Raw genomic sequence first — 213,175 nt, forward strand, 5'->3', positions numbered from 1 at the left:
TCCTGGCGTCATTTCATTCGGAGAGCCAGCTTGGGTTCGAGCCCTCGAACGCTGACCCGCGTGGTTTCATGGCGTCATTTCATTCGGAGAAGCCAGCCTGGGTTCGAGCCCTCGAACGCTAATCCGCGCGATTTCCTGGGTCATTCCATTCGGGGACGCCAGCCTGGGTACGAGCCCTCGTACGCAAGTCAGCGTGATTTCCTGGCGTCATTTCATTCGGAGAGCCAGCTTGGGTTCGAGCCCTCGAACGCTGACCCGCGTGATTATCTGGCATCATTGTTGGGAATGATCAAGCATAAGTGGGAGGAATAGATGCCTGCGAAGAACATTATGGCTATGCATCTGGGTGAACTTCGATCGCAGTTATTGATCTCAATACAATCGTAAAGAAGCCGCCGCAGACGTGGGTGTAAGAACCTGAACTCTGTGGCATTGGAACGTTTTTATAGGATTGCTACCATTAGTCATCTCCCGATTAAGATATTCGAAAACAAGTGGGCCGCAATCAAAGGCTGTCTTATTCGAGCAAAGCACTGATGAGAATGGGGACTTATAAAACCTTGTGGAACTGAGATCGGAGCAATCCAGGTTCGGCGTTTTCTACATGCTATTGAGTGTGGCTGAGTGACGTGACCGGTTAATGTGCCGGCCCTTCTAAAAATTAAAGGATTACATCTATAGCAATGAAACATTGCCGTGTGGGTATAGAAAATTCTTGTATCATAATAATTCAAAGAACTAAGTTGTAAGGCGCAATGTTGCATGGTTTCAATCAAAAAGTGATTGTTGGGATAGGTAATGTTTTAGTTTGTATTGAAGTTTTGTAAAGAGAGACCTTGTAAATTTAAATGATGTTGTAAATTTTAATACTTTTATAGTCAAGAGGATTTTTTATACTATAAGCTTGTTGTTCCATTAACTTTAGGAAGGCGAAATTCATGAGCGAATTGTTACAGTTTTTAATTGGCGTCTCACCTATTTTGATCATTATGTTCGGGACGCTAATTGCAGCGGGGTATGTTCTTCGGCGTCGAAAAAATGAAAAAAATAAATGACGTAAGTTTTTAGGAAATATTATTATAGCCATGATTAGATAAATTTATTTATTATGAGTAATGTACCTTATATCTTCCTATTCACTGTTGTAGGTCCATTTTAGATTTGGGCTTCGATAAAGCCTACAGTCTGACTCTGACAGTTGAGTTAATGAGTATTTTGAGCTAAATATTTTTGATAATTATTTGCACGAAGTGCTTGATTGAATATGATTTTTAGAGCAGGTTAAAATGCTAAGTTTCTTATTGCACAGGATGGAGTTGCTATAACTGTGTCGCTAAGAACGGTCAAAAACAGCCCGTAACAGAAACGGAGTGTAGAAGCTCAGTGGATATTTTAGCCGCAAGTGATCTTCCTCTGATAACGTTCATTGATGTCGAAGCTTCGGGACTTGAACCTGAGAGCTATCCAATAGAGCTCGGCTGGGCCGACACGCTTGGCAACAGCGATGGATTTCTCGTTCGCCCCCTTGACGACTGGACGCACTGGGATCTCGTGGCAGAGTCTATTCATGGTATCGCTCGTGATGATTTGTTCCAGCGAGGGTTAGGTGTCGTTGATGCCGCGAGAAGGCTGAATGACATGCTCGGCTTTGAAACCGTGTTTTGTGATGCGTTGGATTCAGATCTTTTCTGGATTAGCAGGCTTTTCGATGCCGCAAACATAGAGCCTTCGTTCCAATTAGCTGATTTTCATCAGCTGCATAAATTGCTCAGTAAACAGCACATGTTGTCGCTTCAACACGTCCTTAAAGACCTACCCATACCTCACCGCGCGCAGGCTGATGCTGAGCGTTACGCTAACGCCGTCCTCGCTAGCTACCCAAAAGAAGACCCTCGCTAATATAAGAGCGGTGGATTGTGTTCAACCCCAGCCTCGTTGATGCAATTTTGAGCTAGCCGCTATGTCATTCACCACATCGTTAATGTGGGCGATTGAATAAAAGCAAATGCGAAATAAAAGCCCACTTTGCTAAGGGACTGCCATGTACTGTTAATATTTCTCTGATGACATAGCGATTTTTTGTAAGCCTGTATTCAAGCAGCAAATCCATGACGAAGTCGCTCAAGTAGCGTCACCACGCAGTTGTAACCTGGCGTGGTGGCACTAGCCTGCAAAGCATTTTGCCCACCGAACGCTTTTCGCGGCTTAAGTAGCCAAGTATCTGTTTTTTGTTTGTTACCAAAAATTGATGTCGTAAAGAGTGTCGCCAGAATAGCCCGATAAAGTTTGTCACCCTCACAGGGGGTGAGGGGTTTTCCCTGATTCAATCTATGTTTGAGAGCCCTTTTACTGATGATGCTAAGCTCTACAGCATTCACGCCATAGGCATCGACTCTGTCCATAGCAGACAGAGGGATACCCCGACGGATCAGTAAATCTAAGCTGATGTTGTCACTCGCACCGAGAAGCGCAGCTGCTTTTTTCTCAAGATCACGTCCACAGTCGGTTGCCGATACCATGGGGATTTCCTTATTAATGTGATAACAGAAAAGATAGCAGACTCAGCTTGGTATGGGCTGAGATAGAGCAGCAACAATGGCGTTTGGGTTGGCTATTGGCGAGCAAGCGGTGAATGAGTTACTGGCAGGATAACCTTTTAAGAACGCATCATAATAGCGTTGCTGAGCGATATGCGCTTGGGCAGTAAGCCTAAAACCCATTCGAAGCCTTGTAGAGTGCCGGTAGGTTGCCTTCGGCATCATTGGCACACGCGGTAACCTTTTTAGGTTCACGCCATGATGTACCTACCATCTCTGGAGTGCATGGTCGATTTCAGCAGAAACGTTCATGGCATGTTTTTCCATCGGGGGAGGTCAAAGAATGGCTCAAATAAAGTGCCAGCAATAAGTTACACCACATGGTCGAAAATTTAAGATCACAGCGGGAAGCTAAAGAAAAAAAGATATCTGCCGATCTAGAACAGGATAGGCCAGCTTTCGACCCTGAGCGGTCATTCCGGGCAAAAGCGGCATGCTGATTCATCCGTGTTATGCAGCCGACACGACAATCTATGTTATGTTGCCTATTTATACTTAGTTTCTTTTTATTTCAATGGGATAGGTCGTAAATGAAAGGTGTTATAACCTGATTGAACGCGCTGTCGGGATCATTGAGCTTATTTAGAAGGATGTATAATCACTGTTAGAGGGAGCAACTACAGAGCATTCAATAAGCTAAGTAAATAATTCAAACCTTGAACTGAAGTAATACGGAGAAAAAATAATGAGCGATTATAGGGATTTTCTTGGCGATAGCTACAACGAGGAAAGCGGCGAATTTGATCAACAAAAGGCCAAAAATAAGGCCTTAAACGAAAAAGAAAAATGCAACATCATTATTTGTGGTGCCAGCGGTGTAGGTAAAAGTACTTTAATTAACGCTATTTTTGGTGAGGACGTGGTTAAAGCCGGAGCAGGAAAGCCTGTCACTCAGCATCTTGAAAAAGTTGCCATTCCTGAAAAAGGTATTTGCCTTTGGGATACCAAGGGTATTGAGGCTGCAAACTATCAAGGCACAATGGAATCACTGAAAAAAGAATTCAGCCAAGCCATTGATAACGCCAATGACGACAGCGACATACCCCATATAGGTTGGGTTTGCATTAAAGCTAGCAGTGATCGAGTTGAAGACCGCGATCTCACGTTGATTAGCCTTCTAGCTGAACGCAATATCCCCGCTGTTGTAGTTTTTACTCGTGTTACAGGAAAGACTGAGAGAGAATTTGTTGAAGAAGCTAAGCTTATCATCGACAAAGAGTATAAAAACTTTCTACGCGGAGCTTATGTTTCCGTCAATTCAGTACCCTACGAAATTGATGAAGACATTGTAGTAAAGGTCAAAGGGCTTGAATCGCTGATCGAGGAAACTGAGTCGCGATTTTCTGAAGGCAAGAAATCGGCAAAAAATGCCTTTCGTAAAGCACAACGCTTAAAAATGAAAATGCGCTTTACCGCGATGCAAGAGGGAGCCAGAAAAGTTGTTCACGTTGCTTCCTTTGCAGCGGGAACAGCAGGAGCCTCACCTATTCCAGGTTCAGATGCACCTATCATTGCGGCTATACAAAGCACTATGATCTATAAAATTAATAGCGAGTTCGAATTAGATGCAGATAATTCAAAAATGACATCGGTTTTAACCGGCATTATGGGTGTTACTGCACTGGCACAAGTGGGTAAAGCCGTAGTGTCTAATGGCCTGAAATTCATTCCCGGTGCTGGCACCCTGATCGGTGGCGCAATTTCTGCGGTCACAGCGATTGCTATTACAGAAGCTGTTGGTCATGCCTATATTACAGTATTGGAAAAGTTCTACGACATGGAAACAGGGGACGTCGTTTTTCCAGAGAATTCAGATCGAATTTTATCAGTGTTCAAGGAAGCGTTCAGCTATAAAAAATAACACCCCATCGTTAAGAAATGTCGAGTAGTTTTAGACTCAGTTCGACCATCGCAGCGTCAGAACTGAGTTTTGGCTAATAAACAAGGATAGGTCGCGCGCAGCCGCGACTTAATCCTGTTGTTGGACAAGCCCGGATTCTGAGTTTTCTGCTTATAGAGTAGATATATCGATGGCAGCTATCGACTTAACGAAAATATCAATAAAAACCTTGTACTTAGGTGCTGGTAAAAATATTGCTTAAGTACTCTAACAAACAGCTGCAGCGGATCAATTTACGTTGCGCTCCAATTGCCCGCTGAGCTGCGCGTTATATCAGAGACTCCTAAAAGGCGGCTCCTGGCCGAAATCTGACGGAAATAGCGATCATTCACTTTTACGCCATACCCCGCATGAAGGTTATCGGGCTGATCCAGCTTCCAACGACTGCAGATAGGGCATAAGATCGGCGGCTCGACTAGAAGCCACCAGATATTCGGCAGTTTGAAAATCGAGCACGTCTATAGGCTCTTTATGAAACCAGATCCGAGACAGAGTCGCAGAGCCGTTCGGCAGTCTCCAGTATTTCCGTTGTTTGTTTTTTTGATGCTGGCATCTACCATCAGGTCATTCCTTAGGCTTTGAGGAGAAGCAGCGTCTGCTTTCAGCATTTACGATCACGAGATGCTAATGAAGGAAGCCAGCGTCAGCTGTAAGCGGCTCAGGATAGGACCGTTTCTTGGCCAATAGATGCCTTGATTATGCGGAAAATATTACCAACTACATTGATACTGAATTTTAGTGCACCACTACAATGTACTCAATCAATCAGAGAATGATACGCTCCTGTGAGCGTAAGATAGATGTCTATGCAGTGCGTTTGTTGTCAAATACTTCTGTGTAGAAATTCATAATTCATCTGGTCCAATTTTTTGAAAGCGCTCCTGCCTTTTCCAGTAACAGTTCGATAATCGCTGTCAGCTTGTCTATAAAGAACTTGTAACGTTTCAGGGAATAGCCTCATCTAAGTATCGCCAAAGGAGTAACAGCATCCTGCTGACGTGGGCCTTGTTTAACGAATACCTCCACAGCATCGCGGGTATGATCAGGACGCAAGTGAGCATAGTACTGTATGGTTGTTTGAATATCGGAATGAGCCATTAGCTTAGAAACTGTCAGCAAGTCGATACCAGCCATTACTAACTGGCTGGCGAAATTATGCCGCAAACTGTATAGCAGCAAATCGTCAGGCAGCCCGGCGAGCTTACGTATATTTGCCCACGGCTTTTGCATGGCAGTTTTGTCCATTCGCTTCCCATTGCGCTGCGAAGGAAAAACCAAGCCTGTCTTCGGTTTGCCAAATTGCTGGTGCCAGTCGGCTAGTATATTGAGGGCCGCTGAGGATAGAGGGAAAGTCATTGGCTCGGGGTGATGATGCGCTGTTTTTTCTATCACCTTTCGGATCGTGCCAAAGGTCAGATTGATGTGCTCCCAGCGAAGGCCGGTAATATCGCCGGGCCTAAAGCCGGTGTAATACATGGTCAAAACCCACGGTTTAACATGATCAACATAAACCAAGCTATCCAGGTCGGGCAGGTATGATTTCCCATGAGCGCGACTGCGGCGACGCTGCTCACGCTTCATTTCTTGATAAGCTTCCAAGCCAGTAAATAGTGCTTCAACTTCATTATTTTCAAGATAACGTCGTTGTGACGCTTGCTCAGCCATATCGTCGTCATTCATCGCTGGCTTTTGCAGCTTAATACCCATTAATGGGTTTGCTGGTATTACCTTGCGCTCGGTGGCGTGAATCAACATGGCGTGCATGGCGTCGAAAGAACGCTTGAGACTGCTAAAGGCCAGTGGTTTTTCTTTAGTTTCTTGACGAGCTTGCCAACGTTCAACCTCTGCACGGGTGAGACTACTCATGGGTTTATCTAGCCAGTCAGAAAAATCCTTTTGGATTCGGCGCAAAGTTCCTTTGCCGTCCTTCTTGCGATTCTGGTAAGCAGAGTAGGGGCCATCTAGGTATGCTCGCAGCGTTTGTTCTTGCTGGCGCTGTTCCTCAGCTTTTGCTTCCTCTAGCACCGCACGCGGGTCGCCACCTTGAGCCACGGTAGCTAGAGCTTCAGTAGCATTTTTTCGCGCCTGGGTTGCTGTTAATTTGCCATAACGGCCAATCGTAAGAATGCGTTGTTTACCTGTCTTTGTGCGATAAAACAAGCGGAAGGTTAAACCACGTTTGCCCGGCCTCACATGATAACCAGCCAATTCAGTATCGAAGACGTTATCGCTCGGCGGCTGCTTGGTTAGCTGCTCAAGCGCTGTGCCGGTTAGCTTCATTTTTCCCGTGGTTGTCATGATTGGTCTCTTACTTTCTAGGTAGCAAATAGGTAGCAAAAGCAGAATATAACGGGGTACAGTGGGAAACAACGACAAAACTATGATTCATAATTAATTTATTAATTTTCAATATGTTAATATTGTTTCTTGTTCCTTTTAGTTTCTGCTTAAATATGAGTTAAATGGAATGGGGTTGCAAAGGTCGCAGGTTCGAATCCTGTCACTCCGACCAGTTAAAATTAAAACGCCGCTTACGGGTCATGCCGAGCGGCGTTTTTGTTGTCTGTTAATAAATGCTCAACAAATAAACGATTTGAAAGTTGGTGCTATGCTGAGGTAACTGGTTTTTAGGAGAGAAGCATGGATCGGATATTTGCTTGGGATGATCATCAAAGTAGGGTGGTATATCGTATTCCTGGTCATACCCATAAAGATGGGCGTGAAGATAGCGATTTATCCCCAGTATGGCTGCCAGCTGATGAGTCTGAACTGCCTGAGGGGGTAAGTGTTGAAGACTTGCGCAAAGTGACCGTTAAGCAATAGGTTTTTAAAAAGCACTGGTGCTTGGTAAAATCATAACCAGTGCTTTTGCTAGTTACAGCAAACGAAGAAAATTATGGCTCTTCAGACGTTATTATATCCAGTATTTTGATTTCGTAATGATCATCATTAACGGAAACCACTTTGAATACAACATCCCTTGAAACCGGGTGTTGTTCATCACGAGTATCCATTAGGCCGTAATATTCTCTTTTGTCACCTACTGACAGGTCTTCTTCAATATCGGTTTTAGGAAGTGTCAGTATGTCGTCAATCATTATGGACATGGCTTTTCTCCTTGGTTTCCTTCAATTCCCATTATCAATAAGACCCCCCGGATAGTTGTTGGTTTCCTTAATGAAATGGGGTAAGCAAGACAATCACTTACTTTAATAGTTATTAATAATAGTAAAAAATAGATAATGATTAGCAGGCAATTAATGTAAAACCCCCATTAGCAAAAAACTGGCGGCTATAAATAATAATCCTGCTAAAAAATACTATTCTTTTGCTTCATGATCTGCCAAAGCAGCAGCAACGGCTTCTTCCCACTGGCCTTCAGAAATTTCCCAGTGTTCAATTTGTGAATGATCGGGTGGGCCTTCTGCAGCGGCTCGAAGATCTTCAGCCGAATGGCTTTCATAGCAGTGTTTGGCAAACGCTTTAGCCTTTCCATCACGTAGCTGGTCAATCATTGACATGGCTTTTCCCTCTCTTTGGTCGCTGAATGCATATCGGCAGATAGTTATCTGATATTGCGAGTGCCATGAGCGTACTCGCAACTCCTTTAAACACTTTTCAGTGTAGCGGGTTTGCATTTTTTTGCTTGTATCGCTTGAGTTTATAAATATCTAGGTGAGTAGTGCATCAGTAATGATCTTGAGCGATATACCGGCAAGCAGCAGCATAATCAGATTATCGAACCAGTGATGAGGCAAGCGCTTTCCTAAGCGTGAACCAAGAGGCATCGTAAGTAAAATGATCAAGAGTGCCACAATGCTGAATAACGAGCGTTGCATGGTAAGGATGCCTGTGCTCAGCAGGGCCGGAATCTGAACACAGGTAATCGCGACAAAAAAAACGGAAATGGAGGCAATGAACACAGGCCTTTCCAGACGCATTGCATTCAAAAATGTGATGGAAGCGGGAGCCGACATGCCCGCCGCACCTTGTAAAATACCCCCCAGAAAACCGACAGGAATAACAATACGCGAGGCGGTAGCGTAGGAAAGCGTAAATTGGCGATTGGTAAGTTTGATCATCAGATAAATGATGATCGCTCCCGCAACGCCTAACGACAGTAGTTCAGGTGATAAAACGACTAAGCCCCATGTGCCGACAATAATGCCGAGCGCACCTGCTAGTGAAAAAGTAATCAAAAACCGGGTGGGTAAAAGATGACGGCGATACTGCCATATTTGAACGATATTGCTAAAAAGATTAGGCGCCACCAGGACGGCGATCGCCAATTTAACGTCATAAAGCATAGTGAGTACTGGAATCACCAGTACCGGTACGCCAGAGCCAATGGCACCTTTAACAATGCCAGCGGCTAAAAGAGTAAATAGGGCGATCAGTAGCATCGTATTTCCAGCAGTGAATGTAGGGCAGCCGCTTTTGCGGCTGCCCACTATCAGCTTTTAGCTATACAAACTTACTTTAGCACGTAGCAGGGCGTGTAAGGCTGGCCATCCAGTTTCATGCGGCCCTGCGCGACAAAAGAACTAAGCAATTCATCCAGCCGCTGCATAAGAAGAGGCTCAGCAGTCAGTACAAAGGGGCCGTGGGCTTCGATTGCCCTAATGCCCTGCTCCTTAACGTTACCCGCAACGATACCCGAGAACGCGCGACGAAGGTTGGCGGCTAGTTCGTGCTTGGGTTGCTGGCGATGAAGGGCGAGCCCACGCATGGCCTCATGAGTAGGTTCGAAAGGCGCCTGAAATTCACGCGCAATCGTTAAACGCCAGTTGTAGTAGAAGGCATCCTGCTGATGGCGGCGGAATTCTCTGATTGTATTGATCCCTTCGCGCATCTTGCGGGCCACTGCCACCGGATCACCGGTAATGATGGTGTAGTATTGACGAATCTCTTCACCCAGGGTATATACCAGAAATTCATCTATTTTTTGAAAATAAGCCGCTGAATCCGCCGGGCCGGTAAAAATAAGGGGGAACGGAATCTCGCTATTGCCCGGGTGCAGAAGGATGCCTAGCAGGTAGAGAATTTCCTCGGCTGTGCCGACCCCGCCTGGAAACACAATAATGCCATGGCCCAGGCGTACAAACGCTTCCAGGCGTTTTTCAATATCGGGCATTACCACCAGTTCATTGACGATTGGATTGGGTGCTTCTGCTGCAATAATTCCGGGTTCAGAGATTCCCAAATAGCGGCCATCTTTTCGGCGCTGTTTGGCATGGGCTACATTGGCACCCTTCATAGGACCTTTCATCGCGCCGGGGCCGCAGCCGGTGCAAATATCCAGATCGCGTAGCCCAAGGTGATAGCCAACGTCCTTGGAGTACTCGTACTCTTCGCGCGAAATAGAGTGGCCGCCCCAGCACACAACAAGGCTTGGGTCCCGGCCTGGTTTTAAGGTGCCGGCTTTACGCAAGATATGGAAAACGGCGTTAGTCGTGCCTTCACCCGTGTTCAGATCAAACCGGTTATGCTGCTGGATTTCGTTATAGACGTAGACGATATCGCGAATGATCGAAGAGAGGTGCTCGCGAATGCCCCGGATCATTTGTCCATCAACAAACGCTTCTGCCGGAGCGTTAGTAAGCTTTAAACGAATGCCTCTATCCTGCTGCAAGACTTCAATATCGAAATCTTTATAGGCTTCAAGGATAGCGACACTATCATCGGTTGGTCTGCCACAATTTAAGACGGCAAGAGCGCAGCGGCGCAATAGATCGTGCAAACCATTTTGCGAGGTGCTTTGCAGGCGATTAACTTCATGCTGGGATAACACTTCCAGGCTCCCTTCGGGAGAAATTATGCTGGAAATAGTCGCGTAAGGCTGAATGGTTTGAGTCATTAGTCCGTCGTTTCCTGGTCGTTTTAGCATCTATTGGCATACTACCACGCCCGTGCAGGTGGTACAGCGCGCGCCAGTGCTTACTACATCTGTGCTACCCTATAGCCAAATTGAGCATATACGGTGGCAAGTAAAGATGGCGTTTTATCATGTTTAATGCGCTCTATTTTAGAACCTTTATTACGTTAGTAGAGACCGGTAGTTTTACGCGAACGGCACAGCGCTTGGAGATGACTCAACCAGGGGTCAGCCAACACGTACGTAAATTGGAAAACTATCTCGATAAAACGCTGCTTGAACGTAAAGGGCGGAGTTTTACCCTGACCGAATCCGGACGTCGTGCTTACGATTACGCCCTGAAGTTATTTGCCGAGCATGAACAGTTTCGCCATGGGTTAGATGATGACTCACTGGATAGCGGCGAGTGCCGGATTGCCTCGCCAGGCAGTGTAGGACTCATGTTTTATCCGTTTATTTTAGGGCAGCAACAGATGCACCCTAATTTAACTGTCAATTACAGCTTTGCATTTAATCATGAAATCGTGAATGACTTACTGGAAGGGCGCTACGATATAGGTATTGTTACTGAAGCGGTTAGTCATCCTGACCTTACCTGTACGTTATGGCATAAAGAGCCGCTTTGTCTGGTAGTGCCCGCCGATTTTGCCGGTAATACGCTTTCCGATTTAATGGGGATCGGCTTTCTCAACTATTACGATGGCATTAACCATGCCAATACCTTGTTGAGGACCAATTATCCTAGCGAGTTTCGATCCATGACACACTTTCGCTATCAGGGGTTTACCAACGAAGTCAGCATGGTGCTCGATGCAGTTGCCCGTGGATTAGGATTCACGGTGGTATCGCTGCTGGTATTGGAAACGTCACCCTGGCAGCGGCAGGTAAAGGCATTAACCCTTCCGCATGCGGTGAATGAAGAGCTGTACCTGTTACGTCGCCGCGATTCGGTGTTGCCCAAGCGTTATGAAAAGCTGCTGGATGGATTCTGTAAACAGCGTATACAGGAACGAACGCCCCTGATACCCGAATAATCGGGTATCAGGGGTTAGGCTACTCGAAAAGGGCCAGGCAATTAACGACGATATTCGTCAATGCTTGGGCACGAGCAGATCAGCTGACGATCGCCAAATACGTTATCGACCCGATTAACCGCTGGCCAGTATTTGGCAGCCGCCACGGCTTCGCTTGGGAACGCACCCAGCTGCCTGTCATAGGGTCGATCCCAGTGGCTATCCATAATATCAGCCTGGGTATGAGGGGCATTTACCAGTGGGTTATTCTCAAGCGTCCATTCGCCTTTTTCAATACGCGTGATTTCGCCACGGATGGCGATCATCGCATCGCAGAACCGGTCGATCTCATAAAGTGATTCGGATTCGGTTGGCTCAATCATCAACGTTCCCGGTACCGGGAACGACATGGTCGGCGCATGGAATCCGTAATCCATCAGGCGCTTGGCAATGTCTTCTTCACTAATCCCTGAAGTAGCCTTGAGTGGGCGAATATCAATGATGCACTCATGGGCCACCTGGCCATTGGTACCGCGGTACAAGATGGGGTAGGCATCTTCCAGGCGCTTGGCAATGTAATTAGCGTTCAAGATAGCCAGCTGAGTAGCTTCACGCAGCCCACGTGCGCCCATCATTTTAATGTAGGCCCAAGAGATGGGCAGAATGGAAGCGCTGCCAAACGCGGCTGCGGAAACGGCTCCGCTTTCAGGGTTAACGCCATTGATTGGTGTCACGACGTGGTTGGATACATAGGGCGCCAAGTGCGCTTTTACGCCGATAGGTCCCATGCCCGGACCGCCGCCGCCGTGCGGAATGCAGAAGGTCTTGTGCAGGTTAAGGTGTGATACATCACCACCAAAATCACCGGGGCGGGTTAGGCCTACCTGGGCATTCATATTGGCACCATCTACATATACCTGGGCACCGTGCTGATGAACGATTTCGCATACCTTGCGTACCTGGGACTCAAATACGCCATGGGTAGACGGATAAGTAATCATGATCGCTGAAAGCTTGTCGCTGTGCTCGGCAGCTTTCGCAATAAGATCCTCGACATCAATATTGCCGTGCTGGTCACACTCCACCACGATGACTTCCATGCCTACCATGGCAGCTGTTGCCGGGTTGGTGCCATGCGCCGAGCTTGGGATCAGACACACATTACGATGCGCTTCACCCTGGGCTGCCTGATAGCGGCGAATTGCCAGCAAGCCGGCGTATTCACCTTGTGCTCCCGAGTTTGGCTGCATGGAAATATGGTCATAGCCGGTAATTTCCACCAGAAACGCAGCGAGTTCATCGATCATCTGATGGTAGCCCGCTACCTGATCGCGAGGCGCAAACGGGTGCAGGTGAGCAAATGCAGGCCAGGAAACGGGAATCATCTCACTGGTAGCGTTGAGTTTCATGGTGCATGAGCCTAGCGGAATCATTGCATGAGCAAGCGATAGGTCCTTATTCTCCAGGCGTTTAAGATAGCGCAGCATTTCGGTTTCGCTGCGGTAGCGGTTGAACGTCGGGTGATTCAGAAAGTCGCTGTCACGCTGGCAGGCGTTAGGAATGCCGGTTGTACCGTTAGCGACGATCTGCTCATCCAGCGCTGCCACTGAAAGGCCGTGCTCGTCAGCCAAGAGCACATCAAAGAGCGTGGCGACATCGTGTGCGGTGGTAGTCTCATCAAGGCTGATACCTACATCGCCATTGGCGAAGTAGTGCAGGTTGATATCGTGCGTCATGGCACGGCCATGAATCTTACCTGCGTCGATCTCGGTGAGGCGCAGCGTATCAAACCAACTGTCATGTACCAGCTTAACGCCTGCCTGGAGCAAGCCTTCCGACAGTACAGTAGTCAACCTGTGCACGCGGCCAGCAATTTTACGCAGCCCCTCAGCGCCATGATAGGTTGCGTAGAAACCTGCAATATTCGCTAATAGCGCCTGGGCCGTGCAGATGTTGGAAGTGGCCTTTTCCCGACGAATGTGCTGTTCGCGGGTTTGCATGGCCATGCGCAGCGCCGTATTGCCCCTGCTATCTTTTGAAACGCCGATAATCCGGCCAGGGATAGAGCGCTTGAGCTTGTCAGAAGTCGCGAAGAAGGCGGCGTGGGGGCCTCCGAACCCCATGGGGACACCAAAGCGCTGAGAGTTGCCTACCACAATATCGGCACCCAAAGCACCCGGTTCTTTAAGCAGTACCAGGCTAAGTAAATCAGATGCCACACAGGTCATGATATTACGTTCGGCCGCAGCACTTAAAAGCGGCGCCAAATCGCGGACTTCACCGCTGGCGGATGGGTATTGCAAAAGGGCGCCAAATACATCGTGATCAGCCAGCGTGTCTGCCGGCCCGCTAATCAGTTCGAACCCGAAAAACTCAGCGCGGGTTTTTACCACATCCAGGGTTTGCGGGAAGATATCATCGGCAACAAAAAAAGCGTTGGATTTGCTCTTCTTATTGCCGCGCTTACATAGCGCCATGGCTTCAGCCGCAGCCGTGGCCTCATCCAGCAGGGAGGCGTTGGCAAGCTCCATGCCGGTTAAATCCATGATGACCTGCTGAAAGTTCAGCAGACCTTCTAAACGGCCTTGGGAAATTTCCGGTTGATAGGGGGTATATGCGGTGTACCAGCCTGGGTTCTCAAGCACGTTACGTTGAATGACAGCAGGCATATGCGTGCCGTAATACCCTTGGCCAATATAGCTCTTGGCTACGCGGTTCTGACGAGCCAATTGGCTCAAGTACTCAAGTGCTTCTGCTTCGCTACGGGGCTCATCCAGATTAAGTTCACGTTCCAGGCGTATATCACTAGGTACGGTTTGCTCAATCAGGTCTTCCATGCGCTTCATGTTAAGCGCTTTCAACATGGTCTCCACATCAGTGGTATCAGGACCATTGTGACGTTTGATAAAAGCATCGTGGTCGGCCAGTTCGGCCAAACGGCGTGTTTCAAAAGGCATGGGAGCATTCCGAGCTTGAAAAAGAAACTTGGCAGGAGCGTAAAATGCACAGCCTGCCGATGAAGGCAGGCTGTGTTGAAATTCTTAGTCGTCAGCGTTTATCGTGGCCTGGTAGGCATCGGCATCAAGCAGGCTATCCAGGTTGTTGTCGGTAAGACGCACTTTCATGATCCAACCGCCTTTATAAGGCGCATCGTTAACTGTTTCAGGCGAGTCTTCCAGCGCTTCATTGACTTCAATGACTTCGCCGTTAACTGGCGAGTATAGATCCGAGGCCGCTTTAACCGATTCAATTACCCCGAATTCCTTACCCTGAGTAAGGGTTTGGCCCACCTCAGGCAGCTCAACGAAAACCACATCGCCAAGGGCTTCTTGCGCGTGGTCGGTAATACCCACACTCACCGTACCATCTTGATGATCAAGTACCCATTCATGGCTTTTAGCGTAGCGAAGATTAGCAGGAAGGTTGCTCATGGTGATTCCCTATATGAAACAAGTGTCTGGACATGTGGATACTAGCGCGTGTCGCTCGCCTTGGCGACCACTAGCGTGCCAGTTAACAGGCATGTTTGGATGCATGTTAACGTGTTTCTCATCGGAAACAAATTTCTCCATGGCGAAATCATGCCACTAATAAGGAATTATGCTGAAAGCTGTATTGCCCGAACGCTATACCGGCTATGCATTTACCCTTCAGAAATGCTATTAGCATAGAAGAGCACCAACCAAATGGTGTAAAACATAAAAGTGTTTCGCCTTGGCATTTAAAAGTTGCCTTTGCAGGCCACGCAGAGAGCGGGATATAACCGTCACTGTGTGAATTTGGTAGACAAAATAAGGATGAATGTCGGCACGTTGTCCGTCAAACACCTACAAAAAGTAGACTGATAGGGTTAAGGAGAAGTTTGTGGAAACATTAAATAGCCTCTTTGGAGCAATCAACGGGATAGTGTGGGGCCCGTTGATGCTTTTATTGCTGCTAGGTGTGGGGGTCTATCTGCAAATTGGCCTGAAACTGATGCCGATCAGAAAGCTCGGCATGGGTTTCAAGCTAATGTGGCAAGGGCGTGATGCCAAACCGAGCCAGAAGCCTGTCGCTGATAAGGCAGCAGACGAAGGAGAGATATCTCCCTTTAACGCGCTGATGACGGCGCTCTCCGCTACCATTGGTACCGGTAATATTGCCGGTGTGGCGACCGCAATCGCCTTAGGTGGCCCGGGCGCCGTATTCTGGATGTGGATTACCGCGCTTGTAGGCATGGCGACCAAGTTTTCAGAAGCAGTGTTAGCCGTACGCTACCGTGAAACCGACGCCACGGGTTACCACGTAGGTGGCCCCATGTTTTACATCAAAAATGGGCTGGGTAAAAAATGGCTCTGGCTTGCCGGGCTGTTCTCGTTTTTTGGTGCCGTGGCTGCGTTTGGGATCGGTAACACCGTGCAATCGAACTCGGTTGCCGATGCCATGGATGCCACCTTTGGTGTACCTCACTGGCTAACCGGCGTAGTCATCATGGTGTTGGCGGGTGCGGTCATTCTTGGCGGCATCAAGCGTATTGCCAAAGTAGCTGGCAAACTAGTACCCATCATGGGGATCGCCTACGTCATTGCAGGCCTCTTGGTGCTGGTTGTTAACGCAGGTCAGATAGGCGAGGCCTTTGGGCTGATTTTCTACTACGCCTTCAACCCGATGGCAGCCGCCGGTGGTTTTGCGGGCGCAGCTGTCATGGCCGCTATTCGCTTTGGTGTGGCGCGCGGTATTTTCTCAAATGAAGCGGGGCTGGGCAGTGCGCCTATTGCTCATGCGGCAGCTCGAACCAAAAACCCTGTGCGCCAAGGGCTGATTGCCATGTTGGGCACTTTCATTGACACCATCATCGTTTGTACCATCACTGCGCTGGTTATTTTAACCTCGACGGTATGGCAAACGGGTGAAGAGGGTGCCTCGTTGACCGCGCTCTCTTTTGATCAGGCATTACCCGGCTTTGGTAACCCGATTGTGGCTATTGCTCTGGCGGTCTTTGCGTTCACCACTATTTTAGGATGGTCATTTTACGGCGAGAAGTGCTTCCAGTTCCTGTTTGGAACGCGATCCATCATGCTGTATCGCGTGCTGTTCGTATTGGCCATCCCTCTGGGGGCTATTGCCCAACTCGGCTTTATCTGGCTAATGGCGGATACCTTTAATGCCATGATGGCCATCCCCAACCTGATTGCATTGGCGCTGCTCTCACCTGTGGTGTTCAAGCTTACCAAGGACTATTTTTCTGGTAAGGACGTTTTGCCGGGAGAAGAGTTGAACCATGACAAGTAAGTAGCGCCTGGTGCTTGGCAGACTGACGTTTACGCATTAACTGAATCGGGAAGCCAGGCTTCCCGATTCGCGTTTCAATCAAGGAATTAGCATGAATGATTTAAAGCATACGCCGCTGCATGCATTGCACCTTAAACTGGGCGCTAAAATGGTGCCGTTTGCCGGGTACGACATGCCCGTACAGTACCTGTTAGGGGTAAAAAAGGAGCATGAGCATACGCGCCAGCAGTGTGGGCTATTTGACGTATCGCACATGGGCCAGATCCTGGTGTCAGGTCCGGATACGGCCAGCGCGCTGGAAACGCTGATACCTGCCGATTTAGTGGGTCTGCAAGAGGGTGAGCAGCGCTACGGACTGTTTACCAGCACGGAAGGCGGCATCATTGATGATTTGATGGTCGTTAACGCCGGCGATCACTTTTATCTGGTTGTGAACGCAGCCTGCAAGGACCAGGATTTAGCTCACTTGCGTACCAACTTGGGCTCGACCCACAAGATTGAGCCAGTAGAGCGTGGACTTCTGGCATTGCAAGGCCCTCAGGCGCATGTCGTCATGCAGCGGCTTTGCCCTGAAGCGTGCACGCTGGTATTCATGAAGCATAAGCGTTTTAGCATTGCCGGTTTTGACGTATGGGTTAGCCGTAGCGGCTATACCGGAGAGGATGGGTTCGAGATTTCCGTGGCGGCCGAAGATTGTGAAGCGTTTGCGCAGCGGCTGCTTGCTGAGCAGGAAGTAGAGGCTATTGGGTTAGGCGCCCGCGACTCGCTACGCCTGGAAGCCGGCCTATGCCTCTACGGTCACGATATGGATACTGCCACAACGCCGGTTGAGGCCGGTTTGATCTGGGCAATTGGTAAGCCTCGCCGCCACGGTGGTGAGAGGCCGGCTGGCTTTCCAGGCGCAGACTTGATCCTTCACCAGGTTGATGCGAAAGACCATTCGCGCAAGCGCGTTGGGTTACAGGCAGAAGGCCGGGCGCCAATTCGTGAGGGCGCTATTTTGTTGGATGAAGCCGGTAACCAAATAGGTGAGGTGACTTCTGGCACTTTTGGACCTAGCGTGGGCAAACCGGTGGCCATGGGTTATGTAAGCCGCGACTGTGAAGCTCCCGGGACTACCGTTTTTGCTGAGGTCCGTGGGAAAAACCTGCCCATGACCGTAACGGCAATGCCCTTTATCCAGCCAGGCTACTACCGCGGCTAAAGCGCCTTATTAACTCTTAAGTAAAAAAAGCCCCTGTGTAAGGGGCTTTTTTATATTGAGGGCTTAAATGAACTAGCGGAGCGCCTGCCGCGGGTCAATGGGTTTGCCACCCTGGCGTAAATCAAACAACAGATCGTAACGCTGGCTGGCGCTGCTTTGGCCTACTTCACACAGTTCATCGCCGGTTTTCACCTGTTGTCCAACCGAGACAAGCGGACGTGTGCACATGGCGTACACCGTCTGCAGGTTATCGGCATGATGCACGATCACGACTTCCCCTAGCTGACGCATTCCGCTTGCAAAGCGTACTTCGCCGGGCGCTACTGCCAAGGCACGAGCTCCCGCCTGTGTGGCAAGTAGCATGGGTTGGAGTGTTCCACGGCTATCGGCGCCAAAGCGACGCACAATGCGGTAATCCTCTAGCGGCCAAGGCCAACGGCGTGCTGACGCCGGCAAAGAGGTCGGGGTGGGCGCTGGCGCCGCCGGGCGGCTGTTACTGGCAGTGCTGCTTGAAGGTGATGAGCTACCTCCTGAAGAAGCGCTACGCGGCGCGTTGCTCGAAAGCGGAACGCTAACTACCTGGCCAACTCTTAATGCCGTGGGCGACGTGCCGGGGTTAGCGCTTTGAATACGTCCACTAGTAGTACCGAAATGGCGTGCCACACTTGAGTAGGTATCGCCCGCACGTATTTGGTACCGATACGGCCCGCCCGAAGGTGCGCGCTCCTGCTGGGTGGGGATCAACAGGCGTTGACCAACCGCTAAGCGTCTGGCATTTACGCCGGGATTGAAACGCTCCAGACGCTCCAGAGGAACATTGGCACGGTTAGCCAATTTGCCAAGCGTATCGCCACGCTGCACCTCTACCCAGTTACCATTAAGCTGGATAGCGCTATGGGTAGGAATCGCATTGGCGCGCTGGCTTGATGAGGGCGAGGAGCCCGCACATCCTGTTAATAGACTGATTAATAAGCAGGCACCAAGCCAACCGGCTAATCGTGATCGGTTTGGTTGTCCAACAGGGCATCTTTTTCCTGCCAGAGTGAATTGATCCATGCGTGGAAGCGTTCCTTATGCTGCTTTTCTTCGTGGTAGTTGGATTCGTACATCCACTGGGGAATGGCCAGCTGCTTGGCGTGAAGCGTAATAGGCGCTTCCTGACCACATAAAAATCCCCAAAAGGTCGGCGACGGATTAGCGTAGCTGATCGTTACGTCTAGAATACCATTCAATTGATCGCCTAGCAGGCTAAGAACTTGTGCAATGCCTCCCGCCTTGGGTCGCATCAGGTGCTGATAAGGACTTAGCTGCGCGTCGCGTTTGGCGGGCGTAAATCGGGTGCCTTCAACAAAGTTGAAAATAGCAATGGGCGCCTGGCGAGCCTGCCGACACATCCGTTCGGTGGACTGGCGGTCAATCGTTGCAAGCTTAGGGTTAGCGGTAATTTGGTCGCGACTAAAACGCCGCATAAAAGGGAATTCAAGCGCCCAAAAGGCAAGTCCAACAATCGGAATCCAGATCAATTGCCGTTTGAGGAAAAAGCGCGGCATGGGAACCCGGCGATGTACGGCCATCAATAGAATGAATATATCGGTCCAGCTACGATGATTGGAAATCACCAGCCACCACTGATCAGGGCTTAAGGAGTCTGGTACCGAATACTGTACCTGCGGTCTCAGCCAACGCTTCATCCACCACAAATTGACGCCTATCCAGTTCAGCGCCACGGCACATAAAGCGTTTAAAATTCGAAGCCTATAACGCTGAACGGGGGTAATGACCTTTAATAGGGTCAATACAATGAGCGGAACACCCCAAAAAAGCGTGTTAAGCGTAAGCAGCAAGACGCTGATCATGCCCTTGAAAGTAGCCATGCCTCTACCTTAAAAAAATCAATAGTAATGAATGCTAAAGGATCAATCCCATACTGCCCAGCACTGCGCTGAAAAAGCCCTTGCTTGACGACCCAAGTAGCGAGGAGGTTAGGCTAGAAGCCTTGTCTACAGCTATTTATACATACCCAGCCGGCAGGCCATTACCGTCAGACATATGCGTAATTGCTTTATGGCCATAAAAAGTCTTCTATTAAGCTACTAAAATAGATCCATAAGAAAAACCAACTTAGCAAATAAATTGTTAATAAGATCCCTTGAACCAACAACTAGACGAGGCATAACAATGGCAGGATTTGATAAGCGTGTTGCTTCCTATGCAGAAGCGATGGAAGGCATTGAAGACGGAATGACCGTACTTGCGGGTGGTTTCGGGCTGTGTGGAATTCCTGAGAACCTGATAGCGGAAATAAAACGTCGGGGGGTTAAAAACCTGACGGTCGCTTCCAATAACTGTGGTGTCGATGGATTTGGCCTGGGCGTACTGCTTGAAGATCGGCAAATAAGCAGGATATTCGCTTCGTATGTTGGCGAAAATGCGCTCTTTGAACAACAAATGCTCAATGACGAAATAGAGGTCATTCTTACCCCCCAAGGCACCCTTGCCGAAAAAATGCGTGCGGGCGGCGCCGGTATTCCCGCCTTCTACACGGCAACGGGCTACGGCACTCCCATTGGCGAAGGCAAAGAGGTACGCGAATTTAATGGCCGCCACTATATTCTGGAAGAGGCGCTGGTAGGCGATTTTGCCATTGTGAAAGGCTGGAAAGCGGACCGCTATGGTAACGTGGTGTATCGCCATACGGCACAGAACTTCAACCCCCTAGCCGCCACGGCCGGAAAAATTACCGTTGTTGAAGTTGAGGAAATCGTCGAGCCAGGCGAGCTTGAGCCCAGCCAGATCCATACGCCGGGTATTTATGTTGATCGTATCATTCAGGGCACGTTTGAGAAGCGCATCGAAAAGCGCACCGTGCATGGTTAACCCTTTTGTCGATCAGTGGCTTGCTTATTTTTAAGCTCATTTTTTTAACGCTCACTTTTAATATTCAACAATGAGGTTGTCACCATGGCTTTAACACGTGAACAGATGGCGCAGCGCGTGGCGCGTGAACTTGAAGATGGATTTTATGTGAATCTGGGGATCGGGATTCCTACATTAGTGGCCAACTACGTCCCCAAAGGCATTGACGTGATGCTCCAATCCGAGAACGGGCTATTGGGCATGGGACGCTTTCCGACGGAAGAGGAGCTGGATGCCGATATGATCAACGCTGGCAAGCAGACGGTAACAGCCCGCCCGGGAGCCGCCATTTTTTCGTCCGCTGAATCCTTTGCCATGATTCGTGGTGGGCACGTTGATTTAACCGTGCTGGGGGCTTTTGAAGTTGACCAGGAGGGGAATATTGCCTCATGGATGGTGCCCGGTAAGTTGATCAAGGGTATGGGGGGCGCCATGGACCTGGTGGCGGGCGCTGAAAACATCATATGCACCATGACACATGCTTCCAAGCACGGTGAATCCAAACTGCTTGAAAAGTGTACGCTGCCGCTGACAGGTGCTGGATGCATAAATCGCGTGCTTACCGATCTTGCCTACCTTGAGATCAAGGACGGTGCCTTTGTTCTCAAGGAGCGCGCACCCGGGGTAAGCGTGGAAGAAATTATCGAGAAAACGGCAGGCAAACTTGTGATACCAGACCACGTGCCTGAAATGACATTTGTCGAAGAGTAAGCCTGATAGTCGTAGGCGGCGCAGGCGGGCCGCCTATGCTATCTCACAGCGTGTATGCGCTGGCAGCAATATCTCTGCGATTCGCTCCTTGCCTGCTTCCATCTGCTTTTGAGTAAGTGCCAGTCCTCCTAGGCACAGACGATGCTCATCACCTTCACTGAAAACCACTCTTTGCGGCGTGGCAGGATAAAAACAGTGCTCTATAAGCGGTGACAGTGAAAAAACACCGTTCTGGGCCTCTTTTAATCCCGGCATGCCCGTCTTGTTTAACTGACTATCAAGTGTTGCCAAACAGTTGCCCAGCGCTGCACAGTCATAACCAGCATGATGTAGACGGGGTCCCATGACCGCTAACCAAGCGGCAAGCGGGTGCGCCTGCTGAAGCTGTTGGTATAGCGCCCATGACGGCATTGGCCAAGGGCGGCCCCTGCATAGCAGGTTATGTCCCTTACAGTCCTGCGGGTGAGACTGCATGACCAGCTGGGTAAGTGCTTCCCGAAGCAATTTCGAGAGCGTACCAAGCTGAAGTTCGGCCAGTACCAGCCAGCTGCCGCCATCGTTAGGCGCAAGAAGATAAATGAGCAGCCCTTTATCCGCCATGGCGTAGTGCGCGATATGGCGATACCCCATATGCGCCAGCCTGCTATTCAGGTTGAGTGCAGAAAACGCGCCGTAATTAAGCGTCACCAGCGTTAAATACTCGGCGTTTGAGGATAAAGGCCAGAGCCGTAAGGCGCCTATGTCCGGGTGGGCGTGGACGTAATCCAGCCACAGCTGCTGTACGAATTCATCACGTTGCATGATGGAAACCTCGCCGCCTATACAAGCATGTCAGAAGTGAATGATTGTTAATTGCTTAGTATAGGCAGGAGAAGTGTAGTCCGGTTCAACGACTATAAACGGCAGATTTAACGCTGAATATGACTTAGCGAGAAAGTAATTTCTTGTCACGTACAAATTGATCAAACTCGGTAAACCCGCCTACGTGAACCTGGTCAACAAATACCTGAGGAACCGTATGTATGGGTTTGCCGGCCGTTTTGGCAATATCTTCTTTGGTGACTCCCTCAGAGGGCATGTCTACATAGCGGTAGCCTTCAATCTTATCTGCTGACTCCAAATGCTTAGCAAGCTGTATTGCGCGTACACAAAAGGGGCACGTCATCCTGCCAAAAATAACTACAAACATATGCAAGCTCCCGACCTTGGAAATTTAAAATCATTTTTTAAGCAATACTGAAATAAAGACGCTGACGTTATTGTGACGTAGCTAAATCATTTTCGCCAATAGGAGCGAGTAATCGTCCCTATTGAGCATTATTGCCAGAAGTACGCAGCATGTTCGCCGTGCCCCTATACTAAGGGGGATTCTTGCTGAGCGGTTTTTACTGACTTTAAAGGAGAGCTGAATGACGTCTCAAACAGGTTCAACCCCCCGTGTTGCCCTTGTGACAGGTACCAGCAGCGGTATTGGCGCAGCCGTGGTCGAGTATTTTTGCGAGCAGGGATATCAGGTGCTGGCTGTTGATTTTAACGCAGCGGGAAAAGCGGTTGCCGATGCGGCAGGTGCTGCATTTTTTCAAGCCGACTTGACCGACCCACAGGCGTGTCGGGATGCTGTGAATGATGCCGTAAGACGTTTTGGAAGCGTAGATATTCTGGTTAACAATGCCGGTATTCAGCATGTCGCGGCTATTGAAGATTTTCCCGAGGAAAAGTGGCGCAATATTATTGATCTGATGCTGACAGCCCCTTTCCTGTTGAGTCAGGCCGTTTGGCCCTATATGCGTAAGGCCGGGTGGGGTCGCATTATCAACATTGCCTCCATTCATGCCCAGGTCGCCTCACCGGGCAAATCGGCCTACGTGAGTGCCAAGCATGGCTTGATCGGTCTTACCAAAACGGCAGCACTTGAAGGGGGCGAGCAGGGTATTACTGCAAATACCATCTGCCCGGCCTATGTAAAAACGCCGCTGGTCGATAACCAGATTGCCGACCAAGCAAAGCTTAACGGTATGGATGAGCAAGAAGTGATTGAAAAAATCATGCTCAAGAACGCGGCTATCAAGCGCTTGATTGAACCCTCTGAAGTCGCCCAGATGGTGGCTTATCTGGCTTCTGATGTGGCCGGTGGCGTTACCGGGTCAAGCTGGAATATCGATTTAGGCTGGACCGCTCACTAATCACCTGGTGACTGCAATGCATGGTGGCACTGAAGTTAACGCCGTACGGGACGTTTTTGCAGTTTGCGCTGTAGCGTACGGCGATGCATGCCGAGGGCACGGGCTGTCGCGGATATGTTGCCATCATGCTCCTGAAGCACCTTCTGTATATGCTCCCAGGTAATACGATTGATAGACGGCGGGTTGTCGGCAAGCTCAACATTGGGGTCGCCTTCCTGCTGTTCAAACGAGGCAATGATATCGTCAGCATCAGCGGGTTTGCACAGGTAGTTGGCCGCCCCAAGCTTCATGGCTTCAACGGCAGTGGCAATGCTTGAATAGCCTGTCAGAACCACAATACGGCAGGTGGGCACGGCGGCCAGCAGTTCCGGTAGTAGTTTTAAACCCGAGCTGTGTTCAAGCTTGAGATCAAGGGTCGCCATGGTGGGCTGAAACTGTGCAGCGACTGCCAGCGCCTGGTCTGCATCATGGGCCGTCATGACTTCAAAACCGCGACGGGTAAAAGCACGGCTCAGCACGTGGCAGAACATCTCATCATCATCAATTATTAGCAGGCGCTGATCGGTCGTTTGCATGATGTCCTCTATGTAATTGCATAAACGCTGTAGCGGGCGTTTTAATTGGGGGCCGAGCTACGGGGAAGCGTTACTTCTGTCAGGGTGCCGCCTTCTGGATGATTATACAGGCTGACGCCTCCACCAAAGCGGTTGATCGTGGCATGGGTCAAGAATAGCCCGATCCCCATTCCTTTACTCTTGGTCGAAATAAACGTGTCACCTAACTGATCCGCTATGGACATGGCAATGCCCGGGCCATGATCACGAATATCAATGACCACGCTATCTTCCTGCCAGTCAAGGCGAATGGAAATACGCTCAGGGTTGGCGTCGGCAGCATTGTTCAGCAGATTCATTAGCGCCTGATCAAGCGTGGTATCCACCGCCAGCCAGGGCTTGGAACGTTTTTCGGCGATATCCAATTGATGGCTGACGTCCGGGCGTAATACCAGCCAGCGTTGCACGACCCCGGTTAGCCACTCTTGGGCATCCAGTATTTCCGGCTCGGCCATGCGGCGCCGGTCTGAGCTGGTTACCAGATGTTGAAGGCGTGACTTGCAGATATCCACCTGCTGGCGTAGTAGACGAATATCCTGTTGTAGCGGGCTGTCGTCAGAGACTTCTGCCTGCATTTCCTTCAAAAGCACCGCCATGGTGGAAAGCGGGGTACCCAGCTCATGAGCGGTGCCGGCTGCCTGAGTGGCAACGGCCAGTACTTGTTCATTACGCAGCGCCGCTTCTCGGGTGCGTGAAAGCGCTTTATCGCGGCTGCGTAGCGCATAGGCCATCTTGTAGATAAAAAAGGTGACCAAACCCGCAGAGAGCCCGAAGTTAAGCCACATGCCCATGACGTGCAGATTAAGTATTTCATCGCTATTGATGTGTGCCAGCTGAGGGACAGGATGGTAATAAAACATGAGAAAGCTGTAGCCCGCCATGGCACAGACGGCACATACCCAGGCGTGGCGCCACGGCAACGTCGCCGCTGCAATCGTTACCGGCACCAAATAGTAGGTAATAAAGGGGTTGGTCGAACCTCCGGAGAAATAAAACACAAGGGTCAGGCCTGCGATATCAGCCAATAAGTGCAGCAGGTACTCAATATGCTCCACCGCTCGCGGGCGACCTAAACGCCACCATGTAGCAATATTCAATAAGCCCATTGCGATCACGACACTGACGACTGCTGTAACGGGTAAGTCAAAGGCCAGTAACTCAACACCCACCACAATCGCGATCAGAAACCCGGTCCAGGTAATGCCGCGGACGATGGTAAGGCGAACAAGGTTGCGATTAGGGGTTGAAAGCGGAAGCGGCAGGGCGGACTGCATGGTCTACCTATTTATGGGATGTTTTAATGCTGTGAATGATAGATTTGATAAGCAGGGTCATGACATAGGTCATCCAGCCTGCGGAGGCCATGAGATTGAACAGCAGCATCTTGGGTGGCAGCCAGGCACTGCCAAAGGTGGCTTCCACCATGATATGGAAGAACATGGCCAAGAGCAGGGGCAGTGCCAAAATATGAATCCACATGTCGGTGCGCCGCTTGCGAATATGATAGCGGCGCAGCAGATAGCGCATGGGCTTGTGCGCCCAGCTGAATAGCACCAGGGCGCCCACAATAAACAGCGTTGCCAGGGTAGGTTCGGTGCTACCGGTATGCACCGAAATTGAGATTGACCACGCCAGCCCTAACCATACCAAGCCCTCTATGCTGGCAATAATATCCGCATAGCGTCGCACGTTTTGCATAAACAATTGGACCCTGAACCTGTAAAAGTGCCGCCATAATACGATACTTGGCTTATGGAGTGACACCAATGCGTGGATTTCTCCGCTAGCCGTATCGCGTATACTGTGCCGGTGTTTCCTCTTTCCAACCAGCTTAGGACTTGCCGTGGACGCTATTACCCTGACCCGCCCCGATGATTGGCATCTTCATTTACGCGATGGCGAGGCGTTAAGCGCCGTGGTGGGGCATACCGCCGCCCAAATGGGCCGTGCGATTATTATGCCTAACTTAACCCCACCGGTAACGACCACAGCACAGGCACTTGAATACCGCGAGCGTATTCTGGCCGCATTGCCTGAAGGCAGTACATTTGAGCCGTTGATGACGCTCTATCTGACGGACACCACGCCACCTGAAGAGATTGAGCGCGCAGCACAAAGCGGCGTTATCAAGGCCGTCAAACTTTACCCTGCTGGCGCTACCACCAATTCGGATTCTGGCGTTACGGATCTAGCCCATTGCGATGAAACCATCGCGATGCTCGCCAAGGTGGGCATGCCACTGCTAGTGCATGGTGAAGTCACCACCGCCGATATCGATATCTTTGATCGTGAAGCGGTGTTTATTGAACAAGTAATGAAACCGCTGCTGGCGCGGCATCCGTCGCTGAAGGTTGTGTTTGAACATATCACCACTCAGCAGGCGGCAGAGTTTGTTGCCGAGGCGCCGGATACTATTGCCGCGACGATTACCGTTCATCATTTGCTGTTTAACCGCAATAAGATGCTGGTCGGTGGAATTCGTCCGCATTATTACTGCCTGCCTATTCTTAAGCGTGAGCAGCATCGTCAGGCACTCTTGAAGGCCGCTACCAGCGGTAGCCCCAAGTTCTTTTTGGGCACCGACAGTGCCCCCCATGCGCAGGGCGATAAAGAGTCCAGTTGTGGCTGCGCTGGCGCTTACACGGCCCCTGCTGCCATCGAGTTATACGCCAAGGCGTTTGATGAAATGAACGCACTGGACAAGCTTGAAGCGTTTGCTAGCCTCAATGGCCCACGTTTTTATGGCTTAGCGCCCAATGCCGATAAGATTACTCTGGAGCGTAAAGCTTGGCAGATGCCCGAAAGCTATCCCTATGTCGGAGATAAAAAGATTATTCCGCTGTTGGCAGGCGAGTCGCTTGAGTGGTCAATCAAGGTGTAATAGTTTGTGGCAAGAAAAACGGAGCCATCAGGCTCCGTTTTTTTGTGGCTTGCAAAGTGACCACGGATTAATGCTGGCCAAGCGTCAGAAGCATTTGATCCACCATGCGTGATGAGTGAGCTGCCGCTATATCCAGGAACTGCTCAAAAGAGAGGTGGTTATCTTCAGCGCCCGGAATATCGGAAAGCGCACGGATCACCACGAAAGGGCATTGATAAAGATGGCAGGTTTGGGCAATGGCGGCTGCTTCCATCTCTACGGCAAGCATGGTTGGAAACTGGGCACGGGTAGCGGCCACGCGTGCAGGGTCAGACATAAACGCGTCGCCAGTGGCTATTAGTCCTTCACGAACACTAACTTCTCCCAAGACATCAATTGCCTGGCGGGCAATGCCACGCAACTGAGTGTCAGCAACGTAAGCTGCCGGCATACCGGGCACCTGGCCTATTTCATAGCCAAATACAACGGCGTCCACATCGTGGTGACGAACCTCATCAGAAATGATCACATCGCCAATCTTGAGGTCGCTTGCAAAGCCGCCGGCTGAGCCTGTATTGATAATGGCATCCGGCTGGTGGCGCTCTAACAAGATAGCGGTACCCACCGCTGCATTGACCTTGCCAATGCCCGATTGCAGGATAACGACTTCAAGGCCGTGACGCATGCCGGTATGAAATACAAAGCCTGCGTGTTCATAGCGCTCGGCGTTGTCGAGCTGCCCAACCAGAATGCTGATTTCCTGGGCCATCGCGCCAATAATACCAATACGTTTCATAGGGTAGGCTCCTTCATTAAACCAAAAAAATTAACGACATGGAGCCTAAACTTCGGCGTCGTGGCGTTCAGCCGCTTCAAGCGTGTTTTCAAGCAGGGTGGCCACGGTCATCGGCCCAACTCCACCAGGGACTGGGGTAATAAAGCTGGCGCGTTCGGCGGCTGCGTCAAAATCAACATCACCTATGAGTGATCCATCGTCCTGACGGTTGATGCCTACGTCGATTACGATAGCGCCTTCCTTGATCCATTCCCCTTTTACTATGCCGGGCTTGCCAACAGCGACCACCACCAGATCTGCGCGGCTTACGTGCGCCTCCAAGTCGCGAGTAAAGCGATGGCAAACGGTCGTCGTGCAGCCAGCAAGCATCAATTCCAGCGCCATGGGGCGACCAACAATGTTGGAAGCCCCCACAATAGTGGCATTGAGCCCGCGCACCGCAAGGCCGCTTTGCGCCAGCATGGTCATGATGCCTTTGGGCGTGCAAGGGCGTAATGCTGGAAGCCGCTGGGCAAGGCGCCCAAGGTTGTAGGGATGAAAACCATCGACATCCTTACCGGGATGAATGCGTTCAAGAATAGGACCGGCATCCAGATGACCGGGCAGGGGTAGCTGAACAAGGATGCCATCTACGTTTTCATCTTCATTAAGCTGATCAACCAATGTTTCAAGAGCCTGCTGCGTGGTATTGGCGGGAAGCTCGTGCTTGAACGAGTGAATCCCTGCCTGTTCGCAGGCGCGGTGTTTGTTACTAACATAAACATGAGACGCCGGGTCTTCTCCGACCACAACAACGGCTAGTCCTGGTGTGCGCGCGCCAGCTTGCTGGCGTGCCGCTATCTTCTCGGCAACGCGTTGACGGACATGAGCAGCGATGGCTTTTCCATCGATAAGTTGGGCGGTCATTTAAAAGATCCCTGTGAAGGTTGAAACTTTGGCGCAAAAGCCTGCGGGCTCGAGCGCTTTCTATGGCGGGCAATTTTCGCATGCTAGGGCGGTCAGGCAAAGCACCGTCACGACCAATCACTTTAAGTGTTGACTTTAAATTTAAAAATAGTAATATATGCCTCGCTTGAGACGGGCAGCGCGGTAAGCGTCAAGAGTGATAAATCGGGATGTAGCGCAGTCTGGTAGCGCGCCTGCTTTGGGAGCAGGATGTCGGGGGTTCGAATCCCTCCATCCCGACCACACTTAGCGTGAAAGGTGGTACATTGCTTTTCCGAGCGTGGTTGTGGTCAAGTGCTCATCGGTATTCAGCTTGTTTCGAATGCTTTACGTGCGCCCATAGCTCAACCGGATAGAGCAACGGCCTTCTAAGCCGTAGGTTGCGGGTTCAAGTCCTGCTGGGCGTGCCATTAATAAAGCGTTTAAATGGTCAAAGCCGGTTAGGTGCTCCAAGATTTGTAGTGCTATCAATGGTGGATGTAGCTCAGTGGTAGAGCCCCGGATTGTGGCTCCGGTGGTCGTGGGTTCGATCCCCATCATCCACCCCATTCGATAGAAGCAAGACCCCCAGTTTTAGGTTGTGGTGGATGTAGCTCAGTGGTAGAGCCCCGGATTGTGGCTCCGGTGGTCGTGGGTTCGATCCCCATCATCCACCCCATTAACCTCCCTCGTTATTTTCCTTAGTTCTCCTGTATTTATTTTCTATCCACTTAGCTGTGGTTTTTTGTGTTTCTGTTTTTTGCCTATCATTTCCTAATTACCTACTAGGCATATGGCACGCGTTTTCGCCTGGCCATCTATTGCTACCCATTTATTGCTATATTTCTGTAGCAACTTTTCCATATTAAATGCTGCATCCCTAGTGCTGCCGCTTTTATGTAATTTCTTTGCAGGCGCTCAGCATAGGCACTTTTAACCATTCTATTTTGGCTCTTAGAGGTTGCTTACCCTTTTTATCCTGAGTATCAGCGTTCGGCAGTTAAGTCATCTTTTACAGCGTTTTCAACAGATTTAATTGCTGTATTTGATAGTTAAAAGAGATTTTTTGACTATATGAAAGGCCCTCAGTTGGTGATATTTTTCAAATACTTATTAATCTAGCCTTTGTTTATATTAAATACAGATTTTACTTCGAAGGGGCATGTAATGACGCGACAAACGTTGGTGTTGGGTGCAGGCATGGTGGGTGTCAGTATCGCGTGGCATTTGCAGCAGCGTGGGCATCAGGTCACGCTGGTGGACCGCCGTCAGCCTGGCCGAGAAACCTCGTTTGGTAACGCAGGTATTATTCAGCGTGAGGCTGTCCGCCCATACGCGTTCCCTCGTGACATGAAAACAATCTTAAGCGTGCTGCCTAACCGCCGCGTGGATATTCGCTACCGCGCGGCCGGTATGTTGAATGCTGTCTCTCCGCTATTAAGTTATTGGCATAACTCTTCATCTCGGCAATATAAAAAAATCGTTCCGGAGTGGGCTTCCTTGATTCAGCTATGTCTGAAGGCGCACGGGCCGATGATAGAAGCCGCAGGCGCTGAGTATTTAGTACGGCGGAAAGGTTGGTTGGAGATTTATCGTACTCAAGCGCGCCTAGATAAGCGTATTGAGGAAGCTGAAGAGGCACGTGCGTTCTACGGTGTTCAGTTTGATGTTCTCGATCGTGCGAGTATTGAACGTAAAGAGCCTGATCTAGGAAAAGATATTATAGGGGCTATTCACTGGTTGGATCCCTGGACCGTGTCCGACCCTGGCGCGCTAGTAGCCGCTTATGCTGACGATGTGACTAAAAAGGGCGGGCAGATTATCCAGTCGGATATTCAAAATATTGAGCAGGTAGGAAAGCGTTGGCGGGTGGTTACCCAGGCGCAAACGCTGGAGGCCGATGAAGTGGTGGTGGCCTTGGGGCCTTGGGCCGGCGATTGGATGAAAGGGCTTGGTTATCATTTCCCTACATTTGTGAAGCGTGGCTACCATATGCACTATGCCACTAGGGCGCCAGCCAAATTAAACCACTGGCTGATGGATGCGGAAGTTGGCTATTTGTTAGCGCCCATGAACGCAGGGGTTCGTCTGACCACGGGTGCTGAACTAGATCGTATGGAGTCACCTGCCGATGAGCAGCAGTTAGGTGCTGCGGAAAAAGTGGCACGGAGCATTTTTCCACTGGCTGAGCGGCGCGATACGGCAGCCTGGAAGGGCGCCAGGCCCTGCTTGCCCGATATGAAACCTATTATTGGCCCGGCGCCGCGCCACCCAGGGCTATGGTTGGCGTTTGGCCACGGTCATCAAGGTTTTACCCTTGGCCCGGCAACAGGGCAACTGCTGGCTGACATGATGGAGGGCAAGCCAACCGAAATAGATATGGCGCCATTCCGGGCAGATCGTTTTTAGGTCCTGTCTGAAAAGTGTCTGCACTCGATAATACGGCGTTAAAAATCGGCTCGAGCGCGAGTCCGATCAGAATACTCATTTACACGAGTAAACTCCGTTTCTTCGCCGGTTTTTGCCTTGTCTTATCATCGCTCGTCAATTTTTCAGACAGAACCTAGATACCTGTTTTGCTTTTGTGGGTTCGCGGTATCTTTGCTAGGCTGGGTAAACGTTTCGTTCTGAGGGTAGCTTTATGGATGTGTCTATCAACAATATGGTAAGCGCAGCGCTTTATATGAATCAGGCGCAAACCGCTGAACAGGTTCAGATGCAAGTGTTCAAAGAGGCACTCGATATTCAAGCTCAGCAGGTAACGGAAATCATGGCTTCTGCTAACCTGGGTGCCGAACCTGGTCTTGCTCAAGAAGGTAATCTTGGAACGCTGGTTAATACCTACGCTTAAGCTAATACCTGCCGCTAAAAAACGCCGACTCGCTCGGCGTTTTTTTATGGGCTTTTTTTCAAGGATGGCGTTTGCTTGATAAGCATGCGTAAACATATAGCTTAATTAATGGCTTAACCATTGCTGTTTTTAGAAGCGCTCGCCATTGAATATTAAGTCGTACCAAACTTTTACACAAAGCAATGCAACTGCTACATATATAAGTGTGGGTTTTGAATTATTACCGCCTAGTCAGGCGAAATTGACCAGAAAAGGAATCATTATGAACAAGGAAGCGTTGAAAAAAATCAGTATTCTAGGCGTGGCGTTGGGTCTAAGTGCAAGCCCTTTAGCGTTTGCTAGCAGCCAAAACGACTCGACTACCGGTGCCCATGGAGCGGAGCACCAAGAAACGATGAATAACCAGCCGCGGGGTGCAGCCGCGCCTACCGGCAACCAGGAAGAGTGGCAAGAAGGTGGTGGTGAAGGAGAAGGTCCTGTGATTGATCCCGAAAATCAGGGGCATCACCTTGAAAGCCACGCCACAGGTCAAAGCGAAACGGTAACTCAGCCCCGTGGCGCTGCCGTACCTACCGGTAATAAAGAAGAGTGGCAAGAAGGGGGCGGCGAAGATGAAGGTCCGGTAGAGGAGGTCGACATCAACACTCAGACCCAGGGAAGCCATGCAACCCACCAGGGTGAAACGATCGATAGTCATCCGCGTGGTGCCGCCGAGCCTACTGGTAACACAGAAGAGTGGCAAGAAGGTGGTGGCGAACAGGAAGGTCCGGTAGTCGAGTAAGCGCTTTATTATGCCCCGCACACGCGGGGCATAACCACATCGCTCGTTTCCTGCGCTAATACTTCCTTGTTGATGAACATAGCACCTAGCCCCTCCTAACGTTACAATCTCGCCCAATTCTGAATAACTTAGCCAGGATAGCTTGAAGTTTAAGCCCATGGTTGAGTACCAATTTCTGTAGAGGCAAGATGAAAGACACTCAGTTAGCCCAAGAAGCGGAGCTTAGACGCACCTTTGCTATTATTTCGCACCCTGATGCGGGTAAAACAACCATCACCGAGAAAATGCTGTTATTCGGTAATGCCATACAGCTAGCGGGTTCGGTGAAGAGTAAGCGTAACGATCGCCACGCAACGTCTGACTGGATGAAGATGGAGCAGGAGCGGGGTATCTCAGTAACAACCTCTGTGATGCAGTTTCCTTATAGCGGGCGAATCGTCAATCTGCTGGATACGCCAGGACACGAAGACTTCTCAGAAGATACTTACCGCACGCTAACGGCCGTTGACTCCGCCTTAATGGTGATTGATGGGGCCAAGGGCGTTGAGGATCGGACCATCAAGCTGATGGAGGTGTGTCGTTTACGTACCACGCCCATACTGACCTTCATTAATAAGATGGACCGCGATACCCGTGACCCTATTGAGGTTATGGACGAAGTCGAGACCGTCCTGAATATTCAATGCTCGCCCATGACCTGGCCGATTGGCATGGGGCGCCGTTTCAAAGGGGTGTACCACCTCTACAATGATGTGCTTCATCTGTATACCCAAGGGCAGGGCAGCCGGATACCGGACGATAAACGCATAGAAGGGCTTGATAACCCTGAAGTTGATGCCGTGCTGGGTGAAGAGCAGGCCGAAGAGCTGCGCATGGAAGTAGAGCTGGTGCGCGGTGCTTCTCATGAGTTTGATCTTGAAGCCTACCGCCGTGGTGAAATGACCCCGGTTTACTTCGGCACCGCTATGGGTAACTTTGGCGTACGCGAAATGCTCGATGGGTTTGTTGAGTATGCGCCTGCGCCTCAGCCCCGTGAAACCGATACTCGAGAAGTTACCGCCTGTGATGATCGGTTTACGGGGTTTGTCTTCAAGATTCAGGCCAATATGGATCCCAACCACCGCGATCGTATAGCGTTTTTACGTGTTTGCTCTGGCAAGTACGAAAAGAACATGAAGATGCGCCATGTGCGGATTGGCAAGGATATCAAAATCGCCGATGCGCTGACCTTTATGGCCTCGGACCGCTCTCATGTGGAAGAAGCTTGGCCCGGCGATATTATCGGCCTACACAACCACGGCACCATTCAGATCGGCGACACCTTTACCGTTAGCGAAGATATGCGCTTTACCGGCATACCGCACTTCGCCCCTGAATTGTTTAAACGTGTACGCCTGAAAGATCCCTTGAAGATGAAGGCGCTGCAGAAGGGTTTGCAGCAGCTTTCTGAAGAAGGCGCGACACAGGTGTTTATGCCCATGGATAACAATGACCTGATCCTGGGTGCTGTGGGTACGCTGCAGTTTGATGTGGTCGCCCACCGCTTGAAAGAGGAGTACAAGGTCGACTGTATTTACGAAGGCGTTAACGTACAAACTGCCCGCTGGGTGTATTGTGAGGACGCCAAGATGCTTGAAGAATTCAAGCGTAAGGCCAGCACGAACCTGGCCATTGATGGCGGCGGCTACCTGACCTATATTGCGCCTACCCGTGTTAACCTGCAGATGACCCAGGAGCGCTGGCCGGATATTCGCTTCCAGCCTACTCGCGAACACTAAACAAGCACTAGGATAATAAAGGGGCTGCAATGCCCCTCTCATAGAACACTCATAGAGCACGCTTTTAACGCCCAGGAAAATGCTCAGTCGAATGGTGGCAGCCTTGCCAAGCGATGGTTTTGTACTGGAAACGGATAGCCCTGATATGCCTCTAAGCGGCCACCAAGGCGAACGCAATGAGCCTAAGCGCATCGCCGAGGTGTGTCGTGCCGTGGCAAAGCTTCGTGGTGAAACGGAAGCAGACATTGCGGCGTATAGTACGGCCAACGCCGCACGGCTGTTTGGTCTGACGTTTGTTTAAAAGCGACCACGCGCTAAGTTCTGGTCGTTGGCATACCTGTTAAATGCTAACCTTTTAATGCCATTGCCACTTGCTCCGGATCGAGTCGCTCAATCGGGTAGGGTAGCGGTAGTAGCGTTAACAGGTTTCCCTCCCAATAGAGCGGCATATTTTCTTCGACTGCCTTGGTATTCATGACGGCAAGCAATTCCACCGTATTGTTATCTCGCCTGACGCTTGAAACGACTTCGCCCATTGGCTTGTCTTGCTCGGTTATCAAACTGTCGCCGGTGCCCGGAAGCTCGGTGGTGTTAAGCGAGGCGTGCGCCAGACGCTTTTTAACCTGCCCGCGAAAATGTGCGCGTGCCACGACTTCCTGCCCGGTGTAACACCCCTTTTTAAAACTGATGCCGCCCAGCGCTTCCCAGTTCAACATTTGGGGTAAAAACTGATCCTGCTGGGCCTCGGTCAACCATGCAAGCCCGCAACGGATATCTTCAAGCGCCCAGGCAGCTTGCTGGGCCTGATCATCGATAGGGCCATTCAACATTGTACTGGAAGTGCAAAACAGCCAGCGCGGTGTGGTGCCAGGCAGGCGCACAACGCTTGTCTGATCATTGCCACACTGCGCAAAGTCCTTTTCAGGCAGAGTCAACCCAAGGGAACTCGCTAAGGCGCTTGCGTTCTCACTTGCTCCAATAAACGTAACTGACGTGTCGTGAATCAATTCGGCCCGGTAGAACGCGGCAAACTTCTTTAAATGCGCTGCTAATGGCGGAGCTAACGAGGCACTTAATACCAGCCTGAAATGTTCGGCATTAACGCGAAGCAATTGGCCGTTGGCCAGCATTCTGCCCTTGGGAGTACAAAAACAGGTCAGCGGGGCAAATTCACCATTGGCCAAACTGACCTGTGCGCTGGTTTGACCTTGCAGGAATTTTTCAGCATCCGCCCCTTTCACATCCAGCGCCGCTAGGTGGTCAAGGCGCACGTTGTCGGTAATCGTAGTAGAGGGGATAACCTTGGACATATAAACTCCTGGATGGGGCATGACTGAAAAGGTCTGTAAGAATGAGTCAGTGATATATTGGGCTTTTAACGTGCGGGCATAAGGCACTAATTGCAAGGTGTCTTTAGCGTGCTAGACTCTTTGGTCTGTAACAGTTTTGCATAAGGTTAAGCGAGGTAGGCAGAGCAATGGCACAGCAATCATTAACTTTTAAGGGCGTAGAAAACGCCGATCAGGTCAACAAGATTACCACAGCGTTGATGATGCTGGACGGCGTTGATAGCGCCGAAGTAGGTCGTTACGGCGCTGATGTAGAGGGCCGTGTTAGGCGGGAGGCATTAATTGCCGCCGTCGAAAAGCTCAAACTGGGAGTTAAAGTATCCTGATGCATCCGCCTATTACGGTCATTAGCCAGCGTAACCACGTATTTCGCCAGCGTATTGAAGTCGAGAGCCTAGAGGCCTTGTATGCTGATGTTCCTGAGGTGGTCGGCGGAGAAGGCAGTGCGCCAGACCCTCATGACTACTTTGATATTTCGCTCGGCACATGCAAGGCCATCACCATACAAATGTATGCTCGACGCAAACAGTGGCCGCTTACGGCGATCACCGTCACGGTGCAGCGGGATGATAGTCAGGAGGCCAAAGGGACGTACAAGCTGAATGTGGTGTTGACCCTGCATGGTATTACGGACCCTGAACAGCGAGCCAGGCTTGAAGAAATCAGTCATCGTTGCCCCATTCAGCGGCTTATGACCCAGGCAACCATCGATATCACGACCCAAACGGTTTAATTTCCTAGTTAGGAGCGACGATGAGCAAAGAGTTTCGGTTACAGTCGAAATTTAAGCCTGCCGGCGACCAGCCAAACGCCATTAAAGGGTTAGTAAGTGGCCTGGAGTCAGGTCTTGCCCATCAAACGCTACTTGGGGTAACCGGGTCGGGCAAAACCTTTACCATGGCGAACGTGGTTCAGCAGCTACAGCGCCCAACGATCGTCATGGCGCCCAATAAGACCCTGGCCGCGCAGCTTTATGGGGAGTTCAAATCGTTTTTCCCCGATAATGCCGTTGAGTATTTCGTATCGTACTACGACTACTATCAGCCGGAAGCCTATGTGCCTTCGTCCGATACGTTTATCGAGAAAGACGCATCAATCAACGACCATATCGAACAGATGCGGCTGTCCGCTACCAAGGCGCTGCTAGAGCGCCGCGATGCCTTGATTGTGGTGTCGGTGTCGGCTATCTACGGCCTGGGTGACCCGGACCAGTACCTGAAAATGCGCCTGCACTTTACCCGGGGCGAATTGATTGACCAGCGAGCATTTCTGCGCCGCCTGGCCGAGCTTCAGTATACCCGCAATGACATGGATTTTCGTCGCGGTACCTACCGGGTTCGTGGGGATGTGATTGATATCTTTCCGGCTGACTCCGATGAAGATGCGGTTCGTGTTGAGCTGTTTGATAACGAAATCGACTCGATCCGAATATTCGATCCGCTAACCGGGGACATACGCCATCAGGTTCCGCGGATGACTATTTATCCCAAGTCTCACTATGTCACCCCGCGTGAAACTATCCTTGGTGCTATCGACGCTATTAAAGGTGAGCTCAAGGAACGGCTGGACTGGATGCGCAAGCATGAGCGCTTGGTTGAAGCACAGCGCCTTGAACAGCGCACCCTTTATGATATTGAGATGATGCTGGAGCTAGGTTACTGCAACGGCATAGAAAACTATTCACGCTACTTATCCGGCAGAGCGCCTGGCGAGCCGCCGCCCACGTTCTTTGATTACCTGCCTGATGACGCGTTGCTGTTTATTGACGAGTCTCACGTCAGCGTGCCCCAGGTAGGTGGTATGTATAAGGGCGACCGTTCACGCAAGGAAACCTTGGTAGAGTACGGCTTTCGCCTGCCTTCAGCGCTGGATAACAGACCCATGAAGTTTGAGGAGTGGGAGTCCATTGTCCCTCAGGCTATATTCGTTTCAGCTACGCCGGGCAAATATGAAGCGGAGCATGCCGGGCAGGTGGTAGAACAGGTTGTGCGGCCTACCGGCCTTCTAGACCCTGAAATTGAAGTTCGCCCGGCCAGTACCCAAGTGGATGATCTGTTATCCGAAATTGGTTTGCGTACCGCAGTCGGGGAGCGTGTGCTGGTCACTACGCTTACCAAGCGCATGGCCGAGGATCTGACTGAATATTTTGATGAGCACGGCGTGCGCGTGCGCTATTTGCACTCCGATATTGATACCGTCGAACGCGTGGAAATCATACGCGATCTTCGCCTGGGTAAATTCGATGTGCTCGTCGGGATTAACCTGCTCCGCGAAGGTCTGGATATTCCGGAAGTCTCATTGGTAGCGATCCTTGATGCTGACAAGGAAGGTTTCCTGCGCGCTGAACGTTCGCTGATCCAGACCATTGGGCGCGCGGCACGTAATGCTCACGGTAAAGCCATTTTGTACGGTGATCGTATTACCGATTCAATGCGCAAGGCGATAGATGAGACCGAGCGCCGTCGGGCCAAGCAGCAGGCGCATAACGAAAAGCACGGTATCACGCCGACCACCGTGACGCGTTCGGTCGCTGATATCCTGGAAGCTGCGCAGGCACCTGGTAGCAAGAAGAGTAACCGTAAACGTGGCGCTGAACGCAAAGTGGCTGAGGGTGTAGGCAGTTACGATATCACCAACATGGGTAAGCATGACCTGCTGGCGGCCATCAGCAAACTGGAAGATGCAATGTTTGAAGCGGCTCAGAATCTGGAGTTTGAAGAAGCGGCGCGCCTGCGCGATCAACTGCATCAAATGAAAGAAAAACAGCTGGCGCTAGGATAACGCATGCCGGAAGGGCCCGAAATTCGTCGTGCAGCAGACCGTATAGAAAAGCAGATAGGCGGCCGGGTGATTGATGATGCCTAGTTCGCCTTTCCCGAGCTTGCCAGTCAGGCAAGTGCTCTGGTCGGCATCCAGGTAACGGCGATAGATACACGGGGCAAGGCCATGCTGATACGTTTCGCCAACCAGCAGGTGCTTTATTCGCATAACCAGCTATACGGCGTATGGAAGTTGCATCGTACTGATCAGCCGCCCGCCACCCAACGTTCCCTGCGAGTGCGCTTGGAAACCGAGGGTAGGGTGGCCAGCCTCTACAGCGCCTCGGATATTTCACTCTGGCAGGCGGATGAGCTTGATCAACATCCTTTTCTAGCCCGTCTGGGGCCAGATTTACTAAGCGAGCATGTAACAGCAGCGGATGTGCTAACGCGGCTGGCCTTGAAGCAGTTCTATAGGCGTAGCATGGGTGCTTTGCTGCTGGACCAAGGACTGGTAGCCGGACTGGGTAACTATCTGCGCTCGGAAATTCTTTTCTTTGCTCAATTGCATCCTCGGCAACGGCCTGCTGATATCACCCATGACCAACAGGTAATGCTAGCGGGCCTGTTTGTAGGTGTTACCCGCCAGGCGTATGAGTTGGCCGGGGTAACCAATACGCAGGCGTGGATTGAGCAGGCGATTGCCTCGGGCGAGTCGCGTCGTCAATGGCGCTTTGCAGTATTTGAAAGGGCGGGGCTTAGTTGCCATCGCTGTGGCGATATTATCGAACGTATGATGGTGAGCTCCCGACGTCTCTATTGGTGTCCCACCTGCCAATCAGGCATTAAATGACTTATACCGTTATCTTGTTTTCACTCCAAAAAATTAGCATAGACTTAAGTACACAGAGATGGCATGCGGTAGAAGCTGCCGCTTGTAGGCCAATACGGTATACTCCTTGCACGCTTAAACGGCCATTTCCATATGGGTAAAATGGTTGTAGAAAAGACGAAAACCAAGGAGCCGTTACTCCATGACCGTGATTCGCCAGGACGACGTGATTCAAAGCGTTGCCGATGCTCTGCAGTATATCTCTTACTATCACCCGAAAGACTTCATCGACGCGATGAATGACGCGTATCTACGTGAGCAGAACCCCGCCGCTAAAGACGCTATCGCACAAATTCTGATCAATTCAAGAATGTGCGCTACCGGCCATCGTCCCATCTGCCAGGATACCGGTATCGTAACCGTGTTCGTTCATGTGGGTATGAACGTCACCTGGGAGGCTGACATGAGCCTTGACGATATGGTGAATGAAGGCGTCCGTCGGGCGTATCTGCTACCGGATAACGTGCTGCGTGCTTCGGTACTGGCAGACCCGGATGGCAAACGCCAGAACACCAAGGATAATACGCCAGCCATCATTCATCACAAGCTTGTGCCTGGTGATAAAGTGGATATTCACGTGGCGGCGAAGGGCGGCGGTAGCGAAGCCAAATCCAAGTTTGCGATGCTGAATCCTTCCGATAGCGTCGTTGACTGGGTAATGGAGCAGCTTCCCAAGATGGGCGCTGGCTGGTGTCCGCCGGGTATGCTGGGGATTGGCATTGGCGGCACTGCTGAAAAGGCTATGCAGATCGCCAAAGAGGCGCTGCTTGATCCGATCGACATTCAAGACCTTCAGGCACGAGGCCCCAGCAATCGCGCTGAAGAGCTGCGCCTAGAGCTTTTCGATAAGGTCAATAAAAGTGGCATTGGCGCTCAGGGCCTCGGCGGGCTTACCACTGTCCTGGATATTAAGGTCAAGGATTATCCGACCCATGCGGCTAACAAGCCCGTTGCCATCATCCCTAACTGTGCCGCCACTCGGCATGCCCACTTCACACTGGATGGCTCTGGCCCGGCAGCCCTAGCGCCGCCCAAGCTCGAAGACTGGCCAGAAATTACCCGGGAAGCCGGGGATAATGTAAAACGTGTCAATCTGGACAGCATTACGCCTGACGAGGTGAAAACCTGGCAGCCGGGCGATACGCTGTTGCTCAACGGTAAACTGTTGACCGGTCGCGATGCCGCTCATAAGCGCATGGTGGACATGATCGCCAAAGGCGAACCGTTACCGGTAGATATGAAAGGCCGGTTTATCTATTACGTGGGCCCGGTTGATCCTATTGGTGATGAGGTAGTGGGCCCAGCTGGCCCGACTACGGCCACCCGTATGGATAAATTTACCCGTACCATGCTGGAACAAACGGGCCTTCTAGGAATGGTAGGTAAAGCTGAACGCGGTTTGGAAGCCATTGAAGCCATTCGTGACAATGAAGCTGTTTATTTAATGGCGGTGGGCGGCTCGGCTTACCTTGTGGCGCAGGCGATTAAAAAATCTCGCGTGGTGGGTTTTGAAGACCTGGGCATGGAAGCCATATATGAGTTTGAAGTTGAAGATATGCCGGTGACCGTGGCAGTTGATAGTCAGGGAACGTCGGTACATCAAACTGGGCCCGCGAAGTGGAAAGAGATCATTGCCCAGACCGCTTAACGGCGCTTGTGCTGTGAGATGAACCCACAAAAGCCCCGCGAATACGGGGCTTTTGTGTATTTTAATCAGTTACAAACGTTGTTGGAATATTAATACGCTTGATGGGGAGTGAGTATGGCCTCTTGGTTGCTAGGGACTGGCATTATGCTGATACACCTTTTGGGAATTGTATCGGCCATTATGGCGCTGATGTCGAGCCGGACGTCGCAAGGCGCCATCGCATGGATTATCTCGCTTTTCACCTTTCCTTATGTAGCGTTACCTGCCTACTGGTTTTTTGGGCGGCCGCGTTTTTACGGCTATGTAATGGCCCGGGGAGAGCGCGACAATGTGCTTAGGCGCGTGTTGGCTCGCTATCAAGAAAGCGCCCGACCTTTTTTGGCGCCCCCTGTGAATTCTGATATTCAGGCAGTCGAGCAGCTGGCCATGATGCCGTTGACACGAGGCAATAACGCTACGCTGTTAATTGATGGTGAAGCCACCTTCACGAGTCTGTTCGAAGGTATTGACAGGGCAGAGCACTACTTGCTGCTGCAGTTCTTTATTGTCCGTGATGATGCGCTTGGTCGTCGGCTTCATCAGCATCTTTTGAAAGCCGCCCGTCGTGGCGTGCGTGTGTATTTTTTGTATGACGAAGTGGGTAGTCGCAAGCTCAACGAAGGCTATTTGAAAGAGCTGGCTGCTGAAGATATTGCCGTGAGCCCGTTTCGTTCCTCGCGTGGATTTAAACATCGGTTTCAACTGAATTTTCGTAATCACCGTAAAATTGCCGTGATTGATGGTAAGCAAGGATGGCTTGGCGGGTTCAATGTAGGCGTAGAATATTTGGGCCAGCACCCAAGACATGGTCCCTGGCGGGATACCCACTTGATGTTGGAAGGGCCTAGTGTGCTAGGTCTTCAGGAAGCATTCTGGGAGGACTGGCATTGGGCAACGGGTGAGGTGGCTAGCTTGAACTGGCAGACCGAAAGCCATTCCGATAGCGATTACCATGTCGTTATAGTGCCATCGGGGCCAGCCGATAAGCAGGATACCGCCAGTCTGTTAATCCAGCAACTGATTCATAGCGCAACCCATCGTCTATGGGTAACCAGCCCTTATTTTGTGCCTGATCAGGGGGTTCAAGACGCGTTACGGCTAGCCGCCATGCGTGGAGTTGATGTTCGAGTCATGATTCCTGAGCGGCCCGATCATCTGCTGGTGTTTCTCTCGGCCTTTTCATTTTTACCGGATATGTTAAAAGCAGGAGTAAAAATATACCGTTATCTACCTGGGTTCCTACATCAAAAAGTTATCTTAATAGACAGTGAAGCAGCTACCGTAGGTACGGTAAACTTAGATAATCGTTCATTCAGACTTAACTTTGAAATTACCGCCTTTATTCCCACCCCCGCATTTGCAGAACAGGTGCAGCAAATGCTGGAAGAGGATTTCGCTCAGTGTCGCCGCGTTACTATTGATGAGATCCAGCAGCGACCTTTATGGAAAAAAGTGGTATCCAGGGCAGCTTATTTAATGTCACCTATACAGTAAAATTAACAGAATAAAACATAGACAAACTAGTGGGCAGAGGAGTGTGGGGTGAATCTTGAAACAAAATGGCTTGAAGATTTTGTTGCGCTTGCAAATACACGCAGTTTTTCTGCATCCGCTCGCCAGCGTCATGTCACGCAACCGGCATTTAGCCGCCGTATCCGAGCGTTAGAACAAGCAGTGGGGGTAACACTTGTAGACCGCTCCACCACACCCGTAGGGCTTACCTCGGAAGGGCAGCTGTTTCTGGTTACCGCACGCAATCTGGTCGAGCAGCTCAATGAATCCTTGGGCCATTTACGCGGACTTTCCATTGCCAATGAGGCGCTTGATATTGTGGCTGCCCACTCGCTGGCACTAAGTTTTTTCCCCCCCTGGATATCGCGCTTACAAAAGGGGCTGGGTGAGCTGCCCACTCGACTGGTAGCCATGAACGTTGGTGAGGCTATTCATGTACTTCGCGAAGGCAATTGCGATCTCATGCTGGCCTATTACGACCCCTTTGCCACCATGCAGCTAGATGCCGAAGTGTTTCCCTCATTTTCGATAGGCAAAGTCAAGATGTTGCCGGTTTCACTCCCCAATGAAACGGGCAAGCCATGCTTTTCGCTGCAAAATGATACATCGATCCCTTATCTGGCCTATACCCAAGGTGCATTTTTAGGTCGCAGCGTACGTATGCTTCTTAAAAACGACCCATTACGGATGAAATTACGCACCGTTTATGAAACAGCCATGGCGGAAGGCTTGAAAGGCATGGTACTTCAGGGCATTGGGGCTGCATGGATCCCGGATTTTTGTATTCGAGAGGAGCTTAAAAGCGGGCGTCTGGTAAGAGCAGGAGATGAAAGCTGGGATATACCGCTTGAAATCCGCCTTTACCGCTGCTCTTTGGTCCATAAACCCGGCGTTGAGAAGCTCTGGCGGCAAATGATGAAACTGCCGCGAGATTTTTTGCAAGCATGATGGCGGGGCTAAGTACCAAAGTCGGCGGGCAAGCCCAGGAAGTTCTGAATAATAAAAAAATGATCTTCAAACAGACTGTCTGGCTCCAGATCTGCCAGTGCGACCCAACGTGCATGGTCGCCGCCTTTTGCCGGCTTCAGACGCGGCAGCTGCTGATCCGGTCGTAACGCAAAGTAAAAGGCTTCCGCGAGCGTCCGGCCCCGCCAACTGCGGTGGGGTTCGTCGAAAAGCCGCTGTCCGCGCAGTGAGCCTTTTAGCACCGGTTCAGGTACTTTTAGGCGCAACCGCTCTCTCAGTTCGCGCATGCACGCATCCAGCAAACGCTCATGAGGATTGATAAACCCGCCCGGAAGCGCGAATAGCCCTTTTCCTGGTGCCGCATTACGCTGCACCAAAAGCACGTGTCCTGACTGAACGACAACCGCATTTACGGTAACAAAAATCGGGGGATAGGGCGCCTGTGCCCAGGCATGGTGATACTGCTCAAGCAATTTCTGCTCTTCAAGCAACTGGGAATAAGCATCACCCTGGCAAAAATCACTCACACTATCAACTACGCCTGGGGACAGGTCGTGGTAGGCCCCAGTACTCAAATACTCATCAGCCGAGCTGGTTGAACGAAACAGTCGCTCGCGGATCTGGCTGGCCGATATTCCCTCTACCAACGGCACGCTGACGGACTCCCACTGGGGAAAAAGCGCCAGATAGTAGCTGGATTGGCCTCGACTTGCGCCAATCAATCCAATTCTTGGCAATCGTGAACAATTAGGTGCTGCTAGGTCGCGCACTTTACGCTGTACATCTCTTACCCATACGTCGTCGTTATACAGTGCATCAAGTAGCGGCGTTATTTCCAACCGCTGATTGTCATCATCATCAAACCCCGAGCGAATCATCGCTTGACGTTCTTCAAACCGCCAGGGGTTACGCAGTGAACGCGCCTGCCACGCCGAGCCAACCAGCACTATCACTTGCCGAGCCTGTTTAAGCGCCTCACGGATAACGGCTAAATGTCCTAGATGAGCAGGCTGAAAGCGTCCAATAAATACCAAACAGTCAAAGGTATAGGCAGGCATAGAGCAATTAGCATCAAAAGCCATGATACTTCCTTGGGCGTTTGGTTAATAAAAAACTATTATGAATAGCGAGGTTATAGCGTGCAATGTGATCCATACTGCGCACTGCGTCAGTATTCGGTATGCTGATAAGCTAGTGTATATAAAGAACCATTAAGTTACTCAAGGGAATGAATATGATTAAAAGCACCCTCATGTTTTGGTGGAAGGTGACAAAGGATGCAGTAGCGCTCTGGCTTGAGCGTAATGCATTTAGCTATGCAGGCTCGCTTGCCTTTTATACGTTGTTCTCACTGGCCCCCACGATCATTATTGCAGTGACAGTAATTGGTGTTGTACTGGGTGAAGACGCCGCACAAGGACAAATTGTTGCTCAGTTACAAGGCTCGTTAGGCGTTGACGTAGCTTCTGCTATTGAAGGCGCTGTAGCTCAGTCGCGGATTGAAGAATCAGGTTTACTACCCACTTTGTTAGGTGTCGGTGCGCTCTTAGTCGGAGCCACAACGGTCTTTGCACAAATGCAGTTTTCATTGAATACCATTTGGGGAGTGACCGCTAAACCCACCAGTAACAGTATGTTTATATTTATTAAGACCCGCCTGCTATCACTCACCGTTGTACTTTCTATTGGGTTTATTTTGCTGGTTTCTCTCGTGCTGGGCGTTGTATTGCGGGGCATGATCCAAGTGGCCAACGATATCATTCCATTGGCAAACTATTTCACGACAACTCTGGAATCGCTTATTTCACTGGGTGTTGTAACCCTACTGTTTGCAACCATCTTCAAGGTGCTGCCAGACGTAGTACTGCGCTGGCAGGACGTATTTATCGGCGCTGTCGTCACCGCCATATTGTTTACAATCGGCCGCAACGTGATTGCGGTTTATCTAGCCTATACTGCGACTGCATCGACGTACGGCGCAGCAGGGTCGGTCGTCATGGTATTGCTCTGGGTTTATTATTCATCCCTTATTTTGTTATTTGGTGCCGCATTTACGCGCTCTCTTCTATTGCGTCGAGGCAGAAAGCTTATTCCTCGAAATAGCGCCGTGCTGGTCAAACAGGAATTGCTGGAGACTGAGCCACGCGAACCCAAGCACCATAAGCACCAAGATTCCGGTGAATAGTGATGAAAAGTTGTTGCCTGCGTGCATTCGTGACTGGAAAAGTACAGGGCGTGAATTATCGCCGTACCGTCCAGAAACAGGCTTTGCAAGCCAATATAACTGGCTATGCCAAAAATCTTGCTGATGGGCGGGTTGAAGTGCTGATGTGCGGCGATTGCAAGAAGGTTAAAACACTAAGCGAATGGCTATGGCAGGGACCCGCGGATGCGCGGGTCACCCATGTTGAATGTGAAGTACTAACCCTGTGCCATACGCCTGATAACTTTTCTACACAGTAGTTGCGATCTGTTTTTTCCACCCAGCAATATTATTGGCAGTTAGCGCGACAATATTTTGGCGCGCTTCCGGCGTTATCCAGGCGTTGTGTGGCGTCACGATAAGATTAAGCGGCTCTGACAAGGCATCAAGTAACGGGTGACCATCACGAGGAGGTTCTGCGGGCAGTACATCAACTGCCAAGCCGCCGATAGTGCCTTGGCGTAGCGCCTCAAGGGCTGCTGTTTCATCGATAATGCCACCGCGAGCACAATTGACTACTAAAAGCGATGATTTAGCAGCCGCTAAACGTTGGCGATTAATAAGATGCTGAGTATCAGCATTTAACGGGCAGTGCAGACTGATAATATCGGCCTCGGGCAACAAATCATCTAATGAGGGGCGTGAATCCTTGGCCTCATTGCCGGGGCGGGCCGCAAACGTGACCTGCATACCAAATGCCTCTGCCAAGCGGGCCACTTCAGTGCCTAGCTCACCTTGGCCAACCATCACCAACCGCTTGCCGGCCAGCTGTAGCGTCGGGTGGTCCTGTAGGCAGAAGAAGTCGCTACGCTGCCAGGCGCCGTTTGCCACTTCACGCTGATACAGAGGCAGCCGGTTTGCTAATGTCAGCATCAGCATTAACGTATGCTGGGAAACGCTTGCAGTGCCATAGGCCGTTACGTTTTTAACGCTAATGTTAAGTGCCTTGGCAGCTTCAAGGTCAATATTGTTAAGACCTGTCGCCATTACGCATATCAGGCGAAGCGAGGGCAGCTGTTGCAGCGTTTCTGCGTCGAGTACGACCTTGTTAACCAGGGCAATGTCAGCGTTGGCCAGGCGTTCTATGGCTTGATGGGTAGAGCTTTGGTCGAACACATCAAACTGGGTAACTACATCGCGAATTGCGCTTAAATCGATCTGGGGGCCGAGGCTTTTGGCATCTAACATCACTGCATGAGGCATTTTGTTCTCTCCAATGACTGCCGAGGAGCAGTTAGCCTTGCTCGGCAGGGGGCACAAAAGGGTATAATATTGCCGCTTGATCAACCGCAGCCTTGGATTTTATCTCGGCAGGCCACATATTCGCAGCTGGCTGCGTTTATATACGCCAATATCCTGTCGTCGTTGAGCTTTTCAGGAGTTATCAACATGCCTATCTATGAATATGAGTGCAAGGCCTGCGGCCATCGCATGGAAAAATTGCAGAAAATCAGTGCGGACCCGCTAAAAGAGTGTCCGGCATGCAACCAGAATGATTTGGAGCGGCTAGTATCCGCAGCCGGCTTCCGCCTTGCAGGCGGTGGTTGGTATGAAACCGATTTTAAAACGGGAAGTAAGAAAAACCTGGCAGCTGATGCAAAGGGAACGTCTTCCAGCGCCAAAAGCGACACTACTTCCAAGTCAAAAGGCGCCGCAGCCTAAGTTGCGGTTGTCTGAGCCTAATGGCTCGTGACACCTTATTTGCCACGTAACAGAACAGGATTTGACATGCGCAGCCATTATTGCGGCCAGCTAAACGAGACATTGGTAGATCAAACGGTCACCGTTTGTGGATGGGTACATCGTCGTCGCGATCACGGTGGGGTAATTTTCCTTGATATGCGTGACCGCGATGGTATCGCTCAGTTTGTGGTAGACCCGGATACCGCCGATGCGTTTGCTAATGCCGACCGCGCTCGCGGTGAGTATGTTCTGCGTATTACCGGCCGTGTAAGATTGCGTCCTGAGGGCACCCAGAACTCCAACATGCCGACTGGTATGATTGAGGTACTGGCGAAAGAGGTGGAAGTGCTTAACACAGCGGCGACGCCGCCGTTCCAGCTTGATGAGCATGGCAAGGTAGGCGAAGAAGTACGCTTAAAGCACCGCTATATTGACCTGCGTCGCCCTGACATGATTGAGAAGCTGCGCCTGCGCTCACGTATTTCTCACAACGTTCGCGCGTTTTTGGAAAACCAGGGTTTCCTGGATATTGAAACACCTATTCTTACCCGGGCCACCCCGGAAGGCGCCCGTGACTACCTGGTGCCTAGCCGTACTCATACCGGCAGTTTCTTTGCACTGCCGCAGTCACCACAGCTTTTCAAGCAGCTGTTAATGGTGGCGGGTTTCGATCGTTACTATCAAATTGCCAAATGCTTCCGTGACGAAGACCTGCGCGCTGACCGTCAGCCTGAGTTTACTCAGATTGATATCGAAGCCTCTTTCGTGGAAGAAGACGACATCATGGGTATTACAGAAGCCATGATTCGTCAGCTTTTCCAGGAAGTGCTGAGCGTTGAGCTGCCCGAATTTCCGCGCATGACCTGGCAAGAAGCCATGGATCGCTTTGGTTCAGATAAGCCGGATCTGCGCATTCCACTTGAACTGACCGATGTTGATGACCTGATGCAACAGGTCGATTTTAAAGTCTTCTCTGGCCCCGCCAGCGCTGAAGATGGCCGCGTTGCTGCCCTTAAAGTACCGGGCGGCGCCAAGCTTTCGCGCAAGGAAATCGACGAATACACCAAATTCGTGGGTATCTACGGTGCGAAGGGACTGGCCTGGATCAAGGTCAACGAACGTGCCAAAGGGCTCGAAGGGCTTCAATCGCCTATCGTTAAGTTCATGGAAAACATCGTTGAAGAGCTTCTTGACCGTCTGGGTGCGGAAGATGGCGATATCATCTTCTTCGGTGCCGATAAAACACGCATTGTCAATGAAGCTATTGGCGCGCTACGCGTTAAGCTGGGCGCAGATCTGGATCTGTACACCCAAGCCTGGGCACCGCTATGGGTTGTCGACTTCCCGATGTTCGAAGCCGATGATAACGGTCGCTTGAGTCCGCTGCACCACCCGTTTACAGCACCGTCCTGCACGCCGGAAGAGCTCAAAGCCGATCCAGCGAAGGCGCTTTCACGCGCTTACGACATGGTGCTTAACGGCACTGAGCTTGGCGGCGGTTCCATCCGTATCCATAATCAGAACATGCAGAGCACCGTGTTTGAGATTCTGGGCATCGGTGAAGAAGAAGCGCAAGAAAAATTCGGCTTCCTGCTGGATGCGCTTCAGTACGGCGCACCGCCCCATGGTGGCCTGGCATTCGGTCTGGATCGTCTTGTCATGCTGATGGTTGGTGCCAAGACCATCCGTGAAGTTATCGCTTTTCCGAAAACCCAGAGCGCGGCCTGCTTGATGACCGACGCGCCGGGTGAAGTCAGCCCAGAACAGCTGAAAGATCTGAATATTCGCTTACGCCAGAAAGTGAAGCCTGAAGCGGCAACCGAGTAACACGTCGGCGACTGATCAGATAGCCTCAACGTTCATGGTTGTCTGGTCCTCAATCGCTAAAACACCGACGCCCCGGCGTCGGTGTTTTTGTTTAAAGAAGAGAGCATAAGTGTCATGGATGGAGCACAACCCGGATTACCGGTTCGAATTCTCGGGATAGACCCAGGTTCACGTATTACCGGTTACGGTGTTATTGACCTGAAAGTGGGCAAACCAAGTTATGTTGCCAGCGGCTGTATCCGTACATCAGATGGCCCACTTGAGCAGCGTTTGGCGCAAATATATGCCGGGTTAAGTGAAGTTGTTGGATTGTATTCGCCCACTGACACAGCCATTGAGCGAGTTTTCGTGTCGAAAAATGTCGACTCGGCACTCAAGCTAGGCCAGGCGCGGGGAGCAGCACTGGTATGCATGGCAAACCATGGGCTGAGCGTTGCCGAATATGCGGCGCGACGTATCAAGGAAGCGGTTACCGGCCAGGGCGGGGCTGATAAACTACAGGTACAGCATATGGTTACGACGCTGTTAAAACTTTCTGCCACGCCCCAGGCAGATGCAGCCGATGCCCTGGCCATTGCGCTTACCCATGCTTATTCACGTAACGGCTTACCTACCACTTCCAGTGGGCGCAGTCGGCGGGCTTCCACCGGACGTTGGCGACTGTAACCACTACTGGTCACATGTACAGAGTAGCATTATAGTAAACGCCTGTTTTTACTATCGAGAGCGTATTTATGATTGGACGTCTAAGTGGCTATCTGCTGGAAAAACAACCGCCCTGGATTGTCATTGATGTTCATGGTGTGGGTTACGAGCTTGAGACTTCAATGAATACGTTGGTATCGCTACCTGCCTTGGGTGAAAGCACGTCACTGTATACTCACTTGACCATTCGCGACGACGCCCATCTGCTCTACGGGTTTGCCCGTGAGCATGAGCGCGCACTGTTCCGAGCGCTTATCAAGGTCAATGGCGTTGGCCCAAAATTGGCACTTGCGATCCTTTCAGGCATGGACGAAGACGCCTTTATGCGTTGTGTCCGTGACGACGACAGCAAGGCACTTACCAAGCTGCCGGGCGTGGGTAAAAAAACCGCTGAGCGGCTTATTATTGAAATGCGCGACCGTTTCCCTGAGTGGGAAAATGGCTCTTACGCGCCTCTTCCCCTGGAAGCAGCCAATGGCCAACCTGTCCGCAATAGTCTGGCTGATGCGGAATCCGCACTGGTAAGCCTGGGCTACAAACTGACTGAAGCCAGCAAAATGTTGGCAGACCTTGATCCTCAGCAACCAACCGAAGCCTTGATCAAGGCAGCGCTGACACGCCGCATGAACGGTTGATTATGGCGTGATCTTGGTCACACAAGTACTGCTTATGCATACGTCAGGTAGACCGCCGGATATTCAAGAAGAGCCCCTATGTTAGAACATGATCGATTGATAACTGCCGAACCAGAGCAAGGAGAAGGGCGCATTGACCATGCCATTCGTCCTAAGCGACTGGATGACTATATCGGCCAGCCGCGGGTCCGCGAGCAGCTGGAGATATTTATCGGCGCGGCCCGACTCCGCGAGGAAAGCCTTGATCATACCCTTGTGTTTGGCCCCCCGGGGCTGGGTAAAACGACGCTGGCTAATATCATAGCTACCGAGATGGGCGTTGGACTCAAATCAACCTCGGGGCCGGTACTGGAGCGCGCAGGTGATCTGGCGGCCATGCTGACCAATCTTGAACCTGGCGACGTGCTGTTTATTGATGAAATACACCGGCTATCGCCGGCAGTTGAAGAAGTCCTCTATCCCGCGATGGAGGATTTTCAGCTCGACATCATGATCGGTGAAGGGCCGGCTGCCCGATCAATCAAATTGGACCTGCCTCGTTTCACCCTGGTCGGGGCGACAACGCGGGCCGGGCTTTTAACCTCTCCGCTGCGTGACCGCTTCGGCATTGTTCAGCGCCTTGAATTTTACAGCCTTGAAGAGCTAACCGAAATCGTCACCCGCTCGGCACGCCTGCTGGGTGTGGAAACCAGCCATGAGGGCGCTATTGAAGTGGCCCGTCGTTCGCGCGGTACGCCACGTATCGCCAACCGCCTGTTACGCCGCGTGCGCGACTATGCGGAAATGAAAGGTAACGGCACGGTAGACGTTGATCTGGCAGACGCGGCGCTGAACATGCTCAATGTGGACCACTACGGGTTGGACCATATGGACCGGCGCCTGCTGCTGGCGATGATTGACAAGTTCGAGGGCGGCCCGGTGGGGGTGGATTCGCTCTCCGCCGCCATTGGGGAGGAGCGTAATACGATTGAGGACGTTATTGAGCCGTACCTCATTCAGCAGGGTTTGATGATGCGTACACCTAGAGGCCGCACGGTAACGCGCCAGGCCTGGCTGCATTTCAATCGTGTTCCCAATGAGCACTCGGTCGATATGGAAGGAGAGCGTCGACCATGAGTGCTTTGTCCACGAGTACTTCGTTCTCGATGCCCATACGTGTTTATATGGAAGATACTGACGCGGGTGGTATTGTCTACTACGTTAACTACCTGAAGTTTATGGAACGGGCGCGCAGTGAATGGCTACGTGCCCAAGGTCTTGATCAGCAAACGTTGCTAGACGAAGGCACGCAGCTAGTGGTATATCGCTTAGCCTGTCACTATGCAAAACCAGCACGCCTGGATGAGGCTTTGGAAGTTACCGCAAGCATTACTGACGTAGGCCGTTGCCGTGTAACGTTTGAACAGCGTGTGCAACGTGGCAAGGAACTCCTTTGCAGCGCGACGGTCGAGATTGCCTGCCTGGATGCGAAGCGCCTTCGGCCTAAAGCCTGGCCTGCAAGCTTTAAGGCAGGACTGCATACTTAACGACGGTTTAGTAACCTTAAAACCACCACTTTGTCGGTAATGACCGACGTAAATAGATTGATGAGGGCACCTGTGAACGATAACACCATGTCCATCCCACACCTGATAATGAATGCCAGCGTCGTTGTACAGCTGGTGATGCTGTTGCTGATGGTGGGGTCAATTCTCTCTTGGGTGGTGATCTTTCAGCGCAGCATTGCGCTGCGCCGTGCCAAACAGGAATACAACCAATTCGAAGAGTCGTTTTGGTCGGGCGTAGATTTAAACGAACTTTATCGGGAAATCCCTGCTGATGATCCACGCCACGGCGCCGAGCATATGTTTCAGTCCGGCTTCCGTGAGTTCAACCGCTTGATGCCCAAAACCCGCAATGCCGATACGGTGCTGGAAGGCGTACAGCGCAGCATGCGTGTGGCCTGGTCTCGCGAGGAAGACCGCTTGACTCAGCACTTGGTGTTTTTGGCGACCGTTGCCTCAGCCAGCCCTTACATCGGACTGTTTGGCACCGTATGGGGCATCATGGGTTCTTTCCAATCACTTTCCATGACCCAGCAGGCAACCCTGGCAACCGTTGCCCCCTGGATTGCCGAAGCGCTGATTGCCACCGCGATGGGCCTTTTTGCAGCTATTCCAGCCGTTATCTTCTATAACCGTCTTTCCAACAGTGCATCTCGCTTACTCGGTAAATACGAGGATTTCGCCGAAGAGTTTCATGCGATCCTGCACCGCAATCTGCAAGGTCGTGACGGCAAGCCTAGTGCCAGTTAAGGGAGTTCGTCATGCAAGGTCCATTTAATCGCAGCGGCAAAAGTAAGCCGATGGGGGAGATTAACGTCGTCCCCTTTATCGATGTCATGTTGGTGTTGCTGGTCATTTTCATGATCACTGCCCCCATGCTGACGCAAGGTGTCCAGGTTGACTTGCCTCAAGTGTCATCTGAGCCGATCGACACTCAGGATAGTGACCCGATCATTATTTCGGTTGATCGTGAGGGCGGCTACTTCATTACGCTGGGCGAAGATTCTACATCGGTATCACTTGATCAGATGTCGGAGCGTGTTACGGCCATCTTGCAGCGCCGCCCGGGTACGCCGGTAATGGTGCGCGGTGACCGCAACGTGCAGTATGGTCAGATTGTCTTGCTGATGAGCACACTCCAGCGCTCCGGCGTTGCCAATGTCGGCCTGCTTTCAGAGCCGCCGCAAGATGGCTAAGGGCAAACCACAGATGGCAACTGATACACCCAGGGACCCGCAGGATGTTGGCTATACATTGCCTACTATCCTCGCGGTGGCCGTGCATTTGGGTATTATTGTTTTTAGTCTGATTAACTGGCCAAGCAGCTCAGCGGAACCTGATTCATCGTCCATAGTGCAAGCCACTCTGGTCAGTACAGAAACCTTTACTGATCAGGCTCAGCAGGTAACCGAGCAGCAGGCAGCTATGAACACCGCGGCTGAACCCACGGAGACGCCTGATACAAGCGAGCCCGAAGCCACCGCGCCGGAGCCGGACACTCAGGCAGCCGAACAGCAGCAAGCTGCTGAAGAAGCTGCCCGACAAGAAGCACAGGCGCAAGCTGAGGCACTTGCTGAGGCTCGGGCGGCCGCCGAAGCAGATGCTCAGCGGCGTGCTGAAGAGGCTGAACGCGTAGCGCAGGAACAGGCAGCTCAGGCTGAAGCGCGTGAGGCCGAGGCACAGCGTCAGCGCGAAGCCGAAGCGCAGCGAGCCCAAGAGCAGGCAGAAGCCGAACGCCAGCGTGAAGCAGAGGCGCAACGTGCTCGTGAAGAGGCCGAAGCTCTGCGGGAAAGAGAGGCGGAAGAGCAGCGTCAACGCGAGGCGGAAGCTGAAGCTGAAGCTGAGCGGCAGCGTGAAGCCGAAGAGGCACGAGCACGCGAAGAAGCGGAGGCAGAAGCACGGCGCGAAGCAGAAGCCGAGCGTGAGCGGGAGGCAGCCGCACAGCGGGAACGCGAAGTTGAAGCTCAACGCCAGCGTGAAGCCGAGGCCGAGCGCCAACGGCAGGCGGCAGCTGAAGCCGCAGAGGCGGCCATGCAGCGTCAGCTAGCCGGTGAAGCCGAAGCGGCGGCCAATGCACAGCAGGCACAACAGGCAGCCAACAGCTTTATCAATATTGTGCGTCGCGCTGTCGAACAGGCATGGCTGATACCGCCTGGAGCAAGCGATTCATTGAGTGCTACGCTTCAAATACGCTTAGGCCCATCGGGAGAGCTGCTCGCAGCATCAATTGCGACATCAAGTGGCGATAGTGCTTTTGATCGGTCTGCCATACAAGCTGTTGAACAGGCTGCGCCGTTTAGCGAATTGAGAGATTTGCCAGCGGATCAGCAACGAAACTTACGTCAAATTAATCTGCGATTTACCCCGGGAGATGTTCGCTAATGCAAATACTGAGCAAAGTGTGGTTATTCTGCGCGCTGCTATTCATTAGCAGTGCGGCAAGTGCCCAATTGACCATTGAAATTACGCGGGGGAGCGATCAGGCCCTGCCGATTGGGGTAGTGCCTTTTGCGGGCAACGAGGGTATGTCAGAAGATATTGCCCAAATTGTACAGGATGACCTTGAACGCAGCGGGTTGTTTGATCCGCTTGAGCGCAGCGCCATGTTTGAAAAGCCAAGCCAGGCTGACGATGTTGAGTTTGGCACTTGGCGCTCGCTTGATGTTCGCTATCTGGTAGTGGGGCGCGCTCAGCAAACGGGTAACGGTTACCAGCTGCAATTTGACTTGATGGATATCAGCGGTCAACGCCGAATGATCGGCGAAACGGTTACCGCGAATGCCAACGACTTGCGCGGTGCCGCCCACTATATCAGTGATCAGATTTTTGAAGCGATTACCGATATTCGTGGTGCTTTCTCGACCAGCATCGCTTACATCACAGCACAGGGTCTTGGCGATAATATGCAGTTCGGCCTTTATGTTGCCGATGCTGATGGGCGCAACAGCCAGCAGGTATTGACCTCAGATCAACCGATCATGTCGCCTGCCTGGTCGCCTGATGGACGCAAGCTTGCCTATGTATCTTTTGAAAGCGAGCGCCCGGCTATCTATATTCAGGATGTGGCAACGGGCCAGCGCGTTCAGGCAACCTCCTTTGATGGCATCAATGGAGCGCCGAGCTGGTCGCCGGATGGCCGCCGCATCGCCATGTCGTTATCTAAAGATGGGCAACCTGAAATCTACATCATGGATATCACCAACCGTTCCGTTGAGCGTATTACCAATAGCAACAGTATTGATACAGAACCCGCGTGGTCGCCAGATGGACGCAGCCTGCTATTCACCTCTGACCGTAGCGGTGGACCCCAGATCTACCAGCACACGTTAGGCAGCGGTGAAACAAAACGTTTAACGTTTACAGGTAATTACAACGCGCGGGCACGCTATTCACCCGATGGTGACCAGATCTTTTTAGTGCATCGTTCAAGCCGCGGTTATCAAGTAGCACGTCAGGATCTGGACGGTGGACGCTTGGTAGTACTAAGTGATTCAACAAGAGATGAATCTCCTAGTGTTGCGCCGAACGGGACCATGGTAATCTTCGCTACCCAACAGGGTAACAACGGGGTGCTGAGTGCCGTTTCTGCCGATGGGCGGTCGTCATTCCGGCTTCCTGCAGCACAAGGTGATGTGCGCGATCCCGCATGGTCACCATTTTTAAATTGATGATAAATAGTATTAATTTTCTTTCAGGCAAGGAGTCTGATTATGCAACTTAAGCCGTTGGCTCGCTCATTGGCAGTAGCGTTATCTATCGTAGTAATCGCTGGCTGTTCCAGCACCGGCGGAACCCAGGATGGAGATTCTTACGGAAGCCAGGATGGCAGCAGCACGGGCATGGGCGCAGGCACGTCAGGCGCAGGTACCGGTGGTCAGTACGGTTCTACCACGGGTTCTGGTTCAGGTGCTGGTCAGCAAGCTGATTCTCGGATTCCTGAAGTACGTACCATTTACTTCGATTACGACCGTGACACCATCAAGAGCGAATATGAGTCTGCGGTAATGGCACATGCACGCTACCTGCGTGCTAACCCGAATGCACAGGTTGTACTGCATGGTCATACCGACGAGCGCGGTACTCGTGAATACAACATGGCTCTGGGTGAGCGTCGTGCCCGTGCCGTTCAGCGTTTCCTGAACATTCAAGGCGTTTCCAATTCACAAATGAGCGTTGTGAGCTACGGCGAAGAGCGTCCGGCCGCTAGCGGTCAGACTGAAAGCGCCTACTCACAGAACCGTCGCGTTGTGTTCAACTACTGATAGCATTTAATTACTGATACCGTTGGCGTTCCTGATGGCACGCCGATGTTATCTACGGAGTTGTCATGAATCACAGTCTCAAACGCTATTTTGAGAGGCTGTGCGGTGCGGGAGCCTTAGTGCTCCCGCTGTCCGTATTGCCACTCACGGCGGTTGCCCAGCAACCGCTCGTTCAAGATCTTTCTTCGGGTAATTCCAGCGGCTTCTACCAACAGACCCAGCGTCAGGAGCCTGCCGGCGGTAATCTTGTACTGTTTAATCAGGTAGAAGAACATCAACAGGAAATTCAGCAGTTGCGTGGGCAGATTGAAGAATTGCGCCACCAGCTTGAGCAGTTGAAGCGTCAATCCCAGCAGCAGTATCTAGATATCGAAGACCGCCTGATGAACAGTGGTCCGACACAACTTGAACAGGCGACGCCTCAGGTCGAGCCGGAAGCCGCTCAGGAAGTGATTAACGCACCCTCAGCGCGTAATGTCAGTGAAGATGCCCAGGCAGACTATCAAGCTGCTTTTGCTCATGTTCAGGCGCGCCAATTTGATCAAGCCATCGAAGCGTTTGAAGAATTTGTAGCGGCGCATCCCGAGAGTAGTCTAGCTGCCAATGGTCACTACTGGCTGGGTGAACTTTACGCTGCAGAAGGCCAGCTAAGCGAGGCTGATGCCGCCTTTGGACGTGTTATTGAACAGTTTGGCAGCAGCAGTAAAGTGCCTGATGCGCTTTACAAGCTTGGCCTGGTTAAAGCGCGCCAGGGGGAAGCCGAGAAAAGCCGCGAGCTTCTAGAGCAGGTGCGTGATGATTACCCGCAAAGTAGTGCGGCAGGGCTTGCCAATGATTTTCTTCGCCAATCTGCTGGTTAATACTGCATTGCTTGTTTGTATTCAGGAACTTTCATGAGCTGTAAAATCGACTATCAAGCACCGCCTGACCTGCTTGCAAACCGAGTCATTCTGGTAACAGGAGCTGGCGATGGTATTGGCCGTACGGCAGCTTTAAGTTATGCACGTCATGGTGCGACCGTTATTTTGCTGGGTCGTACCATTAAAAAACTTGAGCGGGTCTACGACGAAATTGAAGCAGCGGGTGGGCCACAGCCGGCTATTTTTCCGCTTAATTTTGAGGGCGCTTCCCTGGCCGATTTTCATGACATGGCCCTAACGCTCGAAAAGGAGTTTGGCCGCCTGGATGGACTTCTACACAATGCAAGCCTGCTAGGCCGAATCACGCCGTTTGCACAATATGATCCAGAGCTATGGGAGCAGGTGATGCAGGTAAACATCAATGGCCCGATCTGGATGACGCAGGCATTGCTGCCTTTGCTGGAAAAATCCGAAGACGCTTCGGTTATTTTCACCTCATCAAGCGTTGGCCGAAAAGGGCGGGCTTACTGGGGCGCCTACTCGGTTTCCAAGTTTGCCACGGAAGGGTTTATGGAGGTATTGGCTGATGAACTTGAAAGTCAGCCCCATTTGCGTGTTAACACCTTAAACCCTGGCGCTACACGTACCCAGATGCGGCGAAGTGCTTATCCAGGCGAAGACCCCGCCACGCTGCGTACCCCTGAAGACATCATGCCGACTTATTTATGGCTGATGGGTCCTGAAAGTGCAGGTGTTAGCGGGCAGAAATTTGACGCTCAGCCGCCGCGTGTCAGCGCATAGCAGCCGAGCATACTCAAGCCATTAGGGACCTGAGTACTCAAACCTTATTTTGCGAAGTTAAACGCTTTGAGGGCTTCCACCAGCATCGTGCACGTTTCAAACCATAGATCGGCCGACCACTGCTGGTAATCATCCTCTTCGCTGATATACCCATAGCCAACGGCTACGGCGGTCATCCCGGCCGCCTTGGCTGCCTGCATATCCCGCACGTGATCACCTACGTACCAGCACTCGCTGGGCGCTACACCTAACCGTCGCGCCGCCTCCCATAAGGGTTCGGGGTGGGGTTTCTTGACGCTCAGGTCGTCTGCACAAAGCAGCGCTCCGGGCACTAGCGAAAGCGCTTCAAGTAACGGTTCTGTGTACACTCGAGGCTTGTTGGTCACAATTCCCCACGGTCGCTGGCTGCCATGCCAATCCATCAGCCACTGATCCAGAGGATCAAATACCCGGCTATCAACAGCCACGGCTTGCGCATAACTATCCAGCAAGAACTGTCGCGCAGTATCGTGTTCAGGCGTGCCATGCTCAAGTGCCAGCGCCAGGGTTACCAGTGCACTGCCGCCATTGGAAACCTGTCGACGAATCTGTTCGTAAGGCAGTGGCGCCAGCCCATGGTGGGTACGCAAAGCATTGGTTGCCCGGGCAAGATCGGGGGCGGTATCCACCAAGGTGCCATCAAGGTCAAACAATACCGCAAGCGGTGCAGTCTTTGACATTATTGGCTCACTTTACGGCAATACATCATGTAGTTGACCGACACATCATTGGTTACCAGACGATAGCGGCGGGTGAGCGGGTTATAGGTCAGGCCCGTTTGCTCGCGCACTTCCAACCCAACGTCACGTGACCAGGCAGCCATTTCAGAAGGCCGAATAAACTTGGCGTAGTCGTGGGTACCACGCGGTAATAGCTTGAGTACATACTCAGCACCCAGGATCGCAAAGGCGTAGGATTTTGGGGTGCGGTTAAGTGTCGAGAAAAACACATATCCACCGGGCCTTACCAGCGCGCAGCAGGCACGAATAACCGAAGCAGGGTCGGGCACGTGTTCAAGCATTTCCATACAGGTCACTACGTCAAAGTGACCTGGCTGCTCGGCCGCCAGTGCTTCAACGCTAATATGCCGATAATCAATGGATACGCCGCTCTCTTCAGCATGCAGACGGGCAACGGCCAATGGCGCCTCTCCCAGATCAACGCCAGTCACCTGGGCGCCGCGATGCGCCATTGATTCACTTAATATGCCGCCACCGCAGCCAACATCGAGTACCTTTTTGCCAGCCAGCCCCGCGCGTGCGTCAATAAAGTTAAGGCGTAGAGGATTGATATCATGCAGCGGCTTGAATTCGCCTTTCGAATCCCACCAGCGGCTAGCAAGTGCTTCAAATTTAGCAACTTCTGCTACATCGACATTGTCTTGGTAGCGGTCAGCAGTGCTATCCTGAGGTGTCGCTTGCATGTGTTGGCTCCCATGGTTAGTAAGCCGTAGATGGAAATTCTCCATCCAGTCTGGCTGTTGGCGTCAAGTGACGAGTGGCATCCACTCAATCGTTCAGTATTATGGGCATTCTAACCACTCCTGGGTCAGAACGCATAAAAAGGACCATTGTATGAATTTTATAGCGATATCTTTTCGCTTTTCCGCCGCACAAGGAGTCTGGTAGATGCGCGTATTACTCTATGGCAGCGAACTAAGTGCCGTGACGGCTGCCGCCGCTCTGGCATGGGTGGGCCATCAGGTTGAATGGTTGCTTCATGAAAGCGCACCTTGGGCAACGCTATCTCAAGCGGATTGGCTACGCCGGGAACCTGAATTGATGCCGCATATCCAGCAGGCACTGACCGATGGAACGCTGCGTCTGATCGATCAGGTCAATGAGGCTTCCACCGCGGATATTATCTGGCTTGCCCTTTCTCCCAGTCAGCGACAATCAGCCAGCGCGCTACTTCAAACGCCTCAGCTTCCCATACAGCACGGCGTGGTATTAGTTAACAACTCAACATTCCCAGTGGGTGAGACAGAGCGCCTGCATGACCTCATGAGCGAGCAGCACAGTAGCGTTGCCCTGCCGGACACCTTGGAAGAAGGCCGTGCCTGGGCATCCTTCACTCGGCCCACACGCTGGCTGCTGGGATGTGATGATGCCCATGGCGAACAGGTTGTGCGCGAACTTTTGCGCGCTTTCAATCGTCGTCAGGAAGTTTTTCAGCCCATGCCACGCCGGGCGGCCGAGCTGACCAAGTTAGCCATCAACGGCATGCTGGCCACGCGTATCAGCTATATGAATGAAATCGCTGGCCTGGCGGACACGCTTGGAGTAGATGTTGAGCATGTCCGCCAAGGGATGGGCGCCGATACGCGTATTGGTTTTGAATACCTGTATCCAGGCTGTGGGTTTGGCGGTCCTAATTTTTCGCGCGATTTAATGCGCCTGGCCGATGTGCAATCCAAAAGCGGGCGCTACTCTGCACTGCTTGAGCAGGTGATGGATATTAACGAGCATAAGAAAGAGACCCTCTTTCGGAAGTTATGGGCTCATTTCGAGGGTGAGCTTGCCGGCAAAACAGTGGCTATCTGGGGGGCAGCCTTCAAGCCGGGAACGGCACGCATTGACCACGCTCCGGTATTAACGCTTCTGGAAGCCCTATGGGCACAGGGTGCCAAGGTAAGGCTCCACGATCCAGCGGCTACCAGTGCGCTGCATCAGCTCGTGGGTGAGCGGAATGACCTGCAAACCTTCGATCAGGATCCTTACCAAGCATGTGAAGGTGCTGATGCACTCATGCTGGTAACCGAATGGAAGTCATACTGGAATCCCGATTGGCATCGTCTGGCTTCAATGTTAAACGCTAAACTCGTGTTAGATGGCAGAAATATCTACGATCCTACTTTTGTTGCCAGCTGCGGGTTAAAGTACCGTGGTATTGGTCGTCGCGCCGACCCCACGTCTTTTTGAGGAAACGTCATGCCCAATTCGACGCCATCTCGACGCATTGTCCCGGATGTGGACCAAAGCTTGGCGGCCCAGCATTTACGCCATCGAAAAGGGCCGCGTATGTGGCCTTTATGGCTCGCGGTGTTCATCCTCTTTGCATTACTGGCAGCCGTCTCTGTCGGGGCATGGTTGGAGCGTGAGCAGCTACTCTCAGAAATTCATCGGATTAGCGGCGAAGCTTCCAATGTTCATGCTCGGCTCGATTCAGGCGACCTGGACGTTCAAGATACAATCACGTTTATGCAAGCGCAGATGACAACGCTGTTTCAAGAACAGGAGCAGCTATCCATCGCGTTAACCAATACACGTGAAGAAATATACGGCGTGCTTACCGATAACGAAGATCAGGTATCAAACGACGCGCTCGTGTCGCTTAGTGAGCGTCTTAGCACCTTTGAGGAGCATGCCGAGCTTCGTGATCGCCAGCTGACTGCACTGCGCACTTCGCTTGATGCCCTGGAGCAGACAGGCGTTTCAGCCAGGCAGGGGCTGGTTGAAGAGGTCGATTATTTAAAACAAAACACCACCCAACAGCTAACGTCCCTAGAGGAGCAGTCGACTGAGTTGCGCCGCACGCTTGAAGGACAGTTGACAGCCCAAAATGATGCGGTCGTTGAGCGTTTTAATATGCTGGAAACCGAGTTAAATACGCTACAGTTAGAGTCAGCATCCTCTTTTGAAGAACAAGTTGCGAGCTTTGAGCAGCAGTGGAGCCAGCGTATAACGGCGCTTGAAAGTGATATACGCCAGCTGCGTCAGGCTCAATTAGCATTCAGCGCCCAAATTGAGATGCTTAGATAAGTAGTTACGTTATAAAAAAGCTATTTAGTCGCTGATTTAATAGGGATTTTATGTATGGGAAGACAACAGCGATGGCGTTCAGCCGCTTACACGGCTTGTTTTATGGCACTCCCCTTATATGTTATTAGCGTGCCAGCTGCTTGGGCGCTAACCGCCGCAATTGACGGCGTAGAAGGGGATATTGAGGAGAATATCAGCGCTTATCTGGAAAGCATTGATGAGGAGCAGTATACCGATGTCCGCCTGGAAGGTGAGATACGTAACCGTACTCAGGAAGCTATGCGGGTGTATGGCTACTACGAGCCTGACATCAGGGTTGAGCTTGAACCAGTCAGGCTAACCATTGAGCCTGGCCCACGCATCGAGATAGAAGTACTTTCGATTAACATCGAAGGCGATGCTAGAGATGATGCGCCGTTCAAAGAAGCCTTGGAGGACTTTCCTTTAAGTGAAGGCGAGCCATTGCTTCATGCTCCATGGGATAGCCTGCGCTCACAGTTCTCCGGGCTGGCGATAGAACGCGGCTATTTTGATTGGAGCTTTACTGATCGACGCATGGAAGTCCGCCCATACCTGCAGAGCGCTAGGCTCTATATGAACTTCGATAGCGGCCCCCGCTACCGGTTTGGCAATACCTATATTACAGGTAGTCATATCGAACCTGAGCGTTTACAGAATTTACAAACCTACGAAGATGACGAGCCGTACCTTGCCACATCGCTGGCTACTTACAATCAGCGTCTGGCTGAGACGGGCTGGTTCAGATCCGTTACCGTTCGTCCTCGATTGGAAACCGCTCAAGAGCTTACCATTACCCCCCACGGTGGCGGCGACCCATGGTTTAACGAAGCTACAGCGACCCAGCCCACGCGGCCATTAATCAGCAGTGCAGCTCTTGCTAGTGTGCTTATGCTTAACCATCGTGATAATACTCGTGTGCCTATTGATGTAAGCGTTGAGCCTGCTGACCGCCATCAGTTTGAAGTCGGTATCGGTTACGCCACCGATGTAGGCCCGCGGCTACGGTTTAGCTGGCATCAACCATGGATCAATAGTTATGGCCACAGTCTAGATCACGACCTCTATCTTTCAGCGCCTGAGCAGCGCTTCACCGGCGTCTACAATATTCCCCTTGAAGATCCACTGCGTGACAGTTACCGGCTGCAGTACGGGGTTCGTAATATTGATGACAGCGATACCCAATCCCTGGAAGCTGGGGTTGAGCTTGGTCGTCGTTGGCAGTTTGACAATGATTGGGTACAGACAATCTATTTTCGCACCACCTATGAAGACTTTACCCAGGGCGGTGAGGCGGATCAGGTATGGCTCTTCTACCCGGGTATACAGTGGTCAAGAACGCGAACTCGTCCACAGCGCTTTCCGCTCTGGGGGGATCGCCAACAGCTTTCGGTGGAGTACTCAGACACAGTTTGGGGGTCAGATGCCCAGTTTACCCGTCTAACCGGTGATACTGAGTTGATACGCACTATCGGTAACGACAATCGCTTTTCAGCGCGTTTGAGCATCGGGGCTATTGAAACGGATGATTTTTCCAAGCTGCCGCCTTCACTGCGTTTCTTCGCAGGCGGTGATCGCAGTGTTCGCGGCTACTCATACGAAAGCCTTGCACCACGCAATGCTGAAGGGCGCTTGCGGGGCGGCCAGCAGATGCTTACTTCGAGCCTTGAGTATCAGCGCCGTGTCAGAGATAACTGGTGGGGAGCCACGTTTATTGATACCGGTGATGCCTTTGATGACTGGGGGCCGAATGATTTAAAAACCGGGGCAGGGGTCGGGGTCCGCTGGGTGTCACCCGTAGGGCCAATTCGATTTGATGTAGCGCATCCCTTCGATCACGAAGATGCTTTTCGTTTGCATTTTTCCATCGGCCCGGAATTCTAGGAGCACGTTTTGTCCCAAGTTAAGTCTTCCGAGACCACGACGCGCCAACCATATTCATCGCAACAACGTACATGGCTGTTGGTGTGGAGTCTGTTACGTCTGATTATTGTATTGCCTTTATGGCTATTGGGTTTAGTTGCGCTTCTACTGGGTGTGGCTTTGTCACCATGGGGAACGGGGGTTTTATTCTCCCAAGGCGAGCAGCGCGGCTATTTTACGTTCGAGCACCAAGAAGGTGCGCTATTCGATGAGTTTACGCTTCAGGGCTTTCGTCTTGAACTTGGCAATATCTATGTAGCGATAGACGATCTGGAATTGGCCTGGGCCGATGATTGTGTTCTTTCCATGCGTCTATGTCTGGACACGTTGCACGTTGATGGGGCAGATATTCGCTTGGGCGCCAGCGATGCAGAAGAAGAGCCGCCCAAGGATGGCGACCCTTTCAGACTGCATCTGCCGTTTCCCATCGAGCTTCGTTCTGTGCTCTTGAATGACGTGGTAGTTCAACTTGCCGATGGCACACGTATCAACTGGTCGGTCTTTGAAACGTCGGCAACGGCTGAGCAGAGCCGTTTGGCATTCGCCCCTAGCCGACTTGAGCAGTTAACGGTTTATCTGCCGCCTTCGCCAGGGGTTCTGCTTACCCAGGAAGTACAGACCCCGCTGATGGCGGAAGGGATCGACGGGGCCATTCTGCTAACACAACCCCGTGACGAAGCGCTTCAGCCAATATCGCCGGAAGAGCAGCTAGCAACGCGTGAGCGTATTGAGTTACCTGAAATCGTGCTTCCTGTCGATATTGAAGTAAGCGATCTGACTGCCACCGATATTAATCTGACTGGGGCGTTTGAATACCACGTTGAACGCTTGCAGGTAGGGCTAAATACCCAGGAAAGTCAGGTAGAGATTACTTCACTTGAGGTAACCACCGACGATGTACAGGCGAACCTTGTAGCAAATGCGGATCTAACTGGCAGTTACCCCCTTGAAGCCCGCTTGGAAGCCGTGCTGTTTCTGCCTGAACTGTTCCCAGAATTAAATGGTGAAGAACTTGTACTTGAGCTTTCCGGATCGCTGGAGGATCTGCAGGCCGAGTTGACTGCCTCTGGCATAGTGGCAGCCTCCCTTAATGCTCGGGTAGATGTCTTGGCACCCGACGTGCCTTTCCAGGCACGCCTGCAAAGCGAGCGTTTGCAGTGGCCGCTGGTGGAAGAGCAACCGGCAGAGGGGGCAAGCGGCACTCAACCCTATGTGGTTGAAGCGGTAGACTTAACGGTAGAAGGAAGTCTGGAGGCCTACCATGCCGCCGTTAGCCTTCAAGCACAAGGTCCAGAGTTACCACTCACTCAATTAACGCTCACTGGGGATGGTGATTTTAGTCATTTTCGATGGGACCCTTTAGTCCTTCAAGTAGGTGAAAATACGCTGCGAAGCGAAGGGCATATCGATTGGTCAACCCCAGACTTACCCTTCCAGGCACGTTTGCAAAGCGAGCGGCTGCAATGGCCTTTGGTAGACGAGGCTCAAGAAGCAGATGGGAACGACGCTGCTCCCTACGTGGTTGAAGCCGTCGATCTTACGGTCGAGGGCAGTCTAGATGCCTACCGCGCTGAAGTAAGTCTACAGGCTCAAGGGGCGGGGCTGCCGCCCACTCAGGTAACGCTAACGGGAGATGGCGACGTTAGTCATTTCCGCTGGGACCCTCTAGCTCTTCAAGTAGAAGAAAGCACCTTGAGCAGCGAAGGCCGTATCGATTGGTTAGACCCACTAACGATTGATACGCGCATTCGTTTAGATCAATTCGACCCAGCGCACTTTGTCGATCAAATGAATGGCAACTTAACGGGGGATATCGAGTTAAGCGTACGCCAGCTGGGCGATCTCTGGTCAGTGAGCATCGCCAATATCGATATCAATGGCCAACTACGCGATTACCCGCTAACGCTTCAGGCGGCTCTGGATGCCAACAGCAATCTGGAAGTGGATATTCATGAGCTTCTATTTACGCAGGGCAACAACCGGCTGGAGGCCTCGGGTCAAGTAAGCCAGCAGGCCATGTCGTTAAATGCTGATATTGCGCTTCGTGAACTGCGTACTCTTTCCCCTGAACTGGCAGGGACACTTACAGGTAATGTACAAGCCACGGGCAGCTTTGAGCAGCCCGAGATTCTTGCCGACCTATCAGGGCGCGATCTGCGTTTTGCAGATAACCGGGTAGAGCAATTAGAGCTTGATGCCACAGTGCAGGGGCTTGAAGATCCAAGGATCAACGTTCAGCTCGGCTTACAGCAGATTTTTGCGGGAGGCCAGCGACTCTCGACGGCGAATATGGACCTAACGGGGCAGCTTTCTCAGCACCGCCTAGAGCTACGCGTACAAGGCGACCCGAATAGCCCGTTACAACGAGCGCTACTCGCTTTGGACGGCCGTTTCGATCAACAGCGCCAGCAGTATCAGGGCCGATTAACGCCACTTGAAATTGATTCCGAGGCGGGCAATATTCGTCTGGAAGCTCCACTTGAGCTGGGTTACAACCTGACAAATGGTCAAGCGCGTCTCTCGCCGTTCTGTCTGCGCCGTGAAGAGGGTGGCCTGGTTTGCTCTCAGGAGCCGATCAATGCCTCGGCCGACCAAGGACGTGCCGTACTGACCGTGCGTGAAGTTCCCATGGAAATGCTTGAGCCGTTCCTGCCCGATGAGTGGTCGTTTGAAGGCGCCACCACTGCGGACGCAACGGTCGCCTGGCGTCAGGGCGGCGCGCGTTGGCAGGCGGATGTTCAGGTACTCAGCGAGCTTGCAATTACCGCCATCAACGATTACGGGCAACCGGTTCAACTGCCCGGGATTAATCTGGATGCCCAGATACAGGCCAATCAATCGCAAGCAGATGCCAATATGCTGCTGTCATTTTCAGAAGCAGGCGATTTAACGCTTAACCTGTCTCTTAACGACCCATTGGGCCAGGGCCGGCTTGATGGCGAGCTCTTGGCTAACAACCTATCGCTGGAACCCTATCGTCCCATGGTCATCAATATGGACCGCCTGGAAGGCGCGATTGATGGGCGCGTGCAGATTGGTGGCACTACTCGCCAACCTGATTTGCAGGGGAGCCTGGCACTGCGCGGATTACGCCTGCACGGGCCGGATATTCCGCTGGAAGTGCGTGATGGTGAGCTGACCATTTCGTTTGACGGTGAGCAGGGAGATATCAATGGCTTTCTGGCGGCAGAGCGTGGTCGTTTGAATATTACCGGGGATGCCTACTGGCCTGGAGCCGACGACTGGCGTATCGGCGTGGACTTGAACGCTACCCAGGATCCGCTTCTGCTCGTGCTGCCGCAGTTCGGACGTTTGGAGGCCGCACCCGATATTCGCGTGCGTATTACCCCGGAGCGTCTGCAGGTGCGTGGGAATGTAGATCTACCCTGGGCACGGCTGGAAATCGGTTCCAGATCTTCATCGACCATCGAGCCAAGCTCGGATGAAATCATTATTACCGAACGCGATGATCGCGAAGCAGAACAAGCGGAACTTCGTGCAGCGGACCGCGGTGAGCCTAGTGCAGCTGACGAATTGGTCCAAACGGGTATGGAAATGGATGTATTGATTACCCTGACACTTGGGCAAGATATGCTGCTCTCCGCTTATGGACTTGAATCAGGGCTAGGTGGCACGCTGGAAATTCGTCAAGATAGCGGTGGGCTTCAGCTGTTTGGCGACGTGAACCTGGTCGATGGTCGTTTCCAGGCATTTGGTCAGGACCTGTTTATTCGTCGGGGTCAGCTTCTGTTTAGTGGGCCGCCATCGCTGCCTACGCTTGATTTCGAGGCCATACGCAACCCTGATGTGACAGAAGATGATGTCATTGCCGGCTTGCGTGTCACCGGTAATGCCGAAGAGCCTAACGTGATGATTTTCTCAGAACCATCCATGGGGGAAACCCAGGCGCTTTCCTATCTGCTTCGTGGTCGAGCGCCGGACTCAGGTGGTGGCATGGATAGTGCGCTTACCACGGCATTGATTGGCATGTCATTAGGGCGTACAGGCGGTGCGGTAGGCTCGATTGGTGAGGCCTTTGGTATTGATGACCTGACACTGGATACTACAGGGGCGGGAGACGAGAGCCAGGTAGCTTTAAGTGGGCAGCTAACCGACGATCTCAGGATCAGCTACGGGGTGGGGATTTTCTCCCCCATTGCAGAATTAACCTTACGCTACACATTATGGCGTAACCTTTATGCTCAAGCGGTGTCAGGTGCTAACCAGGCGGTAGATTTAATCTATACCTTCTCCCGCCGGGGCGACCCCGTAATCTATAAGCAGCAGTAGAGTGAGGCTGATATGACACGTTTAAGCGATGACAACACTATGCGCACGCCTGTTGAAACAAGCGAGCTGCATACCATTAGCGGCCACTCGCTGCAGGGTCCATACCCCGAAAGCTTTGAAGAAATCGTACTGGGAATGGGTTGTTTCTGGGGCGTAGAGCGCTTGTTGTGGCAACAGCCCGGTGTCTATGTAACAGCCGCCGGCTATGCTGGCGGCATGACTCAGCACCCAAGCTATAAGGAAGTCTGTTCCGGGAGCACGGGGCATGCTGAAGTTGTTCGGGTGATCTATGACCCAAGCAAAATCGACATTGAAACCTTGCTACAGATCTTCTGGGAACAGCATGACCCCACTCAGGGAAATCGCCAAGGCAATGATATTGGCTCGCAGTATCGCTCAGTCATCTATACGACTACCCAGGCACAGCAAGAGGCAGCTGAGCAGAGTGCCAAGGTTTACCAGGAAGCATTACGTGCTGCAGGGCGAGGCACCATTACAACCGAGATCAAAGCATTGGAAAGCTTTTATTTTGCAGAGGCGTATCACCAGCAATACCTGGATAAGAATCCCAATGGCTATTGCGGATTGAAAGGCACTGGCGTGACGTGCCCAATTGGCGGGTAAGCAGCAAAAATGGTAGCGGGCAATCTGGTGAAGACGACTACCGCGTGGCGGTAGTCGTTGAAAGCAGCTGGTAAAAGATTAATCGCTTGGCTGAATGCGATCGATGCGGTAGAGCGTTTCTACCTGCTCAAGCCCGGTTACAGTGCATTTCAGGTCTTTAACACGGCCGTCACTTAGACCGTAGACCCAACCGTGCACTGAAATCTGCTGTCCACGTTGCCAGGCACGCTGCAAAATTTTTGTGCGGCATAAACTGTTAACCTGCGCCTTAACGTTAAGCTCACACATGCGATCGATCTGATCATCAAGAGGTAGGTGATCAAGCGAATGGCGATGATGGTTGTACTGTTCCCGAACCGAGTGCAGCCAGTAGTCAACGACGCCACATTCACCGCCGGTTACCGCAGCCCTGATACCACCGCATCCATAGTGGCCCACAATCATGATATGGCTGACTTTCAATACGTCCACTGCATACTGAACCACCGACAAGGCGTTCATATCGGTGTGATGCAAAAGGTTGGCAACGTTGCGGTGAACAAATACTTCGCCTGGGGGCAGGGCAATAATCTGGTTGGCAGGAACCCGGCTATCCGAGCAGCCTATCCATAAATAATCTGGATTTTGCTGGTCGGAGAGGCGCTTGAAATACTCGGGATCCTCTTCGCACATGCGCTCAGCCCAGGCACGATTGTTGTCGAGGAGCGTCGCAATAGGATTAGACATTGAGTCTCCGTTTCGTTACATCGTCAAGTTAACGTGGAATGAAGTAAGTGGAGAAGGTTTTAACCTTCCCTGCGACTAAGGTCAATAAGCATGCGTGGCTTACACTATGCCGCGGATGAACACTGATAGGAGTAGATAATGGCAGCCGAGTCTGACTATGAATATGATCTTTTAGTGATTGGCGCCGGTTCAGGCGGCGTTCGTGCCGCCCGCATGGCGGCCGCAGCCGGTGCCAAGGTGGCTATTGCCGAAGACCGTTATCTGGGCGGCACCTGCGTCAACGTGGGCTGTGTGCCTAAAAAGCTTTACGCTTATGCGGCACACTTTCATGACAGCTTCGATGACGCGGCTGGTTTTGGTTGGCAGCTTTCCGAACCCGCTACCTTCGACTGGGCAACATTAAGAGACAACAAGACCTGTGAAATTAAGCGGTTGAATGGAATTTACCAGCGCATGCTGGAAAGCACGGGGGTCAAGCTTCTGGACGCTCGTGCAGAACTTGTCGATAGTCATACGGTAGCGCTAAAGGACGTGAATGGGGTTAGTTACGCTCGCGCTGAAAAAATTCTGTTGGCCACCGGTGGATGGCCATGGATTCCTGATTTTCCGGGTAAAGAGCATGCGTTAGATTCAAACCAGGTGTTTGATCTCGACACCTTCCCCAAACGCTTTCTAGTGTTAGGCGGTGGCTATATAGCCGTTGAGTTTGCAAGTATTTTCAATGGTCTGGGTAGCGAGACACATCTGATATATCGGGGTGACCTTTTCCTTAAACAGTTCGATCACGAAGTGCGCGAATTCACCCGCACCGAGATGGAAAAGAAGGGTGTTAACCTGCACTTCAATGCCAATATCGAGCGTATTGAAACCGCCGGGGCGAGCTATAACGTACATCTGACAACCGGCGAGATGCTAGAGGTGGACGCAGTACTGGCGGCAACGGGGCGTAAAGCCAACATACAAGGCCTAGGCCTTAAAACGCTAGGCATCCAACTCGATGGCGAAGGTAAAATTCCAGTTAACGAGCGCTATGAAACCTTGGTTCCTTCCATATTGGCATTGGGCGACTTAACGGCTGGGCCTGAGCTTACACCGGTGGCTATTGCCGAGGCTATGCAACTGGTTGATTATCATTTCAAGGATGCAACTCCTGCGCCTTTGGATTACACGACGGTACCTACCGCCGTATTCTGCCAACCCAACATTGGCACTGTCGGGCTTTCCGAAGAGGGCGCGCGTCAGAAGCTTGCCAAGATTCGTGTGTATTCAACTCAGTTTCGTGCGATGAAGCATACGCTGTCAGGAAGCCAGGAACGCACATTGATGAAGCTTATCGTGGACGATGCGACCGATGTGGTGGTCGGAGCCCATATGGTGGGAGAAGAGGCGGGCGAGATCATTCAAGGCATTGCGATTGCAGTAAGAGCAGGGCTTACCAAGCAGGATTTTGATTTGACGGTGGGTATTCACCCAACCGGCGCAGAAGAGTTTGTCACGCTTAGAACCGTGACAAGACACTAATTGGACCTTTCCTTTCATAGGCGAGCTTCGGCTCGCCTTTTTTATCCCCGCTTTGGAATAGTTAGACTAAACTCATATCGTTCCCTTGTGACTGTTGCCATTAGCTTTTTCAAACAGGCTAACTATAACCAAATATTATGGAAAACAGGGCGGTGGATAATATGTCTTTTGAATTGGTAATAATCAGCTGTTATAATGAATATCAAATTCGCTACAGCGAAGCATAACTATGAGTATGCCTATACAACCTTTTACGTCCTCATCTGAACTTGCACGCCCCACGGTTGCCGATGCCGTAGTGGGGTTTTCTGAAACGCCCCTGTTCATACGTAAACCGAATGCAGACGATGGATGGGGGATATTCGAGTTAGTTAAGGCGTGTCCTCCCTTGGATGTTAATTCTGCCTATGCCTATCTGCTACTCGCCACACAGTTTCGCGATACCTGTGCCATCGCAACCAATGAAGAGGGTGAAATCGTTGGTTTCGTATCGGGTTATGTGAAGGATAACGCGCCGGATACCTATTTCTTGTGGCAAGTTGCTGTAGGTGAAAAAGCGCGCGGTACAGGTTTGGCCCGTCGGCTGGTTGAAGCCATCCTATCGCGCCCGGAGCTAGCGGGTGTTCATCACCTCGAAACGACGATCACCCCTGATAATCAGGCTTCCTGGGGGCTTTTCCGCCGCTTAGCCGAGCGTTGGCAGGCGCCTCTTAACAGTCGCGAATACTTCTCTACTGAACAGCTTGGTGGAGAACACGACCCCGAGAATCTGGTTCGCATCGGCCCATTTCAGACCGATCATATTTAGCGTTTCTCTAAAAGAACTACTGCTGACGCTAGCAATCTTTTCACCTTAATAATGATGATACATGGAGGTCATTAATGAAGACTCAGACATTTGAACGCATGGAATCTAACGTTCGTACCTATTCGCGTTCCTTTCCTGTGGTATTTACTAAAGCGCAAAATGCGCGTCTAACAGATGAAAACGGTCGTGAATATATCGACTTTCTAGCCGGTGCCGGTACGCTTAATTACGGTCACAATAACTCTCATCTCAAGCAGGCGATGATCGACTATCTGTCTACGGACGGTATTGTTCATGGCCTTGATATGTGGACTGCTGCTAAGCGTGATTATCTGGAAACGCTTGAGAACGTTATTTTCAAACCGCGTGGGCTGGATTATAAAGTGCATCTACCAGGCCCAACCGGTACTAATGCGGTGGAAGCCGCCATTCGCCTGGCACGTGTTGCCAAGGGCCGCCATAACATCGTGACGTTCACTAATGGTTTTCACGGTGTCACTATGGGCGCATTGGCAACCACGGGTAACCGTAAATTCCGCGAAGCAACGGGCGGGATCCCAACCCAGGGAGCCAGCTTTTTGCCCTACGATGGCTACATGGGCGAGCATACTGACACTCTGGACTACTTTGAAAAACTCCTTAAAGACAACTCGGGTGGCCTGGACATTCCCGCCGGCGTCATTGTTGAAACCGTGCAAGGCGAGGGCGGTATCAACGTTGCCGGTATTGAATGGCTAAAACGTCTTGAAGCGATTTGTCGCGATTACGACATCTTGTTGATCGTTGATGATATTCAGGCAGGTTGTGGACGTACCGGTAAATTCTTCAGTTTTGAGCATGCAGGGATTACGCCTGATATCGTGACCAACTCAAAATCACTTTCCGGGTTTGGCCTGCCATTTGCCCATGTACTGATGCGTCCAGAACTGGATAAATGGAAACCGGGCCAGTACAACGGTACTTTCCGCGGTTTCAACCTGGCTATGGTGACCGCTACCGCGGCTTTGAAAAAGTACTGGGGCAACGACACCTTTGAGCGCGATGTTCAGCGCAAGGCGCGCATTGTCGAGGAGCGTTTTCAAAAGCTGGCAGCGCTGCTTACTGAAAATGGCATGCCCGCTACAGAACGTGGCCGCGGTTTGATGCGTGGTATTGATGTGGTGTCAGGCGATATCGCAGACAAAATCACCTGCAAGGCGTTTGAAAATGGCCTGATTATTGAAACCAGTGGCCCGGAAGGCGAAGTGGTTAAGTGCCTTTGCCCGCTAACTATCACTGATGAAGACTTGCTTGAAGCGCTGGACATTCTGGAAGCGTCTGTAAAGTCTGTTATAAACGGGTAATCACGCGGTTGGCGCCTGTGCTAACGCTAAATGATAAATCTGGTGGCTGGCTAGACCAGCCATCTTGTAATGGAGTCTACTATGATCGTTCGTAATCTTGATGAAGCGCGCAAAACAGACCGCCTGGTGACCGCTGAAAACGGCAACTGGGACAGCACCCGTTTAGTGCTTGCTGAAGATAATGCGGGTTTTTCTTTTCACATCACGCGTATTTTTCCAGGAACCGAAACTCATATTCAGTACAAGCACCACTATGAAGCAGTATTTTGCTACGAAGGCGAAGGCGAAGTAGAAACCCTGGCAGATGGCAAAATTTGGCCAATCAAGGCAGGCGACATTTACCTGCTCGACAAGCACGATGAGCACCTGCTGCGCGGTAAAGAAAAAGGCATGACGGTTGCTTGTGTTTTCACGCCTGCGTTAAGCGGTAAAGAAGTACACCGTGAAGATGGATCTTATGCACCTGCCGACGATTAAGCGTTAAGTGTCGTACCGTTTTATAAAAGCAGCCTGTAGTAAGGGCTGCTTTTTTGTATGTGCCATTAGGAATTACCACGCTAGAATCCAACCTGATACATCAGCAGAAATTTTACGCCAAGAAATATGCCAGGTTAGGGAGCTTTCAGCAGCAGTAATTTATTGAAAACTCACAGTTTGCGAGAATGCTTGCGTAAATGGGTTAGTGTCCAGTAGGCTGCCGAATCGTTTGCAGATCAATTCAAGCTTCCCGTGTTCGCATAATATATATTATGTTAAATAGGATGGTGATTAATCTTTAAAAAGATGTCATCACGTTGGACAATCGGACTAGCTTCTCCTTATCATTCCTTTTTAATTTTCAAGGATGTCACTCGTTATGCGCCCAGGTGTTTTGTGGCTGATGGCTGGTTTATCACTTTTATTCTCCGGCTGTGCCCTACAGCAGCCTGAGCCCAATGAGCCTCCACCGTTAAGTGAAGCGTCATTCAATACCCGCATACTCGAACTGCAAAATACCTTATCTCAACAGTGCGGCGCGCAAACCCTGCAGCAGGAACAACTGCTTCATCAACAGCACGCCCTGACCGCGGATGTTCGCGAAGTGGGCAGTCTTCTTCGCTTGTTACGCAGCGACGTTCAGGATTTGGAAGCTCGCGGCGAAGAGCCCATTATCATTCGCGAAGAGTGCGAAGTTGATAATGCGCTGGAAACCAAAACCATTGTGGGTCGTAGCGAATGGATAGGTTTACCGGGGATCGGTACGTACCTAAAGGCACGGGTTGATTCCGGTGCGAACACCTCCTCCTTGTCAGCATCCGACATTACCCGTTTTGAGCGAGACGGCGAAGACTGGGTTCGTTTCAAGCTTGCGCTTAATGAAGACGATGTGGTGGTTGAATCACTGCGCGATGAATGGATTGAAGCACCGGTTGAGCGTCGCGTGCGCATCGTTCAGGCCTCAGGTGAAGCTACACGACCCGTTATTTCTTTGCTGATGACCCTAGGGCCTATCCGTCAAAACGTTCAATTTACTCTGAATGATCGCACGCACCTGGATTTTCCCGTGCTGTTGGGGCGGCGTTTCATGATGGATATCGCGGTTATCGATGTAGCCCAAGCCTATATTCATGAACGCCCTGAATTCCCCGGTGGCGAACCTGCTGAACAAGCCGCTGAAGATGAAGTGGCTGACCAAGACGATAACGAAGAGTAATCGCGCCCCCCTGCTGCTTTTCGCTAAAAGGAATTTTCATGTCCCGGCTCCCTTTTTATGTAATTGTTGGATTACTTCTGGTGGCAGGTATTGCCACCAGTGTGCATAGGCATCTTCAGTTTGAAATACCCTGGGTACCGGGCGAACAGCGTCAGGTATGGGAAATTGAAGCCGTTATTAACTTCAATGCCCAAAACGCTCCGGTTCAGGTTGACCTGGCCTTACCCTCACATCAAAACGGCTTTCGTGTGCTAACCGAAAATACTGCCTCTTCAGGGTATGGGTTAGCGTACAAAGCTGATGAGCTGGGCCGTCAGGCACAGTGGACCACGCGTGACGCGGCCGGCAGTCAGCAGCTTTACTACTCCGTGCAGATGCTGGTTTCACCCGATGCTCGCCCACCGATACAAACGCCACCCGGGTTAGCGTCGACAACGCCTTGGGAAAGCCCCTACGACTCGGCAGCTAGCCAGTTGATTGATAGAGCATGGGCACGCAGCGCTAATAACGCTACTTTTACGCGCGAACTGATTTTAGATGTCAATGGTGAACGCCAGGGTGAAAGCGCCCGCTTGCTGCTTACTCAGGAAACGCCTTCGGCGCTAATTGTCCGTCTACTTAATCAAGCCGGCGTTCAAGCCCGAGAAGTGAACGGGCTGATGCTTGAAGATGGGCGCCGCCGCCAGGCATTAAGCAGCTGGATTCAAGTGTTCGATGAGTCCGTTAATCAGTGGTGGCTATTTAACCCGATAACGGGCGAACAGGGTCAGCCGGACAACCTGCTGCTATGGGAAACTGGTGGTCGTGCGGTGCTTGAAGTGCAAGGCGGCACCAACTCACGGGTATCGTTTTCCATGCTGACGCATCACCAGCCGGCTTCGGCCGCGGTACGCAACCACTATTCTGAAGACACGCTACTCAACTTCTCCATCCATAGCTTGCCACTGGAAGAACAGGCGCTTTTCCAGACCATTCTGCTGATCCCGATTGGCGCATTGGTGGTGGTATTTCTGCGTGTGCTGGTGGGTATCAAGACATCGGGCACCTTTATGCCGGTGCTTATCGCCCTCGCCTTCATCCAGACTACGCTGCCCACCGGTCTGATTGGCTTTCTGCTGATTGTGGCCGTTGGTCTGATTATCCGTAACTATCTTTCTTACCTGAACCTACTGCTTGTAGCCAGGGTCTCCGCAGTCATCATAACGGTCATTGCCATTATCTCCATCTTCACCGTTTTAGCGTACCGAATGGGGCTAAGCGCTGGGCTTACGGTCACGTTCTTCCCGATGATCATCCTGGCCTGGACCATCGAGCGGATGTCGATTCTCTGGGAAGAAGAAGGCCCCAAGCAGGTACTGATTCAGGGCGGCGGCAGCCTGTTGACTGCGGTACTCGCCTATCTGGCCATGAACAACCCCTGGGTACGCCATATTACCTTTAACTTCCTGGGCGTTCAGCTGATCCTGATGGCGCTGATTTTGCTGCTGGGTAATTATACGGGCTACCGTTTGTTAGAACTGCGCCGCTTCAAACCGATCACCGATGATGAGAAGCCGTTATGAGCTGGTTCAAAGACTGGACATGGCCGGGCCGCCTTCAGGATAAAGGCATCATCGGCATGAACCGGCGCAATATCCGGTACATAGGCCGCTACAATTCGCGCCGTCTCTATCCGCTAGTAGATGACAAGTTGAAAACCAAGCTGCTTGCCCAGCAGTACGGCATCACCACGCCCGTACTGATTGGCACAGTGACCACGCAATTTGGCGTCAAACATATTGGCGACATGCTAACGGGTCACAACGGCTTTGTGATCAAGCCCGCCAAAGGAAGCGGCGGCAAGGGCATTCTGGTTATTGAAAAAGTCGTCGATAACCAGTTTGTGAAGCCCAGTGGCGCGCATCTGACCCTTGAGGATGTAGAGCGCCACGTTTCCAACATTCTCTCAGGGCTCTACTCGCTGGGTGGCTCCCCGGATGTCGCCCTGATCGAGACACTGATCAATTTTGATGAAAGCCTGATGGCTTATACCTATGAGGGCGTGCCGGATATCCGGGTCATTGTATTCAAGGGCTATCCGGTAATGGCCATGATGCGTTTATCTACGGCGGCCTCTGATGGTAAAGCCAACCTGCACCAAGGGGCTGTGGGCGTTGGGTTGAATATTGCCACCGGTGAGGCTTTGCGTGGCGTACAGTTTGACCGCCCGTGCTTTAGCCATCCCGATACGGGCCATGACCTTGCAAGCCTAGTGGTCCCTCAGTGGGATACCCTACTTAATCTGGCAGCAAGCTGTTATGAAATGACCGGTTTGGGTTATCTAGGGACGGATATGGTGCTTGATCGTCAGCATGGCCCCATGCTGCTGGAGCTCAATGCTCGCCCGGGCCTTGCCATTCAGATGACGAACGGCGAAGGCCTGCGCCGCCGACTCGATTTGATTGAACGTCAGCCTGATGGGGTATCGGTTGCCAAGCGTGTAGCCTTTGCTCAGCACCACTTTGCGCGTAAAAGTGAGCTGGCCGGAACTCCTGACACAACGACTGCAAGCGCGTAGACTAAGGCTTGTGATGTTCAACGAGTGCACCAATGACTGAAGCGAATACGCTACTTCAACAAGCAGAATCCCAGTGCCATAGCCGAGGCGTTCGGTTTACGCCCATTCGGCGTCGCGTTCTGGAACTGATTGCCAAGAATGGTGGCGGTCTAAAAGCCTATGACCTGCTTGATAAGCTCTCCACAGAGCATGCGGCGGCGCGCCCGCCAACTGTGTATAGAGCCCTAGAATTCTTGATTGATCAGGGCCTTGTGCATCGCATTGAATCGCAAAATGCTTATGTGGCATGCGCTTGCCCTGAGCATATTCATGGCTTTCAGTTACTTATCTGTCGTCAGTGTGGGCATGTAGAGGAGCTGCATTTGGATGAAGTAAGCGACCAGTTAGCTGCCTTCGCCAAGCGCCAGGGGTTTAGTGTTGAGCGCCAAACTATCGAGTTACAAGGACTTTGCCAGAACTGCAGAGCCAAGAGTGAGTAAATAGCATGTCCCGTTTTAGCCAACTACCATCAAGCGAGCTTTTCAAAGCGCTTGAGTCGGCCGCTCCCACCGACACCTTGCCTGACACGATGACGCTTCTGGATGCTGTGCGTTTCAATGCTGAAGGTTTGCTACCCGCGATTGCTCAGCAGCACGACACCAAAGAAGTGCTAATGATGGCGTGGATGAACCGAGAAGCACTTGAAGAGACGCTGGCGACCCACCGCGTCTGTTACTATTCGCGCTCACGTAAAAAACTATGGCGCAAAGGCGAATCATCAGGCCAGCAGCAACATCTCAAATCGGCAGCACTGGATTGCGATGGCGACACATTGCTTTTAGAAGTTGAACAAACCGGTCCTGCTTGCCATACCGGCCGCCGCAGCTGTTTCTATCTTTCGCTGACTGATGAGCAGGCGAAGATTAACAGTGAACCGCTGATCGACCCCGCTGAGTTATACGGTAACCAATAGTGGCGCAATGGTGGCGTACAGTCGTCAGCGTAGCCGGCCGTCTCGTGGGCTATTTGCTGATAGGCGCTGTACGTATTTATCAATATGTCATCAGCCCCCTGCTTGGCCCGCGCTGCCGTTTCTGGCCAAGCTGTTCGTCTTACACCATTGAAGCCATCCAGGTCCATAGGCCCATTAAAGGCAGCTGGATGGCCCTTAAGCGAATCATCAAGTGCCATCCGGGCAACCCCGGTGGCATGGACCCGGTACCCGGCGGGCGCAGCGAGCAGCTTTGCCGTGAAGATAGCGAGCGGTCATCCTGCGGCGATAACCACCTTCCTCACTAAAACCAGTCTTTTAGTAAAACCATTTCTTCAGTAAAACCCTAGCCTGTTTTACCTTCGAATGATATTCGTATGTTCAGCCCTGTTTGGCGACTTGATAGATACGCTCAAGCATGGCGTGAAGGCCGTTACTGCGCGTAGGTGAAAGATGCTTATCCAGGCCCAGGTCGGCCATGAAATGAGGCTCGGTCGTGCTGATTTCAGCCGCCGAGCGCCCGCTGTAAATTCGCAGCAGTACTGCGATAAGCCCAGAGACAATGGCCGCATCAGAGGTGGCCTTGAAGATTAGCTGATTGTCTTGCTCTTCATGGCACATCCAGACATTTGACTGACAGCCCTGAATTTTATACTGCTCGGTTTTCAGTGTTTCAGGAAAGTCAGGTAACTGCTTACCCATATCAATAATGTATTGATACCGGTCCATCCAGTTATCAAACATCTCAAACTCTTCAATCAGCTCTTGCTGGGCCTGCTCGGCGCCGGAAGTGCTCATAAAAAAAATCCTTTCATATACGTATTTAAAAAAAGCGGTGACTCAGTATACCAATTCGGCTTGCTTTAAAGGGAATCTCTTGGCGTAAGCCGGTGACGCTGCTGTTCGCGGTGCCACTCTTCGTCCTCTGCATGCAGGTAGCGGGATGTGGTATCCAATCGTGCATGCCGTGCGCTCTCGGCCAAATGGCGCAAGCTGATACCGGCCTGTGCCTGGTGGGTAATGGATGTATGGCGCAACCAGTGTGGGGTGGCTTTACGCAATGCGGCTATATAGGCAGGCGCCCCGCCCTCGGCCTCAAGCGCATCGCCTGCCTGCAAAAAGGTGTCACGTATCAATCGATAAAGCTGGTTATGGCCAATGCCCCGGCGGCCATCAAGCGCCCGTATTACCGGGCTTTCATCTTGATGATCTGGCACGGCATCAAGCCCTAAGAATTTTCGCCACCGTGCCAGGCTCTCCTGCATATCTTCAGGCAGCGGCACGCGAGCTATTTTACTGCCCTTACCTATTACGGACCACCACCAGCGCCCTTCTGCCATCTTGAAATCTCCCATTCTGGCATCGGCCATTTCGCTTATACGCGGGGCAAGCAGATAGGCAAAACCAAAAATAAACTGGCGCCTGACTTGTTCATACTCGGCGCGGCTACTCTGGTGTGGCGCTAGCGGCCTATTTAGCCATTGCCAGAACCACTCCCACAAGCCGCGCTCAAGGTAACGCTCTATGCGCTGTGACTGGTTATTCAGTCGACGTGATTTATCGCGCATCAACCGAAACGGGTTATGGCTCACCCACCCCGCCTCTACCAGCCAGCTAAAAAGCCCCTGCAGAATAATTAAACTCTGACGGCGACTGGCTGGTGAAAGCCCGCCCCTAAAGGGGCGCCATTGCGGATGATGGCGAGGCTTGGAAGGCCCAACCCAGTGCTCTGAAGGCTGAGGATCAGCCAAAAAAGTCTCAAACTGGCGCAATATTTCCCGGTCCATGGCGGTAAGTGTTAGCCGTTTACTTTCAAGCCAAAGCAGCAGACGCTCCGTTTCACGGCGATAGCTCTTCCATGTTTGCAGGCTGTCCCGGTACTCGGCCAGCCACATTGCCACAGCTTCAGCATCCGTACCGGCATTGATTCGTACTCCAGCTGGGGTGATAGCATGTTCAACCACCAGTGGTTCAATCGGCAGTACTTCTCGCTGAACGTCTCCCCTTACGCTATCCCAAACGCTTTCTTGACTCTCATTTATATGAACCATCACCCGCCTTAATAAAATAATAACCTATTGAATTTAATAATAAATATTAAAAAATAAACACTGCAACCTTCTAAAACACCGCCAGCATATTGATAAGGCAGTAGGTGGTTGAGGCCTAAAAGTATGGTACTACAGCTTCATAAACTCAAGATAATGCGAGTAATCTTGAATTTATCATAATTAAGATAAATAAAATTACGTAATACATATAACGTAATTATTGTGTTCAGGCTTAACTAAGCGGACAATAAGACATCAAACGTTAGCTCAAGAAGGCACACAACATGGCGCGCAGTGGTATTCAGTACAGTGATGTTCAACAGGCAATCGATACGCTATTGAGCCGTGGCGACACGCCTAGCGTGCAACGTATCCGCGAAGTGCTGGGTACCGGTAGTTTTACGACCATCAGTGAACACTTCCGTCAATGGCGAACCGAACGTGAGCAAAATCGTGACGTACCTCCGCCCAAGGGCGTGCCTGAAGTCGTCGTTAATGTGGCAAGTGAGCTCTGGCGCGAAGCGCAGGACGTTGCCAACCAGGCACTCATCCACTATCGCGAGGAAGCCAACAGGCAGGTAGAAGAGGCCCAGCGGGCGTCTATTGAAGCCGCCCAGATGGCGGCCAATGCCGAACAACGCGAAAGCGCCCTGGCAGAACACCTCCGTCATACCGAGCAGCGCCTGGAAGCACTTAATCGTGAACTGGCGGCAAGCCAGGCAAGCGAGCAGCATCTTCAACAGGCTGCGGATGAAGCACGGCAGGAGAACCAGCAGCTTAAAAACGCTAACCAGGAAATGCAGCAGCAGCGTACGGCTACCCTTGAGCAGCACAACCAGGCTTTGAAAGAGCAGCAAAACAGCTGGGAAAAACGCCTGGCGCAAGAAGAGGCGCGTAATGAAGCAGCTGAAGGCCGGTTAATGGCAATGCTGGACGAAGCACGTCAGGAACGCGCCCAAGAAGAGAAGGCTTTGCAGAAGCGACTACAGCAGAAGCAACAGCGCATTGAAGCATTAAGTGAAGAACTGAAATCAAGCCGTAGCGAGCTACGCCAGCAGCAACTGGAAACGGTCAGCTCAGTACAACAGGTCAAAGAACTTGAGCGGCAGATCGTAACGCTAAAGCAGCAGCATGAGTCTGTCACTCAGCAGCTGAGCCAGGCGCAGGCTGTTTACCAGGAGCAAACTGAACAGGCTCGGCAGGAGCGCGAGTGGCAGACGCAAATGGCTCATCAAATGTTAACGTTACAACAGCAGCTTGCTGAACTACCTACCGCGATCAGCGTCAAAGAAAAACCGTCGAAAAGTGATTAGAAAGCTCCCTAAATAGGCAACGTAAAGTCTACGCTTAATTACCGATGAGCAATCCTGCGTTGAGATGTACCCAAGCTGCTTTGTCTCTTTACCCACTCAATGCATTTCTTAGCTGAATCACACTAGCCAGCAATACGTACCTACTGGCAGGAGATACCACCATGCTGATTAAAATTGCCAAGCCAAGCGATTTACACGAATCGGAAGTTACTCCCGAATCAGTATATCTATCTCGTCGGCGCTTTATGGGTGGTCTTGCCGGCCTGGGGGCTGGTTTGGTATTTGCGGGCAGTGCAAAAGCTTCCGAGCAGCGTTCTGATTATCAGGATGTACCGCAAGGCAATGCCCCTGATTGGTTTAAGGCCAAGCGTGATGCCGCCGAGTGGCAAGCCGTGGTGCCCAGCGATCCCGCTCAGGACAAGACTGCCCCTTACGCGGATGCCAGCGGCTATAACAACTTCTTTGAGTTCGGTACCGGCAAGAGTGATCCCTCGCGCAAGGCTGGCACCCTGGTCACCGAACCCTGGAGCGTGGTGATTGATGGCGAGGTCAATAACGTCGGACGTTTTGCCCTTGAAGATATTGCGTCACCCTCTCAATTTGAGGAGCGTATTTATCGCCTGCGCTGCGTTGAAGCCTGGTCAATGGTGATTCCCTGGCTGGGCATTTCCCTTGCCGACGTCATACAGCGCGCAGAGCCCACATCAAAAGCCAAGTATGTTCGTTTTGAAACCTTGGTCGATCCTGAACAAATGCCAGGTCAGCGCTCTTCGTTTGCCCTCATCGATTGGCCGTACGTTGAGGGCTTAAGGCTTGATGAGGCCATGCATCCATTGAGCTTTCTGGCAATGGGCATGTATGGCCGGGAGCTGCCCAACCAGAACGGTGCCCCACTACGTCTGGTTGTGCCGTGGAAATACGGCTTCAAAAGCATCAAGTCGATCGTGCGTATATCGCTGGTCGAAGAAGAGCCGCTTAACTCCTGGCAGCAGATCGCCGCCAATGAGTATGGCTTCTACGCGAACGTGAACCCTGAGGTTGACCACCCGCGCTGGAGCCAGGCAACCGAGCGCCGCCTGCCTAACAGTCTTTTCAATACCAATATCATCGATACCCGCATGTTCAATGGCTACGCCGATGAGGTCGCCAGCCTCTATTCGAGTATGGATTTACGAGTCAACTACTGATGCCCATGCCTGCCTATGTATTTACCCTTTGGCGAGTCGGTGTGTTTATAGCCGCGCTGTTGCCGCTTATATGGTGGGGGTGGCAGGTAGCCAACAATATGGCAGGGCCGGAACCTGGCCGTTACCTGCTGCTTAATATCGGCCTAGGCGCGCTGTGGTTACTGTTGTTCACGCTTAGCCTGACGCCGCTCACCAAGCTGACCCGCTGGAAGGGCTTCAATTTGATTCGTCGCCAGCTAGGGCTCTGGACGCTCGCCTATGCGGTTTTGCACCTCACTTGCTACGTACTGTTCATTCTGGGCCTGGACTGGGCGCGACTGGGTAGTGAAATCATCAATCGCCCATATATCATTGTCGGCATGCTAGCCCTGCTGGGGTTGACGGCGCTTGGCGCCACTTCCAACCACTGGGCCATGCGCAAGCTGGGTAAGCGCTGGAAAACCCTGCACAAGGCAAGCTACCTGATCCTCGCGCTGGTGCTGCTGCATTTTTTATGGGTGGTGCGTGCAGATATGCAGGAATGGTTTATATACGCGCTCATCGGTGCCTTGTTGATGTGCCTACGCATACCGCCAATATCGCGCACCTTGCCCAAACTTCGCCAACGGCTGAAGCAATCTGCCTGAACCAAACAGGCCACCCGCTGGAGTGGCCTGTTTGGTTGAGCGTTTTACGTCCTGTCCGGCTGGTGCTCGTCTTCCGTTAGCTCCCAGGAGCCCTCTTCTGTCCAGGGATCGTTTTCAGGAAACTCCTCGATATTGATCTCGGGTTCTTCGTAGTCAGGCTGGTAGCGTAAATCATAATGGGCAGCACGCACCATAGAGATCATCAGCAGTACGGCTACTATCAACAGCGGTACGCCGCTGACGATGCTCGCGGTCTGCAGCGTTTCGAGACCGCCCAGAAATAGCAGTGACATGGGCAAGAACGAGAGCGTAAAAGCCCAGAATAGACGATGCCCGCGAGCCGGTTCCTGATTGACACTCTTCTCGGCCGCCGATGACAGAATATAGGCAATCGAGTCAAAGGTAGTTGCGGTAAAAATTGAGAGCAACAGCACCACGGCCAGAGTCAGTACCCAGGAAAACGGCAGTTGGCCAAGTACAGCGTAAAAGGCCACGTTGGCAGACTGATCGTTCATGATCTGAATGACATCGAGCGTGCCGGAAAGTTGAAGATAAAGGCCATAGTTACCCAGAATGATGAAAAACAGCGCACACCCCAGCGATCCGAAAAACAGCGAACCCGCCACCATCGTCTTGATTCGGCGCCCTTTGGAAATACGCGCAATAAACAGCCCCACCGTCGGCGCAAAAACAAGCCACCATGCCCAGTAGAAAACAGTCCAGGATTTGGCAAACCCCGTCTCCTCAAACCCGCCAAACGTGCCAAACGGCTCTGTCCAGGTTGCCATTTGAATAATGTTGCTCAGCATCAGGCCAATGGAATTAAGGCCGGTATCCAGGATAAATACGGTCGGTCCCGCGATAAGCACGAACAGCAGCACACCCAGGCCGATGTACATGTTGATATCCGAGAGCACCTCGATGCCCCCTTTAAGCCCCCGCCATGCGCTGACGGCAAACAGTGCCGTGGTACCTGCCAGCACGCCAATCTGACTAATCGCATTGGGCGTAAACCCAAACAAGTCGCCAAAGCCCTGATTGATCAACGGTACAAGAATGCCCAGCGATGTTGCACCACCGCCCAGCATGCCGAAAATAAACAGCACATCAATGATATTCCCCAGCCAGCTACGGGCGAGTTTCTCGCCCAGCACCGGGCGAATGGCCTCACTGATACGCAGCACCTTGTGTTTGCGCACGTGAAGGAAATAGGCCATGGGAAGCGCTGGCACCAGATAGATAGACCAAGCAATAGGGCCCCAATGGAACATGCCGTAGGTGGCCGCCCAAGCAGTCGCTTCCTCAGAGAATGGCTCAAGATTAAACGGCGGGCTTTGCAGGTAGTACATCCACTCGACGACTCCCCAGAACACGACCGCCCCGCCGATACCAGCAGCGAACAGCATGGCGCCCCAGGAAAACAGCGAAAACTCGGGCTCGGAATCCACATCACCCAGTTTGATCTGGCCAATATCGCTGAAAATGATATAGAACATGAACCCAAGCGATGCGATACCCATGGCCTGGTAGAGCACACCAAAGTTATCGGTGACAAAGCCTTGAGCCACCATTACCCATACCCGCCCCATCTCGGGAAAAAGGATCAACGGCAGCGTTACGGTAATCAGCAAGGCCAATGAGCCAAAGAAGATAGGTTTGTGAATATTGGAAAACGCGCGTTTTATATTAATAGTGGTATCCCCCGACGCGGAAAAACATCCGTTGTTTTATGCTCGGCGGTAGTGAAACGCCGTTCGCCCAGAGAAAGCGCAGCATCTAGCCACTTCCCAGCGTTTGTATAACACTTGAGAAGCTTTAAATAGTTGCACGCTTTGCGTGAACGCACTAGAAAATCGTTTCAACGAAACAAAAAAACCCAGCCGGAGGCTGGGTTTTAGCGGAGTAGCGAAGCTTAACGGTAGTAAGCGTTCGTCGTATCCGTGTGATCGGTAACGTCGCGAATACCGGCAAGCTCAGGAATGCGCTCCATCAGGGTTTTCTCGACACCATCTTTCAGGGTCAAATCCACCGCCGCACAGCCCTGGCAGCCACCACCGAAGGCCAGTACGGCCATTTTCTGCTCGGTCAGCTCCACCAGCTTGATTTCACCGCCGTGAGACGCCAGCCCTGGGTTAATTTCGCTGTACAGTACGTAATTGATGCGGTCTTCCAAGGGGCTATCCGCATTCACCTTGGGCATCTTGGCGTTAGGCGCCTTGATCGTCAACTGACCGCCCATACGGTCGGCGTTAAAATCGACCACCGCCTCTTCCAGAAACGCCAGGCTGTTCTTATCCAGAAAAACGTTGATCTTCTCAAGCTCAAGCTTGACGTCGGCGGGCTCTTCCTCGCCGGGGCGGCAGTACGCCAGGCAGGTTTCCGCATAGGGCGTGCCGGGCTGGGTAATAAAGATGCGTACGGCAATGCCTTCAACGTTCTGCTTTTCAAGCAGCTCGGCAAGATAACCTTGGGCGCTGTCGGTAATGTCGATACCAGGTGCTTCGATAGTCGTGGTCATGAGGCTAATCTCCTCCTGTGAACGGTGGCAGTACCACTTCACATGTCATTTTAGCGCTATGGTAAGCAAAACCGCGCGCCGACACAATCCTGACTGTTTTAGTAGGCTATTTAAAATGCGGCCAGTACAGGAAAACTTCAATGGCTGCATTCGTAGCTGCCGTGTCTGGCGGCCTTTGGTATCATATTGGCCAAATTCCGTATCGATCACCTATTCGATAAAAACGTTTTCGATTAAGACGCTGGAGAACACCCCCCGTTATGGCCGCTAGTGACCTGAACGCCTCCCTCGCCCAACGCCTTGCCCAACGTATCCTGATTTTGGATGGCGGAATGGGCACCATGCTGCAAAATGCCGAGCTGAGCGAGGAAGACTTTCGTAGCGAACGCTTCAGCGACTGGCCGTCGGACCTGAAGGGTAACAATGACCTGCTGGCATTGACCTGCCCTGACGTCGTATCGCGTATTCACCGCGATTATCTGGAAGCCGGCGCCGATATCATTGAAACCAACACGTTCAACAGCACGCGTCTTTCCCAGGCCGACTACGGCATGGAAGAGATCGTGGTCGAGCTCAATCGCGAGTCGGCGCGGCTGGCGCGCGAGGTATGCGACGCCGTAGCTCGAGAAACCGGCGTGCCGCGCTACGTAGCCGGCGTATTGGGTCCCACCTCGCGTACCGCATCGCTGTCGCCGGATGTCAACGACCCGGCCAAGCGCAACGTCACTTTCGATGAGCTGCGCGAGAACTATTACGAAGCAGCCAACGCGCTTATTGAAGGCGGCGCCGATCTGATCATGATCGAGACGATCTTCGATACGCTCAACGCCAAGGCTGCTATCTACGCCCTCGAAGAGCTTTTTGAAGACCTGGGCAAGCGCCTGCCGGTAATGATTTCCGGCACGATCACCGACGCCTCGGGCCGCACGCTCTCGGGCCAGACCACAGAGGCCTTCTGGAACTCTATTCGCCACGCCCAGCCACTCTCGGTGGGCCTGAACTGCGCACTCGGCGCTGAAGAGCTGCGCCCCTATCTGGAAGAGCTTTCCACCAAAGCGGACACCTTTGTATCAGCACACCCCAACGCGGGTCTGCCTAATGAGTTTGGCGAATATGATCAGACGCCGGAGGAAATGGCGTCTATCGTCAGCGAGTTCGCCCAAAGTGGCCTCGTCAATATCATTGGCGGCTGCTGCGGCTCAACGCCTGAGCATATTCGTGCGATCGCCGAGGCGGTCAGCACCATAGCGCCTCGCAAGATCCCCGAGCGCAGCGCTGCGTGCCGCCTCTCCGGACTTGAGCCTTTCAACATCGACGGCAACTCGCTGTTCGTCAATGTGGGCGAGCGCACCAACGTCACGGGCTCGGCGCGCTTCAAGCGGTTGATCGTCGAAGAAGATTTCACCACTGCCCTGGAAGTAGCACTTGAGCAGGTGGAAAGCGGCGCGCAAATCATCGATATCAATATGGATGAGGGCATGCTGGAGTCCGAGGAAGCGATGGTGCGCTTTCTCAACCTGATTGCCGGCGAGCCCGATATCGCCCGCGTGCCGATCATGATCGACTCCTCCAAGTGGGAGATCATCGAAGCGGGCCTGAAGTGCGTTCAGGGCAAGGCCGTGGTCAACTCGATCTCACTGAAGGAAGGTGAAGCCGCGTTTCGCGAGCAGGCCACCAAGTGCCGACGCTTTGGCGCCGCCATCGTGGTCATGGCGTTTGACGAAGAGGGCCAGGCCGATACTTTCGCCCGCAAGACCGAAATCTGCGAACGCGCCTATCGCGTGCTGGTCGACGATATCGGTTTTCCGCCCGAAGACATCATCTTCGACCCAAACATCTTCGCCATCGCCACAGGTATCGACGAGCACAATAACTACGCGGTGGATTTCATCGAAGCCACCCAGTGGATTCGCGACAACCTGCCCCACGCCATGATCTCCGGCGGTGTTTCCAACGTCTCGTTCTCCTTCCGGGGCAATAACCCGGTACGTGAAGCGATTCACTCCGTGTTTCTATATCACGCCATCCGCGCTGGCCTATCCATGGGGATCGTCAACGCGGGGCAGCTAGCGGTATATGACGATTTGCCTGCAGAACTTCGTGAAGCGGTTGAGGACGTTGTGCTCAACCGCCGCAGCGACGGCACCGAGCGTCTTCTGGATATCGCCGACAAATACAAAGGTGATGGTAGCGGCCCGGCCAAGAAAGAAGATCTTGAGTGGCGCGGCTGGCCGGTTAACAAGCGCATTGAGCACGCCCTGGTAAAAGGCATCACAGCCTATATTGAAGATGACACCGAAGAAGCCCGCCTCCAGGCTGAGCGCCCTATCGAGGTCATCGAAGGACCGTTGATGGATGGCATGAACGTGGTCGGCGACCTGTTTGGTGCCGGCAAGATGTTCCTGCCTCAGGTGGTGAAATCTGCGCGTGTGATGAAGCAGGCCGTTGCCTACCTGATTCCGTATATCGAAGCTGAAAAAAGCGAAGGTACCCAGGCCAAAGGCAAGATTGTCATGGCCACGGTCAAGGGCGATGTTCACGATATCGGCAAAAATATCGTCGGCGTGGTGCTGCAGTGTAATAACTATGAGGTTATCGACCTTGGCGTGATGGTGCCTGCCGAGAAAATCCTTCAAGCTGCTATCGATCATAACGCCGATATTATTGGCCTGTCGGGGCTGATCACACCATCGCTCGATGAAATGGTGCACGTGGCGAAAGAGATGCAGCGCCGTGGCATGAATCTGCCACTGCTTATCGGCGGGGCCACGACCTCCAAAGCACATACCGCGGTCAAGATCGAGCCGCAGTACGAGCATCCGGTGATCTACGTGACCGACGCCTCCCGCGCGGTTGGTGTGGCCGGGCGCCTACTGGCACCGAATCTGAAAACCGCCTATGTGGCGGAGATTCGTGAAGAGTACGAAAAAGTCCGTGAGCGTAACGCTAAACGACGGCCCAAAGCGGCAGACCTGGATTACACACAGGCCCGCAAGCGACGCTTTCGTACCGACTGGAATAGCGTGACACCGGTCGAGCCCACCTTCACGGGCCTCAAGACGTTCGACGACTACGACCTTGAAGAGCTGATCGAGCGCATCGACTGGACGCCCTTCTTCATGAGTTGGCAGCTGGCGGGCAAGTATCCGAAGATTCTCGACGACGAAATCGTGGGTGAAGCCGCGCGTAGCCTGTTTGCCGATGCCAAGGTAATGCTGAAAAAGCTCGTGAATGAAAAGCGCGTTCAGGCCCGCGGCGTGATCGGCCTCTGGCCTGCAAACAGCGTGGACGACGACGTCATCGAAGTATACGCCGACGAATCACGTAGCGAAGTGGTTGAACGACTTCACCATATTCGCCAGCAGACCACCAAGGGCCGCGACGGCATCTGCTACAGCCTGGCGGACTTCATTGCGCCTAAGGAGAGTGGCAAGACCGACTGGATTGGTGGCTTTGCCGTGACCACCGGCCACGGGGTGGATGAACTTGCAAAAGCTTATGAAGCAGCAGGCGATGACTATAACGCCATTCTGGTACAGGCGTTGACCGACCGTCTGGCGGAGGCCTTCGCCGAGCGGATTCACGAGCGTGTGCGCAAGGAGTTCTGGGGCTACGTGCCCGAAGAGACGCTGGATAACGATGCCCTGATTGCAGAAAAGTATCAGGGTATACGCCCGGCCCCGGGCTACCCGGCCTGCCCGGATCACACCGAGAAAGGCACGCTGTTCAAACTGCTGAACGCCACGGAAAATACCGGGCTTGCGCTAACTGAGAGCTACGCCATGTGGCCGGCCGCGGCCGTGGCGGGCTGGTACTTTGCCCATCCGCAGTCCAAGTACTTCTCGACAGGCAAGATTACCCGCGACCAAGTAGAAGCGATCGCCGAGCGTAAGCAGATGCCGCTTGAGGAAATGGAGCGCTGGCTGTCGCCCGTACTCTCTTACGACCCCAGCTGATATGGCGTTAGTAGTTCGCCGTCACGGCAAGGTGATGCGCTTGGCGTTACCCATCATGTTGGGCATGCTCTCACAGAGCATGCTCAACATCATCGATGCTGCGCTAGTTGGCCATCTGGGGCAGGTAGCGCTGGCGGGCGTTGGAGTTGGCGGTTATGCCATGTTCATGATAACCGCGCTGGTATTCGGGCTTTCCTCCAGCGTCCAATCGCAAACATCTCAGCGCCTTGGGGCAAGCAATCAACATCTAAGCCAACCGCTGCAGGCAGGTGCCATCATTGGTCTGGCAGCAGGGCTTCCACTGTCGTTGCTTGCCTGGTGGCAGGCGCCTGCCCTACTACATTTAATAACCCAGGCACAAGAAGTGCAGCATGTCGCGGTTGATTACTTCCGTTGGCGCGTTATCGCGCTTACTGCCATTGCATTAACCCTCTGTTTTCGTGGCTACTGGAACGGCCGTCAGCAAACGCACCTTTATCTGCGCATCATCATGGTTGTTCAACTATTTAATGTGGCAGCCAGTAGTGGGCTTATCTATGGCCTGTTCGGTTTACCCCGGCTGGGAGCCAGCGGCGCGGGTGTTGGCACAACCCTCTCGATGTTTTTAGGCCTTTTCATCTGGCTTTGGGTAACCGTAAGTCAACGTCATCAAAATGGCGTTCTGTTGAGGCTGCCATTGCTTGATACACTGCGTACTACCCTGGCTCTCGCCCTCCCTCACTCGCTGCAACAGGTATGTTTTGCGGCGGGCTATGTAGTGCTTTTCTGGCTGTTAAGCCGTCTGGGCACGGCAAGCGTTGCCGTTGGCCATGTTCTGGTTAACCTGTCGCTGCTGTTGATATTGCCCGGTGTAGGCGTTGGCGTTGCCGCGATGAGCCTGGTAGGTGAAGCGCTGGGCCGGGACGATCAGAACTCCGCCCACCGGTGGGGACTGGATGCACTGCGCGTGGCGGGCGTGCTGCTGAGTGTACTGGCGCTGCCCATGCTGGTGTTCCCTACCCAGGTGCTTGGCATTTTCTTTTCAAGCCATGAGCTTGTGGCGCTGGGTACGCTACCCTTGCAGATTACCGGCGTGATGATTGTGCTGGATGCGGCCGCTCTGGTGCTTGCCCAGGCATTGATGGGTGCCGGAGCACAGCGTACGGTAATGGTGTTAACCCTTGGTATGCAGTGGCTGCTGTTTTTGCCTCTTGCATGGTGGGTGGGCGTTGGCCTGGAGCAAGGACTGCTTGGCGTTTGGCTCGTACAGCTTTTTTACCGTCTGGCCAATTCAGCGGGGTTTTTATGGATATGGCAGCGCAGGCGCTGGCTAGCGTCCGGCGTTTTAAATACCATTTAACGATAAAAAGATAATTATATATTCTTTTGTAGAATATGAGACACGCGTTAAGGTAACACTATATTATTGTCCGCCTTGCCGTGACCACTTCGCTTTTAGCAGGATCGTGCCACATGTACCGTTATGATATTCATGACCAGACGCTGGTCGATGAGCGTGTTGCCCAGTTTCGCGACCAGATGGATCGCTACCTGGCGGGACGCCTGGGAGAAGAAGAGTTTCGTCCGCTACGCCTGCAAAATGGCCTGTATATCCAGCGGCATGCGCCGATGCTTCGCATCGCCATCCCGTACGGCATGCTTGCCAGCTACCAGCTGCGCTCGCTTGCGGATATCACTCGGCGCTATGACCGCGGCTATGGGCACTTTACTACCCGGCAGAACCTTCAGCTAAACTGGCCAGCCCAAGAAGACGTGCCGGATATTCTGGCCGAACTTGCGAAAGTACAGATGCACGCCATTCAAACCAGCGGCAACTGTATTCGCAATACCACCAGTGACCAGTTCGCCGGTATCGCCAATGACGAAGTGGAAGACCCGCGCCCTTGGTGCGAGCTCATCCGCCAGTGGTCGACGCTGCACCCTGAATTCGCTTACTTGCCCCGCAAGTTCAAGATTGCCGTGACCGGTGCGGCCAAGGATCGCGCAGCAATTCAGGTCCACGACATAGGCCTGCGCCTGTGGCGCAATGAGGAAGGCGAATTACGCATCAAGGTACTGGCGGGTGGCGGCCTTGGCCGTACGCCGATGATTGCCGAAGTAGTCCGTGAAGACTTGCCATGGCAGCATCTGCTGACCTACCTGGAAGCCTGCGTACGTGTTTATAACCAGTTTGGCCGTCGAGATAACAAGTTCAAGGCGCGTATCAAGATACTGGTCAAGGCGTTGGGTATCGAAGAGTACCGTCGGCGCGTTGATGAAGAGTGGGCACATCTAAAAGATGGCCCGCAGACGCTGAACCAGGCAGCGGTTGATGCTGCCAAGCGTCACTTTCCCGAACCAGAGCGCCGCCCGGTCGCCGAAAGCGCGATCGCTGATTTTGAACGTCTGCGCACTGAAAACCGCAGCTTTGCACGTTTTGTCACTAATAACGTTACCGACCATAAGGTGCCGGGCTACAAGGCGGTCACGCTGTCGCTTAAGCGCCGCGAACACGCCCCAGGCGACGTCACCGCAGATCAGATGGACGCCGTGGCGGACCTGGCCGATCGCTACAGCTTTAGCGAACTGCGCGTGACCCACGAGCAGAACCTGGTGCTCTCCGACGTGCCGGTTGATGAAATCGAAACGCTCTGGAACGAGCTTGAAGCGTTGGGCATGGCGAACCCCACCGTGGGTACGCTGAACGATATTATCTGCTGCCCGGGCGGCGACTACTGCAGCCTGGCCAATGCGGTGTCGATCCCCATTGCCCAAGCCCTGCAGGAGCGCTTTGAGGATCTGGATTTCCTGTATGACCTGGGGCCGCTAGATCTTAATATATCAGGCTGCATGAACGCCTGTGGTCACCACCACGTGGGCCATATTGGTATTCTGGGCGTCGACAAGAAAGGCGAAGAGTTTTATCAGATATCGATTGGTGGAAACTCTACCGACGACGTATCGCTGGGCAAGATTCTGGGCCCTTCCTTCTTCCGTCAGGACGTTCCGGAAGTGGTCGAAAAAGTGTTGCAGGTCTACGTTGCCGAGCGTCATGAAGACGAGCATTTCCTGGACACCTATCGCCGGATTGGCTTGAAACCCTTTAAAGAGCGTGTGTATGCCAAATAACGTGGATACCCCGACTGAAGAAGCACTGGTTCCGGTGCACGTTGATCACCTTCTGCTTGACGGCGAACTGGCAGCTGAAAATGCCTGGTGCGTTTCTTACGATGCCGTCAATCTGCCCGAACAGCGCCCGGCCTTTGTGCCGCTGACGCTGTGGCAGGCCAACAAGCAGGATGAAGAGCTTGCTCCGTTACTCTTGAGCGACACCGAGCTTAACGCTGAGCTGGCGGCTGAACTGAACCCGCTGCCCGCAGTGGCGATCGACTTCCCCAGCTTTACCGATGGCCGTGGCTACTCAATTGCTCGCCTGCTGCGTGAGCGCTTTGAGTACGCTGGTGAAGTACGCGCCGTAGGCGATGTACTGGTTGACCAGCTCGACTATATGCGCCGCTGTGGCTTCAACGCCATGGCGCTACGCGATGATCAGCACCCTGAAGATGCGCTGCGCCTGCTGAATTCCTTCAGCGTGCGTTACCAAACGGACGTGGAAGAGCGTCAGGCACTGTTTGAGCGTCGCCTGGCAACCAGCGAGTAACTCAAGATACTCGGCAATATAAAAGGGCAGCTTTCGCTGCCCTTTTTGCCATTTCGGCTTTACAGATACTGCTTATACGATGGACTACACCTACCCGCGCCTTTTCTGCTGGCGCTCACGGTTATTGGCTTTTGCCCGCTCGCTTTTACGCAGCATCACCCAAGTGGCACCCAGGCCACCTTCTGAGGGCTGCGCCGATACATAAGCCTGCACCTCTTCAAACTGGCTAAGCCACTTGGCTAGATAGGAGCGCAGTACATTGGCTGGGCTGTCCAGTTCACGCCCTCTTCCATGAACAATCATCACCGAGCGCAGATCGTTAGCGTAAGCTTCCTGAATAAAAGGGAATAGCATTCGCCGGCATTCTGCCAATGGGCGGCGCAACAGATGAAGCTGGGCCTGCACGCTATATCCGCCGTGCCTTAGCTTATCGACAACACCTTGCTGGATACCTTCGCGCCGATATTCGATAGGATCAAACGGGGCTACCAGATCGACAAAGTCATCGGAGAGAAAGTTGCGCTCACCAAGCGCTTCTTGAGCACTCTCCCGGCGTGCCAGCTGTGCTTCTGATGGGCGTTTTCGATGGCTGCCTGCATCAGCACGGTTGCTGTGTGCCAGTGGCTTAACATCGCCAATAAATGCTCGAAAATCCATGTCGTGACGAAGTGGCTGGTTCATTACAGGCTCCTCCGATGGGGTCTAGTGTTTATCCTAGCAAACCCTGCGCCATTGCTTAAATAATTCGCGCTACTTGCTTGAGCGTACGACTCACGCCAAGCTGTAGGCCTAATCATACGTAAGGAAGCGTCATGGTCTGGATTAAGAAGTTGTTACAAATAACGGGGGTGCTCGTACTTGGATTGGCTACCTGGTTATGGTTAACCATGCTAAGCCCGTGGTTCTATTCACCGTCTGAAGAGATGCCTTCTATTGAGCAACGCACACACAACGTGTTTGTTTACGGCACGCTACGCTATACCGCCATTCGTTGGGTAGTAATGGGTGGCTCAGGTAACCCACAGGCGGCGACACTTGAGGGGTATCAACGCAACGGGCTTGATCTTTCCCCCCTGCCAGGTAGCCGCGTTGAAGGGCTAAAGCTTGAGGTAAGCGCCGATCAGCTTGAGCGACTTGATCGTTACGAGCGTTTGGGCGTTCGCTATGAACGAGTGAAGAAAAAACTCGTCGATGGCAGCTCAGTATGGGTATATGTCAGGCTGCCTGAAACCAGCCAACTTGCTCATCCATCGTACTAAACCATCTCCTGCCGGCAAGATAGCTCTGATACCATAGGCTCAGACATGGCTTTGGTAGCCCTTCTTCCAGGATGAAGGAAACATGATGAGTGATACTACCCCTTACGTTTTAGTTCTTTACTACTCCCGCTCTGGGGCAACGGCAGAAATGGCGCGGCAAATGGCGGCAGGCATTGAAAGCATTGCAGGCATTGAAGCCCGCTTGCGCACAGTGCCACCGGTATCGCCTACCTGCGAAGCGGTTGCTCCGGATATCCCTGAAGAGGGTGCGGTATATGTGGAACTTGACGACTTACGCAACTGTAGTGCTCTTGCACTGGGTAGTCCTACCCGCTTTGGCAATATGGCCGCGCCGTTGAAATACTTTCTGGACACCACCAGCAGCTTATGGATGAACGGCGCTCTAGTGGACAAACCCGCCTGCGCTTTTACTTCAACATCAAGCCTGCACGGTGGCCAGGAAAGCACCCTGCTTACTATGCTGGTACCCTTACTGCACCACGGCATGGTATATGCTGGCATTCCTTACAGCGAAACCGCCCTGCTAAGCACCCAGGGCGGAGGTACGCCTTACGGGGCTAGCCACCTGGCGGGGGCACGCAGCGACCGCTCTGTCGATGACCAGGAACGCGCGTTATGCGTGGCTCAGGGAAAACGTCTTGCCAAGCTGGCCCTGGCACTTAATAGCATGCGCCGGGAAGCGTTATGAAGCAGTGGCTCGCCGAGCTTGAACAGCGCCATGGGCTAGACAGGCTAACCCAACGCTCACGTCAGTGGGTTATAGCAAGTTTTGTCATCTTGCTACTGCTGGTTATTTATCGTGGTTTTTTGATTCAAGGCGATGAACTTGATTGGCGACCCATCGTTGCGTTTGTTCTCCCCTTGGTTCTTTTCCTGCCCTCGATTATTGGCCAACGCGCCCGCGGCCATGCATGGCTTGCCTTTGTGAGCCTGCTTTATGTTACCCAAGGGGTCATGCTGGCGGCTGTGCCGGGGCAAACGTGGAGTGGTAGCCTCGAAGCACTCGTATCCTTGCTGCTCTTTGCAAGCTGCATGGCCTATGCACGTTTTCGCAGTCGGCAGCAACGCCAGGCAGGCCGTTAGTAACCATACTTGAGCTTTACTCATAGAGCAGCGAACATTATTAAAACGTTGAGGGAGATTCGCTAATGACCCGCCATATTGCCGACATTCGGCGCGATTATGAAGGTGGTCGGCTTGATGAAGCACATGCCAACCAGGGACCTTTCGTGCTGTTCGATGAGTGGTTCAGTCTTGCCATGGAAAAAGAGGGCAAAGACGCCAATGCCATGACGCTCGCCACCGTCGATAGCCAGGGGCGCCCCCATGCTCGCGTGGTGCTATTGAAAGGGTTTGACGAGCGCGGCATGGTATTTTTCACCAATTACCATAGCCACAAAGGCAGCGAACTCAATAACGTTCCGTTTGCGGCAATGACCTTCTGGTGGCCCTCTTTAGCTCGCCAGGTACGTATTGAAGGCCCCGTTGCGCAAGTAACCACAGATGAGTCCAACGAGTATTTTGCCAGCCGCCCTCGCGGCAGCCAGTTGGGCGCCTGGATCGCCACTCAGAGCGTGGTTATCCCTGACCGCAACTGGATAGAAGAGCGTCAGAAGCGCTTTGAGCAAGCCTATGAAGGCCAGGATATTCCACGGCCGATACATTGGGGTGGATATCGTCTCAAGCCGGAAATGATCGAGTTTTGGCAGGGCCAGCCAAGCCGCCTGCACGACCGGATCCGATTCGAGCGACGTGATGGCGGTGAATGGGGCCAGTTCCGTCTAGCACCTTAATAAATCAAAAGCTCGCCCGGCCTGCACAATGAGCAGGCCTTTTCTTATGGCCGCTTATTTCGCCAACAAGGCTAATCCGGCAGGCTTTCCAGGCGATGGCGCTGCCACTCGCTTTCTGGTTCGTTCAAGCGCAGTACCGCATCAATTACTTGCTCTTCCATGTTGTACCGGCATGTAAAGCCGAGGTGTTTCATTAATCCCCGCATGGGGTGGTTGTCCACCATGATCTTACCGATCATTTCCAGCGTGCCAATGTGGGTACAGTAATCAATCATCTTCTTCATCAACAGGCTGCCAATCCCCAGGCCCTGTAAGTCGTCGCGTATAATCACCGAAAACTCGGTACGAATATTGTCGGGATCGTTCCATACCCGCACGACACCCAGCATCTCCTTGCTACCATCTGCGTGCTGGTGTTCAGCGATAAATGCCATTTGGCGGTCGTAGTTGATATGCGAAAGAATCGATAGATCGCGCTGGGTAAGATTGGATTTATTGTGGAAGTAGCGAAAGCGAATGCTCTCTTCGGATAGCTGACGGTGAAACGTAGTGATTAATGGCGCATCTTCGGCCCGAATAGGCCGTGCTTCTACCTGCCAGCCGTTCTTGAGCGTTACCCACTCTCGCAGCTCTTCAGGATAAGGCATGATGGCAAATCGAGCCGGAGTACCCAGATCCATTGCAAAATCCACTGCGAGCGCACCGTCACGATTGAGTAACAGCGGATTGATCTCAAGGCCGCGCAAATCGACTAGATCCGATGCCATCTGTGAAAGCTTGACCAGTAGCTGGCATAGCCTGGCGATATCGCGCTCAGGCTCGGCGGAATGCTCACGGATTAACGAAGCGGCATGAGTTCTGCCTACCACATCAGCGGCCAGGCTCATGTTCAAAGGCGGCAACGCCACCTGACGGTCGGCCAGTACGTTAACTTTGTAGCCACCGATCCCGAAGACAATCAGTGGACCAAAAACCGGATCGCGGGTAATACCCGCACAAATTTGCATGGAGTGCTTACCACGCTGCATGGGCTGCAGACAGTACTCCCGAATGGCGTACTGAGGAAACTTTTCCTGCACCTTTTCACCCAGCTGGCGCATTCCATCGGCAACCTGGCTAGCCGTTGTCAGATCCTGTAGCAATCCAGCAGAAATCTTGTGAGGATGTTTACGGTAGCGATAGGGCCGACAGTTTCCTTCATGAATCACCTTAAGAGCCATCGGCCCCTGAATTTGCTGCGCTGCCTCTTGGGCCTCATCAGGGTGGGTGAAGTATACGCTCGGTGCAGTAGGTATCCCATACGCCTCAAGCACCTGCGCGGTTTCTGAATGGGTAAGGGTCTGCCTACCCTGCTCCTTGGCCTTGGCAATCAATGCACGGCACTCGGCGCGGATATCGCTGCTGGTTGAGAACGGCAGGCTTGGAGGAATTTCGTGCAGCAGGGCTTGCACACGCTGATAGTCCACCATATGCATAAATGCTTTGACGGCTTTTTCCGGCGAAATATAGGTAGGAATGCCCGCCACGTTACACAGATGTCGTGCATTGAGTGCTTCTTTTAGCCCCATCCAACTGGTCAGCAGGTTGCGCCGAAACTTCTTACGATTATCTATGAGCGCTTGGGCAGTTAGGGCTGAAGGTGCCATGCGAGTAGGCGCATGCACCACCAGCACCGCATCAACGTTGGGGTCGGCGGCCACAATTTCCAGCGCTTCGACAAATTTCTCAGACGATGCGTTACCCCCAAGGTCGACCGGGTTTTCACCGGGTTTGCTCATATCCACCTGGCTTTTATGCAGGGCGGCCTGAGTCTCCTCGCTGAACACAGCCAACTTGCCACCTGCGCTGATCAGCTTATCGATCGCCAGCATGGCCGGCCCTAAACCATTGGATACAATCGCCAGCCGGTCACCACGCAGCGGCTTCACCCGCGATAATGTTTCAAGGGCGTCCAGCAGCTCATCTGAATCGTTAACGCGGACTACCCCTGCGCGGGCAAACGCAGCATCAAACACTACATCTCGATTGCCAATACCCGGCGTGGGCGCCATACCTGAAATATCGGATTGTGGCGTACGGCCGCTTTTGATCGCCACTACCAGTCGGTTACGCGAAGCATCACGCAGGGAAGTCATGAAATGCTGAGCGTCGGTAACCCGTTCCAGGTGAAGCAAAATGGCTTGAGCGGGGGAAAATTGATTAACGTAATCGATTAAATCAGGTAACAGGACATCAACACTGTCACCTACCGTAATCAAATGGGAGAAGCCCACGCCTCGCCCAGCTGCCCAGTCAATCATGCCATTGGCCAACATGCCCGACTGGCCCAGGTAAGCTACTCGTCCAGCTTTGACAGGCTGGCTGGCATAGGAGGCGTTAAGATGTTTACCGGGAACAATCAGCCCCATGCATTCCGGGCCAAGCACCCTGATGCCCGATGCAAGCGCGGCCGTGAGCATTCGCTCGCGAATCGACCCCTTGTTATCGTGATCCCGGTCCAGGTAAGCGCCGCCGGAAAGTACCAGCGCCGCTTTAACGCCAAACTGTCCCAGTCGCTCTATAAGCGCGGGCACACCGTCGATAGGTGAACAGACCACGGCTAAATCCGGCACTTCGGGTAAATCCGCTACACTTCTGAAACAGGGCACGCCAAACACCTGATCATACCCCTTAGGGTTGACAGCCCACAGCGTACCTTTAAAGCCGCCTTCCTGTAGGTTGGCAAGCACTAGCCCACCCAGCGAGGCCGATTTTTCAGATGCGCCGAACACTGCAAGCGTTCGAGGCTCAAAAAAATGATGCAAAAAGCGCGTACTCACGGGTGCGTCTCCTCAAAATAGATAACGACTGTGTACGACTTATGGACACTGTTGCGCAAGCCCCTAAGACGATTAAGGTGACCTCAATAGAATGGAGCGCCTGAATGATCACTGCCTACCTTACCCATCCGGATTGTTCATTACACCATATGGGGCCTGAACACCCTGAATGCCCGCAGCGTCTGGAAGCAATTCGTGCGCGCCTGTCGCTAGCCGGATTATTACAGCAAACCATGCAGGCGGATGCCAAGGAAGCCTGTTTTGAGGCACTGGCCAAAGTTCATCCCACCCGGCACCTGACTGCCCTGGAACAGTGCGTACCCAGCGAGGGAATCACCGTGCTGGATAGCGAAACACTCATGAACCCAGATAGTCTCAAAGCGGCTCGAGTCGCGGCTGGGGCGGTTATTAAGGGAGTAGATCAGGTATTCAAAAGCCAGGCGGATAATGTTTTTTGCGCGGTAAGGCCGCCTGGCCACCACGCCGAGGCCACGGACGCGATGGGATTCTGCTTTTACAATAATATAGCCGTAGGAGCTGCCCACGCCCGTGATACCTATGGCGCCAAACGTATTGCCATACTCGATTTTGATGTTCATCAGTGCAATGGCACTATCGATATTTTTAAAGACAGGCCCGAAGTGCTGATTTGTACTAGCTTTCAGTACCCTTTCTACCCTTGGCGCTATTTGCGCAGCGAATGGAAAAACGTGGTGAATACACCACTGGAAGCGGGTACGGAGGGACCAGAATTTCGCCGTCTTGTCGAGCAGCAGTGGCTCCCTGCCCTGCATGCTTTTAAGCCAGACTTGGTGATGATTTCAGCAGGCTTTGATGGGCATCGTGATGACCCCATGGGCGATATCTGTCTGGAAGACGAGGACTTCTATTGGGTGACCCATATGGCCATGGAAATTGCCACGCTCTATGCCGACAACCGGGTCGTTTCAGTGCTTGAAGGTGGCTACAACCCCAAATCGTTAGCCAGCGGTGTGGAAGCGCATTTGAAGGCCCTGTTGGGTCTTCCGTTTTCCGAAGTCACCTAGGATAGGTTAACGCTATGGTACTATGGCCGTTAATGCTGTTTCCTACGTGATGACTATGACCGCCACTTCTGAAGAACATGCTGCGCTGCGTATTGCCTCAGGGCGCAAGGCGTTTGTTGAACCGCTATGCCTGGGTGAGCGACTCAAACAGATACGCCTGGCCAATCAGTGGACCCTGGAAGATGTCAGTCAGCGCACTGGCCTGGCACGCTCGACTCTGTCGAAAATCGAGAACGATCAGGTGTCACCCACGTTCAGCGTGGTTCAGAAGCTGACTACCGGGCTCAATATTGACCTGCCGCAGCTATTTACGCCGCCCAAACGGGAACGTTACACCATGGGGCGGCGAGATTTAACACGCAAAGGTAAAGGGCAACTGCATCCAACGCCTACCTACGAGCATGAGCTGCTTGGCCACCAGCTTGCACAAAAGCGCATGATCCCTTTCAAGACCATTGTGCGCGCACGCAGTTTTGATGAGTATCACCAGTGGGTTCGCCATGATGGCGAAGAATTTCTGATGGTACTCCACGGCGATATCATGCTGTATAGCGAATTTTACGCGCCGCTTATGCTAGCTGAGGGCGACAGTATCTATTTTGATAGCGACATGGGACATGCGCTGGTATCCACCAGTGCCGATGACGCTATCGTATTGTCGGTATGTACCCGCGGCGACGAAGGATAAACCGCTTTAGAGACAGTTAGTGGGTTTTGGCAATCCGGCAAGGCGCGCAATACGTTTTGCCGGGCTACCTGGAAACAGGGCCATCAGGTAAATCGACTTGCCCTTCTCTTCACCCAAGGCGTTTTTAACTGCTTTTACCAAGGGCCGCATGGCCGGCGCCATTTCATAGCGCAAATAAAAATCCCGCACTACCTCGATTATTTCCCAATGGGCTTCTGTCAACGACAAGCCTTCATCGTCGGCCAGCATTTCAGCCACCGGTTTTGACCACTGGCCCTGTTTAACTAGATATCCTTCGGGGTCTAGCCCTATTTGGTTATTTGAATCAAGATAACGGTATATTCTTGTATTCGACATATTAGTACCATGTCACCGTTTGAGTATGCTGCTCAGTCAGGCCGATAAATCCTTGCATATCTATCGTCGCGAATTCCCGACTATCAACAAACTCATCCAGCCCCCAAGCAGTAATATCTTCGGCTAACAGATAAACGCGCGATTCATATAGCGCCCAGCCATCCCACTGAGTATGCAGCGCCGCTTGTACGCCTGCTTCGATAAGCACAATGGCATCGTCATCGGCTATTGCTTGCTGCATCTGCCGTGCGGCATCACTATCGGGCGCTTTGGTTAAAATATGCAACATGGCTCTTTCCACTAAAAATTAAGTATCTGCGAATAGTTTTTCATGAAAGCAGGCATCTTCTGAGCCTGCACAAGCTGTACGTTATCGCGTAATTTGGAGCGCGTTAAACTCAAGGCCTCCAGGGTCTCCTCAGAGGTCCATAGCTGCTCGATATCGTACATCTCCAGCATATCCATGGTGGGTCTGGTGGCTTTCATACCCGGAGCACCACTGCCCTGCTTTTTAAGCAATGCGGTAACCCCTTGCCCCAGGAAAAGTAAATCCACCGGGTGACCAAACGCAGCGGCTACCAGTGCTGCGTCTAGCCCTTCCCGCAGCAAATTGGAGCTGTATGGGGCATGGCGAATAATAACCAGCAAGCTGTTTGACTCCTCCATCAAGCCTCCTATCAGGCAAATGTAATCAAGCGATCACAGCGCTGCTGTAAGGTTAACAGCTGACCAAGCCCGGTTAATTCAAACGGCGCTTCCAGATTAAACGACGTTTTGCCATGCCGCTTTGCTTCTGCTTCACTCAAGACTCCTCGCCTCAAGGCTGCAGCAATACATACATCCAGAGAAACCTGGTGAGCTTGATGCAACTCAGCCCAAGCCTCGCGTAGGTTGAGCTCGTCCTGCGGTGGCGCCATCAAAGAAGACGCGTTGTGCACCCCTTCATGATAAAAGAACACGCCGCTTAACTGGTGCCCTTGCGCTAACAGCGCATGGGCAAAACGCAATGCTGAGTGCGGTGCAGGGCTGGTATACGGCGCACCCATCACTAATAAACCATACTCCATGGCGTCAAACTCAAATTCAATAGCCTAAAAAAAAGCAGACCCTACAAGGTAGGGTCTGCCCGTTTACTAACCGCTATAAACCGTTAGTCGTTGCTCATGATACCCAAAATAGACAGCAGGCTCACAAACAAATTATAGATCGATACATACAGCGTAACGGTTGCCAGGATGTAGTTCGTTTCGCCCGCGCGGTGAATGATTTCACTGGTCTGGTAAAGAATCGCGGCAGAAGCAAACAGTACAAAACCTGCCGAAACCATCAGTGAAAGCGCTGGAATGTTGAAGACCAATCCAGCCACCATGGCTAGAATCAAAACGATCGCGCCAGCCAGTAAGAAATTACCAAGGAAGCTGAAATCTTTCTTGGTCGTCAAAGCAACGGCTGAGAGACCAAAGAATGTCAGGCCAGTCATTGCCAGCGCATTCATGATCAGCGCACCACCGTTAGGTAGCGTTAGATAAGCTGAGATAATCGGCCCTAGCGTGAAGCCCATAAAACCCGTAAACGCAAAGGTCGCCAGCAGGCCAGCTGCTGAATTCGCGGTTTTATGAACCAAGAACATCAACCCATAGGCACCAATAAAGAACACAAAGATGTTCATTTGCTGGATACCCATGGCAACCGAGGCGCCTGCCATCACTGCGGAGAAGAGCAGTGTCATTGCAAGTAACGCGTAAGTGTTACGTAGCACCTTGTTAGTGCTAACGCTATTGGCAACACCGCTTGACCGCGTATGTGCCGTGTTCAGGTCGTTATAAGCCATTTCTTAATGCTCCCCAAATAATGTTGCTTACAATAGACCAGCATGCCGCCACCAAGTTCCAGACGCAAGCCCTTATCGTAACGAAACTGAAGTGCTCAACCTTTTTCTAACGAAAGGATAGTCAGCTATGCTTACTTTTTCGAATAACAGAGATACCTAGACAATGATAAAAACACTTTCTTTCTCATCTTTGGTACTGACTTGTTACGCTGCAAATGCGCTTGCCTTCTCGCCTATGGGGGAAGATATTACTTATACAGTTAACGATGAAACATTTGAAGGCTACTACGTTTCAGCCATTAATGAATCAAAAGGCACGGTACTGATTATCCATGACTGGGATGGCGTGGATGACTACGAACGCCAGCGAGCCGATATGCTAGCCAATGAAGGTTATGACGCATTTGCCATTGACCTTTTCGGTGCCGGAAACCGCCCCCAGGCAGTTGAACATAAACAAGCGGCTACCAGCCAGCTGTATGAAGATAGAGCGCGAATGCGTCAATTAACCTTGGCAGGCTTAACCCAGGCCCGGGAGCAAGGCGCAGCCGAGTCAACCGTATTACTTGGCTACTGCTTTGGAGGCGCCGTAGCGCTTGAAATAGCCCGCTCTGGCGAGGCGAATGATGTCGTGGCCTACTCAAGCTTTCATGGCAGTCTAGCCACTCCTGAGGGGCAGGACTACCCGCAAACCACGCCGCCTATCTTCATTGCTCATGGAGGTGCCGATGAAAGCGTCAGCCTCGAGGAAGTTAATACGCTCATGGAAACGTTAGAAGCGGCTGAGATTACTTATGAAGTAAATATTTATTCAGGCGCACCCCACGCCTTTAGCGTATTCGGCAGCGACCGTTACCAGGCGCGAGCAGATGAGCGTTCCTGGGCCTCGTTTACGCAATGGCTAAATAACATATCGAATAATGGCGTATTGCAGTGACGCAAACCGCCACTGGCGACGGTTCTCATCGCCAGTGGCGTCTTTTAGCTTTTTAGTTCTTTGTCCTCATTTTTCGGCGGAGTAACCGCTGTGCTAGCGGTGTGCCGAATATCTTGGGAGGCGTATAATCTGGCATCAACGACATGCAGTACTGCGAGTTGCACAAACAGTACCGCAAAACAGATGATAAAACCTTTGATCATGTCGGCTTACCTGAATCAGGCTGGCGATAGTCAGCCTTCTGCTGAATGCTAGCTCAACGTTTGCTGAAAGCAATAGCCGTACTAAGCAAAAAATCATGCCATAACAAATCGTGTTCTATCACTCTTACTGCTGACCAAACTCTTCAGTATCGATATCCATTTGCTGCGCCGTGCTATACCGTTTCCCCGCTACCTGATCAGGCGTCATCATCAAATTGAGTTCACTTAGGAATTTACTATCGAGCGTCAGACTATTAGCTGCCAAATTTTCACGCATATGGGCGATTGAGCAAGTCCCGGGGATGGGAACGATATGGCTACCTTGCGCTTTTACCCAGGCCAGTGCCAATTGGGCAGGAGTAACTTCAAGCGATTGGGCTATCGACTGAAAGCGTGATAGCACTGCTAGGTTTTTAGGCAAATTGTCAGCGTTAAAGCGTGGCATATTGGCCCGCATATCTCCCTCGCCAAAAACCGTATCGGCCTGCATAGCACCTGCCAAAAAGCCACGCCCTAGCGGGCTAAATGCCACCAAGGCCACATTAAGCTCTTGGCAGGCATTAATCAGCGCAATTTCAGGATTGCGTGTCCAGAGCGAATACTCCGACTGCACTGCCGCTATCGGATACTCCTTATGCGCTTTATGAAGCGTCTGCGCTGAAACCTCAGACAGCCCCACGCCGCCAATCTTACCTTCATCGACCAGCTTACCTAGCGCGCCGACGCTCTCTTCAACAGGCACGTCGCGGTCTAGCCGGTGTAGATAATAGACATCGATATGATCGGTCTTTAAACGCGCAAGGCTTGCCTCACACTGTTGGCGCAGTATTTCCGGGCGCCCGTTAATGACCCGCTTTCCACTATCAGCATCGATGGCCATACCGCACTTGCTGGCCAGCAACAGCTCCTGGCGTTTGTCTTTTAAGGCATTGCCAAGCAGGCGCTCATTAGTCGTGCCGCCATACAACGTTGCGGTATCAAAATGCCGATATCCCATTTCAAACGCTTCATGCAATGCACGCAGGGCATCTATCTCCGGCACATGCTGGCCATAGCCATGAGACAAGTTCATACAGCCAAGGCCAATAGTAGGCGAAGACACTTCTTTAAGACGCTGGAAAAACATCGACATAGCCAATCTCTGAAAAGGAAATTTCTGCGTATTGTTATGCCGCATAATGATTAACAGTTCAATCAACTATGTGTAAAGCGCGCCGCCATAGTGAGCCATAGCCTTGAAGGCGATAGACACATAAAAGCCTCAAAGGATGACCTCTGAGGCTAAAAAAGTAACGCCAGCTTTTAGGCAGTGTTAACCGGTATGGCGCCCTTGAAGCTTATCCAGGAGCCTATCGATCATTCCTACCCCTGGCCCAACACTTTTATGAAATAGCTCTGAATGAGGTGAGCTGGGGTGCGGGCGTGTCGGCGCCAGCTTTTTGGCATTTTCGACTTTTTCACCCAAGTTGATAAGCTCATTGCCAGAAATATGGGTGCGTAGTTTAGGAAATTGATCAGATTCTTCATCATCAATATGATGGCGAAGCTGTTTTTCCATCTCTTTAGTCAGCGCCATAAAAGATGGATCAGAGGCATCAACATCCTCTAGCTTTTTCATGACCTTGACGAGTTCATCATGCTCTTTCTTGTCATGCTCGACTTCATCGCGGCCATTGGGGATATGTTTCTCCATTGCTGGGTAAACATACATTTCCTCAGCTACCGCATGACGCATTACTTCGGCAATTGCCGTATCTATGAGATCCCGACGCTGCTTGGGATCGTTTGTGCTTTCTACCTGGGTTAGTAACTCCAGCATTTCCTGATGATCGGTCGTTAAAATATTTATAACGTCCAATCCGTTGCCTGACTGGCCTTGCGTGTGGTTATCCATACCTTCCTCTCCCTCTCATTAATAGACTATGAGCCGCCAGCTCCCTTTCAAGTTAGCACCTTCGGATAGTTATTTCCAAGCTCACTAACAGACGCCTAAAACATGTCCGGTATTCAAGCCTCACTTCATAAGCTACGTTATAAGAGTATTAACAAACCGGCTTGACAAACCAAGGAGTGGATGATGGCAACGTTTATGGTTTACAGAGCAGTTCAGGAAGGCATTGAAATTGATGCGCAGCCCGAGTGGTGGGTAGTGGATACGCGTGACGCTGAACAACGGGATGGTGACCTGGTGCGTAAGCGCTGCACGACCAAGCCTGAAGCCGATGAAGTGGTGAATGAGCTCAACGAAAAATATGCTGGTTAATTAGCTACGTAGCCTGCCCGTTAAGTAACAAAGCAGGCTACGTAAAGGCTCCAGGCTGAACTTGGGATCTATCATTACTTAAGCATCCACCAGTCTTACCGCGGCACGGACTGGTGGACGATAATGATGTAGGAAACAGGGGGATGGGTTATTTCTTACCACTTAACGATCTAAGCAGCGACTCAACTTGATGGTCGCCCTCACCTTCATCATCTAACTCCTCTTTTGCTAGGTCTTTCTTATCTCCAACCACGGCATTACAGGAATTGCAGTAAATAGTTTCATCTTCATCGGTATGATCAGGGAAACGGAGATCTTCGCTGCCACACTGGGCACATCGTTTCGGAAATGCCATTTAAAATTACTCCTTATTGTGTGTATAGCATCATGCCATGCACACCTATAGCTTAGCTGATATCGAAAATAACTGCGTATAGTCGGCTTGCTGCATATCCAGCAATAAAATTATGCTTTCAAGCACCCGTTAGGGCTGGATCCGTGAATGAAACGTCAACAGATCTTTGAGCGGGTCTAGCTCTCTTGCTTGCTCAAGCCTTGGTAATGAATACTAATGTAACGCATAGCAACTGGCAGTGTTATATGATCCGATGAATACAGGCCTACAAAAGTAAGAACGTTCAGGTTAGTTATACATATAAAAAAAATGCCAGCCCGACAGGGCTGGCACCAGTAATAGCTAGGTTAATGGGAGGATCAATTAGACATCATGCTTGTTACCGGTTATTCCATCGGTAATTTTCCGTAGGCCTTTTTCGATGGGATGCTCCTCTTCACCGGAGTCATCCCCAGCAGAAGGAGATGCCGATTCATAGAGTTCGGCACCGCATGAGCTGCATGGATGGTCATGGGGAGTTTCAGCCTCAGCTTCAGGCACATACTCATGACCACATTTTTGGCATGTTTTGTGTTGTTTCATAGCAGTCCTCCTCACTAAAGATATTAATTAGGTATCTGATAAGAAAATAAGTTCAAAGACAATATTCAGCCTATCAAAGCCATATACACTTAACTTTTGTTTTAATGACGCTTGGCTTTCTCAGTTTATTAACAAATATAAATACTAGTCAAATCACTCCTTTAGTTTAATAACATTCATACAAAAAATACTTTCCTAGAGCATATAGTAGCGCAATACTACCCGCTGAGCGCCCCTCGGCATGATGGAGAAAAACCATGATTGCTGTTCACCAAGGTACCGGAGTGGAATTTTCAGCTATTTACCGCCGTCTGGTTATTAATCAATTAATTAGACGGGTTGAGTTTCTAGAAGCTGAAAAATATGAGCTAGCGGCTGAAAAGAAAATGCTCGCCGCTGAAAATGCCAAGTTAAGAAGTGAGGTTGCCCAACAAGCGAAGCAAATAGCCAACCTTAAAGTCGTCTAGGCTTTCTCATTCAAGCAATCTTTTAAGCAGCCTTTAGCTCAATGCTAAAACCAATCCCTAGCTCCCTGCGCAAACGTCCGCCTACTATTTCAATGAGCTTGAGCCCCGACAAGCCTCACGCAATGGACAAGTAGACACAGCGCTGGAACTCGGAGAAGACCTCGTATCGAAAAGCGAGTAGAGTATTTAACCCATCCTGGATAGCTGAGCTATAGTTTCAAGGTAAACACGCGTGCACATCTCATCATCAAGAACCAGGAGGTTCGTATGAGGAAATGGATATTGTTAGCGCTCGTAAATTGGCTACGCAAGCCAGCCAACCGTCAGAAAGCCAAAGACGCTTGGAACAAGTATCGAGGAAATAGTGCGCAAAGGCAGTCACCTAATCGGCCACGGACTACGTCCCGGAATTCACCGATGCATCGCTCCGACAACAATTTTGATCACTAAACATTAACGCCCCGCCTGGGAAATGGCGGGGTCTTTGCCGGCTCGGCTTCCTTCAGGCAAAGGAACCTCGTCGAGAAACTCAAGAGCGCGCACCGGCATGGCAAACTTGATGTCTCGTTTATCCAGCTCTTCGAGTAGAGAGAAGTTAATCGCTTGCTGGATATCCATATAAACGTTGTAGTCCGCGCTCAACACGAAATAGACGATTTCGAATTTCAACGCATAATCAGCAAACGCACTCAAATGCGCGCGATCGAAACGAGTCTGATTGGTTGATGAGATCACCTGCCTTATAAGCGGCGGAACCTCACGCACTTTATCAATTGGTGTTCGAAACGAGATAGCTAGGTTGAACACCACGCGCCGTTCTTTCATCCTGCTGTAATTGTGTAGGGTTTGCTGCAGAAGCTTGGTATTCGAACAAATGACCTGCTCACCGCTCAAGCTACGGATGCGTGTCGTTTTCAGGCCAATGTATTCAATCGTTCCGGCAATATCGCCGAAGACAATAAAGTTACCTGTGGTAAACGGCTTATCAACCCCAATAGAAGCAGAAGCGAACAAATCACTGAGTAATGCCTGCACAGCAAGGGCAATAGCTATTCCCCCAATCCCTAAGCTTGCTACAAACGCGGTGATATCCACGCCAAGGTTAGCTAGAACCGACAGCAGCACAACAGCCCATAGGATAATGCGAAACGTCAGCGCGACCATGGTCACCGTAAGCTGATTATCCTGGCCAGCTTTATCACTGATGGTTTCCTCTTTCCATAACGCAATAGCGGCGCCAACCCACAGACCGAACTGCAGCGCCAGCACCAAAAACCATAAATGACTGACTTGATCTTCCCACCCTGGCCCCAAATCAACGATGGCCAAGCCAATTTGTAAGGCCATCGCGGCAATGAGCAGACGACTGGTATGCTTAAAAACCTCAATGCCATAATGGCTCAGACGGCCTTTCCTGCGTGATAACCAACTGGTGACTCGAGCAGTAATTGAGCTCATTAGTATTCGAAGCGCGAAATAGCTGGCAATAGCGATGCCTACCACCAAGACAAAGTTCAGAAAGACAGGCTGGGATATCCATTCCTCCCATGAGCGCCACAAATCCCAATCAAACATATAAAATGCCCTTTTATGTAGTATGAACTATGACCCTGACAGTATGGCTAATAAATTAGGACACGCTGCATAGCGTGAACCGCCTCTCTTAAATAAGTTGGTAGGGCTTAAATACTGAAGCAATGGGTTGTTACGTACTCGATTCAGCCATATTCGCTCGAACTAATGCTCTGGATGGCACGGATGTGCTTACTTTCCGATAATGAAAATCTAGCCCTACATCCCACTGGACTCCCGGACCTCCTATGCTATGTTGATTGTAATGTGGGATAAGCCCTCGTTTTGATCACTCGAGATATAAGGAGGTTCGCCATGCGTTTCATCTCAACTCGGGTACACGGAATGGTTGATTATCTGATGGGCCTGCTGCTCATCGTAGCCCCTTTCCTTTTTGGCTTTGCCACGGGAGGCGCCGCTCAGTGGGTGCCAATCATTCTAGGTGTGGTTATGCTGGCCTCAGCCATCATGACGAAGTATGAGCTTGGGCTCATGCACTTAATTCCAATGCCGCTACACCTCACCATGGACTTAGTCAGCGGTATTCTATTGTTGGTTTCTCCCTGGCTTTTCGGCTTTGCGGATACGGTCTATCTGCCTCATGTCATCCTTGGTCTTCTCGAGATCGGCGCCAGTATCACCACAGAAAAGCAGCCGAGAAATCTGCCAGCCTCTAAGAACCGAACCTGAGTACCATTAGGATTAAGGACCAAAAAAGGTCAGAATGTTTCAACGCCCAAGGAAACCCGTTTGCTGAAGATACCGGAGTGAACCGATGGTTGCCTGTCATACTGCATCGCTATCGGGTTAGGTTACTGATCGCCATTATGTTTTGAGCTTGGCAGCTAAAGGAGGGCTCACGTGTTCATTCATCACTTGAACTGCATTTCGACCTGCCCCCTTGGCGGTAAGCTGATGGATGGCCAAACTCGATCACTGGTCAAGCGTGGTCATCTCACCTGCCACTGTCTGTTGCTTGAAGCAGATCATGGACTCATTCTGGTAGACACTGGGCTTGGGCTTGAGGATGTGCGTAACCCGAAAAGTCGATTGAGCGGTTTATTTTTGACAATGGTGAGTCCCAATTTTCGGGAAGAGATGACAGCAGTTCGTCAGGTTGAAAGTTTGGGATTTAACGCTTCTGACGTCCGTCACATCGTTTTGACCCATCTGGATTTCGATCACGCTGGCGGGCTAGACGATTTCCCCCACGCCACTGTCCATATGCTGCAAGAAGAGTGCGACTACGCGCTAAAGCAACTGACATGGTTGGATCAACAAAGATTTCGGCCACAGCAGTGGTCAACCAAACCAAACTGGCGGTTGTATAGGGTCAACGAAGGGGAAGACTGGTTCGGCTTCTCCTCTGTTAGCCAGCTTGAGGGCGTACCCAACAATATTCGCCTGATCCCCTTGCCCGGTCATACTCATGGTCACTGTGGCGTAGCTGTAAAACTGGATGATAAATGGCTATTGCAGGCCGGTGATGCCTATTTTCATCATCATGAAATGGATCTACAGTCGCCCTCTTGTACTCTTGGCCTGCGTTTTTACCAGACTTTGATGGAGAAGGATCGCCAGGCACGGCTCAATAATCAGCAGCGTTTGCGAGAACTCCGCCGCGTGCAAGGCGATCAAGTGGAGCTTTTTTGTTCTCACGATGTGGTGGAGTTTGAACGACTATCGGGCCGCTCCGCACGAGTACCAGCGCATCACCTTCGCCGCTGACACAAGACGGCTATAAATAATACTTAAGATTGAAGATCGTGACAGTTTCAGCCAGACACCACTCTTTGGAACAAGAGCACTGTTTTTCAACTTTAAATCATAGCCGCTCTATAAGACACTTATTGCATAAGCTGGGATAGGCCAACTCGCGTCCGGAGTATCATTTCACGCGGTAACGTTGGCCATAGCCTAGCGCAAGCGAAAGCCGCCTTGCGCCCCAAGCGATGGGATAGCATGCTGGCAAGCCGCTCGGCCTCACGCACTGGTTGGGTTAGATCGTTAAAAGCCAGGCGTTGATACGTGCTGGAATCGCCACCCGCGGCGTGAACATGGGCTGCAAGTGTGGCTGTATGCAGGGCAATGGCAATTCCATCACCTGCAAACGATGGGATCACCGCCGCCTGATCCCCCAGTGAAAACAGGCTGGGCACCGAGTCATCGGGTGAACGAATATATCCATAAGGAATACCGGAGACGGCTAGGGGCTCACACCAGCGAGGCGTTAGCGTGGCGAGCCGCTGCTTCATATGAGAGGAAGTACGACCAAGCCAGTCGAGTACCCCAGGCCAATTACCACCGCATGCTTTATATATATCTTGGCTGATCAAAAAGCAGAGATTGACCCTCCCCTTCTCTATCGGTTCGAGACCGGCGTAACCGCCATTGAACAAATGAATTTCAACGGTGTTTCGCCATTGAGGCTGCTGCAATTCGATGGGGTTAAAGTGCATCTTGAGGCCAATCAAATCATTGCGATGAGACGCCTCCACCTTACGCTTCCAGTTGCGCAGTTCATGCTTTCCACTGGCCAGAAACACCGTTTGTGCTGAAAACGCTGTACTGGCTTGCCCTTCACTCGACTGGCGTCTGGAAACCAATCTCCAACCATCGTCAGTGCGCGATAACTGCTTGACTGCCGTTCCCAGCTCAACGTTTGCACCCGCACATTGCGCCTGCTCGATCAAAGTTGAATCCAGTAAGCGTCGGGACAGACTCCATGCGGTAAAAGGCAGGTCAAAAGCAAGTTCGTTCTCGCCATTATAAAAACGAACGTGACGAATAGGCTCAGCCCCTAACGCCGCTAAATCCACCCCCAGCTCCTCTAGGTGTTGTGCAGCTTCAAAGCTAATAAATTCGCCGCAAACTTTATGATGCGGACCCGATTTTCGTTCCAGAAGGCGCACCGGCATGCCTTGCCTGGATAATTTAATGGCCGCGGCAGCTCCCGCTGGCCCGCCGCCTATGATTACCGTTTCTTCACTCATCGGATAGGTGCTTCCTTATTACAGGAAACGCAAAGGCGGAAAGGAAAAAACCACTGAACACGCACATCTCCATTGAGCTCTGCTTTATTGATCAGACGCTGCCAATCCGCCACCGTTAAAGCGCGCGCCACCGACACAGCGGCATCATTACGGATTAACCGGTTGCGGCTAAAGAGTGCAGTGGCCGCCCTGATAAAATAATACGGGATGGGATGTCGATGCAGATCGTTAATAAACCAGCCTTTGCACGCGCGGCGGTCCATCCAGCGCAGGAAATCCACAATTTGCTTGTCGGTAAGGTGATGAGTAAATAGCGACGATATAACGATATCGATGGGCTGATCTGGCTCGAACGCAAACACATCCGCCGTTTCGTAGCGTATAGCAGGAGGCTGTGGCCAGGATTCGGCGGACTTTTTCGACCATGGGTTCAGGTCTACCCCTACCAGATGGTAACCAGCTTTCGGCGTAACACGAGCAGGCCATTTCTCGACGATCTGGCGCAACATGTCACCACCACCACTGGCCACATCAAGTACAAAGAGACGTTTATGGTTTTCTACCCATGGGCGAAGCCAGTGCAGGGTCGGACGATAAGCCAGTGTAAGATGATTGATACGCTCAAGGCCCTTGAGACAATCGTGGAATTCTTCAAACGAGATATCTTCTTCATCCATGAGTTCCTTTTCATTACTGCGTTGACTGAAATCCGGCATTACTCGCTTTATCCCTAAAGTACGAAACGCATGCTTTCGACAGTTAGCCCAGGGCCGAACGCCATTGCCAGACCGGGGCCCGACCTCGCTGAGTTATTCAACATATCCTGAAGCACAAACATGATAGTGGCCGATGACATATTACCGAACTTCCTAAGCACCTCTCGCGACTCGGTAAGCTCTAGCTCTTCAAGCCCTGCGCCTGTCTTTACTGCATCCAACACCGTACGCCCGCCAGGGTGAATCGCCCAAAGCGCAATATCATTGTGCGTATAACCGCCTAGCAGCTTATTCATTACAAGCGGTAGGTTTTTGGCAATGGCACCCGGTACTTTGCCTGATAAGTGCATATCGAAGCCTTGATTACCAATATGCCAGGTAATCAAGGCTTCGGTTTCCGGCAGAACATCAGAGTGGAAACTTTGGATTTCGAGACCAACAGGCTTCGACGATACGATACTTGCCGCACAGCCGTCGGAAAAAATTGCGAATGATAAAATCTCTTCAAGCGTTCCCGCAGACTTGAGATGCAACGTGCAGAGTTCAAGATTAAGTACCAGCACCTTGGCGTGCGGCTCCGAGCGCACAATATGTCGAGCCAGCTTCAGTGCGTTGATCGCAGCATAACAGCCCATGAAACCGACAGTGGTGCGTTCAATACTCCCTGGCAACCCATAATGCTTAATCACCTGATGATCCAGCCCTGGGGCATAAAAGCCTGTGCAGGTTGTTGTAATCAAATGGGTTGTGCCGGTGAGGTCGAGCTGGTCCAGGGCACGCTTTGCCAAAGTGAAAGCGCAGCGTTCGTAAAACTTCATGCGCGTCTGAGTATCAGGAAAAGCGTGGTTTTGATAGAAACCCGCCGCATCCAGTTCGTCGTCACCCGCATGAGGTTGAAGAAACGAATATCTATGCTCTATCTGTGAGCGCTCAGCCATCCGCTGAAACACTTTAACTGAACGCGTATCCGGCAGAAGCCGAGGAGCGTAATCGATGAACTTGCTATGTATATCAAAGTCCGGGACAGCAGAGGCAATGCTATTGATGTAGGCCGGATTCATTTTCTAGCTCCTCACTACCTTAGTATTGCTTGAATTCAGGGAGACAAGTTCTATTTATTACCGCGGTTATTTTCTGAAGAAATTTCCAATGGAAACAAAGGAAAGCTTTAGACCTACTATCAACTTCTGTGTAGAAACAAGTACCCAGCAGCTACCCATGGCTCCACGAAGAAGCCTTAATCCTAACTATAAAAACAGGGCTTTTAGAAAACCTAGTATAAAGACGGCGGGGATTGAAACGCTCAGTGGCTTTATATAGCTTTCTTGGCTTCTTAATTAATAAAAGTGATCAATTAGTACGTCGCGATAAGTCATTAGCGCTAGCAACTTGACCCAAGCCTGCCATTACCTCAATGCTATACCCTGCGGCTTTTAAGCGGTGCGCAAATATACTTTTTAAGATCAGGAACATACCCAATCAGTACATCCGCTAGCCGCTTATTTCCACCTTGCCTAGCTTAGCGGGTAAGGAAACTCCTTTCTGGCGAGATAGACTCACAACACCACTCACCCGCCCGACCCGTTCAAGGATGCTATCGATAGTTCTCGCCGGGGCGCTAATCTCAATGGAACGTGACATGACTAGCTCCTGTAACATCCGTGTTTTGAACTATAGATGTTCCACCCAGGCCCGCTAGTATTTCTTGCACCGCATTATTTTAGCGGTCCATCCAATCTAATGTGACAAAGCGCTTCTTAGCGCTAACAAGGAAGTGTTTTACTCTTAGTGATGACTTCTTCTATGGCACTAGCTTTTTCCCCTTGTCATGGCAGACAAGACGCTGGCAAATCGGTCAACCCTGGCTGAGAATCGTTCAATTGCTCGAAACAGGCGTCAGAGGTTCGTCGTCGATATCGGGATCATGATGGAATGTCGCGGCCAGTGTATTAGCCTGCTCTTCAACCTTTACCTCAGCTTTTGCATTTAGTAGAAGGGAATCAATCTCCACGACGCTCTTCTCGACGGCGGCGTCGATCACCAGCTCAAACCAGGGATCGTCATAGCGATAGACGAACTCATGCCGGACCTCATCATCATCGATAATACGCAAGCCAGCCTGGATTAATTCAAGATCGCTCCCTCGTACGACAGCTTCTTCTTCCATAGTGCCCACGATATGCAGCGTCACTTGGCCAGTCCATTGCAGTGGCATGTTCCATCTCCTTAGCGTTGGGTGTATTAGAAGCATAGCCGCGACGGTCCAAGATGAAAGCTTGCATCGCTCATTCCAGCTGCCGATTGGTTCCGTCAAGAAACAAACTCCAAACAAATAAGCCCCTGAAAAAATCAGGGGCCTTTTTGCAATCAGCATCAGAACAATGCTATTCCAGCTGATTAACCGATACGGAATGGGATTTGGTGGTCGACATTTTTGATAGCGATGACCATCGCCGGAACATAGCCTTTAGGTTGCGATTCAGCCAATCTCCAATTCGCATGATAAATTCATAACCGCCCAAACCAGAACTAGCCGCAAAGCAACCTTGGGGCCATAAACGAGCTTTGGGAGGACGACGTAGGCGGAAAATTGCCAAGCACACATCACGTGCCGTAAGGGGGCTAGCGAGGGGTCTGACAGTTAGTCCTGCATGATCTGTTTCCACCGGCATCGCGCCCCAAGCCCTAGCCTCCCATCGCCCTGGGGTGTACCAGAATTTTTTGATCAACTCTGCACTAGCGGCTCGTGTATCCGCCCCAAGGTCAACAGCCTTCGGGTCCAGAAAGAGACTATCGACGAAGGTTGCACATGATTGCCTAAGCAACGGCAGCCCTGCATCGATGACAGCAGTATTCTGCTCGGCCTTTAAAACCGGCACTATTTGACCTTCCATTTCTGAGTAGCCCTGAACCAGCCCATGATCTCCGCTACATGCTAGTTCGATTAGGTGTGTTAGGTCTGGAATTACTTTTATATATCCACTCTGACGGCTTTCATCGCAAAAATAGGCCTCTCGTTGACAATAGCTCTCGGTCTGCTCGCCACCCTGCATCAATTGGAAATAGAATGCTGTAGGCGCCACGGCTCCTGCCATGACGACAACCTGAGAAAGCGAATTCAGCATCTGACCCCGACCACATGTATCGACAAGCCCCCACTCGCCAGCATCAAGCATACCCTCTTGCTGCGCGTATCGAATCAACAGGTCTCTAGCATCCGAGGCTCGCTGGAGAATCATTTCGGCCGGAGCTCCACACACAAGCACATCGCCCAGTGCTTTGCGCGATTTCTCAGAAAGGGGCGTACTCCAGTCGCGCTCGGAAAGCCCAGCCTCCAATAGCGAAGCGCGTATATCCTCTGGGGTGAGGTTGACTCTCGCCAGATAGCTTCGGACCGAGCGCTCTCCCGTTCTCCGCAGAATCCATGTAAGTGCTTCATCATCAATTGTACGTAGTTCTGCGATACGTAGCGCCTGGCGGCTGCCGTAGAAGTACCTCAATTCTATGTCAAACCCTGCAATTTTCTGTGACATACGCTGTGCGATGTCGAGCAGAATCTGTCCATCACGCGAAACGAAGTACAACCTACGCAGGCCCAGGGACTTCGCGCGTCGCAGAATCCACAACACATATCCAGCGAGTACCGGTGCAATAACACCAGCTGACACATCCCTGAGCGCAGCCTGTACCTGAGACGGCGCATCGACAGAAAGCCGTGCCATGCGAGATGCACCCGCCATTACTGACGTCAGACCATCCGTAGCGATGGAGTATGTCTCCAGAATCTGCTCGTACCTGTTCAGGTGCGCATGCTCGAAATACTCGGTACGGACCCCTGCTTTCCGCGCGGCCAATATATCCGCTCCATAGTTGCCACCGGTATGCGATATCATTCCCAGCGATACCGCCTCACGCTCTGCCATATCCCGGAAAGAATCGCCGTATCGCTTGGACTTCTTCGTCTCACATGACACGTAGCAGGAATCTCCTTTTTGAAATAACCCTAGATCAGTTAACCGCGCCTCAAGAAACTCTGAACTCAAGTACATGTTCGACAGAAATACAATCCGATCACCGCGTGTACGTGCATGGCTTATATGATCGCGCATTTCAGGATTCGCGCGAATCAACTCGGTTTCAAGCGCACGCTCAGCCTCAGCCAGTGCCTGGGCATCTCTCCCTGACATCTTTAGGGAATCGCTCAACTCGCGATAGATCGTCTCCAGAGTTACATCATACGGATGGGCTATCTGTCTTGCCCGACGCTCTGCCTCCCTACGATGCTCTGCAAATGCAGCGGGGGTACATTCGATAAGTCCACTGGCGCAGAGTCGCCTTCCGAGCAGTAGAAAAACGGCGGAAGGAGTGCCTACTAGACGTGTCACTAATGTGTCGAAAATGCCGTACGAAGCAACCCGGCTTCCTAGGGCGTGAACCTTTAGACCCGGTACATGCTTGGATGTAGCAGTAATATTTGTTCTTGTAGTCATGTCGGCATCTCACGTTAGGGTTAGGTGCTACTGGTGAAAAAGGCGAACGTCAGGGAGAACGCATAGCCGTCCATGAATTTATATGGCGTTCCCCTGAGCCAACCCACTAACATTACTCAATGTTACATATAATTACTTTGTATACTAGTGTTACACATTTGCCCTATTTTAACAAATTTATATGAATTGATGCGTAAGCACTCGTATAAGGATGTAAAAACGCTTCATATACGCCTGTAAGAAAGCCAGTCGAAACTACCGAAATAAAATGCAACATCTAGTACTGCTGGAGCGGCATATTGTTTTTATAATCACCCCTGAAGTAGTTAATTAAAAGTAGCCCCACACCCTTTTCTAGTGGCTGACTTTATAGGTTGCGATACTCATGCCGACGAACCCTACACCCGCCATTGGACTGGCGATAATTCGCGAATATGGCATGGCCAGATAAAAGCCTGAAAAAGGTAAGCAGTAAAGTCAATAATAGCGGTAATGGCTTGATAGCCGTACTGGCTCGAATAAAATTGGCTAGTCCTTTACACCCTATGGCGTGGCCACCACTGGAATGGAAATCAAGAAAGATCTTTCGATGCTATCGTTTTGAGAGCAGCGTTCTGAACACACTAAAAGACCGGTGCAATTAATAGAAAGCATGCTAGGCAGGAAACGCAGGGCCTAGAAACGAAAAAAGCCCCTGAAGAATCAGGGGCTTTTCGAGATAAGTGGCGGAGGGACAGGGATTCGAACCCTGGGTAGGTTATTCACCTACGCCGGTTTTCAAGACCGTAGTATAAGAGCGTGTTTTCGCTTTAAAAACAATGCCGTTTGATAGGTGTGTATAACGATACTGCGTTATACAGGGCGGCTTTGTTGGTGTTACCCATGGGCATTGAGGGTTTATGAGTTACCCAAAATCTTCGATTTTAAAGCGGTCGGCATTTAAAGATTGGACGGTGGCCACTTGTTTGGCGCGAAGGTAAATCTCAGTCGTCCGGCGATCACTATGCTGCAAGTTGGATTGTACGTCGATACCTAGTAGCTCTGCATCAGTTGCATGCTTGGCGCGAAGGTCATGCTCGGTGAAGCGATCTATACCGCCTTCTTTTATAGCCTTTCTCATGCCGTACTGCCAGCGGCTGTGAAAGTGGTCTTTATCGTAAGCCTCGCCATTCCGTTTACAGAACAAGGTAGCGCCCTGCTTCCCTCGGCTTAAGTTGTCAGCCTTCACCTCAGAAACCAGCTGCTTTAGCCCATCATCCCAGGGAATGATGATTAGTTTGCCGACCTTGCTGCTGCGTAGCTCAATCCCTTCCATGGTTAGCTGGTCTAGCCTGAGCTGCAGTAGATCCCGCTGACGTAAGCCGGTTTTGTATTTAAGCAGCGCATACCGGCGTACCCACGGCGAGGTGTGACGCAGGAAAGCACTAAACTCAGCATCGCTGACGTAGCGGTCACGAGGCTTGAGCTTAAACTTGGTCACCGGGTCGGCGGGGTTATGCTCAACAATGCCCCAGCGCTGCGCGTAGCGGAAAATATGCTTGAGCAAGGCTAGCTCATGATTAGCTTGGTTCTTCGACTGCACGCCCCTTGCATCCATATACGCATAGATGTCGTGAACCTTTATATCTTCGGGCTCACACTCAGCGAATACAGCGCGCAGTTTCTTTAGCTCCTGCATGTTTGAGCGCCGCGTTGCTTCTGAGCGCTTAGCGGGGATGATCTCTGCTTCATAGCGATCAAAGATACGGCCCATGCCTGATTTCGGGAATAAACGCGCCTGCCACTTCTCAAATTCTGCTTTTGCTTCCTTTGCCGTATTCCCAAGCTTGATCCAGCTGTTCCCGATAAGCGCCTTCTGGCGGTCATTGCATTTATATCTCCACGCGCCACTTTTCCAGTAGACGCGTGGAATCCCCGGGTTATCGTTCATCCGTTTAGTGCCTTAAGGTTAGGTTTCTTCCGCTCTTGGTCATTGGCTGCCACGCTTTCACCAGCCAGCACTTGCTCAACATGACGCCGCCCGACGATCAGCACGCCTGCTGCGTTAACCTGCCACCTCACCCCCATTTTTGTCAGCGTGTCGCTCTGCTCTTTGCAGCGCTTACGCCCGGTAAGGTGCTCGATTTCTTCATGAGTAAGAAAAAGGGCCGCCATTTTACACCTCCTTTGAAAACGAAGAAGCCGCCTGGCGGGCGGCTTGTGATCGAAGTGATCGGTAGGGTTTAAAGTTCTCGTTATCTGGCGGCCTGGGTATATCCGGCCAGCACTTACCCAGCCTGATTAAGCTGATAGCCCCATGTGAGACGCCAAACCGATTGGCAATGGCACGGTTTGTCATCCCCTTGGCAATTAGCTTGATGACCTCTTTAACCTGATTTTCCGTCAGCACTGAGCGCGGATTGTCTTTGCCTTTCTGCCCAACGTAGCGTTGCCGGCCTTTAGCGTGCATATCCTGAGAGTTGGCAAGCGGTGTGCCTGCAAACAGATGGTTAGGGTTGACGCATTGAGGGTTATCGCATTTGTGCAGCACCCATAGGCCTTCCGGTATCGGACCTTTGAAAACTGTATATGAGATACGGTGGGCGCTTTCCTTAAGTCCTCCTACTTTCATGGCACCATAACCGGTGCTGCGCTTCGCGGCTTGCCATAGCCAGCACCCGGATTCCTCATCAACTATGTACTTCTCGTGAAAGCGTTCAACTTCTATCGGCTTGATCTCCATCTTCGCCTCCTGGAAAAAGAAAACCGCCTCGTGGGCGGCTATTGGAAAAAGCTTTCGTACTCGCTTTCGGGTACGCGCTCTGGCTTTAACTCTATCTGTAGTGATTTATGCCGAATCTTGTCTTTAGGCTCTTTCTCAAAATTTCCCTTGGCTTTCTCTGCCATAAACTCCACGGCTTTCAGATATTCATCTTCGCGGAAGTTGCCCAGGCACATAAAGTCGTCACACACCCGCCAGACCACACGCTTCACCTCGTCTTTCTTGAGCCTTAAGAGATCATCTATCGTGCATCGGGCATGCCGTAGCTGGTCTTCATCAAGGCGAGAAAGGTAGCGATCCGTTCCCATTTCAAGGTCGCGCTTAGTCGCAGTCAGCAGGAAGCTATGCTCTGCTGCAACGTGCCCCTCTGGCGGCCTGAAGGCGAACATTCGGCAATCTTCTGGTATCAGCATCGGTGTAGTGGCGCCAATAATCATTTGGCTAATACCCATCCAATCATCAGTGCCGTACTTATCAGCAAGCGCCCGAGATACCACCCCAGTTTCGCCTATAAAGCGCACACTGGATTCCCACATAGTGGCTGTCCAGTCATCCGGTATGCCGCACTCGTCTCGTAGCTTCTGCTCTGCTGCTTGTTCGTGATAAACCGATGTCATCTCTTTCTCCATTCGTAAAAAAGCCGCCCTGGTGGCGGCTGTTAATCGTTGATTGTTCGCGGCTTCATGCATCCCCCGGCTTCGGTGCGGCTGATAGCATGGCGCGGTAGACCTTTGGCGCAATACTGCAATCACAATCGTGGTGACATTCTCCCAGCCGCTCACAATCTCCAGTTGCCTCGCAGCCTGCGTCTATTTGCTGTTCAACTGGCTGGATCGGTACAGCCTGAAACCCTTCTGGGCATGCGGCTTGCCATGCTTCCCAAGCCTTGCGCGTATCTGCGTTGCCGTAAAATCCATTGAAGCAAGATACATCCATGGATTCCTCGGTTGCCCACGCCTCAAACCGCTCTCGCTGCTCACTCATCCCAAGCACTCCATCACGTAGTAAGAATCCCACACATACCGGGCATTCACCGCCGCTTTCAGCTCGCGCATCAACTGCTCGCGCAGCTCCATTAGCTCGCCAATCTTCTGTGCTTGGCCACACTCGGCATCAGCCTCCCGCATCTCCTGCCCATCGTCATAGCGCAGCACCAAGCGGGCGATGACACGCCACCTAAGCGGCGCGTGCGTGGCGTACTCGGCCACTGATTCGCGCTTATCTGCCGGAACGTGCGCCGGAAACTCCCATTCGCCCTCGAATTTATCGCCGATGTGCCGGCCAGTGGCTACGGCGCCCTTGGCCCATAATCTCGCTCTGGCCTGATACGCGTGGTACTGGCGTTGATCCATGCGCGTTGCCGTGCGGCGGGCTGATTTCTCGCGGGCTCGGCGCTGGCTGCGGTTGAGCTGGTGTTGTGGTTGGGTCATTACTGCCCCTCGGCTTGCTTGCGTAGCTCGGCGGCCCTCAGCCGCAGCGCTTCCTTTGCGCCCATTGATGACAGCATCGGCATTTCATCGGCGAACCCCTCCAACGCCTCCGCCTGCTTGATGAGGTCGCGGCGGGCAAGTGAGGCGTAAGGCGTACCGTTGATTATCTCTCCTAATTGTTCATCGTCTGCACCTGCCATGAAGTTTGTTTTCAACCGCTCAACATGCGCCGCCAGCGCCTGCTCGCGCTCAAGGGCGGCATCGCGTTCATCGGTCAAACGCTCAACCATCACCATTAGCTCGCGGTTCTTTTCGTTCGCCGCATCGTTCTTATCGACAAGAATTTCAGCTGCTTTCCGCAACCGCTCCATTTCATTCTGCGATGCTGCGCTCATCACGCCACCTCACGATTCATAGCGGCCAGCTCATTGCGAAGCCGCACATTCTCTGCTGCCAACGCGTCGTTCTCTGCCAGCACAGCCAGGCGCTCAGATTCCAGCTCATCATTGCGCTGGGTAAGCTGCTCAATCGTTGCCTCAAGGCTTTCTAGTGTTCTTTCCATGGGATTCTCCAGTAATTATGTATCTGTCGGCACTCGGCCCAACTAGCGGCTCCTGCCCTGGCTCTAGCGGCCACTCGAACATGTGCCAGCAGTGGTCGCACTGCTTCTTGTTGATCGATCTGAATAGGCGAAGGCGGGTGCAGCCGCACTTGGGACAGCGTTTAGTCGAGGCTTTCAACGTAACGCTCCCAAGCACCGCGCGCTTCGGCTTTAGCCCACTCGGCATAGAGCCATTGGGCGTATTCTGGATAGCTCATTGTTCGCTCCAATAAAAAGCCCCAATGAAGGGGCGCTGGCTCTGCGTCTATTAGTGCCGCAGCGTTGGACTATTCTGTTAACGCCATCTTGTAAGCTTCGGGCGGCGCGTAAGCATCGCCGCCTAGCCATTCCATAATGCGTGCCACGCTATCGCGCAGGCTTCCGGCCATAATCACGAAGTCGGTTTCCAGTCGCGCCAAGGCGTCATCGCCGTCGTCCGACATATCCGCTTCCTCAATCAAGGCATCACCAAAGCGCAGCGATTTAAGCGCTAGATCGTCGTGCATCACGAACGAAAGCTGTCCCTCAATGCTGAGTGCCACTTGCGACGCCTGCCGCCCGATTTCGAGGTGCTGGTGTATTTCGTCGCTGTCGAGGTCTAACTGCCGCCCTCGAACAACGCCGTCATCGCCTTTTGCTTTGAGTACCACGCTGTCGCCTACCTGCAAGTCTGCTGGGCGGCTAGCTGGATCGCCAAGCCAAGTGGTCATCGCCCGAATAGGCAGCGTCTGCGATGACAGGGGAGTTGCTTTCAAGCTGCCTAGCGTTTCGCGCAATAGATCGAGAACGTCCTCGGCACGAGCGCGACTACCAGTGTTTATGCCCACTAGATTGCTCTCTGTATCCCACCAGAGGTCAATCTTTTGGCTGCGCACAAATGCCCGAGGCATTAAGGCCTCTGTTACCTGCTCTTTCAGCGCAGTCTTCTCTTTGCGCGTTACCTTACGGCCTTCGCGGGCTTCAATGTCGGCTACTTGATCGTCTACTTCTTCTTTAACCACCGACCCCGGCAGCATTCGCTCTTGGCGTAGGGCGCTAATCAGTCGGTGCCCCTGTATTTCGTGAACTAGCTGGCCTCCACCTAATCGACCAGCAGGAGCTGCCCAGCCCATTCGGCGGGCATCGGCATTGCTTAGTGGCTTGGCGGCGTGGGCCTGTAGCGCGTCGGCAAGAGTTGAAACATCTAGCTCAGGCGCGGCGTGAAGGCGGTACAAGTGAAGGTTTTTAAACCACATGATTATTCTCCCGGCATTAAAAAATCCCCGCAGCAGCGAGGCGTTAGGCTATGCGTTGTTCGGTAGCTAACTGACTCGTAGCGATGCCTTGCCGTCTGCCAGCTTGCAGCCTGGGACGTTCTCGCCCGCTTGTAGCGCCTTAAGAATCTCGGCTTTCACGGGCTGGCGGCTGGCTGGAATCAGCTTCGTGTACTGCTCAGGCACGCGATCGGGATGCTCAATCGAGCAAACAGCGCGCGGCTTGGCGCGGGTGATCGTGAACAGCTGCCGCTTGATCTTGTCTCGGCCTGTGTTTTCCATGGCCCACAGCACTCGGTCGCGGCACGCCTGAGCATTGCGCTCTAGTGTCTTTTTGCGGGCTGTCAGCCGCTTAATCTCGGCGTCATGGGCCTCGACTTCGGCGTCAAGCTGCCGGGCAACGATGATCGTGGCTTCAATCTTGTCTTCAATCTGACTGCTGTTAACGTCTAGCGTGGTAGCTAGAGCCTCGGCAAAGTCCGCGTCGTTGTCGGCATCTATCTCGATTAACTGCTGGAACTCGTTGGTCAGCGCGTAGAGTGATTGCATTGTGTCGCCTCCAAAAAATAAAGGCCGCACAATGGCAGCCTTGATGCATGTTTAAGTTATTGATCTAGAACGGGATGGTGTCGTCCATATCGTCAGCGGGCGGCACATAACTGTTGCTATAGTCGTGCTGTCCGCTTGCTTGTGTGGCTTGCTGCTTAGGTGGCTCGCCCTGCGGATTCTGCGCAAAACGCTGCGCCCAATACCCTGCGGATTCTGCTTGCTTGCCTGCCTTGTATTCGGCAATAGTCAGTCCTGACTTGGCAGACATGATGCACTTAATCTGAAACCGGAATCCGTTCTGACCGTTGCCTTTGACGTAGTTCTCACGCTCAAGTGCAAGTTGCACAGGCTTGCGTGTTAGCTCCGGGGCAATCATGGCGCTCCCGTTGTTGGTCATACTCAGCGACTGCGCCCCAGTGCAACCCATCAGGCTTTGAATCTGCTGATCGCCCACCTCGTTGATAGAGCCGTCTTTCTTCTGATAGTAGAGCGTCAGATAGTTGGCTTTTTTGCCATGCTCGCTCTCAAACGTAAGCTCCAGGCCTTTGGCGCCACTGCTGGCCTCGACCCATTTTGCTTGCTCAATAAAGCCGCGCACAACGCACGACTCAGTGATGTAATCACCACCGCCCGCGTCGGCGGCGATGGCTTTCTCTTCGTTGTATTGGAAGACTGCGCTCATGCTGGTTGCTCCTGTTGTTGCGGCTGGGTAATGCCGTAGTAGTCACAAATGGCCGCATCAACTGCCGCCAAGTCGTTTTCAATTTCAGGTGAGTCGAACATTTCTTCCGGCGTTTTCACTGGGTCGTTGCCATTGGTTCGCGTTGAGAAAAAGTGCCGACCGTCACGCGCCTGACACTTGAGAACAATGCTAAACAGCCCTTCCAGGCAAACTTGGCTATCGATCATCTTTCCGACCGTCTTGGCCCGAGAAAAACCAAAATCATCAGTCTGTATGTGCGTCATGAAATAGACGCGCACGTCGTTGTTTGCATTCGCCGCTGCGTGGACAAGATCGACATAACCCTTGGCCATCTCGGTGAACTTGGTAAAACCAGTCTCCGCGCTACGGCGCAGGCTTTCGTTGACCATGATGTATTGGGCATCATCGATGACGACGTGCTTCTTACCCCACTTCTCGGCGTTCACGACGCACTTGATAATATTGGGGATATTGTCGGTCACGATCACGCTGCCATCAGGGTTGTCTTTGCTGAAAGCTCCCCAGCCAGCAGAGCGAAACGGCAGCGGCTTGCGGATCGGCTGAATAACCAGCGTGTCAGCTGGGTTGAGATTCTTCATCGAGCGAGACTTTCCCGCCCCTGATTCGCCCAGCACCATGACTGCATAACTCATGCCGCCACTCCTTGCCGCTGATCGGCACTGCTCATTGACTCGCCGTGCGCGTATTTCAGCGCCTCAAGCTCGACTTCGTATTGCCCTAGCGTCATCTGCCCGTTACGCAGCATCTGCGCTAGTTGTTGCTTAGCGTCAAAAAATGACATAGCCTTTCTCCTGTTATGTAAGACTCGGCCCACTACCTGTTCGCCCAGGTATGTGGGCTTTTTTATGCGGTCTCTAGCCAGTCGCGCGTCGCTAAGAACTCGCTTTCCAGCCGTTCGTCGTCATCGTCGCTCAGCTTTCGCTCTAGCCATGCCGCTGGGCGTCCGCGTTGGTCGAGAATTTGATACTCAAACTCGGGCGGTTCCGGTGGTTCGGCGTCGCCAAATCCCCAGCCAGTGATCCGCATTGGCGTGCCCTCGCTGTAAGCCAGCACCTCGCATTGGCAAGGGATGCCAGCGACTCGTGTTGGAAACTTCATGCTGCCTCCTGCATGCGCTCGGCGATGAATTCGGCTAACTGGTCAGCAACCTCGGCTGAGGTATCGCCATCAAAACTCGCAATCTGCTCCCCTCGCGTGTAGACCAGGACCGAAAACGACTCGCCGCCGCATGCATGGAAACCGGCGCCGACAGACACAAAAAAACCGCACTGTTGGCGGCATTGGTCGGCTAGTTGGTGAAGCCGGTTAAGCGCTCCCATAGAGCCTCCTACGATCTCAGTGCCCAGATCACGATTCCGATAATCCCGAGCACTAGTGCAATAGAAAAGAGAATGGTTAGAACACATCGCATTACGGGGCCTGCCAGAGCTGTAAATGCGCAGGCTTAACGCCATGCAACCGCTGCGCGTAGTCCGCTGCACGGATGCTGTTGAGCATTTCCTGCGGCGTTGCTGGCTTATCTGCATCACTGCGCCGCGCTGGCGTCTTGCGCCAAACTGGCATGCGCCCGTACTGCTTGAGCAGGTCAACAACTCGCGTTTTGTCTTCGATTTCGTGCGTCACGGCGCCTTGTTTTACGGGAATCATCGCGTCACCTCTTAGCTAAACGCAGGCCACAAAAAAGCCCGCTGTGCGCGGGCAATGGATCTCAACCTTGAGCGGAATATCGGTGGAGTGCTCTGCCTTCTGGCTGGCCCGGCGTTTACCCTGCATCGTGCCACTTGGGTCTCTATGCAGGCACAAAACACTCCCCGATGCCCTCTGATATTCTCGGCGTCAGAGGGAGCGCCTTGGGCCGCGTTACCCAGCGGAACGGGTGGTAATAGTTAATTCTCAGCACACACAATCAAATACCCTAACGGCCTGCATTCTGTGTAAGTTTTGAGCTGCCTGGCTTTAACGCAATCCTGCATAGTGTCCTCGCTGCCAATCTCGCCCATGCCGCAGCCCTCTTTGTAATCTGCTTTCCACGCCCAGGTGCCTGCACTAATGCCATGCTTGCCTCGACGTATACGCACAGGCGGCTCAATTTGAAGCCCAAGCTCATTGATCAGTCGTTGATGAAGACGCTCGCTGATCTTCATACCCACCTCCTGTTGATTAGCGGCTAGTCGTCCAGAGCGGCAGCGTGAGCAGCGCTCCAGATCTCAAATGCCAATCGCGTGTCGTCGTCAACGTAGTTATTGCCTTCCTCAAAGAATCGTTCATCCAGGCTCATGCCCTTGTCTTCCGCGAACTCTTCAAACTTCTCGCGCATCACATCTTTTGCTGACTGATCCATAACGCTCTCCTGTGTAATTCGTGGAAACATCGGTGGAACACGCTGTGATCACGGCTACGCTCCCTTAAATAGACGACAGGCTCCGTGCAGCGCACTCCCCGGTGGCCCCTGATAACAAGGGCCAGCGTCTTCTCACGCACAACTGATGTCGCTATCGGCAGCCTGGGGTTGCAATCCAGAGTGCCTACGATTCCCAATCCTTTTAGGGAAACGCCCCGCGACCAGAGCATCTTGTATGTGTGCTTTCTGGCCTCCGCTTACGGGGTGGCTGCGCGCGTACTACGGCAGATTGTTAATGAGCGGCTGTTATCCGGTCAGCTTCCGGTTATGCGTACATCTCAACCTGTTCAACCCGGCGAACGATCCGCGTCTTGCTTGAGCGGCGTAGGCCGTCGTCGGTGCCTGTGAGCATTGTTACTACCAACATGCAGATCAGGCCTTTTCGGATGGAGATAGCGACCAGATGCGCAATGTTCTTGGCGCCTACACGCTCTCTCGCTTGCTGCAAAGTGATACGAACTGTGTTGACCTTGATGCCTACCGCGTCCGCTATGTCCTGACTATCCAGGCCTTTGCTGGCTAGCTCGGTCAGTTCAATTTGGCGTGGGGTTAGGGTGATCATTTCGCGTCCTCAACAATTCGTACGTTTAGTTTTACCTAAACACGTAATATCGTCAAGAATATTGCGCAAAAAAATACGCCGACCACGTAATGATCGGCGTATAGGGAAGGGTAGTTTCTTGAATTACGGGGCTTTACGGCTGTTCTTAGCCTGGAATTTATCGTGGGCAGCTTGGAGGATTTTGCAAAATATCGGGGTTAATGACGGGTCTCGCCTCTCAACGGCCAATAATCGGTCTCGTGAATTGCTTGTATGGTTATTGTTCTGCCGTTGAAAAGCTTCCTTCTGATCCGCCATTATCCCCTCCTTTTTTTACTGTATGTACAAACAGTATAGCGTAGGTTATGAAATGCTGAAACTAGATAGGCTTAGCAATTGGCGACAATAATCATTAAAAAGTTAATTCTGCGCGCACAAAAAAAACCCGCCACATGGGCGGGTCTGATGCAAAGGTGGCTACGGCTATGGTTACGGCTTTGGCTCACCTTTAAGAAGAGACAGACCAAGACCGGTCATCTCATGCTCATTCATATCTGGTCGGTCTGATACTTTGTCTAGCAGTTCAACAGTTGAAAGCGCGAAGTGTTTATCACTGACGCCGGGCGCAGCCGTGGATCTCAGCTCAGCCATCATTGCTAGAACATGCATTAATAGCTCTCTAGGGATGCGCTGATCTAGCGTTTCCATAGAGAAGTGCCCAATAGGGGCATCATTATTGCCAGCCAGATAATCAACCGGCGTGTCGTATGCGTCAGCCAAAACCAGTAAGCGATCAACGCCAGGCAGCATCGAACCAGATAGATAACGCGAAACTGTCGGAGCTGGAATACCTGTCTTATCAGATACGCACTTACCCAGACCTCTATCGCTTTTGCCCTCACTGTAACCGTGAGCCTTCCGAGTTATTTCGCGCAAGCGCTCAGGGAACCGCGCCCTAAACCAGTCTTTGTTAGCTATGTGAAATTCTGATTGGTCCATTTCAACGCCGTGTTTAGTGATTGCTAAGCACATCTTATACCCGCCTCAACCATGCGTACATATTGCAATTGCAATAGATAGATTGCGCAATCTTTTAGCAGACGCTACCATTAGTACGTAAACATTTACTTGGTAGCGCACATGGAACTCACCCTCGGAACACTTATTACCCAGGCTGGCGGAACGGCACGTTGTGCACGTGCCTGCCAGGTAACACCTGGGGCTGTTTCTCAGTGGATCAAAGCGGGCTCTCTGCCGCTTAGCGATCTGCAAGGCGGCACTAACTACGCCCAGGTGCTTATCGACCTGTCTGGCGTGAATAAGGACGTCTGGGAAGTGCGTCTGCTCGGTAGGAAGGGGCAGCTTAAGAAAGCTGCAAGCTAATAACGCAAAAAGCCCGCCATTTCGCTGGGGAGCGTGGCGGGCTTTTAACTGATGCAATGCAATGAGGTACTGAGATGAATAATACCGCACTTACACAGAATGTCCAGCCGACGATGACCAGCCGTGAAATTGCCGAGCTGACAGATAAGCGTCACGACAACGTTAAGGCGGACATTCAAAAAATGCTGATCGAGCTAGAAAAAGATGTCCTGATGTTTCAGGGCATCTATTTCGACAGCATGAACCGCAAACAAACTGAATATCACCTTGACCGCGACCTAACCGATTGCCTGCTGACCGGTTACAGCGCAAAAGCACGTATGGCTGTCATCAAACGCTGGCGTGAGCTTGAAGGTTACGTTGCTACACCGTCCTTTCAGGTCCCGCAGTCAATGGCCGAAGCTCTGCGCCTTGCCGCCGACCAAGCCGAGCGTATTGAACAGCAGCAGGCCGCTATTGAGCAAGCGCGCCCTTCTGTTGAGTTCGTTGAGCGCTACGTCAGTGCCGACAGCGGCAACAAAGGCTTTCGTCAGGTAGCCAAGCTTCTTAAAGCCAACGAGCGCGACCTGCGCGCCTTTCTGGCTGATCACAAGATCATGTATCGCCTTGGTGGCGAGTGGATGCCCTACCAGAACCATATCGACGCTGGTCGCTTTGTCGTTAAGACCGGTGTTGCTGAAAACGAGCACGCCTTCAACACCGCTAAATTCACACCCAAGGGCGTTAACTGGCTTGCCAGCCTTTGGAATGGCCAGAGCACTGAGGTGGCAGCATGAGCATGATGTTAATGGTTAAAGCGTTCGGCGTTAAGGTTGGCAATGCCAGCCGTAAGCTTGTGCTGATCAAGCTCGCCGATAACGCTAATGACAAAGGCGAATGCTGGCCTTCCTACCAGCACATTGCTGACCAGTGCGAGATAAGCAAGCGTTCAGCAATGAAGCATATCGACGCTCTGTGTGAATCGGGCTTGGTTATCAAGCGTTCGCGCAAAGGCGTTAAAGGTAATTCCACTAACATTTACCTTCTTAATTTAGAGGGTGAAATTTCTGCACCCCTAAAGGTAGAGGGTGAACAGGATGCACTAGAGGGTGAAGAATCTGCACTAGGTAGTGAAAATTCTGCACTAGGGGGTAGTGAAGAATCTGCACCCGGAATCAGTCACTCTTTTGAATCAGTCAATGAACCTTCCAGTGAACCTGTTGCACCCGACGCTGAAGCGCCGGTCGCTGCCGGGAATGTGGTCGCTATTCGTTCTGCTGACAAACCGCGCTGTGCAATCCCTAAAGACATGCCCGGCCCTAAAGACCCTGATGCCAAAACCTTCAAGGCATGGGCCAACTACGCAATAACTTACCGTCGCCGCTACACCGTGTACCCCATCTGGAACCAGAAGACAGCCGGGCAAATGGGCCAGCTTGTTGACCGTGTTGGTAAAGACCTCGCCCCTGCTGTGGCTGCGTACTACCTGAGTATGAACAACCAGTTCTACGTGAACAAACACCACCCTGTTGGCTCACTCCTGGCTGACTGCGAAGCCATTGCCACGCAGATGCAGACCGGCAGCCAGATGACGCAAACACGCGCCCGCCAGATGGATTCGACGCAATCCAACCTGAGCAACGTTGACGAAGCCAAGCGCCTGCTGGCTAGCGGCTGGGGAGACGACTGATGTTGACCAAGATCGATGCCGAACAGCTGCTTGAACAGCTTTACGCCACTGCCGAAGTGCTGGGTAGCGAAATCAAGCCCGCTGCTGCCTCGCTGATGATTCGTGACCTTCGCCAATATCCGCGTGCAGAAATTGAGCAGTCACTAGCGCGCTGCCGTTCTGAGCTAACCGGCCGCCTAACCCTGGCCGCAATTCTTGAGCGTATGCCGAGTGCTGACGCTTTCCTGTCTGCCAATGAAGCCTGGGCGCTCGCCCTAAGCGGCCAGGATGACCTTGACACCATCGTTTGGACTGAGGAGGTGGCCGCCGCCATGGGTGTTGCCCGGCCGGTGCTGGATTTGGGCGACAAGGTAGGCGCCCGCATGGCGTTTATCGGTGCATATGACCGCGAGATCGCCAAAGCAAAAGCCGAAGGCCGCAAGCCTAAGTGGCAAGTATCGCTGGGCTATTCGCCAGAACGTCGCCAGGACGCAATCAGCGAGGCTATTAAACTGGGCCGCCTTGAAGCACCAGAAGTGCAGCATCTACTGCCCGCGCCTCACGGCTTCAAAAATCCCGATGATGAACTTGATCCCGAAGTAAAAGAGCGCGCCCAGGCGAACATTAAACACCTTCGTTCGCTGCTGAGTGATGACGGACGCGCCAAGACTGAGGCCGAAGATGAGCGCCGCCGTCAGGAGGAGATTCGCCGCCAGGAGCTGATCGAGCAGGCGTATGAGCGAAAGCGAGGTGCTGCATGAATATTCACGAATCCATGGAGCAGTACAAGTCATTGAACTCTGTTGGCGATAAAAGCCTTGAGGGACATATCGATGTGGAGGCGGCTATACCGGGAGCCCCTGAGTGCGCTGTGGTGCTGGAGATTCTAGGAGATGGCGAGGCGCATACGATCGATACGATTGATAGCTACCTGCAATATGACGGGATTGATATTTCAGGCTGCCAGATTGCGGCCTGCATTCTCCGATTACACCTTGATGGCCATCAAATTCAGCCGCTCGGACCATATGACCTCTTTGGCTGCGCTGAACGCTTCAAGCTGGTTAAGCAAAGCGAAGACGGCAAGCGAGGTGCGTTATGACTCTCACCAAATACGAGCTAACCCTGCTAGCCCTTCGCGGCATTAAGCCGATTGATGACCTAGGCAATGGGACTTTCCGGTGCATGACCAGCGACGGCGCCCGTTACTACACGTCTCACGACCTCCAGCAGATCGCGAAGCCCGGATTTATGGACCGTCTCACCGCGTTCATGGGGGTGCGTCATGCAAGCTAAGTATGAGCACTGGGAAGAATACGAACTCACGTTCCTGCGCGAGACGTACACAAGCAAAAAATGGTCGGTCCAGGCTATCGCTGAAAAGCTGGAGCGCACGATTAGCTGCGTGAGCCAGAAAGCGTATTACTTGGGCCTAAAGCGCCCAAATCGCAAGTTTAGCCACCGCAATAACCCTGAGTTTGTCGCTGACCTAAACCGGCTATCGATTGCCCAGAACATGCACAAATGGAATTGCACCCGTAGCGAAGTAGAGCGCGGCCGGGCGCAGCTGAAAGCGCAGCGGGAGGTGGAGGCATGAAGCCTATTGAGCCGGGATGCCTGTGTTTGGTGGTTGGCGGCGACCCATCTGCAGTTGGCGAGACCTGCACTGCCATAGCGTGGGTAAGCGACGGCGAATCTTTTAAAACGAGCAATGGCTGGTATGACAACACATCAGGCCTAAGCGGCTGGGCAGTTGAGTTTAGCGACGGCTGTGGCGTGTACCTTCCGGCCAAGTTGCGCCGCATCGACGACTACGACGCCAGCGCCGACGCGACCGAGCAAGATCGGGAGGTGGAGCATGGGTAAGCAAGCCAAGCCGTTCGTTAGCCGTGCATCGAACCTAACCGAAGCGCTCGCCGCTATTGGGCGCATGCCATCCGTTCTAACCCAGGCCATCCAGGCCTGGGGAAAGATCGAAATCATCGTGCGCAAGTACCAGCCGAAGAAAACGCATGAGCAGGACAAGCTGCATGGCAAGTGGTGCAAAGAGGCCGCAGCCCAGGGCGACATGACTGCCGAGGAGTATCGCGGCTTCACCAAGCTGCATTTTGGCGTACCGATCCTGTGCCGTGATAGCAACGAGTACCGCGCCGCGTTTGAGCGTGTCGTGGCTCCCCTGCCGTATGAGCAAAAGCTACAACTCATGCAGCTACCTTTTGACTTCGCGGTAACCCGGGGCATGAACACCAAGCAGAAAGCCGAGTTTCTGGATGCGTGCTGGCAGCACTTTACGTCGCTGGGCTTCCGGCTGACTGATCCGAGCCTGAAAGGCATCAACCCGGGCGAATACAAGGAATGCGCATGATGCTCAAGCAAAAGCCCTACCGTAACCGCAAATATCTGGACTGGGTAAAGCAGCAGCCGTGCGTAATGTGCGGCGCTCCTGCCGATGACCCGCACCACCTCAAGGGCATTGGGCATATGAGCGGCGGCGGCATGACTGCGCCCGACTCAATGGTTATGCCCGTTTGCCGACAGCATCACGACGAGATACACCGCACGCCAGAGCTATGGGAACGACAGTGGGAATGGGTGGCGAGAACACTGGATGCCGCCTTACGGGAGGGTGCGCTATGAACATGCCCGAGCCTACCGGTATGAAATTCGACACCGAAAAGCCCCGCTTCGACCTACTGCTAGGCGATATGCCGCTAGCACTGGAAGCCGTAGCCCGCGTACTGACCTTTGGCGCCGCCAAGTATGCCGATGGTAACTGGCAGCACGTTGAGAACGCTGAGCGCCGTTATATGGCCGCTGGTACCCGCCATGAGCTAGCCCTGGCTAAAGGCGAGCAACACGACGCCGAAACCGGCGAACACCACTTGGCGCACAAGCTGTGCTGCGACCTATTCCGCCTTGAGCTGGCACTACGGGAGAAAGCCCAATGACCATCCTAATTTGCATTGCCGGAGCAACCGCCTTCATCGGCGCCGTTATCTACCTGCTGAATGATCTTGACGAGAACGGCGAGCCACGGGAGCGTATTCAATGACATGGCTATTTTTAGCGCTACTGATCATTTCCGTCGGCGGGATCACGGCTCTTTGCACGCCGTCTCTTAATGCTGAATTGCGCAAACGATCAGAGGAGAAGAAGCCATGATCACAGTTTATTCAAAGCCGGGCTGCAAGCCCTGCAAGATGACCAAGGCCAAGCTAAATCAGATGGGCGTTAAGTACGTGGAGCGCGATGTGACGTGGGACGCCAATGCATTCGCCAACGTAGAGGCGCTGGGCTATCGCGAAATGCCGGTGGTGGTTAATGGCGAGCAGCACTGGAGCGGCTTTCGCCCTGATCTGATAGCAGCGCTGGAGGTGGGCCAATGATCATCTGGATAGCGGGTATCGCAGCTTTCGTGGGGTGCGTTTACAAAGTCGTGCGGGACGTAGACGAACACGGCGAGCCGAGGGAGCGGATTTTATGATCATGATCAGCAGTAAGGCCGGGCAGCGACTGGCTAAGGCGAAGGCCGCCCGAGATTCTTATATCAACAAGCCCGAGGTAGAGGGCGAGGATGCTATAGCAAAGGCCATCGCCAAAGAGCTGTTCGAAGCCGCCTATGCCCTTGCTGATGAGCTAATCGCCGACCGCCACCACTTGGTAGAAGGTGACTAATGATCGAGTTAACACTTCCCTTTCCGCCTTCTACCAATACCGTGTGGCGAAATCTCAAAGGCCGCACGCTGCTATCACGCAAAGGCCGCGAGTTTCGGCGCCTAGTGGGCGAATTGGTTGGCCAGCAATACGACGACGCGCCCTTACGGGGGCGCCTGTCAGTGCGCGTGACGCTCTACCCGCCGGATCGCCGCAAGCGCGACATTGATAACTACGGCGGGAAAGCCCTGCTAGACGCCCTCACTCATGCCCAGGTGTGGGCAGATGATGAGCAGATAGACCAGCTGACCATTATTCGCAGTGATAACACGAAAGGCGGCGGGTGCTTGGTGCAGATTGAGGAGGTGTTCGAGTGAAGTGGGCAGTAAAGCGTGACCCGGTAACCAAGAAGGTAATACGGGACGTGATTATCAGTGACTGCGGCCGCTATCAGATAACCAAGTTCACCTGCGGCGGCGTTGATCTATTTCTGATCTACCAAGGCGGCAACGAAATCGGCAGCGCAGAGAACGGCAACCAAGCGCGGCGCATCGCGGAACGGCACAAGGGGGCAGCATGAAAGCGACAGTCAGAACAGAGCGTTTCTACGACATCGAGATCGGCGGCGTGATGAAGGAAGGCTGGCAGGAAGTGTCGCGCTGGAATGGCTTTCAGGAACTAGCTCGCAAAGGCGAAAAACTTATCGTCGTTACTGACGATCACGGCCTTATGTTCGAGATTTTCGGCCCAACCGTTGGTGAAAGCAAAGATTCTGAACTGAAGGTGGTTTCCGCAAGCCCTGGGCTGCATGAGTGGCTGCGTAGCGAGGTGAAGGCATGACATACGACGATTGGTTAAACGTATCTAATCCATGGGCAGTGGTTGAAGCTGCTGTACGGAGCGATGTGGCAAGAGACGCGGCAGTTAAGCGCATCATCGACACCATGCTTGAGCTACAGCTAGATATGCGCCACGAGAATATTGGCTACCAGCCCTTTAGCGTTGCGGCCATGGCAGGCGAAGTAATGGGCGGAGGCGGTCGGTCAGATCAAGCCATGATTGCGGCCATGCGATACCACCCAGAGAGCGCATGGCATCGCGCCTGTGCCGCGCTACTGGATAGGCTGCCCAGGCGTCAGGCTGCAGCAATGCTTCTTCAGGCCGCCCGCATTCGCCCCGAAAAGATGGGTGATAGCGACTTCATGGTTACAGCGCGGCAAATGATAGAGAGGCAAGACCTGCTGCTTCGTCGCATTGGGTTTCGCGCAAAAACCGCGCTTCCTGATTGCGAGGAGTTGAAGGGGCTTTGCGAAGAAGTGGCTGCAATGAGCAAAGAGGAAATGGAGATATACAAGCCGCCTACTGCGGTTAGACCTTTCCACACAGTTAAAGCGCTGCAGGATTGCGCATTCAAGGCTCGCCGGTTACTGCAAGTATGGATTGAGCAGAAAGAAGTCAATAAGGCTGCTTGAGGTGGGCATATGATTGATAGAAAACCGCTTCCGTCGTTTGTAGATCTCAGAACCCAGTTTATATACGACCCTGAAACAGGGATATTGCAGTATCGAAAGAAGAAGAACAGAAAGCGGCTACTAAATACGGAGGCTGGTCGCGTGATCACGGCCTCAACTGGCACAAGATATCGTATTGTTACTGTTGAATACTCTGACAAACCATCGGAGAGCGTATTTGCTCACCGCGTAGCTTGGAAGCTTGAGACTGGGCAAGAGCCGCCTGATGAAATAGATCACCTGGATGGAGATGGTCTAAATAACGCATTCTCAAACCTGCGTGACGGTACTGGCTGCAACAACGCCCGTAACTCAGCTATGAATAAGAACAATACGTCGGGCTACAACGGAGTAATAGCGGTTAAAGGTGGGCGTTATTTAGTCAGACTTAAGTGCGAAGGCAAGGATATTTACATTGGTCGCTTTAAAGACCTTCATGAGGCTGGCAAAGCGGCTAGAAACGCCAGGTTAGAAAAGGGTTTTACTCACAGGCATGGCTTGCCTAAAAAAGATTTGCAAAACCGAGTGGATACCGTAGAATAATATTCAAGCTGTCACAGCTACGCTTAACCAGCACATATTTCAAGGCCCGCCCCCAAAAGGCGGGCTTTTTGCGTTCGGGCCACCGGACTTAAAAAACGGCAACCACATATCGCCCCTGCCGGTCGGCCCACCCTTTCCCATCCTCGCCCGAGGATTCGCCGCGCTTCCCTGCGGCTTTTTATTCTGAGGTTCCAATGCGCCTATCACCGACTGGACTTGATCTGATCAAGAGCCATGAAGGTCTGCGCCTGTCTGCGTATCAGGACGTGGTGGGCGTATTGACCATTGGCTATGGCCACACCGGCACCGTTAAGCCAGGCATGACGATTACGAAAGCTGAGGCCGAAGACATTCTGCGCCGCGACGTGGCTTCATTCGAGCAAGCGGTTAACGATCTGGTCACTGCACCGCTCAATCAAAACCAGTTCGATGCCCTGGTGAGCTTCGCTTTCAACCTGGGTCGCGGCGCCCTTGAGCGTTCTACCCTGCTCCGCAAGCTGAATGCCCGCGACTATGACGGAGCAGCCGCTGAGTTTGACCGCTGGATCAATGCAGGTGGCAAGCCCTGGGCGGGGCTGGTGCGTCGCCGGAAAGAAGAGCGCGAGCTATTCGAAAGCCCGGTTATGCCTGATGCGCCAAATCACTGGTACGACGAAGTAGATAAGCGCTTATGACTCTCGACTCCACTTTTGCACTCATTCAAATACCGCTCGCTGCGCTAACGGCAGTGTTGTATGGACGGCAATTCGCCAAGCCTGAGTCATACGGCATCCGTCGCTTCATCTGTCTTTCTATCGCTGGAGTTTCTTGCGGAATGGTGACATGGCGACTGGGCACTGTTAGCCAGATCATCGAGCCTGAATTTCGCGCGGCAGGCGGAATGCTCGTTCAAACCCTCTATCAGATTGTTGTACTCAGTGCGTACACCCTGTTGAAGGAACCAAGCGGCCAGGGAAAATAGGGGGTCGCTCATGCACGACTTACTAGTGCAATTGTGGGCAATTGCCTCATCGATCTTTTCTGATCCGCGCTTCGCCGCTGCTGCGCCCGCGTTCATCCTTTCATGGCTAATTGGAAACCGAACTACGGCGCTGACGTGTGCTGTTATCGCCTTTTGCACGATCAAACTGATTATCTGGTCCTCCTCTATTCCATTCGGAGGTGAGTATCAGATGCCCGATGAGGTGGCGATGGGGATTGGTGCAGGCATGGCCCTTATGGGCGTCCATGGCATTCAAGAGCGTGTCCATCAGATGGGCTTAAGCGCTTTCCTTAAAGCGGTCGCTGATGCGATCAAGGGGAACCGATGAAACGGCTGGTGAAGAGCTATCCGGTACCGCTTTGGATTGTCGCGCTGCTGCTCGTGGCTTGCACCTCCCTTGCCTCAGGGTGGTCGGCGTCATATGAACGACGTATGGAGCAAGCAGAGCTATATCAGCAGCGTATTGCAAGTCAGGCCGAAATGATCGCCGGGTTAATGGCTGCCAACGCCATAATTCTAGGCGGATGGCAACACGAAGCCGCTAAGGCGGGCACATTCGAGGCCCAGCGTAATCAGTGCCACGCGAGCATACTTCGGAGAGAGTGATGAAGTTATCTGATGACGCGCCTGTCTGGCATCGGCTCTGGTCTAACCAAGCCGCCCTTCTGTCTGCCATCACCATCTTGCAAGGCCTGCTCCCGTTCTGGAACGGCATTGTGCCTGATCGCTGGTTCATGATCGGCGGGGCAGTGCTATCAACAGGGGCATTCATTCTGCGCAACATCGAGCAGCCCAAGCTCAAGGCCGAGTTAGCGGAAAAGAGGCAGTCCAATGCTTGAAGCCATTATCGCGTTAGTTGTCATGCTGACAGGCGCTATCGGCGTACTGCTCAAGCAACGCAACACGGCACGCAAGAAAGCGGATGACGCAAATCGTGCAGCATCGCATGAGAGAGCCGCACGTGAGATAGAGCAGCGCATTAACGACGCAGGGGCCAAGGCCCGCAAAGAATCAGCGGAGACACAACGTGAAGCCGATAACCGTCCTGCTACTGATAGGCCCACTGGCTCTTTCCGTCGCTAGCTGCTCGACAGTCGAGTATGTACACGTCACGCCCCAATGCACGCCACCGCCCTCTCCTGTGCTTCCCAATATAGATCGCGGCGGCTTATGGGACGTGGTAGGCGACAGCCTATACCGTGACGTCGAAACGTACATCAACGCGCTATGGGCTTATGCCGATGAGCAGAGTGCGATGCTTGAGGAGCTATGCAATGAACAGCGCTGAGAAAACACTTCGCCATATTCGCCGTGTTAATGAGCTGGTAGGCGAATGCGCTATTGAGTTCATCCGCCGTGGTGCTGCGCACGATCAATCAAAGCTGACTAATGCCGAGCTTGGTCCACTGGCAGAGATCGACGATTTAATCGAGCGCGAAGGCCAGGCTGCTTTCGGCTCCGATGAATACGAGCGGCGCCGCCAAATGCTTAAACCGATGCTTGAGCATCACTACGCCCGCAACAGCCATCACCCAGAACATTACGAAAACGGCGTCAACGGCATGGACTTGTTCGACGTTCTCGAAATGGTCTGTGACTGGAAGGCAGCTTCTGAGCGTGGCGAGGAATCATCTATCAACCTAAAGGCAGCCTGCGAGCGGTTCGGCATTGATGCGCAGTTGCAAGAGATCATAACTAATCACTGCGAGCGCCAAGGCTGGAAGGTGGAGTCATGAGCAATGGATTCGAGTTAGTAGTTGGCCCGGTAATTGAATACCAGAATGAAGATGATCTAGCAGAAAAGATCAACGACGTTATGCGCGAGCCAATGATCAAATGGACTAATGAAGCCGCTAGGGGCGAATGCGGCTGGATCTGTGCTGATTGTTGCGGCCATAGCTCAGATGGAATGCCTGATGAATGTTTTTATGGTCAGCAGGGATGTACTGAAATTATTCAGCGCGACAAGAAACATGCTTATGAGCAAGTTGGCAATGCCACTTAGGGACCGAATGGCAGTAGCTAGCGCGTATCAGTGAGCGCCCCGACAGGGACGTTAGGACGCTCTCTAATGTGATATTTAGAGCCAGTCTTCAGGTGGTGGAGGCTCCTCACCTTCAAGCATTAAAACCGCTTCTATATCGCCGTCCACTTTCGCTAAAACGTACGCCACTTTGTAAGGCTTTCCCTCGATCTCGATTTCCTGCCCGCTCTGGGGTAGTGCGTCAACTTCTATTGAGCCATCAAGATCAGCTGTCTCATACCGTACTTTCATAGCCGCCACCATTGGAAATGAAAGATTTCAGCGTAGCACCAATCATTGAATAAACAGGTAACGATATGACTAAGGCTGCCAACGAGGCTGTCGATAAGCCCCGGCGGCCTCGTTTCGCCATTAGCGACGCAAAGGCCATTGCCAATCAGCGTGACTTGCAGGCTGTCGTTGTGCTGACCGTAGAGCGTGATGGCACTGTGTCAGTAGTCAGCTATGGAGAGAACAAGGCCAAGTGCAAAGCTATCGGCGAATGGGCTCAGGGCTTATGGAGTTACGCGGTATCGATTCGCCCCTTTCAAACAGTATTCGGCTGGGGTAATGGCGGAAAGCCAAAGCCTTTAGATGAGTGAGAACACCTATGACGACTAAGGCTGCTACCAAGGCGGTCGAACTGACCCCGAAGCAGTCTCGATTCGTCGATGAGTATTTGATTGACCTGAACGTGACTCAAGCTGCTACACGAGCCGGATACAGCGCGAAGACGGCAGGTAGAACCGGTCATGATCTCCTGAAAAAACCTGAAATTGCCCGTTTGATTTCTGAGCGCATGAAAGATCGCGAAAAGCGCACTGAAATTACCCAGGATCGTGTGCTGAAAGAGCTGGCCCGATTAGGCTTCGCTGACCTGCGTGACGTGTTTACCGAGACTGGCCACATTAAGCGTCCAGATGAGTGGTCCGATGCCATGGGTGCCGCCGTCTCGTCTATTGAGGTTATTGTCCGCCCTTCTGGTGAAGTTGATGACGAAGGCCGTCCCGAGGTCGAGCACGTTCACAAGATACGGTTATGGGACAAAAACAGCGCCCTTGAGAAGATTGCTAAGCACTTGGGCATGTTCACTGACCAAGGTATTGGTGATCGCAACCGGCCCATCCACGTACAGGTAGTTAACCCGCATGCCGCAGATTGAGCCTTCTTGCCCTCAGTACGATTACATGATGGCAGAGGATAGGTTCCCGGCAATGGTGGCAGGTTTTGGGGCAGGAAAGACGGAAGCGGCGGTTTTACGCAGCATCATAGGCAAGCTGGCCTATCCGACTATGAATCGCGGATTCTACGAACCTACCTACGACCTGGTTCGCATGATCGCCTTCCCTCGCTTTGAGGAAGTGCTGACCCGGCTAGATATTCCGTACAAGCTCTACAAGACGCCGCTCAACTACATCGATATTCATGGTTACGGGAAAATCTTCTTCCGCTCCATGGATACTCCTGCGCGCATTATTGGTTATGAGCATGCCGATGCTGACGTGGATGAACTGGATACGCTAAAGGCCGCTGATGCTTCCGAGGTGTGGCGCCGCATTTTGTCGCGTAACCGCCAAAAGAAACCGGACGGAAAGCCTAACACGGTAGGCGTCACCACCACGCCGGAAGGCTTCCGGTTTGTCTACCAGACGTGGAAGCAGAACCCTGGCCCTGGTTACCGCATCATTCAAGCGCCGACCGAATCAAACCCGCATTTGCCAGATGGCTACATTGCCTCTTTGCGGGATATATACCCAGAAGCACAGCTGCAAGCCTATCTGATGGGCGAGTTCGTCAACCTGACGAGCGGGACGGTATATCACACGTTTAGCCGTGACCTTAATAACAGCGATATCGTGCAGCAGCGTGGTGAGCACCTTCACGTCGGTGTCGATTTCAACGTACAGAACATGTCTGCAGTGGTTCACGTTATCCGTGATGGCGACCCGGTGGCCGTAGGCGAGCTAACTGGCGTGCTTGATACCCCGGCCCTAATCGACCTGCTGAAAGACCGCTACCCTGACCACCGCATCACGGTTTACCCCGACGCTTCGGGTAAAGGTCGAAAGACTGTCGATGCGTCAATCAATGACCTGGCCTTGCTGCGCCAAGCTGGTTTCGCCGTACAGGTAGATAACGCCAACCCGAGCGTGCGTGACCGTGTTCTGACTATGTGCGCCGCGTTCAGCAATTCCAAAGGTGAGCGAAAGTACCGAGTCAACGTGAAACGCTGCCCTGAATATACCGCATGCCTTGAGCAGCAGGCGTATGACAAGCACGGCGCGCCGGATAAGACGCAGGGCCTCGACCACGCGCCGGACGCTGCCGGGTACTTCATTCATCGCATGTTCCCGATTAATAAGCCACGGGCTTCATCTGTAACCCAATTGAGACTTTAACTATGAGCGATTGCCCTTCTATCCAACTCGACGTGATCGGCGAGATGCAAGAGAAGTGGGACATTGTTGACGCGCTCATGGGCGGCACGGATGCAATGCGAAAGGCTGGCGAGCGGTTCTTGCCGAAGTGGCCGAAAGAGGAAGATGACGCCTATCAGGATCGGTTAAAGCTCTCTACCTTGCTTCCTGCTTTTAGCGAAACGGTCGAGAACATGACCGGGCGCGTATTTGCTGACCCGATTGGGCTTGGCGAGGAAATGCCCGAAAGCATCCGGGCCCAAACTGACGATATCGACCTGCAGGGTAATAACCTGGCTGTATGGGCGACTGACTGGTTTAAGAAGTCGCTGGCCTATGGTATGTGCCATGCGCTGGCTGAATACCCGACAAAGCCAGAGGGTGTTCGCACTCGAGCGCAAGAGCGTGCCGCCGGATTACGCCCTTATGCTGTCATCGTTGAACCGCAGCAAGTGCTCGGCTGGAAGACTGACTATAGCGCCGGCGCTCCACGCCTGACCCAGTTCCGCTACATGGAAAACGTCGAGGTCGATGACGGTGAGTTTGGCGTAGCGATTATTCAGCAAATCCGGGCGCTTGAAATTGGTCGCTGGCGTGTATTTCGCAAGAGCGCGGAAAAGAGCCGCAAAGGCGCATGGGAGCTACACGACGAAGGTACAACAAGCCTGAGTCGCATCCCGCTGGTGACGTTCTATACCAAGCGCACCGGCTTTATGACTTCATCGCCGCCCCTGCTTGAGCTTGCGCACCTCAATATCACGCATTGGCAGTCACAGAGCGACCAGCGCAACATCCTGCACATTGCCCGGGTGCCTATCCTGGCTGCAATCAATGCAGAGGATGGACAGGATGCCCAAGGCAATGCGGTGCCGTGGGAAATGACCATCGGTGCATCGACAGCAACTCGGATTAATGGCGAGAATGCCGACCTCAAGTTTGTCGAGCACACCGGTAAATCCATCGAAGCCGGCCGCCAGGATCTGCAAGACCTGATCGATGAAATGCGGATGGCGGGGGCTAAGCTTCTTCAGAAGGAAAAACAGGCGGTCAAGACCGCCGCGCAGGCCAATGAGGAAGCCGCGCAGGAGCTTTCGCCGCTGGAGACAATGGCTAACTCGTTTGAGGATGCTATCGACCAGCTGCTGCAATTCTTCGCGGATTATCAGGGTGAAACGTCTGGCGGTTATGTGCAGGTCAACGGCAACTTTGATGTTGATACTGCGCCTGAGATCACCCTGCCCTTGTTGCGCGATATGGCCGATAAGGGCTTCCTGTCTGCTGAAACGCTGTTCAGAGAAGTGCAGCGCCGCCGCGGCCTGGCTGATGATCTTGAGTGGGAAGTTGAGCTTGATCGTCTCAAGGCGCAGAACAACCGGCCAGAGGCTGGATTGCTTCAGCAGCTCATCATGGCAATGGGCTCTCGGGTAACCAGCCAAGAAACGCTCTGGGAATATCTACGTACTGGCAAAATTCCAGAGCGCGACTGGGGCGAAGAGTCGGCCCGGATTGAATCAGCGCCGCCCACTGAGTAAGTGCCATGGCCACGTTTGAAGAAAACCGCGACCGCGCTCAGCAATTGGTGTTTGACTCCATCCTGCGTCATTCGCTGGCCGTTGAGCGCAACACGCGAGGCATGACGGCGGAAATGACCAAGGTCGTTGAGGCTGCCGGCGCCGCGTTGGGTCCAGAGCTGCAAGAGCGGCTCGACAATCTCAATCAGGGCGAGCTAACGGCGCTGATGCGTTATCGTCCGGGCACTAAGGTCGATAAGCTGCCGACCCGCGTGCAGAGTGTGATCAGCTTCATCGCTGCATGGTCTGATGATCTGGGCCTAGCCATCAGCTCAACATGGCAGGAAGGCGCCAAGGAGTTCGCACAGGCCGAGATAGACTTTGTGTCTGACCTGATGCGTGAAGCGCTGGAGGATGTGCCTAAAATTGGCGTAACGGCGGCGGCTGTCTATCGGCAGGCAATGGCCCAGCCAGTGATGGGCGTGTTTCTCGATGACGCGCTTCGCGAGGAAAGCACGAAGACGCGCTATCGGGTTTACACGACCATTCGTAACGGCGTGACGCAAGGCCAGACAAACGCCGAAATCGTTCGCGCTCTGCGCGGCACCAAGAGCATGAATTATACCGATGGCGAGCTGAAAACGACGCGCAATAACCTGAATTCGATTGTGAGGACGGGTCGCAGTCATATAGCGTCAATCGCTGAGGAGGAAGTCTACGACGCACTGGGCGTTGATGAGCTAGTGTTTATCGCCACCCTGGATGGCCGCACGACTTTTATCTGCTCAAGCTACGATTCCCGCGTGTTTAAGCGCAGCGATAACAGCCGGCCGCGCCTTCCCCTGCACTGGGGAGAGCGAAGCCGATATGCGCCCTACTTCGGCGGCAAAATCGCCGGTAACCGCCCATACGTCAAAGCCTTTGAGCCCATCCAGCGCATACGCAAGAATGACCGACCTGAGGGCATGATCGGCCAAGTCCGCGCCTCAACGTCGATGAACGAGTTTCTAAAGCGTCCAGATAATTCAGCCTTCGCCCGAGAGTACTTCGGTGATACGCGGTACCGGCTGTTCAAGGAAGGCAAGCTCGATATTCGCCAAATGGTGCGAGCAGACGGAACGAAGTATTCAATAGCAGAGCTTCGGCAGCGCTACGCGAAGGATTTCAGAGAAGTGTTCGGAGATGCGGGGTAATATTAGCTGATGGAACCCGCCAACCCGTACTTTCAGCAGTGGTGGCAAGCCTGGCAGAAACAGCAAGCAGGCGTTGCTACCCTTTCAGATCTCATTGCTACTCGGGTGCACTGGGAGATGAGCATGGCGCTGCAGAAAAGGCTTGGCGGCTTGAATGACTGATGGCTTGATAATGGTGACAGTTTAAGGTACGTTTTCAGCTACGTGTGGTTATTGCGTCTTTCAGAGCCGCTCGAATCTATTCCACGCCCTGGTCTTTGCCGGGGCGTTTTGGTGTCTGGGCCAAAAAAGGGCGTAAAAATACGTCAAAATCGGCATTTAATTTCCTCGATTGATAAATATTTAACCAGGCATAAGCCTGCGACAACTAATCGAGGTATTAACTAATGACACCATTACAAATAATACGCATCAACCATCCCGTTGCATCCTTCGTGATACAGCTAGAGCAGCTATCAGCCACTAATATCAAGGCCTATCTTTTTGATTCCAGATATCCGTGCTACCCCGAAATGATATGGGGATGCAGCTTGGAATCTGCGCTTGTAGGCTGCTGTAAACTTGTACGCACAGAGCGAGCCAGAGAGGCACATAACATCCTCATTGCGCCCGACACGGATATGCTTACAAACGACCACATTCTGTCGATATTGAGTCGCTATATGCTCTGGTCCTGCGACGTAAGATACATCTAATACCTAGCCCGCCACCGAGCGGGCTTTTTTTCACCCAATTACCAACAGCCCTGCTTTTTCAAGCGGGGCTTTTTTATGCCTGCTCGGCGGATGCCACAGGCGCAGCGCGGCGGATGCCGCACAGGAGTGAGTAGCAATGAAACTGAAGCTAGATGACCAGGGCCATGCAGTACTGCAAGACGGCAAGCCGGTCTATGTCAAAGATGATGGTAGCGAAATGGCGTTTGATGCCGCGCAAACCACGGCGACCATTTCCCGCCTGAATGGCGAGGCCAAGAGCCATCGCGAGCGCGCTGAGGCTGCAGAGACGAGCCTGAAGCAGTTCGAAGGCATTGAAGACCCTGTCGCCGCGCTCAAGGCCATCGAAACCATGAAGGACGTGGACGCCGGCAACCTGATCAAGAACGACAAACTCGAAGAAGTGAAGCAGGCTGTCGAGAAGTCAGTTGAGGAACGCTACCAGGGGCAGATCAAACAGCTCAACACGGCGCTTCAGCAATACGAAACGCAGACCGGCGAGCTAACCCAGCAGCTGCATAAAGAGCTGATTGGTGGCGGCTTTGCCAACTCCAAGTTCGTCAACGACAAGATTGCCGTTCCCAGCGACATGGTACAGGCCACATTCGGCAAAAACTTCAAAGTCGAAGACGGCAAGCGCGTGGCCTATGGCAACGACGGTCAGCCGATCTACAGCAAAACCCGGATGGGCGAGCTGGCAGATTTTGACGAAGCGCTGGAAATCCTGGTCGACAACTACCCGCACAAAGACTCAATCCTGAAAGCATCCGATGCAAACGGTGGCGGCGCGCCGAATAACGGCGGCGGCCGACCACCGGCTAACAAGGGCAATTTCGGCGGTTCACGCGAAGAGCGTACCGCGGCAATTGGCTCACGCTTTCCAGAGCTGCCCGAGCGTTAAGGCGGCTCCTGGCTGTAATCCCGGATGGGAGCAGCGCAACGGGGCGGATGCCCCACCACACCACGTAAACCCAGCCCATCCGGGCATTCTCAGCTAATAAGGAAAGACCATGGCACTCTCAGATATGGAAGTGTTTAACCAGTACTTCATGCCCGCGACCATCGAGACCCTGGCGCAGGAAGTGGAGAAGTTCAACGAAGCCAGTGGCGGCGCGATTCTGCTGACCACTGACGGCTTTGACGGCAACTTCCTGCAAACCAGCTTCTACCAGAGCCTGGTGGCAGCGCGTCGCCGTGTTGGCCGCTTTGGTCCCAATAACGAGGTCGCATCCGTCGACCTTACCCAGCTTGAGCACAACACGGTCAAGGTAGCTGGTGGCTTCGGCCCAGTGCGCTATGAGCCATCTCAGATGACCTGGCTACGCAAGCCGACCCGTGAAGGTGTCGAGGTCGCGAGCCGTGCATTCGCTGAAGCGATGCTACAAGACCAGCTCAATACCACCATTGCAGCGCTTGTGGCTGCTATCGGCAACCAGGGCGAAACAACCACTGTTGATGTTTCCGGTGATTCGCCGCTGGATTACGAAACCGTCAACGAGAGCCACGCGCTGTTCGGCGACAACTCTAGCCGCCTAGTGGCTGAAATCATGTCCGGCCGCTCTTACCACTCTTTTGTCGGTCAAAACCTGCGCAACGAGAACGCGCTGTTCTCCGCTGGCTCTGTGCGTGTTGTCGATATTCTCGGCAAGCTGGTCGTCGTGACCGACGCCCCGGCACTGTACACGCCAGCTAGCGGCGAAGACGCTGCGAAGCGCCGCGTTCTGTCGCTCGTCCAGGGTGGCGCTAGTGTTCACGACGGTCGCGACATCATCTCCAACATCCAGACCACTAACGGCCGTGATCGCATCGAGACCACGCTGCAGGTGGACTACTCCTTCGGTATTGGCCTGCGTGGCTACTCCTGGGATACCGGCAACGGTGGCGCGTCCCCTTCTGATGCAGCGCTGGCCACCGGTGCGAACTGGAACATGGATGTTTCTGACGTGAAGCATTCTGCTGGTGTGCTCGCCGTCGGCGCAGCCTAAACCCTTATGGCGCCCACATCGGGCGCCTTGATTGGAGAGTGACATGGAACAGGACAAAATCGTCTACGAAAAGCACCCGGTCAGCAAAGAACGCAAGGCCGAGCTGCGCCGCAAGGGCTACCGCATCCTCGATGAGCGCTTTAAGCCCCAGGGTTACGAATACCCCGAAGACCTGCGCCCCGAGAAGCCGCAGAAGGTCGAAAACATGCGTGTTGATGACCCGAACAACGAGACCACCGAAGACCAGCGCCGGGAATACCTGTTCGCTGAAATCGAACGTCTCGACGGCAAGCGCCCGGGTGCTAACAGCAAGACCGAAAACCTCGAAGCCAAACTGGCCGAGCTGAAAAAAACCGAGGAGTAAGGCGATGGCCTATGTCACTGTCGAACAAGTCAATGAAACGCTCGGCAGTGACTGGGCCGACCCTGCTGCTAAACCGCTGGCGGTGCAGATGGCCAATACCTGGCTGACTGCCCGCCAGATTCCCGAGAAGCTAAGTCTCGAAGATCAACAGACGATCACCTTGGCAGGCTCATACCTCGCCAAGATGGCCGCAGACGGCACGCTCTACGCCTATAGCGAGGGCGTGGTGGCTAGTGAGTCAGTGAAAGCCGATACGGTATCTGTATCGACTACTTACGCTAACGGTTCGCGCCCTGTACTGGCCGATATGGCGTTTGTTACCGACCTGCTTTCCAAGTGGCTGTCGGGTAACTCATTCCAGTTCAGGCTCGCTCGGGGGTGATATGGGTATCACTGACAAGCTCAATAGCAAGCTGGCAAAGGCCTATGACACCAAGCTAGCTGACGCTATCAAGCCGTTCGAGTGCGTGCGTACCACGGCAGCCGGGGAATATGACCCGGTGACCGGAACAACTCCGATTGTCACGAGCGGCTATACAGGCCGCGGCGTTTTCGGCTCTTTCAAGCAGGAAGAAATCGACGGCACCCGGATATTAGCCACTGATACCAAGCTATCAGCCGCCCTTAAAATCGAGACAGTCGAAGTCGTAGATGGCGAGCCTACCGGCAACCTAGCTATTCCGCAGGTCGATGACGTGATTAACGGCATGACGGTTAAGAGCGTCTCAGCGGATCCGGCAGACGTCCAGTGGGTATTAGCCCTGAGGCGGACGTAATGGCGCGGCGTGGCGGGTGGTCTACCCCGCTATCGGCATTTATCCCCCAGGTAGAAAACGAGTTCGTTAAGTTGCGCAACCAGATTGTGGCTGAGGCTTTGCAGTTGCTTCAGTTTGGCTCGCCAGTTGACCAGGGTACGTATCGCTCTAACCATCGTATCTCAATTGGTGATCGCGACATGACGTTTGAGCTTGTCTCTGGATCAACTGCGCCCAAAGGAAGCATCGACCAGCAGGCCTACGACCGCGAGATACGCAAACTGCTGACCGAAAATGCGCCCTACACGATTGTCTATTTGCAGAACAATTTGCCGTATGGCGTTCGCATCGAAGATGGGCACTCTGATCAAGCGGGTAATGGTGTCTACCGCACGGCCGCCTCTGCCCTGCGCTCCAAATACGGTGGTTAGCGATGGATTACTCAGATATTCAGCTTGTGCTTGAGAGAAAGATGGCCGAATGGCCTGGAGATATTCCGGTCTGGTTAGATGGCACCATAATTCCTGAGAGCGTTAAAGAGGCGCGAGATGGCGTAAGGCGAGCGCCTTGGTTGAGGTTTGTTATCACGCTTAGTCGGGCTAGGGCCGGAGAGATTGCCGATAAGCCAGGGCGGCTTGTGCCAGGCTCTATAGCCATCGAAGTTTATTACCCTCGAAACCAAATCCCTTTACCTGGAGAGCCATCTGTAAACCCCGCTTTCCAATGCGCGCGCCTAGCTGACCAGCTGGCCAAGCATTTCGAGTTCTGGCAAGAGGGCCACTTGACCACACATGCGACATCGAACGTCTACGTCGAGCCCGAAGATGACTGGTATCGACGGAATGTAGTGACTGACTTCGACGCTGGCTGCTAACCACAACCGAAAACCCACACAACCCACCTCTGAGTGGGTTTTTTATTGCCCAGAGGTGACACATGCAAGACTCAGGATCAACTATCCGCATCGCATACCGCGAGGATGGCTCGGATGGCCCGTGGAACATATTCCGCCGCACTGATGGCGGCCCAACTATTACCCCAAGCACAGAAGGCGCTGGCGAGCAGCTAGGGCAGCGTGAAGAGACCGATGAAGTGCTGCTTTCGGCTGAGGTTGGCGGCACGATCAACTTCAACTTTAGCGCTCAGACGTTCGATGACTTCATTGCGGCAGCTTGTGCTAACGACTGGGACGCCACGACCGGGCAAGTCGTCGCGGGCGGCCTGCTGGACAAAGCGTTTGAAGTGCTGGTGTCGTATCAAAGAATCGGCAAGCACGTCTTGATGAGCGGCATGCGCGTGTCCGTGCTCGGTCTGACCGTAGAGGCGGGCGCACGTATCACTGGCTCTATCGACTTCGTCGGCACTGGCTACGAAGGCACCTACGACCCGAGCGGCGATACATTCAACGATCCGACTACTACGCCGGTAATGACGGCGGCGGTTAACGGCGGCGATGTATTGATCGATGGCGAGCTGTTAGATGGCACCTGCGTCAGCCAGTACAGCATCAGTCTCGATAACAGCTACTCCAGCCAGTGGTGTATCGGCCGCGTGACAGCTGGCCGCCAAGTCATAGGTGATCTGAACGCCACCGGCACTATCGAATTCGCCTTTACGGCCGATGGCTTCGACCTATGGCAGCACACACTAACCCGCGTGCCGATTACCACTGATTTCTCGATGAGCGACGGCACGACTACCTACCGCATCGAGACGGCCAAAACGTTCTTGAATGGTGAGCTGCCCACACCTTCTGGCAGCGACCCGGTAACGGCAACGCTTGACGCTCAGTATCGCAAGAGCATTGAGGCGGGCTATTCGGTGCGCTTCACGCGCACCCAGGGCGGCGCGCAAACACAGGCCCGCATCGCTTCGATTGAATCAGCTCAATCACCCAGCGAAGACGAAGTAACAGCAGCTTAACCAGTTCGGCGGCCGGGGAATCATCCGCGCCCCGGCCGCCACTTTTATTGCGGAGCGGAGAGGAATAAATAATGGCTTATCAATTCAAACGGTTTGACGAATCCAAGATGACTGATGGCAAATGGGAGGACATCAATGGAGGTCGCTTCAAAATCGCCAAGAGTGGAAACCCTGTCCACCTGCAGGCTAGCGAGCGCATTACCAAAGAGCAGAAGGAGAAATACCCGGATGGTGATATCCCGATCATGGAGCGCCTGCGAGGCGCCGCGCAAGAGTGGGCTGAAGGGGTTCTTCGGGACTGGGAGGGCATGGAGCTAGATGGACAAGCAATCCCCTACTCTATTGAAAATGCTACGATATTGCTTCTAAACGACGATCCGTTATTCGATGCGGTTCGCAGAAAAGCGCGGCAAATGAGGCGCTTTGAAAATGAATACACCGAGAAGCAGAAAAAAAAGCCCTAGCCGTCCTTGATCACGACCTGAAGTGGTCAGGAAAAACGGCGGCGGTCACTGTTCTGAATGCACGTTTCGGTAATCAAGTGGAGAAGCCGGAGGCCGATGAGCGCACCCAGTTTTGGCTAAACACCTTCCATTTGGTTGCGCGGGAGCGGCCATACACATACGGCGCACCACTGCCGATACGGCCTCTTTCGATACTTGATCTGATTGAGCGATTGCGACTTCCGGCAGAGCCAGAGGAGGCCGTGGCTATCGTATGTGCGCTAGACGATTGCTGGCTCAAATGGAAAGACAGCAAGCAAAGTAACAAGACCCAGGCCGCCTAATCAGGCGGTTTTTTTATGCACGAAAAGAGAGGTGAACATGAATATTCCAGCAACTAACGGAATCACGTACATTCCTCAAGACTTCGCGCAAGAAGGTGACTCTGATAGCGATACGCTAGAGCGGTTTTTTGCGTTTGCAGGTACCGGTAAAGCTAATCATTGCCGACTAGCTGCAACGGGCAAGTGGAATATTGACCGCACGCTTGTCATCACGAAGGCTGGCAAACGTATCGACTTCGATCTTTGGTTAACAGATACCGTTGGCCTGGACGATATGGTCCACATTATTGCGAACGCCAATGCGGATTGGTCCGGAAAAATGGTGCTGCGCGGCGTGCGCGGAGAAACAGCGAGCCTCAATGTAGGTCGCGATACTGTCAACGGTGTGCGCCTTTCCGGTAACCGGCTTGCTAAGCTGTGTGACATTGATTTTAAGGGCGGCTCAGGCTGGGCGGCGTACCACACCTCAGGCGGTGGCCCTAACAGTAACATGATGGAACTGGGCAACATTGTTGCACTAAATGCCGGTGCTAATGCGCGACGTGATCGAGAGTACCTAGTTAAGATTGCCTCATTTCAAAATCGTGAGAGCAATAATATTCACCAGCGCACCGTTATGCATGTTGCTGACCCGGCCCGCATCCCCTCTGAGGCGCACCGTTTAACTAAGGGGCTTGCTTACACGACGGATGAAACAGGGTTCAAGAAAGCCCACAAGATCACCGATGTGGACTATGAAAAAGGCACCATCACCGTCTACCCGCGTATTCCCGATAAGTATCAATACCAAGGCGTTGAAATTGGTCTGGTGTTTGGTGGCGGCCTCTGTCTTAACGAGTCGGGCAACACCGCCCGAGCCACCTTTGGCACCGTAACTGCGACGCGTTCTGGTCCCGCTGTTTGGTTGTCTGAGCAGTACACGCCCCACGGCAAAGGCATTACTAGCCAATACTGCGCAACAGCCGCCGTGTTTGGTGACGAGCCGCAAAACGCTTATAACGGCACCGTTTTGGGCCACCTGTACTGCGAGGGTGAACCAATCGCGAACTTCATCAACACGTGCCAGACGAAAAGCAGCTCCTCAACAAACGGTTCGGTAATCAACGCAACTACCGGACTTCGGCCTGAGAACCTGCAAACAATGGGGTGGCTCCGTCCGAACGGTCAAGAAGGCAAACAAGGGAAATTCTACCCGTTCACTTTCCCCTATAACGGCACGTGGTTTTACCCGCCGCATCAGCGCGACGTAGTTAGCAGCACGAATGATGACGAAAGTAGCTACGGCGTATATGCCTCGCCGCTGCCCGACCAGCAAACCTATGCCACGGTCATTCGCAAAACAAGCAGGCTTTATTTAAACGACAACAAAGACTTGCGCGAACTTCGAGGTATAGCACCTATTCGCTTCGAGCTTTACGGTGATGGTAAGAACGGGGAGTACCGTAAAAACTTCGAAGTGGCTTGTGCTACTGGCTACACCATCAACGGTAAGGCTAGCCCGCTGGTACTGCCGCGCTACAAAAACCCCGTAACCATCCATGCTCTGCTTGGGTGTAACAACAACTGGCATGTGTCTATTACGGAGCATCAAGTGCCCGAATAGATGAGCTTGGCATAACCGCAGTACGTTGGTCCTCGCTGGCTAACGTACTGCATCACCACATAACCACCATTAACCGCCCTTGAGGCGGTTTTTTTATGCGCCATGCCCGGCGCGATCATCCCTAGAACCTTTCAGAAAGAGCCCTGGAGAATCGTCGGCAGCGGTCGGCGGACCCTCTAGGGGCTGACGTTTCTGGGCAACAGGGTTCTTTACTAAAAGGAAAGACGCAATGAACGACCTAATTAAAATCGACGTAGATGGCAACCTGTATGTCTCTAGCTTAACCGTCTCTGAAGAATTTGGGCGTCGGCATGACAACGTCCTGACAAGCATCAGGGATTTGATAGCTAGTCGCCATTTAGGAGCCCTTGATTTCAAGGAGTCATCCTACAGATCAAAGCAAAATAAAGAGATGCCATGCATCCTTTTAAGTCATCGCGGTTTTTTGATCTCAATGCCCTACATTGGTGGGGAGAAGTCTAAGGACGGCCAAGTAAGGTTGGTCGACAGCTTTATAGAGAAGAGCGAAGAGCTGGAGCGCCTTAGGGCGATTAAATATGCTGTTCTCGAATCACCCGCCGAATGGGAAAAGCGATTTGTTGACCGCTTCTACCAAGCGCTGGGCAAAATGACCAACCTGCCCTTCGCTGGCCATATTGGCGGCACGCCTGCATTGTTTGGAAAGATAACCAAGGATTGGGTATATCGAGTCGCGCTTGATGATGAGATCTATCAGGCAGCAAAAGAGCGAGCGGGTAGCGCCCACAAAATTCATCAAGTGCTTTCAGATTCCGCTTTGCGCCGAGTAGAGAAGCAGATGGATGAAATCACTACCCTTGCTAATTCATGCGTCGACTACCAAGACTTCATTGCTCGATGCTCGCGCATGTACGGGGTGAAGGGCCAATTAAGGATTATCTACCCCGCTGCGGCCTAATGATGCAATTTTCGTTGCATCGGCAACGGGCGCAGATTTGCGCCCGTTAAGCGTGGCATCCTAACCCACCAACCCGGCTACTCTTTCCTATCCCTCCCCGCCTAATCAAGTTAGGATGAGGCATCTAATAATCCAAAGGGTTAAAAACACTAATTAGCGGGGAACAAAGGATGAAGCATTTGCTATGGCAGCTATTTGCTGGCAACGTCAAAGCTACTCTCATTGACGAAAATCCTTACCGAAAGTCGAAAAGACCTTCCAATGAAATAGTCCGCGCCAAACGCATTCCTAGAGGCATCGAAGCGCGCAAGCCACCAGCCCCTCGTCAGCCTGAGAAAGAAATAGGCGCATTGAAAGAAGACCACATCGGTAAAGCCGCTCAATTCGAGCATGCTACTAAGGCGGCGATAAAAGAAAAACGTTTTGACGACGCCTGGCGCTTACTGCAGGAGCAGCAACACTATTGGCTGTCTCACGCCAATAGTAGGTACTTTACAAAATCGCAAACATTCGAACTCATCGCCTCGATTAACGAAGACATGGCCGACATACAACGGCTTGAAGGTAGGCATGACGCTGCTTTGGCGCATCTTATGTATGCCATCGCCGCTGGCACAAAACCACCTCAATCGCGTACCAAAAAACTGTCTTCGTATTTTCATCGATGCAAATTTGCTAGCACTTACACCGTTGAGCGTGCAGAGATAGAGCTTGAGATGCTAAAGAAAGATCCTATCTTCGGAGTGGTGCAAGAATTCGTGGCATCTCTACGTAACGGCACCGCACCAACTGGTAAAGAATAAGCGGCGGATAAATGAAACCTCGCCAAAGTGGTGGTGGCTAAACTGCCGCGCCCCTACCCTTCGCTGTCAACCTGATATTTGATTTAATGACAAGCCCGCCGCGTGTGGGCTTTTCTTTGCCTGGTTTCTTTATGCGCTGCGGTTAAGTGAGTCAAAGGAAAAGCATGAAGCCGGTAGTACTCTAATAGTCGAAAACATCAGTCGTAGGTAGCAACGCCTTCCCTTTTAAAGCTAAGATCGGTTAGAGCGCCCGTAGAGGCGTGCCGATAATTACTTATAAGGGGAGTCATGTGGCAACTACTGATAATTTAAAAGCGCATCTATACCGTGTCGTTCCTTCCGATGATGCAGAGCCTCTATCGGACGTCCTTGCTCGCATAAACAGCTTCCCTATCAAGCGTAGGATTCGCCTTGTTAATCAGCGTAAACATCGACTTGAGGGCCTTGAAGATGGCTCGACGATAGATAAATCTGGGGCGGGACTTTTTTTATTTAATATTATGCATTTTCGACAAGGTCATGGTCCTGGGCAAGCCCAGGACACCAAGCCTCTGCAGGGCCTGAATTTTAATGGTGGTGGGCCGGGCGAGGATACTGCAGCCATCTACGATCCAGATGAAAGCTGTTTAATTATACAGTACAATCACAATGGGCCTCGCAATACTGCAATTAGAAGCTACTTGGCTGAGTTCTTTCATTCAGGAACGATTGAGCTAAACACAGTCTTGGATAATGACTTTAAACGAAAATTTCAAAATCAAAGGCACTTAACCCGCGTGGAAGCCAAAGTTGATGTCTCCCAGATATCCAAAAAAGATTTTCAAGGTAATACCGCGCTGCGTAAGGCATGTGAGGCTGCTGAGGACTTGGGGGGCGAAACTATCAGCATTACTATCTCGGTTGATGGTAGGAAAAAAGGGAATCAACTGGTCAGTAAGGCTAAGGGTTTTGCTAATGACCTAATGTTCAAGGCATCAAATAATCCTGACGCTGTAACCAAACTGGAAACCAAAGGCCCTATCGGCTCAGATCAATCCGAAATCATCGATTTGCTTGGAGGTAAGCTAACCGGCGAGCTTGAGGTAGCGGTTAGTGACGCCGATTACAGAATGGATATTAAGGATCGCTGGGAAGCGTTATATAGGATATATGCCTCGTGGAAGAGAAAGGGGTTAACTAAATAGGTGTTGCCATGTTTAACGATATAAGGTGGGAAAGAAGCTTTCCGTTGGTTTTTGGCCTTATGGCAGCCATCGCTGCATATGTCATGACACGATATGGAATTGATTTCACTAAGGATTCCAGCTTCTTTTCTGCTGTTATAACGCTTGGCGGCATTTTCTCTGCATTCTCAGTAACAATAAAATCCATCATGATAAGCAACACTGAAAAAATGAAGGTTATTGAAGAAAGTGGGTATAAGAATGACTTCTTTAATTATTTCTCGCGTGCCATCGACTCATCATTGATTTTATGCGCCGTCGGAATGATAGGGTTTATAGATAAAGTTGCCGGTATGGCGATCACCACGTCTTTGGTGGCCGGGCTGTTCGTTTATTGCTTATTTGCGTTGCGCCGAGTCACATTAATTTCGTCAGCCATGCTTAGACAGAAGGGGCGGCCAAATGCCGGATAATGAGAGCTAAATAACAAGGGTGGAAGGATGAGACGCGGTTTTGTACTATAGGCCTTTGACCAAGCTCATGCGTGAAGCGTTGAAAAACCCCACAGTAGTGGGGTTATGCTGATTACAGCCCTTGCCTTGCCAAACCGCGACTAGCCCCGGCCTGCCATGCCGTGCCCAACCCAGCGATGCTTTCGCACCGGAAAGGCGACTCTATGAATCGCCAGACCGCTACGCTGTAGCCCTTGCCCGACCCAGCCACACCTTGCTACGCCCAACCGTACCAAGCCGGACCTAAGCAGGCCGAACCGTGTGGCGCTTTCGCACCGCATAGCACCCTCATGGAAGGCGCTACACGCTGCAATGCAGCCCATGCCTCGCCGAGGCTAGCCATGCCATGCCCAGGCATGCCATGCAGAGCCGAGAAGGTTAAGGTTGAAACAGCTTAAAAATATCACGTCGCCCGCGTGACGCCATGCTGGCAAGGGACGCCATACGGGATTCAGTATCGATATGGCGGCGTCGCTCGTCATCAGTGAGCGCATCAAGTCGTGTGTTACTAAGCAACTGGTCGCCCCGCCGCAAACCTTTCTCGATGTGCCGGGAAGCTTCTTCGGCAGCGTATCGGGCTTGCTCAGCAGGCGGTACAACACGGTAGCCTTTGCCACGAACGGACTGCAAAGCTATTTGATGCTGTGTGAGAAGAGCTGTTTTAAATTGCTCGACTCTATCCAACGCAACGAACTGTTGTTCTCGAAACTCGGTGGCCGTTGTTGGCTCTGGCAAGGCCAGTGACCATGCTAACCACTCGTGAGTAACAAGGTCGCCATCAGTGAAGCCGGAGGCATGAAAGCGCTGTACGGCTTCCTTGAGACTCCATGACTGAGGGGGTAACGATGTGCTCATGACAGCACCTCGACGCTAAAGCGGCCAAATTTTGGTCGATAATCACCGACACCGCAGAATTGCCCGCCATCCTCCAGGCATTTAACAACCTGCGAGCGGTCGATGGACTCGGGATCATAGGCAATCGTGCAGGTAATTGACCACTTGCGGAATAATGGCCGGTATCGCATCAGGCGCGCTGACTGAACCTTAACGCTACGCGCATCGTAAAAGCGGGCATCCCATAGGCCCTTAACGGTACGCGGACCTTCGTACTCCAGGCGGCAGCGTTCATCCATAACCTCAACGCTGCGCTTAAGCTGAGTGCCAAGCTTGCTAAGCTTGCCGCCTGCCACCATGGCGGCTTCGATATTAACGCCGGGCAAATATGGCCCAAGCTCTTCATCAAAGTACAAGCCACCGCGCCATTCGCTTTTGGCAATAGCTTCGTGATCGTCATCGGTCTTTTTGCGCTTACCTGTTAAAGCCTTATGCGCTTTAGTGAGCGGGTTTAACGGATCGGCAAAGACGTCGGAGTGCATAAGCAAGGGGCGTGCGCCGATTATGCGGATTGAAATAGTGTTCATTTTAAACCTCGCTTAGCAAACCAGATGATTGGGCGTAATAGCGGGCCGACGACCCGCGTAAACAAACTGCGCAATATGCGTAACCAGGGCGGAGAATTTCATGCAGCCACCTTCTGGCTTTCCAGCGAATTCCAGTAGCCAATAACCTCGTCAAAATTCTCGTTAAACGAGGCGAGGCATTCATCCATCCAGATGTGGGACTGCATCATGCATCGGCTACCGTCATCTATGCCGCTTAGGCATTGCATTGAGGTTGCCAAAAGATCAATTCCGCACGATGCGTAATCCTCAAAGAGTTCGCCAACATCTAGCTCGCTGGGCGTTCTTTTGAACTGGGTGTAAAGCGCCTTCCGTAATACTTGACTTAAAAGCACTTCGTTCAGCTTTCGCGAAGGATGATCCACGTTCGCGGCCACTAATCGAACAGCGTTGGCGTACAGCGACAAGTCGCGCTGACAAAGCTGGGCTGATGCGCAGATTTTTATATCGCCCTGGTCTAGGCCAGCGCGGAGTAATTGCGCAATAGCATCAAGGTATTCGGCTTGCTTGATTAGGGAGTTGGCTAAGCTGTTGCTAACGGCATAATTGGTGTTAGAATGAGTCATTGATCTTTCCTTGTGACGGAATGTATCTGGAGCCCTCAAGGTGTTGGTAGCGCCGAGAGGGCTTTTTCGTGTCTAGGGTTTAGGCGGGCACATGCTTGAATATCTCAGCGAGGCGAGATAGCCCTTTTGGCGTAACCCGCACTTGCTCGCATATCTTTTCGCTACCATCGCTACGTGAAACAGTCGTAACTTTATGCTCAAGCAAGCCTTGCTGGATGCGATGCTGATAACCCAGCCACTTACCCGCTCCGGCACGTCGATATATCCAAGTGTTAGCTTGTAGCCACTGCATTAAGTCTTTGGGGCGCTCTTGAAGATACTTTGCGCTATCGGTTAAGCAGAGAGAGCCATCTGAGGTGGAAAGTCGGTCTAGCGCAGCAACCTTTGGGGCTTGCTCTGCGACAGCGCTTTCCAGCTCTATAACTTTTTCAGTAGAACTGAGCAGCAACTCACGCAATTTTGCGGGGTCAGCAAGCGCCTGCATCGGGTCTGGGGTAGATTTCTTAGCACGTCGCTCGCATTCAATAAAATACTGACGAGCCTCTTTCCCTTTTTCGTTGCGCTCGACCATAGACAGCTCTTTAGCCATGTCTAAAGTGATCGCGTATTCTTTTCGATTTGCCGCAAACCCGCGTGGTTGAGCCTCCCCCATTTTGGGGAGCACGATATAGTCGACATCCTGCAAGAATTCATAATCAGCGATTCTTGCCTTTATCCAAGAGGAAAAGTCACGCTTAACCTTGAGGAACTTGTGAAGCTCACGAGCGTCAACCGCGTCGACAGTTTCGCCGCCGATGATAGAAGATTCGATCGGGATAAGGCTTGTGCTAGAATCTTTCATGGTTGTATTCCTTTGGATTGGGGTTTAACCGCGCTGCTGGGCCTGGCCGCCCAGTAGCATTTGATACATGGCTTGCTCTGCTTTTTCGGCGCGTTCTTTCATTTCATCCCATGCAAGGGCGCGGTAGCGGAGTTCGGCGGTAAGAGAGCGGCAATTTAGGTTGCCCGCCTCGCGGATGCGATCAGCCTCATGGGGCTGCAAACGAATCGATGTTGGATGCAAGGTTGAGGTAGTCATAAAAATCCTTATCTCAGTCGTATAATTGGCCTTACACGACTAATGCTAGAGTCATAAACTACTCTATGCAAGTAAAAAAGAGTATTAAATAGGAAATTATGACTATGGACGACTACAAAACGACTCCTTCAATCGGCAACCGATTGAAATATAAGCGTAAAGAGATTGGGATCAACCAGGGTCAGCTTTCATCTGTATCTGGTGTTAGTCAGCGGCAAATATCGGCCTATGAAAGAGAGAAGTCCGAACCTCGTGCAGATACCCTTGAAAGGCTGGCTGTAGCGCTAGGAACGACAGCCGAGTGGCTTGAATTTGGAGACGAGCAAGCAGATATTGATATGCTTACCCAGGAGTACATGAAGGACTCCTTTGGGCCATCCCTTCATGTCCCTATTCTGAAATGGGATATTCAAAGCATACGGCGGGTTAAATTTTCTATCCCGCAAGATTATATTCCTGTGCCTGATGTGGCTACTGACGAATCTTTTGCCTTGGTAGTGCCTGGAAACGGCATGGCCCCAGATTATCCGGAAGGATCTGTGATCATCGTTGATCCAAATGCTCCGGCTCAAAGCGGTAGTGATGTAGTGGTAGAGATCGCGGGTGGGGTTACTTTTAAAAGGTATTCGGTAGAACCGGGCGGAAATCAGTTTCTTGTTCCGGTTAATCCGCAATTCCCGGCAATACCTGTTAAAGATGAGGAATTCAGAGTACTGGGCGTTGTAGTTCTCCAGCTTATCTATCGCCACCGCAACGAGTAGGTTTACTGCTAGTAAATGAGACAAAAAAAGGGGGAGGTATGAAATTACTGGTAGCCGTGGTGCTGGCGTTGGTGCTGGCGTATCCGGTTGGGGCGCAGGCGAGAAGTGATGCTACAAAAGATTCGATGGCTGAGGTTAGAGCACAAAGGTTGGTGCGCGAAAGCCTAAGAGATGGCCGCTCAGCTGAGTTCAGAGCCCTGCAAGTGATCCAGGCTGGCAGCGGAGGAAGATACGTATGCGGAGAGGTTAATTCAAAAAACGCATTTGGCGGGTATTCTGGGCACCAAAGATTCATAGTTATAAGAGAAATGGTCGTGATTGAAGAGATGGTAGATGATTTTGAGCCTGTTTGGCGGCAATTCTGTTGAATAATTAGTTTGTTCTAGACCCTCCCTCGCCGGAGGGTTTTTTATTGGCCCTGGCATTCGCCGGGGTTTTTTTTCGCCTGGAGAAAGGCTATGACATATCAGATATCTTCTCGCCTTGAGCTTATTATTGATAGCCGCACGGGCGAAAAGAACCTGAGAAACCTAGAGAGTGGGTTAGATAGCGTTGAGCGCAAGGGAGATATGACTGCCGCGGCTATGCGGCGTCTGAATGGAGTTGTGGGCTTGCTCGCGGGTGCATTTTCTGTTCGCCAAGTAGCTAATTATGCCGACGGATGGAGCGACCTCAATGCTAGGGTAAACAACGTCACCAAAGACCTGTCTCTGACTGATAACGTAATGAGGGGTATATCAGAAACTGCAAGAAGAACGTATTCCAGTCTAGAACAGACAGCCGAAACGTTTCTCAGGAACTCGACCGTTCTTACTGAACTTGGATACTCGCTTGAGCGACAAATTCAGCTATCCGATGCCTTAAACAACTCAATGGTTATCAGTGGCCTCAGGGGGCAAGAAGCCGAGTCCGTATTTAATGCCCTTTCAAGGGCTTTTGCGCTAGGCGAGCTTCGCGGCGATCAATTAAATACTGTGATTATGAACGGCGGGCGCTTAACCGAGGCGCTGGCTGCTGCTTTTGGAAGCACTACTCTTGAGCTGCAAAAGCTTTCTAAAGACGGACTTTTAACAACAGGGAATGTTGTAGAGGGCCTTATAGGCCAGCTCGAAACGCTTGAGGATGAAGCTGACGGGATGGACGCGGTAATTAGCGAGGGCTTTAGCCAAATAGGTAACGCGGCACAGGAAATGGTTGGGCGCGTAGATCAAGCTGTCGGGGCTTCTCTGTTTATAGCTGAAGGGCTGGTTAGCATATCCGATGCAATGAGAGAGTCAATCGAGCCGCTAATAAACAATCTTGACTTCGTTCGTGATGCCGCGATGGGCGTGGCAGCTGTCTACGGAGGTAGGCTTGTATCAGCCCTCGCCGCCGGCACTGCCGCCCAGATCAGCAGCTTTAATGCCACTCGCGCCCACACTGCCGCTCTGGCTGAAAACCAAGCAATGGAGGCTGGGCGCATCGTCACAATCGCTCGCCGCCAAGCCGCTGAATCTACAGCCTCAGCAAACCAAGCCCGTATAGCAGCGCAACGGGCATCGGTTGAGCGACAGGAAGCAGCGCAGGATGTGGCGCGGCTTCAGCGGTGGCAGACTCAGCTCTCTGCTGAACGAGCGCTGGAGGTTCAGCGCATGCAGGCCCAGATAAGCCAGACGGGAAGACTTCGGTCTCAAGCTCGGCTGGCTGAGCTGCGCACCGCCGAAATCGCCACCACTAACCAGTTAACGGCATCTACCGCCCGGCTGGCAGAAGCGGAGATTGCGGAGGCATCAAGCAAGCGCATATCAACTGCCGCAACTATTGAGAAAACACGAGCTGACGCGACGGCTACAACCGCCATGGGTACCTACACAGCGAGCGCAACAGCCGCAACGCGCGCTAATGGCCTACTCGCAGCATCCGGGCGCCTAGCCGCAAGCGCTCTTGCCCTTATAGGCGGCCCCCTAGGCGCGGCTGTTATTGCCGGTGGCGCCCTCTTCTACTTCCGCGAAGAGCTTGGCTTGATACCGAAGCCCGTACAGTCGGCCACTGACCGTATAGACGATATGACTAGCGCCTTGGATGCCAACTCCGAGGCGGCGCTGAAAAACGCCAAAGCGATGCTTGAGGCTGAGCGTCAATTCCAGCAATTCCGCCAAGCAACGATAGCTATGGACGTTACGCGTCAGCGGCAAATTGTGGCGGACGAACAGCGCCAATGGGATGCCGTGGGCGGACAGCAGGCCTTTGGTATGGGCCAGAGAAGCGAAGCCCAGCAGGCGTTACATGATCTTCAAGTTGAGCTGATGAATACCCGTAACGCGATTGATGCGGCGGGCGGGTCAGTTACTGAAATTGACGAGAAGCTGGCCCAGCTTGAGAAAACAACCCGCGAGACGGTTACTCCCACTACAGTCCTGACAGAAGAAACCGAAAAGCTCACCAAAGCCCAGCGCGACGCCCAGCGTGAAGCCGAGCAATTCGCCAACAGTCTGCAAGCCCTCACCGACCGCCTCTATCCCGTAGAAGCTGCCCAGCGCTCCTACGCCGAGGAGCAAGCCCTACTCACCCGCGCATGGAACGAGGGCACGATCACAGCTGATCGCTATACCGAGGCTATGCAACGGCTTGAGCGCGCTCAGCTCAGCACCCAGACAGCAAGCACGGTCTACAACCAGGGCTTTGGGGCTGAGATTGGCGCACGGGGCGGCGTGGGCTCGCCTACTGATCCGCTGGCAAGCATTGGCAGCCAGGATCAGGACTACTGGGGTAAGTGGCTGCAATCCGCTGAAACCGCCCTCACCGACTTTGATCAGCTTGCGGCGAACACTGCTGAGAATTTCCAGCGTGGCTTTGGTAATGCGTTCGAGTCGATGGTGTTTGATAGCGAGAACACTAGCGATGCGCTGAGAGGCATGGCAGAAGGTATCGCACGCTCTACTGTTAACGCGCTTGGGCAAATGGCTGGTCAGTGGTTGGCATACCAAGCCGTTCAGCTTGCTGTTGGAAAGACGGCACAGATCGGGGCGGCAACTGCGTTGACAGCAAATGCCCAGGCTGGTGTTTTCCAGGCGGGTATCAACGCCTTTTCCTCTACGGCTGCTATTCCAATCGTTGGCCCTGCAATGGCTCCGGCGGCGATGGCTGCCGCTATCGGTGCCACGCAGCCCCTGGCGACAGCCGTATCTTCGGCAGCGCTGGCAGGTATGGCGCACGACGGCATCGGATCTATCCCGCGCGAGGGCACATGGCTTCTGGACAAGGGCGAGCGCGTTCTGAGCAACCCGCAAGCGGACCGACTGGATGCTTATCTGAATCGCCAGGAGCGCGGCGGCAATAAAACCACGAACTCCTATCAGATTCACGTCGACGCACGCGGCGCGAACAACCCTGCTGAGACGCGACGCCAGGCACGCCTTGGTGCTGAGGAAGCGATACGTCAAACGCAGCGCGACTTTGAGCGCAACGGACCATTACGGAGAACATTAAATGTCTGAATGGCCTAACGAGGTGATACCCAACTCGATGAGCTGGAATATCGTCTCCAATAACTTCGCGTTCACATCGCCTTTCAACAATTCGCAGCAGGTCGTAGGTCACCCAGGCGGGTATTGGGAATGTAGCATTGATCTACCCCTGCTTGACCAGCAGCAAGCGCGGCTTATGTCGTCGTTCATCCACTCACTACACGGCATGATGGGCACGTTCCGGCTCTATCCGTGGAATCGGCGCCCGGGGCCTGCGGCGGGAAATGGAGTGGTCGACCTAGGCGGCCAAGCGGGTGGCCAGCTGGTAACGCGCGGCTGGAATGCTGGCACTACAGTATTGCGCCGCGGTGACTACATCACTGTGAGCGACCAGCTCTTAGAGGTGTTGCAAGACGTAGTTAGTAACGATCAAGGCCGTGCAACCATTCTTGTCGCCCCTTGGCTGCGCGTACCTCCTGCTAATGGCGCTGCCGTCAATTACCGCAACCCTTATGCCGTCATGCGATTAACCGAGGACGGCGCAAATACGGATTACCAGGGCATCATTGCTAGCGCATCACTGTCATGCCGGGAGGCTTTCTGATGATTACCTTCCCCTTCTCCGATTCCGTCATTGATCTAATGTCGCGCCCAACGGTGCGCATGACCTATGCCGCTGAGCTGGACTTTAAAGATGGCATGGCTCGGTTCCACACTGGCACCGGGCCGCTAGTGATCGACGGGCACACCTACGAAGGCGTGGGCATCCTGGGCGATATAGAAAGCGTGGCAGAGCAGCTTAATAGCTCGTCACCTATGTCGGTCATGATGACATTATCAGGCCTGGATACGCAGGTAATGCGCGACACACTGCAGGACCGGTGCCGGGGTCGTCCAGGCCGGTTAATGCTGGTGGCCTATGACGACAATGGCGACTATGCGGCAGACATTCTTTTCAGCGGCACAATGGATGCGGCGAACATGAGTTACGCAGGCAACCAGGGCGAGAACGCCGTTAGCGTAGAACTGACTGACAGGATGGTCGACTGGCAGCGCGGCGGCACTGAGCGCTGGACCGATGAGAACCACCGGGCACGCCATGGCGGCGACCGCTTCTTTGCCATCGTCGCCCAGCTTGCTGAGTGGCCTATCTTCTGGGGCGGCGCCAAAAACGCCCCGCCGTTTAAATTTTCGGATTAATCGACTATGCGACACCGCGATTGGACAACACGACTACACCGCGAAATACAGGCCGCCTCTGAGCGGCCTTTTTCATGGGGCGAATTTGACTGCTGCACGTTCGCCGCGGCGTGCTGCATCGCGATGTGTGACATCGACCCGATTGAGCAATACCGGGGCCGGTACTCAACAGAAACCGGCGCCAAGCGCGTGCTGAAAAATACACACGGCAGCCTTGAGGCGTTATGGGATGCGTACTTTGAGCGCGTGCCGGTCGCAATGCGTCAGCGCGGCGACGTGGTGTTGTTTGATAGCGAGCATGGCCGCTGCATAGGCGTTGTGTGGGCAGGCGCCGTATGGGCGGCAACAGAGAGCGGCGTGCACCGAGTGACGGCTGAGCCTTCTATTTGCTGGAGAGTTGATAATGTCCAAGGCGATTAAATCCGTCACAAAAGCGGTTACCGGCGTATTTGATGCCGTCTTGAAACCCGTACAGAAAGTCATAGGCAAACTTTTCGGCGTGCCGGACGTACCGAATTACAGCTCTGGCAATTCTGCTACTGAGCTAAAGCAGATCGTCAAAAGCTCGAAAGAGCCGGCGCGCTATGTATTCGGCCATATCGGCGTAGGTGGCCTCCAGTCGTGGGCCCAGGAGCAGGACGGCGACCAGACCGAAGGTGAAGAGCTTTATCAGGTTTTCGCGCTCACAGAAGGCTCCATTGAGCGCATTGATAATGTCTTTCTGGACCAAAACCCTATAGCTGACGCGGGCGACCGAGCTAGCTATGCCCTGCTCAAGAATATGAGCCAGGCCGATCCGTACTTGCTTGCACGCTCGCCCGGCTGGCGTGACACCATGATTGGCCGTGGCCTGTCCGCTGTCCGCCTCACGCTCAGATATGACCCGGAGTATTTCGAAACCGGCCTGCCGACGCCACTTGTTGAGCTGCACGGCCGCAATGATATATACGACCCACGCACCGGTGGCTACGGTTACAGCGATAACGTCGCGTTAGTCATCCTATGGTACGTGCGCAACCGCCTAGGCGTGCCCGATGATGAGATCCTATGGGATTCATTCCGCGAAGCGGCAAACATCTGCGATGAATGGATTATTAACCCTGACGGCAGCGGAGAGCGCCGCTATACCATGGCTGGCGGCTTTAAGGCAGATGAGCGTAAAGACCGCGTGTTAGCAGACCTTGAAGCGGCATGTGCAGGCACCCTGCTCCGCATCGGCGGCAAGTTTGGCCTACTTGTCGGCGCCTATTACGGTCCCTATGACTTCACTATTGATGAAAGCATGGTTATTGGCCCGGTATCTGGACAGACCGAGGTATCACGCGCTGATGCAGTGAATACCATGCGCGGCAAATTCGTTGATCCATCGCAGCGCTGGGCGGAAACCGACTACCCGCCTGTGGTGGTTGATGAATGGGTAGCGGAAGACGGTGGCCCGATTGAAGACAGTCTTGATCTGCGTTTCGTCACGTCTGCCTATCAAGCACAGCGCCTGGCTAACATTGCACTACGCCGCAAGCGTGCTGGTGGCACTCTACGCATCCCTCTGAACTTCCGAGGCTATGCCTGCCGTCCAGGGCGCGTTATTCGCGTCAACCTGCCAACTATTAACGTTGATGGCGAATTCCGTGTCGTTAACTGGGAGTTTTCCGGTACTGAGGGTTGCGTTGTAACGCTGCAGCAAGAGCAAGCGGAGATTTACGACGATGCCGTAGGTCAGCCGTTCGACCCGTTCGGCTTTATCAGCCTGCCTGCCGGTGGCATCGGCTCGCCTACTGGCCTGCGTTACGTACTAGAAAGCGTGGGTGAGGTCATCCAAGGGCGCCTTTACTGGAACCCAGTTGACGCTGCACTGCACTACAACGTTGTCATCAAGCACGATGGCTTAGCTGTGCAGAGTGCGCAAGTGCCCGCAGGCGTAGAGCGGTGCGATATTGGAGGGCTTGAAGCTGGGCAATATACGGCGGAAGTGCGGGCGCGTGGGCGCTTAGGGCTATCCGGCCCGAGCGGGATCAACTTCACGATCAACGTGCCGGCTACGCCCGAGCGAGTGATCTTCACCCGCGGCAACCGTGAAGTGACGTTGATCCCTCAGCTGCCACCCGGAGCTTCATTGGGCGGCGGCTACTACCGCTTTTACTGGACTCCCAGCGAGGGCGCGACACAGCCACAGTCTCAATACCTGGGCGACGGTCTGACGTTTGCCCATACCGGTTTAGCCCCTGCTACGCGCTACTACTATTACGTGCAGTCGGTTAACGCCTATGGTGCTTCGCCGTTCCTGCGTGTGGACGTGGAGACCACCAATAATTTCCAAGAGGAATTCGAGCTAATCGAGGCCGATCTACGCAAGCCCGGCGGCATCATTTATCAGATTGAGGAGGGTCTTGATGGTCTTATAGAGACAGTCGATGGATATTCTGAATCAATCGAGAAGGCCGAAAAGGAAGCAGGAGACGCCCTGAAAGCTGCATTAGATGCAGTTAAAAGCGGTGAGTTAAACAGCTTGGAGCAGGAAGTTAGGCTTTCTACCATCCAGGCGCAGATTGCACTCGCCAATGCCGTAATGGACGTTGAGCACAGCGTAAGGGTTGCTGAGGAGTTTGCGTTAGCTCAACGCATCACGACAATGGGTGTGACCTTCAATGGGCGTGTAGCCTCGATAGAAGAAGAGTTGACCGTATTTGCGAACGAGCAGCTAGCCCTATCGCAGTCCATTACAAAGCTGACTTCCACAGTCGGTGAAAACACAGCGAGTATTGAGGACACACGCAAAACTATAACCCTAAACGAGTTAGCCCAAGCTCTTGAAAACTCCGTTATACAAGCCAAAAACACCCTTGGCAGTGCTGTTGTTGACGTAGAGCACGTCGTACGCGTTGATGAAGAAAGAGCGTTAGCGCAGCAAATAACTGATGTCGGAATTGAATTTGAAGGCGAAACGGCTAGCGTGCGTCAGGAACTCGCCGCCGTTTACGACCCCGTTACAGGAGCTGTGGCTCAAGCCGTTACTACTGTAAATGTGAACGGTGTTTTGGGTGTACTGGGTATTCAGGTTGCTGGTGGCGAAGCCCAGATCATTGGTGTGGCCGATAAGTTCGCCATATTTAACCCAATCAACGGTCAACTTGTGACAGCGTTTGTCGTGACCGATGGTCGCGTGATCATGCCCGAAGCCTTTATCGATGCCTTGACCATTACGAAGTTGCGCAGTAGTACCGGCAGCCTAGTGTTTCAGGATGATCGGCTGCAAGCGGCATATATTGCGGTCGATCAACTACGTGTGAAGTGGGCTCAGATAGAGGATGTGTGGGTAACTAACGCCCAGATCGCTAATTTAGCCGTTGATAACGCAAAACTTGCTAACGCCTCCATAGATACCCTCAAAATTCGGGGTGAAGCGGTCACAATTGGTGTTAGTAGCCACGCGGACGCATGGGTAACCGTGCCGTTCCAGGCGGACATTGAGTTGGCACGGGTGACATTCAATCCAGAAGGTGGGCGCATAAAATTAACCTTTGGTTTTATTTATAGACCACCTTGGGCACCCAACGCGGGTTTCGGGTCAGTCTCGGTGAGCATCCGACGCGACGGAACGCAGGTGCGAGATTTCAACTTCGGTTATAACGGCGGGCAGCACGAGGCGGCGTTCCCGTCCACAGTGATTTTTACAGATTGGCAAAGCAGTAATCAGCCCGTTACATACACAATCATCGCTCGGGGGTTTAACGTCAACCATCAGCTGACTATACGTAATCGTACATTGATTGCTGAGTCACTAAGGAGGTAAGGAAGGATGATTTACGCTACTTACGACAAAGACCCCGGACCTGTCCTTGCTGTTATTAAATGCAGTAAGGATCAGCTGAAATACCAAGAGGCGAAGTTAATACACTGTGCGCTAGACGTGAGCGATGAGACTCATTATGTGGAAAGTGGACTACTTGCTAAGAAAGCCCAATACAAAGTAGAGGCCGAAACCAAAGAGTTTGATGTAGTTTTGAGGGGTGTTCCTGCTGGAACTATTGTCGAAAGCGAGGGGGTTTCAGCAGAAGTCACTGATAATGAAGATGTCACTATTAAATACGATCTCCCCGGAATACAGCGGGTGTCGTTAAGGGGTAACTACCGGTACGTAGACAAAGATCTGGAGGTGACCGTTGGCGACTCTTGACGCAAGAACTTATAAAAAACGCTCAGACGCAGAGGCCCATTATTTGGGCCTTTGTGATTCCTGGGCGTCAGAAAAGCGCCGCATCGACCCTGCGCAGGAGGCAATTTATCAGCGCAAGGCGCAGGAGGCGGCCGCTGGTGGTGGCCCGCTGCTTAATGCAGAAGCAGAAGCGCTGTGTATCGACAAAGCCGCTCTATGCGATCAGGTAAAAGCCGCTGAGGCTGCAACACAGCAGGTTTGGCAGGATATTGAAATCAAACGCGTAAAAGCTAAAGCGGATATTCGCAAAGCTACTACAGCCGCGCAGATGCACGCTATCCACAAAATATTGAGGACAGAATAATGGCTGCACCAACAAGCTACGCTCAGACGGAAGAGTGGTTAACGGAAATTAACCGCAAAGCCCAAGACATCATTAACGTATTGAAGGGCGGTATTGACGTGGGCCAAAGCGGCACACTCGGCAACCTCGCGCTTATTAATGCATTATCAGATGCCCCCATCGGAAATCTTGCAACGCTACAGCAACGCCTGCAGGTTCAAAATGTTGCAGGGCGGGCGACTGTAGGAAGCGGCCCAAGGATTATGATGGAGGGCGCGCATGGTATTGGGGGGTATGCGCTCAGCATACAGGATGCGACGGGCGTGAATGACATAGCCACAGGAGTTGTAAGCTTCATACCCAGCTATGCATCGTTCGCAGGGGCGTTTGTAACGGCCAGTTGGGCGAATAGCCAGGGCTGGGAAGCGGGAATAGTTACGTCGGGCGGTGGGCGAGCGAGGGGGTCGTGGCGCTTCAGGGATTGGAATGGATCTACAACTGCGTGGCAACCGTGGCGTATGTCGTGGGACACAGTTAACACGACTGTGGACTCAAACGGTTTTATTAAATCCGCATCACCGATTTTGCGGCTAAGCAACCATTCAGCCGATGCAGTTAACGAAGACCTGAACTTTGAAGAGGCAGGCGCGGGTGCGGTAAATGGTGAGGCCCAGGGCGTCACAGCTACGCGCGATGACGTAGGCGTTTACACCATTAGCGGGTCGCTTGGCTTTGCTACGAGTGGCTGGACGATTGAAGTCCCGCAGTGCATCAATGGAAATCGGATGGTTTTCGTTGAGACTGAGCAATCTGATGATGGCACGATTACAGTGCGGACGTTCAAGCCCGGCACTGACGAGCCGATGGATATACCAGACGGACGTTGGATTGACCTGCGTTTAAGCATGCCGGAGCCGCCCAGCGACGAATACCCCGAAGATGAGCCCGCGCCCGAGCTAACACCGGAGCAACAAGAGCAGCGGCGCCTGGAGCAGCTAGAACGCTGGCGTAATAGCGCGACGATAACGCCACGCCAGGCACGTCTGGTGCTGTCGCGCCATGGGCTACTGTCGGGTGTCGCCGCCGCAATTGCAGGCATCGAGGATGATCAAGAACGCGAGATTGTCGAAATCGAATGGGAATACGCGAACAGCATTGAGCGATCATCAGAGTGGGTGAATACCCTTTACGCCGCGCTAGGGCTGTCGCAAGAGGATGTTGATAGCCTGTTTCTAGAAGCTGCACAGATCTAAGCGCCCACCCAGCACCACCAACTCCGCGTAAGCGGTTTTTTTGTGCCTGAATTTCACGTGCGTTTAAGCATAGTGCTATATCGAATAGTCGAAATTCGCGTCATTTGCTCATAGCAGTTAAAGTGTGAGTGTCGGTGGCAGGAAAGCTGCTGGAGAAACGGAAGTCGCGCTCAGGATGAGCGGCACAAACCAAGGAAGGCACAAATATATAAAACGCCCCATAGATGGGGCGTTTTTTTGTTTAAAAAAAGTAAGCCTGTTTTTTACTCTTTTTTACTAGATGTATTAATTGTTTTTAATTATTAAGCTTTTGGTTATGTAGAAAGATCATTTTATGACTAGGGTACAAGAGCGTTTACCTCCCCCGTAGGCGCAACCACTCCCTAGAAGTGCTTGGCCATCTCCGGATGGCCTTTTTAGCTTAAAGCCACTGGCAGCTCATCCCAGCAGGTAGTGTACCTCGGGGTGCGGTGCTGGCATCTCAGTTCCCAAGCGTTCTGCTTACGGTGCATTCCCAACCTGACTGTGCCTCTCCCGTGCTCTCTGTTGAGCTTATCAAGTGTGGCCATTAGCTTTTCATTGCGCTCGCGCTTCTCATCGCTTAGCGGCTCTCCCAGTAACCCAAGCTGTTCATTATCGTGGTCACATAGATCCATCAGCATAACGCCACACTTCTGATACATGATTCCGGTTTTGAATATTTGCTCTAGGCCAGCGGAAGCGGCACGTACTAAGTCGCGGCTGTCACAAGTAGCATAGGGCAGAGGGACGACGACGCTTTTGCTATAGCTCGGAAGATCTTGCCTAAACCGGTTTGTACGAACAAACACCATGATGGCCTGAGCAAGCCCCTGCTGTTTGCGCAGCTTCTCGCCTGCTCGGGCAGCGTGTACGCGTACCGCTTCCTGCAGATCGGTTTTGTTCTGTGTGAGCCGCCCAAATGATCGACTGACCATGATCTGCTTCTTGGGCTGAGTCATATCATCAAGTGGGATACAGTCAACGCCGCGCAGCTCGTAAACAATCCGCTCCATGACGACGCTGAAATGCTTGCGCAAGTGCTTTGGCGATGCCTCACGCAGCTGCCAAGCATTCTCTATGCCGAGTGTGCGTAGCCTCACAGCACTACGCCCAGCTACGCCCCATATCTCGCTGACGGGCAGCCGTTCAAGGAAGCGTCGGGTGTCGTCGCTATCTGGATGCATAATAGCGACACCATCAAACTGTGGTTCTTTTTTGGCTCTGTGGTTAGCGATCTTGGCGAGTGTTTTGGAAGTGCTAAGGCCAACGCTAACCGGTATTCCCGTATCGCGCTTAACCTGGCGGCGCATTGCCTGGCAGCGATCAGTCAGCGTTTCAGTCTCGAACCCTTCAAAGCTTAGAAACGATTCGTCGATCGAATATACGTCGACGTGGGGTGTGTGCTGACTGAGCACGTCAGTAACGCGGCGGCTCATATCGCCGTAGAGCGCGTAATTGCTCGATAGCAAAATGCACTGGCGGCGAATATGCGGGTCGATCTGATGTGCAGGCATACCCATTGCCACACCTAAGTCTTTGATCTCCTGGGAACGTGCGACGACACAACCATCATTGTTAGACATTACCCCGACAGGGCGTCCTTCAAGCCGCGGTTGAAAGACGCGTTCGCATGAGACATAAAAATTATTGCAGTCGACCAGAGCAATCATACGGCGAACCCAGGCGCCAATGAGTGAATGTTGTGGGTAACGACGCCCCATACCTCACAGTCACGTCCAGTGAGCGGGATGGGCTTAAAATTGGGGTTAGAAGCGAATAGGTAAGGCCGGTTACCCATTTTACCGTATTTCTTGCAGGTCAGTTCGCCGTCGACGCTCATGATTACGATGTGCCCAGGCTTCGGCTCCACGGAGCGATTGACGATCAGAAGGTCGCCGTCATAGATACCTACACCTTCCATAGATGTGCCTTTAGCCCGTAAAAAATAGGTGGCACTCGGCTGCTGAATGAGATGGCTGACTAAATCCAGCTCTCCTTCCAGATAATCGTCAGCCGGAGAAGGGAACCCCGTGCGCACAAAGCCACCTACGAGCGGGATACGAAGTGCTGGCGCTGTCGTATCAACACGGCCTAACAAAGTGAGGTGCATGCTCATGACATCGACTCCAGCGGGTTCCATCTGACACGTACATGCTCGGCAGTATCATCAATCGTGATGAGCGTAACGTTTTCGACAGTGCCAAGCTCGCTCAGCATGCGTGCCCAGGCGTCCGCGCTGTCTTCTGGCTGGCGTTGGATCTCAGCGCAATTTTCAGACTGCGCTCGCGGGCTACCGATTTTACGTTGCACCCGTTGGATTAGCTGTTGATACGATTTTTCTGACATAAGCGCCTCCCTATAAGCTGGTTAGATATACAGTATTATGGGCGGAGTATAGTCAGATGTAGCTAGATAAATCTAGGGCGTGGTCGCACACTGCATGTAAACAATGTGCTTTGTGTGAGCATGGTAAAGCGGTAAGGGTCTGATTTATCGTAAAAGACTTGCGCAGAGAGGCGGCTGAACATTATCGAAGTTGATTAAACCCCGCCTGGTCAGCGACAGATCGACTGGCAAGGCACGCCATTATTATTGCCATCCAAGCGACCATTCCCGCACTGAAGAAGATGGAACATTGCTTCTTCACATGAACTCATCTGACCGCAGTTCTTGCGCTCGTCACAGCTGAACTCAGTCATCGGCTCTGAAAAGATGCTTTCAGTAAGCTGCTCGGGCCCTGGCGGCAGCTCTTCATCGCTGACATACGGGTTGCCATTGCCTTGAATAGCGGCGATGCGGCGGTTACGTTCAAGCTCCCATTCATCCACTGGATCCATGCGATTCCAAGCTTCAAAGAGTTGCTGTTGCTGCCTGCTGATCTGGATGCCATATGTATCCCGCATGTACCAGTAGATACGGGCAATGTCGCCTACCCGGTGTGGCGGAGGCTGAAAGCTGCGTTCTTGAAACGATACGGCTACTTGGCAAGCTCCGTATTCGTGCACGGGATCATTCACCATAGCGAACCGCATATTGGACCTATCGCCATTCACTTCGCCGATGGCCGGCACCAGATTGTGCAAGTCGGCCTCAGCCATCCGAAAGACTGGATCGTTTCGACGGCAGTTATCCCGACCGCCCTCCTGCCAGCATTGAAGCTGCCGGCCGAAGTCATAGGCCGGCATTACGTGCTCCCATTCTATTCTGTTCGCCCTCGCCGGCTGCTTGCGTATCTCGTAGCCGCAGCTCTCAAGGTCTGGCCCACTCTCAAAATCAAACGTACAGCCACAGTAAAACGATTCATTTTTATCGTAGTAGATCTGCTGTTCAGCTATTCGTTTGGCGGCAGCAAAAGAGGGAGGAGGAGAAGCATCCACAGCGAAGCTTACCGAGAGCAGCAAGCACGCCGCAGCATTGAAAAACATCTTTATCATCAACTAAAAACTTCCCTGTCTCTTGTCGATATTTTAGAGCGCATTAACCGCGCAGGCTGCGGCTATAAACCGAGAAGCCACTCTTTATCCTCATCGCTCGCTACGTAATAAGAAAAGCCAGTGGCCATATCTTGAAAGTGCCCGGCCGAATCGAGGCTTAACGCATCGCCGGTGGAAAGATAGAACTGTGGCGTAAGAGAGTCTTCAACGACCACGTAATCGTCATTTCCCGCCGAATCTTTCACAGCTATTGATCGTGACATGACCAGCCTCCTGGCATTAGCATTTTCTATCTATACAGGATCCAGCTTACGAGCCGCTTCATTTATATAACTTGTCAGCAATCTTCCCAAGCCCATGTTGATCGACATCGACAACAGCGTCGATCATGGCAAGGTAAGCATACATTGCCACATCAGCAGAACTCGCGCGATCACCATATTCTTCTAATAGCTGATTTACAGCTGCTACCCCTGCGGACATTTGTGCGTGCGTTACGTCATTAGGGACAAGCTTCCAGCCAGGCTTGCGGTCATACTCCAGATCATTCATCACCCTCTCCTCTCAATCTCATCGGCTATGGCTAGCATAGCGTGTAAGACTGCGTGGTCATAAGCGGCAAAATGGTTAGACTTTAGTCTATTGTTTGCAGGTCTAGCACGGATAGTATAACGGCGGGCGTTCCCCTCGTTATATTTTCAGGGGATTTTCTGGCGGGAAACAAAAAAGGGAACCAGCTAAATAGCTGATTCCCTAATGTTTTGGCGGAGGGACAGGGATTCGAACCCTGGGTAGGTTATTCACCTACGCCGGTTTTCAAGACCGGTGCATTCAACCGCTCTGCCATCCCTCCGGCTTATGGGTGCGTATATTACCAACATCTCTTTGGAAGTCAACACCTTCTAGCTAAATTAGTATAACCGTAAGCCTACACGGGTGATCGTGCCTTTCTCCATTTCACTGACGACCCAGTGGATACCGTGCCAATCCACATCATCACCCACTACCGGGTGACCGCCTACGCGAAGCGCTACAAACTCGGCAAGGGTCATGTCCTGCTCACCTGCGCTTAGCGTTAAACCATATGCCTGGGCCACGTCTTTCATCTGTGCGCCGCCTTCGAGCGTAAACGTACCAAAGAAGGCCCGCTCCTGTTTGAGCTTGGCATCTCCATTGAACAGACGGTTCAGCGCATACAAATCTTCTGTACGGCCAATGACGCAAATCACATCGCCCATCTTTAAACGAGTACTGCCCTTAGGATGGAGCATGGCATGGTTACGAAACAGAGCTGAAATCAGCGCGCCGGATGGAAAACGAAGCAGGCGAATGGGTACGTCTTCCAGATCACGGTTTTCAACCACGTACACAAACATCTCAAAATCGTTATCCGGAAGGATACCCAGCGGTCCCCGGCGATTGGGCGTTGTACCGACAGGCACTTCAACCTTTAACCAGCGGGCCATCAACGTCAGCGAACCGCCCTGAATCAATAGCGACATCAGCACAACGGCAAAAGCCACGTTGAAATAGAGCGAAGCATTCTCGACGCCCCCGATAACCGGGAAAATGGCCAACACAATTGGCACCGCCCCTCTCAAGCCTACCCAGGCAATAAAGAAGGTTTCTCGCCAGCGGAATTTGAAAAATGGTTTGATGGTAACCAGTACGGCAAGCGGACGGGCAACAAAAATAAGCGCCAGCGCAACTAATGCCGATGGCAGCGCCACTTCCCAAAGCTGGCTGGGCGTTACCAAGAGCCCCAGCACCAGGAACAGACCAATCTGGCTTAGCCATGCCAAGCCATCGTGAACAGGAAGAATAAAGTTCAGGTGACGGCCTGGCTGGTTACCGATCATTACTCCGGTCAGGTAAATAGCCAGAAAACCGCTGCCGCCCAGCACGCTGGTCAACCCAAAGACACTAAAGCCCAGTGCAAGCGCCAGCATGGCGTAAAGGCCAGGGGCCAGATCAAGCCAGCGCAACAGCTTGGCACTTAGCCAGCCACCGCCAACCCCTACCAGTACGCCGATGCCAAACTGCGAAATAAAGAACGCCAGGGTTTCTAACGGCCCACCGATATCGCCAACCAGAAACTCCACGAGCATCAAGGTAAGAAAGATAGCCATCGGGTCGTTGGTGCCTGACTCGATCTCAAGCGTCGCGCCTACCCGCTCATTGAGATTGACACCCCGGCCGCTCAGCATGGAGAAAACGGCGGCAGCATCTGTAGAGCCCACGATTGCCCCTACCAACAGCCCCTGCACCAGAGTTAAGTTGAATATCCACATGGCAATCAAGCCAACGATCGCGCTGGTAATAAACACCCCGAGCGTTGCCAGCGAAAGCGCTGGCTTGAAACCTACTCGAAAGGTTTTGAGACGCGTGCGCAACCCGCCATCAAGCAAAATCATGGCAAGGGCTAGATGGCCTATGGTGAAAGCCATCGAATAATCGTCAAACACCACGCCCAACACGCCTTCTTCACCGGCAAGCATTCCCAACCCCAGGAAGATAAGCAGCAGTGGAACACCCATGAGTGAGGAAAGGCGGCTCGCTAATATGCTAAGCGCCATTAGGGAACCGCCTACTAAAAAGAAGGTATAGATCGCGTCCATGTCTCTCCATCTCTACATCAATGCCGCACTATTATTACACGCCACCGGTGAATTTACTGCGCTAACTCTAAAGGCTTGCTTGCCAAAGGGCTGGTCATGGGCCAATTGACACAGCTAAACTCCGCCGTCTCGATATCAGGAGTTAATCATTATGTTGCGTTGCCTTTCGCTTGTTGGGCAGTTACGTTTTCTCATATCCATATGCTGTATATTTTTTTTATATTCATCGGCTTACGCCGAAGAAGCCGTGTCGTCCTCAGTTGAAACTCCGCTGTCGCTTGAAAGTGACGTGGTGCTTCCTGAAACGTTTTGGCCAACTACTGACAATGAAGAGGCTGATGAAGTGCCTTCGGCCGCCCTTGTATTACCGCCGCCGCTTGAGCCACCGCCGTTAAAACACGTCTCCTTGATGCTGGATTGGTATTTAAGCCCTCAGCATACGGCGTTAATCGTGGCTGAAGAACGCGGCCTGTTTACCGCTCAAGGGCTTGAGGTGGAGCTGCAAACGCCGGCCGACCCTTCGGTTGCAATTAAACTCTTAGCCGCAGGGGAAGTGGATCTAGCCTTGACACGTCAGCCGTTGCTTCATCTGTTCGCCCATGAAGGCGTGCCCGTAACGCGCATCGCCACTCTGGTTGAAACGCCGCTAACCGCTGTTATCGTGAAAGGCGAAGCGCAGACTGAAAACGCCGCGCACTTGGCAGGCCTGCACTACGGTTACTCCACCCGTGAAGGGGTTGACCTGTTAGTGCCTGAGCTGGTACCGCGCTCCGTCAGGCAGACCGACGGTTTTCTTGTGCCACAAAGCGTTCATTTCAACGCGGCTAGCGCCATGGATGAGGGAAGCATTGATGCCGTTGCCGATGGCTTTTACCATTTTCTTCCCCAGCAGTTATCAGCGCTTGGTATTACGACACATACAGTACGCTATAGCGATTTAGGCGTGCCGCGCCATGATGGGTTAGTGGTTGTCGCCAACAGCAATTCCTTGGCAAAGCATGCCGATACGTGGACGCGCTTTCTAAACGCGATAGAAGAAGCCAACGACTGGATAGTGGAAAACCCTGAGGCAACCTGGCAGTTGGTAATCGATACCCACCCCATACTGGATAATCCAACCAATGCAACAGCCTGGCCGGACATATTACGCCGCATGGCGCTTAGGCCAGCAGCGCTGGACTCCAGGCGTTATGCAAGCTTTGAAACTTATCTACTCCAAGAGGGCCTAATTGACGAAGTATTACCGGTATCACGCTTGGCCGTTGATCCTTTTGCGCTTTGATTTTATCCCCTTAAGTTTCACCCTTGACCTTGGAGTGTCATGACCGCCCCGCTCATCTTTATTGACTTGGAAACAACGGGTACCCGCGCCACACGGGACCGCATTACCGAGATTGCGGCGCTAAAAATTATCGATGGTCAGCCGGTTGATGCCTGGTCCAGCTTGATCAACCCAGGTATTCGCGTGCCTGTCAATATCAGCCAGCTGACCGGCATTGATGACGATATGCTGGCTGATGCCCCTCACTTTGAAGACATCGCCGAGTCGCTGCGTGAATGGCTTGGCGATGGCCATACGTTGGTCGCTCATAATGCACGTTTTGATTACAGCTTCCTGCGTAATGCTTTCAAGCGCGAGGGCCATGATTACCGGGCTCCTATTATCTGTACGCTGCGCTTATCACGTCGATTGGCCCCGCAAGAGCCGCAGCATAATTTAAAAGCGCTCCTTGCACGCCATGCTATCGAAAGAACCCGCGCCCATCGTGCAGAGGATGATGTTAAGGCGTTATGGGCGTTATGGAAAACGTGGCAGGTTCGTTACAGCGACGAGGTCTGGAGCAGCGCGCTGGCGGAGGAATTGCGTTATCGTACATTGCCTGCCCACCTGGATAGCCGTCAGCTGAAGGATTTACCCGAATCGCCCGGCGTCTATTTTTTTTATGGGTATAACCGACTGCCGCTGTATGTCGGTAAAAGCGTCAATTTACGCCGCCGGGTGCTTAGCCATTTTCAGCGCGATTACCAGGATAATAAGGCGATGCGGCTAGCCCAGCAGATTCATCATATCGAATGGGAAGAAACAGCAGGCGATCTGGGCGCCCAACTGCGTGAAGCCCAGCTGGTCAAAACGCTAATGCCGATCATGAACCGCCAGTTACGCAAGCAACGCAAACTCACCACCTGGCACTGGCCGAGCCACGCGGACCAGCCGGCTCTGATCAGTGGGGATGTGCTTACCAAGCCTTATGATGGGGCTCTATACGGGCTTTTCCGAAGCGCCAAGGATGCCAAAGACGCGCTGCGTACTATCGCCGAAGAGCACAAGCTCTGCCCACAGGTATTAGGGCTTACCAAAGGTAAAGGGCGTTGCTTCGCCAGTCAGCTGGGAAAATGTGTGGGTGCTTGTCAGGGTAAGGAAACCCTCCCTGGCCACACTCAACGTGCTCAGGAAGCGCTAGCCCAGCTGCAGATCAAGGCGTGGCCGTGGCCGGGGCGAATTATCATCCAGGAAGGCCCAACGGCGAGTGGGAAACGTGCCTGGCATGTGGTCGATCACTGGTGCTATTTGGGCAGCGCCGAAACGCTTAAAAAAGCTCAACGTCTTACCCAGGCCAGTCTTCCGGCGTTTGATGTGGACAGCTACCGTATCCTGAACCGCTTTCTACGTACGCCGGAGCAGCATGGCCTTAGTGTGAAAGCACTAGAGCGCTGAACAAAACGCCCTTAACTATCGTAATGCTGGATAAAAGCATCGACAGCCTGCTGAAACGCTTCAGGCTGTTCAGCATGCAACCAGTGGCCCGCTTGTTTGAGCGTTACGATACGCGCCTTGGGTAGAATGTCGCGTAAAGTGGGCAGCATATCATCCGTCACATAGTGAGATTCCGACCCGCGAAGAACCAGCGTGGGGCCTTCAAACGGCGTATCCCCCGCGGGCAGACCAATAATATCGCTATAGCCGCGCTGTATCTCATCCAATCCCACTCGAAGCCCTAATACGTTATCGTCGGTACGCACTAGGTTAGTGGCCAAAAACAGTCGCGTTGCACGTGAATCCACATGCTCAGCCAACAGATCATCGGCTTCGCGGCGATTTTTAGGCTGCCCTTCCCTCGCCCGTTCAAGCGCTGCAAAGACGTCATCATGCCCATGTTGATAGACCACCGGGGCAATATCACCTACCAGCAGTGAAACCACCCGTTCAGGTGCCAGTCTTGCAAGGCTAATGGCTACCTTTCCGCCCATGGAGTGCCCCAGCACATGCGCCTGGGTAATGGAAAGCTTATCCATCAGGGCCAGCACATCCTGGCTCATGGTGGCGTAGCGCATGTCTTCGCTATGCGGCGAGCGGCCATGGTTACGTAAATCAACGGCAATAACCCGCCTTGAGCGCTGCCAGACCTTCAAGTGGGAACGCCAGTTGTCTGCGCTCCCCATCAGGCCATGGATCACCACTAGCGGCGTGGCGTCCTTATCTGCCTCACTGGCCATATCCAGAAAGTGCAGGTCTACGGTGGCAGCGTCAGTCATGTCAATTCCCTAGGCGGTTTAAACCAAACGATTCAATTAGCATGTCGTGGCGTTAAGCAGTGCGCGGCGCAAGATCGGCGTGACCGGTCCAGACCATCAGACGGCGGGTCAACCAAGCCAGCAGCAAACCATACAAAGGTAGAAAGAACAGCAGGCTAATGGCGAGCTTTATTGCATAATCAACCGCGGCAATCTCCATCCAGTGAGCCGCCATAAACGGATCGGGGCTATTGTAAAAGGCGGTTGCGAAGAACGCATAGGTGTCAGCCAGGTTGCCCAGTACGGTTGAGCACACCGGTGCTACCCACCAGGCGAGCCGGCGCAGCCGATCAAAAACCTGCACATCCAACAGCTGGCCGATGACATAGGCCAGAAAGCTTGCCAACGCAATACGCGCCACAAACAGATTCCACTCACCCAGTGCCTCTATCCCCGCAAAGCTGCCCCGGGGAAATACAACGGATACCACGTAAGAGACAATCAAGGCGGGCAGCATGACGCGCAGGATAATTGCTCGTGCAGGCCCTTTACCGAAAAGACGGACCGTCAGGTCGGTTGCCAGAAAGATAAACGGAAAACTGAACGCCCCCCAGGTGGTATGAAACCCGAGTAGCGTAAACGGTAGCTGAACAAGGTAGTTACTGGCGGCAATAATGCCGATATGAAACGCCACCATCAACATCAGGCAGCGGCGGTACTGAGAATCGCTTAATGCAAACATGCAGGAAGACCTTTTTTACAAGCCAAGAGGGGTTAGGGAACCCTCGTAAGAAAGCGCGTAGCGCTGTTGGCCGCGCATTATACGCTTTCTTAACCGCAATTGAAGCCGCCTGACGACTTACTGCATTAAGGGCTCAACCAAGCGGCGTGGCTTTATCGGCTGACCCGACGTCACGTTCGCACATGGCGGTATGTACATCGTTGAGACTAGTAGGGTCATCAATAGTGGAAGGAATACCAAACGCCTTTCCATCCGCTATATTACGCAGCAGTTTGCGCAGTATTTTGCCTGAGCGGGTCTTGGGCAAACGATTAACCACCAGTACCTGCTTAAAGCAGGCAATCGGGCCGATAGTGTCACGCACACGGGCGATAAGCTCGTTTTCGAGGGTCACTTCGTCGCCATCGAACCCATCTTTCGGAATTACCAGGCCAATGGGAACCTGCCCTTTGAGCATATCGTGTATACCGATAACCGCGCATTCGGCAACGGCTGGGTGAGCGCCCACCACTTCTTCCATCTCGCCGGTCGATAGACGGTGGCCTGCTACATTGATCACATCATCAGTGCGCCCCATGATAAACAGGTAGTTCGTTTCGTCGAAATAACCGCCATCCCCGGTGAGATAGTAGCCCGGAAATGCCGCCATGTAGGCACTATGAAAGCGTTGTGGATCACGCCAGATGCCGGTTAAACAGCCTGGTGGCATAGGCTGCTTGATAACCACGCTACCCTGTTCCATGGGGGCGGCTTGCTCACCGTCACGGCCAAGGACCTGCATGTTAAACCCAGGTACCGGAACCGTAGCGGACCCTGCTTTGATAGGCATGACTTCCAGGCCCGGCTGGTTAGCGGCAATTGGCCAGCCGGTTTCAGTCTGCCACCAGTGGTCGATAACCGGTACGTCGAGCAAACCATCGAGCCAATGGAAAGTTGGCGGATCAAGCCGCTCACCGGCCACATACAGGTATCTCAAACTACTGATATCGTACTTGGCTAACAATTCTGCAGCGGGATCGGCTTTCTTGATGGCACGAAACGCCGTCGGGGCGGTGAAGAAACTTCTCACCTTGTACTCTTCAATCAGGCGCCAGAAACTTCCCGCATCCGGCGTATTGACGGGTTTTCCCTCATACATGACGCTCGTGCAACCGTGCAGTAGCGGCGCATAAACAATGTAGGAGTGGCCCACGACCCAGCCAACATCTGATGCTGTAAAAAACACCTCGCCGGGCGCCATGGCGTAAATAGCTTCCATGGAGTAGGCAAGCGCCACAGCGTAACCACCCGTATCCCGCACCACCCCCTTGGGTTTGCCTGTAGTGCCTGACGTGTACAAGATATACAGCGGGTCCGTACTTTTAACGGGCACGCACTCAGCAAACGGGGCGTTAGCAATTACCTCATCCCAATTGTAATCACGCTCCCCAAGCGTTGCCGGATGAATACTGCGCTGATAAATCACGCAGGCCTGGGGCTGGTGAGTGCTTAATGCCAGTGCCTGATCCACAATCGGCTTATAAGGAATAATATTTTCAAGCTCAATGCCACAGGAGGCCGCCACCACCACTTTAGGTTCAGCATCATCAATTCTCATCGCGAGTTCATGAGGTGCAAAACCACCGAATACCACGGAGTGAACGGCCCCCAACCGCGCACAGGCGTACATAGCCACCAGCGCCTCTGGAATCATGGGCATATAAATCACCACACGATCCCCCTTCTCGACCCCCAATTCGGCAAGCGCACCAGCAAAATAGGCTACTTGATCACGCAGTTGGCGATAGGTTAGCGTACGCTTGGCATTGGTAACCGGTGAGTCCCAGTAAATCGCCGGCTGCTCAGCTCTTCCCTGTTCAATATGATAATCCAGCGCGGCGTAGCAGATGTTGATTTCACCATCGCTAAACCAGCGCGCATGCTGTTGGTCATCATAAGTGAGAATTTGGGTAGGCGGTGTATACCAGGGCAAGCGCTTGGCCTGCTCGGCCCAGAAGAGTTCGGGATACTCATCTGCTTGGCGGAAAGCTTCTTGATAGCGGCTCATGGCGACCCTTTATTTATTGTTAGGTGCGACAACGCGTATGGTTGACACTCTATAAAGGATACGCCGAGCTGGCTCTCATACTATTGTCTAAAATATGCCAAGAGGGCTGGAAAGTGTCTAAAAACGCCTCTATCACGCCTTATTATTAACAAAAACTGTTCACTATCATTGATTAATCGTTAAACAAATACTTGGACAAAATTCGCTAAATTACTGATTATTGATTTAATAATCTTAATGCCATGACGATGCTCTAATAATTTATAACAAACGATGCCTAAAAATGTTGCAATAACAACTACCTGTACAGTGTAGGCTAGGAGATTATCATGTCTGCGTCCTCAAACGCTGCTGCACGCCTGCTTGAAAATAACGGCCAAGCCCTGGAAGCCGGGACTAACCTCTTAAAAGCGCTGGCCAATGAAAAGCGCCTTCAAATATTGTGCTTGCTAGCCGAAAAGGAGCTATCCGTTACACAAATCAATCAGCAGCTGTCATTGAGCCAGTCAGCCCTCTCTCAACATTTAGCTATTTTACGGCGTGATGAGCTGGTCAATACGAGACGTGAGTCACAAACCATCTACTATTCACTAAACAGCGAAAGTGCCAAAGCGATTTTAAACACCTTGGCACATCACTTCACGGCATAAGCAGATGATCGATAGGCAGGACTTAGCGCCGCTGCCAGCCCGAAGCGTCAAGCATGCCCAAGACTTTCAGGGCAGCGTTTTCAATACCTGCTGAAACCGCCATCCCAAACCGACGGCTAATGGTTTTGGGTGGCTCAAGCTTAACGCTATACACATTGGCATCTGCCATACGCTCAACCAGATAGGCCTCGCTGGTACCCAAACTATCGATCAACCGGTTGGAGAGCGCTTCACTGCCGTACCATATTTCGCCGGTAGCCAGCGGTTCGATATCCATCTCGGGACGATGTTCACTGACATACTCCTTGAACAGATGATGGGTGTTCTCCAAGTCTTCCAGAAACTTCGCTCGGCCCTCTTCGGTATTTTCTCCCAACACGGTGAGGGTGCGCTTGTACTTGCCCGCGGTAAGCAGCTCAACATCAATATCATGCCGCTTGAGCAACCGATGGACGTTAGGCACCTGCGCCACCACCCCGATAGAGCCAATCACCGCAAACGGGGCAGCCTTAATATGCTGAGCCGTACACGCCATCATATAACCGCCACTAGCCGCTACCTTATCGATACAAACCGTGGTGGTAAGCCCGGCTTTCTGGAGACGGTCAAGCTGCGCGGAAGCCAGTCCGTAAGCATGTACCAGCCCTCCTGCTGACTCCAGGCGTACCACTACTTCATCTGCGGGTTCGGCAACATCGATAATTGCTGACACCTCCTGACCAAAACGCTCGGTTTGAGAAGCCTTCAGGTCACCCTGAAAGTCCAACACCCACACTCTTTGTTTTAATGAGACACCGTCTGAATGCTTGGCAGCCTTCTGTCGTTTCTTATCTTCGTTGCGAAATACTTTGACCAGCTTTTTTCGGGCGCCTGGATCAGTGGCGGCCAAGCGCAGGCGGCGCTTTCGGGAAAGGCGCTGCTCATTTAATGGTTCTATATGCAGCTTTAGATCACTGTCGTGCGTTCCTTTACTGCGTAGGACAAGAAGCACTCCAAGCCCTAACAGCACCATGACAATGGCGGTTTGCACCAGGAACGCCCCCATTTCAGCCATCCATTCACTCACGTACACTCTCCTATGGCGGAATTAACCACTTACGATTGATACTGGGTAACACCGCTTGATTAAAACAATTGTTTAAAATACTCTCATTCACATTAGCAGGTTAGTACGCCTTATTTATACGTGCTTTTTATAGCCAATGGAGATCCAGTTATGTCAAATAATACACTCGAAAAGCTGCAGGCTCGTTTTAACCCAGATGCCGCTAAAGGCATGAATGACGTATTCCAGTTTCACTTTTCCGATGCGGGCGATTATTACCTAGTCATCAATGACGGCACCCTTAATGTTCAGGAAGGTGAGCATGATGACCCCTCCGTTAGCCTGAGCATGAGCACCGACACGTTAAAGGGCATCATGAGCGGTGAAATTAACGGCATGACAGCCTTTATGACCGGGAAACTCAAGGCCACTGGCAATGTCATGCTGGCCACCAAGCTCACCAGTCTATTTCCCAACTAATTTATCTTATAGCCACTTCACCTTGTTGATGGAAGCTGGCGCTCTTTAACGCCAGCGTGCCAAATGCGTTTCAATCAATTCGCGTGAAATAGAGTACGGCGGCGGCAGTGACGGCAGCTGCCGCGGTGAAAACCATGCCGCATCACTAATTTCCACCCCATCAATTCGAATGCGCTTGGTCGTGGCTTCGGCAAAAAACCCAAACATCAATGAGTGCGGAAACGGCCATGCCTGACTCTGGTGATAACGTAGCTGATCGATATGCACGCCCACCTCTTCAAATACTTCCCGGTGCACGGCCTCCTCTGCAGATTCGCCAGGCTCAATAAAGCCCGCCAGCGTCGAGTAACGCCCTGGCGGAAAACGCGGACTGCGCGCCAGCAGCATGGCTTCACCACTGGTCACCAGCGTGATAATACACGGCGAAATCCGGGGGTAATTACGATGCCCACAGGCATGACAATGCATGGCAAACTCGGCCTCAAGCTTTGTAGCTTGCGACCCACAGCGGCCACAGAAGCGATGATTTTCAAGCCATGCGCTTACCTGTAATGCGGTAGACAAAAGACTAAACCAATTGGCGGGAAGCTCCGCCATCCACTGGCGTCCGTCAATCCACTCTTCGTTTGGCTCTTTCTCGACCAACAACGCTACCGGTTCGTCATTCCAATAGCACAGTGGTTGCATATGCTCAGACCAGGGCTGATAGGGCTGCAGCGGCGTTAACGGATGGTCACCGTTTAGCGGTGCTGGCGCCAGCCGGCTACGCGAGACAATAATGACCCGCCCTTCACGCACATGATGAGGTATTTCACGCCTAAGCATCGTGACTGTATTCCTCGAACCAAGTGAGTTTATGGGCCTGGCATTTCGCCTGATGAGCGGCGCGCTCTTCAGCGGTGGGCCGAATAACGCGCAGTTGGCCCGGTGTGAGCGTAAGCCGCTGTACCGAAAGCCCTTCATTGGAAGGGTTGGCCTGTTGCTCTTCAGAAGGCGCTTCCGCGTTAAGCGTCAATGCCGTCTGACCACCGGTCATGGCCAAATAGACATCGGCCAGAATTTCCGAGTCCAGCAAGGCGCCGTGAAGTACCCGGTGGCCGTTATCAATATCGTAGCGCTTGCACAACGCATCCAGGCTGTTGCGCTGGCCAGGGTGCAGTTCCCGCGCCATGGTCAGGGTATCAAGAACGCGACAGTGCTCGCGCACCGGCCCTAAGGGCGAACCGCCACGTGCTTGATTAAGTAGGCCTAGCTCGTGATCAATAAACCCCACGTCGAATGGCGCGTTATGGATAACCAGTTCAGCACCTTCAATAAAAGCCCAGAACTCATCAGCAATCTGGGCAAAGACCGGCTCGTTGGCGACTTTTTCGTTATCGATACCATGGATCGCCACGACTTCGGCATCAATATGCCGCTCAGGATTGATATATTGGTGGTAGGTGCGTCCGGTAAAACGGCGGTTGATCATTTCGACCGCGCCGATCTCCACGATGCGATGGCCATCTTTGGGATCAATACCGGTCGTTTCGGTATCCATTATGACTTGGCGCATCACGCTCTCCTTTTCTGGTGTTCGTCGATGGCTTCATTGGCGAGCGCATCGGCACGCTCGTTGCCGGGATGTCCACTGTGCCCTTTTACCCAGTGCCACTCCACTCGATGACGGTGAGTCTCTTCGTGCAGCGCCTTCCAAAGCTCAGCATTTTTGACAGGCTGCTTGGCAGCCGTTTTCCAACCACGTTTAACCCAATTGTGAATCCACTGGGTAATTCCCTGGCGCACATATTGGGAATCCGTCCATAAGGCTATCTCGCAGGGCTTATTGAGCGTGCGTAGGGCCATAATCGCGGCCATCAATTCCATGCGATTATTGGTGGTATCCGCTTCATAACCCTTCAAGGTTTTCTCATGCTGGCCGCTGGAAAGTACGGCTCCCCACCCGCCTGGGCCAGGGTTTCCGCGGCATGCACCATCGGTATAAACCGTCACCTGCGGCAGGCGCTCGGCATCTTGATTACTCAATCTTTTCTATCCTTTATCAACTGACGATGGCTTAATTTCTTGCTGGGCGTGAACCTGCGCAGGGTTGCCGCTGCGAGTCGCCCCGAGCGACGAAGAGGGAACCGGGTTTTGCAGCGAAAACCTGACGCGTTTTACATAAGCATTCTGCTGGCGACGCTGCGCCTGAATCATGTAGCTTTCGCCCCATGGCAAATTGTGCCGACGGCCAAGCGCTTCCCAACCTTCTTTATAGGAAGCTTTTATCAAGCCTCTGAAGCAGCAATAGTCTACGCGCTCGACCTCAAAGTCGACAAACGCCAGCCAATCGCGCAAACGGCTAGGCTTGTGCCACTGTCCGTTCCAGGGAAATTCCGAACGGTGTTTGCGCCATTGCCGCGTAAGTCCTTTGGGCCCTAGGGGGTTAAAACCGAAGAGTACCAACATGCCGTTATCGGCGGTCACCCGGGCGGCTTCCTGCAAGGTATGGTGGGCATCGTTCAAATGCTCTAACCAGTGGTGAATAATGACCACGTCCATGCAGCGGTCGGGTAATGCCAGATGGTCTGAGGGACACACTAATGTTGATGGACTGGTTGCCAGGCTTAACGATGGCGCCCAGCGAATCGGGTGAGCAATAGCGGACATGGTCATTAGCGCCGGCCCCATTCCTATTTCAAGGCTGTGCCGCCCCGCTCGGCTATCAACCACCGGCCCTAAGCAGGCACGCTGCACCTCCCAGAGCGCACGACCGGCGTCTGTTTTCCAGTAAGCCTGGCTATTTAGCAAACGCATGGCAGTTGTAGTTGCCGTTGTCGAATTTGACATGAACAGCGCTTCCCTCCAAAGTAACGGCTTTTAACGCCCGATCTGCGTTTTTTCAACGTACTTAACAGCAGTTTTGTAACCCTAAAAGGATCTCGCCCATGATGAGCGTGACACCGATTCCCGCCCTTAGCGACAACTATATTTGGCTACTAAGACAAGATACCAGTCAAAGTGTTTGCGTGGTGGACCCCGGTGAAGCCGATCCGGTGATCGAACTTTTAGAACGTGAATCGCTGACGCTGGATACCATTTTAATTACCCATCACCATCAGGATCATACAGGGGGAGTGGCCAAGCTGATCAAGCGCTATTCGCCTCGCGTGATTGGCCCGACAAACCCGAGCATCGAAGGTGTTGATCAAACTGTGGGCGACGGTGATGAAATCCGCATCATGGGCCGGGTATTCAAAGTCATGGCAACGCCTGGTCATACGCTGGACCATATCAGTTTTTATACCCCTGGGATTCCAGGCCTGCTGTTTTGTGGAGACACGCTGTTCTGCGCTGGCTGTGGCCGACTATTTGAAGGCACGCCGGAGCAAATGCACGCATCGTTGACTAGGTTTACGGAACTCTCTGAAGATACACTGGTCTTTGCAGCTCATGAGTACACACAAGCTAACCTTGTTTTTGCCCAAGCGGCTGACCCTGAGAATGACGATGTGAAATACGCCTTAAAGGAATGTGAAAAGGCCAGGGCCCTTAATCGCCCTACCTTACCCAGCACGATAGGACGCGAGCTGAAAATTAACCCCTACCTGCGCGTGGGCACACAAAGTGTTCGTAAAGCGGCAGGTACCCAGGGCGCTAATGATAACGACCTCGCGACGTTCACCACTCTGCGTGAGTGGAAGAACCGATTTTAAGAACGCTATCGAAACCAAACGAATGACACTATGACCTATCGAACGATTCGCCAGCGCTTGATGCTAAGCGCTGGCAGTACGCTAATTATGAGCCTGTTAATGGCCGCTGCAGCAAACTCACAAGCTTCAACCCCCGCGTATAATACTTCCTATACGCCCACAGCATCCGACGCCGCCGTTGCACCCGTATCAGTACAGCCCTCCTCGTTTCACAGCCATTTTTGGGAAGCTTTAACGCTGGAACCGCAGGATGCCTGGACAAAGCTACGCGACAGCTTTCAATGGCAGGATTTAACCCTGCCCGCCGACGCCCAAGCCCGGGTTGACGAATGGATCGAGTACTACCGTTCAAGCCCACAAAATATTGCCACCATTACCGAACGCGCCACCCCCTGGCTTGCCTGGATCACTCAGCAGGTTAGTGAACGCGGCCTCCCCGGCGAAATAGCGTTAATTCCTTTCGTAGAAAGCTCTTTTGATCCCAGTGCCCGCAGCCACCGCGGGGCCGCCGGGCTTTGGCAGTTTATGCCGGGTACGGGTGATGCGTTAGGGCTGGTGCGTAACGGTAACTACGATGGGCGATTGGACGTTATCACCTCCACCGCGGCCGCGCTGGACTACCTGGAAATGCAGGCCGATGAGTGGTATCACGGCGATATCATACTCTCACTAGCCGCTTATAATGCCGGTGCCGGTACCGTCAATCGCGCACAGCGTAATGCCCAAGGCCAGGGGCTGGCAGGCGATTACTGGGATCTGTCACTGCCGCATGAAACCATGCAGTACATCCCAAAACTTAAAGCAATCGCCACTATCATCAACGACCCAGAACAATTCAAAGTGGCCTTACCAGACATCAATCTGAATCCCGCGTTCGCCAAGGTCCAGCTTGAACAACCGTTAAGCATTGCTCAGGCTTCACAACTTTTAGACGTTAGCCAAGCGGCGCTAGCCGAGCTAAACCCTGGACTGCTTAACGGCAGTATCGACCCACGCAGCGCGCAAACGCTGCTAGTGCCGGAAGAAGTCGATACACAGGTATTAGCTCAGCTTTCGCAAACCACCTCAACCGATCTTGCCGCTACCCAGTCTTCGGCGATTCATCGCGTTGAACGTGGAGATAACCTGTCAGCGATTGCCAGTCGCTATAATGTTACTCAAAATGATTTAATACGTTGGAATGCACTCGACCGCCCTGAATCATTACAACCAGGCCAGCTTCTGACCCTTTCAGGGCATTAAATTGAAAGGCTCTGTTCATACGGGACGTACTTGATGCTGCGCGGTGTGCTTTTTGTAAAGACGTTTTTAATTGTTAGCTGTTTATTGTTGAGTGTGTCAGCGTCTGCCTCAGAAACGGACGCTGATCTTTCCGACGCAATGGGGAGTTCAAGTCTCACGCCCACTGATACGCTGCCCCCCAACAGCGCCCCCATTGAAACCGTGCACGGGCTGTCGCTTTACGACAGCCCTGAGCTTCCGGCGGATTTTGCCTACTTCCCGCATGTCAATCCACAGGCACCCAAAGGCGGCAGCATTACCCATACCGCTGTGGGCAGCAGCTTCGACTCGACCAACCCGTTTATCATACGTGGCACCCCAGCCACCGGCATTTCGCAGATCTACGATACGCTGATGGTAAGTAATCCGGGTGAGCCGTTCAGCGTGTATGGGCTTCTGGCCGAAGGAGTTCGCCTGGACCCTGACCGCAGGTGGATCGAGTTTGACCTGCGCCCTGAAGCACGCTTTCAGGACGGCGAGCCGGTAACCGCCTATGACGTGGTCTTCTCGTTCAATTTGCTACGTGAGGAAGGCAATCCTTTCTACGCCAGTTACTATGCCGATGTCGAAAAAGCCGAAGCCTTGAATGAGCATCAGGTACGCTTCGAATTCAACAGCTCAGAGTCTCGCGAACTGCCGCTAATTGTCACGCAACTGCCTATCCTTCCCCGCCACTACTGGGAACCCCGCGACTTCAGTGCGCCAACCCTTGCCAGGCACCCGGGCTCCGGGCCGTACCGAATCAGTGAAGTGGACCCTGGCCGACGCATCGTGTATCAGCGCGATGAGGACTACTGGGGCAAGGACCTCCCCGTCAATGTAGGCCGCTACAATATTGACCGTGTAATTTACGACTATTACCGCGACAGGGATATCGCTTGGGAGGCTTTCAAGGCTGGGCTGACGGATTTCAGAACAGACGCCCGCGCGGCGACCTGGGCGATTGGCTACGACTTTCCGGCGTACCGTGAAGGCTTGGTAAAACGCATCACGGTACCTGACGTTAACCCCTCCTTGATGCAAGCATTTGTCTTCAACCTGCGTGAAGAGAAATTCCAAGACCCGCGTGTTCGCGAAGCGCTTAGCCTTACCTTTGATTTCCCGTGGCTTAATACCAATATTTTTTATAACGCCTACCAGCGCACCGAAAGCTATTTCCAGAATTCTGAAATGGAGGCCGTTGGTCTGCCTTCTGAGGAAGAGCTTGCGCTACTGGAGCCTTATCGTGAGGAGCTACTGGCGTCTCATCGCTCTGAGCGCCTGTTTACCGACCCGCTACCGATCGATCAGCCAACGGATTTGCGCGAACGCCTTCGCAAAGCGCTCGATCTGCTCAATGAGGCCGGTTATCAGGTTGTCGATGGTGTATTGGTTCACTCAGAAACTGGCCAGCCGTTGAGCCTGGAAGTCATGCTTTACGACGCTGCCCTTGAGCGCGTTGTTCAGCCCATGTTACGCAATATGGCCCGCCTCGGGGTACAGACATCCATACGAATCGTAGATATCAATCAGTACCTTAACCGCCAGCGTAACTACGATTACGATATAGTGATCAGCCACTTTCCCCAATCGAACAACCCTGGTAATGAGCAACGTGACTACTGGAGTAGCGCGGCTGCCGAAGCCCCCCAAAGCCGTAACCGTATGGCGCTGGCCCACCCGGCAGTGGATGCCTTGATAGAAGACATCGTCAGCGCAGACAGCCGTGAGGAGCTTGATACCGCTACACGAGCACTGGATCGCGTGCTGCGCTGGGGGTTTTACACTATTCCCCATTACCATTCCGGGGAGACACGTATCGCGGTATGGGACAAGTTCGGCTATCAGGAGCCTTTCCCCGCCTACGGCATGGATTTGGATTCATGGTGGGTAGACACCGAGCGCGAAGCACAATTACAGCGCCGCAATTAATGCCGACGGGCTTGGCAACATCTTAATCACTCATGGAGTGCACTGTGGCACGCTATACCCTACGCCGATTGCTACTCATGATCCCGACGTTGTTCGGTATCATGCTGCTTAACTTCATGATTGTTCAAGCGGCCCCTGGGGGCCCAATAGATCAGATGCTAGCCCGCTTTGAAGGCGCCAATGCCATGGCCAGCACGCGCCTGGATATGGGCGGTGCGGATATTCAGGTAAGCGACGACTCACGCGGAGCACGGGGCATCGACCCGCGTTTTATCGAACAGTTGGAACAGCAGTTTGGCTTTGACAAGCCCGCCCACGAGCGTTTTATCGCCATGATGGCCGACTATCTGACATTAGATTTCGGCACCAGCTTCTTCCGCGACCGGCCCGTGATTGAGCTGATGATCGAGCGCTTGCCGGTATCGATTTCATTAGGGCTATGGACCACGCTACTGGTCTACCTGATCTCGATTCCGCTGGGGATTCGTAAAGCCTTGCGCCACGGCTCGCGTTTTGACGTATGGACCTCGGGCCTTGTCATTGTGGGCTACGCGATCCCTGGGTTTCTGTTTGCCATTTTACTGATCGTGATGTTTGCCGGAGGCACTTACCTGGACTGGTTTCCGTTACGTGGGCTGACCTCTCCTGGTTTTGCCGACCTATCGACCTGGGGCAAGATCAAAGACTATTTCTGGCATATCACTTTACCCGTTACGGCGGCCGCCATTGGCAGCTTTGCCACCTTAACCATGCTGACCAAAAACAGTTTCCTGGATGAGATTCATAAACAATATGTACTGACTGCTCGCGCCAAGGGGGCCGCCGAGCAGCGTATTCTGTATGGCCATGTGTTTCGCAACGCGATGCTGATCATCATTGCCGGCCTGCCCGCCGCGATGATCGGCATCTTCTTTACCGGCGCGCTATTGATCGAGGTTATCTTTTCTCTCGACGGGTTGGGGCTTTTAGGCTTCGAGGCCGTTATGCAGCGGGACTACCCGGTCATCTTTGGTACACTTTTTTTATACACCGTGATCGGTCTGCTGCTTAAGCTGGTATCTGACCTTACCTATGTGTGGGTAGATCCACGCATCGATTTTGCTTCAAGGGAATCGTGAAGATGGGCTGGATAACCTCACGACTTTCACCGATTACGCACCGCCGCCTGGCGGCCTTCAAAGCCAACCGGCGGGCGCGCATCTCGCTTTGGCTCTTTGGTGTGCTGTTTATTCTTAGTCTGATGGCAGAGCTGATTGCCAATGATAAACCGCTGATCATGCATTTTGAGGGCCAGTGGTATGTGCCACTGCTGGTGGACTACCCGGAAACCGAGTTCGGCGGTTTCTTACCCACACGTACCGACTATCTGGACCCGTTTATTCGCGAACAGATCAGCGATAACGGCTGGGCGATATGGCCGCTGATTCCGTTTTCGTACCAAACGCTGGATATGCAGATGACGCGCCCTTCTCCTGCGCCACCAAGCAGCCGCCACTGGCTGGGTACCGATGATCAGGGGCGCGATGTGCTGGCCCGAGTCATCTACGGTTTTCGACTTTCGGTGGCCTTTGCTTTAGTACTCACGGCAGGCTCACTGGTAATGGGTGTGCTGGCAGGTGGCGTGCAGGGCTATTTTGGCGGCAAGGTTGATTTGGTCGGCCAGCGGGTTACCGAGATCTGGTCGGGACTGCCGGTGCTGTTTTTGCTGATCATTCTGGCGAGTTTCGTGCAGCCGGGGTTCTGGTGGCTTTTAGGCATCATGCTGCTGTTTTCATGGCTGGGCCTTGTCGATATTGTGCGCGCCGAATTTCTTCGCGCTCGTAACCTTGAATATGTACGTGCGGCCAAAGCCATGGGGCTACCTTCACGACTTATCATGTGGCGTCACGTGCTACCTAATGCCATGGTGGCCACGCTTACGTTTATTCCGTTTCTATTTACTGGCGCGATTGGCACGCTTACCGCGCTGGACTTCCTTGGCTTTGGCCTACCTCCCGGCTCGCCCTCACTGGGGGAGCTGGCGGCTCAAGGCAAAAACAACCTTCACGCCCCATGGTTGGGTATCACCGCTTTTATGACACTAGCTATCATGCTTTCGCTGCTGGTCTTTATAGGTGAAGGCCTGCGCGACGCATTTGATCCACGCCACGTCAAAGCAAGCGCCAAGCCCACACAGGGAGCACAGCATGTCTAAGCCGCTACTTCGATTGAACGACCTGACCATCGCCTTTGATGGCAGCGTGGTGGTAGACGGCCTATCGCTGACCCTGAATGCAGGCGAGACGCTGGCGATTGTGGGGGAATCAGGCTCGGGTAAATCTGTCTCGGCACTGGGGGCTATCAACCTGCTGCCCAGCAACGCCGAAATACGCGGCGGGCGCTGGCTGGAGGAGACCGACTTAAGCCAGCTTTCCAGCCGGGAATGGAATGGTGTGCGCGGTAATCGGGTTGGGTTCGTGTTTCAAGAGCCAATGACCTCGCTCAATCCGCTGCACCGCATTGGCAAACAAATTGGCGAAACGCTGCGCTTGCATCAGGGACTTAGCGGCCAGGCGGCCCGCGCGCGCGCCAAAGAACTTCTGGAGCAGGTCAAGCTACCCCGCGCTGAAGAGCTGCTGGATGCCTGGCCCCATCAACTTTCAGGCGGCCAGCGCCAGCGCGTCATGATTGCCATGGCCATTGCTAATAACCCGGCCCTACTGATTGCTGATGAGCCCACAACCGCTCTGGACGTCACGGTACAGCAGGATATTCTGGCACTTTTGAAAGAACTGCGTGATCAGCACGGTATGGGGATGCTGTTTATCAGCCATGACCTTAACCTGGTGCGCCGGTACGCCGAGCGCGTCTGTGTCATGTATCAAGGCAAGGTGCAGGAAATTGGCCCAGTGGAAAGGATCTTCAGCCAGCCTCAAAGCGACTACACCAAGGCACTCTTGGCGGCCGAGCCAGAGGGCAGACCCGCGACATTAAGCGCTAACGCTCCGCTGCTGACCGCACGCCAGCTGAAAGTAAGCTTTGCGCGTCCCAAAACAGGTTTATTCAAGCGTCAGCCCCCCGCCTTTGAAGCCGTCAAGGCAACCGATCTGACGATCGCCCCAGGGGAAACACTGGGAATCGTTGGCGAATCCGGCTCAGGAAAAACCACGCTTGCATCGGCCATTATGCGCCTGGTGCAAAGCAAGGGTGAGATTACCCTGGGCGATGCATCGTTGAGTACGCTTTCCGGCAATGCGTTACGCCGCCAGCGTCACCGGTTCCAGATGGTCTTTCAGGACCCTTATGGCGCGCTGTCTCCCCGCATGCCGGTTTTTGATATTGTCAGCGAAGGGTTGCGCTTTCATTATCCCAATCTTTCACAAGGCGAAGTAACAGAGCGCGTGCATCAAACCTTGCGTGAAGTGGGTTTGCCGGAAAGCTGTGCTGCGCGTTACCCTCACGAATTTTCCGGTGGCCAGCGCCAGCGCATCGCGGTGGCCAGGGCGATTATTCTCGAGCCTGAGCTATTGGTGCTGGACGAACCCACTTCGGCATTGGATCGTACGGTGCAAAAACAGCTGGTCACCTTGTTGCGTCAACTACAGCAGCGCCGCCAGTTAAGTTATCTGTTTATAAGCCATGACCTGGCTGTGGTGCGAGCCATGGCGCACCGTATCATGGTGCTAAAAGATGGCGAAGTGGTAGAACAGGGCCCCTGCCTTGAAGTGCTAGCCTCTCCCCAGCACCCCTATACTCAAGCACTTATTGCCGCCGCCCATTTACGCCGCCTTTCTGAATAACTAAGGGTTTTGAAGCGGGGAAGAAATTATTCTTTTTTTATTAGCCAATCAAGATAACGGTATAAATATCACAAGAAGAACAAAGCGCCCGCCATGACGGACGCCTTAGTGAAACACACTAGAAGCTGGCAATCTCTTCAGGGGTCAGCTCGCGCCACTCACCCGGCGCCAGATCATCGGGTAAAGCGATCTCACCAATGGATTGGCGGTGCAGTGCATTCACATGATTGCCCAAGGCGGCAAACATGCGTTTAACCTGATGATAGCGCCCTTCGGTAATGGTCAGCTCAGCGCGCTGCGGCGTAAGAAAACGCAGCGTTGCCGGCTGAGTAGGCGTTTCTTCATCATCCAGCATGAGGCCTTCTGCTACCTGATTGATCGCCCATTCAGCCGCGCTACCCTCTACAGGCTCCGCCAGTTCGGCAATATACACCTTGGCACAGCGATGCTTTGGCGAGGTGACCCGGTGGGACCACTGGCCATCATCGGTGAGTAGCAGCAGGCCCGTGGTATCCACATCCAGCCGCCCTACGGGCTGCAGCCTCTCCGCCTTGGGCAGGTCAATCAAATCGATAACGCGTGGGTAAAGCCCTCGCCTTGCAGTGCACTCTACGTCGGTAGGCTTGTGCATCATCAAATAGCGAAGCCCTACCAAAGATAGCTTTTCGCCGTTGAGCAGTACGTCATCATGCACGGTATCCACATGAATGGACGCTTGTTTGACCGGCTCGCCATTCAGGGTGACTTCGCCATTTTTCAGCGCCCGTTTGGCAAGACTACGGGTTAACGAGCTGGTTTCACTTAAAAAGCGGTCAAGACGCATTATTAGCCAACTCCTGGCAGCAGCGTAAAGTGGTCGGCATCTTGCCAAACTGGAAATTTTTCACGAAAAGCATTCAGTTCCGTTTTATCAAGCGTGCCCGTTTCAATAAACGGGGTATTTTCGGGATGGTCGATTAGCGTCTCACCTTTAAAATCGACCAGCATGGAGTCGCCGCTGTAAGCCAGCCCATTGGCATCTTCACCAACGCGATTGACACCTACCACATAGGCAAGATTTTCAACGGCGCGTGCTTGCAGCAGGGTTCGCCAGGGCTTGCGGCGTGGGGCTGGCCAATTGGCTACACATAGCAGCGCATCATACTCGAAGTGCTCTCCTTGCGCTGGCTGTTGGCGCGTCCAAACGGGAAAGCGCAGGTCATAACAAACGCTAAGCAATAGTTTAAAGCCTTTCAACTCGACTATTTGGCGGTTTTTCCCCATGCCATAGCGCTCATGCTCGCCGGCCATGCGAAACAGATGACGTTTGTCGTAATAGCTGATCTGCCCGTCGGGGGTGGCCCATATCATCCGGTTGTAGTACTGCCCTTCATCCTTGATGGCAACGCTGCCAGTCATGACGCAGTTGCGCGCTTTAGCCTGGGTTTGAAGCCAGGCAACGCTCTGGCTTTCCTCCATAGGCTGGGCCATTTGCTGGGAGTTCATCGTGAACCCCGTGGCAAACATTTCCGGCAGTATGATGAGGTCGGTATCGCGACTGTCCAGCTCGCCCAATATACGCTCAAGCTGCTCATGATTGGCCTGGGGATCTTCCCAGCGTAAATCGCACTGTACAAGGCTCGTTTTAAGCTGAGTCATAGTACTTCTCCTTTCCGCCAGTGTGTTTTTCATTTGTGTGATAGATTAGCATTTTTAAATAATGAGGCTGCTATGCATTCCACGCCAGTACGCGACCCTCAGGCAGTCAAAGGCGTTACGTTTGGTTTGACGGCCTATATCATGTGGGGCTGTTTTCCGCTTTTTTTTGCACTTTTCGAGGGTATCCCTGCCTTTGAAGTGCTGATCCATCGAATTTTGTGGTCGTGCCTGTTTCTGGTGGGTTTGATTACCCTGTTAAAGCGCTGGGCGCCGGTAATAAGTGCGTTAAAGCAGCCCCGGCGCCTGGGTCGCGTGCTTCTGTGTGCGCTATTGATCGCGTTTAACTGGGGACTTTATATCTATGCGGTAGAAAGCAAGCAGGTGCTACAAGCAAGTTTGGGCTATTTCCTGACGCCTTTGATCAACGTTGCCCTGGGAATGTTGGTGTTGCGAGAGGTCATGGAACGGCTTCAATTGGTAGCTCTGGGGCTTGCAAGCCTCGCCATTGTGATTCAGTTTGCCATGTTGGGCGAGCTGCCTTGGATTAGTTTGCTGCTGGCCTTCAGCTTTGGCAGCTACGGGCTATTTCGCAAACAAGTACCGCTTGATGGCTTGTCGGGGCTGTTCGTTGAAACCCTGCTGCTGTTTCCATTGGCGCTGCTGGCGATCACCTGGCTTGGCTGGCAGGGGGAATCGCATTTTCTTCATGATGCTCCCATGAGTGCATTGCTCATCGCCAGCGGCGTCGCCACCGCACTGCCACTTCTGGCATTTGCAGGCGCCGCCCGGCGGCTTCGGCTCTCAACGCTGGGCTTTCTTATGTATATCAACCCAACCATCCAGTTTTTGATTGCCCTGTTCATCTTCGGTGAATCGTTAGGGATGATTCAACTGGCTACCTTTGTCATGATTTGGCTAGGGCTTGCACTCTACACCTGGTCTTCATGGCAATCACGCCCGCGCCAGGCGGTTACCTAAGGGCGCGTTAAGATCATGATCCGATACTTTCAGGCCGGCTTGGTTGCTGGCACTTGAACGCTCAGGTTGATACCCCACCCGAAAGCCACCCCAGTGTTTGCCATGGATATAAATAGGCACGGAGAGATCATGCATGATCTCTCCGGTATCGCGCTTATAGGTTTGCAGCAGCAGCGGTTTGGTATGCGTGCCGCAACGATTCCCCGTTGTATCATCAAAAATACGCTTGCTGCGGCAATATTTCAGGTCGTGCTGGTAATCACCGGTAGGCTGCTGACTGACGGCAGCGTTGTGGGTAGGTACATAGCCATGACGATCACAGACGATGGCATAACTCAGCCCATACTGTGTCAATAGTGGTTCCTGCAGGTCGGGTAGGTGCTTGTCGGTGAACGCATCAAAACCGGTACGATACAGGGGCGGTTGGGTATCCGGTATTGCTTTAAAATCCGGTTCAAAGAGTGCCGATGCGGTTAGATCGCCGCGTGCGATGGCTTTTTCAAACAACTTGCCTATTTCGTCAGCTGCCTGACGGGCCGCATTAAATACCTGTTGATGTCGCCCTTGAAGCCGTTGTTGGGCAAGCTCCCCATCCACACCCTCGGCCGCTTCCATCAGCGCCAGCGCCTGTGCGGCCAAGTCATGCATGTTACGCGTGCCTTCATCCACATCCATTTCCAGCTGGTGCAAACTATCAGCAACGGTTTGGCTGTGCGCTTTGGTGCTGGCCATTGATTTGGCAACACCGGTAATTTCGCGCTGCACCTGATCAAACTCACGGGTGATCGTACCGAGGCTCTCGCCGACCTGATGCATGCCTTGAGAGCGTTCACGGATGCGCGCCATTAACGAACCCATTGTCATAACAACCTGCTGCCCGCTTTGGTGCATATCCTTCACCAGCAACTCAACGCTTTGGGTAGCGGTTGATGTTTTCAGGGCCAGACTGCGCACTTCCCCAGCAACGACGGCAAACCCTCGCCCATGTTCACCGGCCCTGACCGCTTCAATAGAGGCATTGAGCGACAGTAGATGGGTTTGTTCGGCAATACCTTCGATCATTGAAGTGACGTTACGCACCCGCTCAATCTTTTCATTAAGTGCCGTCAGCATTTCCAGCGCTTGGTCTGAACGCTCGGCCACATCACTCATATCGCAAATGATATCTGCCAGTTCGTCACAATTATGATGACCAGCCTGGCGAGCGCTTTCGGCAAGCGAAGCCACTTGGCTTGCGCTGGCACTTACCTGCAGGATAGCGGTATTGATAGCGCTCATGCTTGATGAGGCTTCCCGCGCCATGGTTTCCTGCTTGGCTAGGCGCTGATCCATCAGGTCAGCGTAGTGAGACACCTCGGCCGAGGCTATGGCCGTACTGCTGGCACGCTTCATTAACCGGTATGCCATGGCTTTGAGCGAAGCATAGTCGCGAAGCGGTTTAAATCCACGAACCCTGCCCAGGCGCTGCTGGTCTGCCATGTAAATACCCAACAGGGTATTACCGATAAAACCCGCCCCTGCCAAACTGGCAGAGATAAGCGCAAGATACTTCAAGGCATTTGTCTGAGATACCAGCTCAACTGCTAACCCCAGCAATACGAAAGGCACTAGTAAGCCAAGCAGCCGCATAGAAAATACTCTTTAGTAATTAGCGTTATTGAGTAGCGCTAGCGATATTTATAAGACATAACGTTAGGCTTTGTACGAAAACTGCTTGCGCTCGACCATACGGCGTTAAAAATCAGCTCGGGCGCGAGTCCGATCAAAATACTCATTTACACACGTAAACTCGTGCGCGAGCCCGGTCCGTTTTTTCGCTGATTTTTGCCTTGTCTGGCCTTCGCTCAGCGACTTTTCGTACAAACCCTAGTGAGCTTAGCGGGTTAGTCGTATGAAAGAAGTAACACTTTGGGGGAAGAGAACACGGTTTTTTTAAAAGCAAACCCCGTAATCATTAAGATAACACGCTAATATAGCAATCTAACTAAAGAACTAATGGTTCTGAAAACATACTACCGCCTATGAGCTGGATTTTATGCTAAAGCGCTACCTGCCTATTTTGACGTGGCTGCCGCATTACCAAAAGCGTTTACTGGGCGCTGACCTGCTGGCGGGATTGATTGTGACGATCATGGTGATTCCACAGTCGCTAGCTTATGCATTGCTGGCGGGGTTACCTGCCGTAGTAGGTCTTTATGCCAGTATTCTGCCGCAACTTCTTTATAGCCTGCTGGGAACCAGCCGCACGCTTGCCGTTGGGCCAGTGGCCATTATTGCACTCATGACAGGGGCAGCACTTTCATCGGTTGCCCAACCCGGCTCAACGCTGTATCTGGAAGCGGCGCTGATTCTCTCGTTACTCTCGGGTTTTATTCTGGTGGTGATGGGCGTATTGAAAATGGGCTTTTTTAGCAACTTCTTAAGCCATCCAGTCATTTCGGGTTTTTTGACCGCTTCCGGCATACTCATCGCCGTGAGCCAGTTAGGTAGCCTGCTGGGCATCTCCAGCAGCGGCTTTACACTAATTGAACGATTTAGAACGTTGATACCCAATCTACCGACCTTGAATGCCTACACAATGGTAATTGGTGTTGGCACACTGCTGTTTCTGGTTGGCATGCGCCTTTATGGTAAACGAGCCCTAACAGGACTCGGTATGCCAGGCGCCGTTACCGATTTAATAATTAAGGCAGGGCCTGTTTTTGCAGTTATTGTCACTACGCTTGTCACCTGGCATTGGCAGTTGGCCGATTCAGGCGTCGCCGTCGTTGGCTCCTTACCAAGCGGCCTGCCAGCCTTCAGCTTTCCTTGGGGAAATGCCTCACTTTGGCAAGCGTTACTGATCCCTGCCCTACTGATAAGTCTGGTCGGCTTTGTTGAATCGGTATCCATGGGTCAGATGCTGGCCGCCAAGCGGCGCCAGCGCATTTCGCCCAATCAGGAGTTGATTGGCTTGGGAGCGGCGAACCTGGCAGCCGGCTTCACTAGCGGAATGCCGGTTACCGGTGGCCTGTCACGTACCGTTATCAATTACGACGCGGGTGCGCAGACACCAGCGGCTGGCGCCTTTGCAGCGCTAGGCATCGCATTGGTAACGATGTCATTTACCGGTTGGCTTTATTATCTGCCCATCGCCACGCTGGCTGCGACGATCACTGTTTCCATCCTGACGCTGGTGGATATTCCCATGCTTTATCAGACCTGGCGCTATTCGCGTAGCGATTTTGCGGCGATGGCCGTCACCATATTGCTTACCCTGATAGAGGGAATCGAGGCTGGTCTTATCGGTGGTGTTACGCTGTCGATTGCACTATTTCTGTACCGCACCAGCCGCCCGCATAGCGCGGTGGTTGGCCGGGTACCCGATACGGAACACTTTCGTAACACCGCTCGCCATGATGTGGAAACCGTCAGTAATGTCGCCTTGCTGCGTATTGATGAAAGCCTCTATTTTGCCAACGCCCGCTACCTGGAAGATACCGTTTACAACCTGGTGGCAAGTCATCCTGAGCTTGAGCACGTGGTGCTTATTTGCTCAGCGGTCAACCTGATTGATGCGTCAGCGCTTGAAAGCCTGGATGCCATCAATGCTCGGTTGAAAGACTCCAATGTAAAACTGCATTTATCCGAAGTGAAAGGGCCGGTAATGGATCGACTCAAGAAAAGCGATTTTCTGGATAGTCTGACCGGTCGCGTATTTCTGAGTACTTATGCAGCATGGCGGGAATTCTCCTGACAAGCTTCAATCTTGTTTTGTTTAAAAACCAAGCCATGGCTTGGTTTTTTTATGCCTGTCTATGGCTCATGAAGAAAGCCACTGATAACGGCATTGACAGCCACCCAGAGGCATCACTACTATCACCTGACCACTTAGTAAAACGCAATACCGCATAGCAAAACACAAAGTAACGAAATGTAACTTTTAATGTATTACAACCACAATAAAGGAGCATCCAAATGCGTCCGTTCGCTCATCGCCTACTCATTGCCGCGTTGCCACTATCACTACTTGGCGCAGCGGTAAGTCACGCCAATGACGTTGAACTGCCTTCTACCATGGCATGGACCGCCTACGGCACTAATTCCAGCGGTTATTCACAAGCCGTCGCCATCGGAAACATGCTGCAGAATAAATACGGCTCGTCAGTGCGTATCCTGCCTGGCGACAATGATGTATCCCGCATGACACCGTTAAAGCAGGGCCGTGTTGACCTGTGTGCCTGTGGGATTGCCAGCTATTACGGCGCTGAAGGCGTAATGATGTTTGCCGACCGCGATTGGGGCCCTCAGCCGCTGCGCGTAATTACCACCTCCACTGCCTCCTTTGGTCTTTCGCTTGCGGTTGCAGGAGATCTGGATGTTGAAACACCTGCTGACCTGGCAGGTAAACGTATTGCGTATATTCGTGGCGACGATGCGCTTAATAAAGGCACCGAGGCGTATCTGGCCTTTGGCGGACTGACCTGGGACGACGTTGAACGGGTCGATTATCCCGGTTATGGGCGCTCTTTTGACGGCATTATTGCAGGCGATGTGGATGCCTCTTTTACCACTACTGTTACTCCACCAGCCCAGCAGCTTGCTAGTAGCCCCAGGGGTGTTAGCTGGCCAGTTCTGGACCCCAATGATGAGGCGGGCTGGGAGCGTATGGCCGCCGTTGCCCCCTACTTTCGTCCGCACGAGGTGACCGCAGGTGCCGGCGATATTAGTCCCGACAACCCGCTGGCCAGTGCAAGCTACCCTTACCCCATCGTGGTCGCCAATCAGGATCTAGAAGACAACGTCGCCTACGGCCTGATCAAGGCACTGCAGGAGAACTACGACGACTACAAGGATAATGCCCCCGGCGCCAACGGCTACGCACTGGAGTACCAGGATTTACAGTGGGTCGTACCGTTTCACGATGCAGTAGTGGAGTATTACAAAGAGGTCGATGTGTGGACCGATGAAATGCAGGCACATCAGGACCAGCTTGTAGCGCGCCAGGACGTGTTGCTAACTGCCTGGGAAGACTTCATGCAGGATGCGCCCAGTGATGATGAGGCATTTACTGCTGAGTGGATGGAAGCTCGGGCGATAGCGCTAAGCGATGCCGGTTTCGAACCGATCTTCGAGTAAGACGCCACGGGGCGGCATTCGCCGCCCCTCCTGCTGATTGATGCATCTTTCCTTGACCATAGATATCTTGCCATGACTACAGATACTTCACCTGCCAGCAATCAGCAGGTTAAAGAAAAGATCAGCCAAATTCGCAAGCTCCCTGCCGCGCTGCGTTGGGTACCTGCGTCTGTCACCGTTATTTTAATACTGATGACGCTGGACTACCTGTTCAACCTGGGCTTGCTGACCTTTGTGACAGGACTTGAAACACAGTTCTATTACGCCGTTGTGGCCCTACTGCTGCCACTGGTGTTTTTACTCTGGCCCATGCGAAACCATCAGCAAGAGCAGCCTATCCCCTGGTACGACTACGTATTGAGCGCCATCACGTTAATCGTTGGCGGCTACTTTGTGTATAACGCGGTGCCCATCCTGGAACGTGGCTGGGCCTTTTCTGCACCGGATATCGCCATTTACGCAAGCTATGCCTATTGGGTATTGATCATTGAAGCGGCTCGCCGGGCAGGCGGTTTACCGATTGCGATTATCGCCGGCGTATTCTCGCTCTATCCGCTAGTAGCCGACATTGTTCCGGGGCCTATTCAAGCGTTTCCCTCCACCCTCGAACAGACCGCCATGTATCACACCATGAGCACGGAAAGCATCATGGGGGTGCCGCTGCAGGCGTTTGCGGGCCTGGTCATCGGCTTTTTGGTATTTGGCGTTGTACTGCAAAAAAGTGGCGGCGGAAAATTTTTCATTAACCTGGCATTTGCGCTGCTGGGCCATGTTCGGGGCGGCCCAGCCAAAGTATCGATTTTTTCCAGCGGGCTGATGGGCTCCATGAGCGGTAGCGTCATCAGTAACGTGTTAACCACCGGCGTTCTCTCGATCCCGGCCATGCGCCGTATCGGCATGAGCCGTTCCTTTGCAGGCGGTGTGGAAGCCTGCGCTTCTACGGGGGGTGTGTTAATGCCTCCTGTCATGGGCGCTACCGCGTTTGTCATGGCGATGTTTCTGGATATTCCTTATTCGGCAGTCGCCCTTGCCGCGGTTATTCCCTCAGTCCTTTATTTCCTGGGGCTGTTTATCCAGATCGATGCCTACGCCGCGCGTCATGATATCAAGGGTTTGCCTGCCATTGAGCTGCCTTCGCTGAAGCAAACACTCAAAGAGGGCTGGTACTTTATTTTTGTCTTCGCGTTACTGGTATGGATGCTGCTAATCATGCAGCGCGAGGCCGTAGCACCTTTTTATGCCACGGCCCTTTTACTGGTGCTTAACCAACTTTCCAAACACAACCGCTGGGGCTGGGCGGACGTCGCCGATACGCTCTCGTCAGCGGCGAAGCTGTTCGCCGAACTTATCGCGATTCTGGCGGGCGTGGGCATGCTGGTCGGCGCGCTTTCAATGACCGGCCTTTCCGGCACTATTGCCAACGATTTCATCAATATTGCAGGTGGTAGTGTGCCGCTGCTGCTGATTATGGGTGCGGTGACCAGCTTTGTGCTGGGTATTGGCATGACCGTGACCGCAGCGTATATCTTTCTGGCCGTAGCACTGGCACCTGCGTTGATTCAAGGCGGCGGCCTGGACCCCATGGCCGTTCACATGTTCATCCTTTATTGGGGCATGTTGAGCTTTATTACGCCCCCGGTGGCGCTGGGTGCTTTTGCGGCCGCGACCGTCGCGGGTGCCCGTCCCATGGCAACCGGCCTGCAGGCAATGCGTCTGGGTAGCGTAATCTACTTTATTCCTTTCCTGTTCGTGCTCAACCCAGCGCTGATCATGCAAGGTGCGCCGTTGATGATAGTCGCCGTATTCATTCAAGCGGTGATAGGCATCATTCTGTTTGCCTCTGCCATGCAGGGCTACCTGATGGGGGTGGGGAGACTGGGTTATGGCGCCCTGCAGGAGATCGTTATTCGTGGGCTGGTACTGATAGCAGGCCTGCTACTGGCGCTTCCGGGTGGAGGGATGGTGCCATTTAGCCAGTGGGAGTTAGTTGGCCTAGCCGTTGCTGCACTGATACCCGGCGTCCTTCTGGCACGTTGGAGCCAGCGTCATCATCAGCGCTCGCATAATGCCTCCGTTGCCTAACTATCATACAAACTCGATCATACAAACTATGAGAGACTCACTATGTCCGTTCATTATCAGCGTCATGGCAATATAGGCGTTATTCAAATCACCAATCCGCCAGTCAACGCCCTGAGCCACGCCGTACGCAGCGGCCTGGTTAACGCACTTGAAGAGGGCATCGCCGACACTGAAGCTGACGCACTGGTGGTGCTCGCAGAGGGCCGTACATTCATTGCCGGCGCGGATATTCGTGAGTTTGGCAAGCCTCCACAAGCACCTTTGCTACCCGATGTGATTACGCAACTGGAAGCCTGCCCCAAACCGCTCATTGCTGCCCTGCACGGAACAGCTTTGGGTGGTGGCCTGGAGGTAGCGTTGGGCTGCCATTATCGGGTTGCTCTGCCAGGTACCCGCGTAGGGCTGCCAGAGGTCAAGCTTGGCCTGCTGCCGGGCGCGGGCGGCACCCAGCGGCTACCGCGCCTGACAGGTGTCGAGCGCGCATTGGAAATGATTACCAGCGGGAGATTTGTCGAAGCAGAGGAAGCGCTTGAGGCAGGGGTCATTGATGCTATTAGCTCTGCCTCGACACCGCTGGAAGCAGGCCTGGCGGTGGCCAAGGAAATACTGGCGGGTAATCAAACGCCACGTATTACGGGCAAGCTGCCTGCACCAGCGGCTAATCCTCGCGCGATAGCGTCAACGCTTAAGCAACTCAATCAACAATCGTCTGAGCTTTTCTCACCGTTTCGCATTATCGAGGCGATCGAGGCTTGCGTAACCTCCGACACGCTTCAGGAAGGCCTGCGCCGCGAGCGCGAGCTGTTTCTGGCCTGCATGGACTCCCCCCAGCGCGCCGGGCTTATTCATCTCTTTTTTGCCGCACGCAACCCGCATGTGATACCTGGCATCGAAAACGCCAGCGCGTTTCACCATGTCGCTCTCATCGGCGAGCATCCCCTATTCGAGCGCCTGAAAAAAGCGGCCCAACGGGCAGGGACTACCCTCACCAGCGAGCAAAGTGATGCTACCGAGCTATGTTTGCTGGCACCAAATGCCACTATACAGGCTAACGCTGGCTGCGCTGTGGTTGCACTCAAGGAAGTCGGTACAGATAACGATAGCGATACCCCACTACGCCTCGTCATCGCGGCCAACGACAGCCTAGTTGAGCTTACCAAAATAAGTGCCGAGCCACTTGTTCAACAGCGCGCAGCCCTCACCCTCAAGGCCCTGCGTTTAAACGTGGTGGTCAGCCAACAGCAAAGCTTAATGGAGACAATGCACGCTGCCCTTCAGCAATCTTCAGCCAGTGAAGCGCGCTCTTCTATGGAACAGGCGAGCTTGCGTATTGCACAGGAAGGCTTTTGCTACCGTGAAAGCGATATTGATCTGCTGGCCGTTGAAGTACTGGGCTACCCGCGGCATCTAGGTGGGCCACATCGTCAGGCCACGCTCATGGACACCTCCCTGCCGGCTGCACGCCAGGAGGCATCCCCATGAACCTCACCTTTAGCCCTGAAGAGCAGGTCTTTCGCGCTGAAGTGCGCCATTTTCTCGCGACCGCTCTACCTCAGGACATCAGCGAGCGCGTGCGCTTGGGGCGCCACTTGCGTGCCGATGATCACCTGCGCTGGCAGAACATTCTCAGCGAACAGGGTTGGCTTGCGGCCAACTGGCCAAAGGAGCACGGCGGCCCGGGCTGGGGGCCGGTGCAACGGCATATATTCGATGAAGAGTGCGCGGCTGCCCACGCCCCCACCGTCGTGCCCTTCGGCGTTAACATGGTCGCGCCCGTCATCATGAAATTCGGCAGCGTCGAGCAGCAGCAGTATTACCTGCCACGCATTTTGCGCAACCAGGATTGGTGGTGCCAGGGCTATTCCGAACCCGGTGCAGGCTCTGACTTAGCCAGTTTGAATACTCGTGCCGTGCGTGAGGATGATCACTACATAGTCAACGGCCAGAAGACCTGGACCACGCTGGGCCAGCACGCCAACATGCTATTTTGTCTGGTTCGCACCGACCCTCATGCCAAGAAACAGGCAGGTATCAGCTTTCTGCTGATTGACATGCAAAGCCCCGGAGTCACGGTACGCCCTATTATTACCCTCGATGGTGCCCACGAGGTTAATGAAGTGTTTTTAGACAACGTTCCCGTCCCGGTTGAAAACCGTGTTGGTGCAGAGGGCCAAGGATGGACTTATGCCAAATATCTGCTTACTCATGAGCGTACAGGCATTGCCGGGCTGGGTCATGCCAAGCAAGCGCTTCGCCACCTGAAGTCGCTGGCCAGCCGCATCGAGCATCGCGGCAAACCACTTCTTGAGCAGCCCAGTTTCCGCCATCGTGTCCTCAAGGCTGAACTTGAGCTCATGGCGCTGGAAGTTACCAACTTGCGTGTGATTGCGGCAGCCCGAGACGGCGGCGTTCCCGGAGCGGAAAGCTCGCTGCTGAAAATACGTGGTTCAGAGCTTCGCCAGGAAATCAGTGAGCTGACCCGTCGTGCGCTGGGCCCCGCCGCCCTGCCGTTCTTTCCCGCTTTCCTACATGGCGATGACGACCTGGATGAAGCTAGTGCCCAAAACGCTGCCGCCAGCGCTCAGTACTTTAATCGCCGAAAATTGTCGATTTATGGCGGTGCCAATGAAATACAAAAAAGTATCGTCGCCAAAACCATTTTAGGTATGTAAGGAAGTCGCCATGGATTTTGCTTTAACCGACGAGCAACGCATGCTCGAAGAGACGCTCACCCGTTTGGTGACCGACCAGGTTTCTCCCGAGCAGCGCCGCCTCATGCTAGGCGCCTCTGCAGGTACTAGCGCACTGTGGCGTACCTTTTCTGAGCTTGGTCTACTGCACATGCCCTTCAGCGAGGAGGTGGGCGGGCTAGGCGGCGATGGCACTGATTTGATGATTATCATGCGGGCGCTAGGACGAGGCCTGGTACCTGAGGCCTACCTTGCAGGCTTGGTGCTACCTGGCCAGTTACTGGCACTTACCGCAAGCGATAAGCAACAAGCACGTTGGCTTGCGCCACTGCTTGAGGGTGAACATCAGCTAGCCCTTGCCTGGCAGGAGTACGGCGCACGATATGATGCCTTTGCGATCTCCAGCCAAGCTATTCAGCGCGACGGCCAGTGGCAGTTAAACGGTAGAAAAGAGGTAGTGCTGAACCTGGAAGCCGCCGCGGCAACGCTGGTCACGGCACGCCTGGATAACGGCAAGCTTGGCCTATTTGTAGTGCCCGCTGGCGCGTCAGGAACCTCAACGCGTATCTATCGCACAATCGATGATCGGCCTGCGGGCGACCTCACCCTAGAACACGTCACGCTGCCTTTGGAAAACTGCCTGAGCGAGGACGTGAGTACTGCACTTGCCGCCGTACTGGCCCTGGGTCGCGCAGCGCTTTGCGCAGAAGCCATTGGCGCCATGGAAGTGGCTTGTGATCAAACCCTGGCCTATTTAAAAGAGCGCAAGCAGTTTGGCCTACCGCTAGCCACCTTCCAGGCGTTGCAGCACCGTATGGTGGATATGCACCTTCATCTTGAACAGTCTCGCTCAATGGCAATATTAGCCGCCACCAGCCTGGCCCTACCGAGCAGTGAGCGGGATTACAAAATTGCCGCCGCCAAAGCTTACTGTGGTGAATCAGCCCGTTTTATTGCCGAACAGGCTATCCAGCTTCATGGGGCTATGGGCATGACCGAAGAGTGCTATATCACTCCCTATGCCAAGCATCTGGTGATGTTCGACCACTACCTGGGCGACAGCGACTACCATCTGGAGACGGTAAGCGATTTATTAAAAGCTGCCTAAGGAGGATTGAATGTCTGATCACACCCGCGACTTGATCAACGTCAGCGAGGTTCAACATGGCATTGTCGAGGTAACAATTGCCCGCCCCGACGTACGCAACGCCCTGAATCAAGCTACGGCGCTGGCACTCAATGAAGCACTGGCAGCAGTGACGGCAGATCCCCAGGTCCGCTGCGTAATTCTGAGCGGCGAAGGCAGCGCGTTTTGCGCCGGCGCTGACTTGGCAGAATTTGAAAAGGCAACCTCCCAGCCTGCCAGCGAGCGTCTGGAGCAGCTCTTTCTACCTGCACTACGCAGTTTAATGGCGATGGATAAACCGGTGATTGCTGCGGTTAGCGGAGCAGCGGCAGGCATTGGCGTGTCCTATGTTCTCGCCTGCGACATGGTGGTGATGGGTAGCTCCGCCTATCTGAAGCTTGCCTTTATCAATATTGGCTTGATCCCTGATGGAGGTGCCTGCTGGCACTTAGTTCGCCAGCTTGGCCATGCTCAGGCGTTTGAAATGGCCGCTCTAGCAACGCCGATTTCAGCTGAGCGCTGCGTAACGCTCGGTTTGGCTAACCGAGTTGTTGAGGATAGCCAGGTGCTGGAAGAAGCTCGTTCATTGGCACACTCTCTGGTGGCGCAATCGCCCCAGGCATTAAGTGCGACCAAGCGGGCATTACGTGCAGCGGCAGAGCGCTCGCTTGGCGATACCATGCAACTGGAGGGCGAACTGCAGGATCAGTGCAAGGCGACGAAAGATTTTCAGGCGCGGGTAGCCGCGTTTCGTCAGTCTCGCCGCAGGTGATCCAGCGCCTTGCGATAATCTGCCTGTAGTGTGGCGATCTCTTCAGCCACGCTACTCAACGTTACAATACCGCCCACGCCCTGCCCCGCGCCCCAGATATCCCGCCACGCTTTTGCCTTGCTGCTGCCGCCCGAACCATAGCGCATCGCCGACTTTTCACCTTCAGGTAGGGCATCTGGGTCTAGCCCTGCCTGTTCAATACTTTGGCGCAAATAATTACCGTGTACGCCGGTAAACAGGTTGGTATAAACAATATCTTCCGTGCCCGCATCCAGTACCATCTGTTTATAAGCGGCCTGTGCATTGGCCTCTTGAGTGGCGATAAAGCGCGTCCCCATGTACACCAGATCCACGCCCAGCGCCTGAGCGGCAGCAATCTGCTCGCCTTGGGTAATCGCTCCCGCGAGTACCAACGGGCCATTATAAAAACGTCGTACCTCCGCCACAAAGGCAAAGGGGTTTAACCGCCCGGCATGGCCCCCTGCGCCGTGGCACACCAATATCAGCCCATCTACTCCCGCATCGACTGCTTTTTTGGCGTGCCGCAACGTGGTGACGTCATGAAACACAAGCCCGCCATACGCATGTACCTGCTCTACCACCCGATTAGGCGCATGCAGGCTAGTAATCACGAGCGGCACCTTGAACTCGGCACACAGCTCAATGTCATGCTCCAGACGATCGTTGGTGGGGTGCACGATCTGGTTAACGGCAAAGGGCGCGGAAGGATTATTCGGATAGCGCTCATCATGCTCGGCGAGGGTCTGGGTGATATGCTGCAGCCATTGTCGAAGCGCTTCTGCTGGCCGGGCGTTAAGCGCTGGGAAGGCGCCAATGATCCCTGCCTGACACTGGGCGATCACCAGCTCAGGCCCGGAGACGATAAACATCGGGGAGCCGATCACCGGCAAGGTTAACGAGGCGGTTAGGCGCGTTAGCATAGGGAAACTCACCTGTTGTTATTGTGAAGCAGCTTAAAGCAATACGGCAAAAGGTCCCGATGGGGCCTTTTGCCGTCTGCATATAATTAGTTAAAGTTTGCTCTCGAGCTCGGGCAGAATCTCGAACAGATCCCCCACCAGGCCGTAGTCGGCTACCTGGAAGATCGGCGCTTCGTCGTCCTTGTTGATCGCCACGATCACCTTGGAGTCCTTCATGCCCGCCAAGTGCTGGATGGCACCGGATATCCCCACCGCGATGTACAGATCCGGGGCGACGATCTTGCCCGTCTGGCCGACCTGCATATCGTTGGGTACAAAGCCTGCGTCCACGGCGGCGCGCGAGGCGCCAACCGCTGCGCCCAGCTTGTCGGCAATACCGTTGAGCAGCTTGAAATTGTCACCGTTGCCCATGCCGCGGCCACCGGAAATCACCACCTTGGCACCGCCGAGTTCGGGGCGGTCAGACTGCGCCAGCTCTTCCTTCACAAAGCGCGACTGGGTGTTCTCGACCACCACGTCCACGGCTTCCACCGTGGCGCTGCCCGTGTCGCTGACGGCATCAAACGCGGTGGTACGGACCGTCAGCACCTTGAGGGTGTCGTCGCTTTTCACCGTGGCAATGGCGTTGCCCGCATAGATGGAGCGCTGGAAGGTATCCGCGCTTTCCACCCCGATAACGTCAGACAGCTGGCTGACATCTTTCAGCGCCGCCAGACGTGGCAGCACGTTTTTACCCGTCGTGGAGGCGCTGGCCAGCACGTGGGTGTAATCGCCTGCCAGCTCCACCAGCAAGGCGCCCAGGGGCTCGGCGAGCTGGTGGGCGTAGACCGCGTTGTCCGCAACGCGCACCGTGCGTACGCCTTCAAGCTTGGCGGCCGCATCCGCTGCCGCCTGGACGCCTTCACCGGCGACCAGTACGTCAATATCGCCCCCAATCGCTTGTGCAGCAGCGACAACGTGGGCGGTCGCGCCCGCCAGCTGGCCTTCATGGAGGTCGGCAAGTACCAGAATGCTCATGCGTTCCACTCCTCTTAAAGCACCTTGGCTTCGTTTTTGAGTTTATCGATTAGTTCGTCCACGGAGGCGACTTTGATGCCACCTTTACGCTCGGCCGGGGACTCCACCTTGAGCAGGCTGACCTTGGACGCCACGTCCACCCCGAAATCGGCGGGGGTTTTGACGTCCAGCGGCTTTTTCTTGGCCTTCATGATGTCCGGCAGCTTGGCGTAGCGGGGCTCGTTCAGGCGCAGATCGGTGGTCACGATGGCGGGTAAAGTCAGTGCGATTGTCTGCAGGCCACCGTCGATTTCACGCGTGACATGGACCTGGTCGCCTTCCACGACCACTTCCGAGGCGAAGGTTCCCTGCGGCAGGTTGGTGAGCGCGGCGAGCATCTGGCCGGTCTGGTTGTTGTCGGTGTCGATGGCCTGTTTGCCCAGGATCACGAGACCCGGCTGCTCTTGCTCGACCACTTTGGCCAAGAGCTTGGCGACCGCCAGCGATTCTGCCCGCTCGTCGGTTTCGATCTGGATGGCGCGGTCGGCGCCCAGCGCCAACGCGGTGCGCAGCTGCTCCTGAGACGCCTTGGGGCCGATGGTGACCGCTACTACTTCGGTGGCCACACCTTTCTCTTTCAAGCGCACCGCTTCTTCCACGGCGATTTCGCAGAAGGGGTTCATGGCCATTTTGACGTTGGTAAGGTCAACGTCGGAGTGATCCGCCTTGACGCGAATCTTGACGTTGTAATCGATGACGCGTTTAACCGCGAC

234 protein-coding genes, 5 tRNA genes and 2 pseudogenes are annotated in these 213,175 nt (G+C 52.8%); 148 read left to right on the top strand and 93 right to left on the bottom strand.

Annotated features, from left to right (window positions below):
• Nucleotides 1-1,383 precede the first annotated feature (1,383 nt).
• The gene (locus ELY25_RS08440) at nt 1,384-1,899 is read left to right on the top strand and encodes a hypothetical protein (RefSeq protein WP_126950845.1); all 516 of its coding nucleotides are present in this window, start codon (nt 1,384-1,386) and stop codon (nt 1,897-1,899) included.
• A gap of 194 nt (nt 1,900-2,093) precedes the next feature.
• On the opposite strand, the gene ELY25_RS08445 is transcribed toward ELY25_RS08440, so the two are convergent.
• The gene (locus ELY25_RS08445; RefSeq protein ID WP_126950846.1) at nt 2,094-2,519 is read right to left on the bottom strand and encodes an antitoxin Xre/MbcA/ParS toxin-binding domain-containing protein; all 426 of its coding nucleotides are present in this window, start codon (nt 2,517-2,519) and stop codon (nt 2,094-2,096) included.
• 763 nt (nt 2,520-3,282) lie between these two features.
• On the opposite strand from ELY25_RS08445, the gene ELY25_RS08450 reads away from it, so the two are divergent.
• Nucleotides 3,283-4,458, top strand: coding sequence for a YcjF family protein (locus ELY25_RS08450; protein WP_126950847.1), 1,176 nt, complete (start codon nt 3,283-3,285; stop codon nt 4,456-4,458).
• 996 nt (nt 4,459-5,454) lie between these two features.
• Here the strand turns inward: ELY25_RS08450 and ELY25_RS08455 are convergent.
• Nucleotides 5,455-6,795, bottom strand: coding sequence for a site-specific integrase (locus tag ELY25_RS08455; RefSeq protein ID WP_126950848.1), 1,341 nt, complete (start codon nt 6,793-6,795; stop codon nt 5,455-5,457).
• A gap of 342 nt (nt 6,796-7,137) precedes the next feature.
• On the opposite strand from ELY25_RS08455, the gene ELY25_RS08460 reads away from it, so the two are divergent.
• A complete protein-coding gene (locus tag ELY25_RS08460) occupies nt 7,138-7,320 on the top strand; it encodes a hypothetical protein (protein ID WP_126950849.1) in 183 nt (60 codons plus the stop codon).
• A gap of 71 nt (nt 7,321-7,391) precedes the next feature.
• Here the strand turns inward: ELY25_RS08460 and ELY25_RS08465 are convergent, their stop codons facing one another.
• From ELY25_RS08465 to ppnN, 4 genes are all read right to left on the bottom strand, one after another.
• Nucleotides 7,392-7,604 (bottom strand): hypothetical protein, encoded by a 213-nt coding sequence (locus ELY25_RS08465; protein WP_126950850.1) that lies wholly within the window; start codon nt 7,602-7,604, stop codon nt 7,392-7,394.
• A gap of 213 nt (nt 7,605-7,817) precedes the next feature.
• A complete protein-coding gene (locus tag ELY25_RS08470; protein WP_126950851.1) occupies nt 7,818-8,018 on the bottom strand; it encodes a hypothetical protein in 201 nt (66 codons plus the stop codon).
• 150 nt (nt 8,019-8,168) lie between these two features.
• Nucleotides 8,169-8,948: a sulfite exporter TauE/SafE family protein gene (locus ELY25_RS08475; RefSeq protein ID WP_236995682.1), complete on the bottom strand. Its 780-nt coding sequence runs from the start codon at nt 8,946-8,948 to the stop codon at nt 8,169-8,171.
• A gap of 23 nt (nt 8,949-8,971) precedes the next feature.
• Entirely contained in the window at nt 8,972-10,354 is a 1,383-nt protein-coding gene (gene ppnN, locus ELY25_RS08480; protein WP_126950853.1) for a nucleotide 5'-monophosphate nucleosidase PpnN, read from the bottom strand.
• A gap of 149 nt (nt 10,355-10,503) precedes the next feature.
• Here ppnN and ELY25_RS08485 point away from each other — a divergent pair, with 149 nt between their 5' ends.
• On the top strand, nt 10,504-11,406 hold the full coding sequence (locus ELY25_RS08485) for a LysR family transcriptional regulator (protein ID WP_126950854.1): 903 nt from the start codon (nt 10,504-10,506) through the stop codon (nt 11,404-11,406).
• A 41-nt stretch (nt 11,407-11,447) separates the two neighbouring features.
• Here ELY25_RS08485 and gcvP read toward each other — a convergent pair whose 3' ends face one another.
• Together gcvP and gcvH are read right to left on the bottom strand one after the other, a co-directional pair.
• Nucleotides 11,448-14,342 carry an aminomethyl-transferring glycine dehydrogenase gene (gcvP, locus tag ELY25_RS08490; protein WP_126950855.1) on the bottom strand — a complete coding sequence of 965 codons (2,895 nt, stop codon included), beginning with the start codon at nt 14,340-14,342 and terminating at the stop codon, nt 11,448-11,450.
• An 84-nt stretch (nt 14,343-14,426) separates the two neighbouring features.
• The gene (gene gcvH, locus ELY25_RS08495) at nt 14,427-14,816 is read right to left on the bottom strand and encodes a glycine cleavage system protein GcvH (protein ID WP_126950856.1); all 390 of its coding nucleotides are present in this window, start codon (nt 14,814-14,816) and stop codon (nt 14,427-14,429) included.
• A gap of 433 nt (nt 14,817-15,249) precedes the next feature.
• Here gcvH and ELY25_RS08500 point away from each other — a divergent pair, with 433 nt between their 5' ends.
• Together ELY25_RS08500 and gcvT are read left to right on the top strand one after the other, a co-directional pair.
• Nucleotides 15,250-16,656, top strand: a complete 1,407-nt coding sequence (locus ELY25_RS08500; protein WP_126950857.1) for an alanine/glycine:cation symporter family protein — start codon at nt 15,250-15,252, stop codon at nt 16,654-16,656.
• 91 nt (nt 16,657-16,747) lie between these two features.
• Nucleotides 16,748-17,860, top strand: coding sequence for a glycine cleavage system aminomethyltransferase GcvT (gcvT, locus tag ELY25_RS08505; RefSeq protein ID WP_126950858.1), 1,113 nt, complete (start codon nt 16,748-16,750; stop codon nt 17,858-17,860).
• Nucleotides 17,861-17,932: 72 nt separating this feature from the next.
• Here the strand turns inward: gcvT and ELY25_RS08510 are convergent, their stop codons facing one another.
• Complete coding sequence (locus ELY25_RS08510) at nt 17,933-18,916, bottom strand: M23 family metallopeptidase (protein ID WP_236995683.1); 984 nt, start codon at nt 18,914-18,916, stop codon at nt 17,933-17,935.
• Nucleotides 18,853-19,734, bottom strand: a complete 882-nt coding sequence (locus tag ELY25_RS08515; RefSeq protein ID WP_126950859.1) for an acyltransferase — start codon at nt 19,732-19,734, stop codon at nt 18,853-18,855. The genes ELY25_RS08510 and ELY25_RS08515 overlap by 64 nt, the downstream gene beginning before the upstream one ends.
• A 304-nt stretch (nt 19,735-20,038) precedes the next feature.
• Here ELY25_RS08515 and ELY25_RS08520 point away from each other — a divergent pair, with 304 nt between their 5' ends.
• Nucleotides 20,039-20,737, top strand: a complete 699-nt coding sequence (locus ELY25_RS08520) for a CoA transferase subunit A (RefSeq protein WP_126950860.1) — start codon at nt 20,039-20,041, stop codon at nt 20,735-20,737.
• Nucleotides 20,738-20,821: 84 nt separating this feature from the next.
• Nucleotides 20,822-21,487 (top strand): CoA transferase subunit B, encoded by a 666-nt coding sequence (locus ELY25_RS08525; RefSeq protein WP_126950861.1) that lies wholly within the window; start codon nt 20,822-20,824, stop codon nt 21,485-21,487.
• 33 nt (nt 21,488-21,520) lie between these two features.
• Here the strand turns inward: ELY25_RS08525 and ELY25_RS08530 are convergent, their stop codons facing one another.
• Both ELY25_RS08530 and ELY25_RS08535 read right to left on the bottom strand, forming a co-directional pair.
• Entirely contained in the window at nt 21,521-22,288 is a 768-nt protein-coding gene (locus ELY25_RS08530; protein ID WP_126950862.1) for a VOC family protein, read from the bottom strand.
• Nucleotides 22,289-22,412: 124 nt separating this feature from the next.
• Nucleotides 22,413-22,676 carry a GrxA family glutaredoxin gene (locus ELY25_RS08535; protein ID WP_126950863.1) on the bottom strand — a complete coding sequence of 88 codons (264 nt, stop codon included), beginning with the start codon at nt 22,674-22,676 and terminating at the stop codon, nt 22,413-22,415.
• A 220-nt stretch (nt 22,677-22,896) separates the two neighbouring features.
• Here ELY25_RS08535 and ELY25_RS08540 point away from each other — a divergent pair, with 220 nt between their 5' ends.
• Nucleotides 22,897-23,670 (top strand): 3-hydroxybutyrate dehydrogenase, encoded by a 774-nt coding sequence (locus ELY25_RS08540; RefSeq protein WP_126950864.1) that lies wholly within the window; start codon nt 22,897-22,899, stop codon nt 23,668-23,670.
• Nucleotides 23,671-23,705: 35 nt separating this feature from the next.
• On the opposite strand, the gene ELY25_RS08545 is transcribed toward ELY25_RS08540, so the two are convergent.
• The 3 genes from ELY25_RS08545 to ELY25_RS08555 are packed head-to-tail and all read right to left on the bottom strand — an operon-like array spanning nt 23,706 to nt 25,982.
• A complete protein-coding gene (locus ELY25_RS08545) occupies nt 23,706-24,245 on the bottom strand; it encodes a response regulator transcription factor (protein WP_126950865.1) in 540 nt (179 codons plus the stop codon).
• 41 nt (nt 24,246-24,286) lie between these two features.
• Complete coding sequence (locus tag ELY25_RS08550; protein ID WP_126950866.1) at nt 24,287-25,558, bottom strand: ATP-binding protein; 1,272 nt, start codon at nt 25,556-25,558, stop codon at nt 24,287-24,289.
• 7 nt (nt 25,559-25,565) lie between these two features.
• Nucleotides 25,566-25,982, bottom strand: coding sequence for a hypothetical protein (locus ELY25_RS08555; RefSeq protein ID WP_126950867.1), 417 nt, complete (start codon nt 25,980-25,982; stop codon nt 25,566-25,568).
• Between the two features lie 145 nt (nt 25,983-26,127).
• Between ELY25_RS08555 and pyrC the strand changes: the two genes are divergently transcribed.
• Entirely contained in the window at nt 26,128-27,165 is a 1,038-nt protein-coding gene (gene pyrC / locus ELY25_RS08560; protein WP_126950868.1) for a dihydroorotase, read from the top strand.
• 67 nt (nt 27,166-27,232) lie between these two features.
• Here pyrC and mtnN read toward each other — a convergent pair whose 3' ends face one another.
• Both mtnN and folD read right to left on the bottom strand, forming a co-directional pair.
• Nucleotides 27,233-27,940: a 5'-methylthioadenosine/S-adenosylhomocysteine nucleosidase gene (mtnN, locus tag ELY25_RS08565; RefSeq protein ID WP_126950869.1), complete on the bottom strand. Its 708-nt coding sequence runs from the start codon at nt 27,938-27,940 to the stop codon at nt 27,233-27,235.
• 45 nt (nt 27,941-27,985) lie between these two features.
• A complete protein-coding gene (gene folD, locus ELY25_RS08570; protein WP_126950870.1) occupies nt 27,986-28,846 on the bottom strand; it encodes a bifunctional methylenetetrahydrofolate dehydrogenase/methenyltetrahydrofolate cyclohydrolase FolD in 861 nt (286 codons plus the stop codon).
• Between the two features lie 205 nt (nt 28,847-29,051).
• On the opposite strand from folD, the gene ELY25_RS08575 reads away from it, so the two are divergent.
• From ELY25_RS08575 to ELY25_RS08615, 9 genes and pseudogenes are all read left to right on the top strand, one after another.
• A tRNA-Pro gene (locus ELY25_RS08575) sits at nt 29,052-29,128 on the top strand.
• 90 nt (nt 29,129-29,218) lie between these two features.
• A tRNA-Arg gene (locus ELY25_RS08580) sits at nt 29,219-29,295 on the top strand.
• A 63-nt stretch (nt 29,296-29,358) separates the two neighbouring features.
• Nucleotides 29,359-29,433: transfer RNA gene (locus ELY25_RS08585), tRNA-His, on the top strand.
• Between the two features lie 35 nt (nt 29,434-29,468).
• Nucleotides 29,469-29,543: transfer RNA gene (locus tag ELY25_RS08590), tRNA-His, on the top strand.
• 488 nt (nt 29,544-30,031) lie between these two features.
• Nucleotides 30,032-31,273, top strand: a complete 1,242-nt coding sequence (locus ELY25_RS08595; RefSeq protein WP_126950871.1) for an NAD(P)/FAD-dependent oxidoreductase — start codon at nt 30,032-30,034, stop codon at nt 31,271-31,273.
• 232 nt (nt 31,274-31,505) lie between these two features.
• Nucleotides 31,506-31,715 carry a putative motility protein gene (locus tag ELY25_RS08600; RefSeq protein WP_126950872.1) on the top strand — a complete coding sequence of 70 codons (210 nt, stop codon included), beginning with the start codon at nt 31,506-31,508 and terminating at the stop codon, nt 31,713-31,715.
• Between the two features lie 262 nt (nt 31,716-31,977).
• A complete protein-coding gene (locus tag ELY25_RS08605) occupies nt 31,978-32,496 on the top strand; it encodes a hypothetical protein (RefSeq protein WP_126950873.1) in 519 nt (172 codons plus the stop codon).
• Nucleotides 32,497-32,684: 188 nt separating this feature from the next.
• The gene (locus ELY25_RS08610) at nt 32,685-34,274 is read left to right on the top strand and encodes a peptide chain release factor 3 (protein WP_126950874.1); all 1,590 of its coding nucleotides are present in this window, start codon (nt 32,685-32,687) and stop codon (nt 34,272-34,274) included.
• A gap of 76 nt (nt 34,275-34,350) precedes the next feature.
• Nucleotides 34,351-34,575: pseudogene (locus ELY25_RS08615) on the top strand (TatD family hydrolase); the annotation flags it as partial.
• Between the two features lie 46 nt (nt 34,576-34,621).
• Here the strand turns inward: ELY25_RS08615 and ygfZ are convergent.
• Nucleotides 34,622-35,584 carry a CAF17-like 4Fe-4S cluster assembly/insertion protein YgfZ gene (gene ygfZ, locus ELY25_RS08620; protein ID WP_126950875.1) on the bottom strand — a complete coding sequence of 321 codons (963 nt, stop codon included), beginning with the start codon at nt 35,582-35,584 and terminating at the stop codon, nt 34,622-34,624.
• A 167-nt stretch (nt 35,585-35,751) separates the two neighbouring features.
• On the opposite strand from ygfZ, the gene ELY25_RS08625 reads away from it, so the two are divergent.
• From ELY25_RS08625 to ELY25_RS08655, 7 genes and pseudogenes are all read left to right on the top strand, one after another.
• Nucleotides 35,752-35,949, top strand: a complete 198-nt coding sequence (locus ELY25_RS08625; RefSeq protein ID WP_126950876.1) for a hypothetical protein — start codon at nt 35,752-35,754, stop codon at nt 35,947-35,949.
• Entirely contained in the window at nt 35,949-36,356 is a 408-nt protein-coding gene (locus ELY25_RS08630) for an OsmC family protein (protein ID WP_126950877.1), read from the top strand. The genes ELY25_RS08625 and ELY25_RS08630 overlap by 1 nt, the downstream gene beginning before the upstream one ends.
• 20 nt (nt 36,357-36,376) lie before the next feature.
• On the top strand, nt 36,377-38,404 hold the full coding sequence (gene uvrB / locus ELY25_RS08635) for an excinuclease ABC subunit UvrB (RefSeq protein WP_126950878.1): 2,028 nt from the start codon (nt 36,377-36,379) through the stop codon (nt 38,402-38,404).
• A 3-nt stretch (nt 38,405-38,407) separates the two neighbouring features.
• Nucleotides 38,408-39,235, top strand: a pseudogene (nei, locus tag ELY25_RS08640) (endonuclease VIII).
• A 181-nt stretch (nt 39,236-39,416) separates the two neighbouring features.
• Nucleotides 39,417-40,922 carry a fumarate hydratase gene (locus ELY25_RS08645; protein ID WP_126950879.1) on the top strand — a complete coding sequence of 502 codons (1,506 nt, stop codon included), beginning with the start codon at nt 39,417-39,419 and terminating at the stop codon, nt 40,920-40,922.
• Nucleotides 40,923-41,036: 114 nt separating this feature from the next.
• Entirely contained in the window at nt 41,037-42,455 is a 1,419-nt protein-coding gene (gene cls, locus ELY25_RS08650; protein WP_126950880.1) for a cardiolipin synthase, read from the top strand.
• A 48-nt stretch (nt 42,456-42,503) separates the two neighbouring features.
• The gene (locus ELY25_RS08655; RefSeq protein ID WP_126950881.1) at nt 42,504-43,421 is read left to right on the top strand and encodes a LysR substrate-binding domain-containing protein; all 918 of its coding nucleotides are present in this window, start codon (nt 42,504-42,506) and stop codon (nt 43,419-43,421) included.
• A gap of 8 nt (nt 43,422-43,429) precedes the next feature.
• On the opposite strand, the gene ELY25_RS08660 is transcribed toward ELY25_RS08655, so the two are convergent.
• On the bottom strand, nt 43,430-44,521 hold the full coding sequence (locus ELY25_RS08660) for a bifunctional nicotinamide-nucleotide adenylyltransferase/Nudix hydroxylase (protein WP_126950882.1): 1,092 nt from the start codon (nt 44,519-44,521) through the stop codon (nt 43,430-43,432).
• Nucleotides 44,522-44,673: 152 nt separating this feature from the next.
• Here ELY25_RS08660 and ELY25_RS08665 point away from each other — a divergent pair, with 152 nt between their 5' ends.
• Together ELY25_RS08665 and ELY25_RS08670 are read left to right on the top strand one after the other, a co-directional pair.
• Nucleotides 44,674-45,624 (top strand): YihY/virulence factor BrkB family protein, encoded by a 951-nt coding sequence (locus ELY25_RS08665; protein WP_126950883.1) that lies wholly within the window; start codon nt 44,674-44,676, stop codon nt 45,622-45,624.
• A 2-nt stretch (nt 45,625-45,626) separates the two neighbouring features.
• Nucleotides 45,627-45,902: an acylphosphatase gene (locus ELY25_RS08670; RefSeq protein WP_126950884.1), complete on the top strand. Its 276-nt coding sequence runs from the start codon at nt 45,627-45,629 to the stop codon at nt 45,900-45,902.
• Here the strand turns inward: ELY25_RS08670 and ELY25_RS08675 are convergent.
• Entirely contained in the window at nt 45,892-46,845 is a 954-nt protein-coding gene (locus tag ELY25_RS08675) for a D-2-hydroxyacid dehydrogenase (protein WP_126950885.1), read from the bottom strand. The genes ELY25_RS08670 and ELY25_RS08675 overlap by 11 nt on opposite strands.
• 186 nt (nt 46,846-47,031) lie before the next feature.
• Here ELY25_RS08675 and ELY25_RS08680 point away from each other — a divergent pair, with 186 nt between their 5' ends.
• The 13 genes from ELY25_RS08680 to ELY25_RS08740 all read left to right on the top strand — a co-directional run bounded on the left by ELY25_RS08680 (nt 47,032) and on the right by ELY25_RS08740 (nt 57,959).
• On the top strand, nt 47,032-47,304 hold the full coding sequence (locus ELY25_RS08680) for an FmdB family zinc ribbon protein (RefSeq protein ID WP_126950886.1): 273 nt from the start codon (nt 47,032-47,034) through the stop codon (nt 47,302-47,304).
• 66 nt (nt 47,305-47,370) lie between these two features.
• Nucleotides 47,371-49,152: an aspartate--tRNA ligase gene (aspS, locus tag ELY25_RS08685; protein ID WP_126950887.1), complete on the top strand. Its 1,782-nt coding sequence runs from the start codon at nt 47,371-47,373 to the stop codon at nt 49,150-49,152.
• 114 nt (nt 49,153-49,266) lie between these two features.
• Nucleotides 49,267-49,818 carry a crossover junction endodeoxyribonuclease RuvC gene (gene ruvC / locus ELY25_RS08690; RefSeq protein ID WP_126950888.1) on the top strand — a complete coding sequence of 184 codons (552 nt, stop codon included), beginning with the start codon at nt 49,267-49,269 and terminating at the stop codon, nt 49,816-49,818.
• 68 nt (nt 49,819-49,886) lie between these two features.
• The gene (gene ruvA / locus ELY25_RS08695; protein ID WP_126950889.1) at nt 49,887-50,492 is read left to right on the top strand and encodes a Holliday junction branch migration protein RuvA; all 606 of its coding nucleotides are present in this window, start codon (nt 49,887-49,889) and stop codon (nt 50,490-50,492) included.
• A gap of 78 nt (nt 50,493-50,570) precedes the next feature.
• Nucleotides 50,571-51,608, top strand: a complete 1,038-nt coding sequence (ruvB, locus tag ELY25_RS08700; protein WP_126950890.1) for a Holliday junction branch migration DNA helicase RuvB — start codon at nt 50,571-50,573, stop codon at nt 51,606-51,608.
• Nucleotides 51,605-52,018 carry a tol-pal system-associated acyl-CoA thioesterase gene (gene ybgC, locus ELY25_RS08705; protein WP_126950891.1) on the top strand — a complete coding sequence of 138 codons (414 nt, stop codon included), beginning with the start codon at nt 51,605-51,607 and terminating at the stop codon, nt 52,016-52,018. Before ruvB ends, ybgC begins: the two co-directional genes overlap by 4 nt.
• An 87-nt stretch (nt 52,019-52,105) precedes the next feature.
• Nucleotides 52,106-52,786 carry a protein TolQ gene (tolQ, locus tag ELY25_RS08710; RefSeq protein WP_236995684.1) on the top strand — a complete coding sequence of 227 codons (681 nt, stop codon included), beginning with the start codon at nt 52,106-52,108 and terminating at the stop codon, nt 52,784-52,786.
• An 11-nt stretch (nt 52,787-52,797) separates the two neighbouring features.
• A complete protein-coding gene (gene tolR / locus ELY25_RS08715) occupies nt 52,798-53,232 on the top strand; it encodes a protein TolR (RefSeq protein ID WP_126950893.1) in 435 nt (144 codons plus the stop codon).
• A gap of 13 nt (nt 53,233-53,245) precedes the next feature.
• Nucleotides 53,246-54,418 (top strand): cell envelope integrity protein TolA, encoded by a 1,173-nt coding sequence (gene tolA / locus ELY25_RS08720; protein ID WP_236995685.1) that lies wholly within the window; start codon nt 53,246-53,248, stop codon nt 54,416-54,418.
• The gene (tolB, locus tag ELY25_RS08725; RefSeq protein WP_126950894.1) at nt 54,418-55,704 is read left to right on the top strand and encodes a Tol-Pal system beta propeller repeat protein TolB; all 1,287 of its coding nucleotides are present in this window, start codon (nt 54,418-54,420) and stop codon (nt 55,702-55,704) included. The genes tolA and tolB overlap by 1 nt, the downstream gene beginning before the upstream one ends.
• Nucleotides 55,705-55,746: 42 nt before the next feature.
• Nucleotides 55,747-56,298, top strand: coding sequence for a peptidoglycan-associated lipoprotein Pal (pal, locus tag ELY25_RS08730; RefSeq protein WP_126950895.1), 552 nt, complete (start codon nt 55,747-55,749; stop codon nt 56,296-56,298).
• Nucleotides 56,299-56,363: 65 nt separating this feature from the next.
• The gene (gene ybgF, locus ELY25_RS08735; protein ID WP_126950896.1) at nt 56,364-57,158 is read left to right on the top strand and encodes a tol-pal system protein YbgF; all 795 of its coding nucleotides are present in this window, start codon (nt 56,364-56,366) and stop codon (nt 57,156-57,158) included.
• Nucleotides 57,159-57,191: 33 nt separating this feature from the next.
• Nucleotides 57,192-57,959, top strand: a complete 768-nt coding sequence (locus tag ELY25_RS08740; protein WP_126950897.1) for a YciK family oxidoreductase — start codon at nt 57,192-57,194, stop codon at nt 57,957-57,959.
• A 44-nt stretch (nt 57,960-58,003) separates the two neighbouring features.
• On the opposite strand, the gene ELY25_RS08745 is transcribed toward ELY25_RS08740, so the two are convergent.
• Both ELY25_RS08745 and ubiG read right to left on the bottom strand, forming a co-directional pair.
• Nucleotides 58,004-58,678 carry an HAD-IA family hydrolase gene (locus ELY25_RS08745; protein WP_126950898.1) on the bottom strand — a complete coding sequence of 225 codons (675 nt, stop codon included), beginning with the start codon at nt 58,676-58,678 and terminating at the stop codon, nt 58,004-58,006.
• Complete coding sequence (gene ubiG, locus ELY25_RS08750) at nt 58,678-59,421, bottom strand: bifunctional 2-polyprenyl-6-hydroxyphenol methylase/3-demethylubiquinol 3-O-methyltransferase UbiG (RefSeq protein WP_126950899.1); 744 nt, start codon at nt 59,419-59,421, stop codon at nt 58,678-58,680. The genes ELY25_RS08745 and ubiG overlap by 1 nt, the downstream gene beginning before the upstream one ends.
• A gap of 205 nt (nt 59,422-59,626) precedes the next feature.
• Here ubiG and ELY25_RS08755 point away from each other — a divergent pair, with 205 nt between their 5' ends.
• From ELY25_RS08755 to msrA, 5 genes are read left to right on the top strand one after another with little or no spacing between them, the layout of a single operon-like run.
• On the top strand, nt 59,627-60,919 hold the full coding sequence (locus ELY25_RS08755) for a nucleotide sugar dehydrogenase (RefSeq protein WP_126950900.1): 1,293 nt from the start codon (nt 59,627-59,629) through the stop codon (nt 60,917-60,919).
• A 9-nt stretch (nt 60,920-60,928) separates the two neighbouring features.
• On the top strand, nt 60,929-61,759 hold the full coding sequence (locus ELY25_RS08760) for a coiled-coil domain-containing protein (RefSeq protein WP_126950901.1): 831 nt from the start codon (nt 60,929-60,931) through the stop codon (nt 61,757-61,759).
• A gap of 54 nt (nt 61,760-61,813) precedes the next feature.
• Nucleotides 61,814-63,661: an autotransporter assembly complex protein TamA gene (gene tamA, locus ELY25_RS08765; protein ID WP_126950902.1), complete on the top strand. Its 1,848-nt coding sequence runs from the start codon at nt 61,814-61,816 to the stop codon at nt 63,659-63,661.
• A gap of 9 nt (nt 63,662-63,670) precedes the next feature.
• On the top strand, nt 63,671-67,990 hold the full coding sequence (gene tamB / locus ELY25_RS08770; RefSeq protein WP_236995686.1) for an autotransporter assembly complex protein TamB: 4,320 nt from the start codon (nt 63,671-63,673) through the stop codon (nt 67,988-67,990).
• Between the two features lie 12 nt (nt 67,991-68,002).
• Complete coding sequence (gene msrA, locus ELY25_RS08775) at nt 68,003-68,614, top strand: peptide-methionine (S)-S-oxide reductase MsrA (RefSeq protein WP_126950903.1); 612 nt, start codon at nt 68,003-68,005, stop codon at nt 68,612-68,614.
• Nucleotides 68,615-68,692: 78 nt separating this feature from the next.
• On the opposite strand, the gene can is transcribed toward msrA, so the two are convergent.
• Entirely contained in the window at nt 68,693-69,340 is a 648-nt protein-coding gene (can, locus tag ELY25_RS08780) for a carbonate dehydratase (RefSeq protein ID WP_126950904.1), read from the bottom strand.
• 138 nt (nt 69,341-69,478) lie between these two features.
• On the opposite strand from can, the gene gorA reads away from it, so the two are divergent.
• From gorA to yidD, 10 genes are all read left to right on the top strand, one after another.
• Entirely contained in the window at nt 69,479-70,861 is a 1,383-nt protein-coding gene (gorA, locus tag ELY25_RS08785) for a glutathione-disulfide reductase (RefSeq protein ID WP_126950905.1), read from the top strand.
• 229 nt (nt 70,862-71,090) lie between these two features.
• Entirely contained in the window at nt 71,091-71,669 is a 579-nt protein-coding gene (gene ectA / locus ELY25_RS08790; protein WP_126950906.1) for a diaminobutyrate acetyltransferase, read from the top strand.
• A 74-nt stretch (nt 71,670-71,743) separates the two neighbouring features.
• Complete coding sequence (ectB, locus tag ELY25_RS08795) at nt 71,744-73,012, top strand: diaminobutyrate--2-oxoglutarate transaminase (protein ID WP_126950907.1); 1,269 nt, start codon at nt 71,744-71,746, stop codon at nt 73,010-73,012.
• An 81-nt stretch (nt 73,013-73,093) separates the two neighbouring features.
• Complete coding sequence (locus ELY25_RS08800) at nt 73,094-73,489, top strand: ectoine synthase (RefSeq protein WP_126950908.1); 396 nt, start codon at nt 73,094-73,096, stop codon at nt 73,487-73,489.
• A 379-nt stretch (nt 73,490-73,868) separates the two neighbouring features.
• Complete coding sequence (locus ELY25_RS08805) at nt 73,869-74,705, top strand: ATP-dependent zinc protease family protein (RefSeq protein WP_126950909.1); 837 nt, start codon at nt 73,869-73,871, stop codon at nt 74,703-74,705.
• Between the two features lie 38 nt (nt 74,706-74,743).
• Complete coding sequence (locus tag ELY25_RS08810; RefSeq protein WP_126950910.1) at nt 74,744-76,267, top strand: inactive transglutaminase family protein; 1,524 nt, start codon at nt 74,744-74,746, stop codon at nt 76,265-76,267.
• Nucleotides 76,264-77,262, top strand: a complete 999-nt coding sequence (locus ELY25_RS08815; RefSeq protein WP_126950911.1) for an alpha-L-glutamate ligase-like protein — start codon at nt 76,264-76,266, stop codon at nt 77,260-77,262. The genes ELY25_RS08810 and ELY25_RS08815 overlap by 4 nt, the downstream gene beginning before the upstream one ends.
• Nucleotides 77,263-77,294: 32 nt before the next feature.
• On the top strand, nt 77,295-77,741 hold the full coding sequence (locus ELY25_RS08820; RefSeq protein WP_126950912.1) for a Fur family transcriptional regulator: 447 nt from the start codon (nt 77,295-77,297) through the stop codon (nt 77,739-77,741).
• Nucleotides 77,742-77,746: 5 nt separating this feature from the next.
• Complete coding sequence (gene hisI / locus ELY25_RS08825; protein ID WP_126950913.1) at nt 77,747-78,214, top strand: phosphoribosyl-AMP cyclohydrolase; 468 nt, start codon at nt 77,747-77,749, stop codon at nt 78,212-78,214.
• Nucleotides 78,214-78,540: a membrane protein insertion efficiency factor YidD gene (yidD, locus tag ELY25_RS08830; protein ID WP_126950914.1), complete on the top strand. Its 327-nt coding sequence runs from the start codon at nt 78,214-78,216 to the stop codon at nt 78,538-78,540. The genes hisI and yidD overlap by 1 nt, the downstream gene beginning before the upstream one ends.
• A 73-nt stretch (nt 78,541-78,613) precedes the next feature.
• Here yidD and ELY25_RS08835 read toward each other — a convergent pair whose 3' ends face one another.
• Together ELY25_RS08835 and ELY25_RS08840 are read right to left on the bottom strand one after the other, a co-directional pair.
• A complete protein-coding gene (locus ELY25_RS08835) occupies nt 78,614-79,030 on the bottom strand; it encodes a SufE family protein (protein WP_126950915.1) in 417 nt (138 codons plus the stop codon).
• Between the two features lie 65 nt (nt 79,031-79,095).
• On the bottom strand, nt 79,096-80,283 hold the full coding sequence (locus ELY25_RS08840) for a tyrosine-type recombinase/integrase (protein WP_126950916.1): 1,188 nt from the start codon (nt 80,281-80,283) through the stop codon (nt 79,096-79,098).
• Between the two features lie 284 nt (nt 80,284-80,567).
• Here ELY25_RS08840 and ELY25_RS08845 point away from each other — a divergent pair, with 284 nt between their 5' ends.
• From ELY25_RS08845 to msrQ, 3 genes are all read left to right on the top strand, one after another.
• On the top strand, nt 80,568-81,596 hold the full coding sequence (locus ELY25_RS08845) for a DNA-binding protein (RefSeq protein ID WP_126950917.1): 1,029 nt from the start codon (nt 80,568-80,570) through the stop codon (nt 81,594-81,596).
• Between the two features lie 161 nt (nt 81,597-81,757).
• Nucleotides 81,758-82,783: a protein-methionine-sulfoxide reductase catalytic subunit MsrP gene (msrP, locus tag ELY25_RS08850; RefSeq protein WP_126950918.1), complete on the top strand. Its 1,026-nt coding sequence runs from the start codon at nt 81,758-81,760 to the stop codon at nt 82,781-82,783.
• Nucleotides 82,783-83,409 (top strand): protein-methionine-sulfoxide reductase heme-binding subunit MsrQ, encoded by a 627-nt coding sequence (gene msrQ / locus ELY25_RS08855; protein ID WP_126950919.1) that lies wholly within the window; start codon nt 82,783-82,785, stop codon nt 83,407-83,409. Before msrP ends, msrQ begins: the two co-directional genes overlap by 1 nt.
• Before the next feature lie 44 nt (nt 83,410-83,453).
• Here the strand turns inward: msrQ and ELY25_RS08860 are convergent, their stop codons facing one another.
• On the bottom strand, nt 83,454-85,100 hold the full coding sequence (locus ELY25_RS08860) for a BCCT family transporter (RefSeq protein WP_126950920.1): 1,647 nt from the start codon (nt 85,098-85,100) through the stop codon (nt 83,454-83,456).
• A 221-nt stretch (nt 85,101-85,321) separates the two neighbouring features.
• Nucleotides 85,322-85,927 carry a Fe-S biogenesis protein NfuA gene (gene nfuA, locus ELY25_RS08865; protein ID WP_126950921.1) on the bottom strand — a complete coding sequence of 202 codons (606 nt, stop codon included), beginning with the start codon at nt 85,925-85,927 and terminating at the stop codon, nt 85,322-85,324.
• Nucleotides 85,928-86,187: 260 nt separating this feature from the next.
• On the opposite strand from nfuA, the gene metH reads away from it, so the two are divergent.
• The 4 genes from metH (at nt 86,188) to ELY25_RS08885 (ending at nt 93,523) form a co-directional block, all read left to right on the top strand.
• Nucleotides 86,188-89,883 carry a methionine synthase gene (gene metH / locus ELY25_RS08870; protein WP_126950922.1) on the top strand — a complete coding sequence of 1,232 codons (3,696 nt, stop codon included), beginning with the start codon at nt 86,188-86,190 and terminating at the stop codon, nt 89,881-89,883.
• A 1-nt stretch (nt 89,884) separates the two neighbouring features.
• Nucleotides 89,885-91,222: an MATE family efflux transporter gene (locus tag ELY25_RS08875; RefSeq protein WP_126950923.1), complete on the top strand. Its 1,338-nt coding sequence runs from the start codon at nt 89,885-89,887 to the stop codon at nt 91,220-91,222.
• 113 nt (nt 91,223-91,335) lie between these two features.
• On the top strand, nt 91,336-92,991 hold the full coding sequence (locus ELY25_RS08880) for a nitrite/sulfite reductase (RefSeq protein WP_126950924.1): 1,656 nt from the start codon (nt 91,336-91,338) through the stop codon (nt 92,989-92,991).
• Nucleotides 92,981-93,523, top strand: coding sequence for a DUF934 domain-containing protein (locus tag ELY25_RS08885; protein ID WP_126950925.1), 543 nt, complete (start codon nt 92,981-92,983; stop codon nt 93,521-93,523). Before ELY25_RS08880 ends, ELY25_RS08885 begins: the two co-directional genes overlap by 11 nt.
• A 90-nt stretch (nt 93,524-93,613) precedes the next feature.
• On the opposite strand, the gene smrA is transcribed toward ELY25_RS08885, so the two are convergent.
• Entirely contained in the window at nt 93,614-94,204 is a 591-nt protein-coding gene (gene smrA, locus ELY25_RS08890) for a DNA endonuclease SmrA (RefSeq protein ID WP_126950926.1), read from the bottom strand.
• A gap of 131 nt (nt 94,205-94,335) precedes the next feature.
• Here smrA and ELY25_RS08895 point away from each other — a divergent pair, with 131 nt between their 5' ends.
• The 4 genes from ELY25_RS08895 (at nt 94,336) to pdxH (ending at nt 96,596) form a co-directional block, all read left to right on the top strand.
• Nucleotides 94,336-94,782 carry a gamma-glutamylcyclotransferase family protein gene (locus ELY25_RS08895; RefSeq protein ID WP_126950927.1) on the top strand — a complete coding sequence of 149 codons (447 nt, stop codon included), beginning with the start codon at nt 94,336-94,338 and terminating at the stop codon, nt 94,780-94,782.
• An 85-nt stretch (nt 94,783-94,867) separates the two neighbouring features.
• Nucleotides 94,868-95,491 (top strand): NAD(P)H:quinone oxidoreductase, encoded by a 624-nt coding sequence (gene wrbA, locus ELY25_RS08900; RefSeq protein WP_126950928.1) that lies wholly within the window; start codon nt 94,868-94,870, stop codon nt 95,489-95,491.
• On the top strand, nt 95,488-95,886 hold the full coding sequence (locus ELY25_RS08905; protein ID WP_126950929.1) for a DUF2069 domain-containing protein: 399 nt from the start codon (nt 95,488-95,490) through the stop codon (nt 95,884-95,886). The genes wrbA and ELY25_RS08905 overlap by 4 nt, the downstream gene beginning before the upstream one ends.
• A 65-nt stretch (nt 95,887-95,951) precedes the next feature.
• A complete protein-coding gene (pdxH, locus tag ELY25_RS08910; protein WP_126950930.1) occupies nt 95,952-96,596 on the top strand; it encodes a pyridoxamine 5'-phosphate oxidase in 645 nt (214 codons plus the stop codon).
• Between the two features lie 71 nt (nt 96,597-96,667).
• On the opposite strand, the gene ELY25_RS08915 is transcribed toward pdxH, so the two are convergent.
• The gene (locus ELY25_RS08915) at nt 96,668-99,415 is read right to left on the bottom strand and encodes a bifunctional acetate--CoA ligase family protein/GNAT family N-acetyltransferase (RefSeq protein WP_126950931.1); all 2,748 of its coding nucleotides are present in this window, start codon (nt 99,413-99,415) and stop codon (nt 96,668-96,670) included.
• Between the two features lie 104 nt (nt 99,416-99,519).
• Here ELY25_RS08915 and ELY25_RS08920 point away from each other — a divergent pair, with 104 nt between their 5' ends.
• Complete coding sequence (locus ELY25_RS08920) at nt 99,520-100,461, top strand: histone deacetylase family protein (protein WP_126950932.1); 942 nt, start codon at nt 99,520-99,522, stop codon at nt 100,459-100,461.
• Nucleotides 100,462-100,516: 55 nt separating this feature from the next.
• Complete coding sequence (locus ELY25_RS08925) at nt 100,517-101,149, top strand: helix-turn-helix domain-containing protein (protein ID WP_126950933.1); 633 nt, start codon at nt 100,517-100,519, stop codon at nt 101,147-101,149.
• Nucleotides 101,150-101,155: 6 nt separating this feature from the next.
• Here the strand turns inward: ELY25_RS08925 and ELY25_RS08930 are convergent, their stop codons facing one another.
• From ELY25_RS08930 to ELY25_RS08950, 5 genes are all read right to left on the bottom strand, one after another.
• Nucleotides 101,156-101,506, bottom strand: coding sequence for a TusE/DsrC/DsvC family sulfur relay protein (locus ELY25_RS08930; protein ID WP_126950934.1), 351 nt, complete (start codon nt 101,504-101,506; stop codon nt 101,156-101,158).
• Nucleotide 101,507: 1 nt separating this feature from the next.
• On the bottom strand, nt 101,508-101,795 hold the full coding sequence (tusB, locus tag ELY25_RS08935; RefSeq protein ID WP_126950935.1) for a sulfurtransferase complex subunit TusB: 288 nt from the start codon (nt 101,793-101,795) through the stop codon (nt 101,508-101,510).
• 11 nt (nt 101,796-101,806) lie between these two features.
• A complete protein-coding gene (tusC, locus tag ELY25_RS08940; RefSeq protein WP_126950936.1) occupies nt 101,807-102,172 on the bottom strand; it encodes a sulfurtransferase complex subunit TusC in 366 nt (121 codons plus the stop codon).
• 11 nt (nt 102,173-102,183) lie between these two features.
• Entirely contained in the window at nt 102,184-102,573 is a 390-nt protein-coding gene (gene tusD, locus ELY25_RS08945) for a sulfurtransferase complex subunit TusD (RefSeq protein WP_126950937.1), read from the bottom strand.
• 83 nt (nt 102,574-102,656) lie between these two features.
• A complete protein-coding gene (locus ELY25_RS08950; protein WP_126950938.1) occupies nt 102,657-103,337 on the bottom strand; it encodes a Bax inhibitor-1/YccA family protein in 681 nt (226 codons plus the stop codon).
• Between the two features lie 163 nt (nt 103,338-103,500).
• On the opposite strand from ELY25_RS08950, the gene ELY25_RS08955 reads away from it, so the two are divergent.
• Nucleotides 103,501-104,274: a dienelactone hydrolase family protein gene (locus ELY25_RS08955; protein ID WP_126950939.1), complete on the top strand. Its 774-nt coding sequence runs from the start codon at nt 103,501-103,503 to the stop codon at nt 104,272-104,274.
• 327 nt (nt 104,275-104,601) lie between these two features.
• On the opposite strand, the gene ELY25_RS08960 is transcribed toward ELY25_RS08955, so the two are convergent.
• Both ELY25_RS08960 and ELY25_RS08965 read right to left on the bottom strand, forming a co-directional pair.
• Nucleotides 104,602-105,609 carry an aldo/keto reductase gene (locus ELY25_RS08960; RefSeq protein ID WP_126950940.1) on the bottom strand — a complete coding sequence of 336 codons (1,008 nt, stop codon included), beginning with the start codon at nt 105,607-105,609 and terminating at the stop codon, nt 104,602-104,604.
• A 180-nt stretch (nt 105,610-105,789) separates the two neighbouring features.
• On the bottom strand, nt 105,790-106,371 hold the full coding sequence (locus tag ELY25_RS08965; RefSeq protein WP_126950941.1) for a hemerythrin domain-containing protein: 582 nt from the start codon (nt 106,369-106,371) through the stop codon (nt 105,790-105,792).
• Nucleotides 106,372-106,554: 183 nt separating this feature from the next.
• Here ELY25_RS08965 and ELY25_RS08970 point away from each other — a divergent pair, with 183 nt between their 5' ends.
• Nucleotides 106,555-106,740: a hypothetical protein gene (locus ELY25_RS08970; protein WP_126950942.1), complete on the top strand. Its 186-nt coding sequence runs from the start codon at nt 106,555-106,557 to the stop codon at nt 106,738-106,740.
• 148 nt (nt 106,741-106,888) lie between these two features.
• Here the strand turns inward: ELY25_RS08970 and ELY25_RS08975 are convergent, their stop codons facing one another.
• Complete coding sequence (locus ELY25_RS08975; protein ID WP_126950943.1) at nt 106,889-107,095, bottom strand: hypothetical protein; 207 nt, start codon at nt 107,093-107,095, stop codon at nt 106,889-106,891.
• 363 nt (nt 107,096-107,458) lie between these two features.
• Nucleotides 107,459-107,677 carry a hypothetical protein gene (locus ELY25_RS08980; RefSeq protein WP_126950944.1) on the bottom strand — a complete coding sequence of 73 codons (219 nt, stop codon included), beginning with the start codon at nt 107,675-107,677 and terminating at the stop codon, nt 107,459-107,461.
• Between the two features lie 257 nt (nt 107,678-107,934).
• On the opposite strand from ELY25_RS08980, the gene ELY25_RS08985 reads away from it, so the two are divergent.
• Nucleotides 107,935-108,144, top strand: coding sequence for a hypothetical protein (locus ELY25_RS08985; protein ID WP_126950945.1), 210 nt, complete (start codon nt 107,935-107,937; stop codon nt 108,142-108,144).
• 453 nt (nt 108,145-108,597) lie between these two features.
• Here ELY25_RS08985 and ELY25_RS08990 read toward each other — a convergent pair whose 3' ends face one another.
• A complete protein-coding gene (locus ELY25_RS08990) occupies nt 108,598-109,719 on the bottom strand; it encodes a mechanosensitive ion channel family protein (RefSeq protein WP_126950946.1) in 1,122 nt (373 codons plus the stop codon).
• Nucleotides 109,720-110,031: 312 nt separating this feature from the next.
• Here ELY25_RS08990 and ELY25_RS08995 point away from each other — a divergent pair, with 312 nt between their 5' ends.
• Nucleotides 110,032-110,406: an SPW repeat domain-containing protein gene (locus ELY25_RS08995; RefSeq protein WP_126950947.1), complete on the top strand. Its 375-nt coding sequence runs from the start codon at nt 110,032-110,034 to the stop codon at nt 110,404-110,406.
• A 171-nt stretch (nt 110,407-110,577) separates the two neighbouring features.
• A complete protein-coding gene (locus tag ELY25_RS09000; protein WP_126950948.1) occupies nt 110,578-111,444 on the top strand; it encodes an MBL fold metallo-hydrolase in 867 nt (288 codons plus the stop codon).
• Between the two features lie 119 nt (nt 111,445-111,563).
• On the opposite strand, the gene ELY25_RS09005 is transcribed toward ELY25_RS09000, so the two are convergent.
• From ELY25_RS09005 to ELY25_RS09110, 26 genes are all read right to left on the bottom strand, one after another.
• Nucleotides 111,564-112,709, bottom strand: coding sequence for an NAD(P)/FAD-dependent oxidoreductase (locus ELY25_RS09005; protein ID WP_126950949.1), 1,146 nt, complete (start codon nt 112,707-112,709; stop codon nt 111,564-111,566).
• Entirely contained in the window at nt 112,706-113,425 is a 720-nt protein-coding gene (locus ELY25_RS09010) for a methyltransferase domain-containing protein (protein ID WP_126950950.1), read from the bottom strand. Before ELY25_RS09010 ends, ELY25_RS09005 begins: the two co-directional genes overlap by 4 nt.
• A 14-nt stretch (nt 113,426-113,439) precedes the next feature.
• Entirely contained in the window at nt 113,440-114,486 is a 1,047-nt protein-coding gene (locus ELY25_RS09015; RefSeq protein ID WP_126950951.1) for a type III polyketide synthase, read from the bottom strand.
• 430 nt (nt 114,487-114,916) lie between these two features.
• Nucleotides 114,917-115,066: a hypothetical protein gene (locus tag ELY25_RS17785; RefSeq protein ID WP_185856330.1), complete on the bottom strand. Its 150-nt coding sequence runs from the start codon at nt 115,064-115,066 to the stop codon at nt 114,917-114,919.
• Nucleotides 115,067-115,301: 235 nt separating this feature from the next.
• The gene (locus ELY25_RS09020) at nt 115,302-115,640 is read right to left on the bottom strand and encodes a hypothetical protein (protein WP_126950952.1); all 339 of its coding nucleotides are present in this window, start codon (nt 115,638-115,640) and stop codon (nt 115,302-115,304) included.
• A 169-nt stretch (nt 115,641-115,809) separates the two neighbouring features.
• Nucleotides 115,810-117,630 (bottom strand): hypothetical protein, encoded by a 1,821-nt coding sequence (locus ELY25_RS09025; protein WP_126950953.1) that lies wholly within the window; start codon nt 117,628-117,630, stop codon nt 115,810-115,812.
• Nucleotides 117,631-118,819: 1,189 nt separating this feature from the next.
• Nucleotides 118,820-119,845: a tyrosine-type recombinase/integrase gene (locus ELY25_RS09030; RefSeq protein ID WP_126950954.1), complete on the bottom strand. Its 1,026-nt coding sequence runs from the start codon at nt 119,843-119,845 to the stop codon at nt 118,820-118,822.
• Nucleotides 119,842-120,069: a DUF4224 domain-containing protein gene (locus ELY25_RS09035; RefSeq protein WP_126950955.1), complete on the bottom strand. Its 228-nt coding sequence runs from the start codon at nt 120,067-120,069 to the stop codon at nt 119,842-119,844. The genes ELY25_RS09030 and ELY25_RS09035 overlap by 4 nt, the downstream gene beginning before the upstream one ends.
• Nucleotide 120,070: 1 nt before the next feature.
• Entirely contained in the window at nt 120,071-120,637 is a 567-nt protein-coding gene (locus ELY25_RS09040) for an HNH endonuclease (protein WP_126950956.1), read from the bottom strand.
• A 38-nt stretch (nt 120,638-120,675) separates the two neighbouring features.
• Nucleotides 120,676-121,293 (bottom strand): hypothetical protein, encoded by a 618-nt coding sequence (locus ELY25_RS17875; RefSeq protein ID WP_221885494.1) that lies wholly within the window; start codon nt 121,291-121,293, stop codon nt 120,676-120,678.
• Between the two features lie 64 nt (nt 121,294-121,357).
• Nucleotides 121,358-121,660 (bottom strand): phiTE_015 family protein, encoded by a 303-nt coding sequence (locus ELY25_RS09050; RefSeq protein WP_126950957.1) that lies wholly within the window; start codon nt 121,658-121,660, stop codon nt 121,358-121,360.
• A complete protein-coding gene (locus tag ELY25_RS09055) occupies nt 121,657-122,106 on the bottom strand; it encodes a hypothetical protein (RefSeq protein ID WP_126950958.1) in 450 nt (149 codons plus the stop codon). The genes ELY25_RS09050 and ELY25_RS09055 overlap by 4 nt, the downstream gene beginning before the upstream one ends.
• Nucleotides 122,106-122,501 carry a hypothetical protein gene (locus tag ELY25_RS09060; RefSeq protein WP_126950959.1) on the bottom strand — a complete coding sequence of 132 codons (396 nt, stop codon included), beginning with the start codon at nt 122,499-122,501 and terminating at the stop codon, nt 122,106-122,108. Before ELY25_RS09060 ends, ELY25_RS09055 begins: the two co-directional genes overlap by 1 nt.
• The gene (locus ELY25_RS17790) at nt 122,501-122,668 is read right to left on the bottom strand and encodes a hypothetical protein (RefSeq protein WP_185859274.1); all 168 of its coding nucleotides are present in this window, start codon (nt 122,666-122,668) and stop codon (nt 122,501-122,503) included. Before ELY25_RS17790 ends, ELY25_RS09060 begins: the two co-directional genes overlap by 1 nt.
• A 326-nt stretch (nt 122,669-122,994) precedes the next feature.
• Nucleotides 122,995-123,942, bottom strand: a complete 948-nt coding sequence (locus ELY25_RS09065; RefSeq protein WP_126950960.1) for a recombination-associated protein RdgC — start codon at nt 123,940-123,942, stop codon at nt 122,995-122,997.
• Between the two features lie 66 nt (nt 123,943-124,008).
• Nucleotides 124,009-124,509, bottom strand: coding sequence for a siphovirus Gp157 family protein (locus ELY25_RS09070; RefSeq protein WP_126950961.1), 501 nt, complete (start codon nt 124,507-124,509; stop codon nt 124,009-124,011).
• Between the two features lie 64 nt (nt 124,510-124,573).
• Nucleotides 124,574-125,191: a single stranded DNA-binding domain-containing protein gene (locus ELY25_RS09075; RefSeq protein WP_126950962.1), complete on the bottom strand. Its 618-nt coding sequence runs from the start codon at nt 125,189-125,191 to the stop codon at nt 124,574-124,576.
• The gene (locus tag ELY25_RS09080; protein ID WP_126950963.1) at nt 125,188-125,865 is read right to left on the bottom strand and encodes an AAA family ATPase; all 678 of its coding nucleotides are present in this window, start codon (nt 125,863-125,865) and stop codon (nt 125,188-125,190) included. Before ELY25_RS09080 ends, ELY25_RS09075 begins: the two co-directional genes overlap by 4 nt.
• Entirely contained in the window at nt 125,862-126,014 is a 153-nt protein-coding gene (locus tag ELY25_RS17795; protein ID WP_185859276.1) for a hypothetical protein, read from the bottom strand. Before ELY25_RS17795 ends, ELY25_RS09080 begins: the two co-directional genes overlap by 4 nt.
• Before the next feature lie 62 nt (nt 126,015-126,076).
• Nucleotides 126,077-126,331, bottom strand: coding sequence for a hypothetical protein (locus tag ELY25_RS09085; protein WP_126950964.1), 255 nt, complete (start codon nt 126,329-126,331; stop codon nt 126,077-126,079).
• Nucleotides 126,328-126,552 (bottom strand): hypothetical protein, encoded by a 225-nt coding sequence (locus ELY25_RS09090; protein WP_126950965.1) that lies wholly within the window; start codon nt 126,550-126,552, stop codon nt 126,328-126,330. The genes ELY25_RS09085 and ELY25_RS09090 overlap by 4 nt, the downstream gene beginning before the upstream one ends.
• Nucleotides 126,553-126,643: 91 nt before the next feature.
• The gene (locus ELY25_RS09095; protein ID WP_126950966.1) at nt 126,644-126,880 is read right to left on the bottom strand and encodes a hypothetical protein; all 237 of its coding nucleotides are present in this window, start codon (nt 126,878-126,880) and stop codon (nt 126,644-126,646) included.
• A gap of 239 nt (nt 126,881-127,119) precedes the next feature.
• Complete coding sequence (locus tag ELY25_RS09100; RefSeq protein WP_126950967.1) at nt 127,120-127,377, bottom strand: hypothetical protein; 258 nt, start codon at nt 127,375-127,377, stop codon at nt 127,120-127,122.
• A gap of 23 nt (nt 127,378-127,400) precedes the next feature.
• A complete protein-coding gene (locus ELY25_RS17800) occupies nt 127,401-127,574 on the bottom strand; it encodes a phiTE_015 family protein (protein ID WP_185859278.1) in 174 nt (57 codons plus the stop codon).
• 325 nt (nt 127,575-127,899) lie between these two features.
• The gene (locus ELY25_RS09105; protein ID WP_126950968.1) at nt 127,900-128,196 is read right to left on the bottom strand and encodes a helix-turn-helix transcriptional regulator; all 297 of its coding nucleotides are present in this window, start codon (nt 128,194-128,196) and stop codon (nt 127,900-127,902) included.
• A 468-nt stretch (nt 128,197-128,664) separates the two neighbouring features.
• The gene (locus tag ELY25_RS09110; RefSeq protein WP_185859280.1) at nt 128,665-129,174 is read right to left on the bottom strand and encodes a helix-turn-helix domain-containing protein; all 510 of its coding nucleotides are present in this window, start codon (nt 129,172-129,174) and stop codon (nt 128,665-128,667) included.
• A 141-nt stretch (nt 129,175-129,315) separates the two neighbouring features.
• Between ELY25_RS09110 and ELY25_RS09115 the strand changes: the two genes are divergently transcribed.
• The 27 genes from ELY25_RS09115 to ELY25_RS09245 all read left to right on the top strand — a co-directional run bounded on the left by ELY25_RS09115 (nt 129,316) and on the right by ELY25_RS09245 (nt 139,901).
• On the top strand, nt 129,316-129,558 hold the full coding sequence (locus ELY25_RS09115) for a helix-turn-helix domain-containing protein (RefSeq protein ID WP_126950970.1): 243 nt from the start codon (nt 129,316-129,318) through the stop codon (nt 129,556-129,558).
• 74 nt (nt 129,559-129,632) lie between these two features.
• Nucleotides 129,633-130,334 carry a phage antirepressor KilAC domain-containing protein gene (locus ELY25_RS09120; protein WP_126950971.1) on the top strand — a complete coding sequence of 234 codons (702 nt, stop codon included), beginning with the start codon at nt 129,633-129,635 and terminating at the stop codon, nt 130,332-130,334.
• On the top strand, nt 130,331-131,227 hold the full coding sequence (locus ELY25_RS09125) for a helix-turn-helix domain-containing protein (RefSeq protein WP_126950972.1): 897 nt from the start codon (nt 130,331-130,333) through the stop codon (nt 131,225-131,227). The genes ELY25_RS09120 and ELY25_RS09125 overlap by 4 nt, the downstream gene beginning before the upstream one ends.
• A complete protein-coding gene (locus ELY25_RS09130) occupies nt 131,227-131,967 on the top strand; it encodes a hypothetical protein (RefSeq protein ID WP_126950973.1) in 741 nt (246 codons plus the stop codon). The genes ELY25_RS09125 and ELY25_RS09130 overlap by 1 nt, the downstream gene beginning before the upstream one ends.
• Nucleotides 131,964-132,308, top strand: coding sequence for a hypothetical protein (locus ELY25_RS09135; protein ID WP_126950974.1), 345 nt, complete (start codon nt 131,964-131,966; stop codon nt 132,306-132,308). Before ELY25_RS09130 ends, ELY25_RS09135 begins: the two co-directional genes overlap by 4 nt.
• Entirely contained in the window at nt 132,305-132,502 is a 198-nt protein-coding gene (locus ELY25_RS09140) for a hypothetical protein (RefSeq protein ID WP_126950975.1), read from the top strand. Before ELY25_RS09135 ends, ELY25_RS09140 begins: the two co-directional genes overlap by 4 nt.
• Complete coding sequence (locus ELY25_RS09145; RefSeq protein ID WP_126950976.1) at nt 132,492-132,803, top strand: hypothetical protein; 312 nt, start codon at nt 132,492-132,494, stop codon at nt 132,801-132,803. The genes ELY25_RS09140 and ELY25_RS09145 overlap by 11 nt, the downstream gene beginning before the upstream one ends.
• Nucleotides 132,800-133,072: a hypothetical protein gene (locus ELY25_RS09150; RefSeq protein WP_126950977.1), complete on the top strand. Its 273-nt coding sequence runs from the start codon at nt 132,800-132,802 to the stop codon at nt 133,070-133,072. The genes ELY25_RS09145 and ELY25_RS09150 overlap by 4 nt, the downstream gene beginning before the upstream one ends.
• Nucleotides 133,065-133,571: a hypothetical protein gene (locus tag ELY25_RS09155; RefSeq protein WP_126950978.1), complete on the top strand. Its 507-nt coding sequence runs from the start codon at nt 133,065-133,067 to the stop codon at nt 133,569-133,571. The genes ELY25_RS09150 and ELY25_RS09155 overlap by 8 nt, the downstream gene beginning before the upstream one ends.
• The gene (locus ELY25_RS09160) at nt 133,568-133,843 is read left to right on the top strand and encodes a DUF968 domain-containing protein (RefSeq protein ID WP_236995689.1); all 276 of its coding nucleotides are present in this window, start codon (nt 133,568-133,570) and stop codon (nt 133,841-133,843) included. Before ELY25_RS09155 ends, ELY25_RS09160 begins: the two co-directional genes overlap by 4 nt.
• Nucleotides 133,840-134,154, top strand: coding sequence for a dATP/dGTP diphosphohydrolase domain-containing protein (locus ELY25_RS09165; RefSeq protein ID WP_221885495.1), 315 nt, complete (start codon nt 133,840-133,842; stop codon nt 134,152-134,154). The genes ELY25_RS09160 and ELY25_RS09165 overlap by 4 nt, the downstream gene beginning before the upstream one ends.
• Nucleotides 134,155-134,364: 210 nt before the next feature.
• Complete coding sequence (locus tag ELY25_RS09170; RefSeq protein ID WP_126950980.1) at nt 134,365-134,592, top strand: glutaredoxin family protein; 228 nt, start codon at nt 134,365-134,367, stop codon at nt 134,590-134,592.
• A gap of 94 nt (nt 134,593-134,686) precedes the next feature.
• On the top strand, nt 134,687-134,881 hold the full coding sequence (locus ELY25_RS09175; RefSeq protein ID WP_126950981.1) for a hypothetical protein: 195 nt from the start codon (nt 134,687-134,689) through the stop codon (nt 134,879-134,881).
• On the top strand, nt 134,881-135,237 hold the full coding sequence (locus ELY25_RS09180) for a RusA family crossover junction endodeoxyribonuclease (protein WP_126950982.1): 357 nt from the start codon (nt 134,881-134,883) through the stop codon (nt 135,235-135,237). The genes ELY25_RS09175 and ELY25_RS09180 overlap by 1 nt, the downstream gene beginning before the upstream one ends.
• Complete coding sequence (locus ELY25_RS09185; protein ID WP_126950983.1) at nt 135,234-135,440, top strand: hypothetical protein; 207 nt, start codon at nt 135,234-135,236, stop codon at nt 135,438-135,440. The genes ELY25_RS09180 and ELY25_RS09185 overlap by 4 nt, the downstream gene beginning before the upstream one ends.
• Nucleotides 135,437-135,700 (top strand): hypothetical protein, encoded by a 264-nt coding sequence (locus ELY25_RS09190; protein ID WP_126950984.1) that lies wholly within the window; start codon nt 135,437-135,439, stop codon nt 135,698-135,700. Before ELY25_RS09185 ends, ELY25_RS09190 begins: the two co-directional genes overlap by 4 nt.
• The gene (locus tag ELY25_RS09195) at nt 135,697-136,332 is read left to right on the top strand and encodes a hypothetical protein (protein ID WP_126950985.1); all 636 of its coding nucleotides are present in this window, start codon (nt 135,697-135,699) and stop codon (nt 136,330-136,332) included. Before ELY25_RS09190 ends, ELY25_RS09195 begins: the two co-directional genes overlap by 4 nt.
• Before the next feature lie 9 nt (nt 136,333-136,341).
• On the top strand, nt 136,342-136,914 hold the full coding sequence (locus tag ELY25_RS09200) for an HNH endonuclease signature motif containing protein (protein WP_126950986.1): 573 nt from the start codon (nt 136,342-136,344) through the stop codon (nt 136,912-136,914).
• A gap of 194 nt (nt 136,915-137,108) precedes the next feature.
• The gene (locus ELY25_RS09205) at nt 137,109-137,588 is read left to right on the top strand and encodes a lysozyme (protein WP_126950987.1); all 480 of its coding nucleotides are present in this window, start codon (nt 137,109-137,111) and stop codon (nt 137,586-137,588) included.
• Entirely contained in the window at nt 137,585-137,875 is a 291-nt protein-coding gene (locus tag ELY25_RS09210; protein ID WP_126950988.1) for a hypothetical protein, read from the top strand. Before ELY25_RS09205 ends, ELY25_RS09210 begins: the two co-directional genes overlap by 4 nt.
• Before the next feature lie 10 nt (nt 137,876-137,885).
• Complete coding sequence (locus ELY25_RS09215; RefSeq protein ID WP_126950989.1) at nt 137,886-138,224, top strand: hypothetical protein; 339 nt, start codon at nt 137,886-137,888, stop codon at nt 138,222-138,224.
• Nucleotides 138,221-138,502, top strand: coding sequence for a hypothetical protein (locus ELY25_RS09220; protein ID WP_126950990.1), 282 nt, complete (start codon nt 138,221-138,223; stop codon nt 138,500-138,502). Before ELY25_RS09215 ends, ELY25_RS09220 begins: the two co-directional genes overlap by 4 nt.
• Nucleotides 138,502-138,735 carry a DUF7940 domain-containing protein gene (locus ELY25_RS09225; protein WP_126950991.1) on the top strand — a complete coding sequence of 78 codons (234 nt, stop codon included), beginning with the start codon at nt 138,502-138,504 and terminating at the stop codon, nt 138,733-138,735. The genes ELY25_RS09220 and ELY25_RS09225 overlap by 1 nt, the downstream gene beginning before the upstream one ends.
• Nucleotides 138,728-138,979 (top strand): hypothetical protein, encoded by a 252-nt coding sequence (locus tag ELY25_RS09230; protein ID WP_126950992.1) that lies wholly within the window; start codon nt 138,728-138,730, stop codon nt 138,977-138,979. Before ELY25_RS09225 ends, ELY25_RS09230 begins: the two co-directional genes overlap by 8 nt.
• The gene (locus tag ELY25_RS09235; protein WP_126950993.1) at nt 138,924-139,184 is read left to right on the top strand and encodes a hypothetical protein; all 261 of its coding nucleotides are present in this window, start codon (nt 138,924-138,926) and stop codon (nt 139,182-139,184) included. Before ELY25_RS09230 ends, ELY25_RS09235 begins: the two co-directional genes overlap by 56 nt.
• Nucleotides 139,171-139,632, top strand: coding sequence for a DUF5662 family protein (locus ELY25_RS09240; RefSeq protein ID WP_126950994.1), 462 nt, complete (start codon nt 139,171-139,173; stop codon nt 139,630-139,632). The genes ELY25_RS09235 and ELY25_RS09240 overlap by 14 nt, the downstream gene beginning before the upstream one ends.
• Entirely contained in the window at nt 139,629-139,901 is a 273-nt protein-coding gene (locus ELY25_RS09245; protein ID WP_126950995.1) for a hypothetical protein, read from the top strand. The genes ELY25_RS09240 and ELY25_RS09245 overlap by 4 nt, the downstream gene beginning before the upstream one ends.
• Before the next feature lie 75 nt (nt 139,902-139,976).
• Here the strand turns inward: ELY25_RS09245 and ELY25_RS09250 are convergent, their stop codons facing one another.
• Nucleotides 139,977-140,171: a hypothetical protein gene (locus ELY25_RS09250; RefSeq protein WP_126950996.1), complete on the bottom strand. Its 195-nt coding sequence runs from the start codon at nt 140,169-140,171 to the stop codon at nt 139,977-139,979.
• Nucleotides 140,172-140,236: 65 nt separating this feature from the next.
• Here ELY25_RS09250 and ELY25_RS09255 point away from each other — a divergent pair, with 65 nt between their 5' ends.
• The 19 genes from ELY25_RS09255 to ELY25_RS09340 all read left to right on the top strand — a co-directional run bounded on the left by ELY25_RS09255 (nt 140,237) and on the right by ELY25_RS09340 (nt 156,546).
• Nucleotides 140,237-140,521 (top strand): hypothetical protein, encoded by a 285-nt coding sequence (locus tag ELY25_RS09255; protein WP_126950997.1) that lies wholly within the window; start codon nt 140,237-140,239, stop codon nt 140,519-140,521.
• A gap of 8 nt (nt 140,522-140,529) precedes the next feature.
• Entirely contained in the window at nt 140,530-141,081 is a 552-nt protein-coding gene (locus ELY25_RS09260) for a terminase small subunit (RefSeq protein WP_126950998.1), read from the top strand.
• On the top strand, nt 141,068-142,318 hold the full coding sequence (locus tag ELY25_RS09265) for a terminase large subunit domain-containing protein (RefSeq protein ID WP_221885496.1): 1,251 nt from the start codon (nt 141,068-141,070) through the stop codon (nt 142,316-142,318). Before ELY25_RS09260 ends, ELY25_RS09265 begins: the two co-directional genes overlap by 14 nt.
• A gap of 2 nt (nt 142,319-142,320) precedes the next feature.
• A complete protein-coding gene (locus tag ELY25_RS09270; protein ID WP_126950999.1) occupies nt 142,321-143,868 on the top strand; it encodes a DUF4055 domain-containing protein in 1,548 nt (515 codons plus the stop codon).
• A gap of 5 nt (nt 143,869-143,873) precedes the next feature.
• Nucleotides 143,874-145,040, top strand: coding sequence for a structural protein (locus ELY25_RS09275; RefSeq protein WP_126951000.1), 1,167 nt, complete (start codon nt 143,874-143,876; stop codon nt 145,038-145,040).
• A gap of 9 nt (nt 145,041-145,049) precedes the next feature.
• A complete protein-coding gene (locus ELY25_RS17805) occupies nt 145,050-145,202 on the top strand; it encodes a hypothetical protein (protein ID WP_185859282.1) in 153 nt (50 codons plus the stop codon).
• Nucleotides 145,203-145,871: 669 nt separating this feature from the next.
• Entirely contained in the window at nt 145,872-146,654 is a 783-nt protein-coding gene (locus ELY25_RS09280) for a DUF6651 domain-containing protein (RefSeq protein WP_126951001.1), read from the top strand.
• Between the two features lie 109 nt (nt 146,655-146,763).
• Nucleotides 146,764-147,738, top strand: a complete 975-nt coding sequence (locus ELY25_RS09285) for a major capsid protein (protein ID WP_126951002.1) — start codon at nt 146,764-146,766, stop codon at nt 147,736-147,738.
• A gap of 43 nt (nt 147,739-147,781) precedes the next feature.
• Nucleotides 147,782-148,102 (top strand): hypothetical protein, encoded by a 321-nt coding sequence (locus tag ELY25_RS09290; protein WP_126951003.1) that lies wholly within the window; start codon nt 147,782-147,784, stop codon nt 148,100-148,102.
• 4 nt (nt 148,103-148,106) lie between these two features.
• A complete protein-coding gene (locus ELY25_RS09295) occupies nt 148,107-148,484 on the top strand; it encodes a hypothetical protein (protein ID WP_126951004.1) in 378 nt (125 codons plus the stop codon).
• Between the two features lies 1 nt (nt 148,485).
• Nucleotides 148,486-148,878 carry a hypothetical protein gene (locus ELY25_RS09300; RefSeq protein WP_126951005.1) on the top strand — a complete coding sequence of 131 codons (393 nt, stop codon included), beginning with the start codon at nt 148,486-148,488 and terminating at the stop codon, nt 148,876-148,878.
• Nucleotides 148,878-149,288, top strand: coding sequence for a hypothetical protein (locus ELY25_RS09305; protein ID WP_126951006.1), 411 nt, complete (start codon nt 148,878-148,880; stop codon nt 149,286-149,288). Before ELY25_RS09300 ends, ELY25_RS09305 begins: the two co-directional genes overlap by 1 nt.
• 505 nt (nt 149,289-149,793) lie before the next feature.
• On the top strand, nt 149,794-150,780 hold the full coding sequence (locus ELY25_RS09310) for a phage tail tube protein (protein ID WP_126951007.1): 987 nt from the start codon (nt 149,794-149,796) through the stop codon (nt 150,778-150,780).
• Nucleotides 150,781-150,851: 71 nt separating this feature from the next.
• A complete protein-coding gene (locus tag ELY25_RS09315; RefSeq protein WP_126951008.1) occupies nt 150,852-151,244 on the top strand; it encodes a hypothetical protein in 393 nt (130 codons plus the stop codon).
• Between the two features lie 360 nt (nt 151,245-151,604).
• Nucleotides 151,605-153,170 (top strand): hypothetical protein, encoded by a 1,566-nt coding sequence (locus tag ELY25_RS09320; RefSeq protein ID WP_126951009.1) that lies wholly within the window; start codon nt 151,605-151,607, stop codon nt 153,168-153,170.
• 229 nt (nt 153,171-153,399) lie between these two features.
• Complete coding sequence (locus ELY25_RS09325; RefSeq protein WP_126951010.1) at nt 153,400-154,107, top strand: P63C domain-containing protein; 708 nt, start codon at nt 153,400-153,402, stop codon at nt 154,105-154,107.
• Between the two features lie 170 nt (nt 154,108-154,277).
• A complete protein-coding gene (locus ELY25_RS09330; RefSeq protein WP_126951011.1) occupies nt 154,278-154,910 on the top strand; it encodes a hypothetical protein in 633 nt (210 codons plus the stop codon).
• Nucleotides 154,911-155,200: 290 nt separating this feature from the next.
• Nucleotides 155,201-156,094 carry a DUF6731 family protein gene (locus tag ELY25_RS09335; RefSeq protein ID WP_126951012.1) on the top strand — a complete coding sequence of 298 codons (894 nt, stop codon included), beginning with the start codon at nt 155,201-155,203 and terminating at the stop codon, nt 156,092-156,094.
• A gap of 8 nt (nt 156,095-156,102) precedes the next feature.
• Entirely contained in the window at nt 156,103-156,546 is a 444-nt protein-coding gene (locus tag ELY25_RS09340; RefSeq protein ID WP_126951013.1) for a hypothetical protein, read from the top strand.
• Nucleotides 156,547-156,963: 417 nt separating this feature from the next.
• Here ELY25_RS09340 and ELY25_RS09345 read toward each other — a convergent pair whose 3' ends face one another.
• From ELY25_RS09345 to ELY25_RS09365, 5 genes are all read right to left on the bottom strand, one after another.
• Nucleotides 156,964-157,440, bottom strand: coding sequence for a hypothetical protein (locus ELY25_RS09345; protein ID WP_126951014.1), 477 nt, complete (start codon nt 157,438-157,440; stop codon nt 156,964-156,966).
• Nucleotides 157,437-158,006, bottom strand: coding sequence for a hypothetical protein (locus tag ELY25_RS09350; RefSeq protein ID WP_126951015.1), 570 nt, complete (start codon nt 158,004-158,006; stop codon nt 157,437-157,439). Before ELY25_RS09350 ends, ELY25_RS09345 begins: the two co-directional genes overlap by 4 nt.
• Nucleotides 158,007-158,104: 98 nt before the next feature.
• Nucleotides 158,105-158,611, bottom strand: a complete 507-nt coding sequence (locus ELY25_RS09355) for a hypothetical protein (protein WP_126951016.1) — start codon at nt 158,609-158,611, stop codon at nt 158,105-158,107.
• Nucleotides 158,612-158,690: 79 nt separating this feature from the next.
• On the bottom strand, nt 158,691-159,452 hold the full coding sequence (locus ELY25_RS09360) for a phage antirepressor KilAC domain-containing protein (RefSeq protein WP_126951017.1): 762 nt from the start codon (nt 159,450-159,452) through the stop codon (nt 158,691-158,693).
• A gap of 24 nt (nt 159,453-159,476) precedes the next feature.
• Nucleotides 159,477-159,689: a hypothetical protein gene (locus ELY25_RS09365; protein WP_126951018.1), complete on the bottom strand. Its 213-nt coding sequence runs from the start codon at nt 159,687-159,689 to the stop codon at nt 159,477-159,479.
• 104 nt (nt 159,690-159,793) lie between these two features.
• Here ELY25_RS09365 and ELY25_RS09370 point away from each other — a divergent pair, with 104 nt between their 5' ends.
• From ELY25_RS09370 to ELY25_RS09415, 10 genes are all read left to right on the top strand, one after another.
• Nucleotides 159,794-160,450 carry a S24 family peptidase gene (locus ELY25_RS09370; protein ID WP_185859285.1) on the top strand — a complete coding sequence of 219 codons (657 nt, stop codon included), beginning with the start codon at nt 159,794-159,796 and terminating at the stop codon, nt 160,448-160,450.
• A gap of 38 nt (nt 160,451-160,488) precedes the next feature.
• The gene (locus ELY25_RS09375) at nt 160,489-160,818 is read left to right on the top strand and encodes a hypothetical protein (protein ID WP_126951020.1); all 330 of its coding nucleotides are present in this window, start codon (nt 160,489-160,491) and stop codon (nt 160,816-160,818) included.
• A gap of 216 nt (nt 160,819-161,034) precedes the next feature.
• Nucleotides 161,035-163,926 carry a tape measure protein gene (locus ELY25_RS09380; protein WP_236995692.1) on the top strand — a complete coding sequence of 964 codons (2,892 nt, stop codon included), beginning with the start codon at nt 161,035-161,037 and terminating at the stop codon, nt 163,924-163,926.
• Nucleotides 163,919-164,500 (top strand): hypothetical protein, encoded by a 582-nt coding sequence (locus tag ELY25_RS09385; protein ID WP_126951022.1) that lies wholly within the window; start codon nt 163,919-163,921, stop codon nt 164,498-164,500. Before ELY25_RS09380 ends, ELY25_RS09385 begins: the two co-directional genes overlap by 8 nt.
• The gene (locus ELY25_RS09390) at nt 164,500-165,096 is read left to right on the top strand and encodes a hypothetical protein (RefSeq protein WP_221885497.1); all 597 of its coding nucleotides are present in this window, start codon (nt 164,500-164,502) and stop codon (nt 165,094-165,096) included. Before ELY25_RS09385 ends, ELY25_RS09390 begins: the two co-directional genes overlap by 1 nt.
• Nucleotides 165,097-165,102: 6 nt before the next feature.
• Nucleotides 165,103-165,516 (top strand): DUF6950 family protein, encoded by a 414-nt coding sequence (locus ELY25_RS09395; RefSeq protein WP_126951023.1) that lies wholly within the window; start codon nt 165,103-165,105, stop codon nt 165,514-165,516.
• Entirely contained in the window at nt 165,500-168,886 is a 3,387-nt protein-coding gene (locus ELY25_RS09400) for a phage tail tip fiber protein (RefSeq protein ID WP_126951024.1), read from the top strand. The genes ELY25_RS09395 and ELY25_RS09400 overlap by 17 nt, the downstream gene beginning before the upstream one ends.
• A gap of 6 nt (nt 168,887-168,892) precedes the next feature.
• Nucleotides 168,893-169,270, top strand: coding sequence for a hypothetical protein (locus ELY25_RS09405; RefSeq protein ID WP_126951025.1), 378 nt, complete (start codon nt 168,893-168,895; stop codon nt 169,268-169,270).
• The gene (locus tag ELY25_RS09410; protein ID WP_126951026.1) at nt 169,257-169,613 is read left to right on the top strand and encodes a hypothetical protein; all 357 of its coding nucleotides are present in this window, start codon (nt 169,257-169,259) and stop codon (nt 169,611-169,613) included. Before ELY25_RS09405 ends, ELY25_RS09410 begins: the two co-directional genes overlap by 14 nt.
• Entirely contained in the window at nt 169,613-170,845 is a 1,233-nt protein-coding gene (locus tag ELY25_RS09415; RefSeq protein WP_126951027.1) for a phage tail fiber protein, read from the top strand. Before ELY25_RS09410 ends, ELY25_RS09415 begins: the two co-directional genes overlap by 1 nt.
• A 416-nt stretch (nt 170,846-171,261) precedes the next feature.
• On the opposite strand, the gene ELY25_RS09420 is transcribed toward ELY25_RS09415, so the two are convergent.
• The 8 genes from ELY25_RS09420 to ELY25_RS09460 all read right to left on the bottom strand — a co-directional run bounded on the left by ELY25_RS09420 (nt 171,262) and on the right by ELY25_RS09460 (nt 176,918).
• The gene (locus ELY25_RS09420) at nt 171,262-172,587 is read right to left on the bottom strand and encodes a Y-family DNA polymerase (protein WP_335808189.1); all 1,326 of its coding nucleotides are present in this window, start codon (nt 172,585-172,587) and stop codon (nt 171,262-171,264) included.
• Nucleotides 172,533-172,982: a LexA family protein gene (locus ELY25_RS09425; protein WP_185859289.1), complete on the bottom strand. Its 450-nt coding sequence runs from the start codon at nt 172,980-172,982 to the stop codon at nt 172,533-172,535. The genes ELY25_RS09420 and ELY25_RS09425 overlap by 55 nt, the downstream gene beginning before the upstream one ends.
• The gene (locus tag ELY25_RS09430; protein WP_126951029.1) at nt 172,979-173,212 is read right to left on the bottom strand and encodes a DUF1654 domain-containing protein; all 234 of its coding nucleotides are present in this window, start codon (nt 173,210-173,212) and stop codon (nt 172,979-172,981) included. The genes ELY25_RS09425 and ELY25_RS09430 overlap by 4 nt, the downstream gene beginning before the upstream one ends.
• Nucleotides 173,213-173,421: 209 nt before the next feature.
• Nucleotides 173,422-174,291 carry an endonuclease gene (locus ELY25_RS09440; protein WP_221885498.1) on the bottom strand — a complete coding sequence of 290 codons (870 nt, stop codon included), beginning with the start codon at nt 174,289-174,291 and terminating at the stop codon, nt 173,422-173,424.
• 71 nt (nt 174,292-174,362) lie between these two features.
• Entirely contained in the window at nt 174,363-174,563 is a 201-nt protein-coding gene (locus ELY25_RS09445; RefSeq protein WP_126951031.1) for a hypothetical protein, read from the bottom strand.
• Between the two features lie 58 nt (nt 174,564-174,621).
• Complete coding sequence (locus tag ELY25_RS09450) at nt 174,622-174,852, bottom strand: hypothetical protein (RefSeq protein ID WP_126951032.1); 231 nt, start codon at nt 174,850-174,852, stop codon at nt 174,622-174,624.
• A gap of 210 nt (nt 174,853-175,062) precedes the next feature.
• Nucleotides 175,063-175,153: transfer RNA gene (locus ELY25_RS09455), tRNA-Ser, on the bottom strand.
• Between the two features lie 58 nt (nt 175,154-175,211).
• The gene (locus ELY25_RS09460; RefSeq protein WP_126951033.1) at nt 175,212-176,918 is read right to left on the bottom strand and encodes a potassium/proton antiporter; all 1,707 of its coding nucleotides are present in this window, start codon (nt 176,916-176,918) and stop codon (nt 175,212-175,214) included.
• Nucleotides 176,919-177,165: 247 nt separating this feature from the next.
• Here ELY25_RS09460 and ELY25_RS09465 point away from each other — a divergent pair, with 247 nt between their 5' ends.
• Nucleotides 177,166-178,200 carry an ABC transporter substrate-binding protein gene (locus ELY25_RS09465; protein WP_236995690.1) on the top strand — a complete coding sequence of 345 codons (1,035 nt, stop codon included), beginning with the start codon at nt 177,166-177,168 and terminating at the stop codon, nt 178,198-178,200.
• 39 nt (nt 178,201-178,239) lie between these two features.
• On the top strand, nt 178,240-179,634 hold the full coding sequence (locus ELY25_RS09470; protein ID WP_126951035.1) for a 3'-5' exonuclease family protein: 1,395 nt from the start codon (nt 178,240-178,242) through the stop codon (nt 179,632-179,634).
• Between the two features lie 11 nt (nt 179,635-179,645).
• On the opposite strand, the gene ELY25_RS09475 is transcribed toward ELY25_RS09470, so the two are convergent.
• From ELY25_RS09475 to ELY25_RS09485, 3 genes are all read right to left on the bottom strand, one after another.
• Entirely contained in the window at nt 179,646-180,452 is an 807-nt protein-coding gene (locus tag ELY25_RS09475; protein WP_126951036.1) for an alpha/beta fold hydrolase, read from the bottom strand.
• A 52-nt stretch (nt 180,453-180,504) separates the two neighbouring features.
• A complete protein-coding gene (locus tag ELY25_RS09480; protein ID WP_126951037.1) occupies nt 180,505-181,173 on the bottom strand; it encodes a 7-cyano-7-deazaguanine/7-aminomethyl-7-deazaguanine transporter in 669 nt (222 codons plus the stop codon).
• Between the two features lie 133 nt (nt 181,174-181,306).
• Nucleotides 181,307-183,220 (bottom strand): propionyl-CoA synthetase, encoded by a 1,914-nt coding sequence (locus ELY25_RS09485; RefSeq protein ID WP_126951038.1) that lies wholly within the window; start codon nt 183,218-183,220, stop codon nt 181,307-181,309.
• Between the two features lie 329 nt (nt 183,221-183,549).
• Here ELY25_RS09485 and ELY25_RS09490 point away from each other — a divergent pair, with 329 nt between their 5' ends.
• A complete protein-coding gene (locus ELY25_RS09490) occupies nt 183,550-183,870 on the top strand; it encodes an ArsR/SmtB family transcription factor (protein WP_126951039.1) in 321 nt (106 codons plus the stop codon).
• Nucleotides 183,871-183,892: 22 nt separating this feature from the next.
• On the opposite strand, the gene sohB is transcribed toward ELY25_RS09490, so the two are convergent.
• Nucleotides 183,893-184,936, bottom strand: a complete 1,044-nt coding sequence (gene sohB / locus ELY25_RS09495) for a protease SohB (protein WP_126951040.1) — start codon at nt 184,934-184,936, stop codon at nt 183,893-183,895.
• 150 nt (nt 184,937-185,086) lie between these two features.
• Between sohB and ELY25_RS09500 the strand changes: the two genes are divergently transcribed.
• Nucleotides 185,087-185,395 carry an SCP2 sterol-binding domain-containing protein gene (locus ELY25_RS09500; RefSeq protein WP_126951041.1) on the top strand — a complete coding sequence of 103 codons (309 nt, stop codon included), beginning with the start codon at nt 185,087-185,089 and terminating at the stop codon, nt 185,393-185,395.
• Nucleotides 185,396-185,440: 45 nt separating this feature from the next.
• Here the strand turns inward: ELY25_RS09500 and nudC are convergent, their stop codons facing one another.
• Genes nudC through ELY25_RS09520 form a run of 4 tightly spaced genes read right to left on the bottom strand, consistent with a single transcriptional unit; the run spans nt 185,441 to nt 188,224 of the window.
• Nucleotides 185,441-186,220, bottom strand: coding sequence for an NAD(+) diphosphatase (gene nudC, locus ELY25_RS09505; protein ID WP_126951042.1), 780 nt, complete (start codon nt 186,218-186,220; stop codon nt 185,441-185,443).
• Nucleotides 186,213-186,950, bottom strand: coding sequence for a DNA polymerase III subunit epsilon (gene dnaQ / locus ELY25_RS09510; protein WP_126951043.1), 738 nt, complete (start codon nt 186,948-186,950; stop codon nt 186,213-186,215). Before dnaQ ends, nudC begins: the two co-directional genes overlap by 8 nt.
• Complete coding sequence (gene rnhA / locus ELY25_RS09515; RefSeq protein ID WP_126951044.1) at nt 186,950-187,420, bottom strand: ribonuclease HI; 471 nt, start codon at nt 187,418-187,420, stop codon at nt 186,950-186,952. Before rnhA ends, dnaQ begins: the two co-directional genes overlap by 1 nt.
• A gap of 6 nt (nt 187,421-187,426) precedes the next feature.
• Nucleotides 187,427-188,224: a methyltransferase domain-containing protein gene (locus tag ELY25_RS09520; RefSeq protein ID WP_126951045.1), complete on the bottom strand. Its 798-nt coding sequence runs from the start codon at nt 188,222-188,224 to the stop codon at nt 187,427-187,429.
• Between the two features lie 98 nt (nt 188,225-188,322).
• On the opposite strand from ELY25_RS09520, the gene gloB reads away from it, so the two are divergent.
• The 6 genes from gloB to ELY25_RS09550 are packed head-to-tail and all read left to right on the top strand — an operon-like array spanning nt 188,323 to nt 196,061.
• Entirely contained in the window at nt 188,323-189,090 is a 768-nt protein-coding gene (gloB, locus tag ELY25_RS09525) for a hydroxyacylglutathione hydrolase (protein WP_126951046.1), read from the top strand.
• Between the two features lie 30 nt (nt 189,091-189,120).
• The gene (locus tag ELY25_RS09530; protein ID WP_126951047.1) at nt 189,121-190,332 is read left to right on the top strand and encodes a transglycosylase SLT domain-containing protein; all 1,212 of its coding nucleotides are present in this window, start codon (nt 189,121-189,123) and stop codon (nt 190,330-190,332) included.
• A gap of 33 nt (nt 190,333-190,365) precedes the next feature.
• Nucleotides 190,366-192,282, top strand: a complete 1,917-nt coding sequence (locus ELY25_RS09535) for an extracellular solute-binding protein (protein WP_126951048.1) — start codon at nt 190,366-190,368, stop codon at nt 192,280-192,282.
• A gap of 44 nt (nt 192,283-192,326) precedes the next feature.
• Nucleotides 192,327-193,400 carry a microcin C ABC transporter permease YejB gene (locus tag ELY25_RS09540; protein WP_126951049.1) on the top strand — a complete coding sequence of 358 codons (1,074 nt, stop codon included), beginning with the start codon at nt 192,327-192,329 and terminating at the stop codon, nt 193,398-193,400.
• 2 nt (nt 193,401-193,402) lie between these two features.
• Nucleotides 193,403-194,476 (top strand): ABC transporter permease, encoded by a 1,074-nt coding sequence (locus ELY25_RS09545; RefSeq protein WP_126951050.1) that lies wholly within the window; start codon nt 193,403-193,405, stop codon nt 194,474-194,476.
• Nucleotides 194,469-196,061 (top strand): ABC transporter ATP-binding protein, encoded by a 1,593-nt coding sequence (locus ELY25_RS09550; protein ID WP_126951051.1) that lies wholly within the window; start codon nt 194,469-194,471, stop codon nt 196,059-196,061. The genes ELY25_RS09545 and ELY25_RS09550 overlap by 8 nt, the downstream gene beginning before the upstream one ends.
• Before the next feature lie 118 nt (nt 196,062-196,179).
• Here the strand turns inward: ELY25_RS09550 and ELY25_RS09555 are convergent, their stop codons facing one another.
• Nucleotides 196,180-196,884 (bottom strand): pseudouridine synthase, encoded by a 705-nt coding sequence (locus ELY25_RS09555; RefSeq protein ID WP_126951052.1) that lies wholly within the window; start codon nt 196,882-196,884, stop codon nt 196,180-196,182.
• A gap of 2 nt (nt 196,885-196,886) precedes the next feature.
• A complete protein-coding gene (locus ELY25_RS09560; RefSeq protein WP_126951053.1) occupies nt 196,887-197,699 on the bottom strand; it encodes an amidohydrolase in 813 nt (270 codons plus the stop codon).
• Between the two features lie 72 nt (nt 197,700-197,771).
• Between ELY25_RS09560 and rarD the strand changes: the two genes are divergently transcribed.
• Complete coding sequence (rarD, locus tag ELY25_RS09565; RefSeq protein WP_126951054.1) at nt 197,772-198,677, top strand: EamA family transporter RarD; 906 nt, start codon at nt 197,772-197,774, stop codon at nt 198,675-198,677.
• Here the strand turns inward: rarD and ELY25_RS09570 are convergent.
• On the bottom strand, nt 198,651-200,306 hold the full coding sequence (locus ELY25_RS09570; RefSeq protein ID WP_126951055.1) for a methyl-accepting chemotaxis protein: 1,656 nt from the start codon (nt 200,304-200,306) through the stop codon (nt 198,651-198,653). The genes rarD and ELY25_RS09570 overlap by 27 nt on opposite strands.
• A gap of 406 nt (nt 200,307-200,712) precedes the next feature.
• Here ELY25_RS09570 and ELY25_RS09575 point away from each other — a divergent pair, with 406 nt between their 5' ends.
• The 7 genes from ELY25_RS09575 (at nt 200,713) to ELY25_RS09605 (ending at nt 210,465) form a co-directional block, all read left to right on the top strand.
• Nucleotides 200,713-202,413, top strand: coding sequence for a SulP family inorganic anion transporter (locus tag ELY25_RS09575; protein WP_126951056.1), 1,701 nt, complete (start codon nt 200,713-200,715; stop codon nt 202,411-202,413).
• A gap of 221 nt (nt 202,414-202,634) precedes the next feature.
• Nucleotides 202,635-203,795 (top strand): TAXI family TRAP transporter solute-binding subunit, encoded by a 1,161-nt coding sequence (locus ELY25_RS09580; RefSeq protein WP_126951057.1) that lies wholly within the window; start codon nt 202,635-202,637, stop codon nt 203,793-203,795.
• A gap of 72 nt (nt 203,796-203,867) precedes the next feature.
• The gene (locus tag ELY25_RS09585) at nt 203,868-205,877 is read left to right on the top strand and encodes a TRAP transporter permease (RefSeq protein WP_126951058.1); all 2,010 of its coding nucleotides are present in this window, start codon (nt 203,868-203,870) and stop codon (nt 205,875-205,877) included.
• Between the two features lie 42 nt (nt 205,878-205,919).
• Nucleotides 205,920-207,359 carry an enoyl-CoA hydratase/isomerase family protein gene (locus tag ELY25_RS09590; RefSeq protein WP_126951059.1) on the top strand — a complete coding sequence of 480 codons (1,440 nt, stop codon included), beginning with the start codon at nt 205,920-205,922 and terminating at the stop codon, nt 207,357-207,359.
• Nucleotides 207,356-208,549 (top strand): acyl-CoA dehydrogenase family protein, encoded by a 1,194-nt coding sequence (locus tag ELY25_RS09595; RefSeq protein WP_126951060.1) that lies wholly within the window; start codon nt 207,356-207,358, stop codon nt 208,547-208,549. The genes ELY25_RS09590 and ELY25_RS09595 overlap by 4 nt, the downstream gene beginning before the upstream one ends.
• A 10-nt stretch (nt 208,550-208,559) precedes the next feature.
• Entirely contained in the window at nt 208,560-209,675 is a 1,116-nt protein-coding gene (locus tag ELY25_RS09600; RefSeq protein WP_126951061.1) for an acyl-CoA dehydrogenase family protein, read from the top strand.
• 10 nt (nt 209,676-209,685) lie between these two features.
• Nucleotides 209,686-210,465 (top strand): enoyl-CoA hydratase/isomerase family protein, encoded by a 780-nt coding sequence (locus ELY25_RS09605; protein WP_126951062.1) that lies wholly within the window; start codon nt 209,686-209,688, stop codon nt 210,463-210,465.
• On the opposite strand, the gene ELY25_RS09610 is transcribed toward ELY25_RS09605, so the two are convergent.
• The 3 genes from ELY25_RS09610 to ELY25_RS09620 all read right to left on the bottom strand — a co-directional run.
• Nucleotides 210,447-211,406, bottom strand: a complete 960-nt coding sequence (locus ELY25_RS09610; protein ID WP_126951063.1) for an NAD(P)H-dependent flavin oxidoreductase — start codon at nt 211,404-211,406, stop codon at nt 210,447-210,449. The genes ELY25_RS09605 and ELY25_RS09610 overlap by 19 nt on opposite strands.
• Before the next feature lie 90 nt (nt 211,407-211,496).
• On the bottom strand, nt 211,497-212,423 hold the full coding sequence (locus ELY25_RS09615; protein WP_126951064.1) for an electron transfer flavoprotein subunit alpha/FixB family protein: 927 nt from the start codon (nt 212,421-212,423) through the stop codon (nt 211,497-211,499).
• A 14-nt stretch (nt 212,424-212,437) separates the two neighbouring features.
• Nucleotides 212,438-213,175 (bottom strand): electron transfer flavoprotein subunit beta/FixA family protein (locus ELY25_RS09620; protein ID WP_148111504.1); only part of this gene is annotated, 738 nt, incomplete at its 5' end.

The organism is Vreelandella populi (genome assembly GCF_003989825.1).
Lineage (GTDB): Bacteria > Pseudomonadota > Gammaproteobacteria > Pseudomonadales > Halomonadaceae > Vreelandella > Vreelandella populi.

Bases quoted from the DNA above. Each gene is read 5' to 3' on its own strand.
- ELY25_RS08445 (WP_126950846.1), bottom strand. From the start codon at position 2,519: ATGGTATCGGCAACCGACTGTGGACGTGATCTTGAGAAAAAAGCAGCT.
- ELY25_RS08450 (WP_126950847.1), top strand. From the start codon at position 3,283: ATGAGCGATTATAGGGATTTTCTTGGCGATAGCTACAACGAGGAAAGC.
- ELY25_RS08455 (WP_126950848.1), bottom strand. From the start codon at position 6,795: ATGACAACCACGGGAAAAATGAAGCTAACCGGCACAGCGCTTGAGCAG.
- ELY25_RS08460 (WP_126950849.1), top strand. From the start codon at position 7,138: ATGGATCGGATATTTGCTTGGGATGATCATCAAAGTAGGGTGGTATAT.
- ELY25_RS08465 (WP_126950850.1), bottom strand. From the start codon at position 7,604: ATGTCCATAATGATTGACGACATACTGACACTTCCTAAAACCGATATT.
- ELY25_RS08470 (WP_126950851.1), bottom strand. From the start codon at position 8,018: ATGTCAATGATTGACCAGCTACGTGATGGAAAGGCTAAAGCGTTTGCC.
- ppnN (WP_126950853.1), bottom strand. From the start codon at position 10,354: ATGACTCAAACCATTCAGCCTTACGCGACTATTTCCAGCATAATTTCT.
- ELY25_RS08485 (WP_126950854.1), top strand. From the start codon at position 10,504: ATGTTTAATGCGCTCTATTTTAGAACCTTTATTACGTTAGTAGAGACC.
- gcvP (WP_126950855.1), bottom strand. From the start codon at position 14,342: ATGCCTTTTGAAACACGCCGTTTGGCCGAACTGGCCGACCACGATGCT.
- gcvH (WP_126950856.1), bottom strand. From the start codon at position 14,816: ATGAGCAACCTTCCTGCTAATCTTCGCTACGCTAAAAGCCATGAATGG.
- gcvT (WP_126950858.1), top strand. From the start codon at position 16,748: ATGAATGATTTAAAGCATACGCCGCTGCATGCATTGCACCTTAAACTG.
- ELY25_RS08510 (WP_236995683.1), bottom strand. From the start codon at position 18,916: ATGGATCAATTCACTCTGGCAGGAAAAAGATGCCCTGTTGGACAACCA.
- ELY25_RS08515 (WP_126950859.1), bottom strand. From the start codon at position 19,734: ATGGCTACTTTCAAGGGCATGATCAGCGTCTTGCTGCTTACGCTTAAC.
- ELY25_RS08520 (WP_126950860.1), top strand. From the start codon at position 20,039: ATGGCAGGATTTGATAAGCGTGTTGCTTCCTATGCAGAAGCGATGGAA.
- ELY25_RS08525 (WP_126950861.1), top strand. From the start codon at position 20,822: ATGGCTTTAACACGTGAACAGATGGCGCAGCGCGTGGCGCGTGAACTT.
- ELY25_RS08530 (WP_126950862.1), bottom strand. From the start codon at position 22,288: ATGCAACGTGATGAATTCGTACAGCAGCTGTGGCTGGATTACGTCCAC.
- ELY25_RS08535 (WP_126950863.1), bottom strand. From the start codon at position 22,676: ATGTTTGTAGTTATTTTTGGCAGGATGACGTGCCCCTTTTGTGTACGC.
- ELY25_RS08540 (WP_126950864.1), top strand. From the start codon at position 22,897: ATGACGTCTCAAACAGGTTCAACCCCCCGTGTTGCCCTTGTGACAGGT.
- ELY25_RS08545 (WP_126950865.1), bottom strand. From the start codon at position 24,245: ATGCAAACGACCGATCAGCGCCTGCTAATAATTGATGATGATGAGATG.
- ELY25_RS08550 (WP_126950866.1), bottom strand. From the start codon at position 25,558: ATGCAGTCCGCCCTGCCGCTTCCGCTTTCAACCCCTAATCGCAACCTT.
- ELY25_RS08555 (WP_126950867.1), bottom strand. From the start codon at position 25,982: ATGCAAAACGTGCGACGCTATGCGGATATTATTGCCAGCATAGAGGGC.
- mtnN (WP_126950869.1), bottom strand. From the start codon at position 27,940: ATGAAACGTATTGGTATTATTGGCGCGATGGCCCAGGAAATCAGCATT.
- folD (WP_126950870.1), bottom strand. From the start codon at position 28,846: ATGACCGCCCAACTTATCGATGGAAAAGCCATCGCTGCTCATGTCCGT.
- ELY25_RS08595 (WP_126950871.1), top strand. From the start codon at position 30,032: ATGACGCGACAAACGTTGGTGTTGGGTGCAGGCATGGTGGGTGTCAGT.
- ELY25_RS08600 (WP_126950872.1), top strand. From the start codon at position 31,506: ATGGATGTGTCTATCAACAATATGGTAAGCGCAGCGCTTTATATGAAT.
- ELY25_RS08605 (WP_126950873.1), top strand. From the start codon at position 31,978: ATGAACAAGGAAGCGTTGAAAAAAATCAGTATTCTAGGCGTGGCGTTG.
- ELY25_RS08610 (WP_126950874.1), top strand. From the start codon at position 32,685: ATGAAAGACACTCAGTTAGCCCAAGAAGCGGAGCTTAGACGCACCTTT.
- ygfZ (WP_126950875.1), bottom strand. From the start codon at position 35,584: ATGTCCAAGGTTATCCCCTCTACTACGATTACCGACAACGTGCGCCTT.
- ELY25_RS08625 (WP_126950876.1), top strand. From the start codon at position 35,752: ATGGCACAGCAATCATTAACTTTTAAGGGCGTAGAAAACGCCGATCAG.
- ELY25_RS08630 (WP_126950877.1), top strand. From the start codon at position 35,949: ATGCATCCGCCTATTACGGTCATTAGCCAGCGTAACCACGTATTTCGC.
- uvrB (WP_126950878.1), top strand. From the start codon at position 36,377: ATGAGCAAAGAGTTTCGGTTACAGTCGAAATTTAAGCCTGCCGGCGAC.
- ELY25_RS08645 (WP_126950879.1), top strand. From the start codon at position 39,417: ATGACCGTGATTCGCCAGGACGACGTGATTCAAAGCGTTGCCGATGCT.
- cls (WP_126950880.1), top strand. From the start codon at position 41,037: ATGGCCTCTTGGTTGCTAGGGACTGGCATTATGCTGATACACCTTTTG.
- ELY25_RS08660 (WP_126950882.1), bottom strand. From the start codon at position 44,521: ATGGCTTTTGATGCTAATTGCTCTATGCCTGCCTATACCTTTGACTGT.
- ELY25_RS08665 (WP_126950883.1), top strand. From the start codon at position 44,674: ATGATTAAAAGCACCCTCATGTTTTGGTGGAAGGTGACAAAGGATGCA.
- ELY25_RS08670 (WP_126950884.1), top strand. From the start codon at position 45,627: ATGAAAAGTTGTTGCCTGCGTGCATTCGTGACTGGAAAAGTACAGGGC.
- ELY25_RS08675 (WP_126950885.1), bottom strand. From the start codon at position 46,845: ATGCCTCATGCAGTGATGTTAGATGCCAAAAGCCTCGGCCCCCAGATC.
- ELY25_RS08680 (WP_126950886.1), top strand. From the start codon at position 47,032: ATGCCTATCTATGAATATGAGTGCAAGGCCTGCGGCCATCGCATGGAA.
- aspS (WP_126950887.1), top strand. From the start codon at position 47,371: ATGCGCAGCCATTATTGCGGCCAGCTAAACGAGACATTGGTAGATCAA.
- ruvC (WP_126950888.1), top strand. From the start codon at position 49,267: ATGGATGGAGCACAACCCGGATTACCGGTTCGAATTCTCGGGATAGAC.
- ruvA (WP_126950889.1), top strand. From the start codon at position 49,887: ATGATTGGACGTCTAAGTGGCTATCTGCTGGAAAAACAACCGCCCTGG.
- ruvB (WP_126950890.1), top strand. From the start codon at position 50,571: ATGTTAGAACATGATCGATTGATAACTGCCGAACCAGAGCAAGGAGAA.
- ybgC (WP_126950891.1), top strand. From the start codon at position 51,605: ATGAGTGCTTTGTCCACGAGTACTTCGTTCTCGATGCCCATACGTGTT.
- tolQ (WP_236995684.1), top strand. From the start codon at position 52,106: ATGTCCATCCCACACCTGATAATGAATGCCAGCGTCGTTGTACAGCTG.
- tolR (WP_126950893.1), top strand. From the start codon at position 52,798: ATGCAAGGTCCATTTAATCGCAGCGGCAAAAGTAAGCCGATGGGGGAG.
- tolA (WP_236995685.1), top strand. From the start codon at position 53,246: ATGGCAACTGATACACCCAGGGACCCGCAGGATGTTGGCTATACATTG.
- tolB (WP_126950894.1), top strand. From the start codon at position 54,418: ATGCAAATACTGAGCAAAGTGTGGTTATTCTGCGCGCTGCTATTCATT.
- pal (WP_126950895.1), top strand. From the start codon at position 55,747: ATGCAACTTAAGCCGTTGGCTCGCTCATTGGCAGTAGCGTTATCTATC.
- ybgF (WP_126950896.1), top strand. From the start codon at position 56,364: ATGAATCACAGTCTCAAACGCTATTTTGAGAGGCTGTGCGGTGCGGGA.
- ELY25_RS08740 (WP_126950897.1), top strand. From the start codon at position 57,192: ATGAGCTGTAAAATCGACTATCAAGCACCGCCTGACCTGCTTGCAAAC.
- ELY25_RS08745 (WP_126950898.1), bottom strand. From the start codon at position 58,678: ATGTCAAAGACTGCACCGCTTGCGGTATTGTTTGACCTTGATGGCACC.
- ubiG (WP_126950899.1), bottom strand. From the start codon at position 59,421: ATGCAAGCGACACCTCAGGATAGCACTGCTGACCGCTACCAAGACAAT.
- ELY25_RS08755 (WP_126950900.1), top strand. From the start codon at position 59,627: ATGCGCGTATTACTCTATGGCAGCGAACTAAGTGCCGTGACGGCTGCC.
- ELY25_RS08760 (WP_126950901.1), top strand. From the start codon at position 60,929: ATGCCCAATTCGACGCCATCTCGACGCATTGTCCCGGATGTGGACCAA.
- tamA (WP_126950902.1), top strand. From the start codon at position 61,814: ATGGGAAGACAACAGCGATGGCGTTCAGCCGCTTACACGGCTTGTTTT.
- msrA (WP_126950903.1), top strand. From the start codon at position 68,003: ATGACACGTTTAAGCGATGACAACACTATGCGCACGCCTGTTGAAACA.
- can (WP_126950904.1), bottom strand. From the start codon at position 69,340: ATGTCTAATCCTATTGCGACGCTCCTCGACAACAATCGTGCCTGGGCT.
- gorA (WP_126950905.1), top strand. From the start codon at position 69,479: ATGGCAGCCGAGTCTGACTATGAATATGATCTTTTAGTGATTGGCGCC.
- ectA (WP_126950906.1), top strand. From the start codon at position 71,091: ATGAGTATGCCTATACAACCTTTTACGTCCTCATCTGAACTTGCACGC.
- ectB (WP_126950907.1), top strand. From the start codon at position 71,744: ATGAAGACTCAGACATTTGAACGCATGGAATCTAACGTTCGTACCTAT.
- ELY25_RS08800 (WP_126950908.1), top strand. From the start codon at position 73,094: ATGATCGTTCGTAATCTTGATGAAGCGCGCAAAACAGACCGCCTGGTG.
- ELY25_RS08805 (WP_126950909.1), top strand. From the start codon at position 73,869: ATGCGCCCAGGTGTTTTGTGGCTGATGGCTGGTTTATCACTTTTATTC.
- ELY25_RS08810 (WP_126950910.1), top strand. From the start codon at position 74,744: ATGTCCCGGCTCCCTTTTTATGTAATTGTTGGATTACTTCTGGTGGCA.
- ELY25_RS08815 (WP_126950911.1), top strand. From the start codon at position 76,264: ATGAGCTGGTTCAAAGACTGGACATGGCCGGGCCGCCTTCAGGATAAA.
- ELY25_RS08820 (WP_126950912.1), top strand. From the start codon at position 77,295: ATGACTGAAGCGAATACGCTACTTCAACAAGCAGAATCCCAGTGCCAT.
- hisI (WP_126950913.1), top strand. From the start codon at position 77,747: ATGTCCCGTTTTAGCCAACTACCATCAAGCGAGCTTTTCAAAGCGCTT.
- ELY25_RS08835 (WP_126950915.1), bottom strand. From the start codon at position 79,030: ATGAGCACTTCCGGCGCCGAGCAGGCCCAGCAAGAGCTGATTGAAGAG.
- ELY25_RS08840 (WP_126950916.1), bottom strand. From the start codon at position 80,283: ATGGTTCATATAAATGAGAGTCAAGAAAGCGTTTGGGATAGCGTAAGG.
- ELY25_RS08845 (WP_126950917.1), top strand. From the start codon at position 80,568: ATGGCGCGCAGTGGTATTCAGTACAGTGATGTTCAACAGGCAATCGAT.
- msrP (WP_126950918.1), top strand. From the start codon at position 81,758: ATGCTGATTAAAATTGCCAAGCCAAGCGATTTACACGAATCGGAAGTT.
- msrQ (WP_126950919.1), top strand. From the start codon at position 82,783: ATGCCCATGCCTGCCTATGTATTTACCCTTTGGCGAGTCGGTGTGTTT.
- nfuA (WP_126950921.1), bottom strand. From the start codon at position 85,927: ATGACCACGACTATCGAAGCACCTGGTATCGACATTACCGACAGCGCC.
- metH (WP_126950922.1), top strand. From the start codon at position 86,188: ATGGCCGCTAGTGACCTGAACGCCTCCCTCGCCCAACGCCTTGCCCAA.
- ELY25_RS08875 (WP_126950923.1), top strand. From the start codon at position 89,885: ATGGCGTTAGTAGTTCGCCGTCACGGCAAGGTGATGCGCTTGGCGTTA.
- ELY25_RS08880 (WP_126950924.1), top strand. From the start codon at position 91,336: ATGTACCGTTATGATATTCATGACCAGACGCTGGTCGATGAGCGTGTT.
- ELY25_RS08885 (WP_126950925.1), top strand. From the start codon at position 92,981: ATGCCAAATAACGTGGATACCCCGACTGAAGAAGCACTGGTTCCGGTG.
- smrA (WP_126950926.1), bottom strand. From the start codon at position 94,204: ATGAACCAGCCACTTCGTCACGACATGGATTTTCGAGCATTTATTGGC.
- ELY25_RS08895 (WP_126950927.1), top strand. From the start codon at position 94,336: ATGGTCTGGATTAAGAAGTTGTTACAAATAACGGGGGTGCTCGTACTT.
- wrbA (WP_126950928.1), top strand. From the start codon at position 94,868: ATGAGTGATACTACCCCTTACGTTTTAGTTCTTTACTACTCCCGCTCT.
- ELY25_RS08905 (WP_126950929.1), top strand. From the start codon at position 95,488: ATGAAGCAGTGGCTCGCCGAGCTTGAACAGCGCCATGGGCTAGACAGG.
- pdxH (WP_126950930.1), top strand. From the start codon at position 95,952: ATGACCCGCCATATTGCCGACATTCGGCGCGATTATGAAGGTGGTCGG.
- ELY25_RS08920 (WP_126950932.1), top strand. From the start codon at position 99,520: ATGATCACTGCCTACCTTACCCATCCGGATTGTTCATTACACCATATG.
- ELY25_RS08925 (WP_126950933.1), top strand. From the start codon at position 100,517: ATGACCGCCACTTCTGAAGAACATGCTGCGCTGCGTATTGCCTCAGGG.
- ELY25_RS08930 (WP_126950934.1), bottom strand. From the start codon at position 101,506: ATGTCGAATACAAGAATATACCGTTATCTTGATTCAAATAACCAAATA.
- tusB (WP_126950935.1), bottom strand. From the start codon at position 101,795: ATGTTGCATATTTTAACCAAAGCGCCCGATAGTGATGCCGCACGGCAG.
- tusC (WP_126950936.1), bottom strand. From the start codon at position 102,172: ATGGAGGAGTCAAACAGCTTGCTGGTTATTATTCGCCATGCCCCATAC.
- tusD (WP_126950937.1), bottom strand. From the start codon at position 102,573: ATGGAGTATGGTTTATTAGTGATGGGTGCGCCGTATACCAGCCCTGCA.
- ELY25_RS08950 (WP_126950938.1), bottom strand. From the start codon at position 103,337: ATGGCTTATAACGACCTGAACACGGCACATACGCGGTCAAGCGGTGTT.
- ELY25_RS08955 (WP_126950939.1), top strand. From the start codon at position 103,501: ATGATAAAAACACTTTCTTTCTCATCTTTGGTACTGACTTGTTACGCT.
- ELY25_RS08960 (WP_126950940.1), bottom strand. From the start codon at position 105,609: ATGTCGATGTTTTTCCAGCGTCTTAAAGAAGTGTCTTCGCCTACTATT.
- ELY25_RS08965 (WP_126950941.1), bottom strand. From the start codon at position 106,371: ATGGATAACCACACGCAAGGCCAGTCAGGCAACGGATTGGACGTTATA.
- ELY25_RS08970 (WP_126950942.1), top strand. From the start codon at position 106,555: ATGGCAACGTTTATGGTTTACAGAGCAGTTCAGGAAGGCATTGAAATT.
- ELY25_RS08975 (WP_126950943.1), bottom strand. From the start codon at position 107,095: ATGGCATTTCCGAAACGATGTGCCCAGTGTGGCAGCGAAGATCTCCGT.
- ELY25_RS08980 (WP_126950944.1), bottom strand. From the start codon at position 107,677: ATGAAACAACACAAAACATGCCAAAAATGTGGTCATGAGTATGTGCCT.
- ELY25_RS08985 (WP_126950945.1), top strand. From the start codon at position 107,935: ATGATTGCTGTTCACCAAGGTACCGGAGTGGAATTTTCAGCTATTTAC.
- ELY25_RS08990 (WP_126950946.1), bottom strand. From the start codon at position 109,719: ATGTTTGATTGGGATTTGTGGCGCTCATGGGAGGAATGGATATCCCAG.
- ELY25_RS08995 (WP_126950947.1), top strand. From the start codon at position 110,032: ATGCGTTTCATCTCAACTCGGGTACACGGAATGGTTGATTATCTGATG.
- ELY25_RS09005 (WP_126950949.1), bottom strand. From the start codon at position 112,709: ATGAGTGAAGAAACGGTAATCATAGGCGGCGGGCCAGCGGGAGCTGCC.
- ELY25_RS09010 (WP_126950950.1), bottom strand. From the start codon at position 113,425: ATGCCGGATTTCAGTCAACGCAGTAATGAAAAGGAACTCATGGATGAA.
- ELY25_RS09015 (WP_126950951.1), bottom strand. From the start codon at position 114,486: ATGAATCCGGCCTACATCAATAGCATTGCCTCTGCTGTCCCGGACTTT.
- ELY25_RS17785 (WP_185856330.1), bottom strand. From the start codon at position 115,066: ATGTCACGTTCCATTGAGATTAGCGCCCCGGCGAGAACTATCGATAGC.
- ELY25_RS09020 (WP_126950952.1), bottom strand. From the start codon at position 115,640: ATGCCACTGCAATGGACTGGCCAAGTGACGCTGCATATCGTGGGCACT.
- ELY25_RS09030 (WP_126950954.1), bottom strand. From the start codon at position 119,845: ATGAACGATAACCCGGGGATTCCACGCGTCTACTGGAAAAGTGGCGCG.
- ELY25_RS09035 (WP_126950955.1), bottom strand. From the start codon at position 120,069: ATGGCGGCCCTTTTTCTTACTCATGAAGAAATCGAGCACCTTACCGGG.
- ELY25_RS09040 (WP_126950956.1), bottom strand. From the start codon at position 120,637: ATGGAGATCAAGCCGATAGAAGTTGAACGCTTTCACGAGAAGTACATA.
- ELY25_RS17875 (WP_221885494.1), bottom strand. From the start codon at position 121,293: ATGACATCGGTTTATCACGAACAAGCAGCAGAGCAGAAGCTACGAGAC.
- ELY25_RS09050 (WP_126950957.1), bottom strand. From the start codon at position 121,660: ATGAGTGAGCAGCGAGAGCGGTTTGAGGCGTGGGCAACCGAGGAATCC.
- ELY25_RS09055 (WP_126950958.1), bottom strand. From the start codon at position 122,106: ATGACCCAACCACAACACCAGCTCAACCGCAGCCAGCGCCGAGCCCGC.
- ELY25_RS09060 (WP_126950959.1), bottom strand. From the start codon at position 122,501: ATGAGCGCAGCATCGCAGAATGAAATGGAGCGGTTGCGGAAAGCAGCT.
- ELY25_RS17790 (WP_185859274.1), bottom strand. From the start codon at position 122,668: ATGGAAAGAACACTAGAAAGCCTTGAGGCAACGATTGAGCAGCTTACC.
- ELY25_RS09065 (WP_126950960.1), bottom strand. From the start codon at position 123,942: ATGTGGTTTAAAAACCTTCACTTGTACCGCCTTCACGCCGCGCCTGAG.
- ELY25_RS09070 (WP_126950961.1), bottom strand. From the start codon at position 124,509: ATGCAATCACTCTACGCGCTGACCAACGAGTTCCAGCAGTTAATCGAG.
- ELY25_RS09075 (WP_126950962.1), bottom strand. From the start codon at position 125,191: ATGAGCGCAGTCTTCCAATACAACGAAGAGAAAGCCATCGCCGCCGAC.
- ELY25_RS09080 (WP_126950963.1), bottom strand. From the start codon at position 125,865: ATGAGTTATGCAGTCATGGTGCTGGGCGAATCAGGGGCGGGAAAGTCT.
- ELY25_RS17795 (WP_185859276.1), bottom strand. From the start codon at position 126,014: ATGTCATTTTTTGACGCTAAGCAACAACTAGCGCAGATGCTGCGTAAC.
- ELY25_RS09085 (WP_126950964.1), bottom strand. From the start codon at position 126,331: ATGAAGTTTCCAACACGAGTCGCTGGCATCCCTTGCCAATGCGAGGTG.
- ELY25_RS09090 (WP_126950965.1), bottom strand. From the start codon at position 126,552: ATGGGAGCGCTTAACCGGCTTCACCAACTAGCCGACCAATGCCGCCAA.
- ELY25_RS09095 (WP_126950966.1), bottom strand. From the start codon at position 126,880: ATGATTCCCGTAAAACAAGGCGCCGTGACGCACGAAATCGAAGACAAA.
- ELY25_RS09100 (WP_126950967.1), bottom strand. From the start codon at position 127,377: ATGAAGATCAGCGAGCGTCTTCATCAACGACTGATCAATGAGCTTGGG.
- ELY25_RS17800 (WP_185859278.1), bottom strand. From the start codon at position 127,574: ATGGATCAGTCAGCAAAAGATGTGATGCGCGAGAAGTTTGAAGAGTTC.
- ELY25_RS09105 (WP_126950968.1), bottom strand. From the start codon at position 128,196: ATGATCACCCTAACCCCACGCCAAATTGAACTGACCGAGCTAGCCAGC.
- ELY25_RS09110 (WP_185859280.1), bottom strand. From the start codon at position 129,174: ATGGACCAATCAGAATTTCACATAGCTAACAAAGACTGGTTTAGGGCG.
- ELY25_RS09115 (WP_126950970.1), top strand. From the start codon at position 129,316: ATGGAACTCACCCTCGGAACACTTATTACCCAGGCTGGCGGAACGGCA.
- ELY25_RS09120 (WP_126950971.1), top strand. From the start codon at position 129,633: ATGAATAATACCGCACTTACACAGAATGTCCAGCCGACGATGACCAGC.
- ELY25_RS09125 (WP_126950972.1), top strand. From the start codon at position 130,331: ATGAGCATGATGTTAATGGTTAAAGCGTTCGGCGTTAAGGTTGGCAAT.
- ELY25_RS09130 (WP_126950973.1), top strand. From the start codon at position 131,227: ATGTTGACCAAGATCGATGCCGAACAGCTGCTTGAACAGCTTTACGCC.
- ELY25_RS09135 (WP_126950974.1), top strand. From the start codon at position 131,964: ATGAATATTCACGAATCCATGGAGCAGTACAAGTCATTGAACTCTGTT.
- ELY25_RS09140 (WP_126950975.1), top strand. From the start codon at position 132,305: ATGACTCTCACCAAATACGAGCTAACCCTGCTAGCCCTTCGCGGCATT.
- ELY25_RS09145 (WP_126950976.1), top strand. From the start codon at position 132,492: ATGCAAGCTAAGTATGAGCACTGGGAAGAATACGAACTCACGTTCCTG.
- ELY25_RS09150 (WP_126950977.1), top strand. From the start codon at position 132,800: ATGAAGCCTATTGAGCCGGGATGCCTGTGTTTGGTGGTTGGCGGCGAC.
- ELY25_RS09155 (WP_126950978.1), top strand. From the start codon at position 133,065: ATGGGTAAGCAAGCCAAGCCGTTCGTTAGCCGTGCATCGAACCTAACC.
- ELY25_RS09160 (WP_236995689.1), top strand. From the start codon at position 133,568: ATGATGCTCAAGCAAAAGCCCTACCGTAACCGCAAATATCTGGACTGG.
- ELY25_RS09165 (WP_221885495.1), top strand. From the start codon at position 133,840: ATGAACATGCCCGAGCCTACCGGTATGAAATTCGACACCGAAAAGCCC.
- ELY25_RS09170 (WP_126950980.1), top strand. From the start codon at position 134,365: ATGATCACAGTTTATTCAAAGCCGGGCTGCAAGCCCTGCAAGATGACC.
- ELY25_RS09175 (WP_126950981.1), top strand. From the start codon at position 134,687: ATGATCATGATCAGCAGTAAGGCCGGGCAGCGACTGGCTAAGGCGAAG.
- ELY25_RS09180 (WP_126950982.1), top strand. From the start codon at position 134,881: ATGATCGAGTTAACACTTCCCTTTCCGCCTTCTACCAATACCGTGTGG.
- ELY25_RS09190 (WP_126950984.1), top strand. From the start codon at position 135,437: ATGAAAGCGACAGTCAGAACAGAGCGTTTCTACGACATCGAGATCGGC.
- ELY25_RS09195 (WP_126950985.1), top strand. From the start codon at position 135,697: ATGACATACGACGATTGGTTAAACGTATCTAATCCATGGGCAGTGGTT.
- ELY25_RS09200 (WP_126950986.1), top strand. From the start codon at position 136,342: ATGATTGATAGAAAACCGCTTCCGTCGTTTGTAGATCTCAGAACCCAG.
- ELY25_RS09205 (WP_126950987.1), top strand. From the start codon at position 137,109: ATGCGCCTATCACCGACTGGACTTGATCTGATCAAGAGCCATGAAGGT.
- ELY25_RS09210 (WP_126950988.1), top strand. From the start codon at position 137,585: ATGACTCTCGACTCCACTTTTGCACTCATTCAAATACCGCTCGCTGCG.
- ELY25_RS09215 (WP_126950989.1), top strand. From the start codon at position 137,886: ATGCACGACTTACTAGTGCAATTGTGGGCAATTGCCTCATCGATCTTT.
- ELY25_RS09220 (WP_126950990.1), top strand. From the start codon at position 138,221: ATGAAACGGCTGGTGAAGAGCTATCCGGTACCGCTTTGGATTGTCGCG.
- ELY25_RS09225 (WP_126950991.1), top strand. From the start codon at position 138,502: ATGAAGTTATCTGATGACGCGCCTGTCTGGCATCGGCTCTGGTCTAAC.
- ELY25_RS09230 (WP_126950992.1), top strand. From the start codon at position 138,728: ATGCTTGAAGCCATTATCGCGTTAGTTGTCATGCTGACAGGCGCTATC.
- ELY25_RS09240 (WP_126950994.1), top strand. From the start codon at position 139,171: ATGAACAGCGCTGAGAAAACACTTCGCCATATTCGCCGTGTTAATGAG.
- ELY25_RS09245 (WP_126950995.1), top strand. From the start codon at position 139,629: ATGAGCAATGGATTCGAGTTAGTAGTTGGCCCGGTAATTGAATACCAG.
- ELY25_RS09250 (WP_126950996.1), bottom strand. From the start codon at position 140,171: ATGAAAGTACGGTATGAGACAGCTGATCTTGATGGCTCAATAGAAGTT.
- ELY25_RS09255 (WP_126950997.1), top strand. From the start codon at position 140,237: ATGACTAAGGCTGCCAACGAGGCTGTCGATAAGCCCCGGCGGCCTCGT.
- ELY25_RS09260 (WP_126950998.1), top strand. From the start codon at position 140,530: ATGACGACTAAGGCTGCTACCAAGGCGGTCGAACTGACCCCGAAGCAG.
- ELY25_RS09265 (WP_221885496.1), top strand. From the start codon at position 141,068: ATGCCGCAGATTGAGCCTTCTTGCCCTCAGTACGATTACATGATGGCA.
- ELY25_RS09270 (WP_126950999.1), top strand. From the start codon at position 142,321: ATGAGCGATTGCCCTTCTATCCAACTCGACGTGATCGGCGAGATGCAA.
- ELY25_RS09275 (WP_126951000.1), top strand. From the start codon at position 143,874: ATGGCCACGTTTGAAGAAAACCGCGACCGCGCTCAGCAATTGGTGTTT.
- ELY25_RS17805 (WP_185859282.1), top strand. From the start codon at position 145,050: ATGGAACCCGCCAACCCGTACTTTCAGCAGTGGTGGCAAGCCTGGCAG.
- ELY25_RS09280 (WP_126951001.1), top strand. From the start codon at position 145,872: ATGAAACTGAAGCTAGATGACCAGGGCCATGCAGTACTGCAAGACGGC.
- ELY25_RS09285 (WP_126951002.1), top strand. From the start codon at position 146,764: ATGGCACTCTCAGATATGGAAGTGTTTAACCAGTACTTCATGCCCGCG.
- ELY25_RS09290 (WP_126951003.1), top strand. From the start codon at position 147,782: ATGGAACAGGACAAAATCGTCTACGAAAAGCACCCGGTCAGCAAAGAA.
- ELY25_RS09295 (WP_126951004.1), top strand. From the start codon at position 148,107: ATGGCCTATGTCACTGTCGAACAAGTCAATGAAACGCTCGGCAGTGAC.
- ELY25_RS09300 (WP_126951005.1), top strand. From the start codon at position 148,486: ATGGGTATCACTGACAAGCTCAATAGCAAGCTGGCAAAGGCCTATGAC.
- ELY25_RS09305 (WP_126951006.1), top strand. From the start codon at position 148,878: ATGGCGCGGCGTGGCGGGTGGTCTACCCCGCTATCGGCATTTATCCCC.
- ELY25_RS09310 (WP_126951007.1), top strand. From the start codon at position 149,794: ATGCAAGACTCAGGATCAACTATCCGCATCGCATACCGCGAGGATGGC.
- ELY25_RS09315 (WP_126951008.1), top strand. From the start codon at position 150,852: ATGGCTTATCAATTCAAACGGTTTGACGAATCCAAGATGACTGATGGC.
- ELY25_RS09320 (WP_126951009.1), top strand. From the start codon at position 151,605: ATGAATATTCCAGCAACTAACGGAATCACGTACATTCCTCAAGACTTC.
- ELY25_RS09325 (WP_126951010.1), top strand. From the start codon at position 153,400: ATGAACGACCTAATTAAAATCGACGTAGATGGCAACCTGTATGTCTCT.
- ELY25_RS09330 (WP_126951011.1), top strand. From the start codon at position 154,278: ATGAAGCATTTGCTATGGCAGCTATTTGCTGGCAACGTCAAAGCTACT.
- ELY25_RS09340 (WP_126951013.1), top strand. From the start codon at position 156,103: ATGTTTAACGATATAAGGTGGGAAAGAAGCTTTCCGTTGGTTTTTGGC.
- ELY25_RS09345 (WP_126951014.1), bottom strand. From the start codon at position 157,440: ATGAGCACATCGTTACCCCCTCAGTCATGGAGTCTCAAGGAAGCCGTA.
- ELY25_RS09350 (WP_126951015.1), bottom strand. From the start codon at position 158,006: ATGAACACTATTTCAATCCGCATAATCGGCGCACGCCCCTTGCTTATG.
- ELY25_RS09355 (WP_126951016.1), bottom strand. From the start codon at position 158,611: ATGACTCATTCTAACACCAATTATGCCGTTAGCAACAGCTTAGCCAAC.
- ELY25_RS09360 (WP_126951017.1), bottom strand. From the start codon at position 159,452: ATGAAAGATTCTAGCACAAGCCTTATCCCGATCGAATCTTCTATCATC.
- ELY25_RS09365 (WP_126951018.1), bottom strand. From the start codon at position 159,689: ATGACTACCTCAACCTTGCATCCAACATCGATTCGTTTGCAGCCCCAT.
- ELY25_RS09370 (WP_185859285.1), top strand. From the start codon at position 159,794: ATGGACGACTACAAAACGACTCCTTCAATCGGCAACCGATTGAAATAT.
- ELY25_RS09375 (WP_126951020.1), top strand. From the start codon at position 160,489: ATGAAATTACTGGTAGCCGTGGTGCTGGCGTTGGTGCTGGCGTATCCG.
- ELY25_RS09380 (WP_236995692.1), top strand. From the start codon at position 161,035: ATGCGGCGTCTGAATGGAGTTGTGGGCTTGCTCGCGGGTGCATTTTCT.
- ELY25_RS09385 (WP_126951022.1), top strand. From the start codon at position 163,919: ATGTCTGAATGGCCTAACGAGGTGATACCCAACTCGATGAGCTGGAAT.
- ELY25_RS09390 (WP_221885497.1), top strand. From the start codon at position 164,500: ATGATTACCTTCCCCTTCTCCGATTCCGTCATTGATCTAATGTCGCGC.
- ELY25_RS09395 (WP_126951023.1), top strand. From the start codon at position 165,103: ATGCGACACCGCGATTGGACAACACGACTACACCGCGAAATACAGGCC.
- ELY25_RS09400 (WP_126951024.1), top strand. From the start codon at position 165,500: ATGTCCAAGGCGATTAAATCCGTCACAAAAGCGGTTACCGGCGTATTT.
- ELY25_RS09405 (WP_126951025.1), top strand. From the start codon at position 168,893: ATGATTTACGCTACTTACGACAAAGACCCCGGACCTGTCCTTGCTGTT.
- ELY25_RS09415 (WP_126951027.1), top strand. From the start codon at position 169,613: ATGGCTGCACCAACAAGCTACGCTCAGACGGAAGAGTGGTTAACGGAA.
- ELY25_RS09420 (WP_335808189.1), bottom strand. From the start codon at position 172,587: ATGGGGCGTCGTTACCCACAACATTCACTCATTGGCGCCTGGGTTCGC.
- ELY25_RS09425 (WP_185859289.1), bottom strand. From the start codon at position 172,982: ATGAGCATGCACCTCACTTTGTTAGGCCGTGTTGATACGACAGCGCCA.
- ELY25_RS09430 (WP_126951029.1), bottom strand. From the start codon at position 173,212: ATGTCAGAAAAATCGTATCAACAGCTAATCCAACGGGTGCAACGTAAA.
- ELY25_RS09440 (WP_221885498.1), bottom strand. From the start codon at position 174,291: ATGTTTTTCAATGCTGCGGCGTGCTTGCTGCTCTCGGTAAGCTTCGCT.
- ELY25_RS09445 (WP_126951031.1), bottom strand. From the start codon at position 174,563: ATGTCACGATCAATAGCTGTGAAAGATTCGGCGGGAAATGACGATTAC.
- ELY25_RS09450 (WP_126951032.1), bottom strand. From the start codon at position 174,852: ATGAATGATCTGGAGTATGACCGCAAGCCTGGCTGGAAGCTTGTCCCT.
- ELY25_RS09460 (WP_126951033.1), bottom strand. From the start codon at position 176,918: ATGGACGCGATCTATACCTTCTTTTTAGTAGGCGGTTCCCTAATGGCG.
- ELY25_RS09470 (WP_126951035.1), top strand. From the start codon at position 178,240: ATGACCGCCCCGCTCATCTTTATTGACTTGGAAACAACGGGTACCCGC.
- ELY25_RS09475 (WP_126951036.1), bottom strand. From the start codon at position 180,452: ATGACTGACGCTGCCACCGTAGACCTGCACTTTCTGGATATGGCCAGT.
- ELY25_RS09480 (WP_126951037.1), bottom strand. From the start codon at position 181,173: ATGTTTGCATTAAGCGATTCTCAGTACCGCCGCTGCCTGATGTTGATG.
- ELY25_RS09485 (WP_126951038.1), bottom strand. From the start codon at position 183,220: ATGAGCCGCTATCAAGAAGCTTTCCGCCAAGCAGATGAGTATCCCGAA.
- ELY25_RS09490 (WP_126951039.1), top strand. From the start codon at position 183,550: ATGTCTGCGTCCTCAAACGCTGCTGCACGCCTGCTTGAAAATAACGGC.
- ELY25_RS09500 (WP_126951041.1), top strand. From the start codon at position 185,087: ATGTCAAATAATACACTCGAAAAGCTGCAGGCTCGTTTTAACCCAGAT.
- nudC (WP_126951042.1), bottom strand. From the start codon at position 186,220: ATGCTTAGGCGTGAAATACCTCATCATGTGCGTGAAGGGCGGGTCATT.
- dnaQ (WP_126951043.1), bottom strand. From the start codon at position 186,950: ATGCGCCAAGTCATAATGGATACCGAAACGACCGGTATTGATCCCAAA.
- ELY25_RS09520 (WP_126951045.1), bottom strand. From the start codon at position 188,224: ATGTCAAATTCGACAACGGCAACTACAACTGCCATGCGTTTGCTAAAT.
- gloB (WP_126951046.1), top strand. From the start codon at position 188,323: ATGATGAGCGTGACACCGATTCCCGCCCTTAGCGACAACTATATTTGG.
- ELY25_RS09530 (WP_126951047.1), top strand. From the start codon at position 189,121: ATGACCTATCGAACGATTCGCCAGCGCTTGATGCTAAGCGCTGGCAGT.
- ELY25_RS09535 (WP_126951048.1), top strand. From the start codon at position 190,366: ATGCTGCGCGGTGTGCTTTTTGTAAAGACGTTTTTAATTGTTAGCTGT.
- ELY25_RS09545 (WP_126951050.1), top strand. From the start codon at position 193,403: ATGGGCTGGATAACCTCACGACTTTCACCGATTACGCACCGCCGCCTG.
- ELY25_RS09550 (WP_126951051.1), top strand. From the start codon at position 194,469: ATGTCTAAGCCGCTACTTCGATTGAACGACCTGACCATCGCCTTTGAT.
- ELY25_RS09555 (WP_126951052.1), bottom strand. From the start codon at position 196,884: ATGCGTCTTGACCGCTTTTTAAGTGAAACCAGCTCGTTAACCCGTAGT.
- ELY25_RS09560 (WP_126951053.1), bottom strand. From the start codon at position 197,699: ATGACTCAGCTTAAAACGAGCCTTGTACAGTGCGATTTACGCTGGGAA.
- rarD (WP_126951054.1), top strand. From the start codon at position 197,772: ATGCATTCCACGCCAGTACGCGACCCTCAGGCAGTCAAAGGCGTTACG.
- ELY25_RS09570 (WP_126951055.1), bottom strand. From the start codon at position 200,306: ATGCGGCTGCTTGGCTTACTAGTGCCTTTCGTATTGCTGGGGTTAGCA.
- ELY25_RS09575 (WP_126951056.1), top strand. From the start codon at position 200,713: ATGCTAAAGCGCTACCTGCCTATTTTGACGTGGCTGCCGCATTACCAA.
- ELY25_RS09580 (WP_126951057.1), top strand. From the start codon at position 202,635: ATGCGTCCGTTCGCTCATCGCCTACTCATTGCCGCGTTGCCACTATCA.
- ELY25_RS09585 (WP_126951058.1), top strand. From the start codon at position 203,868: ATGACTACAGATACTTCACCTGCCAGCAATCAGCAGGTTAAAGAAAAG.
- ELY25_RS09590 (WP_126951059.1), top strand. From the start codon at position 205,920: ATGTCCGTTCATTATCAGCGTCATGGCAATATAGGCGTTATTCAAATC.
- ELY25_RS09595 (WP_126951060.1), top strand. From the start codon at position 207,356: ATGAACCTCACCTTTAGCCCTGAAGAGCAGGTCTTTCGCGCTGAAGTG.
- ELY25_RS09600 (WP_126951061.1), top strand. From the start codon at position 208,560: ATGGATTTTGCTTTAACCGACGAGCAACGCATGCTCGAAGAGACGCTC.
- ELY25_RS09605 (WP_126951062.1), top strand. From the start codon at position 209,686: ATGTCTGATCACACCCGCGACTTGATCAACGTCAGCGAGGTTCAACAT.
- ELY25_RS09610 (WP_126951063.1), bottom strand. From the start codon at position 211,406: ATGCTAACGCGCCTAACCGCCTCGTTAACCTTGCCGGTGATCGGCTCC.
- ELY25_RS09615 (WP_126951064.1), bottom strand. From the start codon at position 212,423: ATGAGCATTCTGGTACTTGCCGACCTCCATGAAGGCCAGCTGGCGGGC.